172 protein-coding genes, 1 other RNA gene and 1 riboswitch are annotated in these 180,433 nt (G+C 70.6%); of the genes, 68 read left to right on the top strand and 105 right to left on the bottom strand.

From position 1 onward, the window contains the following. Positions 1-321 precede the first annotated feature (321 nt). The gene (helR, locus tag ACFYVR_RS18460) at positions 322-2,499 is read left to right on the top strand and encodes an RNA polymerase recycling motor ATPase HelR (RefSeq protein WP_387475692.1); all 2,178 of its coding nucleotides are present in this window, start codon (positions 322-324) and stop codon (positions 2,497-2,499) included. A 6-nt stretch (positions 2,500-2,505) separates the two neighbouring features. Here the strand turns inward: helR and ACFYVR_RS18455 are convergent, their stop codons facing one another. From ACFYVR_RS18455 to ACFYVR_RS18435, 5 genes are all read right to left on the bottom strand, one after another. Continuing rightward, positions 2,506-2,661, bottom strand: coding sequence for a hypothetical protein (locus ACFYVR_RS18455; protein ID WP_387475690.1), 156 nt, complete (start codon positions 2,659-2,661; stop codon positions 2,506-2,508). 13 nt (positions 2,662-2,674) lie between these two features. Further along, entirely contained in the window at positions 2,675-3,289 is a 615-nt protein-coding gene (hisB, locus tag ACFYVR_RS18450) for an imidazoleglycerol-phosphate dehydratase HisB (RefSeq protein WP_387475688.1), read from the bottom strand. Continuing rightward, entirely contained in the window at positions 3,286-4,440 is a 1,155-nt protein-coding gene (locus tag ACFYVR_RS18445; RefSeq protein WP_387475714.1) for a histidinol-phosphate transaminase, read from the bottom strand. Before ACFYVR_RS18445 ends, hisB begins: the two co-directional genes overlap by 4 nt. Before the next feature lie 20 nt (positions 4,441-4,460). Further along, the gene (gene hisD, locus ACFYVR_RS18440; RefSeq protein ID WP_387475686.1) at positions 4,461-5,804 is read right to left on the bottom strand and encodes a histidinol dehydrogenase; all 1,344 of its coding nucleotides are present in this window, start codon (positions 5,802-5,804) and stop codon (positions 4,461-4,463) included. 131 nt (positions 5,805-5,935) lie between these two features. Continuing rightward, positions 5,936-7,186 (bottom strand): MFS transporter, encoded by a 1,251-nt coding sequence (locus ACFYVR_RS18435; protein WP_387475684.1) that lies wholly within the window; start codon positions 7,184-7,186, stop codon positions 5,936-5,938. 63 nt (positions 7,187-7,249) lie between these two features. Between ACFYVR_RS18435 and ACFYVR_RS18430 the strand changes: the two genes are divergently transcribed. After that, a complete protein-coding gene (locus ACFYVR_RS18430) occupies positions 7,250-7,933 on the top strand; it encodes a FadR/GntR family transcriptional regulator (protein WP_387475682.1) in 684 nt (227 codons plus the stop codon). Positions 7,934-7,952: 19 nt separating this feature from the next. On the opposite strand, the gene ACFYVR_RS18425 is transcribed toward ACFYVR_RS18430, so the two are convergent. Next, the gene (locus tag ACFYVR_RS18425; protein WP_387475680.1) at positions 7,953-8,957 is read right to left on the bottom strand and encodes an alpha/beta hydrolase; all 1,005 of its coding nucleotides are present in this window, start codon (positions 8,955-8,957) and stop codon (positions 7,953-7,955) included. Between the two features lie 272 nt (positions 8,958-9,229). Between ACFYVR_RS18425 and ACFYVR_RS18420 the strand changes: the two genes are divergently transcribed. From ACFYVR_RS18420 to ACFYVR_RS18405, 4 genes are all read left to right on the top strand, one after another. After that, on the top strand, positions 9,230-9,703 hold the full coding sequence (locus tag ACFYVR_RS18420; protein WP_387475678.1) for an NfeD family protein: 474 nt from the start codon (positions 9,230-9,232) through the stop codon (positions 9,701-9,703). Continuing rightward, complete coding sequence (locus tag ACFYVR_RS18415) at positions 9,700-10,506, top strand: slipin family protein (protein ID WP_387475676.1); 807 nt, start codon at positions 9,700-9,702, stop codon at positions 10,504-10,506. The genes ACFYVR_RS18420 and ACFYVR_RS18415 overlap by 4 nt, the downstream gene beginning before the upstream one ends. A gap of 71 nt (positions 10,507-10,577) precedes the next feature. Further along, a complete protein-coding gene (locus ACFYVR_RS18410; RefSeq protein ID WP_387475712.1) occupies positions 10,578-11,873 on the top strand; it encodes a glycoside hydrolase family 1 protein in 1,296 nt (431 codons plus the stop codon). A 44-nt stretch (positions 11,874-11,917) separates the two neighbouring features. After that, positions 11,918-12,550: a LysE family transporter gene (locus ACFYVR_RS18405; RefSeq protein ID WP_387475674.1), complete on the top strand. Its 633-nt coding sequence runs from the start codon at positions 11,918-11,920 to the stop codon at positions 12,548-12,550. Between the two features lie 7 nt (positions 12,551-12,557). Here ACFYVR_RS18405 and ACFYVR_RS18400 read toward each other — a convergent pair whose 3' ends face one another. The 5 genes from ACFYVR_RS18400 to nadA form a co-directional block, all read right to left on the bottom strand. Next, on the bottom strand, positions 12,558-12,968 hold the full coding sequence (locus ACFYVR_RS18400; protein ID WP_387475672.1) for a VOC family protein: 411 nt from the start codon (positions 12,966-12,968) through the stop codon (positions 12,558-12,560). Positions 12,969-13,073: 105 nt separating this feature from the next. Continuing rightward, positions 13,074-13,418, bottom strand: a complete 345-nt coding sequence (locus ACFYVR_RS18395; RefSeq protein ID WP_387475670.1) for a tail fiber domain-containing protein — start codon at positions 13,416-13,418, stop codon at positions 13,074-13,076. A 301-nt stretch (positions 13,419-13,719) separates the two neighbouring features. Beyond that, positions 13,720-14,583: a carboxylating nicotinate-nucleotide diphosphorylase gene (gene nadC, locus ACFYVR_RS18390; RefSeq protein WP_387475668.1), complete on the bottom strand. Its 864-nt coding sequence runs from the start codon at positions 14,581-14,583 to the stop codon at positions 13,720-13,722. Then, positions 14,580-16,244 (bottom strand): FAD-binding protein, encoded by a 1,665-nt coding sequence (locus ACFYVR_RS18385; RefSeq protein WP_387475666.1) that lies wholly within the window; start codon positions 16,242-16,244, stop codon positions 14,580-14,582. The genes nadC and ACFYVR_RS18385 overlap by 4 nt, the downstream gene beginning before the upstream one ends. Further along, positions 16,244-17,275: a quinolinate synthase NadA gene (gene nadA / locus ACFYVR_RS18380; RefSeq protein WP_387475664.1), complete on the bottom strand. Its 1,032-nt coding sequence runs from the start codon at positions 17,273-17,275 to the stop codon at positions 16,244-16,246. Before nadA ends, ACFYVR_RS18385 begins: the two co-directional genes overlap by 1 nt. Before the next feature lie 118 nt (positions 17,276-17,393). Here nadA and ACFYVR_RS18375 point away from each other — a divergent pair, with 118 nt between their 5' ends. Continuing rightward, the gene (locus ACFYVR_RS18375) at positions 17,394-18,098 is read left to right on the top strand and encodes an NUDIX domain-containing protein (protein ID WP_387475662.1); all 705 of its coding nucleotides are present in this window, start codon (positions 17,394-17,396) and stop codon (positions 18,096-18,098) included. Between the two features lie 111 nt (positions 18,099-18,209). On the opposite strand, the gene ACFYVR_RS18370 is transcribed toward ACFYVR_RS18375, so the two are convergent. Next, positions 18,210-18,809, bottom strand: coding sequence for a DUF2567 domain-containing protein (locus tag ACFYVR_RS18370; RefSeq protein WP_387475659.1), 600 nt, complete (start codon positions 18,807-18,809; stop codon positions 18,210-18,212). A 147-nt stretch (positions 18,810-18,956) separates the two neighbouring features. Here ACFYVR_RS18370 and ACFYVR_RS18365 point away from each other — a divergent pair, with 147 nt between their 5' ends. Beyond that, positions 18,957-19,928: a CPBP family intramembrane glutamic endopeptidase gene (locus ACFYVR_RS18365; protein WP_387475657.1), complete on the top strand. Its 972-nt coding sequence runs from the start codon at positions 18,957-18,959 to the stop codon at positions 19,926-19,928. On the opposite strand, the gene ACFYVR_RS18360 is transcribed toward ACFYVR_RS18365, so the two are convergent. Next, the gene (locus ACFYVR_RS18360) at positions 19,884-20,102 is read right to left on the bottom strand and encodes a hypothetical protein (RefSeq protein WP_387475710.1); all 219 of its coding nucleotides are present in this window, start codon (positions 20,100-20,102) and stop codon (positions 19,884-19,886) included. The genes ACFYVR_RS18365 and ACFYVR_RS18360 overlap by 45 nt on opposite strands. An 11-nt stretch (positions 20,103-20,113) precedes the next feature. After that, complete coding sequence (bioB, locus tag ACFYVR_RS18355) at positions 20,114-21,127, bottom strand: biotin synthase BioB (RefSeq protein ID WP_387475655.1); 1,014 nt, start codon at positions 21,125-21,127, stop codon at positions 20,114-20,116. Between the two features lie 158 nt (positions 21,128-21,285). On the opposite strand from bioB, the gene ACFYVR_RS18350 reads away from it, so the two are divergent. From ACFYVR_RS18350 to ACFYVR_RS18340, 3 genes are read left to right on the top strand one after another with little or no spacing between them, the layout of a single operon-like run. After that, a complete protein-coding gene (locus tag ACFYVR_RS18350) occupies positions 21,286-21,879 on the top strand; it encodes a TetR/AcrR family transcriptional regulator C-terminal domain-containing protein (RefSeq protein WP_387475653.1) in 594 nt (197 codons plus the stop codon). 37 nt (positions 21,880-21,916) lie between these two features. Then, positions 21,917-23,047 carry a lipase family protein gene (locus ACFYVR_RS18345; RefSeq protein ID WP_387475651.1) on the top strand — a complete coding sequence of 377 codons (1,131 nt, stop codon included), beginning with the start codon at positions 21,917-21,919 and terminating at the stop codon, positions 23,045-23,047. Continuing rightward, entirely contained in the window at positions 23,044-23,535 is a 492-nt protein-coding gene (locus tag ACFYVR_RS18340; protein WP_387475649.1) for a pyridoxamine 5'-phosphate oxidase family protein, read from the top strand. Before ACFYVR_RS18345 ends, ACFYVR_RS18340 begins: the two co-directional genes overlap by 4 nt. 1 nt (position 23,536) lies before the next feature. On the opposite strand, the gene ACFYVR_RS18335 is transcribed toward ACFYVR_RS18340, so the two are convergent. The 5 genes from ACFYVR_RS18335 to ACFYVR_RS18315 all read right to left on the bottom strand — a co-directional run bounded on the left by ACFYVR_RS18335 (position 23,537) and on the right by ACFYVR_RS18315 (position 27,587). Then, positions 23,537-23,719, bottom strand: coding sequence for a hypothetical protein (locus ACFYVR_RS18335; protein ID WP_387475647.1), 183 nt, complete (start codon positions 23,717-23,719; stop codon positions 23,537-23,539). 71 nt (positions 23,720-23,790) lie between these two features. Beyond that, a complete protein-coding gene (locus ACFYVR_RS18330) occupies positions 23,791-24,543 on the bottom strand; it encodes a succinate dehydrogenase/fumarate reductase iron-sulfur subunit (RefSeq protein WP_387475645.1) in 753 nt (250 codons plus the stop codon). Beyond that, positions 24,540-26,474, bottom strand: coding sequence for a fumarate reductase/succinate dehydrogenase flavoprotein subunit (locus ACFYVR_RS18325; protein ID WP_387475643.1), 1,935 nt, complete (start codon positions 26,472-26,474; stop codon positions 24,540-24,542). The genes ACFYVR_RS18330 and ACFYVR_RS18325 overlap by 4 nt, the downstream gene beginning before the upstream one ends. A gap of 13 nt (positions 26,475-26,487) precedes the next feature. Then, positions 26,488-27,306: a hypothetical protein gene (locus tag ACFYVR_RS18320; RefSeq protein ID WP_387475641.1), complete on the bottom strand. Its 819-nt coding sequence runs from the start codon at positions 27,304-27,306 to the stop codon at positions 26,488-26,490. Continuing rightward, the gene (locus ACFYVR_RS18315; protein ID WP_387475639.1) at positions 27,303-27,587 is read right to left on the bottom strand and encodes a hypothetical protein; all 285 of its coding nucleotides are present in this window, start codon (positions 27,585-27,587) and stop codon (positions 27,303-27,305) included. The genes ACFYVR_RS18320 and ACFYVR_RS18315 overlap by 4 nt, the downstream gene beginning before the upstream one ends. An 85-nt stretch (positions 27,588-27,672) precedes the next feature. Between ACFYVR_RS18315 and ACFYVR_RS18310 the strand changes: the two genes are divergently transcribed. The 3 genes from ACFYVR_RS18310 (at position 27,673) to ACFYVR_RS18300 (ending at position 29,770) form a co-directional block, all read left to right on the top strand. Further along, positions 27,673-28,980 carry a cytochrome P450 gene (locus ACFYVR_RS18310; RefSeq protein WP_387475637.1) on the top strand — a complete coding sequence of 436 codons (1,308 nt, stop codon included), beginning with the start codon at positions 27,673-27,675 and terminating at the stop codon, positions 28,978-28,980. 272 nt (positions 28,981-29,252) lie between these two features. Beyond that, positions 29,253-29,570: a hypothetical protein gene (locus ACFYVR_RS18305; RefSeq protein ID WP_387475635.1), complete on the top strand. Its 318-nt coding sequence runs from the start codon at positions 29,253-29,255 to the stop codon at positions 29,568-29,570. 71 nt (positions 29,571-29,641) lie between these two features. Beyond that, positions 29,642-29,770 carry a hypothetical protein gene (locus ACFYVR_RS18300; RefSeq protein ID WP_387475633.1) on the top strand — a complete coding sequence of 43 codons (129 nt, stop codon included), beginning with the start codon at positions 29,642-29,644 and terminating at the stop codon, positions 29,768-29,770. Between the two features lie 312 nt (positions 29,771-30,082). Here the strand turns inward: ACFYVR_RS18300 and bioD are convergent, their stop codons facing one another. Together bioD and ACFYVR_RS18290 are read right to left on the bottom strand one after the other, a co-directional pair. Then, a complete protein-coding gene (gene bioD, locus ACFYVR_RS18295; RefSeq protein WP_387475631.1) occupies positions 30,083-30,784 on the bottom strand; it encodes a dethiobiotin synthase in 702 nt (233 codons plus the stop codon). Further along, a complete protein-coding gene (locus ACFYVR_RS18290; protein WP_387475629.1) occupies positions 30,781-31,953 on the bottom strand; it encodes an 8-amino-7-oxononanoate synthase in 1,173 nt (390 codons plus the stop codon). The genes bioD and ACFYVR_RS18290 overlap by 4 nt, the downstream gene beginning before the upstream one ends. Before the next feature lie 98 nt (positions 31,954-32,051). Between ACFYVR_RS18290 and ACFYVR_RS18285 the strand changes: the two genes are divergently transcribed. Then, complete coding sequence (locus tag ACFYVR_RS18285; protein ID WP_387475627.1) at positions 32,052-32,867, top strand: alpha/beta fold hydrolase; 816 nt, start codon at positions 32,052-32,054, stop codon at positions 32,865-32,867. Between the two features lie 6 nt (positions 32,868-32,873). Here ACFYVR_RS18285 and ACFYVR_RS18280 read toward each other — a convergent pair whose 3' ends face one another. Next, positions 32,874-34,151, bottom strand: a complete 1,278-nt coding sequence (locus ACFYVR_RS18280; protein ID WP_387475625.1) for an adenosylmethionine--8-amino-7-oxononanoate transaminase — start codon at positions 34,149-34,151, stop codon at positions 32,874-32,876. Between the two features lie 87 nt (positions 34,152-34,238). Between ACFYVR_RS18280 and glgX the strand changes: the two genes are divergently transcribed. The 3 genes from glgX (at position 34,239) to ACFYVR_RS18265 (ending at position 39,588) form a co-directional block, all read left to right on the top strand. Continuing rightward, entirely contained in the window at positions 34,239-36,353 is a 2,115-nt protein-coding gene (glgX, locus tag ACFYVR_RS18275; RefSeq protein WP_387475623.1) for a glycogen debranching protein GlgX, read from the top strand. Continuing rightward, a complete protein-coding gene (gene treY, locus ACFYVR_RS18270; RefSeq protein WP_387475621.1) occupies positions 36,350-38,686 on the top strand; it encodes a malto-oligosyltrehalose synthase in 2,337 nt (778 codons plus the stop codon). Before glgX ends, treY begins: the two co-directional genes overlap by 4 nt. A 92-nt stretch (positions 38,687-38,778) precedes the next feature. Further along, positions 38,779-39,588, top strand: coding sequence for a mycofactocin-coupled SDR family oxidoreductase (locus tag ACFYVR_RS18265; protein WP_387475619.1), 810 nt, complete (start codon positions 38,779-38,781; stop codon positions 39,586-39,588). 34 nt (positions 39,589-39,622) lie between these two features. Here ACFYVR_RS18265 and ACFYVR_RS18260 read toward each other — a convergent pair whose 3' ends face one another. Then, entirely contained in the window at positions 39,623-40,036 is a 414-nt protein-coding gene (locus ACFYVR_RS18260) for a hypothetical protein (RefSeq protein WP_387475617.1), read from the bottom strand. Positions 40,037-40,192: 156 nt separating this feature from the next. After that, positions 40,193-40,519: a hypothetical protein gene (locus tag ACFYVR_RS18255; protein ID WP_387475615.1), complete on the bottom strand. Its 327-nt coding sequence runs from the start codon at positions 40,517-40,519 to the stop codon at positions 40,193-40,195. Positions 40,520-40,787: 268 nt separating this feature from the next. Here ACFYVR_RS18255 and treZ point away from each other — a divergent pair, with 268 nt between their 5' ends. After that, entirely contained in the window at positions 40,788-42,548 is a 1,761-nt protein-coding gene (treZ, locus tag ACFYVR_RS18250) for a malto-oligosyltrehalose trehalohydrolase (protein ID WP_387475613.1), read from the top strand. A gap of 1 nt (position 42,549) precedes the next feature. Here treZ and ACFYVR_RS18245 read toward each other — a convergent pair whose 3' ends face one another. Then, a complete protein-coding gene (locus ACFYVR_RS18245; RefSeq protein WP_387475611.1) occupies positions 42,550-43,179 on the bottom strand; it encodes a TetR/AcrR family transcriptional regulator in 630 nt (209 codons plus the stop codon). A 60-nt stretch (positions 43,180-43,239) separates the two neighbouring features. Here ACFYVR_RS18245 and ACFYVR_RS18240 point away from each other — a divergent pair, with 60 nt between their 5' ends. Next, positions 43,240-44,424, top strand: coding sequence for a nitroreductase/quinone reductase family protein (locus ACFYVR_RS18240; protein ID WP_387475609.1), 1,185 nt, complete (start codon positions 43,240-43,242; stop codon positions 44,422-44,424). Here the strand turns inward: ACFYVR_RS18240 and ACFYVR_RS18235 are convergent. Next, on the bottom strand, positions 44,408-45,937 hold the full coding sequence (locus ACFYVR_RS18235; RefSeq protein WP_387475607.1) for an MFS transporter: 1,530 nt from the start codon (positions 45,935-45,937) through the stop codon (positions 44,408-44,410). The two genes, ACFYVR_RS18240 and ACFYVR_RS18235, sit on opposite strands and share 17 nt — an antisense overlap. Positions 45,938-46,044: 107 nt before the next feature. On the opposite strand from ACFYVR_RS18235, the gene ACFYVR_RS18230 reads away from it, so the two are divergent. Then, a complete protein-coding gene (locus ACFYVR_RS18230) occupies positions 46,045-46,581 on the top strand; it encodes a TetR/AcrR family transcriptional regulator (protein WP_387475605.1) in 537 nt (178 codons plus the stop codon). Between the two features lie 112 nt (positions 46,582-46,693). Beyond that, complete coding sequence (locus ACFYVR_RS18225) at positions 46,694-47,677, top strand: hypothetical protein (RefSeq protein WP_387475603.1); 984 nt, start codon at positions 46,694-46,696, stop codon at positions 47,675-47,677. A gap of 3 nt (positions 47,678-47,680) precedes the next feature. On the opposite strand, the gene ACFYVR_RS18220 is transcribed toward ACFYVR_RS18225, so the two are convergent. The 5 genes from ACFYVR_RS18220 to ACFYVR_RS18200 all read right to left on the bottom strand — a co-directional run bounded on the left by ACFYVR_RS18220 (position 47,681) and on the right by ACFYVR_RS18200 (position 52,863). Beyond that, a complete protein-coding gene (locus ACFYVR_RS18220) occupies positions 47,681-49,138 on the bottom strand; it encodes an NAD-dependent succinate-semialdehyde dehydrogenase (RefSeq protein ID WP_387475601.1) in 1,458 nt (485 codons plus the stop codon). 4 nt (positions 49,139-49,142) lie between these two features. Further along, on the bottom strand, positions 49,143-50,516 hold the full coding sequence (gabT, locus tag ACFYVR_RS18215; RefSeq protein WP_387475599.1) for a 4-aminobutyrate--2-oxoglutarate transaminase: 1,374 nt from the start codon (positions 50,514-50,516) through the stop codon (positions 49,143-49,145). A 41-nt stretch (positions 50,517-50,557) separates the two neighbouring features. Next, positions 50,558-50,866, bottom strand: coding sequence for a DUF6191 domain-containing protein (locus ACFYVR_RS18210; protein ID WP_387475597.1), 309 nt, complete (start codon positions 50,864-50,866; stop codon positions 50,558-50,560). Positions 50,867-50,934: 68 nt separating this feature from the next. After that, on the bottom strand, positions 50,935-52,278 hold the full coding sequence (gene ilvA / locus ACFYVR_RS18205; protein WP_387475595.1) for a threonine ammonia-lyase IlvA: 1,344 nt from the start codon (positions 52,276-52,278) through the stop codon (positions 50,935-50,937). 150 nt (positions 52,279-52,428) lie between these two features. Continuing rightward, positions 52,429-52,863, bottom strand: a complete 435-nt coding sequence (locus ACFYVR_RS18200) for a nitroreductase family deazaflavin-dependent oxidoreductase (RefSeq protein ID WP_387475593.1) — start codon at positions 52,861-52,863, stop codon at positions 52,429-52,431. A 181-nt stretch (positions 52,864-53,044) separates the two neighbouring features. On the opposite strand from ACFYVR_RS18200, the gene ACFYVR_RS18195 reads away from it, so the two are divergent. Continuing rightward, positions 53,045-53,287, top strand: coding sequence for a hypothetical protein (locus ACFYVR_RS18195; RefSeq protein ID WP_387475591.1), 243 nt, complete (start codon positions 53,045-53,047; stop codon positions 53,285-53,287). Between the two features lie 38 nt (positions 53,288-53,325). Here the strand turns inward: ACFYVR_RS18195 and dnaE are convergent, their stop codons facing one another. From dnaE to lspA, 6 genes are all read right to left on the bottom strand, one after another. Further along, positions 53,326-56,871, bottom strand: a complete 3,546-nt coding sequence (gene dnaE, locus ACFYVR_RS18190; protein WP_387475589.1) for a DNA polymerase III subunit alpha — start codon at positions 56,869-56,871, stop codon at positions 53,326-53,328. Positions 56,872-56,934: 63 nt separating this feature from the next. After that, a complete protein-coding gene (locus ACFYVR_RS18185; protein WP_387475587.1) occupies positions 56,935-57,462 on the bottom strand; it encodes a hypothetical protein in 528 nt (175 codons plus the stop codon). A 12-nt stretch (positions 57,463-57,474) separates the two neighbouring features. Further along, positions 57,475-58,431: an EamA family transporter RarD gene (rarD, locus tag ACFYVR_RS18180; RefSeq protein WP_387475585.1), complete on the bottom strand. Its 957-nt coding sequence runs from the start codon at positions 58,429-58,431 to the stop codon at positions 57,475-57,477. Continuing rightward, the gene (locus ACFYVR_RS18175; RefSeq protein ID WP_387475583.1) at positions 58,428-59,084 is read right to left on the bottom strand and encodes a hypothetical protein; all 657 of its coding nucleotides are present in this window, start codon (positions 59,082-59,084) and stop codon (positions 58,428-58,430) included. Before ACFYVR_RS18175 ends, rarD begins: the two co-directional genes overlap by 4 nt. Next, positions 59,077-60,003: an RluA family pseudouridine synthase gene (locus ACFYVR_RS18170; protein ID WP_387475581.1), complete on the bottom strand. Its 927-nt coding sequence runs from the start codon at positions 60,001-60,003 to the stop codon at positions 59,077-59,079. The genes ACFYVR_RS18175 and ACFYVR_RS18170 overlap by 8 nt, the downstream gene beginning before the upstream one ends. Continuing rightward, on the bottom strand, positions 60,003-60,617 hold the full coding sequence (lspA, locus tag ACFYVR_RS18165; protein ID WP_387475708.1) for a signal peptidase II: 615 nt from the start codon (positions 60,615-60,617) through the stop codon (positions 60,003-60,005). Before lspA ends, ACFYVR_RS18170 begins: the two co-directional genes overlap by 1 nt. Positions 60,618-60,722: 105 nt before the next feature. On the opposite strand from lspA, the gene ACFYVR_RS18160 reads away from it, so the two are divergent. Next, positions 60,723-61,652, top strand: a complete 930-nt coding sequence (locus tag ACFYVR_RS18160; RefSeq protein WP_387475579.1) for a hypothetical protein — start codon at positions 60,723-60,725, stop codon at positions 61,650-61,652. Next, the gene (locus tag ACFYVR_RS18155) at positions 61,649-62,383 is read left to right on the top strand and encodes a sensor domain-containing protein (protein ID WP_387475577.1); all 735 of its coding nucleotides are present in this window, start codon (positions 61,649-61,651) and stop codon (positions 62,381-62,383) included. The genes ACFYVR_RS18160 and ACFYVR_RS18155 overlap by 4 nt, the downstream gene beginning before the upstream one ends. A gap of 107 nt (positions 62,384-62,490) precedes the next feature. On the opposite strand, the gene ACFYVR_RS18150 is transcribed toward ACFYVR_RS18155, so the two are convergent. The 24 genes from ACFYVR_RS18150 to ACFYVR_RS18035 all read right to left on the bottom strand — a co-directional run bounded on the left by ACFYVR_RS18150 (position 62,491) and on the right by ACFYVR_RS18035 (position 90,071). Further along, the gene (locus ACFYVR_RS18150) at positions 62,491-62,979 is read right to left on the bottom strand and encodes a hypothetical protein (protein ID WP_387475575.1); all 489 of its coding nucleotides are present in this window, start codon (positions 62,977-62,979) and stop codon (positions 62,491-62,493) included. A 169-nt stretch (positions 62,980-63,148) separates the two neighbouring features. After that, a complete protein-coding gene (locus tag ACFYVR_RS18145) occupies positions 63,149-64,486 on the bottom strand; it encodes a DNA polymerase IV (RefSeq protein WP_387475706.1) in 1,338 nt (445 codons plus the stop codon). An 88-nt stretch (positions 64,487-64,574) separates the two neighbouring features. Then, positions 64,575-67,724, bottom strand: coding sequence for an isoleucine--tRNA ligase (gene ileS / locus ACFYVR_RS18140; protein WP_387475573.1), 3,150 nt, complete (start codon positions 67,722-67,724; stop codon positions 64,575-64,577). Positions 67,725-67,969: 245 nt separating this feature from the next. Beyond that, entirely contained in the window at positions 67,970-68,197 is a 228-nt protein-coding gene (locus ACFYVR_RS18135; protein ID WP_387475571.1) for a hypothetical protein, read from the bottom strand. A 50-nt stretch (positions 68,198-68,247) separates the two neighbouring features. Beyond that, complete coding sequence (locus ACFYVR_RS18130; protein WP_387475569.1) at positions 68,248-69,081, bottom strand: DivIVA domain-containing protein; 834 nt, start codon at positions 69,079-69,081, stop codon at positions 68,248-68,250. A gap of 146 nt (positions 69,082-69,227) precedes the next feature. Beyond that, entirely contained in the window at positions 69,228-69,515 is a 288-nt protein-coding gene (locus ACFYVR_RS18125) for a YggT family protein (protein WP_387475567.1), read from the bottom strand. 126 nt (positions 69,516-69,641) lie between these two features. Next, on the bottom strand, positions 69,642-70,259 hold the full coding sequence (locus ACFYVR_RS18120) for a cell division protein SepF (protein ID WP_387475565.1): 618 nt from the start codon (positions 70,257-70,259) through the stop codon (positions 69,642-69,644). A 50-nt stretch (positions 70,260-70,309) separates the two neighbouring features. Next, positions 70,310-71,032: a YggS family pyridoxal phosphate-dependent enzyme gene (locus ACFYVR_RS18115; RefSeq protein ID WP_387475563.1), complete on the bottom strand. Its 723-nt coding sequence runs from the start codon at positions 71,030-71,032 to the stop codon at positions 70,310-70,312. Next, on the bottom strand, positions 71,029-71,781 hold the full coding sequence (pgeF, locus tag ACFYVR_RS18110) for a peptidoglycan editing factor PgeF (protein ID WP_387475561.1): 753 nt from the start codon (positions 71,779-71,781) through the stop codon (positions 71,029-71,031). Before pgeF ends, ACFYVR_RS18115 begins: the two co-directional genes overlap by 4 nt. Further along, positions 71,778-73,028 (bottom strand): cell division protein FtsZ, encoded by a 1,251-nt coding sequence (gene ftsZ, locus ACFYVR_RS18105; RefSeq protein WP_387475559.1) that lies wholly within the window; start codon positions 73,026-73,028, stop codon positions 71,778-71,780. The genes pgeF and ftsZ overlap by 4 nt, the downstream gene beginning before the upstream one ends. A 258-nt stretch (positions 73,029-73,286) precedes the next feature. Next, positions 73,287-74,039, bottom strand: a complete 753-nt coding sequence (locus ACFYVR_RS18100; protein WP_387475557.1) for a cell division protein FtsQ/DivIB — start codon at positions 74,037-74,039, stop codon at positions 73,287-73,289. Next, entirely contained in the window at positions 74,036-75,484 is a 1,449-nt protein-coding gene (gene murC, locus ACFYVR_RS18095; RefSeq protein ID WP_387475704.1) for a UDP-N-acetylmuramate--L-alanine ligase, read from the bottom strand. The genes ACFYVR_RS18100 and murC overlap by 4 nt, the downstream gene beginning before the upstream one ends. A 68-nt stretch (positions 75,485-75,552) precedes the next feature. Further along, positions 75,553-76,701, bottom strand: a complete 1,149-nt coding sequence (murG, locus tag ACFYVR_RS18090; RefSeq protein ID WP_387475555.1) for an undecaprenyldiphospho-muramoylpentapeptide beta-N-acetylglucosaminyltransferase — start codon at positions 76,699-76,701, stop codon at positions 75,553-75,555. Between the two features lie 47 nt (positions 76,702-76,748). Continuing rightward, positions 76,749-78,296, bottom strand: a complete 1,548-nt coding sequence (ftsW, locus tag ACFYVR_RS18085; protein ID WP_387475553.1) for a putative lipid II flippase FtsW — start codon at positions 78,294-78,296, stop codon at positions 76,749-76,751. Continuing rightward, a complete protein-coding gene (murD, locus tag ACFYVR_RS18080) occupies positions 78,283-79,755 on the bottom strand; it encodes a UDP-N-acetylmuramoyl-L-alanine--D-glutamate ligase (protein WP_387475551.1) in 1,473 nt (490 codons plus the stop codon). The genes ftsW and murD overlap by 14 nt, the downstream gene beginning before the upstream one ends. Positions 79,756-79,757: 2 nt before the next feature. Continuing rightward, complete coding sequence (gene mraY, locus ACFYVR_RS18075) at positions 79,758-80,837, bottom strand: phospho-N-acetylmuramoyl-pentapeptide-transferase (RefSeq protein ID WP_387475549.1); 1,080 nt, start codon at positions 80,835-80,837, stop codon at positions 79,758-79,760. Beyond that, a complete protein-coding gene (murF, locus tag ACFYVR_RS18070) occupies positions 80,834-82,348 on the bottom strand; it encodes a UDP-N-acetylmuramoyl-tripeptide--D-alanyl-D-alanine ligase (RefSeq protein WP_387475547.1) in 1,515 nt (504 codons plus the stop codon). Before murF ends, mraY begins: the two co-directional genes overlap by 4 nt. Continuing rightward, positions 82,345-83,877: a UDP-N-acetylmuramoyl-L-alanyl-D-glutamate--2,6-diaminopimelate ligase gene (locus ACFYVR_RS18065; RefSeq protein ID WP_387475545.1), complete on the bottom strand. Its 1,533-nt coding sequence runs from the start codon at positions 83,875-83,877 to the stop codon at positions 82,345-82,347. The genes murF and ACFYVR_RS18065 overlap by 4 nt, the downstream gene beginning before the upstream one ends. Before the next feature lie 299 nt (positions 83,878-84,176). Then, positions 84,177-86,090: a peptidoglycan D,D-transpeptidase FtsI family protein gene (locus ACFYVR_RS18060; protein ID WP_387475542.1), complete on the bottom strand. Its 1,914-nt coding sequence runs from the start codon at positions 86,088-86,090 to the stop codon at positions 84,177-84,179. After that, on the bottom strand, positions 86,087-86,911 hold the full coding sequence (locus ACFYVR_RS18055; RefSeq protein WP_387475540.1) for a hypothetical protein: 825 nt from the start codon (positions 86,909-86,911) through the stop codon (positions 86,087-86,089). Before ACFYVR_RS18055 ends, ACFYVR_RS18060 begins: the two co-directional genes overlap by 4 nt. After that, the gene (gene rsmH, locus ACFYVR_RS18050; protein ID WP_387475538.1) at positions 86,908-87,933 is read right to left on the bottom strand and encodes a 16S rRNA (cytosine(1402)-N(4))-methyltransferase RsmH; all 1,026 of its coding nucleotides are present in this window, start codon (positions 87,931-87,933) and stop codon (positions 86,908-86,910) included. Before rsmH ends, ACFYVR_RS18055 begins: the two co-directional genes overlap by 4 nt. Before the next feature lie 212 nt (positions 87,934-88,145). Next, complete coding sequence (mraZ, locus tag ACFYVR_RS18045; protein WP_387475536.1) at positions 88,146-88,577, bottom strand: division/cell wall cluster transcriptional repressor MraZ; 432 nt, start codon at positions 88,575-88,577, stop codon at positions 88,146-88,148. A 478-nt stretch (positions 88,578-89,055) separates the two neighbouring features. Then, positions 89,056-89,466: a DUF3040 domain-containing protein gene (locus ACFYVR_RS18040; RefSeq protein WP_387475534.1), complete on the bottom strand. Its 411-nt coding sequence runs from the start codon at positions 89,464-89,466 to the stop codon at positions 89,056-89,058. A 164-nt stretch (positions 89,467-89,630) separates the two neighbouring features. Further along, positions 89,631-90,071, bottom strand: coding sequence for an SAV_6107 family HEPN domain-containing protein (locus ACFYVR_RS18035; RefSeq protein ID WP_387475532.1), 441 nt, complete (start codon positions 90,069-90,071; stop codon positions 89,631-89,633). Between the two features lie 142 nt (positions 90,072-90,213). On the opposite strand from ACFYVR_RS18035, the gene ACFYVR_RS18030 reads away from it, so the two are divergent. The 5 genes from ACFYVR_RS18030 to ACFYVR_RS18010 are packed head-to-tail and all read left to right on the top strand — an operon-like array spanning position 90,214 to position 95,052. Then, positions 90,214-90,822, top strand: coding sequence for a GNAT family N-acetyltransferase (locus ACFYVR_RS18030; RefSeq protein WP_387475530.1), 609 nt, complete (start codon positions 90,214-90,216; stop codon positions 90,820-90,822). Between the two features lie 9 nt (positions 90,823-90,831). Next, entirely contained in the window at positions 90,832-92,415 is a 1,584-nt protein-coding gene (locus ACFYVR_RS18025) for a phytoene desaturase family protein (protein ID WP_387475528.1), read from the top strand. Then, positions 92,412-93,200, top strand: a complete 789-nt coding sequence (locus ACFYVR_RS18020) for a carotenoid biosynthesis protein (RefSeq protein ID WP_387475526.1) — start codon at positions 92,412-92,414, stop codon at positions 93,198-93,200. The genes ACFYVR_RS18025 and ACFYVR_RS18020 overlap by 4 nt, the downstream gene beginning before the upstream one ends. Further along, positions 93,197-93,919, top strand: a complete 723-nt coding sequence (locus tag ACFYVR_RS18015) for an LppM family (lipo)protein (RefSeq protein ID WP_387475702.1) — start codon at positions 93,197-93,199, stop codon at positions 93,917-93,919. The genes ACFYVR_RS18020 and ACFYVR_RS18015 overlap by 4 nt, the downstream gene beginning before the upstream one ends. Next, positions 93,916-95,052, top strand: a complete 1,137-nt coding sequence (locus tag ACFYVR_RS18010; RefSeq protein ID WP_387475524.1) for a glycosyltransferase — start codon at positions 93,916-93,918, stop codon at positions 95,050-95,052. Before ACFYVR_RS18015 ends, ACFYVR_RS18010 begins: the two co-directional genes overlap by 4 nt. A gap of 50 nt (positions 95,053-95,102) precedes the next feature. Here the strand turns inward: ACFYVR_RS18010 and metF are convergent, their stop codons facing one another. Beyond that, positions 95,103-96,026 carry a methylenetetrahydrofolate reductase [NAD(P)H] gene (gene metF, locus ACFYVR_RS18005; RefSeq protein WP_387475700.1) on the bottom strand — a complete coding sequence of 308 codons (924 nt, stop codon included), beginning with the start codon at positions 96,024-96,026 and terminating at the stop codon, positions 95,103-95,105. 121 nt (positions 96,027-96,147) lie between these two features. Between metF and ACFYVR_RS18000 the strand changes: the two genes are divergently transcribed. The 4 genes from ACFYVR_RS18000 (at position 96,148) to ACFYVR_RS17985 (ending at position 101,541) form a co-directional block, all read left to right on the top strand. Continuing rightward, entirely contained in the window at positions 96,148-97,254 is a 1,107-nt protein-coding gene (locus ACFYVR_RS18000; RefSeq protein ID WP_387475523.1) for a polyprenyl synthetase family protein, read from the top strand. Next, positions 97,254-98,795, top strand: coding sequence for a phytoene desaturase family protein (crtI, locus tag ACFYVR_RS17995; protein WP_387475521.1), 1,542 nt, complete (start codon positions 97,254-97,256; stop codon positions 98,793-98,795). Before ACFYVR_RS18000 ends, crtI begins: the two co-directional genes overlap by 1 nt. 190 nt (positions 98,796-98,985) lie before the next feature. Next, on the top strand, positions 98,986-100,584 hold the full coding sequence (locus ACFYVR_RS17990) for an alpha-(1->6)-mannopyranosyltransferase A (RefSeq protein ID WP_387475519.1): 1,599 nt from the start codon (positions 98,986-98,988) through the stop codon (positions 100,582-100,584). 12 nt (positions 100,585-100,596) lie between these two features. Then, positions 100,597-101,541, top strand: a complete 945-nt coding sequence (locus tag ACFYVR_RS17985; RefSeq protein WP_387475517.1) for a phytoene/squalene synthase family protein — start codon at positions 100,597-100,599, stop codon at positions 101,539-101,541. On the opposite strand, the gene ACFYVR_RS17980 is transcribed toward ACFYVR_RS17985, so the two are convergent. Both ACFYVR_RS17980 and ACFYVR_RS17975 read right to left on the bottom strand, forming a co-directional pair. Next, a complete protein-coding gene (locus ACFYVR_RS17980) occupies positions 101,538-102,425 on the bottom strand; it encodes an SDR family oxidoreductase (RefSeq protein WP_387475515.1) in 888 nt (295 codons plus the stop codon). The two genes, ACFYVR_RS17985 and ACFYVR_RS17980, sit on opposite strands and share 4 nt — an antisense overlap. A 104-nt stretch (positions 102,426-102,529) precedes the next feature. Further along, positions 102,530-102,895: an Rv2175c family DNA-binding protein gene (locus tag ACFYVR_RS17975; RefSeq protein WP_387475513.1), complete on the bottom strand. Its 366-nt coding sequence runs from the start codon at positions 102,893-102,895 to the stop codon at positions 102,530-102,532. A gap of 121 nt (positions 102,896-103,016) precedes the next feature. On the opposite strand from ACFYVR_RS17975, the gene pknB reads away from it, so the two are divergent. The 4 genes from pknB (at position 103,017) to ACFYVR_RS17955 (ending at position 108,162) form a co-directional block, all read left to right on the top strand. Further along, positions 103,017-105,083, top strand: coding sequence for a Stk1 family PASTA domain-containing Ser/Thr kinase (pknB, locus tag ACFYVR_RS17970; protein ID WP_387475511.1), 2,067 nt, complete (start codon positions 103,017-103,019; stop codon positions 105,081-105,083). A 178-nt stretch (positions 105,084-105,261) separates the two neighbouring features. Then, positions 105,262-106,626: a hemolysin family protein gene (locus ACFYVR_RS17965; protein WP_387475509.1), complete on the top strand. Its 1,365-nt coding sequence runs from the start codon at positions 105,262-105,264 to the stop codon at positions 106,624-106,626. Then, positions 106,623-107,645, top strand: a complete 1,023-nt coding sequence (locus tag ACFYVR_RS17960; RefSeq protein WP_387475507.1) for a hemolysin family protein — start codon at positions 106,623-106,625, stop codon at positions 107,643-107,645. The genes ACFYVR_RS17965 and ACFYVR_RS17960 overlap by 4 nt, the downstream gene beginning before the upstream one ends. 100 nt (positions 107,646-107,745) lie before the next feature. After that, entirely contained in the window at positions 107,746-108,162 is a 417-nt protein-coding gene (locus ACFYVR_RS17955; RefSeq protein ID WP_387475505.1) for a hypothetical protein, read from the top strand. Positions 108,163-108,262: 100 nt separating this feature from the next. Here ACFYVR_RS17955 and ACFYVR_RS17950 read toward each other — a convergent pair whose 3' ends face one another. From ACFYVR_RS17950 to ACFYVR_RS17940, 3 genes are all read right to left on the bottom strand, one after another. After that, positions 108,263-109,015 carry a VOC family protein gene (locus tag ACFYVR_RS17950; protein WP_387475503.1) on the bottom strand — a complete coding sequence of 251 codons (753 nt, stop codon included), beginning with the start codon at positions 109,013-109,015 and terminating at the stop codon, positions 108,263-108,265. 138 nt (positions 109,016-109,153) lie between these two features. Continuing rightward, positions 109,154-110,539: a class II 3-deoxy-7-phosphoheptulonate synthase gene (locus ACFYVR_RS17945; protein WP_387475501.1), complete on the bottom strand. Its 1,386-nt coding sequence runs from the start codon at positions 110,537-110,539 to the stop codon at positions 109,154-109,156. Between the two features lie 79 nt (positions 110,540-110,618). Continuing rightward, on the bottom strand, positions 110,619-111,110 hold the full coding sequence (locus ACFYVR_RS17940) for a polyadenylate-specific 3'-exoribonuclease AS (RefSeq protein WP_387475499.1): 492 nt from the start codon (positions 111,108-111,110) through the stop codon (positions 110,619-110,621). A gap of 73 nt (positions 111,111-111,183) precedes the next feature. On the opposite strand from ACFYVR_RS17940, the gene ACFYVR_RS17935 reads away from it, so the two are divergent. After that, positions 111,184-112,524, top strand: coding sequence for a glycosyltransferase 87 family protein (locus tag ACFYVR_RS17935; protein WP_387475497.1), 1,341 nt, complete (start codon positions 111,184-111,186; stop codon positions 112,522-112,524). Positions 112,525-112,534: 10 nt separating this feature from the next. On the opposite strand, the gene ACFYVR_RS17930 is transcribed toward ACFYVR_RS17935, so the two are convergent. The 6 genes from ACFYVR_RS17930 to ACFYVR_RS17905 all read right to left on the bottom strand — a co-directional run bounded on the left by ACFYVR_RS17930 (position 112,535) and on the right by ACFYVR_RS17905 (position 116,954). Next, positions 112,535-113,254 carry a lysophospholipid acyltransferase family protein gene (locus ACFYVR_RS17930; RefSeq protein ID WP_387475495.1) on the bottom strand — a complete coding sequence of 240 codons (720 nt, stop codon included), beginning with the start codon at positions 113,252-113,254 and terminating at the stop codon, positions 112,535-112,537. A 129-nt stretch (positions 113,255-113,383) separates the two neighbouring features. Then, positions 113,384-114,400 (bottom strand): ROK family glucokinase, encoded by a 1,017-nt coding sequence (locus tag ACFYVR_RS17925; RefSeq protein ID WP_387475493.1) that lies wholly within the window; start codon positions 114,398-114,400, stop codon positions 113,384-113,386. Continuing rightward, positions 114,397-114,804 carry a hypothetical protein gene (locus ACFYVR_RS17920; RefSeq protein WP_387475491.1) on the bottom strand — a complete coding sequence of 136 codons (408 nt, stop codon included), beginning with the start codon at positions 114,802-114,804 and terminating at the stop codon, positions 114,397-114,399. Before ACFYVR_RS17920 ends, ACFYVR_RS17925 begins: the two co-directional genes overlap by 4 nt. Beyond that, positions 114,801-116,054 carry an ArsA family ATPase gene (locus tag ACFYVR_RS17915; protein ID WP_387475489.1) on the bottom strand — a complete coding sequence of 418 codons (1,254 nt, stop codon included), beginning with the start codon at positions 116,052-116,054 and terminating at the stop codon, positions 114,801-114,803. The genes ACFYVR_RS17920 and ACFYVR_RS17915 overlap by 4 nt, the downstream gene beginning before the upstream one ends. Before the next feature lie 29 nt (positions 116,055-116,083). Continuing rightward, complete coding sequence (locus tag ACFYVR_RS17910) at positions 116,084-116,521, bottom strand: SRPBCC family protein (protein WP_387475487.1); 438 nt, start codon at positions 116,519-116,521, stop codon at positions 116,084-116,086. A 40-nt stretch (positions 116,522-116,561) separates the two neighbouring features. Next, a complete protein-coding gene (locus tag ACFYVR_RS17905; protein WP_387475485.1) occupies positions 116,562-116,954 on the bottom strand; it encodes a polyketide cyclase / dehydrase and lipid transport in 393 nt (130 codons plus the stop codon). A gap of 116 nt (positions 116,955-117,070) precedes the next feature. On the opposite strand from ACFYVR_RS17905, the gene ACFYVR_RS17900 reads away from it, so the two are divergent. Continuing rightward, the gene (locus ACFYVR_RS17900) at positions 117,071-118,876 is read left to right on the top strand and encodes an AMP-dependent synthetase/ligase (RefSeq protein ID WP_387475483.1); all 1,806 of its coding nucleotides are present in this window, start codon (positions 117,071-117,073) and stop codon (positions 118,874-118,876) included. A 69-nt stretch (positions 118,877-118,945) separates the two neighbouring features. On the opposite strand, the gene ACFYVR_RS17895 is transcribed toward ACFYVR_RS17900, so the two are convergent. The 4 genes from ACFYVR_RS17895 to ACFYVR_RS17880 all read right to left on the bottom strand — a co-directional run bounded on the left by ACFYVR_RS17895 (position 118,946) and on the right by ACFYVR_RS17880 (position 123,310). Continuing rightward, entirely contained in the window at positions 118,946-120,070 is a 1,125-nt protein-coding gene (locus ACFYVR_RS17895; protein ID WP_387475481.1) for a glycosyltransferase family 4 protein, read from the bottom strand. A gap of 57 nt (positions 120,071-120,127) precedes the next feature. Beyond that, on the bottom strand, positions 120,128-121,393 hold the full coding sequence (locus ACFYVR_RS17890; RefSeq protein ID WP_387475479.1) for a hypothetical protein: 1,266 nt from the start codon (positions 121,391-121,393) through the stop codon (positions 120,128-120,130). 86 nt (positions 121,394-121,479) lie between these two features. Then, the gene (locus ACFYVR_RS17885; RefSeq protein ID WP_387475477.1) at positions 121,480-122,523 is read right to left on the bottom strand and encodes an NlpC/P60 family protein; all 1,044 of its coding nucleotides are present in this window, start codon (positions 122,521-122,523) and stop codon (positions 121,480-121,482) included. Between the two features lie 223 nt (positions 122,524-122,746). Continuing rightward, positions 122,747-123,310 (bottom strand): NlpC/P60 family protein, encoded by a 564-nt coding sequence (locus ACFYVR_RS17880; RefSeq protein ID WP_387475475.1) that lies wholly within the window; start codon positions 123,308-123,310, stop codon positions 122,747-122,749. A 13-nt stretch (positions 123,311-123,323) separates the two neighbouring features. Beyond that, a riboswitch (cyclic di-AMP (ydaO/yuaA leader) is annotated at positions 123,324-123,488 on the bottom strand. A 527-nt stretch (positions 123,489-124,015) separates the two neighbouring features. Between ACFYVR_RS17880 and ACFYVR_RS17875 the strand changes: the two genes are divergently transcribed. Next, positions 124,016-125,758 carry a DEDD exonuclease domain-containing protein gene (locus tag ACFYVR_RS17875; RefSeq protein WP_387475473.1) on the top strand — a complete coding sequence of 581 codons (1,743 nt, stop codon included), beginning with the start codon at positions 124,016-124,018 and terminating at the stop codon, positions 125,756-125,758. Beyond that, complete coding sequence (locus ACFYVR_RS17870; protein ID WP_387475471.1) at positions 125,755-126,030, top strand: Lrp/AsnC family transcriptional regulator; 276 nt, start codon at positions 125,755-125,757, stop codon at positions 126,028-126,030. Before ACFYVR_RS17875 ends, ACFYVR_RS17870 begins: the two co-directional genes overlap by 4 nt. Before the next feature lie 69 nt (positions 126,031-126,099). Here the strand turns inward: ACFYVR_RS17870 and trpD are convergent, their stop codons facing one another. Next, positions 126,100-127,134 carry an anthranilate phosphoribosyltransferase gene (trpD, locus tag ACFYVR_RS17865; protein WP_387475469.1) on the bottom strand — a complete coding sequence of 345 codons (1,035 nt, stop codon included), beginning with the start codon at positions 127,132-127,134 and terminating at the stop codon, positions 126,100-126,102. 43 nt (positions 127,135-127,177) lie between these two features. Beyond that, positions 127,178-127,639: a hypothetical protein gene (locus ACFYVR_RS17860; RefSeq protein WP_387475467.1), complete on the bottom strand. Its 462-nt coding sequence runs from the start codon at positions 127,637-127,639 to the stop codon at positions 127,178-127,180. A gap of 126 nt (positions 127,640-127,765) precedes the next feature. On the opposite strand from ACFYVR_RS17860, the gene ACFYVR_RS17855 reads away from it, so the two are divergent. From ACFYVR_RS17855 to ACFYVR_RS17840, 4 genes are all read left to right on the top strand, one after another. Continuing rightward, on the top strand, positions 127,766-128,377 hold the full coding sequence (locus ACFYVR_RS17855; protein WP_387475465.1) for a heme-copper oxidase subunit III: 612 nt from the start codon (positions 127,766-127,768) through the stop codon (positions 128,375-128,377). A 62-nt stretch (positions 128,378-128,439) separates the two neighbouring features. Then, complete coding sequence (locus ACFYVR_RS17850) at positions 128,440-129,291, top strand: c-type cytochrome (RefSeq protein WP_387475463.1); 852 nt, start codon at positions 128,440-128,442, stop codon at positions 129,289-129,291. Beyond that, positions 129,288-130,430 carry a ubiquinol-cytochrome c reductase iron-sulfur subunit gene (locus ACFYVR_RS17845; protein WP_387475461.1) on the top strand — a complete coding sequence of 381 codons (1,143 nt, stop codon included), beginning with the start codon at positions 129,288-129,290 and terminating at the stop codon, positions 130,428-130,430. Before ACFYVR_RS17850 ends, ACFYVR_RS17845 begins: the two co-directional genes overlap by 4 nt. Next, positions 130,427-132,115, top strand: a complete 1,689-nt coding sequence (locus tag ACFYVR_RS17840) for a cytochrome bc complex cytochrome b subunit (RefSeq protein ID WP_387475459.1) — start codon at positions 130,427-130,429, stop codon at positions 132,113-132,115. The genes ACFYVR_RS17845 and ACFYVR_RS17840 overlap by 4 nt, the downstream gene beginning before the upstream one ends. Before the next feature lie 149 nt (positions 132,116-132,264). On the opposite strand, the gene ACFYVR_RS17835 is transcribed toward ACFYVR_RS17840, so the two are convergent. From ACFYVR_RS17835 to ACFYVR_RS17820, 4 genes are all read right to left on the bottom strand, one after another. Beyond that, on the bottom strand, positions 132,265-132,459 hold the full coding sequence (locus ACFYVR_RS17835) for a sigma factor-like helix-turn-helix DNA-binding protein (RefSeq protein ID WP_387475457.1): 195 nt from the start codon (positions 132,457-132,459) through the stop codon (positions 132,265-132,267). Positions 132,460-132,562: 103 nt separating this feature from the next. After that, positions 132,563-132,886: an antibiotic biosynthesis monooxygenase family protein gene (locus tag ACFYVR_RS17830; protein ID WP_387475456.1), complete on the bottom strand. Its 324-nt coding sequence runs from the start codon at positions 132,884-132,886 to the stop codon at positions 132,563-132,565. Positions 132,887-132,991: 105 nt separating this feature from the next. Continuing rightward, on the bottom strand, positions 132,992-133,408 hold the full coding sequence (locus ACFYVR_RS17825) for a cytochrome c oxidase subunit 4 (RefSeq protein ID WP_387475454.1): 417 nt from the start codon (positions 133,406-133,408) through the stop codon (positions 132,992-132,994). 75 nt (positions 133,409-133,483) lie between these two features. Continuing rightward, positions 133,484-134,554 (bottom strand): cytochrome c oxidase subunit II, encoded by a 1,071-nt coding sequence (locus tag ACFYVR_RS17820; protein ID WP_387475452.1) that lies wholly within the window; start codon positions 134,552-134,554, stop codon positions 133,484-133,486. Between the two features lie 215 nt (positions 134,555-134,769). Between ACFYVR_RS17820 and asnB the strand changes: the two genes are divergently transcribed. Beyond that, positions 134,770-136,695, top strand: coding sequence for an asparagine synthase (glutamine-hydrolyzing) (asnB, locus tag ACFYVR_RS17815; RefSeq protein WP_387475450.1), 1,926 nt, complete (start codon positions 134,770-134,772; stop codon positions 136,693-136,695). A gap of 68 nt (positions 136,696-136,763) precedes the next feature. Here asnB and ACFYVR_RS17810 read toward each other — a convergent pair whose 3' ends face one another. From ACFYVR_RS17810 to ACFYVR_RS17800, 3 genes are all read right to left on the bottom strand, one after another. Beyond that, positions 136,764-137,729 (bottom strand): carbohydrate kinase family protein, encoded by a 966-nt coding sequence (locus tag ACFYVR_RS17810; protein ID WP_387475448.1) that lies wholly within the window; start codon positions 137,727-137,729, stop codon positions 136,764-136,766. Positions 137,730-137,862: 133 nt separating this feature from the next. After that, complete coding sequence (locus tag ACFYVR_RS17805) at positions 137,863-138,246, bottom strand: HesB/IscA family protein (protein WP_387475446.1); 384 nt, start codon at positions 138,244-138,246, stop codon at positions 137,863-137,865. Between the two features lie 146 nt (positions 138,247-138,392). Further along, positions 138,393-139,463 (bottom strand): glycerate kinase, encoded by a 1,071-nt coding sequence (locus ACFYVR_RS17800; protein ID WP_387475444.1) that lies wholly within the window; start codon positions 139,461-139,463, stop codon positions 138,393-138,395. Between the two features lie 125 nt (positions 139,464-139,588). Between ACFYVR_RS17800 and ACFYVR_RS17795 the strand changes: the two genes are divergently transcribed. Continuing rightward, on the top strand, positions 139,589-140,254 hold the full coding sequence (locus ACFYVR_RS17795) for a DUF3043 domain-containing protein (RefSeq protein WP_387475442.1): 666 nt from the start codon (positions 139,589-139,591) through the stop codon (positions 140,252-140,254). Positions 140,255-140,286: 32 nt separating this feature from the next. Here the strand turns inward: ACFYVR_RS17795 and ACFYVR_RS17790 are convergent, their stop codons facing one another. Next, positions 140,287-140,511 (bottom strand): hypothetical protein, encoded by a 225-nt coding sequence (locus tag ACFYVR_RS17790; protein ID WP_387475440.1) that lies wholly within the window; start codon positions 140,509-140,511, stop codon positions 140,287-140,289. A gap of 84 nt (positions 140,512-140,595) precedes the next feature. Between ACFYVR_RS17790 and ACFYVR_RS17785 the strand changes: the two genes are divergently transcribed. The 5 genes from ACFYVR_RS17785 to ACFYVR_RS17765 all read left to right on the top strand — a co-directional run bounded on the left by ACFYVR_RS17785 (position 140,596) and on the right by ACFYVR_RS17765 (position 145,057). Continuing rightward, complete coding sequence (locus tag ACFYVR_RS17785) at positions 140,596-141,570, top strand: GlxA family transcriptional regulator (protein ID WP_387475438.1); 975 nt, start codon at positions 140,596-140,598, stop codon at positions 141,568-141,570. Between the two features lie 75 nt (positions 141,571-141,645). Further along, positions 141,646-142,107 (top strand): bifunctional adenosylcobinamide kinase/adenosylcobinamide-phosphate guanylyltransferase, encoded by a 462-nt coding sequence (locus ACFYVR_RS17780; RefSeq protein WP_387475698.1) that lies wholly within the window; start codon positions 141,646-141,648, stop codon positions 142,105-142,107. Between the two features lie 40 nt (positions 142,108-142,147). Next, positions 142,148-143,284, top strand: a complete 1,137-nt coding sequence (gene cobT, locus ACFYVR_RS17775) for a nicotinate-nucleotide--dimethylbenzimidazole phosphoribosyltransferase (protein ID WP_387475436.1) — start codon at positions 142,148-142,150, stop codon at positions 143,282-143,284. A gap of 4 nt (positions 143,285-143,288) precedes the next feature. Beyond that, a complete protein-coding gene (locus ACFYVR_RS17770) occupies positions 143,289-144,050 on the top strand; it encodes an adenosylcobinamide-GDP ribazoletransferase (RefSeq protein ID WP_387475434.1) in 762 nt (253 codons plus the stop codon). Positions 144,051-144,154: 104 nt separating this feature from the next. Further along, entirely contained in the window at positions 144,155-145,057 is a 903-nt protein-coding gene (locus ACFYVR_RS17765) for a haloalkane dehalogenase (RefSeq protein ID WP_387475432.1), read from the top strand. Between the two features lie 63 nt (positions 145,058-145,120). Here the strand turns inward: ACFYVR_RS17765 and ACFYVR_RS17760 are convergent, their stop codons facing one another. Then, positions 145,121-146,224, bottom strand: coding sequence for a branched-chain amino acid aminotransferase (locus ACFYVR_RS17760; protein WP_387475430.1), 1,104 nt, complete (start codon positions 146,222-146,224; stop codon positions 145,121-145,123). Between the two features lie 68 nt (positions 146,225-146,292). Beyond that, positions 146,293-147,387: a glycine cleavage system aminomethyltransferase GcvT gene (gcvT, locus tag ACFYVR_RS17755; protein WP_387475428.1), complete on the bottom strand. Its 1,095-nt coding sequence runs from the start codon at positions 147,385-147,387 to the stop codon at positions 146,293-146,295. Positions 147,388-147,530: 143 nt separating this feature from the next. On the opposite strand from gcvT, the gene ACFYVR_RS17750 reads away from it, so the two are divergent. Continuing rightward, positions 147,531-149,042, top strand: a complete 1,512-nt coding sequence (locus tag ACFYVR_RS17750) for a leucyl aminopeptidase (RefSeq protein ID WP_387475426.1) — start codon at positions 147,531-147,533, stop codon at positions 149,040-149,042. 69 nt (positions 149,043-149,111) lie between these two features. Here the strand turns inward: ACFYVR_RS17750 and ACFYVR_RS17745 are convergent, their stop codons facing one another. Continuing rightward, positions 149,112-149,450 (bottom strand): oxidoreductase, encoded by a 339-nt coding sequence (locus tag ACFYVR_RS17745; RefSeq protein ID WP_387475424.1) that lies wholly within the window; start codon positions 149,448-149,450, stop codon positions 149,112-149,114. 281 nt (positions 149,451-149,731) lie between these two features. Here ACFYVR_RS17745 and sucB point away from each other — a divergent pair, with 281 nt between their 5' ends. The 5 genes from sucB (at position 149,732) to ACFYVR_RS17720 (ending at position 155,165) form a co-directional block, all read left to right on the top strand. After that, the gene (gene sucB / locus ACFYVR_RS17740; RefSeq protein ID WP_387475422.1) at positions 149,732-151,453 is read left to right on the top strand and encodes a 2-oxoglutarate dehydrogenase, E2 component, dihydrolipoamide succinyltransferase; all 1,722 of its coding nucleotides are present in this window, start codon (positions 149,732-149,734) and stop codon (positions 151,451-151,453) included. Between the two features lie 100 nt (positions 151,454-151,553). Further along, a complete protein-coding gene (locus ACFYVR_RS17735) occupies positions 151,554-152,444 on the top strand; it encodes a TIGR01777 family oxidoreductase (protein ID WP_387475420.1) in 891 nt (296 codons plus the stop codon). Positions 152,445-152,479: 35 nt separating this feature from the next. Then, entirely contained in the window at positions 152,480-153,247 is a 768-nt protein-coding gene (lipB, locus tag ACFYVR_RS17730; protein ID WP_387475418.1) for a lipoyl(octanoyl) transferase LipB, read from the top strand. Positions 153,248-153,291: 44 nt separating this feature from the next. Continuing rightward, complete coding sequence (lipA, locus tag ACFYVR_RS17725; protein WP_387475696.1) at positions 153,292-154,323, top strand: lipoyl synthase; 1,032 nt, start codon at positions 153,292-153,294, stop codon at positions 154,321-154,323. An 86-nt stretch (positions 154,324-154,409) separates the two neighbouring features. Next, positions 154,410-155,165, top strand: a complete 756-nt coding sequence (locus ACFYVR_RS17720) for a DUF4191 domain-containing protein (RefSeq protein ID WP_387475416.1) — start codon at positions 154,410-154,412, stop codon at positions 155,163-155,165. A 210-nt stretch (positions 155,166-155,375) separates the two neighbouring features. On the opposite strand, the gene ACFYVR_RS17715 is transcribed toward ACFYVR_RS17720, so the two are convergent. Next, positions 155,376-155,846 carry an RDD family protein gene (locus ACFYVR_RS17715; protein ID WP_387475414.1) on the bottom strand — a complete coding sequence of 157 codons (471 nt, stop codon included), beginning with the start codon at positions 155,844-155,846 and terminating at the stop codon, positions 155,376-155,378. Positions 155,847-156,035: 189 nt separating this feature from the next. Here ACFYVR_RS17715 and glnA point away from each other — a divergent pair, with 189 nt between their 5' ends. Beyond that, positions 156,036-157,472 carry a type I glutamate--ammonia ligase gene (glnA, locus tag ACFYVR_RS17710; RefSeq protein ID WP_387475412.1) on the top strand — a complete coding sequence of 479 codons (1,437 nt, stop codon included), beginning with the start codon at positions 156,036-156,038 and terminating at the stop codon, positions 157,470-157,472. 229 nt (positions 157,473-157,701) lie between these two features. After that, on the top strand, positions 157,702-159,828 hold the full coding sequence (locus tag ACFYVR_RS17705; RefSeq protein ID WP_387475410.1) for an FAD-dependent oxidoreductase: 2,127 nt from the start codon (positions 157,702-157,704) through the stop codon (positions 159,826-159,828). Positions 159,829-159,899: 71 nt separating this feature from the next. On the opposite strand, the gene ACFYVR_RS17700 is transcribed toward ACFYVR_RS17705, so the two are convergent. The 3 genes from ACFYVR_RS17700 to ACFYVR_RS17690 all read right to left on the bottom strand — a co-directional run bounded on the left by ACFYVR_RS17700 (position 159,900) and on the right by ACFYVR_RS17690 (position 162,788). Continuing rightward, the gene (locus tag ACFYVR_RS17700) at positions 159,900-160,997 is read right to left on the bottom strand and encodes an LLM class flavin-dependent oxidoreductase (protein WP_387475408.1); all 1,098 of its coding nucleotides are present in this window, start codon (positions 160,995-160,997) and stop codon (positions 159,900-159,902) included. A 5-nt stretch (positions 160,998-161,002) separates the two neighbouring features. After that, on the bottom strand, positions 161,003-161,836 hold the full coding sequence (gene thiM, locus ACFYVR_RS17695; protein ID WP_387475406.1) for a hydroxyethylthiazole kinase: 834 nt from the start codon (positions 161,834-161,836) through the stop codon (positions 161,003-161,005). Between the two features lie 64 nt (positions 161,837-161,900). Next, complete coding sequence (locus tag ACFYVR_RS17690; protein WP_387475404.1) at positions 161,901-162,788, bottom strand: sulfurtransferase; 888 nt, start codon at positions 162,786-162,788, stop codon at positions 161,901-161,903. 131 nt (positions 162,789-162,919) lie between these two features. Between ACFYVR_RS17690 and ACFYVR_RS17685 the strand changes: the two genes are divergently transcribed. Further along, positions 162,920-163,597: a GntR family transcriptional regulator gene (locus tag ACFYVR_RS17685; RefSeq protein WP_387475402.1), complete on the top strand. Its 678-nt coding sequence runs from the start codon at positions 162,920-162,922 to the stop codon at positions 163,595-163,597. A 3-nt stretch (positions 163,598-163,600) separates the two neighbouring features. Here ACFYVR_RS17685 and ACFYVR_RS17680 read toward each other — a convergent pair whose 3' ends face one another. From ACFYVR_RS17680 to ACFYVR_RS17660, 5 genes are all read right to left on the bottom strand, one after another. Further along, on the bottom strand, positions 163,601-164,041 hold the full coding sequence (locus ACFYVR_RS17680) for a nitroreductase/quinone reductase family protein (protein ID WP_387475400.1): 441 nt from the start codon (positions 164,039-164,041) through the stop codon (positions 163,601-163,603). 48 nt (positions 164,042-164,089) lie between these two features. After that, positions 164,090-164,683 carry a C40 family peptidase gene (locus ACFYVR_RS17675; protein WP_387475398.1) on the bottom strand — a complete coding sequence of 198 codons (594 nt, stop codon included), beginning with the start codon at positions 164,681-164,683 and terminating at the stop codon, positions 164,090-164,092. A 169-nt stretch (positions 164,684-164,852) separates the two neighbouring features. After that, positions 164,853-167,870 carry a bifunctional [glutamine synthetase] adenylyltransferase/[glutamine synthetase]-adenylyl-L-tyrosine phosphorylase gene (locus ACFYVR_RS17670; protein ID WP_387475396.1) on the bottom strand — a complete coding sequence of 1,006 codons (3,018 nt, stop codon included), beginning with the start codon at positions 167,868-167,870 and terminating at the stop codon, positions 164,853-164,855. Between the two features lie 7 nt (positions 167,871-167,877). Further along, the gene (locus ACFYVR_RS17665; protein WP_387475394.1) at positions 167,878-169,218 is read right to left on the bottom strand and encodes a glutamine synthetase family protein; all 1,341 of its coding nucleotides are present in this window, start codon (positions 169,216-169,218) and stop codon (positions 167,878-167,880) included. A 52-nt stretch (positions 169,219-169,270) separates the two neighbouring features. Then, on the bottom strand, positions 169,271-170,821 hold the full coding sequence (locus tag ACFYVR_RS17660; protein ID WP_387475392.1) for an alpha/beta hydrolase: 1,551 nt from the start codon (positions 170,819-170,821) through the stop codon (positions 169,271-169,273). Positions 170,822-171,057: 236 nt separating this feature from the next. Here ACFYVR_RS17660 and ACFYVR_RS17655 point away from each other — a divergent pair, with 236 nt between their 5' ends. The 5 genes from ACFYVR_RS17655 (at position 171,058) to ACFYVR_RS17635 (ending at position 175,110) form a co-directional block, all read left to right on the top strand. Further along, entirely contained in the window at positions 171,058-171,729 is a 672-nt protein-coding gene (locus ACFYVR_RS17655) for an endonuclease domain-containing protein (protein WP_387475390.1), read from the top strand. Then, on the top strand, positions 171,729-172,604 hold the full coding sequence (gene panB / locus ACFYVR_RS17650) for a 3-methyl-2-oxobutanoate hydroxymethyltransferase (protein ID WP_387475388.1): 876 nt from the start codon (positions 171,729-171,731) through the stop codon (positions 172,602-172,604). The genes ACFYVR_RS17655 and panB overlap by 1 nt, the downstream gene beginning before the upstream one ends. Before the next feature lie 178 nt (positions 172,605-172,782). After that, positions 172,783-173,238 carry a hypothetical protein gene (locus tag ACFYVR_RS17645; protein ID WP_387475386.1) on the top strand — a complete coding sequence of 152 codons (456 nt, stop codon included), beginning with the start codon at positions 172,783-172,785 and terminating at the stop codon, positions 173,236-173,238. 47 nt (positions 173,239-173,285) lie between these two features. After that, entirely contained in the window at positions 173,286-174,203 is a 918-nt protein-coding gene (gene pip / locus ACFYVR_RS17640; protein ID WP_387475694.1) for a prolyl aminopeptidase, read from the top strand. 43 nt (positions 174,204-174,246) lie between these two features. After that, on the top strand, positions 174,247-175,110 hold the full coding sequence (locus ACFYVR_RS17635; RefSeq protein ID WP_387475384.1) for a CHAD domain-containing protein: 864 nt from the start codon (positions 174,247-174,249) through the stop codon (positions 175,108-175,110). Between the two features lie 7 nt (positions 175,111-175,117). Here ACFYVR_RS17635 and ACFYVR_RS17630 read toward each other — a convergent pair whose 3' ends face one another. The 3 genes from ACFYVR_RS17630 to rnpB all read right to left on the bottom strand — a co-directional run bounded on the left by ACFYVR_RS17630 (position 175,118) and on the right by rnpB (position 177,644). After that, the gene (locus tag ACFYVR_RS17630) at positions 175,118-176,521 is read right to left on the bottom strand and encodes an RNB domain-containing ribonuclease (RefSeq protein WP_387475382.1); all 1,404 of its coding nucleotides are present in this window, start codon (positions 176,519-176,521) and stop codon (positions 175,118-175,120) included. Between the two features lie 97 nt (positions 176,522-176,618). Then, a complete protein-coding gene (locus ACFYVR_RS17625) occupies positions 176,619-176,801 on the bottom strand; it encodes a hypothetical protein (protein ID WP_387475380.1) in 183 nt (60 codons plus the stop codon). Between the two features lie 413 nt (positions 176,802-177,214). Further along, an RNA gene (gene rnpB / locus ACFYVR_RS17620) (RNase P RNA component class A) lies at positions 177,215-177,644 on the bottom strand. A gap of 37 nt (positions 177,645-177,681) precedes the next feature. On the opposite strand from rnpB, the gene ACFYVR_RS17615 reads away from it, so the two are divergent. Then, the gene (locus ACFYVR_RS17615) at positions 177,682-178,206 is read left to right on the top strand and encodes a DUF1697 domain-containing protein (RefSeq protein WP_387475378.1); all 525 of its coding nucleotides are present in this window, start codon (positions 177,682-177,684) and stop codon (positions 178,204-178,206) included. Positions 178,207-178,249: 43 nt separating this feature from the next. Here ACFYVR_RS17615 and ACFYVR_RS17610 read toward each other — a convergent pair whose 3' ends face one another. The 3 genes from ACFYVR_RS17610 to ACFYVR_RS17600 all read right to left on the bottom strand — a co-directional run. After that, the gene (locus ACFYVR_RS17610) at positions 178,250-179,461 is read right to left on the bottom strand and encodes a bifunctional RNase H/acid phosphatase (protein ID WP_387475376.1); all 1,212 of its coding nucleotides are present in this window, start codon (positions 179,459-179,461) and stop codon (positions 178,250-178,252) included. Further along, positions 179,458-180,195 carry a zinc ribbon domain-containing protein gene (locus ACFYVR_RS17605; RefSeq protein WP_387475374.1) on the bottom strand — a complete coding sequence of 246 codons (738 nt, stop codon included), beginning with the start codon at positions 180,193-180,195 and terminating at the stop codon, positions 179,458-179,460. The genes ACFYVR_RS17610 and ACFYVR_RS17605 overlap by 4 nt, the downstream gene beginning before the upstream one ends. A gap of 157 nt (positions 180,196-180,352) precedes the next feature. Further along, a partial coding sequence (locus tag ACFYVR_RS17600; RefSeq protein ID WP_387471220.1) for an IS3 family transposase occupies positions 180,353-180,433 on the bottom strand: 81 nt, incomplete at its 5' end.

The raw sequence follows: 180,433 nt of genomic DNA, 5'->3' as shown, positions 1-180,433 counted from the left end.
ACATCTCCATCGACATGCCCCTCGAAGGCGGCGGCGCCGTCGTCGGCGACAAGATCACCATCACCCTCGAGATCGAGGCCGGCCTCCAGGCCTGAGCCTGCCGAATTGCCTGAGCCTGCCGAATACCAGAAGCGCCCTGCCGCAACCGATCCCGGTTGCGGCAGGGCGCTTCTCGTCGGTCCGACACGGACTGTGATGCAGGGAGAGCATTCCCTTCCACTTTCAACTTATAGCGCACCGGGGGGCTTGCGGCAAGGCCCCGTCGGTGACGCAGAATCGCTGACCTGACCAAGGCAACGACGGAGAAAGTGGGGGTCGCGTATGCGTGCACCGGGTGTCGAGCATCGGATCGGAGCGGACGGGGTGAGCGCGTTCGACCTTCCGGACCGCCTCGCGCCGAAGGCCGACCCGGCGCTGATCGGCGACGACGAGCGGTACTTCGCCGCGGTCGCGGACAGCCTGGCGAAGTCGATCGCCGACCTGACCCGTCGCATCGATGCGGCGCGGAAGGCGCCGGGTCGTCTCGGCCGGGAGGTGATGGAGCGGGACCTGGCGGTCCACCAGCTGGGTGCCGAGCTGCGCGCCCTGCGCCGGTACGGACTGGACCTGTGCCTCGGCCACATGGTCCCGGCGGACGGCTCCGACCCCGTCTACATCGGCCGGCTCGGCCTGCTCGACGCCGAGGGCAACCAGCTGCTGGTGGACTGGCGTTCGCCGGTGGCCGAGCCGTTCTTCGGAGCGACCCACGGCAACCCGATGGGCCTGACGCGCCGCCGCAGGTATCGCTGGACCCGCGGCCGCGTCAGCGACTACTGGGACGAGGTCTTCACTGCGGACGGCGCGGAGCGCGGCGTCGCGCTCGACGACCAGTCCGCCTTCATCGCCGGCCTCGGCAGCAGCCGGTCGCCCCGGATGCGGGACGTGCTCGGCACCATCGCGGCCGATCAGGACGCCGTCATCCGCGCGGGTTCCCGCGGCGCGCTCGTCGTCGACGGCGGGCCCGGCACCGGCAAGACCGTCGTCGCGCTGCACCGGGCCGCGTACCTGCTGTACTCCGACCCACGGCTGCGGCACGGCGTGCTGTTCGTCGGCCCGCACGAGCCCTACCTGGCGTACGTCGCCGACGTCCTGCCGAGCCTCGGCGAGGAGGGCGTGCAGCTGTGCACCCTGCGCGACCTCGTCGCCGAGGGAGCCGATGCGCCGGCGGAAACCGATCCGGAAGTGGCCCGGCTGAAGTCGTCCGCGGACCTGGTGCGGGCCGTCGACGCCGCGGTCCGGTTCTACGAGCAACCACCCACCGAGCCGATGACGGTGGCGACGGACTGGGAGGACATCGCGCTCACCCCGGACGACTGGGCCGAGGCGTTCGGTGCGCCCGAACCCGGAACACCGCACAACGAAGCGCGCGAACAGATCCGGGAGCTGCTGCTGACGATCCTGACGGACAAGGCGGGCGGTCACGTGTCCCGCGAGCAGCTGCGGCGGTCGCTGCAGCAGAACGAGGAACTGCGCACCGCCCTCGACAACGCCTGGACCCTCGTCGAGGCGGCGGACCTCGTCGCGGACCTGTGGTCGGTCCCCGCCTACCTGCGCATGTGTGCCCCGTGGCTCGGCCCCGAGGAGGTCCGGGCCCTGCAACGTCCGAATGCCACGGCGTGGACGGCGTCCGACCTGCCGATCCTCGACGCGGCGCGGCAGCGGCTCGGCGACCCTCAGGCGTCGCGACGCCTGCGGCGGCGACAGGCCGCTCTCGCCGCCGAACGCGAGCAGCGGTCCGCGGTGATCGACGACCTCGTCGCGTCCGACGTCCACGCCGGCGGCGAGGGCCTGATGACGCAGCTGCGCCAGCAGGACCTGCAGGAGATGCTCGTCGACGTGGACGCGCTGCCGACCACGGAGCCCGACCTGCTGGCCGGCCCGTTCGCGCACATCGTCGTGGACGAGGCGCAGGAACTGACCGACGCGCAGTGGCAGATGTTGTTGCTGCGCTGCCCGTCCCGCAGCTTCACCATCGTCGGCGACCGCGCCCAGGCCAGGCACGGGTTCACCGAATCGTGGCGGGACAGGCTCGAACGGGTGGGCCTGGACCGCATCGAGTCGGCGTCTCTCGGCATCAACTACCGGACACCCGAGGAGGTGATGGCGGAGGCGGAGCCCGTCATCCGCGCCGCACTGCCGGACGCCAACGTGCCGACCTCCATCCGCAGCAGCGGCGTTCCCGTGGGGCGCGGCGACGTCGCCGAGCTCGACGCGATCCTCGACGCCTGGCTCGCCGACCACGACGACGGGGTCGCCTGCGTCATCACCACCCGTGAGGTCGCGGACCGGGAGTGGCCCCGGGTCCGGTGGCTGACCCCGGATCTCGCGAAGGGGCTCGAGTTCGATCTCGTCGTACTGCTCGACCCCGACACGTTCGGCACCGGCATCGAGGGGGCCGTCGACCGCTACGTCGCGATGACCCGCGCGACGCGGCAGCTGATCGTCCTCACCAGCGCGTGAGGACGATCAGATCAGGCGCAGGATGCCCCCGGCCGCGGCGAGGACCGCGACCGCCAACAGCACACCGGCACCGAGCTTGTTGTCGCCCCGCCACATCGAGTAGACGCCGCCGACCGCGAAACCGGCGATCAGGAACAGGACGTAGATGAGAACATCGCTCACGGTCTCTCGTCCCCTACAGGGCGCCCTTGGTGGAGGGCACACCCTTCACCCGCGGGTCCGGCTCGACCGCCTCGCGCAGCGCGCGGGCCACGGCCTTGAACTCACCCTCGGTGATGTGGTGCTGGTCGCGGCCGTAGAGCACCCGCACGTGCAGGGCGATGCGGGCGTTCGAGGCGATCGACTCGAAGACGTGCCGGTTGATCACCGTCGCGTACGGCACGCCCGGGTAGCCACCGATCACGCTGTGCAGCATGTGTTCCGGCTCGCCGGTGTGCACGCAGTAGGGGCGACCGGAGACGTCGACGGCGGCGTGGACGAGGGACTCGTCCATCGGGATGAACGCGTCGCCGAACCGGCGGATGCCCTTCTTGTCGCCGAGCGCCTGAGCGAGCGCCTGCCCCAGCACGATCGAGGTGTCCTCGACGGTGTGGTGCGCCTCGATCTCGACGTCACCCTCGGCCTTGACCGTCAGGTCGAAGCTGGCGTGCGCACCGAGAGCGGTGAGCATGTGGTCGAAGAACGGGACTCCGGTGGAGATGTCGACGATGCCGGTGCCGTCGAGGTTCAGTTCGACGGCGATCGAGGACTCCTTGGTGGTCCGTTCGACCTTGGCGATGCGGTCGGTCATCGGTTCTCTCCCCGGGTGAGCTCGGTTGCAGCGATCTCGTCGCTGGCGGCGATGAAGGCGTCGTTCTCGGACGCGAGGCCGACGGTGGCCCGCAGGTAGCCGGGGATGCCGACGTCGCGGATCAGCACCCCGCGGTCCAGGTAGGCCTGCCAGGCGCGGGCGCCGTCCGTGAACTCGCCGAACAGGATGAAGTTCGCGTCCGACGGGATGACGTGGAAACCGGTGTCGGACAGGGCCTTCGACACCCGTACCCGTTCCGCCGCGAGGGCGTGCACGCTGGCGAGGGTCTCGTCGGCGTGCCGCAGCGCGGCCCGGGCGGCGGCCTGGGTGACCACCGACAGGTGGTACGGCAGCCGCACCAGCAGCAGGGCGTCGATGAACGCCGGTGCCGCGGCGAGGTAGCCGAGGCGACCGCCGGCGAACGCGAACGCCTTGCTCATCGTCCGCGACACCACGAGCTTGGTCGGGTACTCGTCGATCAGCGTCAGCGCGCTCGGCGCCTCCGAGAACTCCGCGTACGCCTCGTCGACGACGACGATCCCCGGAGCCGCGTCCAGGAGCAGGCGCAGCGACGCGATCGGGATGCTGTGCCCGGTCGGGTTGTTCGGGCTGGTGACGAACACGACGTCGGGCCGCTTGTCCACGATCGCGGCGACCGCGGCGTCGACGTCGAGCGCGAAGTCGGCGCCGCGCATCACGGGCAACCAGGTGGTGTCGGTGCCGTCCGAGATGATCGGGTGCATCGAGTACGACGGCACGAAACCCATGGCGCTGCGGCCGGGTCCGGCGAAGGCCTGCAGCAGCTGCTGCAGGATCTCGTTGGAGCCGTTGGCCGCCCACACGTTGTCGACGGTGACGGGCACGCCGGTCTGCCGCGACAGGTACGCGGCCAGATCCGTGCGCAACGCGACGGCGTCGCGATCCGGGTAGCGGTGCAGTTCGCGCGCCGCCACCCGCACCGACTCGGCGACGTCGTCGACGAGTGCCCGGGTGGGCGGATGTGGATTCTCGTTCGTGTTCAGCTGGACGGGCACCGTCAGCTGCGGGGCGCCGTACGCGGACTTGCCGCGCAGGTTCTCCCGCAGCGGCAGGTCGTCGACGGTCACCGCTGCGCCGGGCACGGCGCCCGTCTCGGCGCCGCTGCCGGGCAGGGCGCCTGCCTGCGCGCCGCTCACCGGAGGCTCTCGAAGCGCAGGCGCACGGCCTCACCGTGGGCGGGCAGGTCCTCGGCGTTGGCGAGGTTGATCACGTGCCGTGCCACGTCCTTCAGCGCCGACTCGGAGTAGTCGACGACGTGGATGCCGCGCAGGAACGTCTGCACGCTCAGACCGGACGAGTGCCGCGCGCAGCCGGCGGTCGGAAGCACGTGATTCGAGCCGGCGCAGTAGTCGCCGAGGCTGACCGGCGCCCAGGGGCCAACGAAGATCGCTCCGGCGGATCGCACCCTGCCGGCGACGTCCGAGGCGTTCTCGGTCTGGATCTCGAGGTGTTCCGCGGCGTAGGCGTTGACCACCCGCAGGCCGTCGTCGATCGAGTCGACGAGCACGACACCGGACTGGCTCCCGGCCAGTGCGGTGGCGACGCGTTCGCGGTGCTTGGTGAGCTCGAGCTGCGCGGTCAGGGCGTCGTCGACGGCGTCGGCCAGCTCGGTGGAGGTGGTGACGAGGACGGAGGCCGCGAGGACGTCGTGCTCGGCCTGGCTGATCAGGTCCGCGGCGACGTGCACCGGGTCGGCGGTGTGGTCGGCGAGGATCGCGATCTCGGTCGGGCCGGCCTCTGCGTCGATGCCGACCAGGCCGCGGCACAGCCGCTTGGCGGCGGTGACGTAGATGTTGCCGGGTCCGGTGATCAAGTCCACCGGGGCCAGTTCCGACGCATCCTGGTCCGTGTCGGTGCCGCCGTACGTGAGCAGCGCGACGGCCTGCGCGCCGCCGACCGCCCACACCTCCTCGACGCCGAGCAGCTCGGCCGCGGCGAGGATGGTCGGGTGCGGCAGTCCGCCGAACGCGGCCTGCGGCGGCGACGCGACGACGAGGGACTCGACGCCGGCGGCCTGCGCGGGAACGACGTTCATCACGACCGACGACGGGTAGACGGCGTTGCCGCCGGGCACGTAGAGACCGACCCGCTCGACCGGCACCCACTTCTCCGTCACCGTGCCGCCGGGGACGACCTCGGTGGTGGTGTCGGTGCGGCGCTGATCGGCGTGCACCTTGCGGGTCCGCTCGATCGCGACCTCGAGCGCGGCCCGCACGTCGACGTCGAGTTCCGCAAGGGCGCGGGTCAGTTCGGCTCGCGGCACCCGCACCCGGGCGGGGCGGATCCGGTCGAACTTCTCCCCGAACTCGAGCGCGGCCTCCGCGCCGCGGTCGCGGATCGCCTCGACCACCGGACGCACCTGATGCAGCACCGAGTCCACGTCCACTCCGCCGCGGGGCAGGGCCGACCGGAGTTCGGCGACGGACGGGGTTCGACCGCGCAGATCGACGCGGGCGAGCTCGGTGCGGGCAGGCATGGGTGTCCCTTCAGGAAAGTCGGTGTTCGCGGTCGATCGTCTGATCACCGGTGTTCGGAGGGATCATCGGATCACCGACAATTATCCAGGATAGGCGCTACGGGTTTTCGCTCAGCGTCCCGGCTTTTCGGTCAGCGCCGCGGCGAGGTGCGCCCGGTCACCGCACCGAGCACCAGGATCGCGGCACAGAGCACCGCGCCGAGGACGCCCAGGACGGTCACCGCGGTCCCGGTACCCCAGGCGGTGATCGCCACCCCGGCGGCGAGGATCGGCACGGCCAGCCCGACGTAGCTGACCACGTAGAAGGCAGCGAGCACCCCGCCCTGGGAACCCGGAGCGTGCACGACGACGGCCGCGTTCACACTGCGCAGTCCCCCGGCGAACGTCAGCCCCTGACCGGCTCCGACGACGGCGGTGACCACGAACAGCAGGGCGAGAACGGGCTCGCGCGCGACGACGGCCAGCCCGAGCATGCCCACGACCAGGACCACGAGTCCGGTGCGTTCCGCGCGACGGGCGGACAGCCTCCCACTCACCGCCTGGGCGGCGACCGAACAGACCATCACCAGCGAGGCCGCCGCGGCGCCGACCACGAGATTGCTCACCCCGAGCTGACCGGTGATCCAGGACGGAACCACGGCCTGGAACAGCCCGACCCCACCCCAGGACAGCCCGACCGCGATCGTGGAGAGCCAGAACGTCCGCCGGATCGCGGCCGGGATCGCCGGAAGGCGGACCAGCGGCGCGGACCGGTCCCGGAGGCCGCGGGGCAGCAACGCCACGGCGATCACCGCGGGCAGCAGTGCGACGAGGAAGACCACGAAGGGGGTCTGCAGCGGATGGGGCAGGTACTGGGCGACGACGCCGCCGACGAGGGGACCGAGTCCGCCGCCGAGTGCGCCCCCCGCCGAGGAGACCAGTGCGGCGCGTTGGTGGTCACCGTCGGGTTCGTAGTCGACGAGCGCCGCCGTACCGGCCGCCGAGACCGCACCGACCGCGATGCCCTGCGCGATCCGTCCGAGAAACAGCCAGACCGTGGCGTCCGCGAACGCCATCGTCGTCGCACCGACCACCCCGGCGGCCGCCGCGAACCCGAGCACCGCGCGCCGCCCGAGCGCGTCGGAGAGGGGTCCGAAGAGCAGCAGTGACGGAATCATGCCGACCACGTAGACCGCGAAGATCGCGGTCTGCACGGCGGCGCTGAACCCGAACTCCGTCCGGTAGAGGCCGTACAGCGCGCTCGGGATGTTGGCACCGACCAGCAGCACCACGAGGAGGTAGGCGACGCCGTGGAAGTTGCGGCTGCGCCACCGGACGGGCGCAGGCGAGGCCGAGGTGGGTAGGACGGGCGGGACGGCGACTGACCGGGACGTGGAGACCACTCCTTCAAATTGGTAGGACGTCCCACGTAGGGTATCGCATCGACAGCGTGCCACTATGGTCGAGTGGCAGTGGTACAGCGGGGAACCGCCTATCAGCAGTCCCTCGACTGGCTGCGCGAACGCATCGAGTCCGGGGACTGGGCGATCGGTGACCGCATTCCGACCGAACCGGCACTGATGGCCGAACTCGGAGTCGGGCGCAACACCGTGCGCGAGGCGATCAAGACCCTCACGTCCACTGGGATACTCGAAATCCGCCGCGGCTCAGGCACTTTCGTGCGCGCCCGCACAGACATCGGTGGCCTGCTCGGACGATCCGTCGACCCGGCCGAACTCCTGCACGCCTTCGAGGTACGGCGCGCGCTGGAACTCGAGGCGATCGCCCTGGCCTGCGAGCGCCGGACCGACGCCGACCTGGCCCGGATGCGCGCCGGACTCGCCGGGCGGGACGCCGCCGACGCCGACGAGACCGCGTTCACCGACCACGACCTCGACTTCCATCTGGCGATCGTCGCGGCCGCGCACAACCCCGTCCTCTCCGATCTGATCGGGGCACTGCTCGAACCGATGCGCGCGACCTACGCCTTCACCGAGGGAGTGCACAGCCACGACCTGGCCGCCGACCAGCACCGGGCCGCCCTCGATGCCGTCGAGGCCAGGGACCCGGTCGCGGCGGTCGCAGCCGCCCGCGGCTACCTCGCGCTGACGCTCGCCGCGGTCCGCACCCGCGCGGCGGACCGACGGTGATCGCCGGGACGCGACGGGCTCACCCTGCCGCCGCGGGCCGCTCCGACGCGCGGGTGGCCTCACGGACGAACTCACCGATCCGGGCGACCGCCCGTGCCGCCTCGGGCAGGATGTCGGCCGCCGCCTGGAAGACGTGCACCTGCCGATCCCAGACTTCCAGCGTCACCGGCACACCGGCCGCACCGAGACGCTGCGCCATCAGCTCCGCGTCGGCGTAGAGCATCTCGGTGGACCCGACCTGGATCAGCACCGGCGGCAACCCGGCGAGCACCGCGTCCACCGGCGACACCGTCGGCGTGGGCCCGTCGGCCCGGCCCGCGATGTCGGCCAGGGTCAGCAGCACCGAGCGGGGAATGAGGGGGCACGCCGCGCCCTCGCGTCGGGCCAGCTTGTTCGCCGGATCGAGCTCGGTCAGCGGCGACAACGCGACCAGGGCCGCGGGCTGCGCCAGACCCAGCCCCTCGAGGGCGAGCGCCGTGGCGAAGGTCAGGAAACCGCCCGCCGAGTCGCCCGCCACGACGATTCGGTCCGGCGGGTATCCGCGGTCGAGGAGCCAGCGGTATCCGTTGACGCAGTCGACGATCGAATCCGCGATCGGGTGCCGCGGCAGCATCCGGTAATCGACGGAGAGCACCGACGCGTCGGCGGCGGCGGCGATCCGCAGCGAGAGGATCCGGTGGGTGTTGAGCCCGCAGGTCAGAAAGCCCCCACCGTGCAGGTAGAGGATCGCCGTGCCCGCCGGGGCGCCGTCCGAGTCGACGCCGGGGCCGCCGCGCTGCCACCATTCGGCGTCGCAGTCGTCGAGCCGGATCCGGCGCTTGCGGACCCCCCGCGTGGGCTGGAGGATGCGGGCGGACATGTCGAGCAGACCCGCCGGCCACAACGGCCCCGGGTAGCGGCCCCACACGTCGAGGACGGGTTTGACGGCGACGCGCATGGTGTGGGCGAGCATCTGCGAGCGGAGACTGGCACCGGCCACGAACTGCGGCTCGACGGCGACGGCGACGGGCGCGACCGCCGCCACGGTCCGACGCCGTGGGCGCCGTGACGTTGGCGAATGTCCTGATGACTGCTGTGTTGTCATCGTGAGCTCCTGGCGAGCACGAGCGAACTGAGCACCGACTACTTACGTCCCGACCGCGCTGCCTCCGAAGTTCACGGGCAGCTGATTCATGGTACGTGACTTACAACACATTTACGAGCTGGTAACACGACGGCCGTCAGCCGGCAACCTGTGGCAGGCCGAACCGGACGGGATTACCGTGGACACCGAAAGCGTGAGGTTGGAGCTGTGTGATGGCGACGATCGGCGTGGTGGCCGTGGTCCTGGGCCTGGTGATGATCCTGGTCGAGGCGCACGCGCCCACGGCCGGGGTGCTCAGCGGAGTGTCTGCACTGCTGATCGGCGCCGGAATCGCGCTGCTGTTCCTCGCCGACGGATTCGCCGAGGCGGTTGCCCTGCCGATCGCGATCGCGGTGGCCGGGGTGGGGATGGTGGGTGCGGTCGCGCTCGGCCGGACAACCCTCACCGCCCGCCGCAGGCCCGCGCGAGGCGGACCCGCCGGACTTGTCGGACACCGCGCGACCGTCAGGTCGTGGGACGGGCCCACCGGCCAGGTACGGGCCGACGGCGGGCTCTGGATGGCGCGGATCGAATTCGGCTATCCGGAGACTCCCCCGCCCGCCGCAGGCGAATCGGTGGTGGTCGAATCGGTGCGGGGCCTGACCCTCGGCGTTCGGCGCCGGGAACCCTGGGAGGAGCTGCCGTGACGATCCTGCTGACACTGCTGGTGCTGCTGACGATCCTGGCTCTGGTGATCCCGGGCACCGCGATCCGGGTGTTGCGCGAGTACGAACGTGCGGTGGTGTTCCGCCTCGGCCGCGCGCAGGGGGTGAAGGGCCCCGGCCTGGTGCTGCTGATCCCGGTGGTGGACCGGATGGTCCGGGTGGGTCTGCGGACGGTGACGCTGAAGATTCCGGTCCAGGAGGTCATCACCCGCGACAACGTGCCGGCGAAGGTGACCGCGGTCGCGTACTTCCGCGTCCTCGACGCCGACCGTGCGGTGATCGAGGTGGAGGACTTCCTGGCCGCCACCAGTCAGATCGCGCAGACGACGCTGCGTTCGGTGCTGGGCAAGGCCGAGTTGGACACGCTGCTGTCCGATCGCGACCGGGTGAACGAGGACCTGCAGAAGGTCATCGACCAGCAGACCGAGCCGTGGGGCGTGAAGGTCACGACCGTCGAGATCAAGGACGTGGAGATCCCCGAACGCATGCAGCGGGCCATCGCCCGGCAGGCCGAGGCCGAGCGCGAGAGACGCGCGAAGGTCATCAACGCCGAAGCCGAGTTCCAGGCGTCCGCGAAACTGGCGGAGGCGGCGGCGGTGATCTCCCGGAACCCGACCACGCTGCAGCTGCGCTACCTGCAGACACTGCGGGAGGTCGGCGGGGACAACAACTCGACGGTGGTGTTCCCGCTGCCGATCGACCTGGTCCGCCCCTTCCTGACCGCGGGCGCCGACCCGAGCGCGGTGAACGGACAGGCGTTCTCCGGGACCACCAACGCGCCGTGACGACCGGAAATGTCGGTCGGATCGACCGTGCCGACACCCCGGCTGCCCTACCCTGCCTGACCGTGACCCGGATCACATACACCCTCGCCCTCCTCGCAGCCCTCCTCGCCGCCCAGGTTCTCGCACCCGACGCGGCCACGGCCCGGACCGGCGGGATCGTGCCGCTGGGTCCGGGCTTCGAGTGGGGCGTTGCGACGTCCGGCTTCCAGGCGGAGGGGCCGCCACCGGACAGCAACTGGTCGCGGTACATCGCCGCGGGCCGGACCGACGACCCGTACGGCTCCGGACCCGACTTCCGGCACCGGTACGCCGAGGACATCGCGAACGCGGCAGCGATGGGTGTGGACACCTTCCGCTTCTCCGTCGAGTGGGCCCGGGTCCAGCCGACACCGGACGGGTGGGACGACGCCGAGTTCGCGTACTACGACGACGTGGTCCGGCTGATCCGCGCGCACGGGATGCGCCCGATGATCACTCTGGACCACTTCGTCGTCCCCGGATGGGTCGTCGACCGCGGGGGCTGGACCACCGACGCGACGATCGGGTCGTGGCTCGCCAACGCGGAGAAGGTGGTCGGGCGGTACGCCGGCCGGGACGTCACGTGGATCACGTTCAACGAACCGACCGTCCTCGTGCAGAAGGAACTGACGTTCGGCGGGATCTCCGTCGCCGAGGCGCCCGCCGCGCTCGACCGGATGGTCCGGGCCCACCGCGACGCCTACGACCTGATCCACCGGATCGATCCGGGATCGCGGGTGTCGAGCAACGTCTCCTACATACCGGCGGCGATGGGCGCGGTCGACGCGATGTTCACCGACCGGGTGCGCGACAAGCTCGACTTCGTCGGGCTCGACTACTACTACGGGGTCTCCCTGGACAACCTCACCGCCGCGGCGGCGCTCTCCGACGCCTTCCACGACATCCGACCACAGCCCGACGGGATCTACCACGCTGCACTGCATTTCGCACGGAGGTATCCGGAGCTGCCGATCTTCGTCGTCGAGAACGGCATGCCCACCGACGACGGCGCGGCGCGACCGGACGGCTACACCCGCTCGGACCACCTCCGCGACCACGTGTACTGGTTGCAGCGTGCGAAGGCCGACGGCGTCGACGTGATCGGGTACAACTACTGGTCGATCACCGACAACTACGAGTGGGGCAGTTACCGCAACCGATTCGGTCTCTACACCGTCGACGTGCTGACCGACCCGACACTGACCCGGCGCCCCACCGATGCGGTCGCCGGCTATCGCGAGGTGATCGCCGGCGGGGGCGTTGCCGCCGACTACACCCCGGTCATGCCCGACTCGGTGTGCTCGCTGGTCGATCCCCCTGCCAGTTGCGTCGCGCCGACCGGCAGCTGACTGCGCCGGTCGGCTCCCCGTGACCCGGCCCTATGCTCGGTCGGGTGAGTTGGCAGGTCTGGTTGGGTTTCCTCGGTGCGGCGTGGATCATCAGTCTCTCGCCCGGCGCCGGCGCGATCGCGTCGATGTCGTCGGGAGTGAATCACGGCCTGCGTCGCGGCTACTGGAACATTCTCGGCCTGCAGCTCGGGCTGCTGCTGCAGATCCTGATCGTCGCCGCCGGGGTCGGCGCGCTGCTCGCGTCGTCGGCGCTGGCGTTCACCGTCGTCAAGTGGTTCGGCGTCGCCTACCTCGTGTACCTGGGTGTGCGGCAGTGGCGGGCAGCGCCGACCGAGATCGACCCGGACGCGCAGAAACCGACCGGGACCGCGCTCGGGATGGTGACCCGCGGTTTCCTGGTGAACGCCGGCAACCCCAAGGCCGTCGTGTTCATGCTGGCGGTGCTGCCGCAGTTCCTCGATCCCACCGCGCCGCTGTTCCCGCAGTACGCGATCATCGCGGCGACGATGGTCTGCGTGGACGTGATCGTGATGACCGGATACACCGGGCTGGCGGCGCGGGTGCTGACCTACCTGCGCTCGGCACGCCAGCAGCGCGTCACCAGCCGGGTGTTCTCGGGCCTGTTCTTCACCGCGGCCGCGTTCCTGTCGCTGGTACGGCGAGCGGCCACTCTCTAGCAGTCGATCACGCCCCGCCGGCGACGTTCACCATCCAGCCGACACCGAACTTGTCGGTGACCATGCCGAATTCGTCGCCCCACATCTGCTTCTCCAGGGGTACGGAGACGTCTCCGCCGTCGGAGAGCGCCGCCCACCACGCGCGGAGGTCGTCGGCGTCGTCGCCGCTCAGGCTGACCGCGAAGTTGGTGCCGGGCTTGTGTTCCATGCCGGGTGGGGTGTCGGCGCCCATCAGGGTGAATCCCTGTGGGGTTTCGAGCATGGCGTGCATGATCAGATCCGCGCCGGGCGCGTCCTTGTCGCCGAACTCACCGAACGTGTTCAGGGCCAGTTCGCCGCCGAACACGCTCTGGTAGAACTCCATTGCCGCGCGAGCATTGTCCGTGAAGCTGATGTACGGGTTGAGACGAGAGCTCATGTCGATGCTCCTCGGGTCGACCGAACAGTGGCCTGGCCCACACTAGTGCGCTTCGAACCCGCACGCGGGGCGGTGACCGAATCGGTCGGTGCGGGAACGAACCCGTCACCCGTTCGTGAGGTCCACCTCCGCCTCGAGCGCAACGACCCGGCGCTGCAACGCCTGGATGCTCGCCATGCACACGCCGAGGGCGTCGATCGGGTCGATCCTGCGGTTGGACGAGCCGAGCCCGAACGCCGTCGCGAAGTCCTGCGCCATCGGACCGAGGTGCCGGACCGACCGATGGTCGAAACCGTACGTCCACGTGCTCACCGGCAGCTCACCGAGCCGGTCCAGTACCTCGTCGGCTCCGGTCGGCACATCCACGTCACCGAGGCCGCGCCGGCGGGTGACCGCCGACCGCAGCCACGCCACCGGGTGCCGGGTGCGGGCGACGACCTTTGCCCGCACCCGTCCCTGCGACGTGTCCGTCCAACGCCCGCTGTCAGTGTGCGAGTCGACGGACATCGTGCTTGACCGACGCGTCACTGAGAAGCAGCCCGACACCGAGCCCTATCACGCTGAGTCCGACAGAGAGCGCAGCCGCGCCCAATCCGATTGCGAGTCCGAGCATGATCCCTCCACCTGTTGGTGTGATGCCGGTGCGCCGTGTCGTGCCCTCGGCTCCACCGAACCTGACACCGACAAGTCTGGAACCGCGCGACCACACCGGACAGGCACCCCAGGGTGGTGAATCACCACACCCCGCGCGTCACATGTCGAGCCCGAGGTCCAGAACGGCGACCGAGTGGGTGAGCGCCCCGACCGCCAGGTAGTCGACTCCGGTGGCCGCGTAGTCGGCGGCGACGTCCAGGGTGAGGCCACCGGACGACTCCAGCTTCGTCTGCGGCGACCGGGTGTTGCGGCGCTGAACAGCGGCCTGGGTCTCCCACAGGGCGAAGTTGTCGAGCAGCACCAGGTCGACGCCCTCGGCCAGCACCTCGTCGAGCTGGGTGAGGCTGTCGACCTCGACCTCGCACTCGATGTCGGGCGCGAACTCCCGTACCGCGCGCAGGGCCGCGACCACGGAGCCGGCGGCGGCGACGTGGTTGTCCTTGATCAGCGCGGCGTCTCCGAGCCCCATCCGATGGTTGACACCGCCACCCATCCGGACGGCGTACTTCTGCAGTCCCCGCAGTCCGGGGAGCGTCTTGCGGCTGTCGCGGATCCGGCAGTCGGTGCCCTCCACCGCGGCGACCCACCGCGCGGTGGCGGTGGCGATGCCCGACAGGTGGCAGACCAGGTTCAGCATGGTGCGTTCGGCGGTGAGCAACGCCCGGGTGGGTGCGGACACCGTCAGCACCGCCTGCCCCGGTTCGACCGCGGATCCGTCGTCGACGCGGGCGAGGATGTCGTAGTTGCGGGCCCCGATCACCTCGTCGAGCACCAGCAGGCCGACGTCGATGCCCGCGACGACGCCGGCGCTGCGGGAGACGACGGACGCCTTCGCAACGGCGGCGTCGGGGACGGTGGCCACGGAGGTGACGTCGGGGCCGTACCGCAGGTCCTCGTCGAGGGCGACCCGCACCAGCGTGCGGATCTCGTCGAGGTCGAGGCCGTCAGCGAGGGTGGTCATCGTGCTCCTGTCGGGATCAGTTCGGCTGTCGCGGGATCGGTGACGGTCAGGTCGCCGTCGGGCGTGCGGCGCACGCCGAGCGGGCGCCGCCATGCGCCCTCGGTGTCGGGGTGGTCGAGGCGGGTGTGGCAGCCGCGGCTCTCGGTGCGGGTGGTCGCGGCGAGGACCAGCGCGGACGCGGTGACGGTGAGCGCGGCGTCCTCGAGGTCGGTGACGGTGGTGGGCCGGGTGGGTCGGCTCGCGGAGAGGACCGTCGCGGCGTGACCGAGTCCGCTTCCGTCGCGGACCACCGAGGCGTGCGCGGTCATCACGGATTGCACGACGTCGCGCGGCACCGTCTGCGCGGGCGCCGGCTCGGCGGAGTCGACGGCCGTGGACAGCCCGGCCCGCTCGGTGGCGGCCAGCCCGGCACGCTCGCCGACCACGAGGCCCTCGAGCAGGCTGTTGGAGGCGAGGCGGTTCGCGCCGTGCAAGCCGGTGCGGGCGACCTCGCCGGCGGCGAGCAGTCCGGGCACTGCCGTGCGGCCGTGGGTGTCGGTGACGACGCCGCCGCAGGAGTAGTGCGCGGCGGGTGCCACGGGAATCAGGTCGACGGCGGGGTCGAGTCCCGCGTCGCGGCACGACGCGGTGATGGTCGGGAAGCGGTCCGCGAAGGCGGGGACGTGTCTCGCGTCGAGGTACACGTGGTCCTCCCCCAGCGTTCGCAGGCGCGCGGCGATCGCCTTGGAGACGACGTCGCGGGGCGCGAGGTCACCCATCGGGTGGACGCCTGCGGTGACCGGATCACCGTGGGAATCCACGAGGATCGCGCCTTCCCCGCGAACCGCCTCCGAGATGAGCGGTCTCCGCCCCACCCCGCCGGCCGCGAACAGGACTGTCGGGTGGAACTGGACGAACTCGAGGTCCGCGACAGTCGCGCCGGCGTCGAGCGCCAGCGCGATGCCGTCCGCGGTCGCACCGGATGGGTTGGTGCTGCACGAGTACAGCTGACCCAGGCCGCCGGTGGCGAGGAGAACGGCCGGAGCGTGCAGGACACCGACGGCGGTGCCGTCACGTCCGGATCCGACGGCGGTGCCGTCACGTCCGGATCCGACGGCGGTGCCGTCACGTCCGGATCCGACGGCGGTGCCGTCATGTCCGGTTCCGAAGCCCTTGTCGGACAGCACGACCAGGCCGGTGACGCCGTTCGCGTCGGTCGCGATGCGCGCGGCGGCGGCCCCGAACAGGACGGGCATGCCCGCCGCGTTCAGCGCGCGCTGCACCTCGGCGCCGGTGGCGTCTCCCCCGGCGTGGATGATGCGGCGCGCACTGTGTCCGCCTTCGCGGGTGCGTGAGACCCGGCCGTCGCGGCCGCGGTCGAACACGGCGCCGAGATCGGCGAGTGCCGTCACCGCGTCCGCGCCTGCGGCGACGATCGACCGGACCGCCGCCTCGTCGCACAATCCGCCGCCCGCGGCGAGGGTGTCCGCGACGTGAGCGTCGACGTCGTAGCCGGAACTGACGGCGATGCCGCCCTGCGCGTACACCGTCGCGGTGTCGGTGGGCCCGCCCTTGCTCACGGTCAGTACCCGCAGCCCGGCCCGTGACGCGGTGCGGGCCGCGGTCAGTCCGGCCACCCCGCCGCCGACGACGACCAGGTCGGCGTGCGCCTCCCAGGTCACTACTCGCCGCCGCCCGGGTTGCCGATCTCGATCATCCGCTGCACGGACTTGCGGGCACGCTCACCGACGGCTGCGTCGACGTGCACCTCGTCCTTGCCCTCCTGCAGGCACCGGAGCAGGGCGGCGGGGGTGATCATCTTCATGTACGGGCAGGACGCGCGGTCGTTGACGGCCTGGAAGTCGACCTCCGGCGCCGCCTTGCGGAGCTGGTGCAGCATGCCGATCTCGGTGGCCACCAGGACCTGCTTGGCGCCGGTGGCGCGGGCGGCGTCGAGCATGCCTCCGGTGGAGAGGATCTTGACCTTGTCCTCGGGTACGAAGCCCTCGCCGGCGAGGTACAGCGCCGAGGTGGCGCAGCCGCACTCGGGGTGCACGAACAGCTCGGCGTCCGGGTGGGCCTTGGCCTGTGCGGTGAGCTCGTCGCCGTTGATGCCGGCGTGGACGTGGCATTCGCCGGCCCAGATGTGCATGTTCTCGCGGCCGGTGACCCGCTTGACGTGGGCGCCGAGGAACTGGTCGGGCAGGAACAGCACCTCACGGTCGGGGTCGATCGACGCAACGACGTCGACGGCGTTCGACGACGTGCAGCAGATGTCGGTCAGGCCCTTCACCTCGGCGGTGGTGTTCACGTACGAGACGACGAGGGCGTCCGGGTACTCGGCCTTCCACTCGCGCAGCTGCTCGGCGGTGATGGAGTCGGCGAGCGAGCACCCGGCCCGCTCGTCGGGGATGAGGACCTTCTTCGTGGGGCTGAGGATCTTCGCGGTCTCGGCCATGAAGTGCACGCCGCAGAAGATGATCGTCTCCTCCTCGGCCTCCGCGGCGATGCGGGAGAGGGCCAGCGAGTCGCCGACGTGGTCGGCGACGTCCTGGATGGCCGGGAGCTGGTAGTTGTGCGCGAGGATCGTCGCGTTCTGGGCGCGAGCCAGCCGGCGGACCTCCTCGGCCCACTCGGGCGTCCCCTCGACACCGGTGTAACCACCGGGGCCGTCGACGATCGCGGCGGCTCCCGCCCACTCGGTCGTGGTCATCGCCTTGCTCCTTCGTGGACTGCCGGTCCGTGGTGGACTGCCGGTCCTTCGTCACTGCGATCCGGGCGGGCTGTGCCCGGATTTCCGTTTCGGGGGTTTTCGACTTACGATCGAAAACGTGCCCAATGGTAACACCCTTCACGAAGTGCTCACCGCGGTGTTCCAGGTTCGCAATGTGAACGAGGATCCGGAAGTGGACAATCCGGAACTCTGCGTCCTGCTCTGGCAGCGCGCCCTCCAACCCGAGCGCGGCGCGTGGTCCCTGCCGGGCGGGCTGCTGCGCGAGGACGAGGACATGACGACCTCCGCGCGCAGGCAACTCGCGGAGAAGGTGGACGTGCGCGGGGTCGCCCATCTCGAACAGCTCTCGGTCTTCTCCGAACCGAACCGGGTACCCGGGGTCCGGCTGATCGCCTCGACGTTCCTCGGCCTCGTCCCGCTCGACGCCGACCCCGACCTGCCCACGGACACCGCGTGGCATCCCGTGTCCGCCCTGCCGCGCACCGCATTCGACCACGGGGTCGTCCTCACCCACGCCCGCACCCGGCTGGCGGCGAAACTGTCCTACACGAACATTGCGTTCGCCCTGGCACCCCACGAGTTCACGATGTCCACGTTGCGCGAGATCTACTGCGCCGCACTGGGTTACCAGGTCGACGCGACGAACCTGCAGCGGGTGCTCGGCCGGCGCGGCGTGCTGGTCGCCACCGGTGCCACCGCTCCCCCGGGCCCGTCCGGCGGCCGCCCGCCCGCACTGTACCGCTTCGCCGAGTCGCGACTTCGCGTCACCGACGAGTTCGCCGCCCTGCGCCCGCCCGGCTGACCCACGACCCGAATCACGTCCGCGTCACGGGGATGTCGGCCGGATGCAGATGCCGTATCCGGACCGGGCGCCCGCACGCCGCCCCGACGACCGGGGAGATGTCCGCAGTGTCTACCGCGGCACCGCGGGAGGTGCCGGATCGGGCGCGACGGCGGTCGACGGGCTCGCCCGAACCAGGTCCGGATGCGGCGAGATCGACACCAGCAGCAGGTACACCAGCGCCGCGGCGAGCGGTTGCGCGATCAGGGCCATGACGGTGTCCAGACCCGGCGTCGCGGCGACGATACGACCGATCTCGACGTCCTCGGCGGCGGGGAACCGCAACTGCGCGACACCGACCCCGACGAGCGCGGCGGCGGCCGCCCCCACCGCCGAGCCGAGCATCAGGCCCACCAGCTGCGCGAGACCCCGGAAGGCGCGTTGCACCGACCACACGGCCACCGCCGAGAGCACCCCGAGGATCAGACCGAGACACAGGAACAGCGCCACCGCATCGAACCGGTGACCGCTCTCCCCGGGCAACGACACCGCTCCCCCCGAGACGACGAGGAAGTGCTGGGCGGGCACCAGCAGCCCCCAGCCCACGCCGGCCACCGCGCTGACGATGACGACGGCGGCCACCACCCGCGCGGCAGCGGCCACCGCGGGACGCCGGGCACGCGACGCTGCACCCGTCGGTCGCCGATCCGGGGCTTCGATGTCGATGGTCACGTCGATCCAGACTAGACGGCGCCGGCGGGACCGGCCCCGATCACCCACGACCGGCGCACGGGCGCCGCGGCGTTCGGCATGCGAACAGGGAATCCGGAGCGTACATTCGGCCCGATCGGATTCGGAGCAGGCCACCGGAGGTTCGTCGTGCCCGACGTCGCAGACCCCCACCGACAGCGTCGCGGACTCGGTGGTGTCATCGCCCGCCACCCCGTCGTGTCGTACTTCGTGCTCGCGTACGGGATCTCGTGGCTCGTGTGGTCGCAGTTCATCCTGTCCGCGGACGGCAGCGGCTGGTTCCAGTTCCACGCCACCTGGTCGTTCATGGTGACGGTCGGCCTGGGCACCTTCGGACCGGCGATCGCGGCGGTGACGATCGTGTGCATCGCGGAGGGCGAGGACGCCCTGCTGCCGTTCCTGAAGCGGATCGTGTTGTGGCGGGTCGGATTCGGGTGGTGGGCGTTCGCGCTGCTGAGTTTCCCGATCACCGCCACGATCGGCTGCCTGCTGACGCCGGGCGTCGTGGGCACGTTCACCACGGCGGGCCTGGGCCGGTCGCTCACCGACTACCTGCCGTTCTTCCTCTACCCGGCCCTCCTCGTCGGCGGACCACTCGGTGAGGAGGTCGGGTGGCGCGGTTTCGCGCTGCCGCGTCTGCAGCAGCGCTTCACCCCCGCGCTGGCCACGATCGTCCTCGGCGTGCTGTGGACGTGCTGGCATGCTCCGATCTGGTTCAGCAACAACTGGAGCGTGCTGAACGTGCAGAACCTCCTCTGCTACACCGCGTTCCTCGTTCTCGCCGCGTTCCAGTACACCTGGGCCCACAACAACACCCGAGGCAGCATCCTCGTCGCGGTGGTGCTGCACGCCTCGATGGACGCGTTCCCGAACGTCGTGCTGTTCCCGATGTTCCCGGGGTTGGGCGAGGTCACGTCGTTCGGGGTGCAGAAGCTCTACCTCGCGCTGATCGTCGGCTTCGGCCTCTTCGCCCTGGTCGTCACCATCGGAACCAGGGGCAGGCTGGGCCTGCCGATCGGCGCGACACCGCCCGGAGCCCCGGTCGAGGGCACCGGGTCAGCGCCGCTCGCCCGCGGTGGAGTCGCTGACGCCGTGTCGTGAGCACTTCGCCCACCAGCCGTCGGGGCTGACCTGGACGATCATCCGCCGCCCGCAGTGCTCGCAGAACCGGGGCGGTTCCAGACCCAACGCCGCAGCCGCCGGGATCGGATCGTCGACACCGGCGACGATCCGCAGGCCGGTGTACGGGTTGTAGCGTTCGGCCGCCACCTCCATCGCGGACACTCCTAGATGGTCTGGTTGAGGGCCTTGATCGGCATCTGCAGCTCGCCGAGCAGGTCCAGGTCCGATTCGGCGGGCCGGCCGAGGGTGGTCAGGTAGTTGCCGACGATGACGGCGTTGATGCCGCCGAGGATGCCCTGCTTGGCGCCGAGGTCGCCGAGGGTGATCTCACGCCCGCCGGCGAAGCGCAGGATGGTGCGCGGCAGCGCGAGCCGGAACGCGGCGACGGCCTTGAGCGCCTCCGTCGCGGGCAGCACCTCGAGGTCGCCGAACGGGGTCCCGGGACGCGGGTTGAGGAAGTTCAGGGGTACCTCGTCGGGCTCGAGCTCGGCGAGATTCGCCGCGAACTCGGCGCGCTGTTCGAGGGTTTCGCCCATCCCGAGGATGCCGCCGCAGCAGACCTCCATGCCGGCCTCGCGGACCATGCGCAGGGTGTCCCAGCGCTCCTCCCAGCTGTGGGTGGTGACGACGTTCGGGAAGTGCGAGCGGGACGTCTCGAGATTGTGGTTGTAGCGGTGCACACCCATCGCGGCGAGCTGGTCGACCTGCTCCTGGGTGAGCATGCCCAGCGAACACGCGACCTGGATGTCGACCTCGTTGCGAATCGCCTCGACACCGGCGGCGACCTGCGCCATCAGCTTCTCGTCGGGGCCGCGGACGGCGGCGACGATGCAGAACTCGGTCGCGCCGGTCTTGGCGGTCTGCTTGGCGGCCTCGACCAGGCTCGGGATGTCCAGCCAGGCGGCGCGGACCGGGGACGCGAAGAGTCCGGACTGCGAGCAGAAGTGGCAGTCCTCGGGGCAACCACCGGTCTTGAGGGAGATGATCCCCTCGACCTCGACCTCGGGTCCGCACCACTTCATGCGCACGTCGTGGGCGAGGGCCAGCAGGTCCTCGAGCCGATCGTCGGGCAGGTTGAGCACCTGCAGCGTCTGGTCCTGGTTCAGTCCCTCACCACGGTCGAGGACCTGGTCCCGGGCGACGGCGAGGATGTCGGTGCGGACGGGGGCCTGGGTCACGGCTAGCTCCTGGGGTTCCGGGGTGCGGCGGCGTGTCAGTGCGTGAGGGACGAGAAGTGGTGGACTCCGCGAACTTGAACACCGTACAAGTTGAACGGCGTTCAGGTTAAGGTCGTGGTGAAATGGTGTCAACCACCGCCGAGCGAAAGTGAGCGAGAGTGCAGCTGCGACGAGCCGACGTCCTGGCCGGGGCCATCGCGATCCTCGACGAGTACGGACTCGGCGACCTGACCATGCGCCGACTCGCCACCTCACTGGGGGTCCAGCCGGGCGCGCTGTACTGGCACTTCCCCAACAAGCAGACGCTTCTCGCCGCGATCACCGACGAGATGCTCGGGGCGGTCTCGGCACCACTGGTCGACGCGCAGTGGGACGCACGGCTCGAGGTCCTGGCCCACCGCATCCGGGACGCGCTGCTCGCACACCGCGACGGCGCCGAGCTCGCGTCCGCGTCCTACGCCGCCAGGCTCGCGACCAACGACGCCCGCGCCACGCTGGTCGAGGTGGGCACCGACGCCGGGCTGCCGACCGACGAGGCCGAGTTCGCCGCCGACACCCTGCTGTTCTACATCCTCGGCCAGACCATGGACGAGCAGTCCCGCATGCAGATGGACAGCCACGGCGCGCTCACCGAGGAGGCGTCACCGCTCTACGACACCACCAGCGGCACAGCCCGTTTCGAGTACGGACTGGGGCTGTTCGTCGACGGCGTCCGGAGCAGGCTCACCGAGTCGAGTTCGCGGCCCGGCTGACACGAAACGGCGCCCGAGGGCCCGAGCTCGGACCACAATGGTGTGCATGCTCGCTCGACTCGTGGCGACCACCCTCCTGGCCGCGGCCCTGGCCGCGGCCACGTCGACAGCCGGACCCGCGACCGCCGCGTCCGGTGACGGCCCACCGGGAACCGTGACCGCCACGTCCCCACTGCCGCGCTCGGCGTGGATTCCCGGAGCGGCGAACGGCACCGCCCTGACCTACCGGACGCTCGGCCCCCGGGACCGGCCCGCGGAGAGCACCGGTGCCGTGTTCGTCCCGCCCGGCACTCCCCCGCCCGGCGGATGGCCGGTGGTGTCGTGGGCGCACGGCGCCGTCGGCATCGCGGACACCTGCGCCCCCACCGTCAGCGGGAAGATCGGCGGACCGTATCTGGGCCGGTGGCTCGCGCAGGGATACGCGATCGTCGCCACCGACTACGTGGGCCTCGGCACCGACGGCGTCCACCCGTACCTCGACGGGCGTTCGGAGGCTCACGCCGTGGTCGACATGGTGCGGGCGGCGCGAGCCGTCGAGCCGTCCCTGTCGACCAGGTGGGTCACACTGGGACAGTCGCAGGGCGGGCAGGCGGCGATGGTGACGGCGACGATCGCGACGTCCTACGCGCCGGAGCTCGACCACCGCGGGACCGTCGCGCTCGGGGTCCCGTCGAACATCGAGAACCTCGCGGTGTTCGGCGGTCCGGCGTTCCCGCCCCTGCCGTTGACGGGGACGACCGTGTTCGTGTCGTACGTACTCGCCGGCCTGCGGGCCACCCGGCCGGACGTGGACGTGGACTCGTACCTGAGCGACCGCGGGCGACAGGTGCTCACCCTCGCCGAGGCGCTCTGCTACGAGGACGCCGCCCGGGCGATCGGTGACACGTCGATCGGCGCGCTGCTCTCGCGTCCCCTCGACGGCCCGATGCTGGATGCGCTGCGGGAGATGCTCGCAATCCCGGTCCGCGGGTACGACCGGCCACTGTTCCTGGGGCAGGGCCTGTTCGACACCGTGGTGCCGTCGCCGCTGACCGCGAAGCTGGCCGCGGACCTCGTCGCGGCGGGTCAGCAGTTCACGTTCCGGACCTACCCGACGGGGCATCTCGAGACGATGTTGCTGTCGGAGCCGGACACCCACGAGTTCGTCAGGAGGGCGTTCGCGTCATGATGACATGGTCGGAGTTCGACGAGGCGGCACCGGCGATCGCCACCGTCTTTCGACGCCGGCTGGCGGCAACCGGGAATCTGTGCCTGCTCGCGACGCTGCGGTCCGACGGGTTTCCGCGGATCAGCCCGATCGAGCCGCGGGTGTTCGAGGGCGAGTTGTGGATCGCGGGCATGCCGGACACGACGAAGTTCCACGACCTCGGCCGAGATCCTCGTTTCTGCCTGCACACCGCGACGGTCGACTCCATGGTCGGCGACGGTGACGCCAAGCTGTGGGGCCGGGTCCACGACGTGCAGGATCCCGCATTGCACGAGCGGTTCGCCGCCCAGCTGTTCGAGGAGACCGGATTCGATCTGCGCGGCAAGCAGTTCCGCCCCTTCTACGCGGCCGGCATCGTCGGAGCGTCAGCAGTGGAGCTCACCGACGGCCACATGGACGTCACGATCTGGAAGCCGGGCGGGCCCGAGCGGGTGGTCCGGAAGACGTAGATCAGTACGCCCCAGCAGACGCCACCGGTACCGACACCGCCGCGGGCGCAACCGGGCCGGGCCCGATCCCGGCGTTGACGACAGCGGACGCACCCCACGCGCACGCGCCGAGAAAACCGGCGCTGACAACTCCTGCGATCAGCGGCTTCGCCTGCATTGCACCCTCCTGCGATGTGACTGTCATCACACTACTGTCGCGTCAGGTGCGCGGAGCGCTTTTCCCCCGATCCGGGGGAATTGCACTCGGCGGCCGCGTCAACGCCCGCGGCGGAACAGCTTGTTGCCGAGCCACACGACGGGGTCGTAGCGACGGTCGGCGACGCGCTCCTTCATCGGGATCAGGGCGTTGTCGGTGATCCGGATGTTCTCCGGGCACACCTCGGTGCAGCACTTGGTGATGTTGCAGAGCCCGAGACCGTGGTCGGTCTGTGCGACCTCGCGGCGGTCGGCGACGTCGAGGGGATGCATCTCGAGCTCGGCGATGCGCATCAGGAACCGCGGCCCCGCGAACGCCTGCTTGTTCTCCTCGTGGTCCCGGACCACGTGGCAGGTGTTCTGGCACAGGAAGCACTCGATGCACTTGCGGAACTCCTGGGACCGCTGCACGTCCACCTGCGCCATCCGGTACTCGCCGGGCGCGAGATCCTTCGGCGGGGTGAAGGACTGGATCTCCCGGGCCTTGACGTAGTTGAAGGACACGTCGGTCACGAGATCGCGGATGACGGGGAACGCGCGCATCGGGGTGACGGTGACGACCTCGCCGGGATCGAACGTCGACATCCGCGTCATGCACATCAGTCGGGGCCGGCCGTTGACCTCCGCCGAACACGAACCGCACTTGCCCGCCTTGCAGTTCCACCGGACCGCCAGATCCGGCGCCTGCGTCGCCTGCAGCCGGTGGACGATGTCGAGGACCACCTCTCCCTCGTTCACCTCGACGGTGTAGTCCTGCAGGTCACCGCCGTCGGCGTCACCGCGCCAGACCCGGAACGCGGCCTGGTGGCTCATCGCTCCTCCCCCTTCCCCGGATGCCCGGCGAGTTCGGCATCCGTGTAGTACTTGGCGACCTCGGCGAAGTCGAAGAGCGCGAACAGGTCCGGACGCATCGGCACCTGCGGTTCCGGGGTGACGGACACGTCGGGGACGACGCGGCCACCGGCGTCGGCGCCGCCCACGAGACTGCACACCAGCAACGTGGTGCGCCACTGCGGTTCCATCGCCGGATGGTCGTCGCGGGTGTGCCCGCCGCGACTCTCCGTGCGCAGCAGCGCGGCCTTCGCGACGCACTCGCTGACCAGGATCATGTTGCGCAGATCGATCGCCAGGTGCCAGCCGGGGTTGAACTGCCGGTGCCCCTCGACGGCGACCGATTCGACGCGGCGGCGGATCTGCTCGAGCGCGTCGAGTGCGGACCGGATCTCCGTGTCGGTGCGGATGATGCCGACAAGGTCGTGCATCAGCTGTTGCAGTTCCAGGTGCAGGGTGTACGGGTTCTCGGCGGGCGCGTGTGCGGCCGGCGGGTCGAACGGCGCGAGTGCCATCGACGCGGCGGCCTCGACGGACTCCTGGCTGACCTGCGGGCGTTCGGTGAGCGATTCGACGTAGGTCGCGGCCCCGAGGCCGGCGCGACGGCCGAACACCAGCAGATCCGACAGCGAGTTGCCGCCGAGCCGATTCGACCCGTGCATCCCACCCGAACACTCACCGGCCGCGAACAGCCCTGGGACACTGGACGATCCGGTGTCAGGGTCCACCTCGATCCCGCCCATCACGTAGTGGCAGGTCGGTCCGACCTCCATCTGCTCCTTCGTGATGTCGACATCGGCCAGTTCCAGGAACTGGTGGTGCATCGACGGCAGCCGCCGCACGATCTCCTCGGCCGGCATCCGGGAGGCGATGTCCAGATACACCCCACCGTGTTCCGTGCCGCGCCCGTTCTTGACCTCCGAGTTGATCGCCCGTGCGACCTCGTCGCGGGGCAGCAGGTCCGGGGTGCGCCGGGCGCTGTCGTTGTCCTTCAGCCACTGGTCGGCCTCGGCCTCGGTTTCGGCGTACTGCCCCTTGAACACCGGAGGGATGTAGTCGAACATGAACCGCTGGCCGTCGGAGTTCTTCAGCACGCCGCCGTCACCACGCACCCCCTCGGTGACGAGGATCCCCTTCACACTCGGCGGCCACACCATGCCGGTCGGATGGAACTGGATGAACTCCATGTTGATCAGCTTCGCTCCCGCGCGGATGGCGAGCGCGTGCCCGTCGCCCGTGTACTCCCACGAGTTCGACGTCACCTTGTAGGACTTGCCGATTCCGCCGGTCGCCAGCACGACCGCGGGCGCACGGAACAGCACGAACCGTCCGGACTCGCGCCAGTAGCCGAACGCGCCGGCGATCGCGCCCTCGCTGCGCAGCAGCTCGGTGATCGTGCACTCCGCAAACACCTTGATTCGGGCCTCGTGGTCGCCGGTGGCGGCGAAGTCCTCCTGCTGCAGTGACACGATCTTCTGCTGCATGGTGCGGATCAGTTCGAGCCCGGTGCGATCTCCGACGTGCGCCAACCTCGGGTAGGTGTGCCCACCGAAGTTGCGCTGACTGATCCGGCCGTCGGGGGTGCGGTCGAACAGGGCGCCGTACGTCTCGAGCTCCCACACGCGGTCGGGCGCCTCCCTGGCGTGCAGCTCCGCCATCCGCCAGTTGTTGAGGAACTTGCCGCCCCGCATCGTGTCCTGGAAGTGGACCTGCCAGGAATCCTTCGAGTTGGCGTTGCCCATCGCGGCCGCACAGCCGCCCTCGGCCATCACCGTGTGCGCCTTGCCGAACAGGGACTTGCAGACGACGGCGACCCGCAGTCCACGCTGCCTGGCCTCGATGACCGCCCTCAGTCCGGCGCCTCCCGCACCGATGACGACGACGTCGTAGTCGTGCCGTTCGACCTCGGTCACCGGCGATCCCCTCTCAGTTGACGAAACGCACGTCCGAGATGTTCCCGGAGGCCACGAGCATGACGTAGAAGTCGGTGATCATCAACGTGCCCAACGTGATCCACGCCAGCTGCATGTGCCGGGTGTTGAGCCGGCTCACGCCCGTCCACAGCCGGTAGCGGATCGGGTGCGCGGAGAAGTGCTTGAGCCGGCCGCCGGTGACGTGCCGACACGAGTGGCACGAGACGGTGTACGCCCAGAGCAGGATCACGTTGCCCACGAGGATGACGTTGCCGAGTCCGAACCCGAATCCTCCTGTGCTGCCGTGGAATGCGAGCACGGCGTCGTAGGTGTTGATCGCGGAGACGATCAGCGCGACGTAGAAGAAGTACCGGTGCGCGTTCTGCACGATCAGCGGCAGCCGAGTCTCGCCGGTGTACCGGGTGTGGGGTTCGGCCACTGCGCACGCGGGCGGTGACATCCAGATCGACCGGTAGTAGGCCTTGCGGTAGTAGTAGCAGGTCAGCCGGAAACCGAGCAGGAACGGCAGCGACAGGAACGCCAGCGGAATCCACATCGGGAGCTCGCCCACCCACACCCCGAAGTGGGTCGAGCCGGGCTCGCACGAGGCACTGACGCAGGGCGAGTAGAACGGCGTCAGGTAGTGGTACTCGTCCACCCAGTACGCGGTCCGCACGAAGGACCGGACGGTCGCGTAGACGACGAAGACCGCCAGTCCCAGGGTGGTGAGCAGAGGCGGACGCCACCACAGGTCGGTGCGCAGCGTGCGCGCCGCGATGGTCGCGCGGGAGGGCGACCTGACCCCGGTGGCAGATCCCGCCGGTGCGCTCACCGCTCGTGCGGGTGGCCGCCGACGCCCTCGTCGTCGGCGCCCTGCCACAGGGTGTGGTCGTAGGGTCCCTCCGGCACCGCGACCCGCTCGGCCTCGGGTACCGGGTGCGCGAGCCGCGGCGGCGACTCGTCGAGGTCGCTCGCATCGATCCCGAGGCGGTCCACGTCGTTGGCGAGCCGGCGGACCGCCGACGCATCGCCGTACAGCGACCGCAGCGACCCCACGCACTGCCGCAGATGCCCGATCGTGCGGTGCAGTTCCATCATTTCGCTGGTGGACATCCGAACCTCCAACCACAGATGATGTGATGACATTCACAGTACGACAGTTGGTGTGCACTGCGGGTGCGATCCGATAGGACGGGCCATGTCGAACGAAACGGTGTCCAAGCAGGGGCTGGCACAGCAGGAGTTGTCACAGCACGAACCGCACGGTGTGCACTTCCCGCCCGGATTCGACTTCACCGACCCCGACCTCTACGCCACCGGCGTGCCGCACGCCGAGCTCGCCGCGCTGCGGCGGAGTGCGCCCGTGTGGTGGAACCCGCAGCCGCCGGGAATCGGAGGTTTCCGGGACGAGGGCTACTGGGTGGTGACCCGGCACGCCGACGTCCGCGAGATCTCCCGCAACAGCGAGCTGTTCTCGAGCTGGCGCAACGGCGCGCTTGTCCGCCTGCGCGACGACGTGGACCAGCAGACGTTCGAGATGCAGCGGCTGATCATGCTGAACAAGGACGCACCCGAGCACACCAAGCTGCGCAAGCTCGTCGCCCGCGGATTCACGCCACGCGCGATCGAGAACCTGCGCGCCGCCCTGACCGACCGGGCCGGGCGGATCGTCGCCGCGGCCGCCGAATCGGGCGGCGGCGACTTCGTCACCGAGATCGCCGCCGAACTGCCCCTGCAGGCGATCGCCGAGCTGATCGGCGTCCCGCAGGATGACCGCGGCAAGGTCTTCGACTGGTCGAACGAGATGATCGGCGGCGACGACCCCGAGTACGACGTCGATCCCCTCGACGCGGTCTCCCAGCTGATCGGATACGCGTACGGCATGGCGGACGAGCGCCGCCGTTGCCCCGCGAACGACATCGTCACGACACTGATCCAGGCGGACGTGGACGGTGACGAACTCACACCCGAGGAATTCGGGTTCTTCGTGCTGCTGCTCGCGGTCGCGGGCAACGAGACCACCCGCAACGCGATCACGCACGGCATGCTCGCGTTCCTCGACCACCCCGACCAGTGGGAACTGTTCAAGCGGGAGCGGCCGGCGACGACCGCCGACGAGATCGTGCGCTGGGCGACGCCGGTGACGGCCTTCCAGCGGACCGCGACCGCCGACACCGTACTCGGCGGGCAGCAGATCCGCGCCGGTGACCGCGTCGCGATGTTCTACGCGTCGGCCAACTTCGACGAGGACGCGTTCGAGAACCCGACCACCTTCGACATCACCCGCAACCCGAACCCGCACCTCGGTTTCGGAGGCTCGGGCGCACACTTCTGCCTGGGCGCGAACCTCGCCCGGATGGAGATCGACCTGATCTTCGGCGCGATCGCCGACCGCATCCCCGACATCACCCGCCTCGGCGACCCGCAGCGGCTGCGGTCCGGGTGGCTGAACGGAATCAAGCACCTACCGGTCGGTTACGACTCGGGGTGCCCGGTGCCGCACTGAGCCGACGGCGTCGCCGAGGCTCCGGACGCGACGACCTCGCCCGGACTTCCCGGCATACCCGACGCCGTCACGGGCGACAACACAGGTACCCATCCGGGTAATTCCACCGATGCCGCGCACACCCGCGTCGAGCAGGATTGTGATCCAACACACACAAGGTTCCGATGCGCCGGCACCGACTCCCCGTCACCGACCCCTGGTCACCGACACCGAGTCCCCGTGACCCGTCGGCCCGGAACCGCCCGCCGCGACAGCAGGGAAGGTTCCCACCGATGACCGCAGAATGGCTCACCTGCAGCGACTTCGTCACCGCGACGTTCTCCCACGATTTCGTCGCCGACGGATACGACCACGACTCCGTCGAACGCATCCATCGCGGCGACATCGACGAGTGGATCCACGCTCTGGCCCAATCGGGCCTGTTCACCAACCTCGCCGTCACGAGTGCCTCCGAGTCGTGGCGGGACGATCCGCACACCCTGCTCGACGCACTGCTCGCGGACGCCGACGAGGTGACCGTCAAGCGCTACGAGGTCGCCTGGGACGCGATGGACCGCAGTACCTTCCGCGCCGTCGACGAGTACGCCTGACCACCCCACCCCCAGACCCCAACGGCAACCCGCCGCTGGAAAACAACAATGGAAATCACGAAGGAGTCACCATGGGTTCATCTGAGCAAGACCTCGCACTGATCAAGAAGATCCAACCGGTCGTCAGCGGCTTCGGCGCCGTCATCGGCGGCATGGGGGCGGCGCTGGGCCTGATCGGGGCGTTGGCCGCCTTCAGCTGACCCACCACTTCCGATCACCCTGGCCCGCCCCCCTCTTCGCCAGGGTGATCGGACCCTCCGGGCGCAGCTGTCCCGGTTCGACGCACACACGGCCGCACGGGCAAGTAGTCCCACCGCCGCGCGCCGACCCACCACTTCCGATCACCCTGGCCCACCCCCCTCCTCGCCAGGGTGATCGGACCCTCCGGGCGCAGCTGTCCCGGTTCGAAGGGCACACCCCCGCCAACTGTCGCCATTGCGATCGAACGCGCGAATTCTCGGGTAGGACAACCGAATCGAGTCGAAGAAGGTGAGCGGCGCGACCGGCCCGGCTCAGCAGGCGGCGCCCACCCCGGCGTTCACCTGCGGGACGGGATCGAGCCAGGTCGGTGCCCCGGCGGTGAACGCCGCGCGATCGAGGCTGCCCGCGCCTTCCGGTAGCCGGCCGAGCAACGGCACCCCGGTCACCTCGGCGAGATCGGCGAGGTTGCACCGCATCGCGAGATCCGGCGCGGAGGGCCAGGATCCGATCACGGTACCCGCGAGGCGCAGCCCGGCCTGCCGCGCGGCGGCGACGGTGAGGGCGCTGTGGTTGAGCGTGCCGAGCCCGGCGGCCGCGACGAGAAGCAGTGGCGCGTCCAGGTCCGCGGCGACATCCGCGAGGGTGAACCCGTCGACACCGAGCCGCACCAGCAGTCCCCCCGCGCCCTCGACGAGGGTGAGGTCGTGGGTGGCGTCGAGATCGCGGACCGCGGCGACCACGTCGGCGCGATCGAGCAGCGGCAGCCCGGCGCGGCGCGCGGCGGTGTCGGGGGCCAGGGGTTCCGGGTAGCGGGCGAGCTCGACCACGTCGCGCACACCCGTCAGCCGCTGCACCTCGGCCAGGTCACCCGGCTCACCCGCGTCCACACCGGTCTGTGCCGGCTTGCACACCGCGACGGTCCGACCCTGCGCCAGCGCGAGCGCGGCCAGCGCCGCGGTCGCCACGGTCTTGCCGACATCGGTCGAGGTGCCGGTCACGCACAGGATGCTCATGCGTGCGCCACCAGAACCTCGCGAGCGGGCCCGGCGAGTACGTCGCCGAGTACGGTGTCGATCGTGGCCAGGTCCTGCGCGGTGAGGTTGGCGCGGGCGGTCAACCGCAACCGCGAGGTGCCCGCCGGCACGGACGGGGGCCGGAAGCACCCGACGTGCAGGCCGCGCTCGCGGCAGGCCCGGGCGGCATCGTAGGCGACCTGTGGATCTCCGAGAATCACTGACACCACGGCGGATTCGGGTTCGCCGACACCGGTGATGCGGGCCAGGTCACGGGCCCGGTCCAGGACCGCGACGGCCAGTCCGGGTTCCCGACGCAGCACCGCGAGGGCGGCCCGGGCCGCACCGACCGCGGCGGGCGCCAGGCCGGTGTCGAAGATGAAGGTGCGGGCGCAGTCGATCAGATGGGCCCGGATCCGCCCGTCGGCGAGAACGGCACCCCCCTGCGCGGCAAGCGATTTCGACAGGGTCGCGGTGACGACGACATCGGGCTCTCCGGCGAGCCCGGCCTCGTGGACCAGGCCGCGGCCCCCGGTGCCACGCACCCCGATCCCGTGCGCCTCGTCGACGAGCAGCAACGCGCCGTGCTCGCGGCACACCCGGTGCAGTGCCCGCAGCGGGGCGAGATCACCGTCGGCGCTGAACACCGAATCGGTCAGCACCAGCGCGTACCGCTCGGTGCGGGTCTCGAGCGCGGTGCGGACGGCGTCGACATCGGCGTGCGGCGCGACGACGACGCGCGACCGGGACAGTCGGCAGGCATCGACGAGGGAGGCGTGGCAGCCGGCGTCGGAGACGATCAGGGTGTCGGGTCCCGCGAGTGCGGTCACGGCCCCGAGGTTGGCCGCGTAGCCGCTGGCGAAGACGAGTCCGGTTTCGGCGCCGACGAATTCGGCGAGTTCGGATTCGAGGCGGATGTGGTCGGCGGTGGTTCCGGTGACCAGACGCGAGCCGGTCGAACCCGCTCCCCACCGATGCAGCGCGTCGACGGCACCGGCGAGGACCTCGGGATGGCGGGTGAGTCCGAGGTAGTCGTTGGACGCGAGGTCGATCGGGCCGCCAAGGTCGATCGGGCCGAGGGGGGCGGTCCGGGGGGCGAGTTCGCGATGCAGACCGGCGGCGGTGCGCATGGCGGTGGCGGCGACGAACCGGTCGAGGGCTGCGGTCATGGTCCGAGACCATACTTGAACACCGTTCAAGTCACCAGCGTGCGACCGAGAAAACGCCCTGATCAGCGGTTGTCCACTCCGGGGATACCGTGGTGCGCATGAGTCACGCCGAGATCGCCAGCACCGTCACGACCGCCTCCACGACCTCCGCGGACGGCACCGAGATCGGCTGGCGCCGGCTCGGAACCGGCCCCGCGATCGTGATGGTGCACGGGTCGATCGCCACCGGCGAGCAGTGGCTGCCCGTCGCGACCGCCCTCGCGGACCGGTACACGTGCCATCTGGTCGACCGCCGCGGCCGGGGGCTCAGCGGGGATGCCGAGGCGTACGAGCTGGACACCGAGGTCGCGGACATCGCGGCGGTCGTCGACGCCCTGGGCCCGGGCACCACCCTGCTCGGGCATTCCTACGGCGCGATCTGCGTGGCCGCCGCCGTCGCTGCGGGGGTCGACGTGGCCGCCACGATCCTCTACGAGCCTCCGCTGCCGGTCGCGGGTCCCGTCGGCGGTTCGGCGCTCCCCCGTTTCACCGACGCGGTCCGCGGCGGCGAGTACGACCGGGCCCTGACGATCGCGATGACCGACGTCATGACCATGCCGCCGGCCGGTGTCGACGCTCTGCGCCGGACGCCGGTGTGGGCGGAGATGGTGGCACTGTCCCCGACCTGGGTGCGCGAGCTGGCCGTCATCGACGGCCTCGAGGGCGATCTGGACCGGTTCCACTCGATCGCGTCGCGGACGCTGTTCCTGCTGGGGGCGAACACCGCACCGCACCACAAGGAGGCGACGGCGTATCTGCAGCGCCACCTCGCCGACACCACCGTCGTCGAGTTCCCCGGTCAGGAGCACTTCGCGCACGTCACAGGTCCTCGTGCCGTCGCGAGCGCGATCGACGACTTCCTGGCCCGGGCCTGACGCCCGTCACGCCTGGGAGCGGGCCGCCGCCACCATCCCCGCAGTGATCGCCGCGATGTCGTCGGGGGTGCAGACGTACGGCGGCATCGCGTAGACGAGGTTCCGGAAGGGGCGCAGCCACACCCCGGCCGCGACGGCCGCGTCGGTCGCGGACCGCATGTCCACCGGCTCCCGGAGCTCGATCACCCCGATGCCGCCGAGCACCCGGACCTCGGCCACCGAGGGCAGCTCCCGCGCCGGGGCGAGGCCGGACTCGAGGCCTTCTGTGAGGGCGGCGACCTCGGCGCGCCAGTCCCGCGACAGCAGCAGCTCGACGGCCGCGACCGCGACCGCGCAGGCGAGCGGGTTGCCCATGAAGGTGGGGCCGTGCATCACGCCGCCGCCCTCCCCCGCGCTGATCGCCTCGGCGATCGCGGACGTGCACAGCACCGCGGCCAGCGTCAGGTAGCCGCCGGTCAGGGCCTTGCCGACGCACATGAGGTCGGGGGTGACCGCGGCGTGGTCGGCGGCGAACAGTTCGCCGGTGCGGCCGAATCCGGTGGCGATCTCGTCGAAGATCAGCAGCAGTCCGTGCTCGTCGCACATCCGGCGCAGCTCGGTCAGGTAGCGGGGGTCGTGGAATCGCATCCCGCCCGCGCCCTGCACGACGGGCTCGACGATGACGGCGGCCAGCTCGTGGGCGTGCTCGGTGAGGATCGCCTCGAACGTCGCGACGTAGGTGGCGTCGAACTCGCGCGGCGGGACCGGTGCGAACACCTGTCGGACCAGGACGTCGGTCCACATCGCGTGCATGCCGCCCTCGGGATCGCACACGCTCATCGGCGCGAACGTGTCACCGTGGTATCCGCCGCGCCAGGTGAGCAGCCGGTGCCGCTCGGGGCGGCCGACGGCCCTCTGGTACTGCAGCGCGAGCTTGATCGCCACCTCCACGGACACCGAACCGGAGTCGGCGAGGAACACCTTGTCGAGTCCGTCGGGGGTGATCTCGACGAGCAGTTCCGCGAGCCGGGCGGCGGGTTCGTGGGTGAGTCCGCCGAACATGACGTGGCTCATCCGGCCGAGCTGGTCCGCGGCGGCGGCGTCGAGCACGGGATGCCGGTAGCCGTGGATCGCGGACCACCACGAGCTCATCCCGTCGACGAGTTCGCGGCCGTCGGCGAGGGTGAGGCGGGTGCCGCGGGCGCTGTCGACGACGAGCGGCGGGGTGCTCGCCGGGAAAGCGCCGTAGGGGTGCCACAGGTGCGCCGCGTCGAGGGCGGAGATGCGATCGGAGGAGTAGCTCACGTGGCCCGACGATAGCGACCTGCGGGACCGGCGACTCCGGCAGCTCTCCGGACGACGGCGGGCCCGACGGACACTAGTGTCGGTGTCATGTCCGACGCCGGCTCCACCCCACCGCGGCCACCCGTGTGGCCGGGCAGCGCGTATCCGCTCGGTGCCACCTACGACGGCGCGGGCACGAACTTCTCGCTGTTCTCCGAGGTCGCCGAGGCGGTCGAGCTGTGCCTGATCGCCCGCGACGGCAGCGAGGAGCGGATCGCGCTGACCGAGGTCGACGGCTACGTCTGGCATGCGTACCTGCCCGGTGTCGTGCCCGGCCAGCGGTACGGCTACCGGGTGCACGGTCCGTACGACCCGCCGAGCGGGCTGCGGTGCGATCCGGCCAAACTGCTGCTCGATCCGTACGGCAAGGCGTTCGACGGCACCTTCGACGGAAGCGCAGCGCTGCACACCTACGGCGAGGACACCCTCGGCCACACGATGACCACGGTCGTGATCAACCCGTACTTCGACTGGCAGTCCGACCGCGCGCCGCGGCGGCCGTACCACGAGACGGTCATCTACGAGGCGCACGTCAAGGGCATGACCGCCACCCATCCGGGGGTTCCGGAGGAACTGCGCGGCACCTACGCGGGGCTGGTGCACCCGGTGGTGATCGACCACCTGATCTCCCTCGGTGTCACGGCGATCGAGCTGATGCCGGTGCACCAGTTCCTCCACGACCAGATCCTGATCGATCAGGGACTGCGAAACTACTGGGGCTACAACACCTTCGGGTTCCTCGCACCGCACGCGGAGTACTCCTCGGCGACGAAGCCGTCGGGCGCCGTCGCCGAGTTCAAGGCGATGGTGCGGGCCTTCCACGCCGCGGGCATCGAGGTGATCCTCGACGTGGTCTACAACCACACCGCCGAGGGAAACCACAACGGGCCGACGCTGAACTTCCGCGGCATCGACAACGCCGCCTACTACCGCCTCGTCGACGACGACAAGTCGACGTACATGGACTACACGGGCACCGGCAACAGCCTCAACGCCCGGCACCCCCACACGTTGCAGCTGATCATGGACTCGCTGCGGTACTGGGTGACCGAGATGCATGTCGACGGGTTCCGGTTCGACCTGGCGTCGACCCTGGCGCGGGAACTGCACGACGTGGACCGGCTGTCGGCGTTCTTCGACCTGGTGCAGCAGGACCCGGTCGTCAGTCAGGTCAAGCTGATCGCGGAGCCGTGGGACATCGGCGAGGGCGGCTACCAGGTCGGCAACTTCCCGGGCCTGTGGACCGAGTGGAACGGCAAGTACCGCGACACCGTCCGCGACTACTGGCGCGGCGAGCCGGCCACGTTGGGCGAGTTCGCGTCCCGGCTGACCGGATCGTCCGACCTGTACGAGGCGACCGGCCGGCGGCCCAGCGCGAGCATCAACTTCGTCATCGCGCACGACGGCTTCACCCTCACCGACCTGGTGTCGTACAACGAGAAACACAACCTGGCCAACGGCGAGGACAACCGGGACGGCGAGAGTCACAACCGGTCGTGGAACTGCGGGGTGGAGGGCCCGACGGACGATCCGGAGATCCTCGACCTGCGCGCCCGGCAGCGGCGCAACATCCTCGCCACCCTGTTCCTCAGCCAGGGCACCCCGATGCTCGCGCACGGCGACGAGATCGGCCGCACCCAGCTCGGCAACAACAACGTGTACTGCCAGGACTCGCCGCTGGCGTGGATGGACTGGACGCTCGTGGAGACGAACGCGGACCTGCTCGAGTTCACGCGCCGGGCGATCGCGCTGCGCACCGCCCACCCGGTGTTCCGCCGCCGACGGTTCTTCGAGGGCCGACCCGTCCAGGAGGACGGGCACACCACACGCGACATCGTGTGGCTGACCCCCACCGGTGTCGAGATGACCGAGGAGGACTGGGGCAGCGGATTCGGCAAGTCCCTCGCGGCGTATCTCAACGGTGACGCGATCGCCGAGCCGAACCGTCGCGGGGAGCCCGTGACCGACGACTCGTTCCTGCTGTGCTTCAACGCGCACGACGAGGATCTCGAGTTCACCGTCCCCGACGACGGGACCGGATGGCAGTGGGAGGTGGTGCTGGACACCGCCGTCCCCACGGGGCACTCTGACGCGACGGCCCACGGAGGCGCGACGGTGAAGGCGCCGGCCCGCTCCCTGACCGTCCTGCGCCGGGTGCGGTGACCGTGCACCCCGTCACGTCGACGTACCGCCTGCAGCTGCGACCGGACGGGCCCACCCTCCACGACGCCCGCGATCTGGTCGACTACCTGCACGAGCTCGGCGTCTCGCACCTGTACCTCTCGCCGGTGTTGACAGCCGTCAACGGGTCGGAGCACGGCTACGACGTGACCGACCCGACCGTCGTGTCCGAGGCGCTGGGCGGCCGCGACGCGCTGGTCGCGCTCGTCGCGGCGCTGCGGGAGCGCGGGATGGGCGTCGTGGTCGACCTCGTCCCCAACCACGTCGGGGTCGCGCGCGCGGAGCAGAACAGATGGTGGTGGGACGTGCTGCGGGGCGGCCGCCGCTCCCCGTACGCGAGCTGGTTCGACATCGACTGGGAGCAGGGACGATTCGCGGTCCCCGTCCTCGGCGACGACGGGACGGACGCGCTGAGGCTCGACACCGACGGCACCGAACCGATGCTGGCGTACCACGAACTCCGATTCCCCGTCGCCCCCGGCACCGAAGGCACGGACGGCGAGGGCACCGACGTCGCCGACGTGCACGCACGCCAGGCGTACGAACTCGTCCACTGGCGCAGCGGCCGGGTCGGGTACCGACGGTTCTTCACGATCGACTCGCTGGCCGCCCTGCGTCAGGAGGATCCTGTCGTCTTCGACGCCACCCACCGCGAGCCCGCGTCGTGGTTCGCCGAGGACCTCGTCGACGGCCTCCGGGTCGACCACCCGGACGGGCTCGCCGACCCCGCCGGCTACCTGACCCGGCTGCGCACCCTCCTCGGGCCCGAACGGTGGCTGGTCGTGGAGAAGATCCTCACGCCCGGTGAGCAACTCGATCCCGCGCTACCGGTGGACGGCACCACCGGTTACGACGCCCTCGCCGAGTTCGGCGGCGTGTTCCTCGACCCCGCGGGCGCGGAACCGCTCGCGCAGCTGCATCGCGAGTTCACCGGAAACGCCGGGGACGCAGAGTATCTCGCCGACGCCGAACGGACCACGAAACGCGAGGTGCTGTGGAGCGGCCTGAAACCGGAGGTCGACCGTCTCGTCGCCGCGATCCGGCGGGACACCGGAACCACCACCGACACCGCACCGCTGACCGATGCGGCGATCGAGGTGCTGACCCGGATCCCCACCTACCGCACGGATTACGGCGCCAACGCCGGCGTCCTGGCCACGGCGGTCGGTGCCGCGACCGACGCCCGGCCCGACATGACCCGCGCGCTGTCCGCGGTGACGGAAGCAGTTCTGGCGAACGGGGAGGCCGCGGTGCGCCTCCAGCAGGTCTGCGGCGCCGCCACGGCGAAGGCGGTCGAGGACCGGCTGTTCTACCGCACCGCCCGGCTGATCTCACTGCAGGAGGTCGGCGGCGACCCCGGCCGGTTCGCGGTCCCGGTGCCGCAGTTCCACCTGATGCAGGCGGAGCGGGCGGTGCGCTGGCCGGCCTCGATGACCACGCTGTCGACCCACGACACGAAACGCGGCGAGGACGTCCGCGCCCGGATCGGTGTCCTCTCGCAAGTGCCCGACGCCTGGGCGCGGTCGGTGCGTCAGTGGGAGGAGATCGCTCCGAGCCCCGATCCCGCCACCGGACTGTTCCTGTGGCAGACCATGTTCGGGGTCTGGCCGACCGACGGCGAACCGACCTCGCTGCTGCGGCGCCGCCTGCACGAGTACACCACCAAGGCGGTGCGCGAGGCCGGCGTCCACACCGACTGGGCGTCGGTGAACGAGGAGTACGAGAGGCTCGTCCACGAGTGGATCGACACTGTTCTTCGCGGACCGGTGTCGCGATCGATGTCGGCGCTGGTCCGCCGCCTCGCCATCCACGGCCGCATCGACTCCGTCGGCCAGAAGCTGCTCCAACTCACCGGTCCCGGCATACCCGACGTGTACCAGGGCACCGAGGTGTGGGAGGACTCGCTCGTCGACCCGGACAATCGGCGCCCGATCGGCTACGGGACCCGCCGGAAGCTGCTCACCACCGTCGACCCCCTCACCGCCGTCGACGAGGCGACCAAGATGCTCGTGGTACGCGAGTCGCTGCGTCTGCGTCGGGAACGTCCCTGGAGTTTCGTGGGCGGGTCGTACCACCCCGTGCTCGCCGAGGGTCCGTCCGCCCACCATCTGGTCGGATTCGCCCGCGGCGACGACGTGATCGCCGTCGCGGCCAGGCTGACGGTCAGCCATGCCGAACGCCGATGGACCGACACCGTGCTGCCGCTGGCCCGGGGACGGTGGACCAACCGTCTCACCGGTGTCACCGTCGAGGGAACGGCCGAACTGACGACGCTTCTCGAGCGGCGTCCGGTGGCCCTGCTGACCCGCGACTGACCGCATCCACTGATCGGGACATTTCCGCCCGCGGCCGCACCGCGCGCCCTACCGTGAGCCGGAACAACCGACCATCGGGAGGACTTCGGGACATGGGAAACCGCTTCGACGGCAAGGTCGCCTTCATCACCGGCGCGGCGCGTGGGCAGGGCCGGGCGGAGGCGGTGAAGTTCGCCTCCGAGGGCGCCGACGTCATCGCCCTGGACGCGTGCGCGAAATTCGCATCCACCCCGTACGACGGGGCCACCGAGGAGGACCTCGCCGAGACCGTCCGCCTGGTGGAGGAACAGGGCCGCAAGATCGTCGCGACGAAAGCCGACGTCCGCGACTTCGCCGCGGTGACCGCGGCCCTGGACGCCGGGCTCGACGCGTTCGGACGCATCGACATCGTCGTCGCCAACGCCGGGATCTGTTCGGCGGCACTGTCGTGGGAGATCACGCCGGAGCAGTGGCAGGAGACGATCGACGTCAACCTGACCGGCGTGTTCTTCACCTGCAAGGCGGCGATCCCCAAGCTCATCGAGCAGGGCGAGGGCGGCTCCATCGTGATCACCAGCTCCGTCGCCGGCATCAAGGGCGTGCCGTTCTACGGTCACTACGTGGCGAGCAAGCACGGCGTCGCCGGGCTGACCAAGACCATGGCGAACGAGCTCGGCGAGCACCGCATCCGGGTCAACAGCGTGCATCCGCACGGCGTCAGCACGGGCATGATCATGACGGACATGCTGCCGCTGCTCGAACGGTTCGCGGATTCCCTGGCCCCGACGTTCATGGCGTCGATCCCCGACGGGTTCAGCGATCCCGAGGACGTGGCGAACGTCGTCGCGTTCCTGTCCTCCGCCGAGGCGCGGCACATCACCGGCATCAACATGCCGATCGACCTCGGCAACACGGCGCGCTGACTCCCCGCACCCTCGGAGACTGCCGGGCGGCGCTCTAGCCGGTCGGCGGTTCGTCGTCCGCGACGGTGTCGGGCAGGCCCTCGCCGTAGCGGTCGAGGACGTCGCGCACCCGAGCGCCCCACCGCTCGTGGGCCGCCTGCCTGCTGATGCCCGCTGCGCGGGCGATCAGTGCCCACGTCACGCCGGAGCTGCGCAGGATCAGCACGGACTCGACGCCGTCCAGACCCGCCGCCAGCTGGATCCGCAAACCCGTCAGCTGCCAGGCCAATTGGCGTTTGGCCGGGATGTCGGTGCCCGCCTCGACCTCCCACTCGTCGGTGCCGGGCAGGGGACCCACACCGACGATCAGGTCGGCCTGCCGGTCCACCTCCCCCATCGCCGCGACGGTGACCGCAGTGGCGCACGCCGTGACGTCGGCGGCCAGGGCTCGTTCGACCAGGCTGTCCACAGCCCAACCTCCCGTCAGGATTTCCTTGACAAACAAGTCAAGGTTACCTTGACAAGCGTTGGGCGAGCAAGGACTCGGGCGGACATCGCACGACACCGACACGCACGAGCTCACCCGGGAGGGCATTCCCCACCGGTGAGTGACTACGGAAGTCGACTACCCCGTCCGCTGCGACGCGTCGTGGCAGCCACCGAGGACGAGAAGGCCGGACTCGAGGACGTTCTCGCAGCAGGTCGGGCACACCGAATCCACCACCGCACCAGCGGTTCCGCACAGCCAGCACTCGACACCCGCGGACGCCGCCTCGAAGGCGATCACCTCGCCGTACGCGATGCGGCAGTCCGGGCACCCGTCGCCCGCCGCGCCGACAGGGTTCGCACACCCCGGGATGACACACAGTTCCGCGCCGTGGGAACCCGGGCGCCACGCGCCGCCCCGTTCCGCGTCTCGACCGTCCCTGCGCCACGTACTCGCATATGCCACGTTGAACCCTCCCCGGTTAACTGCCCAGTAATTGACTGTCACATCGATTCGGCCCGGACGGCTCCCCACGCCACGCGATAACACTCCGATGTCGATATGCGTTCAATCCAGACTTGGAACCTACACCGAACGAACCGTGGGTGGGTCACAAGATCGCAAGGTTAACCGAGGGTTAGCCTTTGGGACAGTTCCCTGGACGATCGCCCAGATCGGCCGGTGGCGCCTCGGCGACCGCGCACGATCGGCCCGGCTGCGGCATCCTGGACCGGTGAGCACCGCGCGACATTTCGACGTCTGGGCACCGACTCCGGAGCGGGTTCGACTTCACCTGGACGGCGACCTCCACACGATGTCCCGCGACACCGACGGCTGGTGGCACACCGAGGTGCGGGTCGCGCAGCCGGCCGGGACGGTGCGCTACGGCTTCGTCCTCGACGACGACCCGACCGTGCTGCCGGACCCCCGGTCCCCCCGACAACCCGACGGGGTCCACGCACCGTCGGCACTGCACCGACTCGACCCGGGCCGCTGGACGGACGCCACCTGGACTGGGCGTCAGCTCGCCGGAAGCGTGGTCTACGAACTGCACGTCGGGACCTTCACCCCCGAGGGCACCTTCGACTCCGCCGTCCACCGTCTCGACCACCTGGTCGACCTCGGGGTCGGATTCGTGGAATTGATGCCCGTCAACGGATTCAACGGCGAACACAACTGGGGCTACGACGGCGTGCTCTGGTATGCGGTGCACGAGCCGTACGGCGGACCCGACGGCCTGCAACGCTTCGTGGACGCGTGCCACAACCGCGGACTCGGTGTGATCCTCGACGTCGTCTACAACCATCTCGGTCCGTCGGGGAACTACCTGGACCGCTTCGGGCCGTACCTCACGACCGGCCGCACCACGTGGGGTGACGCACTGAACCTGGACGGACCGGACTCGGGCCCGGTGCGGCGTTACATCATCGACAACGCGCTGCGGTGGCTGCGCGAGTTCCACATCGACGGCCTGCGGCTGGACGCCGTGCACGCCCTCGCCGACCGCACCGCCACGCATCTGCTCGAGGAGCTCGCCGTCGAAACCGAAGCGTTGTCAACGCATCTGGGCCGACCCCTGACCCTGATCGCGGAATCCGACCTCAACGACCCGACGCTGATCACGCCGCGGGCGGCGGGCGGCTACGGGCTGCACGCGCAGTGGGACGACGACGTCCACCACGCCGTGCACGCCGCCGTCTCCGGAGAACGCCAGGGTTACTACGGCGACTTCGGGTCGCTGCAGTGCCTCGCCACCACGCTGCGGCACGGGTTCTTCCACGCCGGGACGCACTCGAGCTTCCGCGGGCGCATCCACGGCAGGCCGATCGACACCCGGCGGACGCCGGCGAGTGCGCTGCTCGCGTACACCTGCACCCACGACCAGATCGGCAACCGGGCGACGGGTGACCGCCCCGGCGAGTACCTGACCTTCGGTCAGCTCGCGGTCAAGGCCGCGCTGGTGCTCTGCTCCCCGTTCACCCCGATGCTGTTCATGGGCGAGGAATGGGGCGCGAGCACGCCGTTCCGGTTCTTCACCTCCCATCCCGAGCCCGAGCTCGCCGCCGCCACCGCGGCGGGACGGATCGCGGAGTTCGCCGCCCACGGCTGGCCGGCCACCGAGATCCCCGATCCGCAGGACCCGGCGACCTTCACCGACTCCACACTCGACTGGGCCGAACTCGGCGCCCCGGATCACGCACGCCTGCTGGACACGTACCGTTCCCTGCTCGCACTGCGCGCCGAGCGGGCCGAGCTGACCGATCCGTGGCTCGACCACACGAGGGTGGACTACGACGAGGACGAACGGTGGATCGTGGTGCACCGCAGCGGTGTCCGGATCGCGTGCAATCTCGGTCCGGACCCGGTCACCGTGCCCGCGGGCGGACGTCCGGTGCTCTGGTGGGATCCGCCGACCCAGGATCCGACCGGCGCCGCGACCGTGGTTCCCGGCCGTTCCTTCGTGGTACTCGACGCCACGACCCGGCAGCGGTGACTCAGCGCAGCAGCAGGCGGTCGAGCGCGTCCGCCATCCAGTCGCCGTACTCGACCGGCGTCCAGTTGCGGCCGCGTACGAACCGGTCGCCGGTTTCGATGGTGAACAGCGCCCAGGCCACGTCGGTCGCGCGATCGACGTCGATGCCGTCCCGGAGCAGGTGCTCGAAGGACGCGACGAGGACGTGCATGTCGGAGTAGCGTCGCCGCTCGTATTCCGTCCAGGCGTCGGCGATCTCGCCGTCGCCGCCCGCCGCACTCCGGAACTCGCACAGCAGGGCCGCCTCCTCGTCGGGGCGATTCCCGGCGACGCGGCGCAGCGCGTCGAGTTTGGCCTCCTTCGTGCGCCCGGTGAGGATCTCGACGAACCCGGCACCCTCACGCACCGGCCGGTCCTGGTCGTCGGCGGCCAGGGCGCGGTCGACGGCGGCGAGGAACACCGCGGCCTTGCTGCCTTGCGCGAACACGGTCTGCAGCGCGACGCCGGCTTCCGCGGCGATCGACTTCATCGTCGTCCCGGTGTACCCGTCCCGCAGGAAGCACCGAACCGCCGCGTCCAGCACCGTCTCCCGGGTCCGGGCCGCCTGCTCCGCCCGCAGAGTCGAGCGATATGCCCTCTTGCCATCCGTCACACATTCATCGTACCGTGAGCATATTCGTCATATCGTCGCTCTATTGAATTGGAGAACGCCGTGACCGCCACCCGCACCACCACCCAGCTACGACTGCCCGGGCAGGTCGCTGCCGCCGACGGCCCGGTCGATCTCGTCGGAATGTTCGTGATGCACCACGGCTTTCGCCGCGACCTCGCGCTCTTCGACAGGGCGGTTCCCGCGACCCCGGTCGCCGACCGCGGCCGCTGGCGCCGGATGTCCCGGCGCTGGGACCTGTTCGCCGACGTCCTGCACAAACATCACAGCGGCGAGGACACCGGCCTGTGGCCCCTGCTTCTCGCCCGAGCCGAGAACGCGGACGCCGCAGCCGTCCTGCACGCCATGCACCACGAACACGAGGACATCGATCCGTGCCTGCAGGCCTGCACCGACGGGCTGCACACGATGCGCCGCGGCGGCTCCGCCGCGGACCGGGACGCGCTGTCCGTCCACGTCCACGACCTGCGCGCGCTCCTCGAGCACCACCTCGCGCACGAGGAGACCGAGGCACTGCCCCTGATCCAACAGGTGCTGACCCAAGCGGACTGGGACCTGCTCGACCGGAACCACTTCGCGAAGAAGTACCGGCCGAGCGAGATCCCCCGGTCGCTGGCCTGGGTCGCCCTGGACCTGCCCGGTGACGCGGTGGCCCGGATGGCCGGATCCCGGCGCACGATGTACGCGCTCGGCCGCCACCTCGGACGCAGGCTCGCCGCAGCCGACCGACGCACCTTCGCCGCGCCGGATTCGACTGCCGCTGCGGCGTATCCCGGAGCCGCGATCGCCCTGCTGGCCACCCGGCTCCCGGCGCTGCACACCGCACTGCTGCGCCGCACCGGCGGGCGCCTCGGCCGACGCTTCCGCGGCAGCGACGTGCTGCTGCTGACCGTCCGGGGCCGACGCTCGGGCTCCCCGCACACCGTCCCGCTGCTGTACGTGCGCGACGGCGACGACCTCGTCGTCGCCGCCTCCAACGGCGGCTTCGACTGGGAACCCCAGTGGTGGCGCAACCTGCGGGCCGAGCCGCACGCCGTCCTGGAGATCGGAGGCCGCCGCCGGCCGGTCGTCGCCGAGCAACTGCAGGGCGACGACCGCGCGGCGATGTGGAGTCGCCTCGTCGACCAGTTGTCGGCGTACGAGGACTACCAGGCCAGGGTGCACCGCCGGATCGCGGTGATCCGACTGCACCCCCGGCCCGACGGCCCGGTCAGCTCCGGCGCATGATCCGGTGGACCAGGACCGCGTTGGCGGCCAACACGATCGCGGTGATCACCGCGGCGACGTGGGTCCCGCTCACGAACGCGTGCTGCGCCGAATCGAGCAGTGCCGCACCGACGGCGTCGGGCGCCTGCCCGGCGACCGACACCGCGCCGCCGAGCGTCTCCTGCGCGGCGTGGGCCGCACCCGCGTCGAGCGCGGACACGTCCAGCCGACCCCGGAAGACCGCCATCACCACGCTGCCGAGCACCGCGACACCGAGCGCGATGCCCAGCTCGTAGGCGGTCTCCGACACCGCGGACGCCGCACCGGCACGGTCCGGTTCGACGGAGCCGACGACCATGTCGGACGTCAGCGTCAGCGCGATACCGACACCGATGCCGGTGAGCACGAACCCGGCGACGAACACACCCGGACCGCCGTCGGCCCGCAGCAGCGTCAGCACCGCCGCGCCGAGCGCGGACACCGCGAGACCGAATCCGAGCACCGTGCCCGGCTGCCAGCGCCGCACGAACCAGGCGGCGAGCAGGGAGAAGACGATGTTCATCGCGGTCCCGGGCAGCATCAGCAGGCCCGCCTCGAGGGGGCTGTACCCGAGCACCAGCTGCAGGTACTGCGAACCGAAGAACAGCACGCCCGCGAACGCGAAGATCGACAGCAGATTGGTCAGCACGCCGGTGGTGAACGCCGGGCGGCCGAACAGGCGCAGGTCGAGCATCGGCGCGGCGAGGGTGCGCTGCCGGTGCACGAACGCCCAGCCGGCGAGCGCGCCGACCGCACCGATCGCGCCGATCGTCCAGGTCGGGCCGTGCGCGACGGACTCCTTGACCGCGTAGACGAGCGGGATCATCGTCAGCATCGACAGCGCGGCGCTCGCGAGGTCGAACCGGCCCGGGTTCGGGTCCTTCGACTCGCGGATCACCAACGGCCCGAACACGATCAGCGCTGCCATCACGGGCAGGTTCACCAGGAACACCGAACCCCACCAGAAGTGCTCGAGCAGCCAGCCGCCGACCAGCGGCCCGGCGGCCGCGCCGCCGCCGGCCATCGCGCCCCACACCGCGATCGCGGTGGTGCGCTGACGCCGGTCGACGAACATGGTGCGGATCAGACCGAGGGTGGCGGGCATCAGGGTGGCGCCCGCGACGCCCTGCAGGGCGCGGGCCGCGATGAGCATCCCGGGCGAGACGGCGAACGCGGCGAGCGCCGACGCCAGACCGAACCCGGCGGCACCGATCAGCAGCAGCCGCCGGCGTCCGATCCGGTCGCCGAGGGTGCCCATCGTGACGAGCAGGCCGGCTAGGACGAACGAGTAGACGTCGATGACCCACAGCAGCTGGGTACTGCTCGGCGCGAGGTCCGCGCTGATGAACGGCAGCGCGAGGTCGAGGACCGTGCCGTCCACCGAGATCAGCAGGACCGCGAGGGCGAGCACCACCAGACCGAGCCAGTCCCGGGCGGTGGCCCGGCCCGGGTCGGCGGTGATGGTCGGCTGCGTGCGGTCTGCGGTGACAGACACGGTTACTCCCTTCGGGCTCCGAGAAGACAGAACGCACTGAACCGTCCAGCCGGTACAGTGCCTCGTCCAGGCTAACAGTCAACCGTCCAGCCGGTACAGTGATTCCCGTGACAGCCACGCCCCGCACCCGCGACCGCATCCTCGACGCGCTCGAGCAACTTCTGCTCACCCGCGGTCTCTCGCAGGTCACCCTCGAGGCGGTCGCCGCCGAAGCCGGCGTGTCCAAGGGCGGCCTGCTCTACCACTTCCCCAGCAAGGAGGCGCTGCTCGCCGGCATGGTCCGGCGGCTCGGCGAACGCTCCGACCAGCAGCTCGCCGATTCCGGCCGCTCGGTCGCGGAGTGGTACCTGCAGACGGTGGACGCCGACGCAACCAACGAGCTCGCCCTCTTCCAGTCGATGATCGCGGCCCTGCGATCCGTCGACAGCCGGACCGGCGAGGTGCAACGGGCGGTCGTCGAGGTGATGCGCTCCTGGGACGACGGCCTCAAGGCCGAGATCGCCGACCCCGTGCAGGCCGAGATCGTCCGGCTCGTCGGCGACGGCATCTATCTCGCCGCACTGATGGGGCTCCCCCAGCCCGACCCGGAACTGCACCGTCGGGTGGTGGACCGCCTCCTCGGCCGGGCCGCACCGAGCGACTGACCCGGCCGGGAACGGCCGATTTCGCGCATTCGCCGGTCGACCGCACGTGGGCGTGACTACGCTCCGCGCTGCGTCGGCGCGAGTCCGGTGCATCGACGAGGGGAGTCACCACATGCGCAGGCTCATCGGTCGACTCGCCGTGCTCCTCGCAGCGGCGGCACTCGGCGCGGGTGCCACGGCCGGGACCGCCGCGGCACAGCCCTCGACCCCGGAACCCACGACTGTCGGACCCGGCGCAGGGCTGGTCTTCAACAACGTCGACGGCCGTTTCAAGTGCACCCTCGGCGCCGTCGGAACGGATTCCGAAGGCAGGCACGTCGGAATCACCGCCGGGCACTGCCGGGTCGAGTACCCGGTGTACGAGGTCGTCGCCGGCGAATGCCGGGAGAAGGCGTACACCGACGAGGAGAAGTCCTGGTTCACGCCGCAGTTCCTCGGCCCCGCGGAGGGAGTGCACGTCGTCACCGACACGCACCCGGTCTGGGACTGGCGCGACATCCGGACCCGGGACGACCGGCTGCTCCCCGGCGCCGCCGACGCGGATCCGATCGGGTGGATCCGCTGGGTCAACCCCGGCAGCAACGCCGACCCCTGCCATCCGACCACCACCACCGACTACATGGTGATCGAATTCGCCCCGCACATCCGCCTCACCAGCCACGTCACGGACTGGAAATACGATCCGGTCCAGAGCACGAACGGGCGAACACCGTTCAAGGTCAACACAATCCATCGTGACTCGAGCGGTGTGCCCGCGCCCCCACGGGTGCTGCGCGACTACGTCGAGATCTTCGGCGCCCAGTCCGATCGCACGCCCGGAACATGGACCGAGGACACCTTCGCCAAGGCCCCCGACCACGGCATCGTCACCGAGAACAAGGACGGCATGTTCCGGTCCTGGGCCAGCTTCCGCCCCGGCGACTCCGGTGGTCCGGTCGTGATGCGCGGCACCGGCGAATGGGTCGGCATCAACACCCGCCTGCTGCCCGGCGGATTCCTCCAGCCACGCTGGATCACGACGTCCGCCAGGAACATTCTCGCGGACCTGAACCCCCGCAACATCACCGGCAGCGGATTCACCCCGGTCGACGACTGAGAGTCACAGCGGCAGCGCGACGTACTTCGTCTCGAGGTACTCCTCGATCCCCTCGGTGCCGCCCTCGCTGCCCAGACCGGACTGCTTGACGCCACCGAACGGCGCTGCCGGATCGGAGATGACGCCGCGATTGACGCCGACCATGCCCGATTCGAGTGCGTCCGCCACCCGCAGCGACCGATCGAGGGACTGCGTGTAGATGTATGCGGCCAATCCGAATTCGGTGCTGTTGGCCGCCGCGATCGCCTGATCCTCGGTGTCGAATCCGGTGATCGCGGCGACCGGCCCGAAGATCTCCTCGGCCACGATCCGCGACTGCACGGGCACGTCGTCGAGCACTGTCGGCTGGTAGAAGTAGCCGGGGCCGTCGATCGGACCGCCTCCGGTGCGAACGCGGGCGCCGGCCGCGACGGCGTCGTCGACCAGTTCGGCGACACTGCTGCGCTGCTTCGCGGTGATCAGCGGCCCGATCTGGTTCTTCTCGTCGTAGCCCGGTCCGACCGTCATGGCGGCGACCCGCGCGGTGAGCCTCGCGGTGAACTCCTCCCGCACCGCATTCGCGACGATCAGCCGATTCGCCGCCGTGCACGCCTCGCCGCCGTTGCGCATCTTCGCGGCCATCGCCCCGTCGACCGCCGCGTCGAGATCGGCGTCGTCGAACACGACGAACGGGGCGTTGCCGCCGAGTTCCATCGACACCCGCAGCACCTGGTGCGCGGACTGTTCGATCAGCTTCCGCCCGACGGCCGTCGACCCGGTGAACGTCACCTTGCGCAGCCGCGGATCCTCCATCAGCGGACCGCTGACCGACGCCGCATCGGAGGTCGGCACCACCGAGAGCACTCCCTCCGGCAGTCCCGCATCGGCGAACACCTGCGCCAGCAACAGCATCGTCAGCGGCGTGGCCTCGGCGGGTTTGACGATCATCGTGCAGCCGGCGGCGAGCGCGGGACCGATCTTGCGGGTGCCCATCGCCAGCGGAAAGTTCCACGGCGTGATCGCCAGACACGGCCCGACCGGCGACTTCGTCACGAGGATGCGCCCGTTACCGGACGGCGCGGTGGTGTAGCGGCCCTGAATCCGCGGCGCCTCCTCACTGAACCAGCGCAGGAACTCCGCCCCGTACGCGACCTCACTGCGGCTCTCGGCCAGCGCCTTCCCCATCTCCACGGTCATGAGCAGCGCGAAGTCCTCCGCCCGGTCGGTGACGAGTTGCCATGCCGCACGCAGGATCTCGGCTCGCTGACGCGGCGCGGTCGCAGCCCACTCACGTTGCACCCGGCAGGCGCTGTCCAGCGCCCGCAGCGCGTCCTCGGCGGACGCGTCCGCGACCTCGGCGAGGGTGTCCCCGGTCGCCGGATTCTCCACGGCGAACGTCCGGGACCGCGCGGCGTCGGTCGGCTTGCCGTCGATCCACAACCCGGTCGGCACGGAAGCGAGGAGATCGTCGAAATTGCTCATGACATCACCTTTCCACGACCGGCACGTCGCCGGAGGCGAGCGACGCGCGCAGGATGGATTCGAGGACGCCGATGCCGTCGAGAAGCAGCTCGTCGCCGATCACCAGCGGTGGCACGACACGGATCACGTTGCCGTGGGTACCGCAGGTGAGCACGACGACGCCCTGCGCCAACGCGGCCGCTTGAACGACTGTCGCCAGCTCCGGGTACGGGTCGGCGCTTCCGGGAACGACGAGTTCGAGTGCCAGCATCGCACCGCGTCCGCGGACGTCCCCGACTGCGGGGACATCGTCGGCGAGCGCTCGCAGCCGCGGCACCACCAGGCTCTCGATGTGGCGCGCGTGTGCGGGCAGGTCGTGCCGGCGCATCGTGTCGATCGCGGCCAGCGCCGCCGCACAGGCGACGGGGTTGCCGCCGAACGTGCCGCCGAGCCCACCCGGGTGCACGGCGTCGAGCAACTCCGCGCGGCCGGTGATCGCGGACAGCGGCAGTCCGCCGGCGATGCCCTTCGCCATCGCGACGAGGTCCGGCACGACCCCCTCGTGCTCGCTGGCGAACCAGTCACCGGTGCGCGCGAATCCGGTCTGCACCTCGTCGGCGACGAACACCACGCCGTTCGCGCGCGCCCACTCGGCCAACGCCGGCACGAAACCGGGTGCGGGAACGACCACTCCTCCCTCGCCCTGGACGGGTTCGAGCACGATCGCCGCGACTGCGTCGCCGCCGATCTGCTTCTCGATCGCCGTGACGGCACGCGCGGCCGCCCGCTCACCGGTCAATCCGGGTTCGTCGCGGTACGGGTAGGACATCGGCATGCGGTAGACCTCCGGCGCGAACGGACCGAAATGCGCCTTGTACGGCATCGACTTCGCCGTCATCGCCATCGTGAGGTTGGTGCGACCGTGATAGGCGTGGTCGAACACGACGACCGCCATGCGGCCCGTCGCCAGACGCGCCACCTTCACGGCGTTCTCCACCGCCTCGGCGCCCGAGTTGAACAGCACCGACCGCTTCTCGTGACCACCGGGAGTCAACGCCGCCAGCTCCTCCGCGACCCGGACGTAGCCCTCGTACGGCGTCACCATGAAGCAGGTGTGCGTGAAGTGCCGAATCTGGTCCGAAACAGCCTGCGCGACAGCCGGATCGGACGCACCGACCGACGTCACCGCGATCCCGGAACCGAGATCGATCAGCGAGTTGCCGTCCACGTCGACGACGACACCGCCGTCGGCATCGGCGGCGTAGACCGGAACCGCGGACCCGACACCCGCCGCGACCGCAGCCACCCGCCGCGCCGTGAGCGCACGGGACCGCGGGCCGGGCAACTCGGTGGCCACCAGCCGACGCTGCGGGAGACGGAACTCGAACGCGGAACGCATCACCTACAGTGTGCGCCCTTTCGCCGACGCCGGTGCGGAGATCACGCCTCGCAGCTGACGATCACCCGTCCCGACGCGATGTCGACCCGAACCCGATCCGGGGCGGCGTCCCCCGCGTCGTCCCTGTCCATCAGGGCCGTCTGCCGCTGCTCGAACTCGTGGTGCTTGCCCCCCTGGAACATGGCGGCGACCTCCTCGAATCCGGTTGCCGCGACCGTCCGACCACCCCGCTTGCGGGTCCACGGCAACATCCGGCCGCCGGTCACCCGATTCCACAAGGTCTCCGCGAAGGCGAACAGGACCAGCAGACACACCAGTCCTGGAATCGTCATCGCCCACAGCACGCCCATGCGATCGAGGGTACCGACGGGCCCGGGCCACGGTGTCCGTCCACGTACCCTCGCGGACACAGCGCCGCCTACGTCAGGTAGCGGTACGCCGGGGATCCGGGTTCGAGCTGTTCGACCTTCATCGGCGATGCCGCCATGCGCTCGAGCAGGGCGGTGAGACCGTCCGCCGACCCCAGTTCGATGCCGACCAGCGCCGCTCCGGTTTCGCGGTTGTTGCGTTTGACGTACTCGAACAGGGTGATGTCGTCCTCCGGGCCGAGGACCTCGTCGAGGAACCGCCGCAGGGCGCCCGGCTCCTGCGGGAAGTCGACGAGGAAGTAGTGCTTGAGACCGAGGTGCACCAGCGACCGCTCGAGGATCTCGCCGTAACGGGAGACGTCGTTGTTGCCACCGGAGATCAGGCACACCACGGTCGAGCCCGGCTCGAGGTCGAGGTCCAGCAGCGCCGCCACCGACAGCGCACCCGACGGCTCGGCGATGATCCCCTCGTTCTGGTACAGCCCGAGCAGCGCGGTGCAGACGGCACCCTCGTCGGCGTGGGTCATCGTGAAATTGCCCGCACCGGCACTGGGGCGCGCGACCAGGGGCAGCGAACTGTGCGTGACGACGTCCACACCGAGACCGGACATCACGGCGAACGGGAGGTCGCCGATGCGTCGCACCGCGGTCCCGTCGACGAACGGATCGATCTCCGGCAGCGTCACCGGGGTCCCCGCGACGAGGGCCGCGGTCATCGACGCGGCACCGCTCGGCTCGACTCCGACGATCGCCGTCCGCGGCGACCGCTCGTGGAGGTAGGTCGCGATTCCCGCGATGAGGCCCCCACCGCCGACCGGCACGATCACCGTGTCGGGCTCGGCGTCGAGCTGGTCGAGGAGCTCGAGGGCGATCGTGCCCTGTCCGGCCGCGGTGCGCGCGTCGTCGAACGGCGGGACCATCGTCGCACCCGTGCGTCGGGCGTCCTCCTCGGCTGCCTCGGCCGCCGCGTCGTAGGTCTCGCCGACCGCGATCAGCTCCACGAAACCGGCGCCGTGCGCGAGGATCCGGTCGCGCTTCTGCCGCGGCGTGTTCGCGGGCACGTAGATGCGCCCGGTGATGCCCATGGTGCGGCACGCGAACGCGACGCCCTGCGCGTGGTTTCCGGCACTCGCGCACACCACGCCCGCCGACCGCTCCGCGTCGGTGAGCTGGACGATCAGGTTGTAGGCGCCGCGGATCTTGAACGACCGCACCACCTGGAGGTCCTCACGCTTGAGGAACACCTTCGCACCCGTCTCGGCGGACAGACGCGGGCAGTACTGCAGCGGGGTGGCCTCGATGACGTCGGAAATTCGCTTCGCGGCGGCATCGATCTCACGCGCTGCCAAAGTCGGCGCGGCCTTCACGTCAGCAAGTTCCCGGGTGTTCGACACCCGTCCATGCTGCCACTTCCGGCCCCGGCGCGAGACAGCGACCCGTCGTTCACCGCCCCGGTCGACACCACCCGGGGCAGGCGGGGCGCCGCGGCGGCACCGTTGGATCCCGATCGCCGATCCGCCGATCGGGACCACGGTGCGTGTCGGTTACTGCGGGGACAGGACGAACACCGGGATCGGCCGGTCCGTCTTCGTCTGGTAGACGGCGTAGTCGGGGAACGCCGCGACGGCCCGCTCCCACCAGACGGCTTTCTCGTCACCGGTGACCTCCCGAGCGGTCATGTCCTGCTTGGCGGTGCCGTCCTGCAGTTCCACCTGCGGATGGGCCACGACGTTGTGGTACCAGACCGGGTTCTTCGGGGCGCCGCCCATCGAGGCGACCACCGCGTATTCGCCGCCGTGCTCGACGCGCATCAGCGGGGTCTTGCGGAGCTTGCCGGTCCTGGCGCCGACGGTGGTCAGCACCACCACCGGGCGACCGTCCAGCGTCGTTCCCTCGGTGCCGCCCGAGGATTCGTAGAGGTTGGCGTGGTCTGCTGCCCACTTGCTGGGGCTGGGTTCGTATTCACCGGTGAGTGGCATGGCGTCCAGTCAACACCGAGCCGACGCCCATCGCAGTCCGACACGGCGGCGGGCCGCTGGAAACCACACGGCGGCGGGCCGCTCGAACCACGCTGCGGCGGGCCGCCGGGAGACCGAGATCACCGTGCACCAAGTCGAATCTTCGGTGGACCGAAATCTTGCGTGCCGGTAGCCTGAACTCATGACGACCGCCGGATACTCTCGTCCGTCTCGTGGTCGCGGTGCCGTGATCGACATCGCCGGTACCGCGTGGCCGCTCTACAAGCTCGAAGCTGTCGTCGCAGCCCTGTTCGTGTTCCTGACCGTCCTGATCGTCACGCAGGCCATGCAGCCGGCGGTGCTCGTCGCCGCTGGTGTCGCCGTCGTCGTGTGGTGGATGCGGCGCGCGCAGTGGGCGTCGGGTCGCGACGATCGGGCCTCCTGAGGCCCGGCGCGAGCGAGTGCACTCCGCCGGGCCCGACATCACCCGCTCAGGCACCCCGGCCCGAGCAGTGCCTTCAGATCCCCCATGAGAGCCGACGACGGTTCGACGCGCAGGCTGTCGTCGAGCTTGAGCATCGTGATCCTGGCCCCGCTGATCAAACGCAGATGCACGTCCGACGTACCGGGATGCTTGGACAGCACCTGCTTGAGCGCCCCGACCTTGTCCGGGGTGCACAGGCGCGTCGGCAGGCTCACCGCGAGCGGCTTGGCGACACCGATCGCCGAGAGGTCCGGCACCGCAAGGTCGTTCGCGATGATCGACACCCGCTCGTCACGCACGTTGACGCGGCCCTTGACCAGGACGACGGAGTCCTCGGCGATGTCCATGCCGTACACCGAGTAGGCCTGCGGGAAGAAGATCACCTCCACGGAGGCGCCTCCGACACCTTCGAGTTCGGTTGCGGCCCAGGTCAATCCGTTCTTGTTGATGCGTCGGGTGACCGACGCGAGAATGCCGCCGACGGTGACCTGCGCGCCGTCGCCGGCCTGACCCTCGAGGATCGCGGCGATCGGCGTGTCGGTCTGCGCGGCGATGACGTGTTCCACGCCGTCGAGCGGATGCCCGGACACGTACAGCCCGAGCATCTCCCGCTCCAGGGCGAGGCGGTGCTTGGTGTCCCATTCCTCGTCGGGCACCTTCACGTTGAACACCGACGCGATCGACTCGTCCGCGTCCTCCCCGCCGAACAGGTCGAACTGTCCGACCGCCTCGGCCTTCTTGGTCCCCATCACCGAGTCGATGGCGTCGGTGTGGACCAGGAACAGTCCCTTGCGGGGATGGTCGAGTGAGTCGAACGCACCTGCCTTGATCAGCGACTCGGTGACCTTCTTGCTGCAGGCCTGCGCGTCGATCTTGTTCAGGTAGTCCGAGAAGTCGGTGTACTTCCCCTTCTCGGAGCGCGCCGAGATGATCGACTCGACGACGTTCGCGCCGACGTTGCGGACCGCGCCCATGCCGAACCGGATGTCCTCGCCGACGGAGGCGAAGTTGACGACCGACTCGTTGACGTCCGGCGGCAGCACCGTGATGCCCATCGAGCGGCAGTCCGCGAGATAGATCGCGGACTTGTCCTTGTCGTCGCCGACGGACGTCAGCAGTGCGGCCATGTACTCGGCCGGATAGTTCGCCTTGAAGTAGGCGGTCCAGAACGACACCAGGCCGTACCCGGCGGCGTGCGACTTGTTGAACGCGTATCCGGCGAACGGGAGGACGGTGTCCCACAGCGCGGTGATCGCCGCCTGCGAGTACCCGTTGTCCTTCATTCCCGCGGCGAAGCCGTCGTAGGCCTCGTCGAGGATCTCCTTCTTCTTCTTACCCATCGCTCGGCGCAGCAGGTCGGCCTGTCCGAGCGAGTACCCGGCCACCTTCTGCGCGATCTGCATGATCTGCTCCTGGTACACGATCAGACCGAACGTGTCCTTCAGGATGTCCTTCAGGGGCTCCTCGAGCTCCGGATGGATCGGATTGACCTGCTGCAGACCGTTCTTGCGCTTCGCGTAGTCGGTGTGGGCGTTCACACCCATCGGGCCCGGCCGGTACAACGCCAGCACGGCGACGATGTCCTCGAAGCCGGTCGGCTTCATCAGCTTGAGCAGGCTGCGCATGGCCGTGCCGTCGAGCTGGAACACGCCGAGGGTGTCGCCGCGGGCGAGCAGCTCGTACGTCGCCGGGTCGTCGAGCGGCAGCGAATCCAGGTTCAGGTCGATGCCGCGGTTGGCCTTGAGGTTCTCGATCGCGTCGCCGAGCACCGTCAGGTTCCGCAGACCGAGGAAGTCCATCTTCAGCAGGCCGATGGCCTCACACGACGGGTAGTCCCAGCCGGTGATGATCGCGCCGTCCTGGGCGCGCTTCCACACCGGGATCGCGTCTGTGAGCGGCTCGCAGGACATGATCACCGCGCAGGCGTGGACGCCGGCGTTGCGGATCAGGCCCTCGAGGCCGAGCGCGGTGTCGTAGATCTTCCTCACGTCCGGGTTGGTGTCGATCAGCTGCCGGACCTCGACGGCTTCCTTGTACCGCTCGTGTTCCGGGTCGGTGATGCCCGACACCGAGATGTCCTTCGCCATGATCGGCGGCGGCAGCGCCTTCGTGATCTGGTCCGCGATCGCGAAACCGGGCTGCCCGAACTGGACCCGCGCGGAGTCCTTGATGGCGGCCTTGGTCTTGATGGTGCCGAACGTGATGACCTGGGCGACCTTGTCGCTGCCCCACTTCTCGGTGGCGTACCGCACCATCTCGCCGCGTCGGCGATCGTCGAAGTCGATGTCGATGTCGGGCATCGACACGCGCTCGGGGTTGAGGAACCGCTCGAACAGCAGGCCGTGCGGGATGGGGTCGATGTTGGTGATGCCCATCGCGTAGGCGACGAGCGACCCGGCCGCCGAACCACGACCGGGGCCGACGCGGATGCCGACCTCCTTGGCGTGGTTGATCAGGTCGCCGACGACGAGGAAGTACGCCGGGAAGCCCATCTCGTTGATGACGCCGATCTCGTACTCGGCGCGGGTGACGTAGTCCTCCGGCACCTCCCGGCCCGGGAACCGGGTCTCGCGCAATCCGCGCATGACCTCGTGGTGCAGGTACGACTGCTGGGTGTGCCCCTCGGGCACCGGGAAGATCGGCATCCGGTCGCGGTGCGTCCAGACGTCGTCGTACGGCTGGACCCGTTCCGCGATCAGCAGGCTGCTGTCGCAGGCGCCGGGCACCTCCGTGTCCCAGATCGCGCGCATCTCCTCGGCCGACTTGAGGTAGTAGCCGTCCCCGTCGAACTTGAACCGCGTCGGGTCCGACAACGTCTTGCCGGTCTGGATGCACAGCAGTGCCTCGTGGTTCTCCGCGGCGTCCTTGGTGACGTAGTGGCAGTCGTTGGTCGCCAGCGGCGAAATGCCGAGCGTCTTGCCGATGTGCAGCAGGCCCTCGCGGACCCGGCGCTCGATCGACAGACCGTGGTCCATCAGTTCGAGGAAGAAGTTGTCCTTGCCCCAGATCTCCTGCCACTTCGCGGCCGCCTCGAGGGCCTCGCGGTCGTGGCCGAGCCGCAGCCGGGTCTGGATCTCGCCCGACGGGCAGCCGGTGGTCGCGATGATGCCCTCGTGGTGCTCGGCGATGATCTCCTCGTCCATCCGCGCCCACTTGCCGAGCTGGCCCTCGATCGACGCGCGTGACGACAGCTTGAACAGGTTGCGCAGGCCCGTGGCGTTCTCCGCGACCATCGTCATGTGGGTGTAGGAGCCGGAACCGGACACGTCGTCCGACTTCTGGCTCGGGTCGCCCCACAGCACGCGCTTGGTGTTGAACCGGGACTCCGGCGCGATGTACGCCTCGATCCCGATGATCGGCTTGATGCCCGCGGCCTTCGCCTTGTTGTAGAACTCACTGGCGCCGTACATGTTTCCGTGGTCGGTCATCCCGACCGCGGTCATACCGAGACGCTGGGCCTCCTTGAACAACGGTCCGACCTTCGCCGCGCCGTCGAGCATCGAGTACTCGGTGTGATTGTGAAGATGGACGAAGGAGTCAGCCACGCACCGAGTGTAGGCGGTGGGTCCGACGTCCCGAATCGGCACGCCGACCGGCCCCGCCGCTGTCTAGCTGCCGAACGGTCCCGGGGCCGGGTCCACGGGGTAGGCGGCGACATCCATGATCACCGAGCCGTCGCACGGACCACCGGTGATGTCCGTGCGCCACGAGCCGGTCATCGTGCCGTCCGGCTGCGGGGTGTAGTACGCCACCGAGTGCGCCGGCGCCCACACCTTGGGCACCCCCTCGCCCTGCCAGCAGTCCCACTGCCAGTCGTAGACGTGCACCCAACTGGTCCCGTCCCAGGTGTACTGCGGGGGCAGGGGCAGCGTCGGGTTCGCGGGCGCGGGACCGTCGACGACCGTGGCGACACAGGACTCGTCGGAGGTGGGATCCGAGCAACTCGTCTCGAACCGGTACGTGTCGGCGAAGTCGGGCTCCCCCTGGCTCGCGGCCAGACTCGTGCCGGTCTTCGTCGCGGCGAACCGCTTCAGCGACCAGTCACCGGACCAGGACGGTTGCGCGGCACCAGCGGGTGCGGCCACGGCCGTCAACATGGCTGCGCTCAGCGCTGTGACCAGCAGTCCTCTTCGCATCCGTGAATTGAATCACGGCAACAGACCGAGCGCCCGGGAATCGTCCTGCCGACGCCGCGCCCGCCGGACCCGTCGAACCGCGTCCACGGTGAACACCGCCAGCGCCAGCCAGATCAACGCGAATCCGGCCCAGCGGGACGCGGGCATCGCCTCGTGCATCACCGCGACACCCCACGTCATCTGCAGCGCCGGGTTGAGGTACTGGATGATCCCGAGGGTCACCAGCGGCACCCGCTGCGCGGCCACCCCGAACAGCAGCAGCGGCACCGCCGTGACCACGCCCGCCGAGATCAGCAGCAGTGTGTGTCCGACCCCGTGGCCGAAGAACGTGCTCGTGCCCGCGACGGTGAGCCACACCAGGTAACCGATCGCGAACGGCGCCGTCACGATGCCCTCGGCGGTCAGACTCGTCACCGGATCGAGCGGAATCGTCTTCTTGATCAGGCCGTAGGCCCCGAAGCTGAACGCCAGGACCAACGCGATCCACGGTGGCCTGCCGTAGTCGATCGTCAGGATCAGCACCGCGAGCGCACCGAACCCGAGCGCGACGGCCTGCCAGCGGTTGATCCGCTCCCGCAGCACCAGCATTCCCAGCAGCACGCTGACGAGGGGGTTGACGAAGTAGCCGAGGGCCGCCTCGACGACGCGGCCGGAGGTCACGCCGTAGATGTAGACACCCCAGTTGATCGAGATCGCCGACGCGGCGGCGACCACCATCAGCGCCGACCGCAGCGTGAGCGTGCGCAGCCGCGAGAGTCTCCCGACCACGGCCGCCACAGCGAGCATCACCACGAGCGTCCACAGCATCCGCTGCGCCAGGATCTCCACCGGCCCCGCGGGACCGAGCAGACCGAAGAAGATCGGGAACATCCCCCAGATCGCGTAGGCGCCGACCGCGGCCGCGATGCCGGTCTCGCGGTCGCTGCGCCGGCCCTGCTCGGGTGCGCCGGCCGGTGCCTGCCCGCTCATCGCTCCGGCACCTCCCCGTCGTCGGGGCCCGGTGTCACCGCGACCGTCTGCTCCGGCAGCAGCGGACGCACCGCGAACCGCCCGAACACCGCGTCCGCGGGCAACGCCTCCACCGCCCGGACTCCCGGCACCTCGGCGAGCGCGGCGAGCTCGCTCTGCGGCCCGCGCACCGTCGCCCCGACCACGCACGCGCAGTCCTGCGCCAGCCGGTACGCGGACACCGCGTCGATCCGGCCCTGCCGATCCCACTCCCCGGTGGTGCCGTACAGCCGCGCTGCCGCATAGCCGGGCGCCCGCGCGATCGACTCCGCGCCGGCGACCCCGACGGCGACGATCGGCGTCTGTACCCGCTCGACGGGCACCCGGAACCACAACTGCGAGATCGGCACGTCGCCGGTCAGGTCGTCGGCCGCGGTCGCGGTCACCTCGGTGTCGAAGGCGACCAGACCCCAACTCGTCTCCTGCGACGACCCGTCCAGGCTCTCCGCCGCCCGGGCCAGGTAGTCGGCGACCAGCTCACCGGAGTCGGGTCCGAGGCGGTCGGTCGTGATCGCCTTCGGCGTCGGCGGGTTCGTCGCCCCGAGCACGAGCACGGCAGCGGCGAGCCCGGCCGCGCACGTCGCGGCGACGACGCCGGCGGTGCGGTCAGGCACTCCGCAGGACGTCCAGGGCGTGTTGCAGATCCTTCGGGTACTCGCTGGTGATCTCGACCCACCGGCCGTCCGCCGGGTGCGCGAACCCCAGCGAACGGGCGTGCAGCCACTGCCGTTCGAGCCCGAGCCGCTCGGCGAGCCGCGGGTCCGCACCGTAGGTCAGGTCGCCGCAGCACGGGTGGCGCAGGGCCGAGAAGTGCACCCGGATCTGGTGGGTGCGACCGGTCTCGAGGTGGATGTCGAGCAGGCTCGCCGCCTGGAACGCCTCGACCGTGTCGTAGTGGGTGATCGACGGTTTGCCGTCCGCGGTGACCGCGAACTTCCAGTCGTTGCTGCGGTGCCTGCCGATCGGGGCGTCGATGGTGCCGCTCGACGGATCCGGGTGTCCCTGCACCAGCGCGTGGTAGCGCTTGTCGATGGTGCGCTGCTTGAACGCCCGTTTGAGCACGGTGTACGCCCGCTCCGACGTCGCGACGACCATCACCCCGGACGTCCCGACGTCGAGGCGGTGCACGATGCCCTGCCGCTCGTGCGCACCGGACGTCGAGATACGGAACCCCGCCGCGGCCAGGCCGCCGACGACCGTCGGTCCGGTCCAGCCGACGCTGGCGTGCGCGGCGACCCCGACCGGCTTGTCCACCGCGACGACGTCGTCGTCGGCGTACAGGATGTCCATGCCCTCGACGGGCTGCGCCTCGACGGTCAGCGGCCGCGCCGGTTCCGGGAGCGTGACCTCGAGCCACGCGCCGGACGGCAACCGGTCCGACTTGCCGACAGCGCTGCCGTCGACGAGTACGGACCCCTCGTCCGCCAACGTGGCCACCGCGGTTCGTGACAGCCCGAGCAGCCGCGCCAGCCCCGCGTCCACCCGCATGCCCTCCAGGCCGTCCGGTACCGGCATGGAACGCGTCTCGCGCATCAGGACTCCTTCTCGTTCGGCTGGTCGGTTGCCGTGGTCGCGTGGCTCGGATCGTCGCTGCTGGTGTCGGCGTCGCTGGTGTCGGCGTCGCTGGTGTCGGCGTCGCTGGTGTCGGCGTCGCTCACCTGCCCGTCGCTCTCGTGACCGTTACCGCGGGTGCCGTCGGGATTGACACCGAACAGCGTCAGCAGGACCAGCAGGATCGCGCCGCACACGACGCCGGAGTCGGCGACGTTGAACACCGGCCACCAGCCGACGGACACGAAGTCGACGACGTGGCCCTGCAACGGGCCGGGCGCCCGGAAGATCCGGTCGATCAGGTTGCCCAGCGCGCCTCCGAGCACCAGACCGAGGCCGAGCGCCCACCACGGCGACCGCAGCGTCCGGCCGATCTTGATCACGCCGACGACGACCGCGATCGCGACCAGGGTCAGCAGCCACGTCATGCCGGTCGCCATCGAGAACGCGGCACCGGGATTGCGGATCAACTTCAGTGTGACCACGTCGCCGATGATGCGAATCGGGTTCCCCGGCTCGATGTAGTGCACCGCCGCGATCTTCGTGGCCAGGTCGAGCCCGAGAACCACCGCGGCGACGATGATCAGCATCCGCATCCGCAGCGGGCCCCGCGCAGTGTTCTCGGCTTCACTCACCCCGCCATCATCCCTCACGGGCCCATCGCGAGCGGCAGGCACCCGAGGCGTGGCTAACCTGGTCGGGTGCCAGTGTTCTCGATTCGGACCGCGCAGGTCGTCGCCGCCCTCGCCGCGTTCACCCTCACCGCCGCCTGCGGCGGCACCGACTCCGCAGCACCGACCACCGCGGCGGAGTCGACCACCAACGAGACCACGGTGCCGGTCTCCGCGGTCGCGACGACGGTCGTCGACCCCGGTGCCGAGCCACGACAGCGGGTCACGCTCCACCCCGACGCAGGATCGAGCCAGCAGGTGCACCTGACGACACGGTCGGAGATCTACCAGCAGATCGGCGGCCAACCCCAACAGGACCTCTCCACGCCGGAGGTCGCGATGCCGCTGACCGCCGCCCTCGCGGGTCCGGCCCAACCCGCGTTCTCGACCGATCTCACCCTGGGCGCCATGACCTCACCGGACCAGCGGCTCGAGGACGCCCTCGCGTCGTCGGACGGCTCGAAGGCCGGGCTGTCCATCCTCCCGACGGGCGCGATCACGGCGCTGCGCATCACCCCGGACCCGGACTCCCCCGACATCGCGCGGTCGGCGATCGAGCAGGCGTTCTACCAGGCGGTGTACCGGGCCGTCGTCTTCCCCGACACCGAGATCGGGATCGGCGCCGTGTGGACGATGCGCCAGCAGGTGATGAGCGGGATGTCGCTGACGCAGACCACGACCGCGACGTTGCGCGAACGGGACGGCGACCGACTCACCGTCGACGTGTCGGTGAACCAGTCGCCGGACTCGCCGGTGTGGACGCTGCCGGGAGCGGCGGGCACCCTGAACATCGACACCTTCGTGATGTCCGGGACCGGCACCCTCGTCGTCGACCTCGGAGCGCCGCTGCCCGTCGAGGGGTCCGTCACCGTCGGCGGTGAGCAGACGTACACCGACCCGGACAGCACGACGCGTCTACGTCAGACCACCACCAACTCCGTCCGCTGGTCGCAGCCGTGAGAAAGGCCGTCGGCGGCGTCGCTGCCGTCACCGCGTTGGCGGTCGCGTCCCTCCTCACCGGGTGCGGCGGTGACGCGGCGTCCACGCCGGACCTGCCGTCGGTGACCACCGTCGCACCGCCGGCCCCGACGGACGTGTCGGTTCTCGACTCGGCGGCACTGGACGCGGCCCTGCTCACTGCGGACGACCTGCCCGTCGGGTTCGCAGCCCTGCCGGACCCGGTCGCCGATCTCGGTCTTCCGTCCGCGTCGGAGGACCCGGAACCCGACCGGTCCTCGACCGACCCGCAACGCTGCGCCGACGTGCTGGCGGAGATTGCCGACCAGGTCGACGGGGCGAGCGCGCGAGCGGTGGCCCGGTTCACCGGACCCGACTTCACGAGCGTCGACACCGATGCGGCCGTCTATCCCGACGGCGCCGCCGGCGCCGCCTTCACCGCGGTGCAGGACACCTTCACCGCCTGCGGGCAGTACACCGGCACCGACGCCGACGGGTATGCGGTGCAGTACCGGCTCGGGGGCCTCGACCAGCCCTCCGTCGGTGACGCATCGGTCGCGGTGCGGCTCGAAACGACCAGCGACGGCTTCACCATGACCTCCGACGCGGTGATCGCCGTGGTCGGGCCGACGCTCCTGCAGGTCGTCGCCACCGGGCAGGAGCCGGTGGACCCGGCGGTGCTCGCCGAGTTGGCGCGCACCGCCGTCGACAAGCTGAAGCAGGGCAGCGACTGAGTCGTCGCCGAACCGGCCGTCCCGAAACAGGCCGTCCCGAAACTGGCCGTCCCGAAACGCCGGATGCCGGCACCCCGCGGGGTGCCGGCATCCGGTGCAGGCGTGCGTCAGGCGCAGGCCGGCGAGGTCAGGCCGGAGAGCTTGACGATGTTGCAGGCGTACTCCTGCGACAGGACCCACTTGCCGTTCTCGACGACGAAGGTCGCGGTGCCCGGGTTGACCTGGCCACCGATGTTCATGTTCACGGTCGCGGTCAGGGTGCCGTCGCCGTTGTCGAGGATGGGGTCGACGACGGTCACGGTCGCGTTGGCGGCCGTCGCGGCGGCGGCGACCTGGTCGAACAGACCGGGATCGGCGGCGCCGTTCTCGACGAGGGTGACCTTCTCCTCGATCGGGGTGGCCGGGTCGAGGCCCTTGGCCAGCATCGCGTTCAGCTCGGCGGCGGTGGGCACCGGCGGCGTCTCGACGGTGGTCGCCGCGACCGTGGTCTTCTTCGTGGTGGTGGCGGCAGCGTCGCTGCTGTCATCGGAGCTGCAGGCACCGAGCGCGAGCACGGCGGCAGCAGCGACACCGGCAACGATGGTCTTGCGGAGCATCAATGTGTGTCCTTCTCTTCGTTGAAACATGGCTCGGAACGTGGCCTTCGTTGGAACTTGGCGAAAGTGCAACGAGTCTGTGGTTCGTCGCCCCCGCGGCCGATCCGATGGTCGGATCCGCGCGCGAGCGAGTGTCACCTTAGTTAACACGGAAAAAATAAGGGCTTCCTTAACGAAGGCTGTCGGCGGGGTCGGCCTCCGCGAGGGCCTCGTCGGTGTCCGGGAACGTGCGCGCCGGGCCCGGTCCGGTGGATCTCGTTTCGAACCGAACGGTCACCACGCCGTGCCCGCAGCCCTGTACCCAGCCATGACCGTGCTCGGGGTGACGCACGTCCTGTCCGGGTCGCCACCGCGCCCCGACCGCGATCGCACTCGTGCGCGCGGCACCCGGAATCAGCACTGTGTCCGGATTCACATCGCCCTCGCGCGGGTCGCCGTGGTCGAGATCCGGGAAGAGCGACCCCTGCGCGGCGACCGTCAACCCGCCGAGGGACACCCCGACGAGGCGGATCGCACCCAACTCGCGGGGGTCGATCAGCTGCCGCTGAGCGGTCGCCACGAGGGTCTGCCGATCCGTGGTCGCATAGGGCAGCGTCGCGGACCGCGTGACGATCGTCATGTCCGTCTTCTTGAGTTTGAGGACGACGGTGCGGGCGGCACGCCCGTCCCGCTCGAGACGCGCGTGGGCGCTCGCGCCGGCCTGCTCGACCGCGGCACGCAACTGGTCGAGGGTGACCAGGTCCTCCGCGAAGGTCGTTTCGGCGCTGACCTGTTTGGCATCGGCACGCTCGATGACCGGCCGGTCGTCGATACCCCTGGCCAGGCGGTGCAGTCCCGGCCCGACCGTGGCACCGAGCAGCGTCACGACCTCGGTCTCGCTGGTCGCGGCGAACTGGCCGATCGTCTCGATACCGAGCCGGCGGAGCTTGCCCTCCGCGACGGGACCGATGCCCCACAGCCTGCGGACCGGGAGCGCTTCGAACAGCGCACCCTGCTCGTCCGCCGTGACGACCCGGACCCCGTCCGGCTTCGCGAGCCCGGACGCGATCTTCGCGATCTGCTTCCCGGATCCGGCACCGATCGACGCCACCAGCCCGGTCTCGTCACGGATCAGGGTTCGCAGACCCTCCGCGTACGCACGGACGGTGTCGGGACCGGCGCCGGCCAGTTCGGGCGGCTCACCGAACGCCTCGTCGAGGGACAACATCTCGAGCACCGGCATGCGGGTGCGCAGCGCGTCGAACACCGACCGGCTGACCGTCGAATAGAGCCCCCCACGCGGCGGCAGGACCACGGCCCCCACGCCGACGAGCCGGCGCGCCTGGTGCATCGGCATCGCGGACCGGGCCCCGAAGGCCCGGGCCTCGTAGCTCGCACCCGCAACCACACCGCGGCCGCCGAGCCCGCCGACGAGCACCGGCCGCCCGCGCAGCGTCGGACGGGTGAGCTGCTCGACGGACGCGAAGAACGCGTCCATGTCGAGATGCAGGACCCACCGCCGCTGCATGGGCGGCCCGCCGCCGCGCTGCATGGGCGGCCCGCCGCCGCGCTGCATGGGCGGCCCGCCGCCGCGCTGCACGGGCGGCCGGTTCACGTCAGGCCTTCACGATGACGACCCGGACGCCCTCACCCAGATCCACCGCCCCGGCACCGGCGGCGCCGAGTTCCAGTGTGGTGGCGAGGATCTCGCCGGCGATCAGCTCACGGTGGCGCTGCGCCCAGTCCAACCGCTCCGCGGGCACGTCGAGCGTCACCACGATCCGGTCCGAAACGTCGAGACCGGCGGCGCGGCGGGCGTCCTGCAGCTCGCGGATGCGGTCCTTCGCCCAGCCCTCCGCCTCGAGCTCCTCGGTGACCTCCGAGTCGAGCACCACCAGCCCGGCGTTGTCCGGCAGCGCCGCCGTCGACTCCGGCTCGGCGGCGACCAGGCGGCGGGTGTACTCCTCCGGCAGCAGCGCGATCCCCGCTGCGCTCACGACGCCGTCGGTCTCGGTCCAGTCGCCGGCCTTGACGGCCTTGATGACGGTCTGCACGTTCTTCCCGAGCCGCGGACCCGCCGCGCGGGCGTTGACCACCAGCTCGAACCTGCCGTGCGCGTCGACGTCCTCGGTCAGGTCGACATTCTTGACGTTGACCTCGTCGGCGATGATGCCGAGGTAGGGCCGCAGCCGCTCGGCGTCCGACGCGGCGACGGTCACCTCCGGCAGTGGCAGCCGCACCCGCAGGTTCTGCGCCTTCCGCAGACCCAGCACCGTCGAACACACGTTGCGGACCTCGTCCATGGACTCGACGAGTTCGGCGTCGGGCACCAGTTCCGTGGCCGCGGGCCAGTCGGTCAGGTGCACGGACCGACCACCGGTCAGACCCCGCCAGATCACCTCGGTGGCCATCGGCAGCAGCGGCGCCGCCAGTCGGCACGTCACCTCGAGCACGGTGTGCAGGGTGTCGATCGCGTCCCGGTCCTCGTCCCAGAACCGCGACCGCGACCGGCGCACGTACCAGTTGGTCAGCGCGTCGCAGAAGGTGCGCAGCTCGTCGCAGGCACCGGCGATGTCGTTGACCTCGAGGGCGTCCGTCATCGCCTCCCGCGTCGCGGCGAGCTTCGCCAGGATGTAGCGGTCGAGCACGTGCGGCGAATCCGTCCGCAAGGCGCCGGGCTTCGACGCGTAGAGCTGCAGGAAGCTCCACGCGTTCCACAGCGGAAGCAGGGCCTGCCGGACACCCTCGCGGATGCCCTGCTCGGTGACGATCAGGTTGCCGCCGCGCAGGATCGGCGACGACATCAGGAACCAGCGCATCGCATCGGAACCGTCCCGGTCGAACACCTCCTTCACGTCCGGGTAGTTGCCCTTGGACTTGCTCATCTTCAGGCCGTCGTCACCGAGCACGATGCCGTGGGCCACGACATTCTTGAACGCCGGGCGGTCGAACAGCGCGGTCGAGAGCACGTGCAGGTTGTAGAACCAGCCGCGGGTCTGCCCGTTGTACTCGACGATGAAGTCGCCCGGGTTGTGGCTGACCTGCCCGTTTCCGCCCTCGAACCAGTCCCGGTTCTCGAACGGGTAGTGCACCTGCGCGTACGGCATCGAGCCGGACTCGAACCAGCAGTCGAGCACCTCGGGGACGCGGCGCATCGTCGACTTCCCGGTCGGGTCGTCCGGGTTCGGCCGGGTCAGCTCGTCGATCATCGGCCGGTGCAGATCGGTCGGGCGCACACCGAAGTCGGCCTCGAGCTGGTCCAGCGAGCCGTACACGTCGATCCGCGGGTAGGCCGGGTCGTCCGAGATCCACACCGGGATCGGGCTGCCCCAGTAGCGGTTTCGGCTGATGTTCCAGTCCCGGGCGCCCTCGAGCCACTTGCCGAACTGGCCGTCCCGGATGTGCTCGGGCACCCAGGTGATCTCCTGGTTCAGCTCGACCATCCGGTCGCGGAACTTGGTGACCGCGACGAACCACGACGGCACCGCCATGTAGATCAGCGGCTGACCCGACCGCCACGAGTGCGGGTAGGAGTGCTCGATCGTCTCGTGCCGCAACAGCTTTCCGGCGGCTTTGAGGTCCTTGATGATCACCGGGTTCGCGTCGAAGACCATCAGGCCCTCGTACGGCGGCACCATCGACGTGAACTTGCCACCCGCGTCCAGCGGCTGCACGACCTCGATGCCGTTGGCGCTCGCCACGTCCATGTCCTCTTCACCGAAAGCCGGTGCGAGATGGACGATTCCGGTACCGGAGTCGGTGGTGACGTAGTCCGCGGCCAGCACCCGGTGGGCGTTCGGACGGCCCAGGAAGAAGTCGAACGGCGGCAGGTAGGACAGCCCGACGAGCTCCGAACCCCGATGGGTGGACAGGACTTCCGGCTCCTCGCCGAACTCGCGGGCGTAGTGCCCGACGCGATCCTGCGCCAGCACGTATCGCTTGCCGTCGGCGCCGGCGAGGTGCACGTAGGTGATGTCGGGGTGCACCGCGACGGCGAGGTTCGACGGCAGCGTCCACGGCGTCGTGGTCCAGATCAGGGCGTTCGCGCCGTCCAGGTCGGAGCCGGGAGCACTGAGCACCATGTCGACGGTGACGGCCGGGTCCTGACGCATCTTGTAGGCGTCGTCGAGGCGGGTCTCCTGGTTCGACAGCGGCGTCTGCTCGTACCAGGAGTACGGCAGCACCCGGAAGCCCTGGTAGATCAGGCCCTTGTCGTAGAGCTCCTTGAACGCCCACATCACGGACTCCATGAAGTCCAGGTCGAGCGTCTTGTAGTCGTTGGCGAAGTCGACCCAGCGGGCCTGCCGCGTCACGTAGTCGCGCCACTCGTCGGTGTAGCGCAGCACCGACTGCTTGCAGTAGGCGTTGAACTCGGCCAGACCCATCGCGTCGATCTGCGACTTGTCCTTGATGCCGAGCTGCTTCTCCGCCTCGAGTTCGGCGGGCAGGCCGTGGCAGTCCCAGCCGAACCGGCGTTCGACCTTCCTGCCGCGCATGGTCTGGAAGCGCGGGACGAGGTCCTTGACGTACCCGGTGAGCAGGTGGCCGTAGTGCGGCAGACCGTTCGCGAACGGCGGGCCGTCGTAGAAGACGAACTCCTCGGCGTCGTTCCGGTTCGCGATCGACGCGCGGAAGGTGTCGTCGGCGTCCCACTCGGCGAGCACACGCTGTTCGAGTTCGGGGAAGTTGACGCTGCCCGAGGACCTGCCGCCGGTGAGGTCGACGCGCGGGTATGCCGCGTTCACGTCGCTGGTGTTGTCGGACACTGTTCGTGCTCCCTCGTGCCTGTCGCTCTGGCACGGGGACGACGTCGGCGCCGGTGCGCCGTGGCCGCGGTACCACCCCGCTTGCCCGGACCGCTGTGCCCGGACCACTCGTACGTCGGCTGTGACGGGCCGAACCCGTTCGGTTCTACTGAGCGGCGACACGCCACCTCGATGGCTCGCCGACGCCGTTCTTCCGAAGGCTCCCCGGTGATGGCCGGATCAACGCCGTGTTCGCTTGTCCAATTCTAGTCGGACCCGTCAAATCGGCCCGACGTCGTGTCGGGTCCGGGCGCTCCGGATCCGGGTTCGGTGGTCGGTGCGGCGGTACCGCGCAGTGAACTCACCAGCAGCACCACCGCACCGATCACGCAGACCACGATGCAGCCCCACGCCCACACGACCGACCCGGTCATCAGGGCGACGACCAGCAGCGCGAAACCCACCGCTGCCAGCGCAAGGGTAAGAATCAGCACCTGCGCCCCTCACCACGAGTCGTCACGACCGCGGCCCTATCGGAGCCGGATCAGTTGTTCCCTTTGGCGAACGACTTGGTTCCCTCCGCCCCGAAGGCGTCCTGACCACCGTCGACGGGAACCGCCGAACCGCGCTGCTCGAGTTCCTCGAGCTGCGACTCCAGGTAGGACTTCAGACGCACCCGGTACTCGCGCTCGAACGTCTTGAGCTGCTCGATCCGACCCTCCAGCACGCTGCGCTGCTGGTTGATCGTCTCCATGATCTCGGTGTGCTTCTTCTCGGCATCGGCCTGCAGTGCGTCGGCCTTCTCCTTCGCCTGACGCAGCTGGGTCTCCGAGCGCGTCTGGGCGTCGGACAGCAGCGCCTCGGACTTCTGCTTGGCGTCCCCGATCATCGCCTCCGAGCGGCTGCGGGCGTCGCTGACCAACTGCTCCGAGTTGGCACGGGCGCTGGAGACCAGCTGCTCCGACTCGTTCTTCGCGTCGCCCGTGAGGCGGTCCGCCATCTCCTGTGCGAGACCGAGAATCTTCGCGGCCTGCAGGTTCGCCTCTTCCGGGCCGCGACCCGCGGGCGCGGGAGCCGCAGCGACCGGTGCGACCGGCTTCGGGGGCTCGACGACGGGCGCCGGAGCCGGCGTGGGGGCGGGTGCGGGTGCGGGCACCGGCGCTGCGCCGGCCGGGCGAGGAGCCTTCTTGGCGTCCGCGAGCTCCTGATCGAGTTCACCGACACGCTGGCGCAGGTCCGCGTTCTCCTCGATCAGTCGGGTGAGCTCCTGCTCGACGAGGTCGAGGAAGGCATCGACCTCGTCCTCGTTGTAGCCACGCTTTCCGATTGGAGGCTTGCTGAACGCGACGTTGTGAACATCTGCTGGTGTCAGCGGCATGGAAGGATCCCTTCACGCATCTGTAGGCGGTCGAGCAAGCTCTCAGTTTTGGCGCATCCACTGCAGGACCACATATTCACACGGTAACTGTGACTCATTCTGTCACACCCGACCCGCGGCCTGCGCCAGTCCCTGATTCGTGCACGTCATGCGGCAAGTCCCTGTACCACTTGCATCAGGATGAACACGATGAACAGCAGGACCATGATGGAAAGATCCAGCCGAACTCCGCCGAGCGAAATCGACGGGATAAGTCGCCGGAGCAACTTGATCGGCGGATCTGTGACCGAGAAAATCGCCTCGAGAATGACGACCACAATGCCGGTCGGCCGCCAGTCCCTCGCGAATGTCCGGATGAACTCGACGATGATTCGGGCTATGAGGAGCAACCAGAATACGAACAGAACGAAGTAGATCACCGCGAACAAGGGCACTCCACCACTCTGCCTGACGACTCCGGACCACTCAAAACCGGGTGCGACCGGAACTGTCCGGTCGCACCCGAGTTCACCTCTGGGCCGCGCACCGGGACCGGGAATCCGGCCCCGCGCGGCACTGGTTCACTTCTGATTGTAGAAACCGTTCTCTGCGATGCGGCGCCGCTCCTCCGCCGAGACGTCGATGTCGGCGGGCGAGAGCAGGAACACCTTCGTCGCCACCTTGTCGAACGAACCGCGCAGCGCGAAGGCGAGGCCGGCCGCGAAGTCGACGAGCCGCTTGGCATCGGCGTTGCTCATCTCCACCAGGTCCATGATCACCGGCGTGCCGTCCCGGAATCGCTCGCCGATGATCCGCGCCTCGCCGTAGTCGCGCGGACGCAGCGTGGTGATCTTCGACAGCGGGCCGCCCTCGTCGAACACCGGCGCCCGCCGGCTCTCGATACGAGGCGCGGTGTTCACCGCCAGCGCGCCGTGGGTCGCCGCCGGCCGGCTCACACCGCCCGAGGGCACGCTCGGTCGCGTCGAGCGCGGGGGCAGCGGCTCCATCCGCCGGGGAGCGAGCTGCCGATCCTCGAGGTCGTCCCGACCGCCGTAGCCCGGTTCGTCGTAGCCGCCGTCGACGCCGTCTTCGTACCGGGTGCTCCGGGGAGCGCGGCGAGGCTCGTCCAGGTAGTCGTCCTCGTAGTCCTCGAGCGGAACCATGCCGAAGTAAGCCTTGAACTTGTGCAGAGTGCTCATCGATCGACCTTCCTTGGCGCGGCGGATAATCGGTCGGGACGCCGATCAGTTCACATCGAGGCTATCGGCCTCGAACCCAACAATGCGGTTCCGACACGCACGCACGTGGATCCGTGTCGTACCGCACTCTCGAGGTCCCCGGTCATCCCGGCCGACAGCGTGCGCGCGTCGGGGTGGCTGCGCAGCACGTCCCGATGGGCGGCGGCGAGCGCGGCGAAGGACTCGTCGGGGTCGACGCCCAGCGGTGGCACCGCCATCAGGCCGGCGAAGTCCAGTCCGTCCGTCCCGGCGGCGTGATCGGCCAGCGCGGCCAGCTCGGACAGCAGCGCTCCCCCACGTTTCGGGTCGCCGTCGAGGCTGACCTGCAGCAACACGCGCAGCGGCCGCGACCGCTCCCCCTCGTCCAGCGCCGCGGTCGCCGCCTTCGCCAGCGCGTCGACGAGCGGTGCACTGTCGACCGAATGGACGGCGTACGCCCAGCGGGCGATCGCGCGGGCCTTCTTGCGCTGCACACTGCCGATCATGTGCCAGCGGATTCCGGGCAGGTCCGCGAGGTCGGCCACCTTCGCCGAGGCCTCCTGTTCGCGCGACTCGCCGAATTCCCGGCACCCGAGCTCGTGGAGGATCCGGGCGTCCGAAGCGGGGAAGAACTTGGTCACCGGAAGCAGGTCGACCTCGCCGGGCGTGCGGCCCGCGGCGGCCACGGCGCGATCCAACCGCTCCCGCACCGCCGCCAACGCGGTGGCGATCTGGTCGCGGCGAGTGTCGGTCACCGGCCGCCTGCTCCATCCGCCTGCTCCATCCAGATCGCCCCCGCGATCCGGCCCGTGGTTCCCGAACGACGGTAGCTGAACAGGGTGCGGTCCTCGATGGTGCAGCGCGGATCCTCCGCGACACCACCGACTCCCGCCTCGACCAGTTGCCGCCGCAATCCGGCCCGCAGGTCCAGACCGGGTGTGCCCCGGTCGGTGGTGGTGGCGCTGCCCGGCAGGTGTGCCTCGACATCGGCCCGCATCGCCGCGGGAACCTCGTACTGCCTGCCGCTGGCCGCCGGTCCGAGGAACGCACCGATCCGCGAGACCTCGGCACCCTGCGCGACCATCGTCTCCAGCACGCGGGGCACGATCCCGATCCGAGCGCCCACCCGGCCCGCGTGGACCGCGGCGATCACCCCGGCCTCGTCGTCCGAGAGCAGCAGTGGCACACAGTCGGCGGTGAGCACCACGAGGGCGAGGTCGCGCTCGGTGGTGACCAGTGCATCGGTGGCCTCGACCGGCCCGGGGACCGGGCCGGTCACCACCGTGACGTTCCGACTGTGGATCTGCTCCATCCACACCAGACGCTCGAAGGGCAGCCCGATACCGGAGGCCAGCCGACGGCGGTTCGTGTCGACCGCCGCCGGATCGTCCCCGACGTGGTCGCCGAGATTGAACGAGTCGTAGGGAGCCGCGGACACGCCCCCGGTCCGCGAGGTGACGACCCGACGGACCCTCACTACAGGCGTCACCGACAGCGCCGTCACCGCCGCATGAAGTCGGGAACGTCCACGTCGTCCTCGCCGTCCTCGACCGGGACGGGCACCGCGCGGGAGGCAGCGACCGACACCGGGGGCAGCGTGCCCGCGTCCCGCCGGGGCTCGCGGACCTCCGCGCTGTGCTGCGGAGTGTGTGACGGCGCGCCGTACTGCGGCACCTGCGGCGGCTGCGCGGCCGGCTCCTCCACCGCCGCGACCGGGGACCGGCCGATCTCGCCCGCCCGGGCGACCCCGATCGTGCCGCGACCTGCCGCGGCCGCGGGCTGCGGCTCCGCGCGACGCACCGGGCCCGCGCCGTCGAATCCGGCCGCGATGACGGTGACCCGGACCTCGTCGCCGAGCGAGTCGTCGATCACGGTGCCGAAGATGATGTTCGCGTCGATGTGCGCGGCTTCCTGCACCAGCGAGGCCGCCTCGTTGATCTCGAACAGTCCGAGGTCGGAGCCACCGGCGATGGACAGCAGCACGCCGCGCGCACCCTCCATCGACGCCTCGAGGAGCGGGGAGTTGATCGCAGCCTCGGCGGCCTGGATCGCCCTGCCGTCACCGCGGGCGGAGCCGATACCCATCAGCGCGCTGCCCGCGCCGGACATGACGCCCTTGACGTCGGCGAAGTCGACGTTGATCAGGCCGGGGGTGGTGATCAGGTCGGTGATGCCCTGAACACCGTTGAGCAGCACCTCGTCGGCGGACCGGAACGCGTCCATCAGGGACACGGCGGCGTCACCGAGCTGGAGCAGACGGTCGTTGGGGATGACGATGAGGGTGTCGCAGGACTCACGCAGCGCCTGGATTCCGGCGTCGGCCTGGCCACCGCGACGCTTGCCCTCGAAGGAGAACGGGCGGGTGACGACGCCGACGGTCAGGGCGCCGAGCTTACGGGCGATCGAGGCGACGACGGGCGCGCCGCCGGTGCCGGTGCCGCCGCCCTCACCGGCGGTGACGAAGACCATGTCGGCGCCCTTGAGCACCTCTTCGATCTCGTCCTTGTGGTCCTCGGCGGCCTTGCGACCCACCTCGGGGTCGGCGCCCGCGCCGAGGCCGCGGGTGAGCTCACGGCCGACGTCGAGCTTGACGTCGGCGTCGGACATCAGCAGGGCCTGGGCGTCGGTGTTGACGGCGATGAACTCGACTCCCTTGAGTCCCTGCTCGATCATGCGGTTGACCGCATTCACACCGCCGCCGCCGATGCCGACGACCTTGATAACGGCGAGGTAGTTGTGCGGGGGCGTCATGGGCTCTCGCCTTCCGTGTGTGTGTATTCGTGCTGAAGCATGTTGCTGGCGATGCTGACGTTACTTGTGGCGCTCAGGTTACTCGAGACGCTGAGGTTACTGGTGTTGCCGGGGCCCGAATGCCACGGTGTCGACCAAACCCTCAACCTCAACCATAGAGTTATAGTTATGTCAAGTGGCTGACTGAGGCGAAACGCTATGCATGCCGCCCCCCGGATGCCAGCAGGCGCGCCGACGACACGAAGAAATCTCCGCCCGTCACCGCACCGTCGGCAGGTCGGGGCTCGACACGTCGAACACCCGACCCGGCTGCCCGAGTAGCGGCAGCACGATCGCGGCCTTGTGCGCGGACCCCTCGACGCTCCCCCACACCACCTCCCGGCCGTCGGCGAGCGTCAGGTGGATGTCGGCCAGCGTCCCGGCGGACACCTCCGTCACCTGCGTGCGCAACTGCGGCGGCAGCGACGTCAACGCCGCCAGCGCGTCGATCGTCGCCGGATCGTCCCGGCCGGGCGTCGGCACCGCCAGCCGCGGCACCCCGGACGGCGGCGGTTCGATCGCATACGCCACGCCGGACGCGTCCATCAGGTGCGTTCCCTCCGGCGCGTCGAAGAACACCGCCGGCGCACGCTCGACGACCGTGACGCGGATCGTCGAGGGATACCGGCGCTCGACCCGCGCGTGGTCGACCTTCGCGATCGACGCGACCCGGGACGCCGCCGCTCCGGTGTCGACCTGCAGCAGCGGCGTCCCGACCGGAATCGCGAGCGCGGTGAGCACCTCGTCGCTCGACACCCCGACGTTTCCGACCACCGAGACGCTGCGCGCGGACAGCACCGGCGTGACCCACGCCGCCACCGCGATCGCGACCACCACCAGGACCACCGCGGCGGTCACCCAGATCGGCTTGCGATTGCGGCGGCGCGACGCGCCCTCGGCCGCCGATCCTGAGCGAACCCGGGCCGCGCGACCGGTGCTGCGGGTGCGTTCCGGCCGACGCGCCCGGTTCACCGCTGCTCCCCGGCCCGTCCCGCCGCATCCGACCGCGCCCGCATCCCGGCGGACACCGCCGCGAGGGCGCTGAGGATCTCCTTGCCGAGCATCGTCACGTCACCGGCGCCCATCGTGATCACGACGTCCCCGGCGCGGGCCAGCGTCGCCACCTGGCGCGGAGCCATCGACAGGTCCGGCTGGTAGTGCACCGGCCGACCGACGGCCTGCGCGACGAGCGCACCGCTCACGCCGGGCAGCGGCTTCTCCCGCGCGCCGTACACGTCGAGGACGACGACCTCGTCGGCGAGGTCGAGAGCCGCCCCGAACTCCGTCGCGAACGCCGCGGTGCGCGAGTACAGGTGGGGCTGGAACACCACCACCACGCGGCCTCCGGAGGTGCGTACCAGCTCGCGCGCCGCGCCGAGGACCGCGCGGACCTCGGTCGGGTGGTGCGCGTAGTCGTCGAACACCCGGACACCGTTCTCGCGCCCGGTGTACTGGAAGCGACGGTGCACGCCGCCGAACCCGCCGATGCCGTCGACGATCTCCTCGACGTCGGCACCGGTCTCGAGAGCCGCCAGCAGTGCGCCGAGCGCGTTGAGGGCCATGTGCCTGCCGGGGACCGACAGCCGCAGGGTGCGGGGCACCGACTCGCCGACGAGTTGGATCTGCGCCACGCCGCCGACGTCGCGCGGCTCCCAGTCCAGCAGTCGCGCATGCAACGGCACCGGGTGGTCGTCGGGTTCGCCGCTGCCGTATCCGACCATGCGGATCGGCAGGTTCCGCGCCGCGATCCGGGCAGCGAGGGCCGCGGACCCCGGGTCGTCGAGGCACACCACGAGCAGCCCGCCGGGCGCGATGCGCTCGGCGAAGTCGTCGAACACCTGGACATAGGCCTCGGTGGTGCCGAAGAAGTCGAGATGGTCGGCCTCGACGTTGGTGACGATCACGACGTTCGGGTCGTACTGCAGCAGCGATCCGTCGCTCTCGTCGGCCTCGGCGACGAACACGTCACCCGAGCCGTGATGGGCGTTCGTGCCCGCCTCGTTGAGTTCGCCGCCGACCGCGAAGGACGGATCGACCCCGCAGTGCTGCAGCGCCACGACGAGCATCGACGTCGTGGAGGTCTTGCCGTGCGTCCCCGCGACCAGCAGGGTGCGGTGACCGTGCATCAGCGACGCGAGCACCTCCGGGCGCAGGATCACCGGGATCCCCCGCTCGGCCGCGGCGACCAGTTCCGGGTTGTCCTTGGGGATCGCCGCATGGGTCGAGACCACCACTGTCGGGCCGCCGGGAAGCAGGTCGAGCGCGCCCGCGTCGTGACCGACGCGGACCTGCGCGCCGCGCGCCCGCAGCGCGAGAACGGTCCGGCTCTCCTTTGCGTCCGACCCCGACACCTGGCCGCCGCGAGCCAGCAGGATGCGGGCGATCCCCGACATCCCGGCACCGCCGATGCCGACCATGTGCACCCGCTGCAACCGCTCGGGCAGGTCCGTTCCGGTCCTGTTGGTTCCGGGGGTGTTCGACCCGCTCACCGCTGTCCGCCCTTCGCCACCTCGAGAACGATCCGGGCGACCGCGTCGGCGGCGTCCCGGTGCCCGGCGCCGGCCGCGGCCGCCGCCATCGCGGCGAGCCGGTCCGGATCCCGGAGCAGCGGCACCACGGTGTCCGCGACGAACTCCGACGTCAGGTCCGCGTCGGCGACGAGCAGTCCACCTCCCGCCGCGACGACCGGTTTCGCGTTCAGTTCCTGTTCGCCGTTGCCGTGCGGCAGCGGCACGTACACGGCGGGCAGCCCGACAGCGGAGATCTCCGCCACCGTCATCGCCCCGGAGCGACACACCGTCGCGTCGGCGGCGGCGAGGGCGAGGTCCATCCGCGTCAGGTACGGCACCGCGACGTACGGCGCGTCCGGATTGTGCTGTGCCACGTCGACGGAGTTCTTCGGTCCGTGTGCATGCAGCACCGAGATCCCGGCCGACGCCAAGGCTTCCGCGGCCCCCGCGACGGCCTGGTTCAGCGACCGCGCCCCTTGCGAGCCGCCCGTGACCAACAGCACCGGGCCCTCGGCGGGCAACCCGAACTCCTGACGGGCCTGCGCGCGCAGCGCCCCGCGATCGAGTCCGGTGATCGTCGAGCGGACCGGGATCCCGACGACCTCGGCGTCACGGCGTCCGCGGGCGGCGACACCCGAGCCGGGGACGGCGGCGAGCACACGTGCCGCGAACCGGGCCCCGATCTTGTTGGCGATGCCCGCGCTGGCGTTGGCCTCGTGCACCACGATCGGGACCGCGCGACGACGCCGGGTCAGCCCCCGGCCGGCCGCCAGGTATGCCGGCAGTGCGACGTAGCCTCCGAACCCGACGATCACGTCCGCGTCGACGCTGTCGAGAACCTGCCGGGTCCGCCGGACCGAGGCGCGGACCCGTCCGGGCAGCCGCAGCAGGTCCATCGTGGGCTTGCGCGGCAGCGGCACCGGCGGAATCAGCTCCAGGGAGTAGCCGCGACCGGGCACCAGGGTTGTCTCGAGCCCGCGTTCGGTGCCGAGGGCGGTCACCGTGACGGACGGATCGAGACGGCGCACCGCGTCGGCGACCGCGAGTGCCGGTTCGATGTGCCCGGCGGTTCCACCTCCCGCGACGACGACGGACGGACCGGACGATGTACCGCGCTCACTCACCTGCGAAACCCTCACGAATTGTCTCGAGCTCACGACGTGTCCCGAGCTCACCAACTGTCACGACTGCGACGTTCTGCTCTCCGGTCGGACGGACCGTCCCACCGTCGGTCCGATGCTAGTGCCTGACCCCGCTGCCGCGGGTCGGGCCTGCGCGGCTGGGTCTCCCGCCTGCGCACGTCCTCCCGGCGCCGCTGATCCTCCCGACGACGCTGATCCTCCCGACGACGCTGATCCTCCCGACGACGCTGATCCTCCCGACGACGCCGCTCGCGCTGCTGCGCCGCCCGGCGCTGCGCTTCCCGCTGCGCGGCCCGTTTGCGATCGGCCTTGTCCGCCGCCGCCCGGCGTGCGGCCGCAGCCTTCGCGGGCGAGTACTGCTCGGGCTTCGGCAGCCGCAGTAGCCGTCCGAACCGGCCGTCCTGACCGGCGTGCAACGCGGCAACGGCCTCCGGTTCGTGCCGCGCCGCGTTGGCGATGATGCCGAACATCAGCAGCGTGATCGCCGTCGACGTGCCGCCCGCCGACACCAGCGGCAGCTGCAGACCGGTGACCGGTAGCAGCCCGATGACGTAGCCGATGTTGATCATCGCCTGCGCCAGGATCCAGGTCGTCGCCGTCGCGGTCAGCAGGCGCAGGAACGGATCGACCGAGCGCATCGCGATGCGCAGTCCGGCGTACACGAACAGCGCGAACAGGCCGATCACGGCGACGCAGCCGACGAAGCCGAGTTCCTCACCGATGATCGCGAAGATGAAGTCGTTGTGGGAGTTCGGCAGGTAACTCCACTTCGCCCGCGACTGGCCGAGCCCGCGACCGAACAGGCCACCGTCGGCCAGCGAGTACTTCGCCTGCCTGCCCTGGTAGCCGATGCCCTGCGGATCCTCGCCCGGGTTCAGGAAGGCGCGGACGCGGGCGGACCGGTAACCGGCCGTGAGCGCCAGCACGACGGCGGCGGTGACACCGACGCCGACGAGGGAGAAGAACAGCTTCACCGGCAGGCCGGCGAACCACAGCAGCGACACCAGGATGATGCCGATCGCGATGGTCGTCGACAGGTTCGGCTGCATCACGACCAGCGCCGCCATCAGCACGCCGGCCGGCACCAGCGGGATGAGCAGTTCCTTCAGGGTCGCGTGCTCGGCGCGCCGCGACGCGAGCAGGTGCGCTCCCCAGATGACGAGGGTGACCTTCGCCAGCTCCGACGGCTGGAACGACAGGCCCGCGAACTCGAACCAGCGGCGGGCGCCGCCCGACTCCTTGCCGATCCCGGGGATCAGGACCAGCACCAGCATGAGCAGCGACACCACGAACCCCGGCAGCGCCAGCTTCCGCAACAACTGCACCGGGATGCGCAGGGCGAGGTAGAAGAGCACCGCACCGAGCAGCGCGTAGATCACCTGTGTGGTGAACATGCCGTAGGCCGACCCGGTCGCGGCGTACGCCTCGACGCTCGACGCCGACAACACCATCACCAGGCCGAGCACCGTCAGCAGCAGGGCGATGGTGACGATCAGGTGGAAGGAGGCCAGCGGGCGGGCCAGCCAGGCGCCGAACCGGCTCCGGGCAACGGCGAGCGGTCCCTCAGCGCGGGCCATGATCCGCCAACGCGTGCACGGCCTCCGCGAAACTCCGGCCGCGGTGGCCGTAGTCGGTGAACATGTCGAGCGACGCGGCGGCGGGCGCGAGCAGCACCGTGTCGCCGGCCGTGGCCGCGTCGGTGGCGACCCGGACCGCGCGCGCCATCACCGCGTCCGGCGAGTCGTTCGAGGTCACCAGGTCATCGTGCCCCGGTTCGACGCGATGGACGGGGACCTGCGGCGCGTGTCGGGCGAGTGCGCCGGCGATCTCACCGGCGTCGCGGCCGAACAGGACCGCCGCGACCAGCCGGTCCCCGACCTCTGCGACGAGGTCGTCGACCTGGGCGCCCTTGAGCAGTCCTCCGGCGATCCACACCACCCGGGGATGCGCGAGCAGCGAGGTGCGGGCGGCGTGCGGGTTGGTGGCCTTGGAGTCGTCGATGTAGGTGACGCCGGCGACGTCGGCGACCGGCGCGGCGCGGTGAGGGCCGACGGTGTACGAGCGCAGCCCGTCCCGCACGGCCTCGGCGGGCACGCCGACCGCGCGGGCCAGCGCCGCCGCGGCGAGCGCGTCCATGACCCCGGCGGGTCCGGCCGGGGTGACGTCCTCGACCGACGCGAGTACCTCGTCCGTCGCGAAGGCGCGGTCGACGAGCCGGTCGCCGTCGATCCCCAGTTCGTCGCGTCCGGGCACGCCGAGCCGGAAGCCGACGGTCCGGTTCGCGGCGCCGTGACGGCGCAAGGACGCGGCGACCGGGTCGTCGAGGCCGACGACGGCGACGCCGCCGGTGAGGGCCTGAGTCTTGGCCTCGATGTAGCCCTGCATCCCGCCGTGCCAGTCGAGGTGGTCCTCGGCGATGTTGAGCACCGCGCCGGCGGTCGGGTGCACGGACGGCGCCCAGTGCAGCTGGAAGCTCGACAGCTCCACGGCCAGCGCGTCGTGCCGTGGGGCGTCGGCGCGCAGGGCGTCGGTGACGGGCAGGCCGATGTTTCCGCAGGCGACCGCGGAGATCCCCCCGGCGCGCAGGATCGATTCGAGCATCGACGTGGTGGTGGTCTTGCCGTTGGTGCCGGTGACGACGAGCCACTGCCGGGCCGGGCCGTACAGCCCGGATCGGTCCAGCCGCCAGGCGAATTCGACGTCGCCCCAGATCGCGATGCCCGCCCCGGCCGCCGCGGACAGCACCGGCGAATCGGGTCGCCAGCCGGGACTGGTGATCACCTGCGCGAAGGCGGCGATCCCCGCGACCGCGTCGTCGGGTGTCGCGGTGGCGACGCCGAGTTCGCGGGCCGCGGAGCCGAGCGAATCGGCGTTGCCGTCGGTGAGGGTGACCTCGGCGCCCAGATCGGTCAGCGGCGCGACCAGCGCGCGGCCGGAGATTCCGGCGCCGGTGACCAGAACACGCGCGCCGCGCAGCCGGGCGAGCTCCTCGGGCAGTGAGTACTCCTCGGGCGAAGCCTCGGGTGTCTCCGTCACCGTCAGTCCCCGACCACCGCGAGGTACTCGCTGTAGAACAGTGCCAGCCCGACCGCGGACGCGATGGCCGCGAGCAACCAGAATCTGATGATCACCGTGGTTTCCGCCCAGCCACCGAGTTCGAAGTGGTGGTGGAACGGCGCCATTCGGAACACCCGCCGCCTGCTGGAGCGGAACACCGCGACCTGGATGACCACCGACGCGGCCTCGGCGACGAACAGGGCGCCTACGACGACCATCAGCAGTTCGGTGCGGGTGGTGATGGACAGGCCCGCGAGCAGCCCGCCGAGGGCGAGGGATCCGGTGTCGCCCATGAAGATCTTGGCGGGCGCCGCGTTCCACCAGAGGAACCCGATGCAGGCGCCGGCCGCGGCGGCGCAGATCAGTGCGAGGTCGAGGGGGTCGCGGACGTCGTAGCAGCCCTTGCCGGGGTTCGTCTCGCAGGCGTTGCGGTACTGCCAGAACGTGATCACCGTGTAGGCGCCGAGCACCAGGGTCATCGATCCGGCGGCGAGACCGTCCAGCCCGTCGGTCAGGTTCACCGCGTTCGACCAGGCGCTGACCAGCAGGTACACGAACAGGATGAACACCACGGAACCCATCGTCACGGTGGTGATGTCCCGCACGTACGACAGGTGCAGGCTGCCCGGGGTGAGCCCGGTGGCGCCGCGGAACTGCAACGCGAGGATGCCGAACAGCACTGCCGCGATCAGCTGACCGACCAGCTTCGCGGTCTTGTTGAGGCCGAGGTTGCGCTGCTTGCGGATCTTGATGAAGTCGTCGAGGAAGCCGACGCAGCCCAGGACGGTGGTCAGGCCGAGCACCAGCAGCGCGGAGGCGCGCGGCCCGTCGGCCTCGTAACCGATGCCGATCAGGTGCGAGCCCCAGTAGCCGGCCCAGATGCCGGCGATGATCGCGACACCACCCATCGTCGGGGTGCCGCGCTTGGCCTTGTGACTGGCCGGACCCTCGTCGCGGATCTCCTGCCCGAAGCCCTGCCGGGAGAAGGTCTTGATCAGCACGGGGGTGAGCAGGATCGCCACGGCAAGAGCGATGCCGCCCGCGAAGAGGATCTGTCTCATCGGTCGAACTCCTCGCTCGTCTGAGAGTCTTCCGCCACGGTGTCCGCCAGCAGCGCCTCGGCCACGGTCCACAGCCCCACCGACTGGGACGCCTTCACCAGCACGATGTCGCCGGGCGCGACCTCACGCCTGAGCACCTCGAGGGCCGCGTCGTGGTCGGGAACCAGCATCGACTCCTCTCCCCACGAGCCTTCCATCACGGCGCCCTGGTGCATACCGCGCAGCGGCCGGCCCTCGCCGACGACGATCAGCCGGGTCACGTCGAGCCGGACGACGAATCGGCCGATCGCGTCGTGTTCGACGACGGTCTCGGGGCCGAGTTCGGCCATCTCGCCGAGGACGGCCCACGTCCGGCGGGGCGCACCCTGACCGGCGCGGCTCATCGTGACGAGGGCCTTGAGCGCCGCGCGGACCGAGTCGGGGTTCGCGTTGTACGAGTCGTTGACGACGGTGACGCCGTCGGCGCGGGTGCGCACGTCCATCCGCTTCGCCGACACCGCTCGGGCCGCGCCGAGCGCCTCGGCGACCTGGTCGACGGTCGCACCGCACTCGAGCGCGACGGCGGCCGCGGCCAGCGCGTTGCCGACCTGGTGTTCGCCGTGCACACCGAGGGAGACGTCGACGGTTCCCTGCGGCGCCACCAGCGTGAACCGCGCGCGCGCCTGGTCGTCCAGGTGGACGTCGACGGCCCGGACCTGCGCGGACGCGGACTGCCCGACCGTCACCACGCGCGCCCTGGTGCGCGACGCCATCGCCGCGACCAGCAGGTCGTCCGCGTTGAGGACGGCGACTCCGCCGTCCTCGGCTGCGGGCAACGCCTCGACGAGTTCACCCTTGGCCTGCGCGATCGCCTCCCTCGACCCGAACTCACCGAGGTGGGCGGTGCCGACGTTGAGGACCACACCGATCCGCGGCGGCACCGTCGCGGCCAGGGCGGCGACGTGCCCGATGCCGCGCGCCGAGAGCTCGAGCACGAGGTGGCGGGTGTCGAGGTCGGCACGCAGCGCCGTCCACGGGTGGCCGAGTTCGTTGTTGAACGAGCCGGGCGGTGCGACGACCGGGCCGAGCGGCGCGAGCACCGCGGCGAGGAGGTCCTTGGTGGACGTCTTGCCGGACGACCCGGTGACACCGACGACCGTGAGTTCGGGCAGCTCCGTCGTCGCGGCGTGTGCGAGGCGGCCGAGGGCGGCGAGGACGGCGGCACCCGAGCCGTCGGTGTCGTGTTCCAGGGCCATCGCGTTGCTGTCCGACGGGCCGAGCGGGGCGACGACGATCGCGGGGACCCCGACCGGGCGGGCGGCGAGGACGGCGATCGCGCCGGCCTCCACCGCGGCGGCGGCATGGTCGTGGCCGTCGACGCGGGCCCCGGGCAGTGCGAGGAACAGCCCGCCCGGGGTGACCTTGCGGGAGTCGAATTCGACGGTGCCGGTGACCTGCACATCCGGGTCGGGAACGTCGTGCAGCGTGCCTCCGACGATCTCGGCGATGCGCGCCAGGCTCATGGGGATCATGCGTCACCCCCGCCGGATCGGCTGTCGCCGAGCCGCTCGATGGCTCCCGCGAGGACCTCTCGGTCGTCGAATGGGTACTTCACCCCACCAATCTCCTGTCCGATCTCGTGTCCCTTGCCCGCGACGAGCACCACGTCACCCGGCTGCGCCCACTCGGCCGCGGCGGTGATGGCGGCCGTGCGGTCCCCTATTTCACGTACCTCGCCGCGCTGGTCCTCGGGGACGGCGAGCGCCCCGGCCAGCAGCGCCGCGCGAATCGTCGCGGGGTCCTCGGTGCGCGGATTGTCGTCGGTGATCACCAACAGGTCGGCGCCGCGCGCTCCGGCCTCCCCCATCAACGGGCGCTTGCCGTGATCGCGGTCGCCGCCCGCACCGACGACCACCGCGAGCCTGCCGCCCGAATCCGCGATCTGTCCTCGCAGCGTCGCGATGACCGCCTCGAGCGCGGCGGGCTTGTGCGCGTAGTCGACGACGGCGAGGAACGGCTGGCCGCGATCGATGCGCTGAACCCGGCCCGGCACGTCGACCTCGGCAAGTCCGCGGATCGCCTCGGCGGGCGCGACACCGCACTCGTTCAGGACGGCGAGGGAGAGGAGCGCATTGGCGACGTTGTAGCGTCCGGGCAACCGCAGGGTCGCGGTCAGTGCCTCCCCGGCGGGCGTGGTCACGGTGAAGCGCTGAGCCCCGTCCGCACTGGTGGTGACGTCGGTCGCGGTCCATCGGGCGTCGCCGGTGGTGCTCACCGTCACGGTGTCGGCGCCGGCGAGGGCCGCCATCCGCCGGCCCCACTCGTCGTCGACGCACACCACCGCACGGGCGGCGTGGACGGTCGAGGCGGGGTCGAACAGCCTGGCCTTGGCCGCGAAGTAGTCGTCGAAGTCGGAGTGGAAGTCGAGGTGATCCTGCGACAGGTTGGTGAACGCGCCGACGGCGAACGCGGTGCCGTCGACCCGGCCCAGGGCCAGCGCGTGACTGGACACCTCCATGACGACCGTGTCCACGCCGCGTTCGAGCATCGCCGCGAAGAGGGCGTGCAGTTGCGGCGCCTCGGGGGTGGTCAGTGCGCTCGGGATCGGCCGCCCGTCGATGCGGGTCTCGATGGTGCCGACCAGCCCGGGACGATGTCCGGACGCGCGCAGACCCGCTTCGACGAGGTAGGACGTCGTGGTCTTGCCGGAGGTCCCGGTGATGCCGACGATCCGCAGGTGCCGGGACGGGTCGCCGTGGACGGCGGCGGACACGGCACCGAGGACGGAACGCGGATCGGGGTGTACCAGCACGGGCACCGAGGCGGCAGCCGAACCCAGACGCGTCAGTCCGGCCAGGTCCGTGAGGACGGCGACCGCGCCGCGTTCGAGCGCGGCGGAGGCGAAGTCGGCCCCGTGGGCCCGGGCCCCGGGAAGCGCCGCGAACAGGTCGCCGGGCTGTACCTCCTGGGCGCGCAGGTCGATCCCCGTCACCGCGACGTCGCCGGATGCGCCGCCCGGCGCGTGCAGCTCGGCACCGACGAGGTCCGCCAGTGTGACCACCGCCGTGGTGGGGGGATGCGCAGGCCGCGGTCCCGCAGACGGAGTCGACCCGTGTCCCGGAGACGGAGTCGACCGAGGCGCTGACGGCGGAGTCGCCGGACCCGCCTCGGTGTTCTCGTGCGGCGCGTTGGTCCCGTGCACGGGCGGGTGGCTCCTCTCGACGGTGGTGCTGGTGGATGTTCCGACCCGCGGTCGGGCCGTGAACCGACGTGTCACGTTACCGGCGCGCGTCGGCGAACGAAGATTCGCGTCTGCGCCGCGTCCCGTGAGTCCCGGCTGTGCCGCCGGTGCCCGTGGAGTCAGTCGGCCTGCAGCACGAGCCGCCGTCCCGGATCGGCGGAGAGCGGGACCTTGTCCCGCTGCAGGATCCAGGACGCGATGTTGTGGAAGAGCGGCGCGGCGGACTGGCCACCGGAACCGTCGGCGCTGCGGACGGGCGCGTCGAGCATGATCCCGATGACGAACCGTGGATTGTCGGCGGGCGCGATGCCTGCGAACGTGATCCAGTAGTTCGAGTTCGAGTAGCACTTGCATGCCGGGTCGACCTGCTGGGCTGTGCCCGTCTTACCGCTGACCTGGTATCCCTCGACCGATGCCGACGCACCGGTCCCCTGCTGGTAGCCCATCGGGTCGCGCTGGGTCACGGACCGGAACATGTCACGGACCGTGGCGGCGGTCTGCTCGCTGACGACCTGGATTCCCTCGGGGTGTTCGTTTGCCGTGCGGTTGCCGTCGGCGTCGACGGTCGCGCGCACGATCCGGGGCGGAATGCGCAGTCCGTCGTTGGCGATGGCCTGGTACATGCCGGTCATCTGCAACAGGGTCATCGACAGGCCCTGTCCGATCGGCAGGTTCGCGAACGTACCGCCCGACCACTGGTCTCGGCTCGGCACGTCACCCGCGCTCTCGCCGGGCAGCCCGACCTCGGTGCGCTGCCCCAGCCCGAACTTGTCGAGCATGTCCGCGAACCGGTCCTCACCCACCCGCTGCGCGAGCATGAGGGTGCCGACGTTGGACGACTTACCGAAGACACCGGTCGTCGTGTAGGGGACGACGCCGTGGTCCCAGGCATCCTTCACCGACACCCCGGCCATCTGGATGGCTCCTGGGACCTGGAGCACCTCGTCGGGGGTGGTCAGCCCGTTCTCGATCGCGGCGGCGGCCGTGATGATCTTGTTCACCGACCCGGGTTCGAAGGGGGTGCTGACGGGCAGATTGCCCATCTCCTTCTTCACGTTGTTACCGACACCGATGGAGGGGTCGAAGGTGTTGTCGTTCGACATTGCGAGGACTTCGCCGGTGTGGGAGTCGAGCACCACCGCCGACGCGTCCTTCGCACCCGACAGGTCCTTCGCCTGCTGCACCTGCTGCTGCACGTAGAACTGCAGGTCTGCGTCGATGGTCAACTCGACACCGGATCCGTCGACGGCGGGCTGTTTGTCCCGCCAGCTGCCCGGGATTACCGCGCCGTCGGAGCCGCGGTCGTAGGTCTGGGAACCGTCGGTGCCGGCGAGCGTCGAGTCCATCGAGTCCTCGAGACCGAGCAGGCCGTGCCCGTTCCAGCCGGTGGCACCGACGAGGTTCGCGGCGAGCGCACCACCGGGGTACTCGCGGATGTCCTGGCGTTCGGAGCCGACCTCGGGGAACTCGTCGACGATCTTCGCGGCGACGTCCGGGTCGACGCTGCGGGCGAGGTACTCGAAGGTCTGGTCGCTCTTCAGCTTCGCGAGGACGTCCTTCTCCGGGGCCGCGCCGCCGAGCGCGTCGTGGATGGCCTTCGCGATGTCCTCGAGCCGTTCGTCGACCTTCGGCTCCTCCCCGTTCTTCAGGGCGGCGTCCTCGATCTCCTTGCGCACCTTCGGAGGCTGGAAGGTCAGTGCTTTCGCCTCCATCGTGAACGCGATCGGTTTGCCGTTCCGGTCGGTGATGGAGCCTCGGGTCGCCGGGTCGATCAGGGTGGTCGAGCGCTGCTGCGCTGCCTCCGCGGACAGCCGCGGAGCCTGGACACCCTGGATCCACAACAGCTGCAGCACCGCGATTCCGAGCGCAGCGAACATCACGAAGCGGCCGCTGACGTGCCGGAAGCGGTAACGCGACGAGTCACGGCGGCGGCGCGAGCGACCGGATCCACCGGCGCGGGAAGGGCCGGAACGACGGACCCCGCCGTGCGGTTCTCCTCGGCGGGGTCGTGGGGTGGGATGGTCACCACTCACCGGGTACCGCCCTGGTTACCTGCCTGTCCTCCTGGTCCCGTGGACACCAATGGTCCATCCTGAGCCCGTGTTTGCGGCTGATTCGCCGCCACCGGCGTGGCGGCCTGGGCGGGTGCGGGTGCGACCGCGGCGGGTGCGGACGCGGGCACCGCAGGAGCGGCCGGGGCCACCGGCGCTGCAACCCGGGAACCGACCGGAGGAAGACTCGCCGGGGCGGTCCCGGTGCCTCGGGTGCCCACATTCGTGGTGCCGGTCGCCGCGGTGTTGGTCGCGGTGCCTGCTACCGGTGCGGCCGGCGGCACGACCACGGGCACACCCTGTGCGGGCGCGGGAGTGCCGACGACGGTGACCGCGCCGTCCTCGGCGACGACGAGCCGGGCGACGTCCTTCGCCGGGATCATGCCGAGCGCAGCCGCTTTCCGCGCGAGCTCGGGAGCCGAGTTCGCGGCCCGGAAGTCGCGCTCGAGTGCGGCCTTCTGCTCGGTGAGTTCCTGGTTGTGAGCCTTGGCGGCACTGAGCTTGTACGAGTCCTCGGCGGCGCGCGTGGTCAGCAGCAGGGTCACCGCGAGACCGACAGACAGCAGCCCGATGATGATGGCCACGAACGGAATTCGCGCGGTGAACGTGCCCCGCGTGCGATCCGGAGCCGCCGCGCCGAGCGCTGCGCGCTGATTTCTCCTGGCGTAGGCCCGCTGCGCCGCCGTGGGCTTTGCCCTGCGGTCGTCGCCGGCGGTCGCGGGTGCCGAGGTCCGCACCCGGGGTCGGACGGACGTCTTCGATCCACGGTCTCGAACCTCGGCCGCTCGCACGGGAACAGTCATGCCGTCGCCCTTCTCGAAATCCGTTCGGCACAGCGCAATCGCACCGGCGCCGCCCGCGGGTTGTCCTCGATCTCCTGCTCGCTCGCGCGTTCCGCACCTCGGGTGAGCAGTGCGAATTCCGGACCCATACCCGGCAGTTCCACCGGAAGACCCTCCGGGCTGCGCGATTTCGTGCGGGGAGTCAGCTCCTGCTTGACGAGCCGGTCCTCGAGCGACTGGTACGACATGAACACCACCCGGCCCCCGACCGCGAGCGCATCCAGCGCCGCGGGGATGGCGTCGCGAAGAGAATCCAGCTCACCGTTGACCTCGACACGGAGCGCTTGAAACGTGCGCTTCGCCGGATGCCCGCCCGTGCGCCGCGTCGCCGCCGGGATCGACGCGTAGATGACCTCCACCAGCTGGGAACTCGTCCTGAACGGCTCGACCTTCCTGCGGCGCACCACTTCCGAGGCGATCCGGCCCGCGAAACGTTCCTCGCCGTACGTGCTGAGCACGCGAGCCAGTTCCCCGTGGCTGTAGGTGTTCAGAACGTCGGCCGCGGTCTGCCCGCGCGTCGGGTCCATCCGCATGTCCAGCGGCGCGTCGACGGAGTACGCGAACCCACGATCGGCCTCGTCCAGCTGCATCGAGGAGACCCCGAGGTCGAAGAGGATGGCGTGCACCGACTCGACCTGGTCGAACCCGGCGATCTCCAGCGCGTCGACGATGCCGTCGTATCTGGTGTGCACCAACGTAACTCGCTCGCCGAATGGTTCGAGTCGCCCGCCCGCGATCTCGAGCGCGGCCGGATCCCGGTCGAGACCGATCAGTCGCAGTCCCGGGTAGGTGCGCAGGAAGTGCTCGGAATGTCCGCCCAGCCCGAGGGTCGCGTCGATCATCACCGCCCCGCTTCCGTCGGCGGAGTCGCGGGTGATGGACGGACCGAGCAGCTCGTCGGCGCGATGCAGCAGGACCGGGACGTGACCGAACTCGTGCCCGGCAGCCGGATCACCGGTGGGCGGGTTCGATTCGTCGTCCACGCGTTCTCCCTCCGGGTCCTGATCGGTCGTGACGTTGCCGTCGTGGTGCCTGGGGTCGTCGGTCGTGGTTGCGGTAGTGGTCCGATCGCGAGAAGGGGTGGGGGGCGGATGCCGCGAGGTCTCTGTCCGATCCACCGGACCTGGCGCTGGGGAAGTGCGTCAGGGTCGGTATCGGGCAGAGGCCTCGCGGCACTCGCCGGTGACTGTGGCGATTACAGGATCTCGCTGAGCGTCTCGGATCTGGCTTGGGAGTACGTTTCCTCGTTCTCGTCCGAATAGGCGTTCCACGCCTGCGCGTCCCAGATCTCGAGGAAGTCGATGGAACCGACGACCACACATTCCTTCGTCAGGCCGGCGTAGCGACGGTGATCAGCGGAGAGGGTGATGCGCCCCTGGGAATCGGGGTGCTGCTCGTCCGCACCCGCGGCGAGGGCACGGACGAAGGCTCGGGCGTCCGGATTGCTTCGCGACGCCGCGGCGGCCCGGCGGGCCAGTGCGGTGAACTCGTCCCGCGGGTACACCGCGAGGCTGTGATCCTGCCCTTTCGTGACCATCAACCCTCCCGCCAGTGCGTCGCGATACTTCGCGGGCAACGTCAGCCGCCCTTTGTCGTCAAGCTTCGGCGTGTAGGTCCCGAGAAACACTCGACACCTCCCACAGTCGTTCTGAAAATGAACGGCCTATGCCCCCTGGTTCGCCGGGGCGAACCAGTGCGCACCACGTTACCCCACTTTCCCCCACCTGCAAGGCCGACATGCACTCGACCGCAGGCAAATCCACGGATAGTCGCAGGTCACGGATGTGGTGGAAGGTGGGGCGGATTTCGTGTGTCGTCCACCACGACCGGGCGCGGTCCCCCGCCCGACGTCGAGAGATCAGCGGTGTTCATTGAGGTCGGATGCCGTCACACCCGCGCACCGGGCGGACCGACGCCGCCGGCGTGGGGAACTGTGGGGCACGACGGTGGGGCGAGGTGGGGCGCGCCGGGAAATCGACCCGAGTCGCGACGATGCCCGGGACACGACGGCACCCTGACACGACGCCGCAGAACGCGCCCCACACACGACGAAGGCGCGACACCTCCAGGTGTCGCGCCTCAACTGTCGTGGGTTCGCGGAGTTTCTACTCCTGTTCGAACCGTCTCTTGAATCGATCCTCCATGCGGGACGAGAATCCGCCGCCCTTACGACCACCCGACGGTTTGCCCGACCCGGCCGCGGGCCCGGACTTCTCGGCCGACCCCGACTTCATTCCCGGACCCGATCCCCGCAGGAACAGGACTCCGGCTCCAAACATCACAAGGAAGCCGAGCAAGCTGATGATCAGAAACGCGCCCGCCTTGGCTGCGAGTGGAATACCCGCTACCAACAGGACGAGCCCGAGGACGAAGAGTGCCCCAGCCTGCATCCGACGCTTGCTCGAGGCCGCACGCATACGGCCTCCCCTCACAGAGGAGGCGAACTTGGGATCTTCGGCGTAGAGAGCGCTCTCGATCTGATCGAGCATTCGCTGCTCGTGCTCGGAGAGTGGCACGGTACCTCCCCCGGCACTTCAAATGGTGGCGGCCGAATCGTTGGGTCGACTCGACCGGTTGCCGCGGGTTCACGGCTACCTGACGTCAATGATACGAGCACACGTCACCGCGTACCACCTACTCGCTACACGAGTCGTGCGAGTTTTTTTCGCCGTAGCGCAGATCACCCGACGGACGGACCCACCAGGACGTCACGCCGGCGTCCGCGCAAGACGACCCCAGCCGCCGCGCGACCGCCGACGCCGGGACCGCCGACCGCCGCGAGCCGCTCCTCCACGGCCGTCAGAAACCGGGAGACCTCGCTGTAGAAACGGTTCGCCTCGGCCACGGTGACGGTACGCGAAATCCCTGCTTCGATCGCCGCACGCGTCTCCGAGTGGGCAGCGAAGAAGTCGGACCAGTCGGCCAGGTCCGGCTCGACGCGCTCGAGCAGCGCCCATGCACTGCGTGTCCGCGACCGCGGGGCCCGGCCTGCGATCGCCGCGCCGGCACCGCGCAGTGCGGCGAGATACGCCGCCCGGAACCGATCCGCCGGATCCGGCGCACCGGCGGCCTCGGCCAGCAGTGCATCCGCCCGGTCGAGCAGATTCACCCGAATTGCCATCTTCCGAACACCTCCCCGATCCCCGCTTCGGAGCAATCCGGCGAAGCCCGCTTCCCTCGGTCTTCGCCGGATTGCCGGTATCGAACATCTGTTCGACCTATTCAATATAGCTGCCCCCACCGACACGGAGTCAAGAGAGAGGGTGAGTCCGGTCGACACCACCCCCACCCCATACCTGGCCGAACTGTCCGCCGCCGACCTGCGCGGCCGTCTCGACGAGGCGCTGGCGATCTACGTCGAGGCCATGGGCTACCCGCGCGGCACCGAGTTCCATCGCGCGCCGATGTGGACCGAGCACACCGGACGTCCCGGCTGGCGGGGCGTCGCCGCGTTCGCTCCCGACTCCGACGGAAACCCGTCCATGGTCGGCATCGCATACGGCTACCGCGGAGCCCCGCATCAGTGGTGGTACCAGCAGGTCCGCGAGGGAATGCGCCGCTCCGGTGCGGAGACCGGCGCCATCGAGACCGTGCTCGGTGACTACTTCGAACTCACCGAACTGCACGTCTCTCCCCGCGCGCAGGGCCACGGCACCGGTGGAGCACTGCTGCGGCTGCTGCTCACCGACCGGCCGGAGGCCCGCGTGCTGCTGTCGACGCCCGAGGTGCCGCACGAGGACAACCGCGCATGGCGCCTCTACCGCCGGCTCGGGTTCACCGACGTGGTGCGACATTTCCGCTTCACCGGCGACAGCAGGCCGTTCGCGGTGCTCGGCCGTCCGCTTCCACTCCGGGACCAACCGCCCCGATAGCCTGGGCTCGTGATCGACGCGGTGGTGGTGGGTTCCGGACACAATGCGCTCGTCTCGGCGTGCTACCTCGCCCGGGCAGGCTGGTCGGTGGAGGTTCTCGAACGCGACACCGAACTCGGGGGCGCGGTGTCCACCGTCGAACGATTCCCCGGACACCGGGTGGACCGCGGCTCGTCGGCGCACATCATGATCCGGCACACCGGCATCGTCGAGGAACTCGACCTCGCCGCGCACGGACTGCGTTATCTCGACTGCGATCCGTGGGCCTTCGCCCCGTCCCCTGCCGGTGACGTCAGGCCCGGGATCGTCTTCCACCGCGACCTCGACGCCACCTGCCGGTCGATCGCCGAGTCCTGTTCGCGCCGCGACGCCGACGCCTACCGCCGATTCGTGCAGACGTGGGGGCCACGCACCGCGGCGGTGATGCGGTCCTTCGGCGCCCCGCCGACCGGGGGCCGGCTGGTACGCGCCTTCTGGGGGCTGGACACCGGCGACGGTCCCGCCGCGCTGTCCCGGGAGTTCCTGGCCTCCGGCGACGCGCTGCTCGACGACTGGTTCGACGACGAGCGGCTCAAGGCGGCGCTCGCGTGGTTCGGTGCCCAGTCCGGTCCCCCGATGTCCGAGCCGGGCACCGCACCGATGGTCGGGTTCGCGGCGCTGATGCACACCATCCCGCCGGGTCGCGCGGTCGGCGGCAGCGGCGCGCTCACGGCGGCGCTGGCGTCCCGGCTGGCGGACGACGGCGGCAGCATTCGCTTCGGGGACGCCGTGGCCGAGCTGCGCCGAGACGGTGCGGGCTGGTTGACGCGCACCGAGAACGGCCACGTGGTGCGCTCGCGCACGGTCGTCGCCGGCTGCCACGTCCTGACCACACTCGATCTCCTCGAGGCGGGCGGCCACGATCCGGCCACGATCGCCGACTGGCGGCGCCGGATCCGGGTCGGTCCCGGGATCGGCATGGTGGTGCGCCTCGGGACGGACTCGCTACCCCGGTATCCGAGCGCACCGGACGGCGTCACCGTCACATCGGGTTTGCAGATGCTGGTCTCCGACCGCGCGCAGCTGCGGTTGGCCCACGGCGCGGCCCTCGCCGGGGAACTGCCACCGAGACCGGCGGTGCTCGCGATGAGTTTCAGCGGCCTCGACCCGAGCCTGTGCCCTCCCGGCGAGCACCAGGCGACGCTGTGGTCGCAGTGGCATCCGTACACCCTGAGCGGGGGCCGGCGGTGGGCGGACCTCGCCGAGGCCGAGGGCGACCGGATCGTCGCCGAACTCGACCGGCTCGCGCCCGGGTTCGGGGCGTCCGTCCGGCACCGCCTGGTGCAGTCCCCGGCCGACCTCGAGTCGGAGTTGGGGTTGATCGGCGGCAACGTCATGCACGTCGAGATGTCCCTCGACCAGATGTTCATGTGGCGGCCGCTGCCCGAGTTGTCGGGACACCGGGTCCCCGACGCGGCGGGGCTGTACCTCACCGGGGCGTCGACTCATCCGGGCGGCGGGGTGTCGGGGTCGAGCGGGCGCAGTGCCGCGCGGGTCGCGTTGTCGGACGCGCGCACCGGGAGACTGCGCCGGCTCGTGCGCCGCGCTCGGTGACCCGAACCGCACCCGCGGTCGCCGCGGCAGCCCTCGCCGTCGCCGCACAGATCGTCTACCCGCTGGTCGACGGGGCGGCGCGGGACGCCGTGACCGTGGTCGTCGTGCTGTCGCTGGCCGCCGCGGCGGTCGCGCACGCGTGCGCGGTCCGCGGCCGGGCCTGGGCCGCGGTGTTCGTCGGCGTCACCGCGGGCCTCGGCCTGCTCTCGGAGGTGGTCGGCATCTCGACCGGGTTCCCGTTCGGGTGCTACGACTACGCGCAGGGCCGGATCGGGCCGTCGGCGGCGGGGGTCCCGCTGCTGGTACCGCTGGCATGGACGGCGGGCAGCTATCCGGTGTGGTGCGCGGTCACCCACGTCGCGCCTCGCGACAGGGCCGCCGCCCGGGCGACACTGGCCGCCGTCGGGATCGCCGCGTGGGACCTCTACCTGGACCCGCAGATGGTCGCGGACGGCCAGTGGACGTGGTGTTCGACGCGTCCGTCTCCGCCCGGCCTCGACCCCGTCCCGTGGACGAACTACGTCGGCTGGTTGCTCGTCGCCGCCGCGATCGCCGCGACCCTGACGTGGTTCGATCGCCGGTCGCCGGCGCCGGAACCGGACGTCGCGGCCGACGCGGTGCCGCTGGCGCTGTTCCTGTGGACGTGGCTGGGGTCGGCTCTTGCGCACGCCGTGTTCCTGCCGGAACTGGGCTGGTCGGCGCTCTACGGGCTGGTCGGGATGGGCGCGGTCGGCGTGCCGCTGCTGATCCGCCTGAGCCGGGCTGGCACCATGGCGAGGTGCTGACGCCCCGAACCCGCGAAGAACGGACCCGCAACCGACACCCGCGCGCCCGGATCGCCGGGCTCACCGCGCTGCTGCTGCTCGCCGTGCCACTGCTCAGTGGCTGCCTGCGGGTTCAGGTGTCGATGGGCGTCTCGGCGGACGACCGGGTGTCCGGCCAGATCGTCGCCGCGTCGGTGCCCACGAGCGAGACGGACACCGGCCCGGAGCTCGTTCCCCCGGACTCGCTGGCCGGGAAGGTCCGCGTGCAGGAGTACCGCCAGGACGGGTACGTCGGCACACAGGCGTTCTTCAGCGACCTCACCTTCGGCGAGGTGCAGCAGCTCAGCTCGATGTCCGGGCAGGTCGGCACCGCGGTGCAGCTGAACTTCCAACGCGCCGGTGACGTGGTCGTCCTGGACGGCAAGGCCGATCTCCAGGCCGTGCCGGACAGCAGCGACGTCCAGTTCAGCGTCGCGTTCCCGGCCCGCGTGGCCACCACGAACGGCACCCGGGACGGCGACTCGATCGTGACCTGGAAGCTGTCGCCCGGGGAGGTGAACACGATGCGCGCCGAGGTCCGCTACCCGGACCCGAGTACCCGCGGCTTCGCCGGCTGGGCGGGCATCGTGGGAGGCGTGACGCTCGGTGTCGCGTTGATCGTCGGCGTGATGGCGTACCTGAACCGCGATCAGTCGCCGCGGTACGTGCGCAGCGACCGCCGCGACAAGCCGAAGGGGTGAACGGGGCGGTCCCGGTCCGGTTCGCGGCGTCCGTCGCCGTGACCGGCGCCGCGATCGCGCTGCTCAACACCGTCACGATCGTGCGGCTGCGGCCCGGAGCGACGGTCACCGAACCGGTCACCGTCTGCGTTCCGGCACGCGACGAGGCCGCAGCGCTGCCCCGCCTGATCGCCGACCTGCGAACGCAACGCGCGGTACCCGACCTGAGGGTGCTGATCCTCGACGACGACTCCACCGACGGGACGTCCGCGGCGGCGAGCGACGCGATCGACGGCGACCCGCGTTTCACCGTGGACCGTCGCGTCGGCGAGCCGCCCGACGGCTGGGTCGGTAAACCTGCCGCGTGCGCAGCCCTCGCCGACCTGGCCGCCGACCGCGGCGGAGCGCTGGTGTTCCTCGACGCCGACGTCCGGCTCGAGCCCGACGCACTGTGCGCGGCCGTGACGTGTCTGCGCGACCTCGGCGTGGACCTGCTGTGCCCGTGGCCCGAGCAGGTCGCGACGAGCGCGGCCGAACGACTGCTGCAGCCGCTGCTGTGCTGGTCGTGGCTGTCGAGTGCGCCGCTGCCGATCGCGAACCGGAGCCGACGGCCGTCGCTCGCGGTCGCGTGCGGGCAGTTCCTGGCGTTCGACGCCGACGCGTACCGCGCCGTCGGGGGTCATCGCACGGTGGCGGCGAGTGTCGCCGAGGACCTCGACCTGGCGCGGGCGCTGCGTCGCGCCGGCCGCCGCACCGCGGTCGCCACCGCGAACGGGTTGGCCCACTGCCGGATGTACTCCTCCGCCGGGAAGCTCCGCGAGGGCCACGGCCGGTGGTTGTGGACGCAGTTCGGTTCCCCCGCGGGTGCGGCGGCGGTCCTCGGGATCGGTGCTGCGGCCTTCGTCGTCGGACCGGCGTTCGCCGCTGTCAGCGGTCACCGCCGGTGGGCGGCCCTGGCGTACGGGGCGGCGGTGGCGTCCCGCCTGTTGGCCCGCGGTGTCGAGGCGGGACACCGGCCCACCGCCGCGGACGGTGTGGACGCCCTCGCCCATCCGGTGTCGGTCCTGGCGCTGGCCGCGCTCACCGTGGACTCGCATGTGCGTCGCCGTCGCGGCAGCCTCACCTGGAAGGGCAGGCCGCTGCGCGACCCGTGAGTCCGTTCGGCCCGCCCGGGGGCCGAACGGACTCACGGCGCCGCGGGCGTCTACGCGACGTGGCTGGTCAGCCCGAGGTTGGTGAGCACCTCACGGGTCGCCCGCGCGAAGTTGAGTGTGATGAAGTGCAGGCACGGTGCGCCCTCGGAGATCAGCCGCTCGGCGAGCTGGGTGGCTACCTCGATACCGACCTCGCGGACCGCGGCCCGGTTCTCGTCCGGCCCGTCGCCGGCCGCCCTGGTCAGCCGCTCCTCGAGCTCCGCGGGCAGCTTCGACCCCGACAGCTCCAGGCTGCGCCGCGCGGACCGCAGCGACGTGATCGGCATGATCTCGGGGATGATCGGTTTCGCGCCCTGCTCGGCGTCGGCCGCCGCGACCCGGTCCCGCAGCCGCAGGTAGTCGTCGACGTCGAAGAACATCTGGGTGATCGAGTACTCGGCTCCGGCGCGCAGCTTCGCGACCAGGCAGCGGGTGTCGTGCTCGAGGTCGGGAGCCCGGTAGTGCCCCTCGGGGAACGACGCGACCCCGACGTGGAAGTCGCCCATGTCCCGGACCAGCCGGACCAGCTCCTCGGCGTACTCGACGCCTTCGGGGTGCTTGACCCACTCGCCGAGGGGGTCGCCGGGCGGATCCCCGCGCAGTACCAGGATGTTGCTGATCCCGCCGTCGGCGTAGGCGCCGCACATGGCGCGGAGTTCGTCGACGCTGTGTCCGACCGCGGTCAGGTGCGCGACGGGAAGCAGCGTGGTCTCCTTGGCGATCTGGCCGGTGACGCGGACGGTGCGGTCGCGGGTGGACCCGCCCGCGCCGTAGGTCATCGAGACGAAGGCGGGTTGCATCTGCTCGAACTCGCGGACGGCACGCCACAGGCGCGCCTCGGCGTCGGCGTCGCGCGGCGGCGAGAACTCGACCGAGAACGGGATCCGCCCCCCGGCCGCGCCGATGCGGTCGACGATCGACGGGGTGTGCGTCACCCATCCCTCGCTGGACCGCCCCCTGACGGCATCAAAAGTCACCGCTCAATCATAGGGGCGCCCGTCCGGGCCCCTTCCGCCCACCACCGGGCACAGCCGCCGCTGCCCTAGGCTGGCGGACATGAGTACCCCTCCCGGCTCGATCACCCCGCCCGGCTCGATCACGTCGGTACCCGCGGCGGTCGAGTCGGCCCTGCGCACGTTCTTCGATTCGCGGCGCCCGATCACCGATGCCGTCGGCGGCACGTTCGGTGACGCGGCCGGGGCACTCGAGGCGTTCGTGCTGCGTGGCGGCAAGCGGGTGCGGCCGACGTTCGCGTGGACGGGCTGGCTCGGGGCCGGCGGCGACGCAGCCGGATCGGACGCCGACGCGGTGCTCCGGGTGTGCTCGGCGCTCGAACTCGTGCAGGCCTGCGCGCTGGTCCACGACGACATCATCGACTCGTCCGCGACCCGTCGCGGTTTCCCGACCCTGCACGTCGAGTTCGCGCACCGCCACCGCGTCGGCGGGTGGTCCGGGGATGCGGACGAGTTCGGCGAGTCGATCGCGATCCTGCTCGGCGACCTGGCCCTCGCCTGGGCCGACGACCTGGTCCGCGAGTCGGGGATCGACGCCGTCGCGCAGACCCGGATCGGTCCGGTGTGGTCGGCGATGCGCACCGAGGTCCTCGGGGGGCAGTACCTGGACGTGCACACCGAGGTGACGGCCGACGAGTCGGTGGCGGCGGCCCTGCGGATCAACCGCTACAAGACGGCCGCGTACACCATCGAGCGGCCCCTGCACCTCGGTGCGGCGCTCGCCGGCGCCGACGACGCCCTGATCGCCGCGTACCGCGAGTTCGGCACCGACATCGGCATCGCGTTCCAGCTGCAGGACGACCTGCTCGGGGTGTTCGGCGACCCCGAGGTCACCGGCAAACCGTCTGGCGACGACCTGCGCGAGGGCAAGCGGACGGTCCTGTTCGCGGAGGCGCTGCTGCGGGCGGACGCGTCCGATCCGGGGACGGCGGATTTCCTGCGCCGCGGCATCGGCGCCGACCTCACCGACGACCAGGTGCAGCGGATGCGGCAGGTCATCGTGGACCTCGGCGCGGTGGAGGCGGTGCAGGCCCGCATCGACGATCTGACCGCCACCGGTCTGCGGGCCCTGGACGGATCGAGCGCCACCGACGAGGCGAAGGCCGAGTTGCGGGCGATGGCGGTCGCGCTCGGCCGCCGCAGCGCGTAGTGGTCCGCACGGTTCCCGGACCCACCGACCGCGTGGTGGTCGTCGGCGCGGGCCTGGCGGGCCTGGCCGCGGCGCTGCACCTGCGCGGCGCGGGCCGGGAGGTGACGGTCCTCGAGCGCGACGACGCGGTCGGTGGCCGGGTCGGCGTCCACTCCGGACCTGGCTACGACATCGACAGCGGCGCAACGGTTCTCACCATGCCGGAGTTGGTGGCCGATGCGCTCGGCGCGGTCGGCGCGGACGCCGCGAGCGTGACCCCGCCGCTGCTGATCCGGCAGCTCGACCCGAGCTACCACGCCCGGTTCGCCGACGGCACGGCGCTGCGCGTCCACGCCGACGCGGACGCGATGGCCGCCGAGGTCGAACGGGTGTGCGGGCCGGCCGAAGCGGGCCGCTACCGCCGGCTGCGGGCCTGGCTGGCGACGATCTTCGACGCCGAGTTCGACAGTTTCATGGACGCGAACTTCGACTCGCCGCTGGACCTGCTGGCCACCGGGCGGGCCCGTCGCGACCTGTGGACGCTGGTGCGCAACGGCGGGTTCGGTCGGCTCGGACCGAAGGTTGCGCGCCTGGTCCACGACCCGCGGCTGCAGCGGATCTTCACGTTCCAGGCGCTGTACGCGGGCGTCGCACCGGCGAAGGCGCTCGGGGTGTACGGGGCGATCGCCCACATGGACACCTCCACCGGCGTCCACTTCCCCGACGGCGGGATGCGCCGCGTGGCCGAGGCGATGGCGTCGGCGCTGACCGCCGCGGGAGGCGAGGTCCGCCTCGGCACCGAGGTCGTGAGCATCGACTACCGCGACGGTCGCGCGCACCGCGTCCGCACCGCCGACGGTGGATCCGTGCCCGCCGACGCGGTCGTGCTGACCGTGGACCTCGGCTGCGCGCCGGCACTGCTCCCCCGTCGCCGGTTGCCGCGACGTCCGGTCCGGCACTCGCCGTCCGCGGTCGTGGCGCACGGGACCATCCCCGTCGAGGTGGCCGCGGACTGGTCGGGCAGCGGGCATCACACCATCGACTTCGGCGACGCGTGGGAGCGCACGTTCGCCGAGATCACGGCGCGCCGCGGTCACGGCAGGCTGATGAGCGACCCGTCGCTGTTGCTGACCCGTCCGGCGTGCACCGACCCGGGGCTGACGCTGACCCGCGACGGCACACCGCACGAGCCGCTGTCGGTGCTGGCACCCTGCCCGAACCTGCGCAGCGCACCGCTCGCCTGGGACGCCCTCGGCGGCCCGTACGTGCGCGAACTGCTGGGGGTGCTCGAGACGCGCGGCTACACCGGCATCGCCGAGCACTTCCGGGTGGACCTGATCGACACACCGCAGACGTGGGCGGAGCGTGGCATGGCCGACGGATCCCCGTTCGCGGCCGCGCACACGTTCGGCCAGACGGGGCCGTTCCGTCGCGGCAACCTCGACACCGGCGCCGAGAACGTCGTCCTCGCCGGCTGCGGGACCACGCCGGGTGTGGGGGTGCCGACGGTCCTGATCTCCGGGCGACTCGCCGCCGCCCGCATCGTCGGCGCAACCCGGTAGCCGGAGGCGGCGCTCCGGCGAAACGGCAGGTGGTCGTCGTCGGAACACGTCGTGACGGGGACGTTTCGCTGCTCCGGCGCGGCAACCACTAAACTGGGAGCCCGTCACCGCTCCACCGCGCCGGTCCGCCCGACTCGGTGGTGTCACCGCGCCGATTCCGCGCCGAACCTACGGGGGGAGCCTCAACGCGATGCCATCCGCCACCCCCGCGAACCCCGAGCATCCGAGCGAGTCCCGCTGGCGAACGACGCGCGCGTTCCTGCGCAGCGACGCCGGTCACGCCGCGGTGCTCGGCACCCTCGGCGCCGTGCTGATCACCTTCGGCGGCTTCGGGTCCGGCGCGGTCCGGCGTCGCGACCCCCTCCTCGAGGCGATGTACCTGTCGTGGCTGCGCTTCGGTCACGGTTTCGTCCTGTCCACGCTGATCGTGTGGATCGGCGTGCTGATGATGATCGCGGCGTGGGTGCGGATCGGCCGCAACGCTCGCGCACAGCTGATCGAGGTCGGTGAACTGCGCTGGGTGATCGCCGCCTGGACGGTGCCCCTGCTGGCGGCGGTGCCGATGTTCAGCCGCGACGCCTACTCGTATCTCGCGCAGGGCGCGCTGCTGCGCGACGGCTTCGACCCCTACGCGGTCGGTCCCGTCGTGAACCCCGGCATCCTGCTCGACAACGTCAGCAACGTGTGGACCACCACCACCGCGCCGTACGGTCCCGTGTCGCTGCTGATCGGTCAGGGCATCACCGCGGTCACCGGCGACAACGTGATCGCGGGCACCATGCTGATGCGGATCGCGATGCTGCCCGGCCTGGCGCTGATGATGTGGGCGCTGCCCCGCCTGGCCCGCCAGCTCGGCGGCGACCCCCGGATCGCGTTGTGGCTCGCCGTCCTCAACCCGCTGGTCCTGATCCACCTCGTCGGCGGTGTCCACAACGAGCTGCTGATGGTCGGGCTGATGGTCGCGGGCCTCACCCTCGCCCTCGACCGCAAGCATCTGGCCGGGATCGCGGTGATCTCGCTCGGCGTCGCGGTCAAGGCGATGGCGGCGGTCGCGCTGCCGTTCGTCATCTGGATCTGGATGATCCACGAGAACGAACGTGCACAGCGGTCGGCGCAGTCGTCGGCGCCACGACCGAGGCGGTCGCAGTTGACGCTGTTCGCGCGGACCGCCGGCACCGGCGCCGCCGTGTTCGTCGCGATGTTCGCCGCCTGTTCCCTCGTCGCCGGGGTCGGGCTGGGCTGGCTCACGGCGCTGCAGGGTTCCGCGAAGATCATCAACTGGCTGTCGGTGCCGACGATCCTCGCGCACATCGTCACCGTCACCACGTCGTGGTTCACCGGCCTGCGCCTCGGTCCGGTGCTCGAGGTCACACGCGCGATCTGTGCGCTGGTGATGATCGGGGCGCTGGCTGTGGTCTGGTGGAGGTTCCGGCGGACGCCGCGGCAGGCGGTGCTCGGCATCCTCGTCGCTCTCGTCGTGATCGTGGCGCTCTCCCCCGCCGCCCTGCCCTGGTACTACTCGTGGCCGCTCGCGATCGCCGCCGGGTTCGCGATGTCGACGACGACGTTGATGATCCTCGTGGGCCTGTCGACCTGGCTGATGCTGGTGTTCAACCCGGACGGCTCGATCGGCCTCTACTCGCTGCCGCACGTTCTGCTCGCGACGTTCGCCGCGGTCGTGGCGGCCCGCTCGCTGGTCACCGTCGACCCGTTGCGGCTGCGGTCGGTGCGTACGGACACGGCGAAGACGCAGGCCGACGCCACGTCCCTCGCGACCGCCCCGGACTGAGACGGCACCGCGATGACCGCACTGCACGACCCGTCGGTCCCCGCGGACCTCGACGGAGCGTACGAACACTGCCGCCGGCTCGCCGCCGAACACGGCCGGAGCTACCACCTCGCGACCCGACTGCTGCCGCGTCGGGACCGCCCGGCCGTGCACGCACTGTACGGATTCGCCCGCACCGTCGACGATCTGGTCGACGTCGACACCCGATTCGGCCGCCCCACGTCGGAGTGCCTGGCCGAACTCGACGCCGTCGAGTCCGAACTCGCGCGGGCACTCGCCGGTTCCACGGCGGGGGCCCGACCCGTGGTCCGCGCGGCCGCCGACACCATCGGCCGATACGGCATCGACCCCACGCACGTCGCGTCGTTTCTGGCCGCGATGCGGATGGACCTCCCGGGTGCACCCGGGTACCGGTCGTCCTACGCGACGATGGCCGAGCTCCGCGGATACATGCACGGCTCGGCCGCCGCGATCGGGTTGCAGATGCTGCCGGTGCTCGGGACGGTCACCCCGTTGGAGGACGCGGCGCCGGCGGCCGCCGCGCTCGGCGAGGCGTTCCAGCTGACGAACTTCCTGCGTGATGTCGGCGAGGACCTCGACCGGGGTCGGGTGTATCTGCCCGGCGACGAACTCGCGGCGTTCGGCGTCGACGCCGATCTGCTGCGCGCGCGGCGGGCCGACGGGCGTGCGGACCCGCGGATCGAACGGGCGCTCGCGCACCTGGTGGCGATCAACCGGCACTGGTACCGGCTCGCGGAGCCGGGCATCGCGATGCTCGCGCCGCGGGTGCGCCCCGGAATCGTCGCCGCGTTCGACCTGTACGCGGCGATCCTCGACGAGATCGAACGGGGTGGCTACCGGGTGCTGGACCGGCGGGCGGTGGTCCCGCGCCGCCGGCGGGTCGCGATCGTGGCACCTCGGCTGGCAGGGGCCGCGATCCGGGCGGTCACCGGCTAGCCGGCCGTGTGTCCGTCGCCCAATGCCCGGGTGCGGGCGCTGACGGACCGGCCGAGCGCGGCGACCTCGGCGTCCATCTCGGACATCGTCGCCGCCGCGTGCCTGCGGGTGCGGCCCTCGGCGAGTCGGGACTGCACCAGTGGACGGAGCCAGCGCGCAGCCGCCACCCATCCGGGCACGTCGATCCGTCGCGCGCGCCGTTCGATTCCCTTCTCGAATCGCTGCCCGCACGCCTGCACCGACGTCGTCTTCCCGACCGGTCCCGGCAGGGTGTCGAGCATCGTCCGGAAGGTGCCGAGATCGGCTTTCGCGTCCCGCACCAGCGGGGTGTCGATCCACCCCATGTGCGCGGACCCGACCGCGACACCGTGGTGGGCCACCTCGAGCCGCAGCGCGTTCGCGAAGTGCTCGACACCGGCTTTCGACGCCGCGTACGCCGCCATCCCCGGCTCGGCGGCGAACGCCGCCAACGACGACACGACGAGCACGTAGCCCTTCCGTTCGATGATCGCGGGCAGCGCCGCACGCACCGTGTGGAAGACGCCGAGGATGTTGACGTCGACGACGCGGCGGAAGGCCACGGGATCGACCCCGAGCACCGATCCGTAACTGGCGACACCGGCGTTCGCGATGACGATGTCGATGCCGCCGAACGCGTCGATCCCGGCCGCGACCGCGGCGTCCATCGCGGCGAGATCGGTGACGTCCGCGACCTGGGTCACCACCCGGTCACCGAGGGCGGCGGCGAGGTCGGTGAGCGGTTCGGCATCGAGGTCCACCAGCACCAGTCGCGCACCGCGTCGGTGCAGCCGGCGCGCGACCTCCTCACCGACACCCCGGGCTGCCCCGGTGACGAACACGACCTTGCCAGCGAAACCGGTCATGCCGTCAGCGTAGGACGCGGGCCCGCGCCTTCGCGCGCGAAACGGAGGGTCTCCGGCCGGAAGCCACACCGGTGCCGGTCAGAACGCCACGCCGGCGGTGCCGGTCAGAACGCCATCGCCTGCGCCCGGCGGACGACCTCACGGGCGGAGTCGGTGTGCAGGGCGGCGACGGGGGTGCCGGGCAGTGTCTGGTCCTCGGTGAACAGCCAACGCAGGATTTCGGCGTCGCTGTAGCCGCCGTCGCGCAGGACGACCAGCAGTCCGGGCAGCAGCCGCACGATGTCGCCGTCGGCGAAGAACTCCTCGGGGATCCCGACGATCCCGTTCCGCCGCACCGCGACGAGTTCGCCGTCGCGCAGCATCTGGTGGACGCGCGTGACGACGAGACCGAGGAGTTTGGCCACATCGGGCAGCTGGAGCAACTCGACGCCGGGGTCGAGGACGTCGTCGGTGTAGGGAATTGCACTCACACCGGTAACCGTATCGGGTTGGGCCGGCCCGTGACCGCGCTGGCTACCATCGAACCGACACGGTTGTGCGCCCGTCCGGGCGGCGCTCCGACACGACGAACGGGAACAGGGGTATCTGCGGGTGGGGCCAGGTGATCATCGGCTGATCGGCGAGCTGCTCGACCGACGCTATCGGGTGGACGCCCCGGTCGCGCGCGGCGGCATGTCGATGGTCTACCAGGGGATGGATCTGCGGTTGGACCGCCCCGTGGCGATCAAGGTGATGGACCCGAAGTTCGCGCAGGACCCCCAGTTCCTGTCGCGGTTCGAGTTCGAGGCCCGCGCGGTCGCCCGGCTCAGTCATCCGGGTCTGGTCGCGGTGTACGACCAGGGCATCGACGGTGAGCACGCGTTCCTGGTGATGGAACTCGTCGCGGGCGGGACGCTGCGTGAGCTGCTGCGTGAGCGCGGTCCGATGCCGCCGCACGCCGCGGCGGCGGTGGCGGGTCCGGTGCTCGACGCGCTCGCGGTGGCCCACCGGGCCGGGCTGGTGCACCGCGACATCAAACCCGAGAACGTGCTGATCTCCGATTCCGGTGAGGTGAAGATCGCCGACTTCGGGCTGGTCCGGGCGGTGGCCGGTTCGAATGTCACCTCCTCGAGTGTCATCCTCGGTACCGCGGCCTACCTGTCTCCCGAGCAGGTCACCTCGGGGAACGCGGACGCCCGCAGCGACGTGTACGCGACCGGCGTGCTGCTGTTCGAGATGTTGACCGGACGGACACCGTTCACCGGGGACACGTCGCTGTCGATCGCCTACCAGCGCATCAACGCCGACGTCCCGCCGCCGAGCGCGTCGATTCCCGGGGTGCCCCCGGAGTTCGACCGGCTGGTGCTCACGGCGACGGCCCGCGACCCGGACGATCGGTACTCCCACGCCGGGGAGATGGCGGCGGCGTTGCGTGGCGCGGCCCGGCAGTTGGGTCTGCCCGAGTACCGCGTGCCGGCCCCACGCCGTTCGGCGCAGCACCTGAGCGCCGCGATGCAGGTGGCGGGCGCGACCACCGTGACGGCGACCACCGCCACGGCGCAGCCCGGCTCCACGGCGAAGACCACGGTGACGGGCCGGGGCGCCCCCGGGGCGCCGACGGAGGTGACGCGGGCCGCACCGACCACGGCCCTCGCGCATCCGGCGGTCGAGCACGCCGTGGCGCAGCCGACGAAGGTGGTGACCGCGCAGACGCGGCGCACCGAGCACGACGCGGAACCGGATCCGGAGCGACGTGGACCCGCACAGTACGACTTTCCGGACTTCGCGGCGCAGCGGCTGCGTTCGCGGCGCACGATCCTGATCTGGTTGACGGTCATCCTGCTGCTCGCCGCGGCGGTCGGCGTCGGCGGCTGGTGGCTCGGCTCGGGTCGCTACACGTCGGTTCCCGTGGTGACCGGCATGGATCGGGCGGCCGCGACGACGGCGATCGAGGCGGCGGGCCTGAGCACACAGATCCGTGGCGAGTACTCGGACACCGCCCCCGTCGACGCCCTCCTCGGCACGGATCCGGACCCGGGCGCGAAGGTCACGCGTGACGGCACGGTCGCGCTCCTGGTCTCGCTGGGCCGGCCGGCGGTGCCGAACCTGACGATCGGCGCGGACGCGACTCAGGTCGAGAACGATCTGCGCGCTCGCACGTTCGTCCCGGCGGACGGCGGCGAGGCGTACAGCACCAACGCCCCGGTCGGCGCGGTCGCGGCGCTCGATCCCGGTCCCGGGACCGTGCTGAACGTCGGTTCCGAGGTCCGGGTCGTGCGGAGCAAGGGGTCACCGCCCGTGCAGGTCCCGGACGTGCGCGGCAAATCGGTCGACCAGGCCCGCGCCGCCCTCGATGCCGTCGGGATCGTCGTCTCCGACACCCGCGAGGTCTTCGACGCCGGTGTCGACGCCGGCGACGTGGTCGGCTCCGATCCCGCGGTGGGCACCACGGTCGGAGCGGGTTCACGCGTGACGCTCACGGTGTCGACCGCGGTGCGCGTTCCGTCGATGATCGGACGTACCGTCCGCTCCGCACGCGACGAACTCGTCGGCCTCGGGCTCGACGTGCAGGTGCGTCAAGTGGCCGAGTCGGACCGGTCGCTGGTGTTCACGCAGAACCCGGGTTCGGGTACCCGCGTCGAGCCGGGCAGCACCGTCACCCTCACCGCGCTGCCCTGACCCCACGTCGTCCTGCTCACACGCGGGCCCGGCCGGGGAACTACGGTGGTGGTCGGTTCGTCCCAATTGGGAGAGCCGATGTCCCCACACGAAAGCAGGCAATGAAGCGCGCTCCGCGTAAACCTCGAAGACCCGTCCCGCCCCACCCGAGTGTCGGTCCGACCCTGCCGGAGTCGACGTGCTGACCGTCCTCGGAATCCTTCTCGGTGTCGCCGTCGTCCTCGCGATCACCGCACTGACCGGCTACTTCGTGGCCCAGGAATTCGCCTTCATGGCCGTGGACCGTTCCCGGCTCGAGGCCCGCGCGCACGCCGGCGACGCGTCCGCCGCCCGCGCCCTCGGCGTCACCCGCCGCACCTCGTTCATGCTCTCGGGCGCTCAACTCGGCATCACCGTCACCGGACTGCTCGTCGGCTACGTCGCCGAACCCCTCATCGGTCGTGGCCTCGGCGAGATGACGGGCGGTGTCGGCATCCCGACCGGTGTCGGCGTCGCCGTGGGCGCCGTCCTCGCGGTGCTGTTCTCCACCGTCGTGCAGATGGTTTTCGGTGAGCTCTTCCCGAAGAACCTCGCCATCGCCCGTCCCGAGCCGGTCGCCCGGAGGCTCGCGCTGTCGACCACCGTGTATCTGACGCTGTTCGGATGGCTGATCCGGCTGTTCGACACGTCGTCGAATCTGCTGCTGCGGGCGCTGCGGATCGAACCGGTCCACGACGTGGAGCACTCCGCGACCCCCCGCGACCTCGAGCACATCGTCGCCGAGTCCCGCGATACCGGTGAGCTCCCCCGCGAGCTGTCCACCCTGCTCGACCGCGTCCTCGACTTCCCGACCCGCACCGCGGAGCACGCGATGATCCCCCGGGCCCTCGTCGACGTCGTCCGCGCCGACGAGCAGATCGGCGACGTGATCGCGCGGATGGGCTCCGGCCACACCCGCTACCCGGTGGTCGGGTCGAGCAGCGACGACCTCCTCGGCGTGGTGCACCTGCACGACCTGCTGGGTCCGGACCCGACCGGGACCGCGGCGGACCGGGCGCGTCCCGCCGTGGTCGTGCCGACGACCCTGCCGCTGCCCGACCTTCTCGCACGGCTCGCCGAGGCGAAGGACGAGATGGCGCTGGTCGTCGACGAGTACGGCGGATTCGCCGGGGTCGTGACGGTCGAGGACATGGCCGAGGAGCTCGTCGGTGAGATCGCCGACGAACACGACCCCGACCACGAAGCCACCGAGGTCGTGGCCGTCGACGGCGGCTGGCTCGTGCCGGGCCGCGTGCATGTCGACGAGGTGGCGCGGGTGCTCGACGAGAACCTCCCCGAGGACGACGACTACGAGACGTTCGCAGGCCTGGTGATCACCGAGTTCGGCGGGTTTCCCGGCACCGGCGACACTGTCGAGATCGCGCTGCCCACGGACCCGGCCGACCTCGTCGCCGACGAGCCGCAGGCACCGACGTTCCTGCGGGTCACGGTCCGCGCCGTCGACAAGCACGTGCCGTCCTCGCTGTTCGTGACCGTGCACACCGGAGAGGGCGCCCACCGATGAGCAACCCCTGGATCGTCCTCGCCGTCACGGCACTGCTGATCGCGGCGAGCGCGTTCTTCGTCGCGGTCGAGTTCGCCCTGATCGCCGCCCGCAGACACCGCCTCGAGGACGCCGCGCCGTCGAGCCGTTCGGCGCGCGCGGCACTGCGCAGCGCGTCCGAACTGTCGGTGCTTCTCGCGGGCTCCCAGCTCGGCATCACCGTCTGCACCCTCGCACTCGGCGCAGTGACGAAACCTGCCGTGCACCACTGGCTCACGCCGGCCTTCGCGAGTTGGGGCGTCCCGGGTTGGCTCGCCGACGTGGCCGGGTTCGTCCTCGCGTTGATCATCGTGACGTTCCTGCACCTGGTGGTGGGCGAGATGGCGCCGAAGTCGTGGGCGATCGCGCATCCCGAGAGGTCGGCGACGCTGCTGGCGATCCCGATGCGCGGATTCATGTGGCTGACCAGGCCACTGATCGTGAGCCTGAACCGGCTGGCGAACCGGTGCCTGGCGAAGGTCGGGGTCCAACCTGTCGACCAGGTGTCCTCGGGTCAGGACCCGGACTCTCTGCGCCACCTGGTGGAGCACTCGGCGAGCGTCGGCACCCTCGACGAGAGGTACCACGGCCACCTGACCGGTGCGCTGGAGCTCGAGGCTCTCACGGTCGGTGACATCACCGCGCCGAACAGCGACCCGAGCGGTGTGGACGCGGACGCCACCGCCGAGCAGATCCGGGCGGCCGCCGACCGCAGCGGCCACCTGCGTCTGGTGGTCCGCACCGGCGGCCGGATCGACGGTGTCCTGCACGTCCGCGACAGCCTCCGGGCGCAGCCCGGCGTCCGGGCCCGTGACCTGCGGCGTGAGCTGATCACCCTCGACGTCCGCACACCGGTCTACGAGGCGCTCGCCACCATGCGGGGTACCCGCAGCCACATCGCGCTGGTCCGGGACCACACCGACGGGGAGCGGCTGATCGGCCTGATCACCCTCACCGACGTCCTGGCCCGGCTCATGCCGACCACCGGGACCGCGGCCTGATCGGCGCGGCCGGACCAGCGCGGCCCGGTCGGCCGGCGCCCGCGGTTAACGCGTGGGTGCCGGCCGCCGATACATCGGTCACACGTCCAGAGGAGATCCGATGACCGCTCGTGTCCTCAGCCGTACCTCTCTCGCCCGTGCCTCGGTGACGGTGGCGGCCGCCGCCGCCCTCGTCGGCGCTCCCGCCGTCGCCCACGCCGACGAGTGGCCACCGGTCCCCGACTACCCGACCCCCGTCGTGCCGTTCGACACGAAGGACTTCCTCACCCCGGACAATCCGGAGTACTGGAACCCGTTCGTCGCGAAGAACCGGCTCACCTCGCCGTACGGCACCAGCACCCGCATCGTGTGCACCGCGTTCCACGGTGTGCTGCTCGAATGTTGGCAGGCCGACCTGCAGGGCAACCCCCACAAGCTGGTGCAGCTGCCGGTCGACTTCCCCAACGTCTCGGGTTCGACGATGCCGGGCGGCGGGCCGGGCCACTTCGTCTACCCGATCTGGAGCACCGGCAGCTAGGTCGTGCCGCCTGGTCCCTCTCGGATGCCCCCAGCGTCACGATCGCAGCAGGCGGGCGATGGTGACGTCGGGGGCGCCGAATCTGGCCTCGGGTGACTCGCTAAGGTCCGTACACCGCGAACGCGCCGCCCTGCGGGTCGGTGAGGAGGGCGAATCGGCCGGTGCCGGGCAGGTCGGTGCCGGGAACGTGCACGGCACCACCGAGTTCGGACGTCTTGGCCGCAGCGGCGTCGACGTCGTCGACCCCGAAGTACAGCGCCCAGTGCGGCGGAATGCCGTCGGGGAAGTCCGGGCCCATCGCCATCATGCCGCCGAAGTCCTGTCCCTCGACCCCGAACTGGGTGTAGCTCTCACCCGGGGTGACGGTCCAGCCGAACACCTCGGTGTAGAAGGCCTGCGCGGCGGCGGTGTCGCGGGTGCGCAGTTCGATCCAGCACAGCGTGCCGGTCTCGTTCAGCCGGGACGCCCCGGAGAACGTCCGCGCCTGCCACAGCGTGAACACCGCCCCGGCCGGGTCCGCGAGCACCGCGAACCGGCCGAGATCGAACACCTCCATCGGCTCGGCGATCACCGAACCGCCTGCCGCCGTGGCCTTCTCGACCGTCGCATCGGCGTCCGCGACGGCGATCGACACGGTCCACGCAACGGGCTGACCCTCCTGGTAGAGCGGGCTCACCGCGGCCACCGGGTCGTCCCCGAGCAGCATCTGCGTGTATCCCCCGGCGTCGGGGTGCGGGTCCTTCTCGGGGGTCCAGCCGAGCAGCGCCCCGTAGAACGCGCCCGCGGCGGCGATGTCGGTGGTGCCCAGTTCGGCCCAACAGGGGGTGCCGAGTTGCGGTTCGGTGATCTTCACGGTCGGTCCTCCACGTGTGGAAACGGTCGGTGTCTCGATCACCACCGACCGTAACCTCCGCCACCGACATCCTCTCCGGGAACGAGACCGGCCCGCCCCGACGACGGTCGGAGCGGGCGGAATCCGGTTCGGAGTTGTTCAGCCGCGCAGCATCTCCGCGACGAGGAACGCCAGCTCGAGCGACTGCTGGGTGTTCAGCCGCGGATCGCACGCCGTCTCGTAGCGGCCGGACAGGTCGAGGTCGGAGATGTCCTGCGCGCCGCCGAGGCACTCGGTGACGTTCTCACCGGTCAGCTCGACGTGGATGCCACCCGGGTGGGTGCCGAGCGCGTTGTGCACCTCGAAGAACCCCTGTACCTCGTCGACGACGCGGTCGAAGTGGCGGGTCTTGTACCCGGTCGAGGACTCGTGGGTGTTGCCGTGCATCGGATCGCACTGCCAGATCACCTGGTGACCGGTCGCCTGCACCTTCTCGACGATGCCGGGCAGCAGGTCCCGGACCTTGCCGTTGCCCATCCGGGAGATCAGGGTCAGTCGGCCCGGCTTGCCGGTCGGGTCGAGCCGCTCGACGTACTCGACCGCCATCTCCGGGGTGGTGGTCGGGCCGATCTTGAGGCCGATCGGGTTGGCGAGCAGCTCCGCGAACGCGATGTGCGCACCGTCGAGCTGGCGGGTGCGGTCACCGATCCACAGGAAGTGTGCGGACAGGTCGTAGAGCTTGGGATGCTCGTCGTCGTTGTCGAGACGCAGCATGGCCCGCTCGTAGTCCAGGACCAGGGCCTCGTGGCTGGCGAAGATCTTCGCGGCCTTCAGGTTCGGATCCACGACACCGCACGCGTCCATGAAACGCAGGCCGCGGTCGATCTCGGCGGCGAGGGCCTCGTACCGGGCGCCGGCCGGCGAGGACGCGACGAACTCACGGTTCCAGTCGTGCACGCGGTGCAGGTCGGCTTCGCCCGCCGCGGTGATGGCCCGCACCAGGTTCATCGCGGCGCTGGCGTTCGCGTAGGCGCGAACCAGGCGCGACGGGTCGTGGACGCGGACCGCCTCGTCCGCGACGAGGGAGTTGACCATGTCGCCGCGGTACGACAACAGACCGAGGGAGTCGGTGTCGGAGGACCGGGGCTTCGCGTACTGGCCCGCGATGCGAGCGACCTTGACCACGGGGAGCGAGGCTCCGTAGGTCAGCACCACGGCCATCTGCAGCAGCGTGCGGATGTTGCCCTTGATGTGCGGTTCGGTGTTGTCCGCGAACGTCTCCGCGCAGTCACCACCCTGGAGCAGGAAGGCCTCGCCCCGGGCGACGCTCGCGAGCTGGTTCTGCAGGTCCTCGACCTCGCTCGCCACCGTGATCGGAGGCACGCTCTCGAGCACGGTGCGCATCGCTGCGGCCTGGTCGGCCGGCCACGACGGCTGCTGGGCGGCTGGCTTGGCCAGCGCCGCGTCCAGCTTCTCTCGCAGCGCCGTGGGCAGCGGCGGGAGTTGGGGCAAGCGGTCGATCGGCACGTCGACGGTCCAGTTCACCCGTTCAGGATATTCGGTTGCCGGAAGGACCGACACGCAAGGGTGTGATTGTCGCCCAGCCGTGACCGCCCGCCGACGGTCAGCGCAGGGTGCCCGCCACCCGGATCGCCTCGAACTTGGCGAGGTTGTGGCGGGCGTCGGCGAGCGCGTCGTGCGCATCTCCCGGCGCGGGCGGAAGCAGGGGCCGGCCGGCGTCCTCCCAGTGCTGCTTGAGTTCACGGGTGAACCGGGGCAGCGACTGCGGCAACGCGGTCATGTCGCCCCACAGCTGGCAGAAGGCGACGTGGTCGTAGGCCCCGACCCAGGCCCACAGTTCGGGCACGATGCCGGGCCGCGGGATCAGGAACTTCAGCAGGTCGTCGCGGATCCTGTCCCGGCTGCGCCACACGGGCGACGACGGCGGAGGCAGTTTCGGCAGCACGTTCGACCGCACCCACTTCCCGGCGCGTGACGGGTCGAACTCGGTGGACACCGCATAGAACTCCCGGCCGTCCTCGGCGGCCACGCCGATGGAGACCAGGTCGATTGTGCGACCATCCTCGATGAACTCGCAGTCGTAGAAGTAGCGCACGACGGGCACCCTATGTGCCCGCCGCGCCGGTGATGCGACCGCCCCCGACCTCCCAGGGTCCGACACCGTAAGGATGACCGTGCCGCCTGCCCGTGAGCCCGCACCCGCCGACGCAGCGGAGTCGACGGCGTCCGGCGGGCGCCTGCGACTCCCCCGCGCAGGCACCCCGGCCGGTGCCCTGCTCCGGCTCGTGGTCGTCGCCGCTGTCGTCGCCGGGATCTGCTACCACCTGTTCGGGCTGCCTCCGCTGCGCGAGTTCGGCGACTACTACCGGATCGACCTCGACGTCTACCGGATCGGCGGGAAGGCGCTCGTGGACGGCGTCGCGCTCTACGGCCCGATGCCCGCGACGGTGATCGGCTCGGAGCTGCCGTTCACGTATCCGCCGTTGGCGGCGATCGTGTTCGCACCGCTCGCCGCGATCACGCTCGAACAGGCGAGTTTCGTATTGACGGCGATCTCGCTGGCCGCGCTCGTCGCGACCGTGGCGCTGACGCTGCGTGCGCTGGGGGTGGTGGGCCGGTCCACGATCGGCTGGACCGCGGCGGCGCTGGCCGCGGCGGCGCTGCTGCTCGAACCGGTGCAGTCCACCCTCGACTACGGCCAGATCAACATCGCCCTGATGGCCCTCGTCGTCGCCGACTGCCTGCTGCCGCGGACACCGTGGCCGCGGGGTCTGCTCGTCGGCCTGGTCGCGGCGGTGAAGCTGACGCCGGCGGTGTTCGTGCTGTTCTTCCTGCTGCGCAAGGACATTCGCTCGGTCGTGACGACCGGGGTCGGGTTCCTCGCCGGAACCGCGATCGGGTTCGTGGTGACCTTCTCGGACGCGAAGCAGTACTGGACCGAGACGCTCATGGACTCGGACCGGATCGGCACGCCGGCGTACCCGGCGAACCAGTCGCTGACCGGCATGCTCGCCCGCCTCGGACTCGACGACGCGACCCGGAGTGCGCTGTGGATGCTGTGCAGCGTCGTGGCGCTCGCGGTCACCGTCGTCGCGGTCCGCCGGGCCTTCGCGGCGCACCGCCCGGCCCTGGCGCTGACCACGACCGCGGTGTTCGGGCTGCTCGTGTCACCGGTGTCGTGGTCGCATCACTGGGTGTGGGCGGTGCCGCTGCTGATGGTGTTCGCCGCGATGGCGCTGGACCGATCCGAGCGGGATCCGGCTCGGCGGGTGTTCTGGGCGGCGTGGACCGTCGCGGGCGCGGCCCTGTTCGTGATCGCGCCCCACTGGGTGCTGATCCCGGGCCGCACCAGCGGCCTGGGCTGGCCGCTGTGGGACCAATTCCTCGCGTCGTCGTACGTGTGGTGGGGGCTGGTGACGCTGATCCTCGTCGCCGCCCTGCCACTCGCCCCGGTCCGATCCGCCGACAGCGACGCACCGCAGGAACCGGCGACCGTGTCCGTGTCCTGAGGTCTCCGGCTCAGCTCGCCCGGGTGTCGGGGATCCGGTCGGCCTCGGGTGGCTGGGCCGGCCTGTTCTTCAGGGTGGCGGCGTAGATGTCGACGTACTCCTGCCCGGACAGCTGCATCAGCTTGTACATCACCTCGTCGGTCACCGCGCGTTCGACGAACCGGTTCCCGGCCATACCGTCGAAGCGACCGAAGTCGATGGGTTCACCGATCCGTACGACGATCTTGGCCGGCCGCGGCCACCTCGATCCGATCGGGTTGAGCTTGTCGGTGCCGATCATCGCGACCGGGATCACGGGCACGCCCGCGGCGAGGGCCATCCGCGCCATGCCGGTCTTGCCTTTGTAGAGCCGGCCGTCCGGGGAACGGGTGCCCTCCGGGTAGATGCCGAGCAGTTTGCCGTCGCCGAGCACCTTCAGGCCGGCGGCGAGCGCGTCCGCAGCGGCGTCGGCACCCGTCCGGTCGATCGGGACCTGACCGACGGCGGTGAAGAACCACCGCTGGAACCGGCCCTTCAATCCGGTGCCGGTGAAGTACTCGCTCTTGGCGAGGAAGGTGATGCGCCGCGGTGCCCGCAGCGGCAGGTAGAACGAGTCCATCACCGCCTGGTGGTTGCTCGCCAGGATCGCCGCGCCGTGAGCCGGGAGATTGTGTGCCCCTTCGATTCTGGGTCGACCGAGGACGAACAGGATCGGTCCGAGAAGAATGTATTTGAACAGCCAGTACCACATCGCAATCTCCCCGGCCTGTGAGCGCACTTCGGTCCGTCGACTGTACCGAGGCCCGGTGTACCGGGCCACACGAGAAGCGCCGCTGTGGCCGTCGTCATGACGGATACCCCGCTTCGCGTCGCGCCACGCTCAGACGAGCAGGGTGCGGGCGAGATCGGCGGCACCGACCATCGCGGCCGCCTCCCCCAGCTGGGTGGTGCGGATCCGGGCCAGGGGCCGGTGCCCGGAACCGGTCAGTGCCCGTGCGTAGTGGTCGCGGGCGTCGTCGAGGAAGAGCCCCGACGAACTCGCCACCCCGCCGGCGATCACCACCAGTTCGGGGTCGAAGACGTCCGCGACGATCGCCAGGCCCAGACCCAGCCACCGCGCGAATTCGGCCATGGTGCGCAACGCGACCGGATCTCCGTCCCGGGCGGCCCCGGCGATCCGCCTGCCGGTCAGCGACCCGGGGTCCCGCGCGACGTCGGCGGCGAGGACCGTCGAGCCGGCGGGGTCCGCCGCGAGCAGTTCGATCGCCGTCTCCACGAGCGCGGTGCCGCTGCAGTACCGCTCCCAGCAGCCGCGCTTGCCGCATGCGCACAGGCGGCCGTCGGGCACCACCTGCAGGTGCCCCAGTTCGGGGGCGACGCCGTTGCTGCCGCGGTAGAGCTCTCCGTCCACCAGCAGGGCCGCGCCGATTCCCGTCCCGACCGCGACGGTGACGACGTTCCCGCTACCGGTCGCCGCCCCGAATCGCCGCTCCGCCCAGGCCGCGGCGTTCGCGTCGTGTTCGAGGGCGACCGGCAGACCGAGTCGCGCCGCGAGGTCGTCCGCCACGGGGGCGTTCGTCCACGGGAGGTGCGGCGCGAACCGGACGACGGTGCGGTCGCGGGAGACGAATCCGGCGACAGCCAACCCGACGGCGCCGATCGGGTGCCGGGCGACGAGTTCCCGCACCGTCCGGTCGAGCGCGTCCTCGAGCGCCGGCGACGACCGCGGTGTCGGCGACTGCGCCGTGTCGAGCACCTGCCCGTCCGCATCGACGACCGCGGCGCGGATGCTGGTGCCGCCCACGTCGACACCGATCGTCAGAGCCGCGCCCGAACCCGCCGCGCCTCCGGCGCCCGAACCCGCCGCGCCTCCGGCGCCCGAACCGACTGTGCTCATGTTGTGGGATTGTCGTCGATCCGGACCTGGATCGGCACGAAGGCGCGGCGTGGCCGAGGTGTGTCCTCCGGCGGCCCGCCGGACGGCGGTGTCGGGCCTGCGAAGTCGTCGAGCAGTGCTCGCACCCACGCGATCAGGACAGTGAGCTGCGACGCGACCAGCGTCACCAGGTCGTGCTGCTCGCCGCGCACGAGGGCGACGAGGGCACACACCGGACACCAGCTGCATCCGAACGACCCGTGCTCAGCGGCCTCGGCACCCGGGGTGGCGGCGCTGGGGGATCCGGTGGTCGCCGTTGTCGGTCCGTTCTCGGCGAGCCGCTCGAGAATCGGCTCGATCCGGTCGAGTGCGGCGGTGGCCAGCGACCGCAGCTCCGCCATCAGGGCGGCGTGATCCCCGCTCACTGCGGCCACACCTCGGGGTCGGGGCGGAACCGCACCACCAGGTCGTCGCCCTCGAGGCCGGCGCCGACGGTGACGCAGCGCCGCAGGACGGACGCCAGCGTCATGCGTCGGCGCACGCCTGCGGCTCCGATCAGCAGGTCGTCGCCCACCCGGCCCAGGGTGATCGTGGCCGGGTCGACGAGGGGCAGCGGTATCCGCAGCGCGTACACCGAGTCCACCCCCGCCCCTGATTCGTGCTCCACCGCCGGCACGTGCCGGGACGCTGCCGACTCCGGTTCGTCCGCGCCCGGGGCCGTGACGGCTCCGGACTGCGCGACGTCGTCGGCGAGAGCGTCGAGAATGCTCAACCCTACCGGCTCGTCACCGCGGTCGTGGGCAACGTGGACCGGGACGGCGGGCAGCGTGGCGCTCAGGTCCGCGACGATCGCCCGCTGCGCGGCCGCACGCCGGACGTACCAGTGCAGCGCAGGGGCGGCAGAGCCATCGTCTCGGATCGAATCGTCCTGTGGCAGAAGGCCGTTGACGACAACGTCGTCGAGCGCGACACCGATCAGGGCCAGCGCGGTGACGGTGCGTTTCGCCTCCGCGACCGCGACGACCGTCGGGCCGACGACCAGTCGCACCCCGGTCCGCGCGGGATCGCCGAGCAGCGCCCGCACCGGCGCGGTCGACGCGACGAGCCGGTCGATCATCATCGCTGCGAGCAGGTGCCACTGGGTCGTGCCCTGCCCGAGCGTGACCCGTTGGTGCTGCGGCCAGATCCGTTCCACCGTGTCGGCGACCAGGTCGGGCACGGTGAGCAGCCGCAACGAGTCCGCCGTCGCCGGGCAGTCCACGACGAGATCGTCCCAGTCGCCGCTGTCGGCCAGCCGGGTGACCTCGACGAGACCGGCCAGTTCCTGCGCTCCCGGCAGCGCGGTCAGCTCCTCCGGGTCGGGCACCGACAACGAGTGATCGTGCTCGGGGCCGCCCGGCACCAGCGCCGCCGCCCCCGCGAGCCTGTGCTCGAGCAGAGCGAGGGTGTCGAGTTCGAGGATCTCGAGTCCGCCGCCGTCGCGGTCGGTCCCGTCGATCGCGGCGAGGGCGTCGGACGTGCCGGGCCGCCGTGGCGCACCGATCACCTCGGCGACCGAGTGCGCCTGGTCCAGGGAGACGAGCAGGACACGGGATCCCCTGCGCGCCAATGACACCGCGGTCGCCGCCGCCACCGTCGTCTTGCCGACGCCACCCTTGCCGACGACGAATCGCACCCGCGTCTGCGCGTCGGCCGCCCTCGCGGTCAGCCCTCCACCCGCTTCTTCAACTCCTTCAGTGCGGTGTCGGTGATCGCCTTCTCCGCCTTGCGTTTGAACAGTCCGATCATCGGGATCGTCAGGTCGACGGTGAGTTCGTACGTCACGACGGTCGTCCCGTCCGCCGTCGGCTCGAGCGTGTAGGAACCGGTCTGCGCCTTCTGGATCTCACCGGAGACGAGATGCCAGGAGACCGAGCGCCCGTCGGACGCCCAGTCGAACTCGAGTACGTAGGTGTCCTTGACCATTCCCGCGTCCAGGACGAAGCGAACCTGTCGCGCGCGCCCGGACGCGCCGACCTCGAGCACCTCGACGGACTTGGCGGCAGCGACCCACTCCGGATAGGCGTCGTAGTCCGCGATCACGTCCATCACCCGCTGCGGCGGCGCGGCGATCGCGATCGACATCTTGGTCTTCTCGGGCATTCGGGCGAGCGTCTCCTTTCCTACCTGTACCGCGGCGTCCTCACCGCGGCTGCGGACTCTCGCCCGCCGGGCGTCCTGCCTCGAGTTCCCGTTTCGCCTCGAAGGTCATCACCTTGCCCGCCAGTCGCCGCGCGTGGTTCATGCCGGCGAGGTCCGGCCCGGCGGCCTCCGCGGGCGAGGTACCGACCGGCTCGGCGTGCAGGAAGTAGTGGACGATCGTGCCGTCGAGTTCGGGTTCGAGCCAGATCTCCATGGTCCCGGTCAGCGCGCCGCCGACCGACCAGCGAATCCCCTTCTCCGCCCGGTCCTCCCGGACGTCGATCCGCAGATCCGGCCACCACCGGCGCCATTTCGAGGGCACGGCGAGGCACTCGGCGACCCGCTGCGGGGCCGCCGCGATGAACGTCTGGTCCGCGACCTGGATACTGCTCACCCGCTTAGCTTCACACATCCCGGCCGACCGGCGTGGCGCAGGTCGCATCCGACAGGGTTTAGAGTGGACACGAGCACAAACCTACTCGTCAGTATCCGCAGGTTCGGAGGCCTCACGTGCGTGAATTCAGCGTTCCCCCCAACTTCACCGTTCCGGCCGACGGATCCGCTGTCGACGCGGTCTTCGACCACGCGGCCGCGACCCCGAACCTGGCCGTGTTCCGACGGCTCACGGGTGGCACCTGGACCGACGTCACCGCCGCCGAGGTCGCCGAGCAGGTCACCGCCGTCGCCACGGGACTGATCGCGTCGGGCGTCGAGCCCGGCGACCGGGTGGCCCTGATGTCGGCGACACGATACGAGTGGCCGATCCTCGACTTCGCGATCTGGGCGGCCGGCGCAGTGACCGTCCCGGTCTACGAGACCTCTTCCGCCGAGCAGGTGCGCTGGATCCTCGAGGATTCGTCCGCCGTCGGGCTGATCGTGGAGAACGACGGCCACCGGACCACCGTCGCCGAGGTCGCCGAACAGTCCCCCGCCCTGCGAGTGCTGCTGCAGATCGAGACCACCGACGGCAGCGCCGGCGCGATCGCCGCGCTCGTCGAACGCGGCGCGGAGATCTCCGACGAGCAGGTGCGGACCAGGACCGCCGCGCTGAAGGCCGCCGACCCGGCCACACTGATCTACACCTCCGGCACCACCGGCCGCCCCAAGGGCTGCATGCTGACCCACTCGAATCTGCTCGCGGAGTCCCAGGCGATCGCGACATCCGGATTCGGGGCCCTGCTTCAGCCGGGCCGCCGCAACCTGATGTTCCTGCCGCTGGCGCACGTGCTCGCCCGAGCGGTCAGCCTGGCGGCGTTCAACGCCGGCGCGACGGTCGGCCACACCGCCGACACGAAGAACCTGGTCGCGACCTTCGGTGAATTCAAGCCGGACTTCATCCTGTCGGTGCCGCGGGTGTTCGAGAAGGTCTACAACACCGCCCGGCAGAAGGCGCACAGCGAGGGCAAGGGCCGGATCTTCGACCTCGCCGCCGATGTGGCGGTGAAGTGGAGTCAGGCGCAGGACACCGGCGGCGCCGGCCTGCTCCTCAATCTCGAGCACACCGTGTTCGACCGGCTGGTGTACAGCAAGCTCAAGGCCGCGCTCGGCGGCCGCTGCCAGCTGGCGATCTCGGGTGGCGCACCGCTCGGCGCGCGGCTGGGGCACTTCTTCCGCGGCCTCGGCGTGACGATCTACGAGGGCTACGGCCTCACCGAGACCACCGCCGCGATCACCGTCAACACCCCGGGCCACCAGAAGGTCGGTACCGTCGGAAAGCCGTTGGCGGGCAACTCGGTCCGCATCGCCGAGGACGGCGAGATCATGCTCGCCGGCCCGGTGGTGTTCACCGAGTACTGGCGCAACGAGGCCGCCACCGCCGACGCCATCGAGGACGGCTGGTTCCACACCGGCGACCTCGGCTCCCTCGACACCGAGGGCTATTTGAGCATCACCGGCCGCAAGAAGGAGATCATCGTCACCGCCGGCGGCAAGAACGTGGCCCCGGCCGGCCTCGAGGACCACCTGCGGGCGCACCCGCTGATCAGCCAGGCGCTGGTCGTGGGTGATCAGAAGCCGTTCATCGCCGCGCTGATCACGATCGATCCGGAGGCATGGCCGGGGTGGCTCGAGCGCAACGGCAAGGCCACGAGTGCGTCCGTAGCGGACCTGGTGGCCGACGCCGACCTGGTCGCGGAGGTCGACGAGGCGATCGCCGAGGCGAACAAGCTCGTCTCGCACGCCGAGTCGATCAAGAAGTACCGCATCCTGCCGGTCGACTTCACGGAGGAGACGGGCGAGCTCACCCCGACCCTCAAGCTCAAGCGCAACATCATTCACCAGAACCACGGCGACGTCATCGCGGCCCTCTACGCATGATGCGCGTAGCGCAGTGGTGCACTTTCGGACGGCCCGCCCTCCACAAGTGCACCACTGCGCGAAGCGCACCTACAGCAGGCCGGCGAGCTTGGCGGCCAGGGTCTCCCAGCGCCACTGCTCGACCACCCAGCGACGTCCGGCCGCCCCCATCGCCGCCGCCCGGTCCCGGTCCTCGAGCACCGAGACCACGGCGTCGGCCACGGCGGTCACCGACCGGCCGCGCACCACGTGCCCGGTCTCGCCCTCCCGCACCGTCTCCGGTGCCCCGCCGGAGTCGCCGGCGATCACCGGCACCCCGGTCGCCGACGCCTCCAGGAACACGATCCCCAGGCCCTCGACGTCCAGTCCGGCGCCGCGCGTGCGGCACGGCATCGCGAACACGTCGGCGATCGTGTGGTGGGCGGCCAGTTCCGCGGCGGGCACGCCGCCGGTGAACACGACATGGTCCTCGACCCCGACCGACCGCACCAGCCGGCGCAGCGACTCCTCGTACGGTCCGCCGCCGACGATCACCAGCACCGCGCCGTCGATCCGCTTCCGGATCCGCGGCAGCGCCCGGATCAGGACGTCCTGACCCTTGCGGGGCACCAGCCGGGACAGGCACAGGACAGTGGGCCGCTCCCCCAGCCCGTACCGCGCGCGCAGCTCGGCCCGCGCCGCCGGGTCGGGGCGGAAGATCTCGGCGTCGACACCGGGCGGCAGGTGTTCGAGTCCGGACCGGGGCCCGAACGCGGACGCGAACCGTCCGCGGGTGTACTTGCTGACGTAGGTGATCGCGTCGGTGGTGTCACCGATCCGGCGCAACGACCGGCGCGCGCCCGGCACCATCGACCAGCCGACCTCGTGGCCGTGCGTGCTCGCGACCACGTTCTGCGCGCCGGCGCGGCGCAGGTGCGGTGCCAGCAACGCGAGCGGCGCCGAGGCACCGAACCACACGCTCTCGCAGTCGTGGCTGCGGATCAGTTTCGCGGCGCGCCGCGCGACCAGTGGAGTCGGCACCATCAGCGTGGTCGGATGCCGGACCACCTCGAACGGCTGCGCGGCGTCGAACCTGGTGTGACTGTCGCCGCGCCACCGGGGCGCGTACACGACGAGCCGGTCCGCGGGCAACGCCGCGGTCAGGGACTGCAGGTAGGACTGGATGCCGCCGGGTCGCGGTGGAAAGTCGTTCGTCACCAACAGGGTTCGGCGCATGCGTCCACCGTAGGCGGTGCCCGCCCGCGTCGGTGTCGCAGGGTGGCGGGAAGGCCGTCAGGCGATCCGGTCCACGAACCACGCGCCCCACTGCCCGATCAGGTCGCGGGTCGACACCCCGAGCACGGATCGGACGCGCTCGTCGACGACGTCGGCGTCCACCGGCCCCGTGGACAGCTCCCGGTACAGGGCGCGCAGTCGGTCCTCCCCGAACCGGTCAGCGACGAAAGCGGCGACGCTCCACGCGGATTCGTACGCGGCGAGAGCGCGTTCGCCACCCGCCGCGAAGTCGGCGTCGGACGGCAACCGCACCGGAGGGCCGTGGAGGTCCACCGCCGCCGACACCGTCGGGGCGACGGACCGGACGTCCTCCCCGGAACCCCGGTGCCCGACGTAGTCGGCGAACCCCTCGAGCATCCACATCGGTGACCCGTCCGTCGTCGTCGCCCGGGTGGCGACGTGGGTGAGTTCGTGGCGCAGGACCGCCCGGCGGGACGCCTCGGTGAGCCGCTCACCGGCACTGGGGCTGAACACGATCCGCTGGCCGGTGACGGTCCCCGAGCCGGGCGTGACCGCGTCGGAGACGGCGACCGCGGCGATGTCCGATCCGCTGTGCTGGCCGCCGACCTGTTCGGTGAACTCGTCCTGGTCGGCGGTGACGATCACCACCGCGCGCCGTGACCAGTCGTCTCCCCACACCTCGCTCACCGTGGGGACGGCGGTGGCGAGTTCGGTGGCGATGGCCTCGATCCACTGCTGCTGCCCGGGATGGCCGAGCACCACCGAGGCCGTCTCACCCGTCCTCACGGACCGTGCCACGACCGGACCGAAATCCCAGGGGCCACGCCATGTTCGACGGTCGTACTCCGGCAGCGGACGATCGGAGACCAGGGTCCACGTGTCGCCGCGGCGTGCGACCACCAGTGACACCGGCTTGCGCGTGGACCCCTGGTCGGCACCCGCGATCGCGTAGCGCAGGTAGACCTGCGGCGCCCACACGTCGGTCGCCTGCAGCTGCTCCGCCAGGTCGCTGGGCACCGGTGTCTCGGGGCCGGTGCCGATCTCGTAGCCCCAGTCGGACAGTGGGACACCACCGAGGTTGGCCGCGCGCCGGATCTCGGACGGCAGGAATTCCGGCATCGCGGCGGGGTCGAACAGCGCCGCGAGCGCCGCCTGGTCACCGGCCCGGGTCGCCGCCGCCCACCGGTCGAGCAGGTCCTGGACACCGGCACGACGCGCCTGCTCGAACGGATTCGCCTCGGCTGCCGGCGGAGCCGTCGTGGCCGGCTCGGCCTGCTGCACCACGAGCGCCGCCCCCGCCACCACGACCAGCAGACCACCGAGGGCAGCCGCCTCCCACGCCCGGATCCTGCGGCGCGGCGACCGCGTCGCGTCCCCCCGCTCGATGATCAGTACCGGCGAGCGCCGTAGAACGGGTACGCGTCCAGCGGTGCCACCTTCACCGGGACGCCGAAGGTCGAGGCGTGCACGATGTTCCCGTTGCCGGCGTACATGCCCACGTGCGAGGCATCCGAGTAGAAGATGACGAGGTCGCCGGGCTGCAGGTCCTCTTTGCGCACCGGGGTCCCGCCCGCGGCCTGCGCCTGACTCGACCGCGGTAGCTCCTTGCCGATCTGCCGGTACGCCCACACCATCAGCCCGGAGCAGTCGTAGCCGTCGGGGCCGGTGGCACCCCACACGTACGGCTTGCCGACCTGGGTCAGCGCCGCCTGCAGTGCGCTCGCGTTGGAGCCGGGCACCAGCCCCTGCAGCACGATCGCCGGGTCGTACCCGGCCGGGAACACGGAGCCGGCGAGTGTTGCCTTCTCGGCGCTGGTCAGCGCGGCGAACGCCTGGGTGACGTCCGCGATCTGCGACTGCAGGTCGCTCTGCGTGCGTTGGAGGTCGTCACTGATCGAGCGGGCGTGCTCGGTGGCGGTGCGGGCTTCGTCGGCCGACGTGCGGGACGCCTCCTCGGCGGCGGCCGCATCGTCGCTGGCCGCCTTGTACTTCGCGACCTGGGCGGCGGTGTCCGCGGAGAGCACGCTGAGCGTCGACATCTGGTCGAGCAGCTGCTGGGGCGAATCGGACACCATCACCGCGAACAGTCGGTTCACGCGGCCGCCCTGATAGTTGGCGGCGGTCAGCCGGTCCACGGCGGGCTGGAACTGCGCCATCGCGGCGCGGGCGTCGTCGAGCAGGCGCAGATCGGCGTCGTGGCGCTGTTCGGCGTCGCGCTGCACGCCGAGCTTGGAATCGAGGTCGATCTGCGCGTTGTGCATCGCCTCGGTGGTCTGCTCCGACCGTCGGGACAGGTCCGTGAGCCTCTCGAGCGCCGCGGTCGGATTGTCGATCGCGGGATCCGCCACTGCCGGGCCGGTGCCGGCACCGACGAGTGCGAGGGTGAGCACGCCGGCGGCGACCGCGGTGGACCGTTTCCTCAGTGACGCCACGAACCGGGTGCTCCTGTTCTTCCGCTCGAAAAGGTCTCAGCCAGGTTACGGAACGGCATACAGCGGTGTCCACCCGGCGAATCACATGGACGCAACTCACGCTGGTCACGGGCGGGAACACGACAGGGCCCGCCGATCCACACGGATCGACGGGCCCGTCGAAGTTCGGCCACCGGGCCGTTCGTCGACGCCGCGCCCCTTCCCCGGCCCGCGGCGCCGTACGTCAGTAGCGGCGTGCGCCGTCCGCCGGCATCGACGACAGCGGAGCGCGCTTGACCGGGGTACCGGAGGTCGCGGCGTGGATGACCTCACCGTTGCCGGCGTAGATGGCGGAGTGGGAGCCACCGTAGAAGGACACGACGTCACCGGGCTGCAGCGCATTGAGCGAGACCGGGGTACCGGCCGCGGCCTGGTCGTAGCTGGTGCGCGGAATGCTGATGCCGACCTGCTTGAACGCCCACTGCACCAGACCGGAGCAGTCGAAGGCGTCCGGGCCGGTCGCACCCCACACGTAGGGGGCACCGATCTTGCTGGCAGCGGCGTCGACGGCCTTCTGACCAGCGGTGACAATCGGAGCGATGGCAGCGGGAGCGCCCGGGATCTCGGGGAGCTGCGGGAGACCGGGGATCTCGATGGTCTGCGCCGGGACGCCCGGGATGTCGAAGGTGCCGACGCCGGGAACCGTGACGGGCTCGGCGAGGGCGGGAGCCGCGGTGGCCGTGATCGCGCCGACGGTCAGGATGCCGGCGACGGCGACGCGTCGCGCCTTGGTGCTCAGTGTTGCCACGAGAAGGAGGTGCCTTTCTTCCGTTCGTCCGCCGACCGAGTTAGCTGACGGGTTCGGGCTGGGAAGATCAGCCCTACCCGTCGGCACGCGGTCTGCGCTCCGGCGGGATTCACCCCAATGGAAACCTGGGTTCCCGGCACGATTCCCTTGCGGGAGTTCGATTAGGCGGTACCTGGCGATGCCGCACCGGTGTGGTGCGACGAGACTCCGCTAGGTCTCGAGAAGATTACGAAAGCACCACGCCGCTGTCGACCCCGACGACCCGGAAAGTCGGGCCAACCGAGCAATTCGGGCATCCGTTTCGCGTCAGCGGACGGCTTGGTCACGAACCGATAACGACCGCCTGGTCTGCGTGGGTCGGACCACGGGGACCTGCCTCGGTCGCGGCACCGTTCCGGCGTCCGCAGGTGCCACGAGGACCACCCGTTCCTCCTGCTCAATACTCATTCGGCCGGGAACACCGGACCGGACGGTCTCCACCCGGGAATCGGCCTCGGGGCAGCCGAGCAGCACGGTCACCACACAGTCGACGCAGGCGATGTCGCGAACCGCGCATTCGCTGCAATCCACAATCATTGTGACCCTCGTCTCATTCGTGGTCGCCGGGCGTTTCGAGAGGCCGACACGAGCCGAAAGTAGCGACACCCCCCGACAGGAACCGTTGAGCGACACGACCTGTCGGTGCCGCCCCCTAGCCTCGGGGGCGTGAGTTCCCGTGACACCACCGCACGCCAGCTGACGTTCGACGAGCTGGACACCCCGTTACGGGACACGACATTCGTCGTCGTCGACCTCGAGACCACCGGCAGCAACTCCGGGGAGGACGCCATCACCGAGATCGGGGCAGTGAAGGTACGCGGCGGGGAGGTGATCGGAGAACTGGCCACCCTCGTCGATCCGGGGCGAACACTGTCCCCGTTCATCGTGCAGCTGACCGGCATCACCTCGGCGATGCTCGTCGGCGCGCCCCGGATCGAACAGGTACTGCCGACCTTTCTCGAGTTCTCCCGCGGCGCCGTCCTGGTCGCGCACAACGCCCGCTTCGACGTCGGATTCCTGCGGGCGGCGGCCACCCGCCTCGATCTGGCGTGGCCGCCGTTCCAGGTGCTGTGCACGGTGAAGCTGGCCCGCCGGGTGCTCTCCCGCGAGGAGGCACCGTCGGTGAAACTCTCGGCGCTGGCGGACCTGTTCCGGGTCACCACCCGGCCGACGCACCGGGCACTCGACGACGCCCGCGCCACCGTCGACGTCCTGCACGCTCTGATCGAGCGCGTCGGCAACCTCGGCGTGCACAGCTATCCCGAACTCGTCGACTACCTGCCGAACGTGTCTGCCGCGCAGCGCGGCAAGCGGGGCCTGGCCGCACACCTGCCCCGCACACCCGGCGTCTACCTGTTCCGCGGGCCGTCGGACGAGGTCCTCTACGTCGGGACCGCGGTCAACCTCCAGCGCCGGGTGCGCGGCTACTTCACCGGATCGGAGACCCGCGCGCGGATGAAGGAGATGGTGGCACTCGCGACCCGGGTGGACCACGTCGAGTGCGCGCACGGCCTCGAGGCCGCCGTACGCGAACTGCGCATGCTCGCCGCGTACGCCCCTCCGTACAACCGGAGGTCGAAGTTTCCGAAGCGGGCGTGGTGGATCACACTGACCGACGAGCCGTTCCCCCGGCTCTCCGTCACCCGCCGCGCCGGCCCCGACAGCCTCGGGCCGTTCACGAATCGGACCGACGCCGCCGACACCGCCGCGACGATCGCCGACGTGAGCCGAATCCGTACCTGCACCAAGAAGATTCGCCGCGACCAGGTGCACGGGCCGGACTGCCCGGACAGCGCGGTCGGCGGCTGCCCGGCGGGCAGTACCCCCCAGACGCCCGACGCCTACCGTCCCGCTGTGGACACCGTCCGCGCGCTGATCCGCGGGGACGACGCCGCCCCGCTGCACCGGCTGCGGGCCCGCATCGAGGACCTCGCGGCCGCGGAACTGTTCGAGAGCGCTGCGCGGCTGCGGGACCGCACGGCCGCGCTCGGCACCGCACTGCGCCGCTGCCAACGGCTCGCGGCCGTCGCCGCCATCGACGAACTGGTCGCCGCCCGACCCCGCGACGGCGGCGGGTGGGAGTTCGCCGTCGTCCGGTGCGGACGACTGGCGTCCTCCGGTGTCGCACCTCGCGGAGTGGCACCGATGCCCGTCGTCGAGGCATTGACACTGTCCGCGGAGACCGTCCTACCGGACCCCTCGCCCCTGCGCGGCGCGACCGCGGGCGAGGTCGGGCTGGTGGCGAGTTGGCTCGACGGGCCCGGCGTCCGGATCGTGCGCGCCACCGACGGGTACCGCGAGCCCGCACACGGCGCGGGTTCGTGGCAGCAGTGGTGCGCGCTGGCGCGGGGCGCCGGCGCCTACGCTGAGAGACCGAGCCACCCCCGAGATCCACAAGGAGCGAGATGATCAACGCCATCGTCCTGATCGACGCCGAGGCGAACCGGATTCCCGAGACCGCCCAGGCCGTCGCCGACATCGCCGGTGTCTCCGAGGTGTACTCGTGCGCGGGTGACGTCGACCTCATCGCGATCGTCAAGGTCCGCGACCACGAGCGGATCGCCGAAGTGGTGACCGGCGCGATCAACAAGGTGGAGGGGGTCGTGCGGACCACCACGCACATCGCGTTCCGGTCCTACGCGAGCGCCGACGTCGAGGCGGCGTTCTCCATCGGCGAGTGACCGCGGTGCAGAACCCCGGCTCGGATCTCCCGAGCCGGGGTTCTGCGCGTCATGTCGGCGTCGGGCGGGTCAGCCCGCGAGGCGGGTGCTGACCTCGACCCAGCGATCCAGGAGAGCTGCGGCCGCCCCGCTGTCGATCGCCTCGACGGCCCGCGCCATTCCCGCCTGCAACGCCTCACCGAGCGAACCGTTCAACCCGCCGTGAGCCGCGATCGCGCCCGCCGCGTTCAGGATCACCGCGTCGTGCACGGCGCCCCGCTCACCGCCCAGGACGGTCCGCGCGATCGCCGCGTTCACCTCCGCGTCACCACCGCGGAGCGCGTCGAGCGGCACTCGCTCGATGCCGAGTTCGGTGGGGTCGATGCGGTCCTCCCGCACCGTGCCACCCTCGACCACGAACGCGGAGCTCGTCGTCGACGTGGTGATCTCGTCGAGCCCGTCGTCACCGCGCACGACCAGAGCGGTCGCGCCCCGGCCGGCGAGGACCCCCGCAACGACCGGCTGCAGGTCCGCGAACGCACACCCGATCAGGCCGGCTCGCGGCCGGGCCGGGTTGGTCAGCGGACCGAGCACGTTGAAGACGGTCGGAATCCCGATCTCCTTGCGCGGCGCACCGGTGAACCGGAACGCGGGATGGAAGGTGGGCGCGAAGCAGAATCCGATACCGACCTCACGGACGCATTCCGCCACGGCCGCCGGGTCCAGGCCGATGCGGACCCCGAGTGCCTCGAGCACGTCCGCACCACCGCTCTTCGACGACGCCGCGCGGTTACCGTGCTTGACGACGCGGATCCCGGTCGCCGCGACCACCACCGACGCCATCGTCGAGATGTTGACCGTCTGCTGCCGGTCACCGCCGGTGCCGACGATGTCCACCGCGTCGGAGTCGACGTCGAGGGTGCGGGCGTGCTCGAGCATCGCGTCCGCGATGCCGGTCACCTCGGCCGGGGTCGGGCCCTTCATCTTCAGTGCGACACCGAACGCGGCGATCTGGGCGGGGGTGGCGTTGTCCGACATGATCTCGCTCATCGCCCACGCGGCGGTGGCGGCGTCGAGATCGCGTCCGTCCGTCAGAGAGCCGAGCACCTCTGGCCAAGTCCCCATTCCATCCGCCTTCACTGTCGTCCCGAACGATCCGCAGTGCAGCTTAGTCAGTTCGCGCACCCTGATCAGGCGGCGGCTGCAGGGCGTCCCACCCGACGACGGTGCCTCCCGCCCGCTGCGCCAGACCGGCCATCCGGGACCGCTCCTGCGAACAGTGCAGCGCGTCGAGGACCTGAGTGCGGTGCAGCACGACCGTGACGAGGCCGTCGGTGTCGTCGACGTTCGGAACGTCCCCCGGCGCGAGGGCGACCGTGTACCCGTCCTGCGCCGCGAGCTCGGCGGCCCGGTCCACCGCGTCGGCGGGCAGGCGCAGATGGTGCCGGAGCACCGCCTCGGCCTCGGGACTCCACCGAGGGTCGGTCGCGGCGCCGCGGTCGAGCGCGGTGCTGCACGCCTCGGCGTCGTCGACGCTCGACACGACCACCACCAGATCCGTCCGATCCCGGTCCAGAGCAACCGCCGAGCGCCGTCCGAAAAACCTGTGCCACCAACCCAGCCGAGTCATCAGAACAGCGTCCCACGAGCGCCGACCTGCACAATCACGGGCACGGGCATACTGGAGAGCGACAGCGACACGTCTAGAACGGACCCGGGTGGTCCTCTCGTACGACAACGCGTCATACTTCCTTCTGTGACGAGCGCAGTAGGGACCCAAGGATCCGCAATAACCCAGCGCGTGCACTCGCTGAACCGGCCGAACATGGTCAGCGTCGGCACCATTATCTGGCTGTCCAGCGAGTTGATGTTCTTCGCTGGTTTGTTCGCGATGTACTTCGTCGCGCGCGCGCAGGCGAACGGCAACTGGCCGCCGGAGCCCACGGAGTTGAACCTGGCACTGGCCGTGCCGGTCACCGCGGTGCTCGTGGCCTCGTCGTTCACCTGCCAGATGGGCGTCTTCGCCGCCGAGCGCGGCGACGTCTTCGGCCTGCGCCGCTGGTACATCCTGACCCTGGCCATGGGCACCTTCTTCGTGCTCGGCCAGGCGTACGAGTACATCCACCTGGTTGAGCACGGCACCACGCTGTCGAGCAGCGCCTACGGATCGGTCTTCTACATGACGACCGGTTTCCACGGCCTGCACGTCATCGGCGGCCTCGTGGCGTTCGTCTTCCTGTTGGTGCGTACCAAGGTCAGCAAGTTCACCCCCGCGCAGGCAACCGCAGCGATCGTTGTCTCGTACTACTGGCACTTCGTCGACATCGTGTGGATCGGCCTGTTCGCCACCATCTATTTCATCCGTTAGCAGCTGAACGCAGCACCCAGCCCAGTCCGTTCAGTCCGTCCCGCGAGACCAAAGGGATACAGATGAGTTCATCCCCCCCTTCAGCAGCCGCCGACAGCGCGACTGCCACGAAAGCCCGTCGTCAGCGCAAGGTTCGCCGCCGTGTCACCGGCGCCCTGATCCTGATGATGGGACTCGTCGGCGCAGGCTTCCTCGCGTCGGCACTGACCCCGACGCCGCAGGTTGCGACCGCGTCCGACGATGCGTCAGCGCTGATCCGCGAGGGCAAGCAGCTGTACGACACGTCCTGCGTCACCTGCCACGGCGCGAACCTGCAGGGTGTGCTGGACCGTGGTCCCAGCCTGATCGGTGTCGGCGAGGCCGCCGTCTACTTCCAGGTGTCGTCGGGCCGCATGCCGATGGCCTCCAACCAGGCCCAGGCCGTCCGCAAGCCGGCGAAGTTCGACGCCCACCAGACCGACGCCATCGGTGCCTACATCCAGGCCAACGGCGGCGGCCCGACCGTCGTCCGGGACGAGAACGGCGAGGTCGCGACCACCTCGCTGCGCGGTGACGACGTCGCCCGCGGCAGCGAGCTGTTCCGTCTCAACTGCGCCTCCTGCCACAACTTCACCGGCCGCGGCGGCGCCCTGTCGTCCGGCAAGTTCGCGCCCGCGCTCGACGCGCCGAACGAGCAGCAGATCTACCAGGCCATGGTCACCGGTCCGCAGAACATGCCGAAGTTCTCCGACCGCCAGCTGAGCTCGGACGAGAAGAGCGACATCATCGCCTACATCAAGTCCGCCTCCGAGACGCAGAGCCCCGGCGGTTACGGTCTCGGCGGCCTGGGCCCGGCGTCCGAGGGCATGGCGATGTGGGCCATCGGAATCGTCGCCATCGTCGGCGCAGCACTCTGGATCGGAGCAAGGTCATGAGCGACGCCGGCCACGGCGACACGCCGAAGAAGGACTACACGAAGGACGAACTCGACGCGATGAGTCGCGACGAGCTCGTCACGCTCGGCACGAACCTCGACGGTGTCGACGTCGCGTTCCGGCGCGACCGCTGGCCCGTGGAGGGCACGAAGGCGGAGAAGCGCGCCGAGCGCGCCGTCGCCTACTGGTTCGCCCTCGCCGGCATCTCGGCGATCGCGTTCATCGCGATCTACCTGTTCTGGCCCTGGGAGTACAAGGGCCTCGGCGAGGAGGGCTACGGCCTCTACAACCTGTACACGCCGCTGATCGGTCTGACGATGGGTCTGGCGATCCTCGGTCTCGGTGTCGGCGCGGTGCTCTTCACCAAGAAGTTCATCCCCGAGGAGCTCTCGATCCAGGACCGCCACGACCAGGGCGGCTCCCCGGAGGTCGACCGCAAGACGATCGTCGCCGAGCTCTCCGACTCGCTGGAGACCTCGACCATCGGTCGCCGCAAGGTGATCAAGCGGACCCTCGGTTTCGGTGCGGGCGCGCTGGGCGTCATGGCGATCATGCCGCTCGGCGGTCTGATCAAGAACCCGTGGGCGAAGGGCGACAAGTCCGACCTGTGGACCTCCGGATGGACCCCGACCTTCCCCGGCGAGACCATCTACCTGCGTCGCAACACCGGTCGTCCGAGCGACATCGTGCTGGTGCGCCCGGAGGACCTCGACGCCGGCGCGATGGAGACGGTGTTCCCCTTCCGCGAGGCCGAGCGTGACGACGAGGCGGCGCTCGCGCACGCACTCAAGCGCGCCGACAACCCGGTCATGCTGATCCGTCTGCGCACCGAGGACAGCGACCGCGCGGTTCGCCGCAAGGGCCAGGAGAGCTTCAACTTCGGCGACTACTGGGCGTACTCGAAGCTGTGCACCCACCTGGGCTGCCCGACGTCGCTGTACGAGCAGCAGACCAACCGAATCCTGTGCCCGTGCCACCAGTCGCAGTTCGACGCCCTGCAGTACGGCAAGCCGATCTTCGGTCCCGCCGCTCGCGCACTGCCCCAGTTGCCGATTACAGTCAACGAAGAGGGCTTCCTCGTCGCCAACGGTGACTTCATCGAGGCCCTCGGCCCCGGATTTTGGGAGCGTCGTTCATGACAACCATCACTGGCGGCCAGACGAAGGCCGCAGCTCACGCCGCGAAAGCCGGCGAGAACCTGGACTCGCGCTACCACCTCGCGGCCGGTGTGCGCAAGCAGATCAACAAGGTCTTCCCGACGCACTGGTCCTTCATGCTCGGCGAGATCGCGCTGTACAGCTTCATCATCCTGCTGATCTCGGGCGTGTACCTGACCCTGTTCTTCGATCCGTCGATGGCAGAGGTCGTCTACAACGGTGCGTACCAGCCGCTGCGCGGCGTGGAGATGTCGCGGGCGTACGCGACCACCCTCGACCTCTCCTTCGAGGTCCGCGGCGGCCTGTTCGTCCGGCAGATCCACCACTGGGCAGCGCTGATGTTCGCCGCGTCGATCATCGTTCACCTGCTGCGCATCTTCTTCACCGGCGCGTTCCGACGCCCGCGTGAGGCGAACTGGGTCATCGGCTGCCTGCTGCTGATCCTGGCGATGTTCGAAGGCTTCTTCGGCTACTCGCTCCCCGACGACCTGCTGTCCGGCACGGGCCTGCGCGCCGCACTGTCCGGTATCACCCTGTCGGTCCCGATCGTCGGCAGCTGGCTGCAGTTCCTGATCTTCGACGGCGACTTCCCGGGCACGCTGATCATTCCGCGACTGTACGTCGCGCACGTGCTGCTCGTTCCGGGCATCATCCTGGCCCTGATCGGTGCTCACCTGGCGCTGGTCTGGTACCAGAAGCACACGCAGTTCCCCGGCACCGGCCGTACCGAGAACAACGTCGTCGGCGTCCGCATCCTCCCGGTCTTCGCCCTCAAGGGTGGCGCGTTCTTCGCCTTCACCTTCGGCATCCTCGCCGTGATGGGTGGCGTGCTGCAGATCAACCCGATCTGGAACATCGGCCCGTACAACCCCTCGCAGGTGTCCGCGGGCAGCCAGCCCGACATCTACATGATGTGGACGGACGGTCTGGCCCGCTTGTGGCCGGCATGGGAGATCTACCCGTTCGGCCGCTACACGGTGCCCGCGGTGTTCGCGGTCGCGGTGATCATGGGCCTGGTGTTCGCGGTGTTGATCGCGTACCCGTGGATCGAGAAGAAGTTCACCAAGGACGACGCGCACCACAACCTGCTGCAGCGTCCGCGTGACGTCCCGGTCCGCACCTCGATCGGTGTCATGTCCGTGACCTTCTACGCGATTCTCACGATCATGTGCATCAATGACATCATCGCGTACAAGTTCGACATCTCGCTCAACGCGATGACGTGGATCGGCCGCATCGGCATGGTGCTGCTGCCCCCGATCGCCTACTTCGTCACCTACCGGTTCTGCCTGGGTCTGCAGCGCAGCGACCGCGCGGTGCTCGAGCACGGCATCGAGACCGGCGTCATCAAGCGTCTCCCGCACGGTGAGTACATCGAGGTGCACCAGCCGCTCGGACCGGTCGACGATCACGGCCACCCGATCCCGCTGGAGTACCAGGGCGCGGCGATCCCGAAGAAGATGAACAAGCTCGGATCGGCCGGCAAGCCCGGTTCCGGCAGCCTGCTGTACGCCGACCCGGCGGACGAGGCGGCGGCGCTCCTCGCGGCCGAGCACCAGAAGGAGCACGAGCAGCTCGCGATCCTGAAGGCGTACCAGGACAAGGTGCACGGCATCGAGGCCGAGTCGCACGGCATCGAGCACGGGGACGGCGACAGCAAGCACTGATCTCGTCACCAGCGACACGGGGAAGGCCCCGAACCCACTCGAGGGTTCGGGGCCTTCCCCTTTTCCTGCTCTACGGGTTCTGTGTCGACGGAACCCGACTGTCGACGGAACCCGTGTCCCGGCCCCGACGGCAGCGGAAGGCCTCACCCTCAGCTGTCCCGCAGCCGTCTGCGCAGTTCGTTCAGCGCCTCGTGCTGGATGCGGAGAGCCACGGCGGGCGTGCAGCCGAGAGTCCGGGCGGTGTGCACGGTCGCCATGCCGCACACCAGGCGCAGGTGCAGCACGCGGCGTTGCCGCTCGGCGAGGGCATCGATCAGCCCGTGGTTGCGGCTCGCTGTCGTCATCGGACGATGGTGTCGAACGCCGCGTCCCGACCGGAAGGGACGGTCGTCCCGGGCGGCTGGGAAATTCGTGCCGCCCCTCCCCCGGTGCGCGCCGGGTACGACGTCAGGAGACGCTGGGTCCCGGGACGGCGATCACCGGCTCGTAGTGCTCGACCGTCGGGAACGGCTCGTAGAAGTGGTGCAGCAGCCGACGCCACTGCTCGTACTGCGGCGACCCGCGAAAGCCGTCGGTGTGGTCCTCCAGCGTGTCCCACCGGACCAGCAGCAGGTAGGTCCCGACTCGCTCGATGCAGCGGGACAGAGTCAGCCGTCCGAACCCGGGCATCGACGAGATGATCGACGTGGCCTCCTCGAAGGCGGCCTCGAAGTGCGATTCCTGCCCGGCACGAACGGACAACAGCGCATGCTCGATGATCACACCGTTCATCGTGGCAGGGATGTGCCGTCGCCGCCTGCCGAGGCCCTGGACGCCGAAACGCCGAGGGCGCCGCACCCGTGTGGGTGCGGCGCCCTCGGCGACGAGTAGTCCGTGTCAGTGCTTCTCGGGTCCGATGTGGTACTCGAAGACCAGGCCGGCGGCCGACGCGATGACCAGCACCGCGCCGACGACGATCAGCCACGGCTGGAAGAACGCGAGGGCGACGGCGGTGAAGCCGGCCGATGCGGCGAGCAGGATGGGCCAGAAGCTACCGGGGCTGAAGAAGCCCAGGTCGCCCGCGCCGTCCGAGATCTCGGCGTCCTCGTAGTCCTCGGGGCGGGTGTCGAGTCGACGTGCCACGAACCGGAAGTAGGTTCCGATGATCAGGCTCAGCCCGGCGGTCAGCACCAGGGCAGTCGTGCCCGCCCACTCGACCCCGGTCCTCGAGACGGCGGTGAAGATGCCGTACACGATGGCGATGAAGATGAAAAACACCGTCAACAACTCGAAGAGCTTCGCTTCGATCTTCATATCAGCTCGTCCTTATGTAGCGAGGTCGTCGGAGGCCGTGCAGCCCCGTGAGGTCGTGAAGTGCCGGGGCACCGCTTACTGGTACTCGCCCTCGAGAACTTCGGTGGCCTGGCGGTAGGTCCGCTCGGTGTTGAACGGGGAGGTGGAGGTCGCGACCGGCGACTCGCCGATGGCCGCGAGTGCCTCGGCCGTCGTCAGTGCCTTGCCGCCCTCGTCGACCGGCTTGCGGAGCTTGATGTACTCGGCGAACTTCTCCGGGCTCACGGCGCGGACCTCGAAGTTCATCATCGCGTGGTAGGTACCGCACATCTCGGCGCAGCGGCCGACGAACGCGCCTTCCTTGTCGATCTCGCTGATCTGGAAGACGTTGTCGGAGTGGTTCTCCTCCGGGTTCGGCATGACGTCCCGCTTGAACAGGAACTCCGGCACCCAGAACGCGTGGATGACGTCGGAGGACGCGAGGACGAACTCGATGCGCTTGCTGGTCGGGAGGACCAGGATCGGGATCTCGGTGCTGGAGCCGACGGTCTCGATCGTGTCGTAACGCAGGTACGACAGGTCGGTCTCGCTCTTGCCCGCGAGCGGACCGGGGACCTCGTGACCGTGGATGACCTGCTCCTCGGCGGGCGCCTCGGCGGCAGCCTGCGCCTCGGCGTCGACACCGTCGTACTTGGCGGAGCCGTCCTGCAGGTCGATGCTGCGGTAGCCGAACTTCCAGTTCCACTGGAACGCGGTGACGTCGACGACGACGTTCGGGTCCTCTTCCTTCTCCGTGACGTAGTTCTGCACGACCACGGTGAAGTAGAACAGGACCGCGATGATGACGAACGGGACCGCCGTGTAGAGGAGCTCGAGCGGCACGTTGTACGCCGTCTGGCGGGGGAACTCCGGGGAGTCCTTCTTCTTCCGGTGGAAGATGACCGTCCAGAACGTCAGGCCCCACACGATCACACCCATGAACAGGGCGGCGATGACCGACCAGGTCCACAGTTCACGCATCCGCTCAGCCTGCGGAGTGATGCCCGACGGCCATCCGAAGCGAAGCACCGAATTGTCGATCGAACATCCCGACAGCAGCATGGCGGCCAGTCCCAATGAGACCGCCAGCCCCGCTCGCCGAAGGATCCGACTCTGCGCCACGTTCACGCCTTCCTGATCGCCGCAAAATTGACAGGGGCAGCCCTGCGGGACACCCGAATACTACGCAGCGTAGACCAAAGGCGGCGCCCATCCACTCTCGGGTCACACCGAGCAGTTCCGCGAGTCTGCGGCATACTCGGGACAATTGATCGGCAATCCCCTCCCCTCCTGTTCACGCGGGTGCGGAGTTCCCCCCGAAGCGAATTGAGGTACTGGACGCTGTGTGTGGACTGCTCGGGCTACTGACCTCGGACGGAACCACCGACGACGCCGTCGCGAGTGTCGACTCCGCGATGCACTGCCTGCGTCACCGGGGTCCCGACGAGCACGGAACCTGGCACGACGACGACCTCGTGTTCGGCTTCAACCGGCTCTCGATCATCGACATCGAGCACTCGCATCAGCCGCTGCGCTGGGGCCCCGCGGACAATCCGACCCGGTACGCGCTCACCTTCAACGGCGAGATCTACAACTACCTCGAGTTGCGGGAGGAACTGGCGCGCGACCACGGCGCCGAGTTCCACACCGAGGGTGACAGCGAGGCCATCGTCGCGGCGTTCCACCACTGGGGCGCCGACGCCGTCCGCCGGCTGCGGGGCATGTTCGCGTTCGCGATCTGGGACACCGAGACGCGGGAGCTGTTCCTCGCGCGCGACCCGTTCGGGATCAAGCCGCTGTTCCTGGCCACCGGGACGGCGGGCACCGCGTTCGGCAGCGAGAAGAAGAGCCTGCTCGAACTCGCCGACGTCGTCGGCATCGGCGGCGCCCTCGACCCGCGGGCGATCGAGCACTACACGGTGCTGCAGTACGTCCCGGAACCCGAGTCGCTACACGCGAGCATCCGCCGGCTCGAGTCCGGTTCCCACGCCTGGGTCCGTCCCGGGGAGGCCCCGCGGATCACCCGCTACTTCACCCCGCAGTTCCCGGTGCGGCCGTTCACCGCCGGTTCCGAGCAGTCACGGTACCGGGAGATCGCCGAAGCGCTCGAGGACTCGGTCGCCAAGCACATGCGCGCGGACGTCACGGTCGGGTCGTTCCTCTCGGGCGGCATCGACTCGACGGCGATCGCCGCGCTGGCGATGCGGCACAACCCGAAGCTGATCACCTTCACGACGGGGTTCGAGCGCGAGGGGTACTCCGAGATCGACGTCGCCGCGGAGTCGGCCGAGGCGATCGGCGCGCGGCACGTGACCAAGGTCGTCTCCCCCGCCGAGTTCGCGGCGGCGATCCCGGAGATCATCTGGTACCTCGACGACCCGGTCGCCGATCCGGCGCTGGTGCCGCTGTGGTTCATCGCCAGGGAGGCCCGCAAGCACGTCAAGGTGGTGCTCTCCGGCGAGGGCGCCGACGAGCTGTTCGGCGGCTACACGATCTACCGGGAACCGTTGTCGCTCAAGCCGTTCGAGTACCTGCCCGCGCCGCTGCGCCGGGCCGCGGGGACGCTGTCGGAGCGGATCCCGGACGGTACCCGCGGCAAGAGCCTGCTCAGCCGGGGTTCGATGACGCTCGAGGAGCGCTACTACGGCAACGCCCGCAGCTTCAACGACGCCCAACTGCGGGCCGTGCTGCGCGACTTCCGTCCGGAGTGGACGCACCAGGACGTGACCGCCCCGATCTACGCGCAGTCCGCGGGCTGGGATCCGGTCGCGCGGATGCAGCACCTGGACCTGTTCACGTGGCTGCGCGGCGACATCCTCGTCAAGGCCGACAAGATGACGATGGCGAACTCTCTCGAACTGCGGGTGCCGTTCCTCGACACCGAGGTCTACAAGGTCGCGTCGCAGGTGCCGCTCGACCAGAAGATCACGAAGAGCACGACGAAGTACGCGCTGCGGCAGGCGCTCGAGGGCATCGTCCCGGCGCACGTCCTGCACCGGGCGAAGCTCGGCTTCCCGGTGCCGCTGCGGCACTGGCTCGCCGGCACGGAACTGTTCGACTGGGCGCACCAGCAGATCGCCGACTCGCAGACCGATCACGTCTTCGACAAGGCCGCGGTCGTGTCGATGCTGAACGAGCACCGGGCGGGCACCTCGGACCACAGCCGGCGGCTGTGGACGGTGCTGTGCTTCATGGTCTGGCACGGCATCTTCGTCGAGAAGCGGATCGTGCCGCAGATCCAGGAGCCGGTCTACCCGGTCCACGTGTAGAGGCGCTCCGCCCGTGAGTCCTTCCGGTCCGCAATGGGACCGGAAGGACTCACGGGCGGCGCAGCCGCCTACTTCAGCAGGGCGCCGATCTCGTCGGCGGCCTCGGTGCCGTAGGCCTCGGCGAGGCGCTTGACGGCGTCGTCGCGGTCGAGGGTCCATTCCTGGGTGCCGACGGTCTCGAGGACGAGTACCGCGACGAGCGACCCGAGCTGCGCCGACCGTTCGATGTCGAGGCCGGCGCTCTGTCCGGTGAGGAAGCCGGCGCGGAACGCGTCTCCGACACCGGTCGGATCGACCTTCGCCTTCTCCGGCACCACGCCGACCCGGACGACGTTGCCCTCGCGATCGACGATCTCGACACCCTTCGATCCCAGCGTCGTGACGCGCAGCCCGATCTGGTCGGCGATCTCGCGCTCGGTCAGTTCCGTCTTCTGCAGCAGCAGCGCCCACTCGTACTCGTTGGTGAACAGGTACTTCGCGCCGCCGATCAGTGCGCGGGCCTCCGCGCCGGAGAGCCGGGCCAACTGCTGGGACGGGTCGGCGGCGAAGGGCAGGCCGAGTTCGCGGCACTGCTCGGTGTGCCGGGCCATGGCGGCCGGGTCGTTCGCGCCGACGAGCACCATCTCCACACCGGCGGGCAGGTCGGCGAGGGAGATGTCGCGGGCCTCGCTCATCGCACCCGGGTAGAACGACGCGATCTGCGCCATGTCCTCGTCGGTGGTGCAGACGAAGCGGGCGGTGTGCGCGGTCTCCGAGACCCGGACCCCGGTGCAGTCGACGCCGTGCTTCTCCAGCCAGCCGCGGTACTCGACGAAGTCGACGCCGACCGCGCCGACCAGCAGCGGCGAGCCACCGAGGACACCCATCGCGAACGCGATGTTGCCGCCGACACCGCCGCGCCGGACCACGAGGTCGTCGACGAGGAAGCTCAGCGAGATGTGCTGGAGCTGATCGGCAATCAGCTGTTCGGCGAAGCGTCCGGGGAAACGCATCAGGTGATCGGTGGCGATGGATCCGGTGACCGCGATTGTCACGCGTGGGACCTTTCAGTTCGACGGTGCTCGTGCAAAGCCCTCACGGTACCCGCACCGGTCCGGGTGCTCCCGGAGACGACTCCGGCGCGGCCCCCGTTCTGGGTGCCGCGCCGGAGTGGCTACGTGCCGACGATCAGTTGAACGAATCTCCACAGGCGCAGGAGCCGGTGGCGTTCGGGTTGTCGATCGTGAAGCCCTGCTTCTCGATGGTGTCGACGAAGTCGATGGTCGCACCTTCGACGTACGGTGCGCTCATCCGGTCGACGGCCAGGTTCACGCCGCCGAAGTTGACCACGAGGTCCCCGTCGAGGCTGCGGTCGTCGAAGAACAGCTGGTAGCGCAGTCCGGCGCAGCCACCCGGCTGCACGGCGATGCGCAGGGCCAGGTCGTCGCGGCCCTCCTGGTCGAGCAGGGCCTTGGCCTTGGCGGCGGCCGCGTCACTCATCACGACCTTGTGCGCAGCCTCGGACTGCACTGCGCCGTCGGACTGCACTGCGCTCTCGTTCTGCACTGTCATGGGCTCTCCCTGTTCGCTTGTACCAAAACCCGTGAACGCTTCAACCGTACTCTTCTGCGCGCTATTCCCGCCGTCGCCCTCGACTTTGCACCGCCGTCGCCCTCGACTTTGCAGCGCCGTCGCCCTCGACGCGCGGCGCCGTGGGCTCACCAGCGTTGCGCGACGACCTCGGCGAGTCCGGCGAGTTGCCGGGCCGCGTCGTCCATCGCGACGCGGACCGATCCGGCGTGGTCGCTGACGGAGTGCACTCCGCGCAGCGCGAGGGCGACGAGGTCGGGGTCTGCCCGGTCCAGGGCGACCTGGCCGGCCAACACGAGCGCCGGGACGCCCTGCGCGTGGGCGGCCCGGGCGACCGCGACGGCAACCTTTCCGCCGAGCGATTGGTGGTCGAACCGTCCTTCGCCGGTGACGACCGCGTCGACGGAGCGCAGCAGCGCGTCCTGCTCGGTGAGTTCGGCGACGATGTCGGCTCCGGATCGTCGCCGCGCCCCGAGTGCGAGCAGGGCGGCGCCGAGCCCGCCGGCGGCGCCGGCGCCCGCGGCGCGGGACACCGGCTGCCCGGCGAACGAGTCGAGCACCGTCGCCCATGCCGCGTTGCGTCCTTCGAGCCGGTCGACGGTGGCCGGGTCGGCGCCCTTCTGCGGGCCGAACACCGCCGCGGCCCCGCGGGGCCCGAGCAGGGGGTTCTCGACGTCGGTCGCGGCGATCAGCCGGATCCCGGCGAGTCGGTCCCGCGCGGTGCGCAGCGCGTCCGGGTCCGGGGCTGCGCCGGTGAGTCCGGTGACCAGACCGCGACCGCCGTCGGTGCAGCCGCTGCCGCCGAGTCCGACGACGACCGTGGTCGCGCCCGCTGCCACGGCGGCGGCGACGAGCTCGCCGACGCCGGCGCTGTGGGCGGTGACCGCCGACTCCGGGTCGGGGTCGCGGCCGAGGAGGTGCAGTCCGCACGCCTGCGCCGACTCGATGTAGGCGACGTCACCGACGCGCAGCCAGCGGGCGCGGACCGGGTCGGACAGGGGGCCGGCGACCGTGACGTCGAGGACGTCGCCGCCGCGGACGGCGAGGACGTCGACGAAGCCGGGACCACCGTCGGACTGCGGGGCGCGCACGAGCACGTCGTCGGGGCGTCCGTGTTTCCAGCCGGCGGCGATGGCGTCCGCGGCCTCGACGGCGGTCAGGGTGTCGCCGAACGAGTCGGGCGCGATCAGCACTCGCATCGGGCGAGTCTAGGGCGGAATGCCGGACGCGCGCCCCGCCTGTCCGGCGCTGCGGCGAGGCCGGTGCACGAGCGCCGGGGAGAGTGGGGTCGTGGTGCGGCATCGGCAGCAAGTAGCCTGGTGGGGTGAAACTGCTGCGCCGCGGAAACCCCGACAATTCCGACAACGGAGACAACGGGGTCGACGAGTCGACGACCACCGAGCCGACCACCCCGGCGCCGTCCGCCGTCACCGAGGGCAAGGGCCGTCCCACCCCGAGCCGGCGCGAGGCCGAGGGCAGGCGTCGCGGCCCCGTCGCTCCCGCGCCGATGACGTCGAAGGAGGCGAGGGAGCGCCGCAAGCAGAACAGGGGCACCAAGGAGGAGCGGAAGGTCGCGTCGGCCGAGCGTCGCGCCGAGTCCGCGGACCGGCGCGCCCGGATGCTCGCCGGCGAGGACAAGTACCTGCTGCCCCGCGACAAGGGCCCGGTCCGCGCCTACGTCCGCGACCTCGTCGACTCGCGCAGGCACCTGGTCGGGATGTTCATGCCGCTCGCGGTGCTGCTGATCCTGGCGATGTTCCTCAATCCGGGGCTGCAGGCGATCGTCACCCTCGCCATGTTCGTGATGATGCTGTTCATGGTGATCGAGGGCGTCATCATGGGCCGCCGGATCAACAACAAGGTGCGCGAGCGGTTCCCGGACACCCTCGATGGCGGGTTCAAGCTCGGCTGGTACGCCTTCGTCCGCGCCTCCCAGATCCGGAAGATGCGTGCCCCGCAGCCGCGCGTCACGCCGGGCGACGCGGTCTGACCCGCACCGTGCGACGACACCCTCCGGGCGCCTCAGTGATGAGGCGCCCGGCCTCGTAGTACGGCCAGGTCGGCCGCGATGCGCGCGTCGTCACGGTCGGGGACGGAATCGGATCCGCGCGGCGGCTCGGGGCGAAAGGCGTTGATGCGACAGGGCTTCCATGCCGGCTCCGCGGCCCGCCGTGACCACTGCAGGAAACCGGCGAATCCGACGGCAAGTGCGCCGCCCACCAGGACGAGTACGAGGAATCCGGTCATGGCAGTAAGTCTGCGACCGAATATTTCCCGCCGACAGTGGCAGCAATGCCAGCCACCCTCGAGATCGCGCCATACACTGGGGGCATGCTGTCCCGCGTGGCCGCCCTCGTCGTCGACCGAGTCGCGATGTTCGAGTTCGGAACGGTCTGCGAGGTGTTCGGACTGGACCGGACCGACTCCGGCGTACCGGCCTTCGACTTCCGCGTGTGCGGCCCCCGCGCCGGGGTCCCGCTCACGACCAACATCCCCGGTGTGACCCTCACCCCCGACCACGGACTCGACGCCGTCGCCGGCGCCGACCTGGTGATCGTCCCCGCCTCCACGATCCGCGCCGAGTACCCCCACGAGGTGGTGCGCGCGGTCCGCGACGCCGCCGATGCCGGCGCGATCGTCCTGACCGTCTGCTCCGGCGCCTTCCTCGCCGGAGCGGCCGGGCTGCTCGACGGCCGTCGGTGCACGACGCACTGGATGCACGCGGCCGAGCTCGCCCGCACCCACCCGGCCACCACCGTCGACCCCGACGTCCTGTTCGTCGACGAGGGCACACTGATCACCAGCGCCGGCACCGCCGCGGGCATCGACGCCTGCCTGCACCTGATCCGCCGCGAACTCGGCACCGAGGTCGCCAACACGATCGCCCGCCGGATGGTCGTGGCACCGCAACGCGACGGCGGCCAGCGGCAGTTCATCGAGAACCCGGTCGTGGCGTGCTCGAACAACGGCATCGCCGACATCCTGTCCTGGCTCGGCGAGAACCTCGACGGCGCCCACACCGTCGACTCCCTGGCCGCGCGGGCCGCGATGTCGAGCCGCACGTTCGCGCGGCGCTTCGCCGCAGAGACGGGCACCACCCCGGTGAAGTGGCTGACCGCGCAACGGGTCCTGCTGGCGCAGCACCTGCTCGAGCAGACCGATCTCGGCCTCGAGGAGATCGCGCGGCGGTGCGGCTTCTCGTCGGGCGCACTGCTGCGTCACCACTTCCACCGCCGGCTCGGCGTCGCCCCCGCGGACTACCGCCGACGCTTCGGTGACGCCTCCACCCGCGTTGGTACGGTCTAGGGCGTGTCAACACCGCGCCGCACCCTCGTCCTCGGCGGGGCCCGGTCCGGCAAGTCCGGTCATGCGGAGGCGTTGATGCCGGACGGCGAGGTGCGCTACGTCGCCACCGCGCGCGTCGATCCCGCCGACACCGACTTCACCGCACGGATCGCCGAACACCGCGACCGGCGCCCGGCCCACTGGACGACGGTCGAGAGCGCCGTCGGCCCCACCCTCGCAGGGGTGCTGCGGGCGGGCGGACCCCCCACGCTCGTCGACGACCTCGGCACCTGGCTGACCGCCGAACTCGACGCCGCCGACGCCTGGAACCGTCCCCGCGGCACCATCGGCCCGCGCTGCGACGACCTGGTGGACGCGGTCGCAGGCTATCCGGGCACACTCGTACTGGTCAGCCCGGAGGTCGGGCTCGGGGTGATTCCCGAAACCCGGTCGGGACGGTTGTTCCGCGACGAGATCGGCAGCCTCAACGGCCGGCTGGCGCAGGTGTGCGATGACGTGGTCCTCGCCGTCGCGGGGCTGACCGTGCGACTGAAGTGACACCTCGCCAGATGACGAGAACCTACGTGAAAGGTCCAGTGTGACAACCGAATCGACCTCGACACCCGAACCCGCGAGGACCGCGGCCGCGTTCGACCCCGTGGTCGCGCCGTCGAGGACCGTCCGCGCCGAGGCCGACGCCCGGCAGGCGCAGCTGACCAAGCCCGCCGGATCACTGGGCCGGCTCGAGGACTTCGCCGGATGGGTTGCCGCCTGTCAGGGCCAGTGCCCGCCGCGGCAGTTCGAGCGGCCTCGGGTGGTCGTGTTCGCCGGCGACCACGGCATCGCGCAGCACGGGGTGTCCGCGTATCCGGCCGAGGTGACGGCGCAGATGGTGGCGAACTTCCTCGCCGGGGGCGCCGCGGTCAACGCACTGGCCGCGACCACCGGTGTCGGCGTCCGGGTCGTCGACATCTCCGTCGCGGTCGACACCGACCCGAGCGTGTCCCGGTTCAAGGTGCGGCGCTCGAGCGGGGCCGTCGACCGCGAGGACGCGCTGACGCCGGAGGAGGCGATCCGCGCGATCGAGGCCGGCGGGGCGATCGCCGACGAGGAGATCGACGCCGGCGCCGACCTGCTGATCGCCGGCGAGATGGGCATCGGCAACACCACCCCCGCGACCGTGCTGATCGCCTCACTGACCGACACCGAACCGGTCGCCGCGGTCGGGCGCGGCACCGGGATCGACGACGCCGGCTGGGCCCGCAAGACCGCGGCGGTCCGGGACGCGATGCGGCGGGTGCGGCCGAATGTTGCGGACCCGGTGGCGTTGCTGCGGATCGGCGGCGGCGCCGACCTCGCGGCGATGGCAGGCTTCCTCGCGCAGGCCGCGGTTCGCCGGACCCCGGTGATCGTCGACGGCGTCGTGGTGACCGCCGCGGCGATGGTCGCCGAGGAACTCGCACCCGGTGCGCGCGACTGGTGGATCGCCGGTCACCGGTCGACCGAGCCCGCGCACGTCCTGGCGCTGCGGCACCTGCAGCTCGATCCGATCCTGGATCTGGGCATGCGGCTCGGCGAGGGCTCCGGAGCGGTCGTCGCGTTGCCCGTGCTGCAGGGCGCGATCGCCACCCTGGCGAACATGGCGACCTTCGCCGACGCCGGGGTCAGCACCGCCGACGCCGCAGAACCTGCCGGCACCGCCGACGCTGCAGACCCCGCCGACGCGACGGACTGACGGGGTGCTCGTCGGGGTGCGGCTGGCGCTGTCCTGGTTGACGGTGCTCCCGATCCCGTACCGGGACGACGCGTCCCCGATCGACCGCACCGCGGGGCGCCGTGCGCTCACCGCGACCCCCGTCGTCGGTGCCGCGCTGGGTGTCCTCGCGGCCGGTGCCGCGTGGCTGCTGACCGCGGCGTCCCTTCCACAGGCACTCGCGGGGCTGGTGTCCGTCGCCGTCCTCGCGCTGGCCACCCGCGGCATGCACGTCGACGGACTGGCCGACACCGTCGACGGGCTCGGCTGCTACGGACCGCCGGAGCGCGCCCTCGAGGTCATGCGCAGCGGTGGCGTCGGCCCGTTCGGCGCGGCGGCCCTGCTGATCTGCCTTGGCGCCCAGGCACTCTCGTTCGGGGAGCTGGCCGCGTCGGGTCGGTGGGCGGCCGTGGTCCTCACCGTGACCACGGGTCGCGTCGCGGCGGTGCTCGCGTGCCGGTCCGCCCTGTCCCCCGCGACACCGACGGGCTTCGGCGCCCTCGTCGTCGGCACCCAGTCCCGCCGGGTGTGTGCGGCGTGGTTCGTGGTGCTCGTCGCGTGCGCAGCCGCCGCGGTACCCGACCGCTGGTGGCAGGGGCCGCTCGTCGTGGCCGTCGTCCTGGCGGCGATGGTCGGTCTGACCCGGCACTGCGCGAATCGCTTCGGCGGCGTCACCGGCGACGTCCTCGGCGCGGCGATCGAGCTGACCGTCGCCGCGACCGCGATCGGGTTCCTGCTCGGCGGGTGAGTCGTCGCCGGTTGCGTTCACGGCGAGTGCAACCCTGGTCGGTCCAGTGACCGCGGGTGAGGCTGGACGTCACCGTCCACCGCTCGATCGATCGAGGAGCATCCGTGTCCCAGTCCCCCGCCGCCACCCGCGCCCACGAGGCGTTCGGGCCGTCCGCCGTCGCCAAGGACGTCGCCGTGCTCGACTCCTCGATCCACTACGTCGAGTCCGGCGAGGGCGACCCCGTCGTGTTCCTGCACGGCAGCCCGACGAGTTCGTTCCTGTGGCGGCACGTGATCCGCCACCTGGACGGCGCCGGCCGCCTGCTGGCGCCGGACCTGATCGGTCTCGGTGGCTCCGGCAAGCCCGACATCGAGTACTCCCTCGCCGACCACGACGCCTACCTCGCGGCGTGGTTCGACGCCCTCGAGCTCACCGACGTCACCCTCGTCGTGCAGGACTACGGCGCCGCGTTCGGGGTCACCTGGGCCCGGAGGAACCCGGACCGGGTCAAGGCGCTGGTCCTGTTCGAGCCGGTGCTGCGCGACATCGACTCCGCTGCGCTGCCCGCGGGCTTCCTCGACTTCCAGACAACCGTCCGCACCCCCGGTGCGGGCGAGAAGTACGTCCTCGAGGACAACCGCTTCCTGACCGAGCTGCTGCCGGGGACGTTCCTGACACCGCCGACCGAGGCGGACCTGCAGCAGTACCTGGTGCCGTTCCCGACGGCGGAGTCACGCAGGCCCCTGCTGTATTTCCCGCGGAACCTGCCGATCGACGGGGTGCCCGCGTCGAGCGTGGAGTACCTGGAGGCCAACGTGCCGTGGCTGCGCGAGAGCGACATCCCGAAGCTGCTGCTCACCTTCGAGCCCGGGTTCCTGCTCACCCCGTCGATCCTCGACTGGGCGCGGTCGACGATCCGCAACCTCGAGATCCGCTCCGCCGGTGCGGGTGTCCATTTCGTCCAGGAGGACCAGCCGCAGGCGATCGCCGACGCGGTCCGCGGCGTACTGGACACCCTGGACTGACAACGCACGAGGGGCCCGGGCGGAAACGACTCCGCCCGGGCCCCTCGTGAGTCGGGTATCGAATCAGACCAGTGTGGACATCCAGCCGTGGGTGTCGGCGAAGGTGCCGCGCTGGATGCCGGTGAGGGTGTCGCGCAGCGCCATCGTGACCTCGCCGGACTCACCGCCGCTGATGCTGAACTCGCCCGCCGCGGACTTGACGCTGCCGACGGGGGTGATGACCGCGGCCGTGCCGCACGCGAACACTTCGGTGATCTCGCCGGACGCCGCCTTCTCGCGCCACTCGTCGGTGCTGATCCTCCGCTCCTCCACCGCGAAACCCGCGTCGGCGGCGAGGGTGAGCAGCGAATTGCGGGTGATACCGGGCAGCAGCGAGCCGGACAGTTCGGGGGTGACGATGCGGGCGTCGGGTCCGGAGCCGAAGACGAAGAACAGGTTCATCCCGCCCATCTCCTCGACGTACCGGCGTTCGGTGGCGTCGAGCCAGACGACCTGGTCGCAGCCCTCGTCCGCCGCCTGCGCCTGCGCGACCAGGGAGGCCGCGTAGTTGCCGGCGAACTTGGCGGCACCGGTGCCGCCCGGCGCCGCGCGGACGTACTCCGTCGACAGCCACACACTCACCGGCTTGACGCCGTTCGGGAAGTAGGCGCCCGCCGGCGACGCGATCAGCAGGTACTTGTAGGTCTTCGCGGGCCGTACCCCGAGGCCGATCTCGGTGGAGATCATGAACGGCCGCAGGTACAGCGCGTCCTCGCCGCCCGCTGCGGGCACCCACTCGCCGTCGACGGCCAGCAGCTCGGTGATCGACCGGTGGAACAACTCGTCCGGCAGCTCCGGCATCGCGAGCCGGCGCGCGGAGGACCGCAGCCGCTCCGCGTTCGCGGAGACCCGGAACGACGCGATCGATCCGTCCTGCTGGCGGTAGGCCTTGAGACCCTCGAAGATCGCCTGCCCGTAGTGCAGCACCATCGTCGCCGGATCCATCTGCAGCGGCGCGTACGGCCCGACCGTGGCATCGTGCCAGCCGCGCCCCTCGGTGTAGTCGATGGTCACCATGTGATCGGTGAAGTGCTTCCCGAATCCGGGGGCGGCCAGTACTCGCGCGCGCTCCTGCTCCGAGGCGGGTGCAGGATGGGGAACGCGCGTGAATTCGAGGACACCAGTCATGATCGGATCCTATCGAACGCCGCGTGCACGACCTTGCGCGAGTACGGATCTTCGTGCCACTGCCGCGGTCAGCGGGTGTGGAGCGGCACGAACGGCGGCGCGACCACCTCGCACCGCAGGGCCCGGCCGCGCACGTCGACCGTGACCGCGTCACCGACGCCCAGGCCGGCGGCGGAGTCCACCAGCGCCAGGGCGATGCCCGCCTTCAGGGTCGGGGAGAACGTGCCCGAGGTGGTCTCGCCGACCGCCGCGCCGTCCCGCAGGACCGTCTGCCCCTGCCGCAGGACGCCGCGGTCCACGGCGCGTAGACCCCACATGGTGCGCGCGGGGCCGGCCTCCTTCTGCGCCATCAGCGCTGCCCGCCCCCAGAATTCCGGCTTACGCCAGCCGATGGCCCATCCGCACCGCGCCTCGAGCGGGGAGATGTCGGTGGACAGTTCGTGACCGTGCAGCGGGTACCCCGCCTCGGTGCGCAGGGTGTCGCGGGCGCCCAGTCCGGCCACCTCGCCACCGGCCTCCTTCACGGCCGCGACCAGCGCCCGGAACACCGCCTCGCTGCCGTCCCAGGAGGGCAGCAGTTCGTAGCCGTGCTCGCCGGTGTATCCCGTCCGGCACACCCGGACCGGCGCGCCGCCGAAGTGCGCATCCGCGAACGCCATGTAGTCCATGTCCGCCGGAAGACCGAGTGCGGCAAGGATTTCCGCAGACCGCGGACCCTGCACGGCGAGCACGCCGAAGTCGCGGTGCTGGTCGGTGACGACGACGCCCTCCGGGGCCGCGGCGGCCAGTGCGGCGACCACCGCGGCGGTGTTGGCGGCGTTCGGCACGAGGAACACCTCGTCGTCGGAGACGAAGTAGGCGATCAGGTCGTCGGTCACGCCACCGGACTCGGTGGCGCACAGGGTGTACTGCGCACGGCCCGGACCGATCCGTCCGAGATCGTTTGTCAGGCAGGCGTTCACGAATGCCGCCGCGCCGGGGCCGGTCACCGACGCCTTACCGAGGTGGCTGACGTCGAACACGCCGACACTCTCCCGGACCGCGGTGTGCTCGGCGACCGTTCCGGCGTACGACACCGGCATCTGCCAGCCACCGAACGGCGCGAACGTGGCGCCGAGTTCGGTGTGCACCGCGTGGAGGGGGCCCTGCCGGAGTTCGCTCATGGGACACCACGCTAGCCGACCCGCCCGCGTGGGCCCCGGCCGTCCGGCCGGTGGACCTCGCTGCGCACACGCCCCGCCGCCGCCCTCGACCCGAACTACAGTTGCGTGCAACAGATCACCGTCACTTCAGGAGGAGTACACCTGTGAGCCCTGCCAAGTCCGATTCCCCGCTCGGTCCCGAGCTCGTTCTCGCGGGATCGGTCGCCAAGCGCGTCGACGTCCTCGTCATCGGCCTGACCACCGGCCCCGACGGACCCGAGGCGTCGGTCGGCGACGCGCTCGACGACGCGACCGCCGAGGCCGTGCTCGCCGGACTCGTCGCGGTCGGCGCGAGCGGCAAGGCCGAGGAGGTCACCCGCATCCCGGCACCGTCCGGACTGCCGGTGACGAGCATCGTCGCGGTCGGACTCGGTGCCCCGGACGCGGTGGACGCCGAGCAGGTCCGCGCGTCCGCCGGCGCCGCGGCCCGCGCACTGACCGGCACCGCCGTCGCCGCGACCACTCTGTCCGCCCTCGACCTGGGCGCCGCCGCGGAGGGCTTCTTCCTCGGCGCGTACACGTTCACCGAGTTCAAGTCGAAGTCCGCGCCGGGTGAGAAGAGCCAGCCCCTCGGTCGCGTCGAACTGCTGGTCGCGGCGCCCCGCACCGCTGCGGCCAAGAACGAGCTGGCCCGTTCGGCGGCGATCGCCGAAGCCGTCGCGGTGGCCCGCGAATTCGTCAACACCCCGCCGAGCCACCTCTATCCCGAGGAGTTCGCGGCCCGCGCCAAGGCGCTCGGCACGGCGGCCGGCCTGAAGGTGGAGATCCTCGACGAGAAGGCACTCGAGAAGGGCGGATTCGGCGGCATCGTCGGGGTCGGCAAGGGCTCGTCGCGCGGCCCCCGACTGGTGCGGCTCACCCACGCGGGTGGCCGCGGCGCGAAGAAGGTCGCGCTCGTCGGCAAGGGCATCACCTTCGACACCGGTGGCATCTCGATCAAGCCCGCCGCCGGGATGGAGAACATGACCTCCGACATGGGCGGCGCCGCCGCCGTCATCGCCACCGCGGTGCTCGCGGCGAAGCTCGGGCTGAAGGTCGGCGTCGACGCGTACGCGCCGATGGCCGAGAACATGCCGTCCGCGACGGCGCAGCGTCCCGGCGACGTGCTGACCCAGTACGGCGGCACCACCGTCGAGGTCGTCAACACCGACGCCGAGGGTCGTCTCGTCCTCGCGGACGCGATCGTCAAGGCCTGCGAACAGAAACCGGACTACCTGATCGACACCGCGACGCTGACCGGCGCACAGCTGGTGGCGCTCGGTACCCGCACGCCCGGCGTGATGGGCACCGACGAGTTCCGCGACCGCGTGGCCCGGATCTCGCAGGAGATCGGCGAGAACGCGTGGGCGATGCCGCTGCCGAAGGAACTGCGCGCAGACCTGAACTCGAAGGTCGCCGACCTGACGAACGTCACCAACCACCGGTGGGGCGGCATGCTCGCCGCCGCGGTGTACCTGAAGGAGTTCGTCGCCGACGGCGTCGAGTGGGCGCACATCGACGTCGCCGGCCCGGCCTACAACACCGGCGGCCCGTTCGGCTACACCCCGAAGGGCGGAACCGGGGTCCCGGTCCGCACCATGATCTCGGTCCTCGAGGACATCGCCGCCAACGGATAGGCGCTGTGTGCTGGTGCGCGCTTCGCGGGTCCCCCGACCCGTGAGGCGCGCACCAGCCTGCGCTGTCGCTCAGGCCTCGCGGGCCCGCTTGCGCAGGATCCGCTGCCGCGCGTCGTGGTCGCGCATGCGCTGCGGATAGCCGGTCTTGCGCACGTCGTACACCGGGATGCGCAGGTCCTCACCGAGTTTGCGTGCGCCGCGTTCGCCGCCGACCGCGCGACGCGTCCACTCGCCGTCGGCGGCGACGAGCACCACCGTCACCGGGGTGACAGTGGTCCTTGGCTCGACGAAGGCCTCGACACCGACGTGACTGCGCGCCCAGTCCGCGAGGTACCGGGCATCGGCGCCGCTCGTGCGTCCGCCACGTTGACGCGCCGAGCCCCTGGAGAACCACCCGCGCAGCCCCATCGCCCTCGCCTCCTCAACCCGTTCCACACCGCATTCGAGACCCGAGAACTGGCAGTGTGCCAGGAAATGCTGAGAGGTTGGTGAGTGGCCGCGACCGGCCCCTCGGCGGACAGCCCGAAGTGATCAATGGAAGGATGAGCAGGCACCGCCGCGAGGCCACCGGCTCGAGGGTTCGTTCCCAACCGCATCCGACCCCGCGACAGCACTGTATTGCAGAATGAATCGACCACAAGTCGACCAACTCAACAACCCGAATCACAACTGTCGAGGAGTCAACAGAAATGGCCTTCTCCGTCCAGATGCCGGCTCTTGGTGAAAGCGTCACCGAGGGAACCGTCACTAGGTGGCTCAAGCAGGAGGGAGACACGGTAGAAGTCGACGAGCCCCTGCTCGAGGTCTCCACAGACAAGGTCGACACCGAGATCCCCTCTCCGGCCGCCGGCGTTCTCACCAAGATCGTCGCCCAGGAGGACGAGACGGTCGAGATCGGCGGAGAGCTCGGCATCATCGGCGGTGCCGACGAGGCTCCCGCACCCGCACCCGCCGCTCCGGCCGCCCCGGCCGCCGAGCCCGCCGCCCCCGCCCCCGCACCTGCGGCCCAGGCCCCCGCCGCTCCGGCTCCCGCCGCCCCGGCCGCACCGGCGTCCGGCACCCCGGTCACGATGCCCGAACTGGGCGAGTCCGTCACCGAGGGCACCGTCACCCGCTGGCTCAAGGCCGTCGGTGACGCGGTCGCAGTCGACGAACCGCTCCTCGAGGTGTCCACCGACAAGGTCGACACCGAGATCCCGTCCCCCGTCGCCGGCACGTTGCTCGAGATCAACGCGCAGGAGGACGACACCATCGCCGTCGGCGCGCAGCTCGCCGTCATCGGTTCCGGCGCCCCCGCACCCGCGCCGGCCGCGCCGCCCGCTCCCCCGGCGCCTCCGGCCCCGGCGGCAGCTCCGGCACCGGCCCCCGCACCCGCTCCGGCACCGGCCCCCGCGCCGACACCCGCTCCGGCATCGGCCCCCGCCCCCGCGGCAGCTGCGCCCGCACCTGCCGCACCGAGCACCGACGGCACTCCGTACGTGACCCCGTTGGTCCGCAAGCTCGCCACCGAGAACGGTGTCGACCTCGCGTCCGTCACCGGCACCGGTGTCGGTGGCCGCATCCGCAAGCAGGACGTGCTCGCCGCCGCCGAGGCCAAGAAGGCCCCCGCCGCAGCCGCCCCGGCCGCCCCGGCTGCCGCCGCACCCGCGGCGAAGGCTCCGGCCGGTGTCCGTCCCGAGCTCGCACACCTGCGCGGGACCACCCAGAAGGTCAACCGGATCCGCCAGATCACGGCGACGAAGACCCGGGAGTCGCTGCAGACCACCGCGCAGCTGACCCAGACCTTCGAGGTCGACGTCACCAAGGTCGCGGCGCTGCGTTCGCAGGCCAAGACCGGCTTCGCCGAGCGCGAGGGCGTCAACCTCACGTTCCTGCCGTTCTTCGCCAAGGCCGTGGTCGAGGCGCTCGGGGCGCACCCGAACGTCAACGCCAGCTACAACGAGGACGCCAAGGAGATCACCTACCACGCGGCCGTGCACCTCGGCATCGCCGTGGACACCGAGCAGGGCCTGCTCTCGCCGGTGATCCACAACGCCGGTGACCTCTCGCTCGCCGGTCTGGCCCGGGCCATCGCGGACATCGCCAAGCGCGCCCGCTCCGGTGGCCTCAAGCCGGACGAGCTGGCCGGTGGCACGTTCACGATCACCAACATCGGCAGCCAGGGTGCCCTGTTCGACACCCCGATCCTGGTGCCGCCGCAGGCCGCCATGCTCGGCACCGGTGCGATCGTCAAGCGCCCGACCGTGGTGACCGACGACAACGGCAACGAGTCCATCGGCGTCCGGTCGATGTGCTACCTGCCGCTCACCTACGACCACCGCCTGGTCGACGGCGCCGACGCCGGTCGGTTCCTGACCACGATCAAGCAGCGACTCGAGGAAGCGGCATTCGAGGCCGATCTCGGGCTGTAGCCCACCCAGAGCCGCTGAGAGTCGGGGGCACCATCGCATTCGGTGGTGCCCCCGCTCCGTGTGGCAAGCAGAGCGGCCGTCGACACCAGGAGGCGAACCAATGAAGGTGACGGTCGCGGGATCGTCCGGACTGATCGGGACCGCCCTGGTGGCCTCGCTGCGCGGGAAGGGACACGAGGTACGCAGGCTGGTTCGCAGGCAGGTCGCCGGACGCGACGAGTTCCGCTGGTCCCCCCAGGAGGGCGTGCTCGACTCCCGGGCACTCGAGGGCGTCGACGCCGTGGTGAACCTGTGCGGGGCGGGCATCGGCGACTCCCGCTGGTCCGGCGCGTTCAAACAGTTGCTGCGCGACAGCCGCATCGGGCCGACCGACGTCCTCGCCCGCGCGGTCGCCGAGCACTCGGTACCGGTCCTGGTCAACGCCAGCGCCGTCGGCTTCTACGGCGACACCGGCGACCGCGCCGTCGACGAATCCGCTTCCGCCGGAACGGGTTTCCTCGCGGATCTGTGTCGGGAGTGGGAGCACGCCGCCGCCCCCGCCCGCACCGCGTCCACCCGGGTGGTGCTGCTGCGCAGCGGCAACGTCCTGGCGCCGCGCGGTGGTCTGCTCGGCCGTCTGCGGCCCCTGTTCGCGCTCGGCCTCGGTGGCAGACTGGGCAGCGGCAGGCAGTACATGTCGTGGATCTCCCTCGAGGACGAACTGCGCGCCATCACGTTCGCGCTGACATCGCAGACGCTCGACGGTCCCGTCAACGCGACCGGACCGTCACCGGTGACGAACGCCGCGTTCACCACCGCCCTCGGCGAGGCACTCCACCGACCGACGCCGTGGATCGTTCCCGGCTTCGCGCTGCGCACCCTGATCGGTGAATTCGCCGAGGACGCCGTCCTGCACGGACAGCGGGTCCTGCCGGTGGCACTCGAAACCGCCGGATTCACCTTCCGGCACAGCACGATCGGCGCCGCCCTGGCCGCGGCCACGGCCGACTGACACCGCCCGAGGTCGGCGGGCGTAACGTGTGCGGAATGAGCAGCACCACCGCCTCCGCCCGCTTCGGTTCCGAGCCGCTCGACGTCCGCGAGATCGGACTCGTCGACTACACGGAGGCGTGGGAGCTGCAGCGTGCGCTCGCCGCGGACCGTGCCGAGAACCGCGGACGCGACACCCTGCTGCTGCTCGAACATCCGTCGGTGTACACGGCGGGCCGGCGCACCCAACCGGAGGACCGCCCCACCGACGGCACCCCGGTGATCGACGTCGACCGCGGCGGCAAGATCACCTGGCACGGGCCCGGTCAACTGGTCGGCTACCCCGTCGTCAAACTCGCCGAGCCGGTCGACGTGGTGAACTACGTGCGCCGCATCGAGGAGGCGTTGATCGCGGTGTGCACGGACCTCGGGCTCGACTGCGGTCGCGTCGACGGCCGCTCCGGGGTGTGGCTGCCCGCCGGCCTTCGCGGCGGCGTGTGGCTGCCGGAGCGCAAGGTCGCCGCGATCGGTGTGCGGGTCCAGCGTGGCGTGGCGCTGCACGGATTCGCGCTCAACTGCGATGCGCTGCTCGACCGATTCGACGACATCGTCCCGTGCGGCATCACCGACGCCGGCGTCGCGTCGCTGTCGGGTGAGCTGGGTCGAACGGTCACCGTCGCCGATGTCATCCCCGCGGTCGCCTCCGCCGTCACCGACGCGCTCGAGGGCACACTGCCGGTCGCCGACCACGACATCGAGCGGGTCACGTTCGAGACCGCGACGGCGACGGCGCAGCCGGCGTTCACCACGCACAGGTTCGGCTGAGCGCTGCCCGATTCCGGCCCGGGCGTAGCATCGCACCCGTGACTGTGGCATCCGAGAACTCACCCGCAGCCGCCCCACAAGGGCGCAAACTGCTCCGCATCGAGGTCCGCAACGCCGAGACCCCGATCGAGCGCAAACCGAACTGGATCAAGACCCGCGCGAAGATGGGCCCGGAGTACTCCGAGCTCAAGACGCTGGTCAAGTCCGAGGGCCTGCACACGGTGTGCGAGGAGGCCGGCTGTCCCAACATCTACGAATGCTGGGAGGACCGCGAGGCCACCTTCCTCATCGGCGGCGACCAGTGCACCCGCCGCTGCGACTTCTGCCAGATCGACACCGGCAAACCCGCCGACCTCGACCGCGACGAACCGCGCCGCGTCGCCGAGTCCGTCCGCTCGATGGGCCTGCGCTACTCCACCATCACCGGAGTCGCCCGCGACGACCTGCCCGACGAGGGCGCCTGGCTCTACGCCGAGACCGTCCGCCAGATCCACGCACTGAACCCCACCACCGGCGTCGAGAACCTCATCCCCGACTTCCACGCCAAGCCCGACCTGCTCGCCGAGGTGTTCGACGCCCGCCCCGAGGTCCTCGCGCACAACCTCGAGACGGTGCCGCGGATCTTCAAGCGGATCCGACCCGCGTTCCGCTACGAGCGCTCCCTCGAGGTGATCACCGCCGCCCGCGACTTCGGGCTCGTCACCAAGTCCAACCTGATCCTCGGCATGGGCGAAACCCCCGACGAGGTGCGCGAGGCGATGGTCGACCTGCACAGCGCCGGCTGCGACATCATCACCATCACCCAGTACCTGCGCCCGTCGCCGCGGCACCATCCGGTCGAGCGGTGGGTCAAGCCCGAGGAGTTCGTCGAGCACTCCGAGTTCGCCACCGAACTCGGCTTCGCCGGTGTCATGGCCGGGCCGCTGGTCCGTTCCTCCTACCGCGCCGGACGCCTCTACGCGCAGGCCATGGCGCATCACGGCCGCCCGCTCCCCGCCGGCCAGGCACACCTCGCCGAGGAGGGGACCGCCTCGCAGGAGGCCGGTTCGCTGCTCGCGCGCCTCGCCCGAGCCTGAGGGCCGCACGCCGTCACCCGTCGCCCCGACCGGACGCCGCTGGTCGGGTGCGATCGGTCGCGGGCCCGGGTCGTATCCTGTGAGGTATGGCGAACGGCAGCACGTCCGGTAAAGCGGGCAAGGCGACAAAAGAGGCGAAAGCCGCCGCGAAGGCGGCACGTAGGCAGGCATCGAAGGAACGACGCAGCCAGCTGTGGCAGGCGTTCAACTTGCAGCGCAAGGAAGACAAGCTGCTGCTGCCACTGATGATCGGCGCCGTCGTCGGCCTCGCCGTGGTGCTCTTCCTGATCGGACTGATCTGGGGCATCCAGTGGTTCCTGCTGCCCGTCGGCATCCTCCTCGGGGTGCTGGTCGCGTTCGTCATCTTCGGCCGCCGCGTGCAGAGGACGGTGTACGGCAAGGCCGACGGTCAGGCCGGCGCGGCGGCGTGGGCGCTGGACAACCTGCAGGGCGCCTGGCGGGTGACGAACACGATCGCGGGCACCACCCAGCTCGACGCGGTGCACCGGGTGATCGGCCGGCCGGGTGTCATCCTGGTCGCGGAGGGCTCACCTCAGCGCGTGAAGTCGCTACTCGCACAAGAGAAGAAGAAGACCGCCCGACTCGTCGGCGACACCCCGATCTACGACATCGTCGTCGGCAACGACGAGGGCCAGGTTCCGCTCGCGCAGCTGCAGAAGTACCTGACCAAACTCCCCCGCAACATCGACACCAAGCGGATGGACACCATCGAGTCCCGCCTGTCCGCCCTCGGCAACCGCGGCGGCCCGGCGATGCCGAAGGGCCCCCTCCCCGGCGGCGCGAAGATGAAGGGTGTCCAGCGCACCATCCGCCGCCGCTGAGGCATCCCCCCGCCACCCGTGTTCCCTGTACCCCTCACGGGCCGAAGGTCCCCTTTGCGCGATCTGACCGCATGAAGGTCACCTTCACCCGGGAGCGTCCCCAGCGCCCCTGAACGGCCGAAGGGGGCCTTCGTGCGGTTGAACCGCACGAAGGCCCCCTTCAGCCCATTCGGGAGGTGACGCGGACCCGTTCGAGCGGCAAGCCGAGAGTCAGCGGGAGCGGACCAGCGCGGTTCCGGTGGCGCGGTCGTGCATGCCGCGTCCGTCGGTGTCGGTGATCAGCGGGGGAACCATGAACACCAGCAGCACCTGGCGGGCCAGCGCACGGACGATGCCCACCCCGACAGGCTTGTCGATGCGCGCGACCTGCAGCCCGACGATGTACTGGCCGGGAGTGAACGAGAACAGCGTCACGGTCACGACACCGACGACGAACCACACCATCAGAATGACGCTGGACAGCCGGCTGTCGAGTGCGTCACCGCCCAGGATGAGGATCGACACGCCGCCGGCCATCAGCCAGTCGAGCATCAGTGCGCCGAGGCGGCGACCCGAACCGACCAGCGAACCCGGCCCCGTCTCGGGCAGTCCGATCCGCTCACCTCGGTACTTGGTGCCGTCGTCGTCGAGCGGAAGTGCCGCCGAGGGGCCGGAGAGCCAGGATCCAGTCATGCGCGCCATGTGTCCAGGATAGGCGCTTTCCGACGGCTCACAGCGGGCCCGGCAGGGATGTGACCTACGTCGTAAACCAGGACGTGTAACACTGGCGAAACACAGACTTGATGGATGGGCAACACCGAGTCCATACCGTCGCCTCGACGAAACCCGCCGCATCAACATTGGCTGGGACCCAACTGAAGGAGCACAAGCGTGGCGTTCAGCACGGCCGAAGAGGTCATCAAGTACATCGCCGACGAGCAGGTCGAGTACGTCGACATCCGATTCAGCGACCTGCCCGGCGTCCAGCAGCACTTCTCGATCCCGGCCTCGGCATTCAACAAGGACGTCTTCGAGGACGGCCTGGCGTTCGACGGCTCCTCGGTCCGCGGCTTCCAGTCGATCCACGAGTCGGACATGATGCTGCTGCCCGACGTCAGCACCGCGCAGCTCGACCCCTTCCGCGCCGCCAAGACGCTCAACATCAACTTCTTCGTCCACGACCCGTTCACCCGTGAGTCCTACAGCCGCGACCCCCGCAACGTCGCGCGCAAGGCGGAGGAGTACCTCAAGTCCACCGGCATCGCCGACACCGCCTTCTTCGGTGCCGAGGCCGAGTTCTACATCTTCGACAACGTCTCCTACGAGTCGAACATGAACGGCGCGTTCTACAAGCTGGACGCCGTCTCCGGCGCATGGAACACCGGCAACGAGCGCAACGCCGACGGCAGCCCGAACCTCGGTTACAAGGTCCGCGCGAAGGGTGGCTACTTCCCCGTCGCTCCGTACGACCACTACGTCGACCTGCGCGACGAGATCTCCACCAACCTGCAGAACGCCGGCTTCGAGCTCGAGCGCGGCCACCACGAGGTCGGCACCGGCGGCCAGCAGGAGATCAACTACAAGTTCAACACCCTGCTCGCGGCGGCCGACGACCTGCAGCTGTTCAAGTACATCGTCAAGAACACCGCCTGGCAGCACGGCAAGTCCGCGACCTTCATGCCGAAGCCCCTCTTCGGTGACAACGGCTCCGGCATGCACGTCCACCAGTCCCTGTGGAAGGACGGCAAGCCGCTGTTCCACGACGAGGCCGGCTACGCGGGCCTGTCCGACCTGGCTCGCTGGTACATCGGCGGCATCCTGCACCACGCGCCGTCGCTGCTCGCGTTCACCAACCCGACCATCAACTCGTACCACCGCCTGGTCCCGGGCTACGAGGCCCCGATCAACCTGGTGTACAGCCAGCGCAACCGCTCCGCGGCCGTCCGCATCCCGATCACCGGGAACAACCCGAAGGCCAAGCGCCTCGAGTTCCGCGCGCCGGACTCCTCCGGCAACCCGTACCTGAACTTCGCCGCGCAGATGATGGCCGGCCTCGACGGCATCAAGAACAAGATCGAGCCGATGGCTCCGGTCGACAAGGACCTCTACGAGCTCCCGCCGGAGGAGGCCCGCAACATCCCGCAGGCCCCCACCAGCCTGAGCGCCGTCATCGACCGGCTCGAGCAGGATCACGACTACCTCACCGAGGGTGGCGTGTTCACGTCCGACCTGATCGAGACCTGGATCTCGCTCAAGCGTGAGCAGGAGATCGCGCCCGTCAACCTGCGGCCGCACCCCTACGAGTTCCAGCTCTACTACGACGTGTAAATCGGCACCGCCGACGCGACGTGTAAATCGGCACCGCCGACGCGACGTGTAAATCGGCACCGCCGACGCGACGAGCCCATCCGCACCGCGGGTGGGCTCGTCCCCGTTTCGGCTGAGGGGGGCCTTCGTGCGGCCCGACGGCACGAAGGCCCCCCTCAGCCGCACGGCGGGGTCCCGTTGAGCGAGAAGTCCGGCCACGACAGCCGCGGGCGCACATAGCTTCTGGCGGGTGACGATCCGACAGCAGACCTTCCCTCACCTCCTCTCGTCCGGCAGCATCGGGCCCCTCGGGCTCGGCAACCGGGTGATCCTCCCGGCGATGGACATGAACCTGAGCGAGGACGGGGAGATCGAGCAGGTCGACATCGAGCACTTCGCCGCTCGGGCGGCGGGCGGTGCCGCGATGGTCATCACCGGCTGTTGTGCCGTCGCGTACCCCGTCGGATGCACCAGCCGCAAGGAACCCGGCCTGTCCGAGGACCGCTTCATCCCGGGCCTCAAGGCCCTCGCCGACGCCGTGCACGGCGCCGGCAGCAAGCTCTGCGTGCAGATGACGCACCACGGCAAGGTCGCCCGGATCGACACCCTCGACGGCCGTCCGCAGCTGGTTGCGTCGATCCCCGAACCGCCCGGCGACATGAGCGCGATGGCCGACTGCACCCCCGAGGAACTGGGGAAGATGGCCGCCATCCAGGAGGGCAAGCGGGCCACCTACCACGAGGCAACCCGGGAGGACCTCGACTGGCTGGTGCGGATGTTCGCCGAGGCCGCGGGACGCGTGCAGGCGGCCGGTGGCGACGCCGTCGAGATCCACTGCGCCCACAACTACGTCCTCGGCGGTTTCCTGAGCCGCTACTCCAACCAGCGCACCGACGACTACGGCGGGTCACTGGAGAACCGGGCGCGCCTGACGTGCGAGGTCATTCGCGCGGTCAAGGACGAGGTCGGCGACCGCCTCGCCGTCATCGTGCGCCTCGCCGGCCAGGAGTACGGCGAGTCCGACGGACTCACCGCCGACGAAGCGGCCGCCGCGGCAGTGCTCTTCGAACAGGCCGGCGCGGACGCCATTCACGTCACGGGCACCGCCCTCAATGCGTTCGCGAACTTCACCGACGGCCCGCTGCCCGACACGGTCGGCTACTACGCCGACAACGCCGCGGTCATCAAGCGTGCCGTGTCGGTTCCGGTCATCACCGTCGGCCGCATCCTTCCCGAGGTCGGCGAGCAGATGATCGCCGACGGCCGGACCGATTTCGTCGCGATGGGCCGTCAGCTGCTGGCCGACCCCGAGCTCGTGAACAAGCTGAAGTCCGGTCGCGCCGAGCGGGTCCGGCCGTGCATCAACTGCTATGTCTGTGTGCAGGAGAACTTCTGGGACGCCACGCCGCTGTGCGCGGTCAATCCCGCACTCGGCAACGAGTCGTTGCTCCCCTTCCCCCGCGCCGCGACCCGCAAGCACGTCGTCGTCGTGGGAGCGGGTCCCGGCGGACTCGAGACCGCCCGGGTGGCCACCGAGCGCGGCCACCGGGTGACCGTGCTGGACAAGACCGATCGCCTCGGGGGCACGCTGTGGTTCTCCACCCTGACCACCCCCGACAACGAGCGGCTCCTGAACTGGCTCACCGCCGAGATCGAGCGGCTGGGCGTCGAGGTCCGGCTCGGGACCGAGGCGACGGCCGACTCGATCCGGGCCCTGGCACCGGACGCCGTCGTCGTCGCGACCGGCGCCACGAGGGAACGCCCGAGCGTGCCCGGCGGTGACCTGCCGCACGTGCACACCGGCGACTCGCTGCGCGCCCTGATGACCGGCACGGGCGACGTCTCGGATCAGTCGCTCGTCCTCCGGGTCGCGGGCCGGCTCGGAAGACTGCTCGGAATCACCAGGAGCCCGGCGAGGATCCGCGACCTGAGCCGCCGGTTCCTCAGGTTCGCGCCGATGAGCCGGAACGTCGTCGTCGTCGGTGGCTCGCTCGTCGGTCTCGAGCTGGCGGAGTTCCTGGCGGAGCGGGGCAGCCGGGTGACGCTGCTCGCCGAGGGCGGTCAGCTCGGCGTGCCGATGGCGATGCCGCGCCGCTGGACCGCCGTCAAGCACGCCCGGGAGGTGGGTGTCACGGTCCACCGCAACGCGACCGTGCAGCGCATCACCCGCACGACGGTCGAGTTCGCCGTCGACGGCGGGTCCCTCTCGGTCCCGGCGAGCATGGTCGTCGTGGCGTCGGGTGTATCCGCGGCAGCGCCGCTGGCCGACGACCTCGCCCGGCAGGGCGTCGACGTCCGGGTCGTCGGCGACGCGGGCAGCGTCGACTACATCGAGGGCGCGATGCACTCCGCCTGGCGGGTCGCGACCGCCCTCTGATGCGGCGTCGCCGCAGTGGTGCACTTGTGGACCCCCGGCCCTCCGAAAGTGCACCACTGCGCGAAGCGCACCTACAAGCGCGGGATCAGATGCTCGGCGACCTGTTTCGCCTCGTCGATCAGGGGCCAGCCGGCCAGGATCAGCGAGGTCAGGCCGGTCCGGTCCTGCAACTCGTGGACGTGGCCGGCGATCTCGTCGGGGTCGCCGACGTAGTACACCGCGGACGAGCCGGTCGCGAAGATGTCGAGCGGCGACCACGCGGTGATGCCGGCGTACAGGCCGTCGCCGAGGTACAGGTCCGCGGGCTCGGGGATCTTGCCCGCGACGATGGTGTCCACCCAGCCCTGACGCTGCGCGTCCCGCGCGGTGAAGGTCGTCAGGTCCTGCTTGCCTGCGGTCCGGCGGCGTACCGCGTTGTCGAGGACGTCGGTGATCTGGTCGATGCCGGCCTTCTCGAACAGCGACCGGAACCGGTCCATCGCCTCGTCCCGGTTCGGGCGCACGACGACACCGGACAGCGCGCCGAAGTCGGTGAACTCGCGACCCGCAGCGGCCGCGGCGGCGCGGGCACCGTCGAACTTCTCCTTGACGATGGAGGTTTCGCGCAGCATGGCCAGGTAGGCGTCGAGGAGCTTGCCGGAGTTCGCGAGGCCCGCGGGCGAGTCGCCGGTCCCCCACAGCGGGACGGTGTGGCCCTCCGCGGAGTCGACACGCAGCGGCGTGTTCGGGAAGTTCGACGCGGTGCCCTCGCGGTAGTAGCGCCGGAAGTCGGCCCAGTACTGCTCGCCGAGTTCGTACCGCCGGTCGTGTTCGACGTTCATGTCGTACTTGGTCAGGATGTTGTCGCGACCGTTGACGGAGTTGATCATCAGCCGTCCGCCGCTGAACGCGTCGAAGGTCAGGGCCTTCTCGGCGAGCAGCCGCGCGGGGGTCATGTTGGCGTACACGGCGACGAGGAACTTCATCCGCGACGTGTGCGAGGCCGCCCAGGTCGCGGACAGGAAGGGGTCGTTGGACCAGGTCGCGACCAGGGCGCCTTCGAAGCCACCGTCGTCGATGGTCTTCGCGAGTTCGATCTGCCGCTGTCCGTCGACGGGGTAGAGCCCGCCGGGGCTCCAGGGGAAGTCGCCGTCGGCCTGGGTCAGATACCAGAAGGTCTTGATGCTCATCGGTTCTACGCCCCGACCGTGACGTCGAACGTCTCGACGATCGCCCGGTCCGCGAGGGCCGCGGCGTCGACGGTGTAGAGGGCGTCCAGGTACGCGACCGCGAACGATCCGGGTCCGGACGAGTTCGCCTCCGCGATCTCCGCCGCGACCGCGACGTGGGCGTGGGCGGCGGCGAGCCCGATCAGGGGCGTCGGCGCGACGGCGAGGTACGCGGCGACGAGTCCGCCGAGCGAGCAGCCGGTGGAGGTGACGCGGGGCAGCATCGCGCTGCCGCCGCCGATCCGGAGCCCGACGACGGTGCCGTCGGCGTCACGGCCGACGAGGTGGTCGACGGGGCCGGACGCGGACACCGCGTCACTGTGCTCGAGCAGTGCGACGGCGGCGGGCACCGCGGCGGCCGGATCGTCGGAGCTGTCGACGCCGCGGGTGTCGCCGCCGAGCCCGGCGAGCGCGATGATCTCGGAGGCGTTGCCGCGGATGGCGGTGGGGCGGTACTTCAGCAGGTCCACGGCCAGGCCGCTGCGCCAGCCGAGTCCGCCGACACCGACCGGGTCGAGGACCCACGGGGTCCCCGCGTCACGCGCTGCCTCGGCCGCGACCGTGAACGCCGTGGCCGTGCCGTCGTCGGGAGTGCCGAGGTTGACCAGCACGCCGCCGGCGATGCGCGCGAAATCGCCTGCCTCGTGGGCATTGTCGATGTGGGCGTTGCTGGCGCCCGCCGCGAGCAGCACGTTGGTGAGGAAGTTCGCCGACACGATGTTGGTCAGCGAGTGCACGAGCGGCACCCGGGTGCGCAGCGCGTCGAGGGATCCGGCAAGGTCGGCAGAGGAGATCGTCATGGAAAGTCCTGGGGCAGTGGGGTTGTGGAGGAAAGTCGGGGTCACACGCGCCGGCGACATCGCATCACGCGTCACCGCCCGCCGTGACCACGAGCGGCAGCGACGGGTCCGCCGACCACTCCTCGATCGATCCGTCGTACACCCGCACCGACTCGTGGCCGGACAGGACGAGGCCGAGTGCGGTCAGGCATGCCGACACCCCACCTCCGCAGTAGATCACCAGGGGGCGTTCAGTGTCGGCGAGTGCGGCGTCCGCGAGCGACCGCAGCTCCTCGGCGCCACGCACGCAACCGTTGTCGTCGAGGAGGGTCTTCGCGGACAGGTTGCGGCTGCCGGGGATGTGACCGCGGCGGCTGTAGCGGGTCTGCTCGGCACCGGTGAACTGGGCGGGCGCGAGTGCGCACACCAGTGTGCCGGCCGCGCGTCCGGTGCTGACGTCCTCGACCTCGGTGCGGTCGACCCACAGTCCGCGGTCGACGAGGTCGTCGGCGGACACGGTCGCAGGCACCGCAGCGGGCGCGTCACCCGATTCGACGGGCAGGCCGAGCGCGGTCCAGCGGGCGAGACCGCCGTCGAGGACGCGGGCGTCGATGCCGACCCCGCGCAGCAGCCACCACACCCGTGCGGCCCACGTCATCCCGCCCTGGTCGTAGACCACGACCGGTGTGTCGGCGGCGATGCCGAGCGCGGCGAGGTCACGCGCGAGCGCCGCGCGTGACGGCCGGCTGAAGTGCAACGCCTTGGCGGTGTCCGACAGCGTGGTCAGCAGGTCGACGTGGCGAGATCCGGGCACGTGCGCCCGACGCCACAGCGCCCCGCCCGACTCGGGCCGGTAGTCACCGTCGAATCGGGCAGGCGCGAGCAGCACCGTGCCGTCGAGCACGACCGGCGCATCGGGGACGCCGAGCTGTTCGGCCAGATCCTGCGCCTGGATCACTGGTTGCACCGACATGCCTTCCTGAGGGGGTTCGAACAACCCGAACCTAAATGAAGACATGCGTATACGCAAGTATTCGAATGTCGCCCCTGGCATAATCGGACGACGACCACACCACCACCCGCCGGACCGACAGAGGGGACACGATGCGCGAGGACGACGACCTGGGCACCCTGATGCCCACCGGGACCGCCGGCCGCTCCGACCAGACGTCGAAGCAGTACCTGCGGCTGCGCGCGGACATCCTCGACGGCAAGTTCCCGCAAGGCGCGCCGCTGCACGAAACCCAGCTGAGCGAAACCTACGGCGCCTCACGCACCCCCATCCGCGAGGCGCTGAACTGGCTGGCCCACGACGGCCTCCTCGAACGCGCGGCCCGCGGATTCCGCGTCCGCTCCGGCACACCCGAGGACGTCATCGAGATCTACGCCGCCCGTGTCGCGCTGGAATCGGAGGCCGCCGGCGCCGCCGCCCTGCGCCACACCGACCTGGACATGGCCAGACTCGAACGGCTGCACGGCTTCTGCTGCGACGCGGCCGACGACGCCGACGTCCGCACCGGCAACTTCCGGTTCCACGAGGCCCTCTGGCAGGCCGCCCACAACACGACCATCACGGCCCTGCTCGTCCGGCTGACCACACAGCTGCGCATCTACGACAGCGGTCCCCCGTCGAACTACGGCGAGCCCGACCTGCTCAACTCCGAGCACGCCCAGATCCTCGACGCCCTGCGCGCCCGCGACGAACGCGCCGCTCGCGAACACATGCGCGCCCACCTCGAACGCAGCCGCGAGCAACGAATCCGCCTGTTCGCGAACGGCTGACGCCTACTTCCGAATTCGGGTGAGGGCGACGACCGGAATCACCCGCACCCCTGCGGTCTTCGCCGCGTACTCGGCGAAACCCGGGTAGCGGCTGGCCTGTTCGGTGTAGATCCGGTCCCGCTCGTCGCCCGTCACCTCGTCGACCGACACCGGGTAGGTCTCGGTGCCGCGCTCGACCTGCGCGGTGTCCGCGGCGACCAGGTTGAGGTACCAGGCGGGATGGGTCGGTGCGCCCGCCTTGGACGCGAACACGTAGATCCGGTCCGGGTCGCCCTCGTCCGCGAGGTACATCATCGGGGAGACCAGTTCGCGGCCCGACTTGCGGCCCCGATGGTGCAGCAACACCATCGGGGCGCCCTCGAAGGGCCCACCGACCCTCCCCTCGTTCGATCGGAACTCGGCGATGATGTTCGCATTCCAGTCGTTCGGGGCGGCTGCGTTCACGGACGGTCCTTCCTCGCGGCGTGAACGCAGTCTACGACCCCCGCGACCTCAGTACCGGCGCGCCGCGAAGAACGGCATCGAGTCCAGCGGTGCGCGTTTGACGGGCTGCCCGCTCGTCGGCGCGTGGACGACGATGCCGTCGCCCGCGTAGAGGCCGACGTGTTCGGCGCCGCTGAACAGCACCACGTCGCCGGGCTGCAGGTCCCCGCGACCAACGGGACTGCCACCCTTGACCTGGTCGTACGTGGTGCGCGGGACCGAGACACCGGCCTGCCTGTACGCCCACTGGACCAGGCCGGAGCAGTCGAAGGAGTCCGGTCCGGCTGCGCCCCACACGTACGGTGCGCCCAGCTTGGACAGCGCGGCGTCGAGCGCCCGCTGCCCGTGGGTGTACAGCGGCGCGGGTACCTTCGGCACCACGCTCTCGGGCACTGCGGGCGCCGGACTCTGGGGCGCCGACCCCTGCGGCACCGGCGGAAGCCACGGAACCTCGACGGTGCCGACCCCGGGGATGGTGACGGGCGCCGCGGACGCGGGGGCGGCGGGCAGTGCCAGCACACCCGCGGTGATCGCGGTGGCGACGACGAGGCCACGAACCGTGCGCGACGTTCGGCTGCTGCGGGGCTTCCGGTGCTTCGACATCTGGCGGATTCCTCCAGGATTCTCCGGCCGACGGCGCTCGTCGGCGACGCATCGAAGAATCCCGGGCGATGCCCGCACTGACAGCGGGAGGATTACCCCCGGACATACCCGTTCCGTGAAAACCGGTACTACGCAGCAGATTTCGTCTTACACCGTACGAACGCGAGGCTCAGCCACCGAATGCCTTCTCCACCACAGCTTTTGCCCGCCGAGTGACCCGCATGTAGTTGTCGAGGAACTCGTTCGCGTCCCCGCCGGGCCAACCCGCGACCTGCGCGACCGCGGACAGCACCCGCCCCGGCCCCGGCAACTGGTCGGTCGGCTTACCGCGCACCAGCACCAGCGCGTTGCGCGCCTTCGTCGCGGTGAGCCAGGCGTCGCGGAGCAGTTCGACATCGGTCTCGGCGAGCAGCTCCGCCGTCCCGATCGCGTCGAGAGACTCGAGTGTCGACGTGTTGTGCAGCGCAGGCACTTCGTGCGCGTGCCGCAGCTGGATCAGCTGGACGGTCCACTCGACGTCGGCGAGTCCGCCGCGGCCGAGCTTGGTGTGCGTGGCGGGATCCGCGCCCCGGGGAAGTCGTTCGGAGTCCACCCGCGCCTTGATCCGCCGGATCTCGCGGACCGCGGTCTCGGACACTCCACCCTCGGGATACCGGAACTCGTCGATCATGTGCAGGAAGCGAAGCCCGAGGTCCTCGTCGCCGGTGATGGCGTGGGCACGCAGCAGCGCCTGGATCTCCCACGCCTGCGCCCACTGACGGTAGTAGGCCTGATACGACGCCAACGTCCGCACCACGGGCCCGTTACGCCCCTCGGGCCGCAGGCCGGTGTCGACCTCGAGCGGCGGATCCGTACTCGGAGCGCCGAGCAGCGCGCGCACCCGGTCGGCAACCATGTTGGCCCACTTGACCGCTCGGGTCTCGTCGGCCCCCGGCCTCGGTTCGCACACGAACAGCACGTCGGCGTCCGAGCCGTAACCGAGTTCACCGCCGCCGAGGCGACCCATGCCGATCACCGCCAGCGACGCCGGTGCGCTCTCCCCCATCTCGGCCTCGCTGGCCCGGATCACTGCGGCGAGTGCGGCGCCGAGCACCGCCGCCCACACCGACGACAGTGCCCGGCAGACCTGCGGGACGTCGAGCATGCCGAGCACGTCCGCGGATGCGACGCGCGCCAGCTCGTGACGGCGCAACGACCGCGCCGCCCCGACCGCGCGCGTGGGGTCGTCGTAGCGCGCCGAGGACGCGAGGATCCCCCGCGTGACGTCCACGGGGTCGACGTCGAGCAGGCGCGGACCGGTCGGGCCGTCGGCGAACAGCCGCAGCACGTCCGGCGCCTTGATCAGCAGGTCGGGCAGGTAGGCCGAGGACCCGAGCACGATCATCAGCCGCTGCGCGACGGCACCCTCGTCGCGCAGCATGCGCAGGTACCACTCGGCGTCCATCATCGCGTCCGACAGTCGCCGGTAGGCCAGCAGGCCGGCATCGGGATCCGGTGTGTCGCTGAGCCATTCGAGCAGGGTCGGCAGCAGCAGCGCTTGGATCCGGCCCTTGCGCGACGCCCCCGACGTCAAGGCTTTGAGGTGGCCGAGCGCGTTCTCCGGCGCCGCGTACCCGAGTGCGGCGAGCTGCCGGACGGCGGCGTCCGGGCTCAGCCGCAGCGCCTCCTTGTCCAGCCGCGCAACGGATTCGAGCAGCGGGCGGTAGAAGAGCTTGGCGTGCAGCCGCCGGATGCGGTGGGCGTTGCGCTTGATCTCGGCATTGAGGACGCCGAGCGAGTCGGTGCGGCCGTCGGGGCGCATGTGCGCGGCCCGCGCCAGCCAGCGCAGGCCCTCCTCGTCGTCGGCGGGCGGCAACGTGTGCGTCCGCTTGAGTTTCTGCAGCTGCAGCCGGTGCTCGATCAGCCGGAGGAACTCGTACGACGCGGTGAGGTTGGCGGCGTCGTCACGACCGACGTACCCTCCCGCCGCGAGCGCGGTCAACGCGTCGATGGTGCTCTGCACCCGCAACGACTCGTCGGCCCGGCCGTGCACGAGTTGCAGGAGCTGCACGGCGAATTCGACGTCCCGCAGGCTGCCGCGGCCGAGTTTGATCTCGCGTTCCCGCAGCTCCGGCGGCACCATCTCCTCGACCCGGCGGCGCATCGCCTGCACCTCGGGAACGAAGTCCTCCCGCTCGGCCGCGGTCCACACCATCGGGTTGAGCGCGTCCACGTACCGCTGCCCCAGTTCGAGGTCGCCGGTGGCCGGACGCGCCTTGAGCAGCGCCTGGAACTCCCACGTCTTCGCCCACCGCTTGTAGTAGGCGATGTGCGAGTCCAGCGTGCGGACCAGTTCGCCGCGTTTGCCCTCCGGCCGCAGGGCCGCGTCCACCTCGAAGAATGCGGACGATCCGATGCGCATCAGCTCCCCGGCCAGACGGCTGGCGCAGGAGTCGGCGGGCTCCGCGACGAACACGACGTCGACGTCGCTGACGTAATTCAGTTCGCGCGCACCGCATTTGCCCATCGCGATGACCGCGAGGCGCGACTCGCACGGGCCGTCCGGATGGATGGTGGCCACGGCGACGGCGAGGGCCGCGGTCAGCGCGGCGTCCGCCATGTCCGACAGTTGGCGCCCGACCGTCTGGTACGGCAGCACGGGCTCGTTCTCGACGACGGCGGCCAGGTCGGCCGCCGCGAGCAGCAGCATCTGGTTCCGGTAGGTGCGGCGCAGCGCCTGCACGGCATCCGGTCCGGTGACGGCGGCGCGGTAGACGAGGTTGGTCTCCGACGCCGACGGGTCGGGGACCGCACGGACCGCCGCGAGCAGCTCGTCCGTGAGTTCCTTGCGGGTCGGCAGCATGACGTCGCCGCGCAGCAGCGGCCAGATCGTCGGATCCGAGGCGAGATGGTCACCGAGCGCGCTCGACGCCCCGATCACGCCGAACAGCCGACCGCGCAGCCCGGTGTCGGTGCGCAGCCCGGCGTCCAGTTCGGCCCAGCCGTCCTCGCCCAGTCCGTCCCGGATGCGGACCAGGGTCCGCAACGCCAGGTCCGCGTTCGCGGCCCGCGAGAGCGACCACAGCAGCTCGATGCTCTCGGCGTTGACCCATCCGAGGGTCGCGAGCTCGCCCGGCGCGGTCGGTTCGACCAGGCCGAGTCGGCCGACACCGGGAATCGTGGACCGGGCGGTGGGTGGCTTGACCATCGTCGTGCTACAGCCCCAGGGAGCTCTTGAGCTCGAACGGCGTCACCTGGCTGCGGTACTCCTCCCACTCCCGGCGCTTGTTGCGCAGGAAGAAGTCGAAGACGTGCTCACCGAGCGTCTCGGCGACCAGCTCGGACCGCTCCATCTCCGCGAGCGCCTCGCCGAGGCTGCCCGGCAGCTCCTTGTACCCCATGGCCCGACGCTCCGCGGCGGTCAGCGACCACACGTCGTCCTCGGCCTCGGGCGGCAGGGCGTAGCCCTTCTCGATGCCCCGCAACCCGGCGGAGAGCAGGACCGCGAACGCCAGGTAGGGGTTGCAGGCGGAGTCGGGGCTGCGGATCTCGACGCGCCGCGACGACGCCTTGTTCGGGGTGTACATCGGCACCCGCACCAGCGCGGACCGGTTCGACGGCCCCCACGACGCCGCCGTCGGGGCCTCACCGCCGTGCACCAGCCGCTTGTAGGAGTTCACCCACTGGTTGGTCACCGCACTGATCTCGTTCGCGTGCTCGAGGATGCCCGCGATGAACGCCTTGCCGGTCTCCGACAGCTGCATCGGATCGTCGGGATTGTGGAAGGCGTTGTTCTCGCCCTCGAACAGGCTCATGTGGGTGTGCATCGCGGAACCGGCGTGCTCGGCGAACGGCTTCGGCATGAAGCTGGCCCGCACACCCTCGTTCCGCGCCACCTCCTTGACCACGTACCGGAACGTCATGACGTTGTCCGCCATGGACAGCGCGTCCGCGTACCGCAGGTCGATCTCCTGCTGTCCGGGCGCGGTCTCGTGGTGGCTGAACTCGACGGAGATGCCCATCTGCTCGAGCGCGTCGATGGCGTGCCTGCGGAAGTTCGGCGCCGAATCGTGCACGGCCTGGTCGAAGTAGCCGCCGGAGTCCGCGGGGATCGGCGGCGTCCCGTCCATCGGGCCGTTCTCCAGCAGGAAGAACTCGATCTCGGGGTGCACGTAGCAGCTGAACCCGAGGTCGCCGGCCTTGCTCAGCTGACGCCGCAGCACGTGACGCGGATCCGCCCAGGACGGTGTGCCGTCCGGCATCGCGATGTCGCAGAACATGCGCGCCGAGTGCTGCCGGCCGTCCTTGTGCTCCCACGGCAGGATCTGAAAGGTCGACGGGTCGGGCATGGCGACCGTGTCGGCCTCCGACACCCGGGAGAAGCCCTCGATGGCCGAGCCGTCGAAGCCGATGCCCTCGGCGAAGGCACCCTCGAGTTCGGCCGGGGCGATCGCCACCGACTTGAGGTAGCCGAGGACATCGGTGAACCACAGCCGGACGAACCGAATGTCGCGCTCCTCGAGTGTGCGGAGCACGAATTCCTTTTGGCGATCCATGCACGCGAGAGTAGGCACAGTGCGTTAAATCTGTGTTACATGCCCGGATTGGTTACGAACACGTGAGGTCAGCACCCGGATCGGTCAGATCGGTCAGGTAGGCCACGACCGCGTCGTCGACGCACGAGACCCCGTTCAGGGCCACGGTGTGCTGCGTTCCGCGGTAGGTGATCAGCGCCGCGCCCAGCTGCTTCGCCAGGTCGACACCGGCCTGGTACGGCGTCGCCGGATCCTGCGTCGTCGAGACCACCACCATCCGCGGCAGCCCGGACGCGTCCACCGTGTGCGGCTCGGCGGTCGGCGCCACCGGCCAGAAGGCACACGCGTCGAGCGGAGCGGCGCCCGTGCCGAGACCGTCGTCGAGGAACGGCGCCGCCCGGCGGTACGCCTCGTCCCCGGCCGCCGCGACCGCACGGTCGGTCACCGGAGGATCGTCCACACACCGGATCGCGTTGAACGCGTCGTTGATGTTGCTGTACGCCCCGTCGTCGTCCCGGCCCTGGTACTGGTCGGCGAGCATCAGCAGCGCGTCGCCGCGCCCCTGCGCGAGCGCGTTCAGCCCGCTGCGCAGTGCGCCCCACAGTTGCGGTGAGTACAGCGCCTGCTGGACGCCGGTGATCGCGTCCTGGTAGCCGAGGCCGCGGGGATCCGTCGTCGCGGCGGGCCGGTCGATCAGCGGATCGACCAGCGCCCGGAACCGGGCCACCGCCTGACCCGGATCCGCGCCCAACGGGCACGACGCGGTCGTCGCGCAGTCCGCGGCGAAGTCGTCGAAGGCCTGCTGGAACCCGGCCGCCTGCAGCACCGTCTCCTCGACCGGATCCTGTTCGGGATCGATGGCACCGTCGAGCACCATCGCCCGCACGTTCCCGGGGAAGGTCTCGGCGTAGGTCGTCCCGAGCCGGGTGCCGTACGAGAAGCCGAGATAGGTCAGTTGCGGGTCGCCGAGCACAGCGCGGATCACGTCCATGTCCCGGACGACCTCCCGGGTGCCGACGTGGGCCAGGAAGTCCGACCCCATCCGGTCCGCACACGTGGCGGCGTAGTCGGCGTTGACGTCCTCGGCGTGGGCGATCCCGGCGGGGCTCATGTCCACCTTCGGGTCGGCGCGGTCCGCGTCGAACTCGGCGTCGGTCAGGCACCGGATCTGGGGGGTGGACGCGCCGACCCCGCGCGGATCGAACCCGATCACGTCGAAACGGTCGGCGAGGTCGGTGCCGTCGGCGGTCGTCGCCAGCGACAGCCCCGACGCCCCCGGACCACCCGGATTGACCAGCAGCGACCCGATCCGGTCGCCGGACGCCGCGCGGCGCGAGATGGCGATCTGCGCCGTCGCCCCGGTCGGGTCGTCGTAGTCGACCGGCACCGTCACGTACGCGCACTCGAGTCGGCCCGGGAGCGGACCGTCGGTCGCGAAGTCGGCGCACGATCCCCACTGCACCGACTGGGAGTAGAACGACTCCAGCCCCGCCGGCACCGGCCCGGCCGCGGGGGTCGGCACCGGCTCGGCCACCGGATCCGCGGTGTCGCCACCCGAGCAACCGGCCACGACCACCGACACCACGATGCCCGCGACGACCGCCGCGGGAGTCCTCCTACGCATGTGGACGATGGTGCCACGGGCCGCCGAACGCCCAGGTCGGGCAGGATCTGCCCCGGATCTCGGGGCCGATCCTGCCGAACCGACGATCGGAACCGGCCGTGCGGTCGACCACGTCCAATCCGGCATGATCCCCGTCTCCGTACACACGACGATGGCGAAGCAGGACGGTGTCGTGTTCGGCGCCACCGGGATCACTCGTCCGTCGCCGAGACCTGCACTGGGCGGACGTCGGCACCGTGCGCGGTCTGCGTGTCACCGAACTTCCCCTGACGGTGCTCGAATCAGCCGTCGAACTCCGCGACGGCGCTGCGTTGACGGACCGCGCGTTGCAGCGGCACACGACACTCCCCGTCCTCGTAGCGGTGCACGAACGGAACAGGGGTCGTACGGGCGCGCGGGCGGCAGCGCAGCTCCTGCACTCCGCCGGAGCCGGTGGGCACAGCGAGGCCGAGAGGATGCTGTTGCAGCTCCTGCGGTCGTGGGGGCTGACGGGTTGGCGACCGCACGTGACCAGCTGCGGATACGAGATCGACGTGGCGTTCACCGACGCCCGGATCGCGATCGAGGTGGACGGCTGGGCCTGGCACCGCGACGTCGACCGGTTCAACCGCGACGCGAAGCGGCAGAACGTGCTCGTCAACGCGGCTGGCACGTCCTGCGGTTCACCTGGCACCAACTCCGGTGCGATCCCGACGGGGTGCGCGATCAGATCCTGGCCGCGTTGGCGACCCGCCGATGATCGATCGGGCAGTACAGCCCCGTGGCCCGGGGCCGATCCTGCCCGATCCGACGTCCGGGGTGTGACGAACTGCACCGTCGCGACCGGGCGCGACGGTGGCAGACTGGCGGTGTCATCACCCACAACCCGGGGACCCGCACTGGGCCTCGAGGCACGAAAGGGGCACTGATGTCCGAGAACCCTGCGTCTGAGAACCCTGCGTCTGAGAACGCTCCCGTGTACGGCGGTGCACCGACCCAGCCGGTCCGGCGCACCAAGATCCGCACCCACCACCTGCAGGCCATGAAGGCCGAGGGACAGCGCTGGGCGGAGCTGACCGCCTACGACTACTCCACCGCCCGGATCTTCGACGAGGCCGGCATCCCGGTACTGCTCGTGGGCGATTCCGCCGCGAACGTCGTGTACGGCTACGACACCACGGTCCCGGTCACCGTGGACGAGATGCTTCCCCTGGTCCGCGGCGTGGTCCGCGGCGCCCCGCACGCCCTGGTGATCGCCGACCTGCCGTTCGGCAGCTACGAGGCGTCGCCGCAGCAGGCACTCGAGACCGCCTTCCGCTTCATGAAGGAGGGCCAGGCGCACGCGGTGAAGCTGGAGGGCGGCGAACGCGTCGCCCCGCAGATCGCGGCCCTGACCGCCGCCGGCATCCCGGTCCAGGCGCACATCGGATTCACCCCGCAGTCGGTCAACAGCCTCGGCGGCTTCCGCGTCCAGGGGCGTGGGGACGGCGCCGAGCAACTCGTGGCCGACGCGATCGCCGTCCAGGAGGCAGGGGCGTTCTCCGTGGTCATGGAGATGGTGCCCGCCGAGCTGGCCGGGCAGGTCACTCGCAAGCTGACCATCCCGACCGTCGGCATCGGCGCGGGTGTGGAATGTGACGCCCAGGTGTTGGTCTGGCAGGACATGGCAGGCTTCACCAGCGGCAGGACCGCCAAGTTCGTCAAGCGGTTCGCCGCCGTGGGCGACGAGTTGCGGGGTGCGGCCACCGCCTATGCCGCCGAGGTCCGGGCGGGCACGTTCCCCGCGGAGGAACACAGCTTCTGACGCGCCGCCTCCCGATGGGTGGAATGTCACATCGGGCGCCTCCCACGCACACGATGTGACGGTGCCCCGGCGGATCAGTGGCACACTCGGGTGAGTCCGCGGCCGGATCACCGGTCGCGGTCGCCCACCCGCCCGGCGGCGCGGCCCGCGTCGCCGCCCGACAGTCTGGGGTCGCCACATGTCCTTGCGCCGTTCCGCTTTCGCCGTCGCCGGGTCGGCCGCCGTGCTGGCCCTGGCCGTGGGCTGCGCGAGCGACGGGGCTCCGGCTCCGACCGCGACCGGGGGCACCACCGCCGTGCCCGCGCCGGGCACCGCCGCGCCGGGGGCGGCACAGTCGGGGGCCGTGATCCCGGGTGACTCCGGCGGGGTCACCACCACCCAGGCGGAGCAGCTCTGCTCCGACATGGCGGCGCAGCTGCAGAACTGGCGCACCTACACCCCGACGATCGGCAAGGGCGGACTGAACACCGTCGTCGGCACGTGGGCGGCCCGCAACGGCGTCAACATGCTCGATCTGGTCGCACACAAGGCGAGGATCGACGTGATCACCTCCGCCCAGTGCCCCGACGTCCGGGACGGTGCGCTGTACGCGCTCGAGATCCCGGACCTCGCGTCGGGCCTGATCGGGTTCTGACGGTGCGCCGGAAGCCGTACCCGCCGATCGGGCCGCACCGGACCGGGATGCTCGACGTCGGTGACGGCCAGCGAATCCGCTGGGAGCAGAGCGGAAATCCCGACGGCAAGCCGGTGGTGTTCCTGCACGGCGGCCCCGGCGGCGGCGCCACGCCCGACCACCGCAGGTTCTTCGACCCGCAGGCCTACCGCATCGTGCTGTTCGACCAACGCGGCTGCGGCGGATCGACCCCGCACGTCGCGGACGGCGCCGACCTGTCGGTGAACACCACCGCTCACCTGATCGCCGACATCGAGGTGCTCCGAGGGCATCTGGGAATCGAGCGGTGGCAAGTGTTCGGCGGGTCGTGGGGGTCGACGCTGGCGCTGGCGTACGCGCAAGCGCACCCGGACCGCGTCACCGAGCTGGTGCTGCGCGGCATCTTCCTGGTCCGCCGCAGCGAGATCGACTGGTACTACAACGGCGGCGCGAGCACGATCTACCCGGACCGATGGGAGGAGTTCCTGGCCCCGGTCCCCGAGGCGGAGCGCGGCGGGGACCTGGTCGCCGCGTACCACCGCCTGCTGCACGATCCGGATCCGCGGGTCGCGACGGCCGCGGCGGTGGCGTGGTCCGCGTGGGAGGCGGCCACCAGCGAGTTGATCCCGAAAGTCGACCACGTGCAACGCAATTCGGAGGAACGGTTCGCACTGGCCTTCGCCCGGATCGAGAACCACTACTTCGTGCACGACGGCTTCCTCGCGGAGAACCAGCTGCTCGACGGGATCGGCGCGATCGCGCACATCCCGGCGGTGATCGTGCAGGGCCGCTACGACGTCGTGTGTCCCCCGACGACGGCGTGGGCGCTGCACCGCGCGTGGCCGGCGGCGCGCCTGCACCTGGTCGACGACGCGGGGCACGCCGCGGCCGAACCGGGCATCACCCACCACCTGATCGAGGCGACGGACGGATTCCGGGACCGGTGACGAGCGCACTGCGCCGTTCACGTGCGTCCTGTAGACCTGATGCATGAGCAAGGCGCAGCGCAAGTCGGACACCCGAGCAGTACTCCGCACCGTCGACACCCACCGGAGCAGGCTGGCCGACCTGGCGGACGCGGTGCGCGCCGACGAACCCGATGCCGTCCACCAGATGCGGGTCTCCGCCCGTCGCCTGCGCAGTGTCCTCGGCACCTACCGGTCGCTGTTCCCGCGGGACGAGGCGCAGCCGGTGCGGGACGAGTTGAAGTGGCTCGGCAGCGTTCTCGGCGCAGCGCGGGACGAAGAGGTCCTCGCCGCCCGGTTCGAGGAGCTTCTCGACGCCCAGGCCCCGGATCTGGTCCGGGGCACGGTGCGGTACCGGCTCGTCACCGCGCACCGCGAGGGCTACCGGGAGGCGCACGCCGACGCGGTCGCGGTCCTGGCCGGCGAGCGCTACCGGGAACTGCTGACACTCCTCGACATCCTGTACGGCGAAGCCGAGAGTGTCGGCGCGGGCGCGGTGGGCAAGGAGCTCCGCAAGTCCCGCAGGAAGGTGCTGAAGGCGGGTGCGTCGGCCGGGCTGGGCGGCGCCGATCCCGGCCCGGCCGACGCGCTGCACGCGACCCGCAAACGCGCCAAGGCCCTGCGGTACGCGGCCGAGGCCGTCACCGACTCGCGAAAGTCCGCGAAGAAGGTCGCGCGCGGCGCCGAGGACCTGCAGACCGTCCTCGGCGACTTCCAGGATGCGGTGGTCGCCCGCGCCCGGATCCTCGACACCGCCGATCGGGCCCGGGCCGCGGGCGAGGACACGTTCACCTACGGCGTGATCGCGGCGGCCGAGCAGGCGCGGCAGCACCGCGCCGTGACGGCGGCGTGCACGGTGCTGGCCGTGGTGCGCAAGCGCAGCGTGTGACCGCCCGTCACCCGTCGTAGGCGAACCGCACGGTCCGGGCGTCGACGTCCGCGGCGGTCAGCCGAACCGACAGCCGCTCCCCCTCGGGTGGGCTTCCCGCGCACTTGGCGATCACGACGGGGTCCGTGACGAACACCTCCGCGTCGCGCTTGCCGTTGGCGCCGCGCAACACGACGGCGTCGAACCGCTCCCCCTCACGACCGGCGAGCACACTGGCCTCCGCGACGTCCAGGCACGCCCGGTCCACCTTGCCTGCGAGCGAGTCCGAGCCGCGCATGATGTCGGGGAGGGTGGTCAGCGCGTCCCGGACCCACTGTGGCACTTCGGTTCCCGCGCTGACCGCGAGACAGATCTCGGTGCCGAACCGGTCCGACAGGCGGCGCAGCGGCGCGGTGACGTGCGCGTAGGGCGCCCCGATCCCCGAGTGCGCGACGAGTTCCGGGACGGTCCCGTCGAACGCCGCGTAGCCGGCGCCACGCAGCAGCGCGGTCGCCTCGCTCATCATCACCAGGGTGTCGGGGGTGTTCGGTTCGAGCGCGGCGAGCATCGCACCGACCGGGAGCCGATCCGGCCACGCCAGACCGAGCGCGCGGGCGGTGCGGCGCAGGGCGTGAACCTCATCCGCCGGCGCCGGCGGCAGCGTACGCAGCAACCCGATTCCGGCGCGTTGCATCAACCGCGCCGCACACATCCCGGTCAGCAGCGACACCTCCGCATTCCAGTCGTCGACGTCGGTGCGCGGAGCCACGTCCAGTCGCCACCCACTGCCGTCGGCGACCACCTCCTGCTCGGGCAGCTTCAACTCGATCGCTCCGCGGTCCAGCGCGGACGCCATGCGGAGTTTCCCGAACTCGGGCAGTGCCGCGATCGACGGATGCAGCGAACCCGAATCCGAGTCGGCCTGCACACCTGCGTAGTCGAACCGCGCCACCGACCGCACCAGGGCGCGGGTGACGCCGAAGGACACCGGTTCGGCGCGCTCGTCGACCTCGATCCGCCACAGCGCCGCCGGCCGGACGCGGCCGGGCAGAAGGCTCGCCGCGTCCTCCGAGAGCACCCGTGGGTGCAGCGGCGACGACCCGTCCGGAAGGTAGAACGTCTGTCCGCGGCGCCGCGTCTCGATGTCGAGAGCACCGCCGGGTTCGACGACCGCGGCGACGTCCGCGATCGCGTAGTGCAACACGAAGCCGGTCGCGGTCCGCTCGAGGTGCACGGCCTGGTCGAGGTCCATCGACGTCGGCGGATCGATCGTCACCAGGGCGATGTCGGTGCGGTCGGCGCGCTCCGCGGCGAACCGGTCCCGGGCGGCCAGCGCCTCGGACCACGCCGCGGGCGGAAAGGTGCCCGGCAGCGCGAACTCCCGGCGGACTGCGTCGAAGTCGATGCCGCGGGCGAAGATCCGGGTGGTCACGGGCCGAGCCTAGTGTCCGCGGCGGGGCACGCGCGGGGACCGACCGACCGCGGCGCGACCACCCCCGACGAGCGCGATCGATGGCCGCGGCGGCGGTTCAGTCGTCCCAGTCCCGATCGGCCTTGTCCGCGGCCCGGTTCCGTTCGGCCGCGATCTCGAGTGCCCGCTTCGCCGTCTCACGGTCCGGGTACGGCCCCATCCGGTCGAGTCCCCTGGCGTCCTTGCCCTGCCGGACCGACCCGTCGGCCACGCAGTAGTACCACTGTTCGTCCTCGCTCATTGCTCCAGTGTGCGCCCCGGTCGCCGGGAACCGCCGAATGTCGAACATGTGAATTTCCACGAGACGTGAAAGTTTTTCGGGGACTTCACTTGAGCAGAGCTCACAACCGTGACATTCTTACGCCGCAGCGGGCCACGGCTGTCGATTCCGCCTCGGCGACACGTGGCCTTTTGATCTGCCCTGGATCAGCTGTACCGCCACGACCGTGAACGGAGAACCACCCCGCATGGAGCCCATGTCCTACCTGCTCTACGACGCACTGCTGCCGCACCTCGGCGATAAGGACGCGAAGCACTGGGCGACCCTTCTGGTCATCAACCCCGTCTAGGCGACCCGAGTCGACGATGCCCTCGTTCCGCTGGACGGGGGCATTTTCGTGTCGCCGTTTCCGCACCCCCGTCAGGAGGATCGGGCGGACGAGTTGGCCTGTAAGCCGGATCCTGTTCCCGGCGCATGCGCCGGGCGGCGACCATCCATCTGGGCACACCGTCGCCGGGTACCTCGAGCGGTCCACCCGCAGGCTCGGGCGAGCAGCCCTCGAACACCTGCGCAGCCGCACCTTCGAGAAGGTGCGGCCTTCGACCTTGCTCCGGGCGGGGTTTACCTAGCCACCCCGGTCACCCGGGGTGCTGGTGCGCTCTTACCGCACCGTTTCACCCTCACCGACGCCATGCCCTCGAAAGAGCGTGTGCCGGCGGTCTGTTTTCTGTGGCACTGTCCCGCGGGTCACCCCGGGTTGCCGTTAGCAACCGCCCTGCTCTGTGGAGTCCGGACTTTCCTCGGCACCGGGCCTGCACGCTGGATGCGTACGGTTCCCGCCGCCGCGGCCGCCCGACCAACTCGTCCGCCCGTACAGAGTACCCGGCAATAGAGTCGGGGCATGACACGGTATGTGGCTCTGTTGCGGGGAGTGAACGTCGGCGGGATCACCATCAAGATGGCCGACCTGAAGGAGACCGTCGGCGACGCCGGCTTCACGAACGTGAAAACCGTGCTGGCGTCGGGCAACGTCCTGTTCGACTCCGACCGCACCGACTCCGCCGGGATCAAGGCCGACATCGAGGCCGCCCTGCGTGAGCGGTTCGGGTACGAGGCGTGGATCGTGCTCCTCGACCAGCCGACGCTCGCCCGCATCGTCGACGACTTCCCGTTCGACGCCGAGCGCGAGGGCTGGCATCCATACGTGCTGCTGTCGTCGGATCCGGCGATGCTGACCGAGATGCTGACCGCCGCAGCCGATCTCGAACGCGGCGACGAGACACTGCAACTCGGCGACGGGGTGCTCTACTGGCACGTCGAACGCGGCCGGACGCTGCAGAGCCCCTTCGGAAAGCTGTCCGGCAAGGCGAGATACAAGTCCACGACGACGAACCGGAACCTGCGGACGCTCCGCAAGCTGCTGTAGCGCGCGAGTTCGGTACCCGAAGCGACCGAACCAGCGCACAGCTCTACAGGTGGGAGGTGTCGTTGACCAGGCGGACCGAGGCACCGCCGTCGGGGTAGAACTCGGCGATCGACAGCGATGCGAGATCCAAGTGCAGGCGGTACAGCAGCGTGGGCCCGACGTCGAGCGCCAGCTGCAGCAGCGTCTTGATCGGCGTGACGTGGGAGACGACCAGGACGTTCTGCCCCGGGTGGTCGCGGATCAGATCCGCCTGGACGGCCTCGATGCGGACGCGGACCTCGTCGAAGCTCTCCCCGCCGGGCGGACGCACCGACGTGTCGCGGAGCCACGACCGATGCAGGTCGGGGTCGCGCTGCGCGGCCTCCCGGAAGGTCAGCCCCTCCCACTCGCCGAAATCGGTTTCGGTGAGGCCGTCGTGCACGCGGACCTCGAGGCCGAGCGCGTCGGCCGCCGCCTGCGCGGTCTGCCGGGTGCGCCCGAGTGGTGAGGACACCACGGCCGCGATCCCCCCGCGGGCGCCGAGCCGCGCCGCGGCGGCCGCGGCCTGTGCGCGTCCGACCTCGGTCAGGTCCGGATTCCCGCGGCCGGAGTAGCGGCGTTCCACCGACAGCGGTGTCTGGCCGTGCCGCAGCAGCAACAGTCGCGTCGGGACACCGACGGCGCCGGTCCAGCCGGGCGCGGCCGGTGCGGCGGCCGACGTCGCCGCCGGTGCCACCTCCGGGATGTCGGTCGGGGCCGCTGTGGGCGCAGCGGCGACACCACCGGAGGGAACCCCGACGACGGTGCCCGCGGTCTCGACCACGGTGCCGTCCATGGCCAGGTTGGCGAGCCGGTCGGCGTGGGCGTTCTCTGCCCGCGGGATCCACGTGTAGGTGACGACGTCGAAGTCGGCGGCCAGCTCCCGCGCGCGGGCCGCGAGCGGAATCATGTCCGGGTGCTTGACCTTCCAGCGACCCGACATCTGCTCGACGACGAGTTTCGAGTCCATTCGGACGTCGACGGCGTGGGCGCCGAGCTGGGCGGCCGCGGTCAGTCCCGCGATGAGCCCCTGGTATTCGGCGACGTTGTTCGTCGCGATGCCGATGTCGGCGTTGCGTTCGGCGAGGACCCGGTCGTGGTCCGCGTCGAAGACGACGGCGCCGTAACCCGCCGGGCCGGGGTTGCCCCGCGAACCACCGTCAGCCTCGACCACCACGCGTGCGGGACAGGTGTCCGATTCGCGCACGGAGCCCCCCTGCGTCGCCTGTGCGGTCACAGACCGGATTCCTTGGTGCGCACCATGATCGCGCTGCACTCCGGGCACCGCACCACGACATCGGGTGCGGTCGCGGCGATCCGGGCGATCTCGCCGCGGTCGATCTCGATGCGGCACGCGCCGCAGCGCCGCGCCTGCAGCAGTGCCGCGCCGACACCGCCGCCCGCACGCTGCCGGTCGTACACGGCGAGCAGGTCGTCCGGGAACTCGGCGACGAGCCCGGCGCGGTCGGATTCGCAACGCTGCTGCGCGGCGTCGAGGTCGGCGAGCGCGTCGTCGCGCCGACGGGTCGCGTCCACGAGCGTGTCGTCGATCCGATCGACCTGACCGCCGGCGCGTTCGTAGTCGCCCTGCGTGGCCTCGCGTCGTTCCATCACCTCGAGGAGCTCCTCCTCGAGAACGCCCTGGCGGCGGGTGAGGCTGCCGAGTTCGTGTTCGAGCTCGGTGAGCTGCTTGGCGCCGACGGTGCCGGACTCGAGCAGAGCGCGGTCGCGTTCCTCACGCTTGCGGACGGCGTCGACCTCGCCCTCGAGCTTGCTGATGTCGCGGTCGAGGTCGTCGAGGACGATCTGGACGGCGACGGCGGCGTCCTTGAGTCCCACCCGGTCGGCTTCGAGGCGCTGCACCTCTTCCTGTTCGGGAAGGGTGCGCCTGCGGTGCGCGATCCTGGTCAGCTCGGTGTCGACCGCGGCGAGGTCGAGCAGCTTGGCCTGGATCCGGGGTTCGACATTCACGCGGGCATCGCTCCTGGTTGTGCTCTCGAGGGTGGGTATCGCATACCGTACCGCCCCGCCGCGCGGGCCTCCCCCACGGCGCGTCATCCCACACCCCTGGCTGAAGGTGCCCTTCGTGTGAACTGGTCCCCGGAAGTTGGACCGGGTAATCGGAAGCCTAGGCGGCGAGGGCTTGGGCCCGGTATGTGACCGGGCTCAAGCCGTCGAGCTTGGTGGAGATCCGTTCGGTGTTGTACCA

The organism is Rhodococcus sp. NPDC003318 (genome assembly GCF_042879035.1).
Classification (GTDB): Bacteria; Actinomycetota; Actinomycetes; order Mycobacteriales; family Mycobacteriaceae; genus Rhodococcus_G.
The sequence above is the reverse complement of the archived record's forward strand: the minus strand, read 5'-3'. Positions and strand labels throughout refer to the sequence as shown.

Bases quoted from the DNA above. Each gene is read 5' to 3' on its own strand.
- helR (WP_387475692.1), top strand. From the start codon at position 322: ATGCGTGCACCGGGTGTCGAGCATCGGATCGGAGCGGACGGGGTGAGC.
- hisB (WP_387475688.1), bottom strand. From the start codon at position 3,289: ATGACCGACCGCATCGCCAAGGTCGAACGGACCACCAAGGAGTCCTCG.
- hisD (WP_387475686.1), bottom strand. From the start codon at position 5,804: ATGCCTGCCCGCACCGAGCTCGCCCGCGTCGATCTGCGCGGTCGAACC.
- ACFYVR_RS18420 (WP_387475678.1), top strand. From the start codon at position 9,230: ATGGCGACGATCGGCGTGGTGGCCGTGGTCCTGGGCCTGGTGATGATC.
- ACFYVR_RS18400 (WP_387475672.1), bottom strand. From the start codon at position 12,968: ATGAGCTCTCGTCTCAACCCGTACATCAGCTTCACGGACAATGCTCGC.
- nadC (WP_387475668.1), bottom strand. From the start codon at position 14,583: ATGACCACCCTCGCTGACGGCCTCGACCTCGACGAGATCCGCACGCTG.
- nadA (WP_387475664.1), bottom strand. From the start codon at position 17,275: ATGACCACGACCGAGTGGGCGGGAGCCGCCGCGATCGTCGACGGCCCC.
- ACFYVR_RS18360 (WP_387475710.1), bottom strand. From the start codon at position 20,102: ATGGAGGTGGCGGCCGAACGCTACAACCCGTACACCGGCCTGCGGATC.
- ACFYVR_RS18345 (WP_387475651.1), top strand. From the start codon at position 21,917: ATGGTGTGCATGCTCGCTCGACTCGTGGCGACCACCCTCCTGGCCGCG.
- ACFYVR_RS18340 (WP_387475649.1), top strand. From the start codon at position 23,044: ATGATGACATGGTCGGAGTTCGACGAGGCGGCACCGGCGATCGCCACC.
- ACFYVR_RS18335 (WP_387475647.1), bottom strand. From the start codon at position 23,719: ATGACAGTCACATCGCAGGAGGGTGCAATGCAGGCGAAGCCGCTGATC.
- ACFYVR_RS18330 (WP_387475645.1), bottom strand. From the start codon at position 24,543: ATGAGCCACCAGGCCGCGTTCCGGGTCTGGCGCGGTGACGCCGACGGC.
- ACFYVR_RS18315 (WP_387475639.1), bottom strand. From the start codon at position 27,587: ATGTCCACCAGCGAAATGATGGAACTGCACCGCACGATCGGGCATCTG.
- ACFYVR_RS18310 (WP_387475637.1), top strand. From the start codon at position 27,673: ATGTCGAACGAAACGGTGTCCAAGCAGGGGCTGGCACAGCAGGAGTTG.
- ACFYVR_RS18305 (WP_387475635.1), top strand. From the start codon at position 29,253: ATGACCGCAGAATGGCTCACCTGCAGCGACTTCGTCACCGCGACGTTC.
- ACFYVR_RS18300 (WP_387475633.1), top strand. From the start codon at position 29,642: ATGGGTTCATCTGAGCAAGACCTCGCACTGATCAAGAAGATCCAACCG.
- bioD (WP_387475631.1), bottom strand. From the start codon at position 30,784: ATGAGCATCCTGTGCGTGACCGGCACCTCGACCGATGTCGGCAAGACC.
- ACFYVR_RS18290 (WP_387475629.1), bottom strand. From the start codon at position 31,953: ATGACCGCAGCCCTCGACCGGTTCGTCGCCGCCACCGCCATGCGCACC.
- ACFYVR_RS18285 (WP_387475627.1), top strand. From the start codon at position 32,052: ATGAGTCACGCCGAGATCGCCAGCACCGTCACGACCGCCTCCACGACC.
- glgX (WP_387475623.1), top strand. From the start codon at position 34,239: ATGTCCGACGCCGGCTCCACCCCACCGCGGCCACCCGTGTGGCCGGGC.
- ACFYVR_RS18265 (WP_387475619.1), top strand. From the start codon at position 38,779: ATGGGAAACCGCTTCGACGGCAAGGTCGCCTTCATCACCGGCGCGGCG.
- ACFYVR_RS18225 (WP_387475603.1), top strand. From the start codon at position 46,694: ATGCGCAGGCTCATCGGTCGACTCGCCGTGCTCCTCGCAGCGGCGGCA.
- ACFYVR_RS18220 (WP_387475601.1), bottom strand. From the start codon at position 49,138: ATGAGCAATTTCGACGATCTCCTCGCTTCCGTGCCGACCGGGTTGTGG.
- gabT (WP_387475599.1), bottom strand. From the start codon at position 50,516: ATGCGTTCCGCGTTCGAGTTCCGTCTCCCGCAGCGTCGGCTGGTGGCC.
- ACFYVR_RS18210 (WP_387475597.1), bottom strand. From the start codon at position 50,866: ATGGGCGTGCTGTGGGCGATGACGATTCCAGGACTGGTGTGTCTGCTG.
- ACFYVR_RS18200 (WP_387475593.1), bottom strand. From the start codon at position 52,863: ATGCCACTCACCGGTGAATACGAACCCAGCCCCAGCAAGTGGGCAGCA.
- ACFYVR_RS18195 (WP_387475591.1), top strand. From the start codon at position 53,045: ATGACGACCGCCGGATACTCTCGTCCGTCTCGTGGTCGCGGTGCCGTG.
- ACFYVR_RS18185 (WP_387475587.1), bottom strand. From the start codon at position 57,462: ATGCGAAGAGGACTGCTGGTCACAGCGCTGAGCGCAGCCATGTTGACG.
- rarD (WP_387475585.1), bottom strand. From the start codon at position 58,431: ATGAGCGGGCAGGCACCGGCCGGCGCACCCGAGCAGGGCCGGCGCAGC.
- ACFYVR_RS18170 (WP_387475581.1), bottom strand. From the start codon at position 60,003: ATGCGCGAGACGCGTTCCATGCCGGTACCGGACGGCCTGGAGGGCATG.
- lspA (WP_387475708.1), bottom strand. From the start codon at position 60,617: ATGCGGATGCTGATCATCGTCGCCGCGGTGGTTCTCGGGCTCGACCTG.
- ACFYVR_RS18150 (WP_387475575.1), bottom strand. From the start codon at position 62,979: ATGCTCCGCAAGACCATCGTTGCCGGTGTCGCTGCTGCCGCCGTGCTC.
- ACFYVR_RS18145 (WP_387475706.1), bottom strand. From the start codon at position 64,486: ATGCAGCGGCGGTGGGTCCTGCATCTCGACATGGACGCGTTCTTCGCG.
- ACFYVR_RS18130 (WP_387475569.1), bottom strand. From the start codon at position 69,081: ATGCCGCTGACACCAGCAGATGTTCACAACGTCGCGTTCAGCAAGCCT.
- ACFYVR_RS18120 (WP_387475565.1), bottom strand. From the start codon at position 70,259: ATGAGCACTCTGCACAAGTTCAAGGCTTACTTCGGCATGGTTCCGCTC.
- ftsZ (WP_387475559.1), bottom strand. From the start codon at position 73,028: ATGACGCCCCCGCACAACTACCTCGCCGTTATCAAGGTCGTCGGCATC.
- murC (WP_387475704.1), bottom strand. From the start codon at position 75,484: ATGGTCGGCATCGGCGGTGCCGGGATGTCGGGGATCGCCCGCATCCTG.
- ftsW (WP_387475553.1), bottom strand. From the start codon at position 78,296: ATGGCCCGCGCTGAGGGACCGCTCGCCGTTGCCCGGAGCCGGTTCGGC.
- mraY (WP_387475549.1), bottom strand. From the start codon at position 80,837: ATGAGACAGATCCTCTTCGCGGGCGGCATCGCTCTTGCCGTGGCGATC.
- murF (WP_387475547.1), bottom strand. From the start codon at position 82,348: ATGATCCCCATGAGCCTGGCGCGCATCGCCGAGATCGTCGGAGGCACG.
- ACFYVR_RS18055 (WP_387475540.1), bottom strand. From the start codon at position 86,911: ATGACTGTTCCCGTGCGAGCGGCCGAGGTTCGAGACCGTGGATCGAAG.
- ACFYVR_RS18035 (WP_387475532.1), bottom strand. From the start codon at position 90,071: ATGGCAATTCGGGTGAATCTGCTCGACCGGGCGGATGCACTGCTGGCC.
- ACFYVR_RS18000 (WP_387475523.1), top strand. From the start codon at position 96,148: ATGAGTACCCCTCCCGGCTCGATCACCCCGCCCGGCTCGATCACGTCG.
- ACFYVR_RS17990 (WP_387475519.1), top strand. From the start codon at position 98,986: ATGCCATCCGCCACCCCCGCGAACCCCGAGCATCCGAGCGAGTCCCGC.
- ACFYVR_RS17985 (WP_387475517.1), top strand. From the start codon at position 100,597: ATGACCGCACTGCACGACCCGTCGGTCCCCGCGGACCTCGACGGAGCG.
- ACFYVR_RS17980 (WP_387475515.1), bottom strand. From the start codon at position 102,425: ATGACCGGTTTCGCTGGCAAGGTCGTGTTCGTCACCGGGGCAGCCCGG.
- ACFYVR_RS17960 (WP_387475507.1), top strand. From the start codon at position 106,623: ATGAGCAACCCCTGGATCGTCCTCGCCGTCACGGCACTGCTGATCGCG.
- ACFYVR_RS17955 (WP_387475505.1), top strand. From the start codon at position 107,746: ATGACCGCTCGTGTCCTCAGCCGTACCTCTCTCGCCCGTGCCTCGGTG.
- ACFYVR_RS17935 (WP_387475497.1), top strand. From the start codon at position 111,184: ATGACCGTGCCGCCTGCCCGTGAGCCCGCACCCGCCGACGCAGCGGAG.
- ACFYVR_RS17930 (WP_387475495.1), bottom strand. From the start codon at position 113,254: ATGTGGTACTGGCTGTTCAAATACATTCTTCTCGGACCGATCCTGTTC.
- ACFYVR_RS17925 (WP_387475493.1), bottom strand. From the start codon at position 114,400: ATGAGCACAGTCGGTTCGGGCGCCGGAGGCGCGGCGGGTTCGGGCGCC.
- ACFYVR_RS17910 (WP_387475487.1), bottom strand. From the start codon at position 116,521: ATGCCCGAGAAGACCAAGATGTCGATCGCGATCGCCGCGCCGCCGCAG.
- ACFYVR_RS17895 (WP_387475481.1), bottom strand. From the start codon at position 120,070: ATGCGCCGAACCCTGTTGGTGACGAACGACTTTCCACCGCGACCCGGC.
- ACFYVR_RS17870 (WP_387475471.1), top strand. From the start codon at position 125,755: ATGATCAACGCCATCGTCCTGATCGACGCCGAGGCGAACCGGATTCCC.
- trpD (WP_387475469.1), bottom strand. From the start codon at position 127,134: ATGGGGACTTGGCCAGAGGTGCTCGGCTCTCTGACGGACGGACGCGAT.
- ACFYVR_RS17860 (WP_387475467.1), bottom strand. From the start codon at position 127,639: ATGACTCGGCTGGGTTGGTGGCACAGGTTTTTCGGACGGCGCTCGGCG.
- ACFYVR_RS17850 (WP_387475463.1), top strand. From the start codon at position 128,440: ATGAGTTCATCCCCCCCTTCAGCAGCCGCCGACAGCGCGACTGCCACG.
- ACFYVR_RS17845 (WP_387475461.1), top strand. From the start codon at position 129,288: ATGAGCGACGCCGGCCACGGCGACACGCCGAAGAAGGACTACACGAAG.
- ACFYVR_RS17840 (WP_387475459.1), top strand. From the start codon at position 130,427: ATGACAACCATCACTGGCGGCCAGACGAAGGCCGCAGCTCACGCCGCG.
- ACFYVR_RS17835 (WP_387475457.1), bottom strand. From the start codon at position 132,459: ATGACGACAGCGAGCCGCAACCACGGGCTGATCGATGCCCTCGCCGAG.
- ACFYVR_RS17830 (WP_387475456.1), bottom strand. From the start codon at position 132,886: ATGAACGGTGTGATCATCGAGCATGCGCTGTTGTCCGTTCGTGCCGGG.
- ACFYVR_RS17825 (WP_387475454.1), bottom strand. From the start codon at position 133,408: ATGAAGATCGAAGCGAAGCTCTTCGAGTTGTTGACGGTGTTTTTCATC.
- ACFYVR_RS17805 (WP_387475446.1), bottom strand. From the start codon at position 138,246: ATGACAGTGCAGAACGAGAGCGCAGTGCAGTCCGACGGCGCAGTGCAG.
- ACFYVR_RS17800 (WP_387475444.1), bottom strand. From the start codon at position 139,463: ATGCGAGTGCTGATCGCGCCCGACTCGTTCGGCGACACCCTGACCGCC.
- ACFYVR_RS17790 (WP_387475440.1), bottom strand. From the start codon at position 140,511: ATGACCGGATTCCTCGTACTCGTCCTGGTGGGCGGCGCACTTGCCGTC.
- ACFYVR_RS17785 (WP_387475438.1), top strand. From the start codon at position 140,596: ATGCTGTCCCGCGTGGCCGCCCTCGTCGTCGACCGAGTCGCGATGTTC.
- ACFYVR_RS17780 (WP_387475698.1), top strand. From the start codon at position 141,646: ATGCCGGACGGCGAGGTGCGCTACGTCGCCACCGCGCGCGTCGATCCC.
- ACFYVR_RS17760 (WP_387475430.1), bottom strand. From the start codon at position 146,224: ATGACTGGTGTCCTCGAATTCACGCGCGTTCCCCATCCTGCACCCGCC.
- gcvT (WP_387475428.1), bottom strand. From the start codon at position 147,387: ATGAGCGAACTCCGGCAGGGCCCCCTCCACGCGGTGCACACCGAACTC.
- ACFYVR_RS17745 (WP_387475424.1), bottom strand. From the start codon at position 149,450: ATGGGGCTGCGCGGGTGGTTCTCCAGGGGCTCGGCGCGTCAACGTGGC.
- sucB (WP_387475422.1), top strand. From the start codon at position 149,732: ATGGCCTTCTCCGTCCAGATGCCGGCTCTTGGTGAAAGCGTCACCGAG.
- ACFYVR_RS17735 (WP_387475420.1), top strand. From the start codon at position 151,554: ATGAAGGTGACGGTCGCGGGATCGTCCGGACTGATCGGGACCGCCCTG.
- lipB (WP_387475418.1), top strand. From the start codon at position 152,480: ATGAGCAGCACCACCGCCTCCGCCCGCTTCGGTTCCGAGCCGCTCGAC.
- ACFYVR_RS17720 (WP_387475416.1), top strand. From the start codon at position 154,410: ATGGCGAACGGCAGCACGTCCGGTAAAGCGGGCAAGGCGACAAAAGAG.
- ACFYVR_RS17715 (WP_387475414.1), bottom strand. From the start codon at position 155,846: ATGGCGCGCATGACTGGATCCTGGCTCTCCGGCCCCTCGGCGGCACTT.
- ACFYVR_RS17700 (WP_387475408.1), bottom strand. From the start codon at position 160,997: ATGAGCATCAAGACCTTCTGGTATCTGACCCAGGCCGACGGCGACTTC.
- thiM (WP_387475406.1), bottom strand. From the start codon at position 161,836: ATGACGATCTCCTCTGCCGACCTTGCCGGATCCCTCGACGCGCTGCGC.
- ACFYVR_RS17690 (WP_387475404.1), bottom strand. From the start codon at position 162,788: ATGTCGGTGCAACCAGTGATCCAGGCGCAGGATCTGGCCGAACAGCTC.
- ACFYVR_RS17685 (WP_387475402.1), top strand. From the start codon at position 162,920: ATGCGCGAGGACGACGACCTGGGCACCCTGATGCCCACCGGGACCGCC.
- ACFYVR_RS17675 (WP_387475398.1), bottom strand. From the start codon at position 164,683: ATGTCGAAGCACCGGAAGCCCCGCAGCAGCCGAACGTCGCGCACGGTT.
- ACFYVR_RS17670 (WP_387475396.1), bottom strand. From the start codon at position 167,870: ATGGTCAAGCCACCCACCGCCCGGTCCACGATTCCCGGTGTCGGCCGA.
- ACFYVR_RS17665 (WP_387475394.1), bottom strand. From the start codon at position 169,218: ATGGATCGCCAAAAGGAATTCGTGCTCCGCACACTCGAGGAGCGCGAC.
- ACFYVR_RS17660 (WP_387475392.1), bottom strand. From the start codon at position 170,821: ATGCGTAGGAGGACTCCCGCGGCGGTCGTCGCGGGCATCGTGGTGTCG.
- panB (WP_387475388.1), top strand. From the start codon at position 171,729: ATGTCCGAGAACCCTGCGTCTGAGAACCCTGCGTCTGAGAACGCTCCC.
- ACFYVR_RS17645 (WP_387475386.1), top strand. From the start codon at position 172,783: ATGTCCTTGCGCCGTTCCGCTTTCGCCGTCGCCGGGTCGGCCGCCGTG.
- pip (WP_387475694.1), top strand. From the start codon at position 173,286: ATGCTCGACGTCGGTGACGGCCAGCGAATCCGCTGGGAGCAGAGCGGA.
- ACFYVR_RS17635 (WP_387475384.1), top strand. From the start codon at position 174,247: ATGAGCAAGGCGCAGCGCAAGTCGGACACCCGAGCAGTACTCCGCACC.
- ACFYVR_RS17625 (WP_387475380.1), bottom strand. From the start codon at position 176,801: ATGAGCGAGGACGAACAGTGGTACTACTGCGTGGCCGACGGGTCGGTC.
- ACFYVR_RS17615 (WP_387475378.1), top strand. From the start codon at position 177,682: ATGACACGGTATGTGGCTCTGTTGCGGGGAGTGAACGTCGGCGGGATC.